This is a genomic window from Ktedonobacter sp. SOSP1-85 (assembly GCF_016587415.1).
Lineage (GTDB): Bacteria > Chloroflexota > Ktedonobacteria > Ktedonobacterales > Ktedonobacteraceae > Ktedonobacter.
Genome location: NZ_BNJI01000001.1, coordinates 2,003,257 through 2,233,942, shown reverse-complemented (window position 1 = coordinate 2,233,942; position 230,686 = coordinate 2,003,257). Strand labels below are relative to the sequence as shown.

Annotated in this window: 170 protein-coding genes, 1 tRNA gene, 5 pseudogenes and 1 other annotated feature (2 of these 177 running past the window's edge); of the genes and pseudogenes, 92 read left to right on the top strand and 84 right to left on the bottom strand. The window is 55.0% G+C overall.

Features of this window, described 5'->3' with window-relative positions; all coding sequences use genetic code 11:
• On the top strand, positions 1-639 hold the final stretch of the coding sequence (locus tag KTE_RS09375; RefSeq protein WP_201380465.1) for an MDR family MFS transporter. 924 nt of this gene lie to the left of the window's left edge; only the last 639 of its 1,563 coding nucleotides appear in the window; its start codon lies off the left edge, out of view; it ends in the stop codon at positions 637-639.
• A gap of 160 nt (positions 640-799) precedes the next feature.
• On the top strand, positions 800-1,231 hold the full coding sequence (locus KTE_RS09370; protein ID WP_201380463.1) for a PPOX class F420-dependent oxidoreductase: 432 nt from the start codon (positions 800-802) through the stop codon (positions 1,229-1,231).
• A gap of 76 nt (positions 1,232-1,307) precedes the next feature.
• Here KTE_RS09370 and KTE_RS09365 read toward each other — a convergent pair whose 3' ends face one another.
• The 6 genes from KTE_RS09365 to KTE_RS09340 all read right to left on the bottom strand — a co-directional run bounded on the left by KTE_RS09365 (position 1,308) and on the right by KTE_RS09340 (position 8,376).
• Positions 1,308-3,440 (bottom strand): hypothetical protein, encoded by a 2,133-nt coding sequence (locus KTE_RS09365; RefSeq protein WP_201380460.1) that lies wholly within the window; start codon positions 3,438-3,440, stop codon positions 1,308-1,310.
• A gap of 200 nt (positions 3,441-3,640) precedes the next feature.
• Positions 3,641-4,525, bottom strand: coding sequence for a phosphatase PAP2 family protein (locus tag KTE_RS09360; protein ID WP_201380459.1), 885 nt, complete (start codon positions 4,523-4,525; stop codon positions 3,641-3,643).
• Positions 4,526-4,704: 179 nt separating this feature from the next.
• Positions 4,705-5,679 carry a diacylglycerol kinase family protein gene (locus KTE_RS09355; protein ID WP_201380457.1) on the bottom strand — a complete coding sequence of 325 codons (975 nt, stop codon included), beginning with the start codon at positions 5,677-5,679 and terminating at the stop codon, positions 4,705-4,707.
• A gap of 194 nt (positions 5,680-5,873) precedes the next feature.
• Positions 5,874-6,140 carry a hypothetical protein gene (locus KTE_RS09350; RefSeq protein ID WP_201387287.1) on the bottom strand — a complete coding sequence of 89 codons (267 nt, stop codon included), beginning with the start codon at positions 6,138-6,140 and terminating at the stop codon, positions 5,874-5,876.
• Positions 6,065-7,261 carry an NAD(P)/FAD-dependent oxidoreductase gene (locus KTE_RS09345; RefSeq protein ID WP_201380456.1) on the bottom strand — a complete coding sequence of 399 codons (1,197 nt, stop codon included), beginning with the start codon at positions 7,259-7,261 and terminating at the stop codon, positions 6,065-6,067. Before KTE_RS09345 ends, KTE_RS09350 begins: the two co-directional genes overlap by 76 nt.
• Positions 7,262-7,479: 218 nt before the next feature.
• The gene (locus tag KTE_RS09340; RefSeq protein WP_201380455.1) at positions 7,480-8,376 is read right to left on the bottom strand and encodes a hypothetical protein; all 897 of its coding nucleotides are present in this window, start codon (positions 8,374-8,376) and stop codon (positions 7,480-7,482) included.
• 277 nt (positions 8,377-8,653) lie between these two features.
• Here KTE_RS09340 and KTE_RS09335 point away from each other — a divergent pair, with 277 nt between their 5' ends.
• From KTE_RS09335 to KTE_RS09320, 4 genes are all read left to right on the top strand, one after another.
• Positions 8,654-9,619 carry a methyltransferase domain-containing protein gene (locus KTE_RS09335; RefSeq protein WP_201380454.1) on the top strand — a complete coding sequence of 322 codons (966 nt, stop codon included), beginning with the start codon at positions 8,654-8,656 and terminating at the stop codon, positions 9,617-9,619.
• A gap of 166 nt (positions 9,620-9,785) precedes the next feature.
• Positions 9,786-10,730: a DUF2231 domain-containing protein gene (locus tag KTE_RS09330; RefSeq protein ID WP_201380453.1), complete on the top strand. Its 945-nt coding sequence runs from the start codon at positions 9,786-9,788 to the stop codon at positions 10,728-10,730.
• A gap of 415 nt (positions 10,731-11,145) precedes the next feature.
• The gene (locus KTE_RS09325) at positions 11,146-11,784 is read left to right on the top strand and encodes an RNA polymerase sigma factor (RefSeq protein ID WP_201370994.1); all 639 of its coding nucleotides are present in this window, start codon (positions 11,146-11,148) and stop codon (positions 11,782-11,784) included.
• Positions 11,785-12,061: 277 nt separating this feature from the next.
• Positions 12,062-12,736, top strand: coding sequence for an HAD family hydrolase (locus KTE_RS09320; protein WP_201380452.1), 675 nt, complete (start codon positions 12,062-12,064; stop codon positions 12,734-12,736).
• A 74-nt stretch (positions 12,737-12,810) separates the two neighbouring features.
• Here the strand turns inward: KTE_RS09320 and KTE_RS09315 are convergent, their stop codons facing one another.
• Positions 12,811-13,569, bottom strand: a complete 759-nt coding sequence (locus KTE_RS09315; RefSeq protein ID WP_201380450.1) for a YtxH domain-containing protein — start codon at positions 13,567-13,569, stop codon at positions 12,811-12,813.
• A gap of 343 nt (positions 13,570-13,912) precedes the next feature.
• On the opposite strand from KTE_RS09315, the gene KTE_RS09310 reads away from it, so the two are divergent.
• The 4 genes from KTE_RS09310 (at position 13,913) to KTE_RS09295 (ending at position 17,307) form a co-directional block, all read left to right on the top strand.
• On the top strand, positions 13,913-14,059 hold the full coding sequence (locus KTE_RS09310; protein ID WP_201380449.1) for a hypothetical protein: 147 nt from the start codon (positions 13,913-13,915) through the stop codon (positions 14,057-14,059).
• Entirely contained in the window at positions 14,017-15,864 is a 1,848-nt protein-coding gene (locus KTE_RS09305) for a S9 family peptidase (protein WP_201380447.1), read from the top strand. Before KTE_RS09310 ends, KTE_RS09305 begins: the two co-directional genes overlap by 43 nt.
• 189 nt (positions 15,865-16,053) lie before the next feature.
• Positions 16,054-16,644, top strand: coding sequence for a GNAT family N-acetyltransferase (locus KTE_RS09300; RefSeq protein WP_201380445.1), 591 nt, complete (start codon positions 16,054-16,056; stop codon positions 16,642-16,644).
• Between the two features lie 66 nt (positions 16,645-16,710).
• Positions 16,711-17,307: a GNAT family N-acetyltransferase gene (locus KTE_RS09295; RefSeq protein WP_201380443.1), complete on the top strand. Its 597-nt coding sequence runs from the start codon at positions 16,711-16,713 to the stop codon at positions 17,305-17,307.
• A 26-nt stretch (positions 17,308-17,333) separates the two neighbouring features.
• Here KTE_RS09295 and KTE_RS09290 read toward each other — a convergent pair whose 3' ends face one another.
• Positions 17,334-18,599, bottom strand: coding sequence for an acetate/propionate family kinase (locus KTE_RS09290; RefSeq protein WP_201380441.1), 1,266 nt, complete (start codon positions 18,597-18,599; stop codon positions 17,334-17,336).
• A 518-nt stretch (positions 18,600-19,117) separates the two neighbouring features.
• Between KTE_RS09290 and KTE_RS09285 the strand changes: the two genes are divergently transcribed.
• Positions 19,118-20,083, top strand: a complete 966-nt coding sequence (locus KTE_RS09285; RefSeq protein ID WP_201380439.1) for a hypothetical protein — start codon at positions 19,118-19,120, stop codon at positions 20,081-20,083.
• Positions 20,084-20,168: 85 nt separating this feature from the next.
• On the opposite strand, the gene KTE_RS09280 is transcribed toward KTE_RS09285, so the two are convergent.
• From KTE_RS09280 to KTE_RS09255, 6 genes are all read right to left on the bottom strand, one after another.
• Positions 20,169-20,984: a hypothetical protein gene (locus tag KTE_RS09280; protein ID WP_201380437.1), complete on the bottom strand. Its 816-nt coding sequence runs from the start codon at positions 20,982-20,984 to the stop codon at positions 20,169-20,171.
• A gap of 96 nt (positions 20,985-21,080) precedes the next feature.
• Positions 21,081-21,878 carry a DUF3824 domain-containing protein gene (locus KTE_RS09275; RefSeq protein ID WP_201380435.1) on the bottom strand — a complete coding sequence of 266 codons (798 nt, stop codon included), beginning with the start codon at positions 21,876-21,878 and terminating at the stop codon, positions 21,081-21,083.
• 220 nt (positions 21,879-22,098) lie between these two features.
• Positions 22,099-22,242, bottom strand: a complete 144-nt coding sequence (locus tag KTE_RS09270; RefSeq protein ID WP_201380432.1) for a hypothetical protein — start codon at positions 22,240-22,242, stop codon at positions 22,099-22,101.
• Positions 22,243-22,301: 59 nt separating this feature from the next.
• Complete coding sequence (cobA, locus tag KTE_RS09265) at positions 22,302-23,102, bottom strand: uroporphyrinogen-III C-methyltransferase (protein WP_201380430.1); 801 nt, start codon at positions 23,100-23,102, stop codon at positions 22,302-22,304.
• Complete coding sequence (locus KTE_RS09260; protein ID WP_201380427.1) at positions 23,069-23,800, bottom strand: bifunctional precorrin-2 dehydrogenase/sirohydrochlorin ferrochelatase; 732 nt, start codon at positions 23,798-23,800, stop codon at positions 23,069-23,071. Before KTE_RS09260 ends, cobA begins: the two co-directional genes overlap by 34 nt.
• A 101-nt stretch (positions 23,801-23,901) precedes the next feature.
• A complete protein-coding gene (locus KTE_RS09255; RefSeq protein WP_201380425.1) occupies positions 23,902-25,662 on the bottom strand; it encodes an NADPH-dependent assimilatory sulfite reductase hemoprotein subunit in 1,761 nt (586 codons plus the stop codon).
• Positions 25,663-26,318: 656 nt separating this feature from the next.
• On the opposite strand from KTE_RS09255, the gene KTE_RS09250 reads away from it, so the two are divergent.
• A complete protein-coding gene (locus KTE_RS09250; RefSeq protein ID WP_201380423.1) occupies positions 26,319-26,627 on the top strand; it encodes a helix-turn-helix domain-containing protein in 309 nt (102 codons plus the stop codon).
• 69 nt (positions 26,628-26,696) lie between these two features.
• Here the strand turns inward: KTE_RS09250 and KTE_RS09245 are convergent, their stop codons facing one another.
• From KTE_RS09245 to KTE_RS09230, 4 genes are all read right to left on the bottom strand, one after another.
• Positions 26,697-27,527: an alpha/beta fold hydrolase gene (locus KTE_RS09245; protein ID WP_201380422.1), complete on the bottom strand. Its 831-nt coding sequence runs from the start codon at positions 27,525-27,527 to the stop codon at positions 26,697-26,699.
• Positions 27,528-28,058: 531 nt separating this feature from the next.
• Complete coding sequence (gene hflX / locus KTE_RS09240; RefSeq protein ID WP_201380421.1) at positions 28,059-29,414, bottom strand: GTPase HflX; 1,356 nt, start codon at positions 29,412-29,414, stop codon at positions 28,059-28,061.
• Between the two features lie 576 nt (positions 29,415-29,990).
• Positions 29,991-31,223: a cytochrome P450 gene (locus KTE_RS09235; RefSeq protein WP_201380420.1), complete on the bottom strand. Its 1,233-nt coding sequence runs from the start codon at positions 31,221-31,223 to the stop codon at positions 29,991-29,993.
• 167 nt (positions 31,224-31,390) lie between these two features.
• Positions 31,391-32,998 (bottom strand): ABC-F family ATP-binding cassette domain-containing protein, encoded by a 1,608-nt coding sequence (locus KTE_RS09230; protein WP_201380419.1) that lies wholly within the window; start codon positions 32,996-32,998, stop codon positions 31,391-31,393.
• 703 nt (positions 32,999-33,701) lie between these two features.
• On the opposite strand from KTE_RS09230, the gene KTE_RS09225 reads away from it, so the two are divergent.
• The 11 genes from KTE_RS09225 to KTE_RS09175 all read left to right on the top strand — a co-directional run bounded on the left by KTE_RS09225 (position 33,702) and on the right by KTE_RS09175 (position 45,730).
• A tRNA-Ala gene (locus KTE_RS09225) sits at positions 33,702-33,774 on the top strand.
• 201 nt (positions 33,775-33,975) lie between these two features.
• Entirely contained in the window at positions 33,976-35,229 is a 1,254-nt protein-coding gene (locus KTE_RS09220; RefSeq protein WP_201380418.1) for a glycoside hydrolase family 5 protein, read from the top strand.
• Positions 35,230-35,460: 231 nt separating this feature from the next.
• Positions 35,461-35,736 (top strand) — a binding site (T-box leader).
• 491 nt (positions 35,737-36,227) lie between these two features.
• Entirely contained in the window at positions 36,228-36,410 is a 183-nt protein-coding gene (lysW, locus tag KTE_RS09215) for a lysine biosynthesis protein LysW (protein ID WP_007907343.1), read from the top strand.
• Positions 36,411-36,447: 37 nt separating this feature from the next.
• A complete protein-coding gene (lysX, locus tag KTE_RS09210) occupies positions 36,448-37,314 on the top strand; it encodes a lysine biosynthesis protein LysX (RefSeq protein WP_201380417.1) in 867 nt (288 codons plus the stop codon).
• A complete protein-coding gene (gene argC / locus KTE_RS09205) occupies positions 37,314-38,384 on the top strand; it encodes an N-acetyl-gamma-glutamyl-phosphate reductase (RefSeq protein WP_201380416.1) in 1,071 nt (356 codons plus the stop codon). Before lysX ends, argC begins: the two co-directional genes overlap by 1 nt.
• A gap of 19 nt (positions 38,385-38,403) precedes the next feature.
• Positions 38,404-39,234, top strand: coding sequence for a [LysW]-aminoadipate kinase (locus tag KTE_RS09200; RefSeq protein ID WP_201380414.1), 831 nt, complete (start codon positions 38,404-38,406; stop codon positions 39,232-39,234).
• Positions 39,231-41,633, top strand: coding sequence for a [LysW]-lysine hydrolase (locus KTE_RS09195; protein WP_201380412.1), 2,403 nt, complete (start codon positions 39,231-39,233; stop codon positions 41,631-41,633). The genes KTE_RS09200 and KTE_RS09195 overlap by 4 nt, the downstream gene beginning before the upstream one ends.
• Positions 41,630-42,793, top strand: coding sequence for a LeuA family protein (locus KTE_RS09190; RefSeq protein WP_201380410.1), 1,164 nt, complete (start codon positions 41,630-41,632; stop codon positions 42,791-42,793). Before KTE_RS09195 ends, KTE_RS09190 begins: the two co-directional genes overlap by 4 nt.
• Positions 42,781-44,034 (top strand): 3-isopropylmalate dehydratase large subunit, encoded by a 1,254-nt coding sequence (locus KTE_RS09185; RefSeq protein ID WP_201380409.1) that lies wholly within the window; start codon positions 42,781-42,783, stop codon positions 44,032-44,034. The genes KTE_RS09190 and KTE_RS09185 overlap by 13 nt, the downstream gene beginning before the upstream one ends.
• Before the next feature lie 119 nt (positions 44,035-44,153).
• The gene (locus KTE_RS09180; protein ID WP_201380408.1) at positions 44,154-44,642 is read left to right on the top strand and encodes a 3-isopropylmalate dehydratase small subunit; all 489 of its coding nucleotides are present in this window, start codon (positions 44,154-44,156) and stop codon (positions 44,640-44,642) included.
• Positions 44,639-45,730, top strand: a complete 1,092-nt coding sequence (locus KTE_RS09175; protein WP_201380407.1) for an isocitrate/isopropylmalate family dehydrogenase — start codon at positions 44,639-44,641, stop codon at positions 45,728-45,730. Before KTE_RS09180 ends, KTE_RS09175 begins: the two co-directional genes overlap by 4 nt.
• A 97-nt stretch (positions 45,731-45,827) precedes the next feature.
• Here the strand turns inward: KTE_RS09175 and KTE_RS09170 are convergent, their stop codons facing one another.
• The gene (locus KTE_RS09170) at positions 45,828-47,069 is read right to left on the bottom strand and encodes a 6-phosphofructokinase (RefSeq protein WP_201380406.1); all 1,242 of its coding nucleotides are present in this window, start codon (positions 47,067-47,069) and stop codon (positions 45,828-45,830) included.
• Between the two features lie 240 nt (positions 47,070-47,309).
• On the opposite strand from KTE_RS09170, the gene KTE_RS09165 reads away from it, so the two are divergent.
• Entirely contained in the window at positions 47,310-48,230 is a 921-nt protein-coding gene (locus KTE_RS09165; protein WP_201380405.1) for an MBL fold metallo-hydrolase, read from the top strand.
• 83 nt (positions 48,231-48,313) lie between these two features.
• Here the strand turns inward: KTE_RS09165 and KTE_RS09160 are convergent, their stop codons facing one another.
• Positions 48,314-49,954: a serine/threonine-protein kinase gene (locus KTE_RS09160; protein WP_201380404.1), complete on the bottom strand. Its 1,641-nt coding sequence runs from the start codon at positions 49,952-49,954 to the stop codon at positions 48,314-48,316.
• A 382-nt stretch (positions 49,955-50,336) separates the two neighbouring features.
• Between KTE_RS09160 and KTE_RS09155 the strand changes: the two genes are divergently transcribed.
• Entirely contained in the window at positions 50,337-50,543 is a 207-nt protein-coding gene (locus KTE_RS09155) for a hypothetical protein (RefSeq protein WP_201380403.1), read from the top strand.
• A 221-nt stretch (positions 50,544-50,764) separates the two neighbouring features.
• On the top strand, positions 50,765-51,313 hold the full coding sequence (locus KTE_RS09150; RefSeq protein WP_201380402.1) for an SRPBCC family protein: 549 nt from the start codon (positions 50,765-50,767) through the stop codon (positions 51,311-51,313).
• 86 nt (positions 51,314-51,399) lie between these two features.
• Here the strand turns inward: KTE_RS09150 and ilvD are convergent, their stop codons facing one another.
• Both ilvD and KTE_RS09140 read right to left on the bottom strand, forming a co-directional pair.
• Positions 51,400-53,106, bottom strand: coding sequence for a dihydroxy-acid dehydratase (gene ilvD, locus KTE_RS09145; protein ID WP_201371025.1), 1,707 nt, complete (start codon positions 53,104-53,106; stop codon positions 51,400-51,402).
• Positions 53,107-53,510: 404 nt separating this feature from the next.
• On the bottom strand, positions 53,511-54,899 hold the full coding sequence (locus tag KTE_RS09140; protein ID WP_201380399.1) for a hypothetical protein: 1,389 nt from the start codon (positions 54,897-54,899) through the stop codon (positions 53,511-53,513).
• Positions 54,900-55,300: 401 nt separating this feature from the next.
• On the opposite strand from KTE_RS09140, the pseudogene KTE_RS47445 reads away from it, so the two are divergent.
• The 6 genes and pseudogenes from KTE_RS47445 to KTE_RS49525 all read left to right on the top strand — a co-directional run bounded on the left by KTE_RS47445 (position 55,301) and on the right by KTE_RS49525 (position 63,864).
• A pseudogene (locus KTE_RS47445) lies at positions 55,301-56,465 on the top strand (RNA-guided endonuclease InsQ/TnpB family protein).
• Between the two features lie 337 nt (positions 56,466-56,802).
• On the top strand, positions 56,803-58,521 hold the full coding sequence (locus KTE_RS09130; RefSeq protein ID WP_201380397.1) for a M48 family metalloprotease: 1,719 nt from the start codon (positions 56,803-56,805) through the stop codon (positions 58,519-58,521).
• Positions 58,522-58,944: 423 nt separating this feature from the next.
• Positions 58,945-60,012 carry an ABC transporter substrate-binding protein gene (locus KTE_RS09125; RefSeq protein ID WP_201380395.1) on the top strand — a complete coding sequence of 356 codons (1,068 nt, stop codon included), beginning with the start codon at positions 58,945-58,947 and terminating at the stop codon, positions 60,010-60,012.
• A 161-nt stretch (positions 60,013-60,173) separates the two neighbouring features.
• On the top strand, positions 60,174-61,379 hold the full coding sequence (locus KTE_RS09120) for an amino acid ABC transporter substrate-binding protein (protein WP_201380393.1): 1,206 nt from the start codon (positions 60,174-60,176) through the stop codon (positions 61,377-61,379).
• 56 nt (positions 61,380-61,435) lie between these two features.
• Positions 61,436-63,433 carry a methyl-accepting chemotaxis protein gene (locus tag KTE_RS09115; RefSeq protein ID WP_201380391.1) on the top strand — a complete coding sequence of 666 codons (1,998 nt, stop codon included), beginning with the start codon at positions 61,436-61,438 and terminating at the stop codon, positions 63,431-63,433.
• A gap of 38 nt (positions 63,434-63,471) precedes the next feature.
• Entirely contained in the window at positions 63,472-63,864 is a 393-nt protein-coding gene (locus tag KTE_RS49525; protein WP_374226771.1) for a DUF4388 domain-containing protein, read from the top strand.
• Between the two features lie 288 nt (positions 63,865-64,152).
• On the opposite strand, the gene KTE_RS09105 is transcribed toward KTE_RS49525, so the two are convergent.
• On the bottom strand, positions 64,153-64,923 hold the full coding sequence (locus KTE_RS09105; RefSeq protein WP_201380387.1) for a 3-hydroxyacyl-CoA dehydrogenase: 771 nt from the start codon (positions 64,921-64,923) through the stop codon (positions 64,153-64,155).
• 36 nt (positions 64,924-64,959) lie between these two features.
• Complete coding sequence (locus tag KTE_RS09100) at positions 64,960-65,634, bottom strand: prolyl oligopeptidase family serine peptidase (protein ID WP_201380385.1); 675 nt, start codon at positions 65,632-65,634, stop codon at positions 64,960-64,962.
• Positions 65,635-65,884: 250 nt separating this feature from the next.
• Between KTE_RS09100 and KTE_RS09095 the strand changes: the two genes are divergently transcribed.
• Complete coding sequence (locus tag KTE_RS09095; RefSeq protein WP_201380383.1) at positions 65,885-67,747, top strand: MutS family DNA mismatch repair protein; 1,863 nt, start codon at positions 65,885-65,887, stop codon at positions 67,745-67,747.
• Here KTE_RS09095 and KTE_RS09090 read toward each other — a convergent pair.
• Both KTE_RS09090 and KTE_RS09085 read right to left on the bottom strand, forming a co-directional pair.
• Entirely contained in the window at positions 67,744-68,595 is an 852-nt protein-coding gene (locus tag KTE_RS09090) for a SirB1 family protein (RefSeq protein WP_236600337.1), read from the bottom strand. The genes KTE_RS09095 and KTE_RS09090 overlap by 4 nt on opposite strands.
• Positions 68,596-68,850: 255 nt before the next feature.
• Positions 68,851-69,645, bottom strand: a complete 795-nt coding sequence (locus KTE_RS09085; RefSeq protein ID WP_201380379.1) for an MIP/aquaporin family protein — start codon at positions 69,643-69,645, stop codon at positions 68,851-68,853.
• 250 nt (positions 69,646-69,895) lie between these two features.
• On the opposite strand from KTE_RS09085, the gene KTE_RS09080 reads away from it, so the two are divergent.
• From KTE_RS09080 to KTE_RS09055, 6 genes are all read left to right on the top strand, one after another.
• Positions 69,896-70,324, top strand: a complete 429-nt coding sequence (locus tag KTE_RS09080) for an SRPBCC family protein (protein ID WP_201380377.1) — start codon at positions 69,896-69,898, stop codon at positions 70,322-70,324.
• A 194-nt stretch (positions 70,325-70,518) separates the two neighbouring features.
• A complete protein-coding gene (locus KTE_RS09075; RefSeq protein ID WP_201380375.1) occupies positions 70,519-72,522 on the top strand; it encodes an acetoacetate--CoA ligase in 2,004 nt (667 codons plus the stop codon).
• 128 nt (positions 72,523-72,650) lie between these two features.
• Positions 72,651-73,643, top strand: coding sequence for a phosphotransferase (locus tag KTE_RS09070; protein WP_201380373.1), 993 nt, complete (start codon positions 72,651-72,653; stop codon positions 73,641-73,643).
• 164 nt (positions 73,644-73,807) lie between these two features.
• A complete protein-coding gene (locus KTE_RS09065) occupies positions 73,808-75,010 on the top strand; it encodes a hypothetical protein (protein WP_201380372.1) in 1,203 nt (400 codons plus the stop codon).
• A 312-nt stretch (positions 75,011-75,322) separates the two neighbouring features.
• On the top strand, positions 75,323-77,533 hold the full coding sequence (locus KTE_RS09060; RefSeq protein ID WP_201380371.1) for a WD40 repeat domain-containing serine/threonine protein kinase: 2,211 nt from the start codon (positions 75,323-75,325) through the stop codon (positions 77,531-77,533).
• A gap of 279 nt (positions 77,534-77,812) precedes the next feature.
• Positions 77,813-79,231: an MFS transporter gene (locus KTE_RS09055; RefSeq protein WP_201380370.1), complete on the top strand. Its 1,419-nt coding sequence runs from the start codon at positions 77,813-77,815 to the stop codon at positions 79,229-79,231.
• A gap of 123 nt (positions 79,232-79,354) precedes the next feature.
• Here KTE_RS09055 and KTE_RS09050 read toward each other — a convergent pair whose 3' ends face one another.
• Positions 79,355-80,608 (bottom strand): MFS transporter, encoded by a 1,254-nt coding sequence (locus KTE_RS09050; RefSeq protein WP_201380369.1) that lies wholly within the window; start codon positions 80,606-80,608, stop codon positions 79,355-79,357.
• Positions 80,609-81,087: 479 nt separating this feature from the next.
• Between KTE_RS09050 and KTE_RS09045 the strand changes: the two genes are divergently transcribed.
• The 3 genes from KTE_RS09045 to KTE_RS09035 all read left to right on the top strand — a co-directional run bounded on the left by KTE_RS09045 (position 81,088) and on the right by KTE_RS09035 (position 83,825).
• Entirely contained in the window at positions 81,088-81,489 is a 402-nt protein-coding gene (locus KTE_RS09045; RefSeq protein ID WP_201380368.1) for a DUF2203 domain-containing protein, read from the top strand.
• 26 nt (positions 81,490-81,515) lie between these two features.
• A complete protein-coding gene (prmC, locus tag KTE_RS09040; RefSeq protein ID WP_201380367.1) occupies positions 81,516-82,415 on the top strand; it encodes a peptide chain release factor N(5)-glutamine methyltransferase in 900 nt (299 codons plus the stop codon).
• Positions 82,416-82,565: 150 nt separating this feature from the next.
• Positions 82,566-83,825 carry an undecaprenyl/decaprenyl-phosphate alpha-N-acetylglucosaminyl 1-phosphate transferase gene (locus KTE_RS09035; RefSeq protein WP_201380365.1) on the top strand — a complete coding sequence of 420 codons (1,260 nt, stop codon included), beginning with the start codon at positions 82,566-82,568 and terminating at the stop codon, positions 83,823-83,825.
• Positions 83,826-83,897: 72 nt separating this feature from the next.
• On the opposite strand, the gene uvrA is transcribed toward KTE_RS09035, so the two are convergent.
• The 3 genes and pseudogenes from uvrA to KTE_RS49515 form a co-directional block, all read right to left on the bottom strand.
• Positions 83,898-85,643: an excinuclease ABC subunit UvrA gene (uvrA, locus tag KTE_RS09030; protein ID WP_236600336.1), complete on the bottom strand. Its 1,746-nt coding sequence runs from the start codon at positions 85,641-85,643 to the stop codon at positions 83,898-83,900.
• Positions 85,640-86,410 (bottom strand): hypothetical protein, encoded by a 771-nt coding sequence (locus tag KTE_RS49520; protein ID WP_374226805.1) that lies wholly within the window; start codon positions 86,408-86,410, stop codon positions 85,640-85,642. Before KTE_RS49520 ends, uvrA begins: the two co-directional genes overlap by 4 nt.
• Positions 86,411-86,452: 42 nt before the next feature.
• Positions 86,453-87,088: pseudogene (locus tag KTE_RS49515) on the bottom strand (excinuclease ABC subunit UvrA); the annotation flags it as partial.
• A 485-nt stretch (positions 87,089-87,573) separates the two neighbouring features.
• On the opposite strand from KTE_RS49515, the gene lepB (KTE_RS09020) reads away from it, so the two are divergent.
• From lepB (KTE_RS09020) to KTE_RS09010, 3 genes are all read left to right on the top strand, one after another.
• A complete protein-coding gene (gene lepB / locus KTE_RS09020; RefSeq protein WP_201386542.1) occupies positions 87,574-88,200 on the top strand; it encodes a signal peptidase I in 627 nt (208 codons plus the stop codon).
• A 236-nt stretch (positions 88,201-88,436) separates the two neighbouring features.
• A complete protein-coding gene (gene lepB / locus KTE_RS09015) occupies positions 88,437-89,246 on the top strand; it encodes a signal peptidase I (protein WP_236600334.1) in 810 nt (269 codons plus the stop codon).
• Between the two features lie 624 nt (positions 89,247-89,870).
• A complete protein-coding gene (locus tag KTE_RS09010) occupies positions 89,871-90,692 on the top strand; it encodes an alpha/beta fold hydrolase (protein WP_201380359.1) in 822 nt (273 codons plus the stop codon).
• Between the two features lie 219 nt (positions 90,693-90,911).
• On the opposite strand, the gene KTE_RS09005 is transcribed toward KTE_RS09010, so the two are convergent.
• The gene (locus KTE_RS09005) at positions 90,912-91,541 is read right to left on the bottom strand and encodes a hypothetical protein (protein ID WP_201380357.1); all 630 of its coding nucleotides are present in this window, start codon (positions 91,539-91,541) and stop codon (positions 90,912-90,914) included.
• 53 nt (positions 91,542-91,594) lie between these two features.
• On the opposite strand from KTE_RS09005, the gene KTE_RS09000 reads away from it, so the two are divergent.
• Positions 91,595-91,753: a hypothetical protein gene (locus KTE_RS09000; RefSeq protein ID WP_201380355.1), complete on the top strand. Its 159-nt coding sequence runs from the start codon at positions 91,595-91,597 to the stop codon at positions 91,751-91,753.
• A 98-nt stretch (positions 91,754-91,851) separates the two neighbouring features.
• On the opposite strand, the gene KTE_RS08995 is transcribed toward KTE_RS09000, so the two are convergent.
• Positions 91,852-92,286 (bottom strand): hypothetical protein, encoded by a 435-nt coding sequence (locus KTE_RS08995; protein ID WP_201380354.1) that lies wholly within the window; start codon positions 92,284-92,286, stop codon positions 91,852-91,854.
• A gap of 510 nt (positions 92,287-92,796) precedes the next feature.
• On the opposite strand from KTE_RS08995, the gene KTE_RS08990 reads away from it, so the two are divergent.
• The 3 genes from KTE_RS08990 to KTE_RS08980 all read left to right on the top strand — a co-directional run bounded on the left by KTE_RS08990 (position 92,797) and on the right by KTE_RS08980 (position 97,053).
• Positions 92,797-95,274, top strand: coding sequence for an endonuclease MutS2 (locus KTE_RS08990; protein WP_201380353.1), 2,478 nt, complete (start codon positions 92,797-92,799; stop codon positions 95,272-95,274).
• Between the two features lie 332 nt (positions 95,275-95,606).
• Entirely contained in the window at positions 95,607-96,119 is a 513-nt protein-coding gene (mscL, locus tag KTE_RS08985; protein ID WP_201380352.1) for a large conductance mechanosensitive channel protein MscL, read from the top strand.
• Positions 96,120-96,519: 400 nt separating this feature from the next.
• The gene (locus KTE_RS08980; protein ID WP_201371056.1) at positions 96,520-97,053 is read left to right on the top strand and encodes an adenine phosphoribosyltransferase; all 534 of its coding nucleotides are present in this window, start codon (positions 96,520-96,522) and stop codon (positions 97,051-97,053) included.
• Positions 97,054-97,129: 76 nt separating this feature from the next.
• Here KTE_RS08980 and KTE_RS08975 read toward each other — a convergent pair whose 3' ends face one another.
• Positions 97,130-97,750, bottom strand: coding sequence for a nitroreductase (locus tag KTE_RS08975; protein ID WP_201380351.1), 621 nt, complete (start codon positions 97,748-97,750; stop codon positions 97,130-97,132).
• Between the two features lie 213 nt (positions 97,751-97,963).
• Here KTE_RS08975 and KTE_RS08970 point away from each other — a divergent pair, with 213 nt between their 5' ends.
• Positions 97,964-99,106, top strand: coding sequence for a hypothetical protein (locus tag KTE_RS08970; RefSeq protein WP_201380350.1), 1,143 nt, complete (start codon positions 97,964-97,966; stop codon positions 99,104-99,106).
• Positions 99,107-99,156: 50 nt separating this feature from the next.
• On the opposite strand, the gene KTE_RS08965 is transcribed toward KTE_RS08970, so the two are convergent.
• The 5 genes from KTE_RS08965 to ppc form a co-directional block, all read right to left on the bottom strand.
• Entirely contained in the window at positions 99,157-99,894 is a 738-nt protein-coding gene (locus tag KTE_RS08965; RefSeq protein WP_201380349.1) for a metallophosphoesterase, read from the bottom strand.
• A 76-nt stretch (positions 99,895-99,970) separates the two neighbouring features.
• Entirely contained in the window at positions 99,971-101,230 is a 1,260-nt protein-coding gene (locus KTE_RS08960; protein ID WP_201380347.1) for an argininosuccinate synthase, read from the bottom strand.
• A 2-nt stretch (positions 101,231-101,232) separates the two neighbouring features.
• Entirely contained in the window at positions 101,233-102,639 is a 1,407-nt protein-coding gene (gene argH / locus KTE_RS08955) for an argininosuccinate lyase (RefSeq protein WP_201380345.1), read from the bottom strand.
• Positions 102,640-102,642: 3 nt separating this feature from the next.
• Entirely contained in the window at positions 102,643-103,950 is a 1,308-nt protein-coding gene (gene argG / locus KTE_RS08950) for an argininosuccinate synthase (RefSeq protein ID WP_201380343.1), read from the bottom strand.
• 569 nt (positions 103,951-104,519) lie between these two features.
• Positions 104,520-107,429, bottom strand: coding sequence for a phosphoenolpyruvate carboxylase (gene ppc, locus KTE_RS08945; protein WP_201380341.1), 2,910 nt, complete (start codon positions 107,427-107,429; stop codon positions 104,520-104,522).
• A gap of 1,258 nt (positions 107,430-108,687) precedes the next feature.
• Here ppc and KTE_RS08940 point away from each other — a divergent pair.
• The 3 genes from KTE_RS08940 (at position 108,688) to KTE_RS08930 (ending at position 112,689) form a co-directional block, all read left to right on the top strand.
• Positions 108,688-109,881: a protein kinase gene (locus KTE_RS08940; protein WP_201380339.1), complete on the top strand. Its 1,194-nt coding sequence runs from the start codon at positions 108,688-108,690 to the stop codon at positions 109,879-109,881.
• A 175-nt stretch (positions 109,882-110,056) separates the two neighbouring features.
• Positions 110,057-111,406 carry an FHA domain-containing protein gene (locus tag KTE_RS08935; protein WP_201380337.1) on the top strand — a complete coding sequence of 450 codons (1,350 nt, stop codon included), beginning with the start codon at positions 110,057-110,059 and terminating at the stop codon, positions 111,404-111,406.
• A 146-nt stretch (positions 111,407-111,552) separates the two neighbouring features.
• On the top strand, positions 111,553-112,689 hold the full coding sequence (locus KTE_RS08930; protein WP_201380335.1) for a serine/threonine-protein kinase: 1,137 nt from the start codon (positions 111,553-111,555) through the stop codon (positions 112,687-112,689).
• A 108-nt stretch (positions 112,690-112,797) separates the two neighbouring features.
• Here KTE_RS08930 and KTE_RS08925 read toward each other — a convergent pair whose 3' ends face one another.
• Together KTE_RS08925 and KTE_RS08920 are read right to left on the bottom strand one after the other, a co-directional pair.
• A complete protein-coding gene (locus tag KTE_RS08925; RefSeq protein ID WP_007907237.1) occupies positions 112,798-113,280 on the bottom strand; it encodes a response regulator transcription factor in 483 nt (160 codons plus the stop codon).
• Between the two features lie 108 nt (positions 113,281-113,388).
• Entirely contained in the window at positions 113,389-115,563 is a 2,175-nt protein-coding gene (locus tag KTE_RS08920) for a sensor histidine kinase (RefSeq protein ID WP_201380332.1), read from the bottom strand.
• Between the two features lie 235 nt (positions 115,564-115,798).
• On the opposite strand from KTE_RS08920, the gene KTE_RS08915 reads away from it, so the two are divergent.
• Positions 115,799-116,758 carry a zinc ribbon domain-containing protein gene (locus tag KTE_RS08915; protein WP_201380329.1) on the top strand — a complete coding sequence of 320 codons (960 nt, stop codon included), beginning with the start codon at positions 115,799-115,801 and terminating at the stop codon, positions 116,756-116,758.
• A gap of 88 nt (positions 116,759-116,846) precedes the next feature.
• On the opposite strand, the gene KTE_RS08910 is transcribed toward KTE_RS08915, so the two are convergent.
• The 9 genes and pseudogenes from KTE_RS08910 to KTE_RS08865 all read right to left on the bottom strand — a co-directional run bounded on the left by KTE_RS08910 (position 116,847) and on the right by KTE_RS08865 (position 132,779).
• Positions 116,847-117,764: a dihydrodipicolinate synthase family protein gene (locus tag KTE_RS08910; protein WP_201380328.1), complete on the bottom strand. Its 918-nt coding sequence runs from the start codon at positions 117,762-117,764 to the stop codon at positions 116,847-116,849.
• A gap of 157 nt (positions 117,765-117,921) precedes the next feature.
• Positions 117,922-118,848: a DnaJ domain-containing protein gene (locus KTE_RS08905; RefSeq protein ID WP_201380327.1), complete on the bottom strand. Its 927-nt coding sequence runs from the start codon at positions 118,846-118,848 to the stop codon at positions 117,922-117,924.
• Between the two features lie 142 nt (positions 118,849-118,990).
• Positions 118,991-123,519, bottom strand: a pseudogene (gltB, locus tag KTE_RS08900) (glutamate synthase large subunit).
• Positions 123,520-123,950: 431 nt separating this feature from the next.
• Positions 123,951-125,072: a glycosyltransferase family 4 protein gene (locus KTE_RS08890; protein ID WP_201380325.1), complete on the bottom strand. Its 1,122-nt coding sequence runs from the start codon at positions 125,070-125,072 to the stop codon at positions 123,951-123,953.
• Between the two features lie 30 nt (positions 125,073-125,102).
• On the bottom strand, positions 125,103-126,260 hold the full coding sequence (locus KTE_RS08885) for a glycosyltransferase family 1 protein (RefSeq protein WP_201380324.1): 1,158 nt from the start codon (positions 126,258-126,260) through the stop codon (positions 125,103-125,105).
• Complete coding sequence (locus KTE_RS08880) at positions 126,257-127,426, bottom strand: glycosyltransferase family 1 protein (RefSeq protein WP_201380323.1); 1,170 nt, start codon at positions 127,424-127,426, stop codon at positions 126,257-126,259. Before KTE_RS08880 ends, KTE_RS08885 begins: the two co-directional genes overlap by 4 nt.
• Positions 127,427-127,437: 11 nt before the next feature.
• Positions 127,438-127,788: a histidine triad nucleotide-binding protein gene (locus KTE_RS08875; protein WP_201387025.1), complete on the bottom strand. Its 351-nt coding sequence runs from the start codon at positions 127,786-127,788 to the stop codon at positions 127,438-127,440.
• A 279-nt stretch (positions 127,789-128,067) separates the two neighbouring features.
• The gene (locus KTE_RS08870; protein WP_201380321.1) at positions 128,068-129,456 is read right to left on the bottom strand and encodes a hypothetical protein; all 1,389 of its coding nucleotides are present in this window, start codon (positions 129,454-129,456) and stop codon (positions 128,068-128,070) included.
• A 191-nt stretch (positions 129,457-129,647) separates the two neighbouring features.
• A complete protein-coding gene (locus tag KTE_RS08865; protein ID WP_201380320.1) occupies positions 129,648-132,779 on the bottom strand; it encodes a helicase C-terminal domain-containing protein in 3,132 nt (1,043 codons plus the stop codon).
• 310 nt (positions 132,780-133,089) lie between these two features.
• Between KTE_RS08865 and KTE_RS08860 the strand changes: the two genes are divergently transcribed.
• Complete coding sequence (locus KTE_RS08860; RefSeq protein WP_201380319.1) at positions 133,090-133,851, top strand: NUDIX domain-containing protein; 762 nt, start codon at positions 133,090-133,092, stop codon at positions 133,849-133,851.
• A 137-nt stretch (positions 133,852-133,988) separates the two neighbouring features.
• Positions 133,989-134,717, top strand: coding sequence for a cysteine hydrolase family protein (locus tag KTE_RS08855; protein WP_201380318.1), 729 nt, complete (start codon positions 133,989-133,991; stop codon positions 134,715-134,717).
• A gap of 49 nt (positions 134,718-134,766) precedes the next feature.
• On the opposite strand, the gene KTE_RS08850 is transcribed toward KTE_RS08855, so the two are convergent.
• Both KTE_RS08850 and KTE_RS08845 read right to left on the bottom strand, forming a co-directional pair.
• Positions 134,767-135,399, bottom strand: a complete 633-nt coding sequence (locus KTE_RS08850; RefSeq protein ID WP_201380317.1) for a hypothetical protein — start codon at positions 135,397-135,399, stop codon at positions 134,767-134,769.
• 61 nt (positions 135,400-135,460) lie between these two features.
• A complete protein-coding gene (locus KTE_RS08845; RefSeq protein WP_201380316.1) occupies positions 135,461-136,204 on the bottom strand; it encodes an HAD family hydrolase in 744 nt (247 codons plus the stop codon).
• A gap of 515 nt (positions 136,205-136,719) precedes the next feature.
• Between KTE_RS08845 and abc-f the strand changes: the two genes are divergently transcribed.
• Both abc-f and KTE_RS08835 read left to right on the top strand, forming a co-directional pair.
• Complete coding sequence (gene abc-f, locus KTE_RS08840) at positions 136,720-138,354, top strand: ribosomal protection-like ABC-F family protein (RefSeq protein WP_201380315.1); 1,635 nt, start codon at positions 136,720-136,722, stop codon at positions 138,352-138,354.
• 218 nt (positions 138,355-138,572) lie between these two features.
• Positions 138,573-139,349 (top strand): enoyl-CoA hydratase-related protein, encoded by a 777-nt coding sequence (locus tag KTE_RS08835; protein ID WP_201380313.1) that lies wholly within the window; start codon positions 138,573-138,575, stop codon positions 139,347-139,349.
• 29 nt (positions 139,350-139,378) lie between these two features.
• On the opposite strand, the gene KTE_RS08830 is transcribed toward KTE_RS08835, so the two are convergent.
• Positions 139,379-140,023: a sigma-70 family RNA polymerase sigma factor gene (locus KTE_RS08830; protein ID WP_201380311.1), complete on the bottom strand. Its 645-nt coding sequence runs from the start codon at positions 140,021-140,023 to the stop codon at positions 139,379-139,381.
• Between the two features lie 278 nt (positions 140,024-140,301).
• Between KTE_RS08830 and KTE_RS08825 the strand changes: the two genes are divergently transcribed.
• Positions 140,302-141,075 (top strand): 4'-phosphopantetheinyl transferase superfamily protein, encoded by a 774-nt coding sequence (locus KTE_RS08825; RefSeq protein ID WP_201380309.1) that lies wholly within the window; start codon positions 140,302-140,304, stop codon positions 141,073-141,075.
• An 89-nt stretch (positions 141,076-141,164) separates the two neighbouring features.
• On the opposite strand, the gene KTE_RS08820 is transcribed toward KTE_RS08825, so the two are convergent.
• Positions 141,165-142,328 carry an RNA-guided endonuclease TnpB family protein gene (locus KTE_RS08820; RefSeq protein WP_201380307.1) on the bottom strand — a complete coding sequence of 388 codons (1,164 nt, stop codon included), beginning with the start codon at positions 142,326-142,328 and terminating at the stop codon, positions 141,165-141,167.
• 661 nt (positions 142,329-142,989) lie between these two features.
• On the opposite strand from KTE_RS08820, the gene KTE_RS08815 reads away from it, so the two are divergent.
• Positions 142,990-144,645 carry a M20/M25/M40 family metallo-hydrolase gene (locus KTE_RS08815; protein WP_201380305.1) on the top strand — a complete coding sequence of 552 codons (1,656 nt, stop codon included), beginning with the start codon at positions 142,990-142,992 and terminating at the stop codon, positions 144,643-144,645.
• Positions 144,646-144,978: 333 nt separating this feature from the next.
• On the opposite strand, the gene KTE_RS08810 is transcribed toward KTE_RS08815, so the two are convergent.
• The 3 genes from KTE_RS08810 to KTE_RS08800 form a co-directional block, all read right to left on the bottom strand.
• A complete protein-coding gene (locus KTE_RS08810) occupies positions 144,979-145,554 on the bottom strand; it encodes a GNAT family N-acetyltransferase (RefSeq protein ID WP_201380303.1) in 576 nt (191 codons plus the stop codon).
• A 236-nt stretch (positions 145,555-145,790) separates the two neighbouring features.
• Positions 145,791-146,921, bottom strand: a complete 1,131-nt coding sequence (locus KTE_RS08805) for a hypothetical protein (RefSeq protein ID WP_201380300.1) — start codon at positions 146,919-146,921, stop codon at positions 145,791-145,793.
• The gene (locus KTE_RS08800; RefSeq protein WP_201380298.1) at positions 146,918-147,475 is read right to left on the bottom strand and encodes an RNA polymerase sigma factor; all 558 of its coding nucleotides are present in this window, start codon (positions 147,473-147,475) and stop codon (positions 146,918-146,920) included. Before KTE_RS08800 ends, KTE_RS08805 begins: the two co-directional genes overlap by 4 nt.
• Before the next feature lie 209 nt (positions 147,476-147,684).
• On the opposite strand from KTE_RS08800, the gene KTE_RS08795 reads away from it, so the two are divergent.
• Complete coding sequence (locus KTE_RS08795) at positions 147,685-147,978, top strand: hypothetical protein (RefSeq protein ID WP_201380296.1); 294 nt, start codon at positions 147,685-147,687, stop codon at positions 147,976-147,978.
• A 68-nt stretch (positions 147,979-148,046) separates the two neighbouring features.
• On the opposite strand, the gene KTE_RS08790 is transcribed toward KTE_RS08795, so the two are convergent.
• Positions 148,047-148,601: a hypothetical protein gene (locus tag KTE_RS08790; protein WP_201380295.1), complete on the bottom strand. Its 555-nt coding sequence runs from the start codon at positions 148,599-148,601 to the stop codon at positions 148,047-148,049.
• A gap of 411 nt (positions 148,602-149,012) precedes the next feature.
• Between KTE_RS08790 and KTE_RS08785 the strand changes: the two genes are divergently transcribed.
• From KTE_RS08785 to KTE_RS08755, 7 genes are all read left to right on the top strand, one after another.
• Positions 149,013-152,294, top strand: coding sequence for a S41 family peptidase (locus KTE_RS08785; RefSeq protein WP_201380294.1), 3,282 nt, complete (start codon positions 149,013-149,015; stop codon positions 152,292-152,294).
• A gap of 652 nt (positions 152,295-152,946) precedes the next feature.
• Complete coding sequence (locus tag KTE_RS08780; protein ID WP_201380293.1) at positions 152,947-158,187, top strand: type I polyketide synthase; 5,241 nt, start codon at positions 152,947-152,949, stop codon at positions 158,185-158,187.
• 56 nt (positions 158,188-158,243) lie between these two features.
• Entirely contained in the window at positions 158,244-162,122 is a 3,879-nt protein-coding gene (locus tag KTE_RS08775; RefSeq protein ID WP_201380292.1) for a type I polyketide synthase, read from the top strand.
• Between the two features lie 5 nt (positions 162,123-162,127).
• Positions 162,128-167,641, top strand: a complete 5,514-nt coding sequence (locus KTE_RS08770) for a non-ribosomal peptide synthetase (RefSeq protein ID WP_201380291.1) — start codon at positions 162,128-162,130, stop codon at positions 167,639-167,641.
• Positions 167,642-167,748: 107 nt separating this feature from the next.
• Positions 167,749-168,504, top strand: a complete 756-nt coding sequence (locus KTE_RS08765; RefSeq protein ID WP_201380290.1) for a thioesterase II family protein — start codon at positions 167,749-167,751, stop codon at positions 168,502-168,504.
• Between the two features lie 481 nt (positions 168,505-168,985).
• Entirely contained in the window at positions 168,986-170,293 is a 1,308-nt protein-coding gene (gene iscB / locus KTE_RS08760) for an RNA-guided endonuclease IscB (protein ID WP_201380289.1), read from the top strand.
• 60 nt (positions 170,294-170,353) lie between these two features.
• Positions 170,354-171,892 carry a hypothetical protein gene (locus KTE_RS08755; RefSeq protein WP_201380287.1) on the top strand — a complete coding sequence of 513 codons (1,539 nt, stop codon included), beginning with the start codon at positions 170,354-170,356 and terminating at the stop codon, positions 171,890-171,892.
• 21 nt (positions 171,893-171,913) lie between these two features.
• Here KTE_RS08755 and KTE_RS08750 read toward each other — a convergent pair whose 3' ends face one another.
• The 8 genes from KTE_RS08750 to KTE_RS08715 all read right to left on the bottom strand — a co-directional run bounded on the left by KTE_RS08750 (position 171,914) and on the right by KTE_RS08715 (position 179,381).
• A complete protein-coding gene (locus KTE_RS08750; protein ID WP_201380285.1) occupies positions 171,914-172,654 on the bottom strand; it encodes an AAA family ATPase in 741 nt (246 codons plus the stop codon).
• Positions 172,655-172,861: 207 nt separating this feature from the next.
• On the bottom strand, positions 172,862-173,152 hold the full coding sequence (locus KTE_RS08745; protein WP_201380283.1) for a hypothetical protein: 291 nt from the start codon (positions 173,150-173,152) through the stop codon (positions 172,862-172,864).
• Between the two features lie 67 nt (positions 173,153-173,219).
• A complete protein-coding gene (locus KTE_RS08740) occupies positions 173,220-174,422 on the bottom strand; it encodes an RNA-guided endonuclease TnpB family protein (protein ID WP_201380281.1) in 1,203 nt (400 codons plus the stop codon).
• Positions 174,415-174,813 carry an IS200/IS605 family transposase gene (gene tnpA, locus KTE_RS08735; protein WP_201380279.1) on the bottom strand — a complete coding sequence of 133 codons (399 nt, stop codon included), beginning with the start codon at positions 174,811-174,813 and terminating at the stop codon, positions 174,415-174,417. The genes KTE_RS08740 and tnpA (KTE_RS08735) overlap by 8 nt, the downstream gene beginning before the upstream one ends.
• 241 nt (positions 174,814-175,054) lie before the next feature.
• On the bottom strand, positions 175,055-175,876 hold the full coding sequence (locus KTE_RS08730; protein ID WP_201380277.1) for a carbohydrate ABC transporter permease: 822 nt from the start codon (positions 175,874-175,876) through the stop codon (positions 175,055-175,057).
• Positions 175,877-175,889: 13 nt separating this feature from the next.
• Positions 175,890-176,846, bottom strand: a complete 957-nt coding sequence (locus KTE_RS08725) for a carbohydrate ABC transporter permease (RefSeq protein ID WP_201380275.1) — start codon at positions 176,844-176,846, stop codon at positions 175,890-175,892.
• A 125-nt stretch (positions 176,847-176,971) separates the two neighbouring features.
• Entirely contained in the window at positions 176,972-178,342 is a 1,371-nt protein-coding gene (locus KTE_RS08720; RefSeq protein WP_201380272.1) for an extracellular solute-binding protein, read from the bottom strand.
• Positions 178,343-178,775: 433 nt separating this feature from the next.
• Positions 178,776-179,381 (bottom strand): hypothetical protein, encoded by a 606-nt coding sequence (locus KTE_RS08715; protein ID WP_201380270.1) that lies wholly within the window; start codon positions 179,379-179,381, stop codon positions 178,776-178,778.
• Positions 179,382-179,576: 195 nt separating this feature from the next.
• On the opposite strand from KTE_RS08715, the gene KTE_RS08710 reads away from it, so the two are divergent.
• The 5 genes from KTE_RS08710 (at position 179,577) to KTE_RS08690 (ending at position 186,550) form a co-directional block, all read left to right on the top strand.
• Positions 179,577-181,031, top strand: coding sequence for an NADP-dependent isocitrate dehydrogenase (locus tag KTE_RS08710; protein ID WP_201380268.1), 1,455 nt, complete (start codon positions 179,577-179,579; stop codon positions 181,029-181,031).
• Positions 181,032-181,237: 206 nt separating this feature from the next.
• Positions 181,238-183,991, top strand: a complete 2,754-nt coding sequence (locus tag KTE_RS08705; protein ID WP_201380267.1) for an NB-ARC domain-containing protein — start codon at positions 181,238-181,240, stop codon at positions 183,989-183,991.
• Entirely contained in the window at positions 183,988-184,296 is a 309-nt protein-coding gene (locus KTE_RS08700) for a response regulator transcription factor (protein WP_201387284.1), read from the top strand. Before KTE_RS08705 ends, KTE_RS08700 begins: the two co-directional genes overlap by 4 nt.
• 290 nt (positions 184,297-184,586) lie before the next feature.
• Positions 184,587-185,234, top strand: a complete 648-nt coding sequence (locus tag KTE_RS08695) for a hypothetical protein (protein ID WP_201380266.1) — start codon at positions 184,587-184,589, stop codon at positions 185,232-185,234.
• A 149-nt stretch (positions 185,235-185,383) separates the two neighbouring features.
• On the top strand, positions 185,384-186,550 hold the full coding sequence (locus KTE_RS08690) for an aminotransferase class I/II-fold pyridoxal phosphate-dependent enzyme (RefSeq protein ID WP_201380265.1): 1,167 nt from the start codon (positions 185,384-185,386) through the stop codon (positions 186,548-186,550).
• 139 nt (positions 186,551-186,689) lie between these two features.
• Here the strand turns inward: KTE_RS08690 and KTE_RS08685 are convergent, their stop codons facing one another.
• The 3 genes from KTE_RS08685 to folE form a co-directional block, all read right to left on the bottom strand.
• Entirely contained in the window at positions 186,690-187,424 is a 735-nt protein-coding gene (locus tag KTE_RS08685) for an SDR family NAD(P)-dependent oxidoreductase (protein WP_201380264.1), read from the bottom strand.
• Positions 187,425-187,573: 149 nt separating this feature from the next.
• Positions 187,574-188,437, bottom strand: coding sequence for a dihydrofolate reductase family protein (locus tag KTE_RS08680; RefSeq protein ID WP_201380263.1), 864 nt, complete (start codon positions 188,435-188,437; stop codon positions 187,574-187,576).
• Positions 188,434-189,084, bottom strand: a complete 651-nt coding sequence (folE, locus tag KTE_RS08675; protein ID WP_201380261.1) for a GTP cyclohydrolase I — start codon at positions 189,082-189,084, stop codon at positions 188,434-188,436. Before folE ends, KTE_RS08680 begins: the two co-directional genes overlap by 4 nt.
• A 1,692-nt stretch (positions 189,085-190,776) precedes the next feature.
• On the opposite strand from folE, the gene KTE_RS08670 reads away from it, so the two are divergent.
• On the top strand, positions 190,777-190,974 hold the full coding sequence (locus KTE_RS08670) for a helix-turn-helix domain-containing protein (protein WP_007907147.1): 198 nt from the start codon (positions 190,777-190,779) through the stop codon (positions 190,972-190,974).
• Between the two features lie 178 nt (positions 190,975-191,152).
• On the opposite strand, the gene htpG is transcribed toward KTE_RS08670, so the two are convergent.
• On the bottom strand, positions 191,153-193,039 hold the full coding sequence (gene htpG / locus KTE_RS08665) for a molecular chaperone HtpG (protein ID WP_201380259.1): 1,887 nt from the start codon (positions 193,037-193,039) through the stop codon (positions 191,153-191,155).
• A 419-nt stretch (positions 193,040-193,458) separates the two neighbouring features.
• On the opposite strand from htpG, the gene KTE_RS08660 reads away from it, so the two are divergent.
• A complete protein-coding gene (locus KTE_RS08660; RefSeq protein ID WP_201380257.1) occupies positions 193,459-194,997 on the top strand; it encodes a response regulator in 1,539 nt (512 codons plus the stop codon).
• 159 nt (positions 194,998-195,156) lie between these two features.
• Positions 195,157-196,692 (top strand): zinc ribbon domain-containing protein, encoded by a 1,536-nt coding sequence (locus KTE_RS08655; RefSeq protein ID WP_201380255.1) that lies wholly within the window; start codon positions 195,157-195,159, stop codon positions 196,690-196,692.
• Positions 196,693-196,900: 208 nt separating this feature from the next.
• On the opposite strand, the gene KTE_RS08650 is transcribed toward KTE_RS08655, so the two are convergent.
• Positions 196,901-198,136, bottom strand: coding sequence for an RNA-guided endonuclease TnpB family protein (locus tag KTE_RS08650; protein ID WP_201380253.1), 1,236 nt, complete (start codon positions 198,134-198,136; stop codon positions 196,901-196,903).
• 471 nt (positions 198,137-198,607) lie between these two features.
• On the opposite strand from KTE_RS08650, the gene KTE_RS08645 reads away from it, so the two are divergent.
• Together KTE_RS08645 and KTE_RS08640 are read left to right on the top strand one after the other, a co-directional pair.
• Positions 198,608-198,997 (top strand): DUF485 domain-containing protein, encoded by a 390-nt coding sequence (locus tag KTE_RS08645; protein ID WP_201380251.1) that lies wholly within the window; start codon positions 198,608-198,610, stop codon positions 198,995-198,997.
• The gene (locus KTE_RS08640) at positions 198,994-200,616 is read left to right on the top strand and encodes a cation acetate symporter (RefSeq protein WP_201380250.1); all 1,623 of its coding nucleotides are present in this window, start codon (positions 198,994-198,996) and stop codon (positions 200,614-200,616) included. The genes KTE_RS08645 and KTE_RS08640 overlap by 4 nt, the downstream gene beginning before the upstream one ends.
• Positions 200,617-200,619: 3 nt before the next feature.
• Here KTE_RS08640 and KTE_RS08635 read toward each other — a convergent pair whose 3' ends face one another.
• The gene (locus tag KTE_RS08635) at positions 200,620-202,335 is read right to left on the bottom strand and encodes an AAA family ATPase (protein WP_236600332.1); all 1,716 of its coding nucleotides are present in this window, start codon (positions 202,333-202,335) and stop codon (positions 200,620-200,622) included.
• A 368-nt stretch (positions 202,336-202,703) separates the two neighbouring features.
• Between KTE_RS08635 and xylA the strand changes: the two genes are divergently transcribed.
• The 3 genes from xylA to KTE_RS08620 all read left to right on the top strand — a co-directional run bounded on the left by xylA (position 202,704) and on the right by KTE_RS08620 (position 206,112).
• Entirely contained in the window at positions 202,704-203,897 is a 1,194-nt protein-coding gene (gene xylA / locus KTE_RS08630; protein ID WP_201380249.1) for a xylose isomerase, read from the top strand.
• A gap of 488 nt (positions 203,898-204,385) precedes the next feature.
• Positions 204,386-205,528: an RNA-guided endonuclease TnpB family protein gene (locus KTE_RS08625; protein ID WP_201380248.1), complete on the top strand. Its 1,143-nt coding sequence runs from the start codon at positions 204,386-204,388 to the stop codon at positions 205,526-205,528.
• Positions 205,529-205,626: 98 nt separating this feature from the next.
• The gene (locus KTE_RS08620) at positions 205,627-206,112 is read left to right on the top strand and encodes a GtrA family protein (RefSeq protein ID WP_201380247.1); all 486 of its coding nucleotides are present in this window, start codon (positions 205,627-205,629) and stop codon (positions 206,110-206,112) included.
• Positions 206,113-206,211: 99 nt separating this feature from the next.
• Here KTE_RS08620 and KTE_RS08615 read toward each other — a convergent pair whose 3' ends face one another.
• Positions 206,212-207,246, bottom strand: coding sequence for a P-loop NTPase (locus KTE_RS08615; RefSeq protein ID WP_201380246.1), 1,035 nt, complete (start codon positions 207,244-207,246; stop codon positions 206,212-206,214).
• A gap of 310 nt (positions 207,247-207,556) precedes the next feature.
• On the opposite strand from KTE_RS08615, the gene KTE_RS08610 reads away from it, so the two are divergent.
• The 4 genes from KTE_RS08610 to KTE_RS08595 all read left to right on the top strand — a co-directional run bounded on the left by KTE_RS08610 (position 207,557) and on the right by KTE_RS08595 (position 211,374).
• Positions 207,557-208,243, top strand: coding sequence for a Crp/Fnr family transcriptional regulator (locus KTE_RS08610; protein ID WP_007907127.1), 687 nt, complete (start codon positions 207,557-207,559; stop codon positions 208,241-208,243).
• A gap of 254 nt (positions 208,244-208,497) precedes the next feature.
• On the top strand, positions 208,498-209,514 hold the full coding sequence (locus tag KTE_RS08605) for a decaprenyl-phosphate phosphoribosyltransferase (protein WP_201380245.1): 1,017 nt from the start codon (positions 208,498-208,500) through the stop codon (positions 209,512-209,514).
• Positions 209,515-209,526: 12 nt separating this feature from the next.
• Positions 209,527-210,591, top strand: coding sequence for a lysylphosphatidylglycerol synthase transmembrane domain-containing protein (locus KTE_RS08600; protein WP_201380244.1), 1,065 nt, complete (start codon positions 209,527-209,529; stop codon positions 210,589-210,591).
• Between the two features lie 6 nt (positions 210,592-210,597).
• Positions 210,598-211,374, top strand: coding sequence for a polyprenol monophosphomannose synthase (locus tag KTE_RS08595; protein WP_201371126.1), 777 nt, complete (start codon positions 210,598-210,600; stop codon positions 211,372-211,374).
• Positions 211,375-211,425: 51 nt separating this feature from the next.
• Here KTE_RS08595 and KTE_RS08590 read toward each other — a convergent pair whose 3' ends face one another.
• On the bottom strand, positions 211,426-211,965 hold the full coding sequence (locus KTE_RS08590; RefSeq protein ID WP_201371127.1) for an NYN domain-containing protein: 540 nt from the start codon (positions 211,963-211,965) through the stop codon (positions 211,426-211,428).
• A 19-nt stretch (positions 211,966-211,984) separates the two neighbouring features.
• Positions 211,985-212,731 carry a hypothetical protein gene (locus tag KTE_RS08585; RefSeq protein ID WP_201380242.1) on the bottom strand — a complete coding sequence of 249 codons (747 nt, stop codon included), beginning with the start codon at positions 212,729-212,731 and terminating at the stop codon, positions 211,985-211,987.
• Between the two features lie 405 nt (positions 212,732-213,136).
• Here KTE_RS08585 and KTE_RS08580 point away from each other — a divergent pair, with 405 nt between their 5' ends.
• Positions 213,137-214,900, top strand: coding sequence for a zinc ribbon domain-containing protein (locus KTE_RS08580; protein ID WP_201380240.1), 1,764 nt, complete (start codon positions 213,137-213,139; stop codon positions 214,898-214,900).
• Positions 214,901-215,413: 513 nt separating this feature from the next.
• Entirely contained in the window at positions 215,414-216,727 is a 1,314-nt protein-coding gene (gene iscB, locus KTE_RS08575) for an RNA-guided endonuclease IscB (RefSeq protein WP_201380238.1), read from the top strand.
• A 135-nt stretch (positions 216,728-216,862) separates the two neighbouring features.
• On the opposite strand, the gene KTE_RS08570 is transcribed toward iscB (KTE_RS08575), so the two are convergent.
• From KTE_RS08570 to KTE_RS08560, 3 genes are all read right to left on the bottom strand, one after another.
• Positions 216,863-217,045 carry a hypothetical protein gene (locus KTE_RS08570; RefSeq protein ID WP_201380236.1) on the bottom strand — a complete coding sequence of 61 codons (183 nt, stop codon included), beginning with the start codon at positions 217,043-217,045 and terminating at the stop codon, positions 216,863-216,865.
• Positions 217,046-217,177: 132 nt separating this feature from the next.
• The gene (locus tag KTE_RS08565) at positions 217,178-218,725 is read right to left on the bottom strand and encodes a CocE/NonD family hydrolase (protein ID WP_201380234.1); all 1,548 of its coding nucleotides are present in this window, start codon (positions 218,723-218,725) and stop codon (positions 217,178-217,180) included.
• Between the two features lie 418 nt (positions 218,726-219,143).
• Positions 219,144-220,091, bottom strand: a complete 948-nt coding sequence (locus KTE_RS08560; protein ID WP_201380232.1) for an ornithine cyclodeaminase family protein — start codon at positions 220,089-220,091, stop codon at positions 219,144-219,146.
• A 417-nt stretch (positions 220,092-220,508) separates the two neighbouring features.
• Between KTE_RS08560 and KTE_RS08555 the strand changes: the two genes are divergently transcribed.
• The 4 genes and pseudogenes from KTE_RS08555 to KTE_RS08540 all read left to right on the top strand — a co-directional run bounded on the left by KTE_RS08555 (position 220,509) and on the right by KTE_RS08540 (position 223,882).
• Positions 220,509-221,057 (top strand): DinB family protein, encoded by a 549-nt coding sequence (locus KTE_RS08555; RefSeq protein ID WP_201380230.1) that lies wholly within the window; start codon positions 220,509-220,511, stop codon positions 221,055-221,057.
• A 14-nt stretch (positions 221,058-221,071) separates the two neighbouring features.
• The gene (locus tag KTE_RS08550; protein WP_201380229.1) at positions 221,072-222,133 is read left to right on the top strand and encodes an LLM class F420-dependent oxidoreductase; all 1,062 of its coding nucleotides are present in this window, start codon (positions 221,072-221,074) and stop codon (positions 222,131-222,133) included.
• A gap of 185 nt (positions 222,134-222,318) precedes the next feature.
• A pseudogene (gene tnpA / locus KTE_RS08545) lies at positions 222,319-222,720 on the top strand (IS200/IS605 family transposase); the annotation flags it as partial.
• Positions 222,721-222,724: 4 nt separating this feature from the next.
• Complete coding sequence (locus tag KTE_RS08540; protein ID WP_201380228.1) at positions 222,725-223,882, top strand: RNA-guided endonuclease TnpB family protein; 1,158 nt, start codon at positions 222,725-222,727, stop codon at positions 223,880-223,882.
• A 391-nt stretch (positions 223,883-224,273) separates the two neighbouring features.
• Here the strand turns inward: KTE_RS08540 and KTE_RS08535 are convergent, their stop codons facing one another.
• Complete coding sequence (locus KTE_RS08535; RefSeq protein ID WP_201380227.1) at positions 224,274-224,462, bottom strand: hypothetical protein; 189 nt, start codon at positions 224,460-224,462, stop codon at positions 224,274-224,276.
• 421 nt (positions 224,463-224,883) lie between these two features.
• Between KTE_RS08535 and KTE_RS08530 the strand changes: the two genes are divergently transcribed.
• The gene (locus tag KTE_RS08530) at positions 224,884-225,498 is read left to right on the top strand and encodes a hypothetical protein (RefSeq protein WP_201380226.1); all 615 of its coding nucleotides are present in this window, start codon (positions 224,884-224,886) and stop codon (positions 225,496-225,498) included.
• Positions 225,499-225,840: 342 nt separating this feature from the next.
• On the opposite strand, the gene KTE_RS08525 is transcribed toward KTE_RS08530, so the two are convergent.
• The 6 genes and pseudogenes from KTE_RS08525 to KTE_RS08500 form a co-directional block, all read right to left on the bottom strand.
• On the bottom strand, positions 225,841-226,023 hold the full coding sequence (locus KTE_RS08525) for a hypothetical protein (protein ID WP_201380225.1): 183 nt from the start codon (positions 226,021-226,023) through the stop codon (positions 225,841-225,843).
• 407 nt (positions 226,024-226,430) lie between these two features.
• Positions 226,431-227,249, bottom strand: a complete 819-nt coding sequence (locus KTE_RS08520; RefSeq protein WP_201380224.1) for an MBL fold metallo-hydrolase — start codon at positions 227,247-227,249, stop codon at positions 226,431-226,433.
• Positions 227,250-227,385: 136 nt separating this feature from the next.
• Positions 227,386-227,499, bottom strand: a pseudogene (locus KTE_RS49510) (TetR family transcriptional regulator); the annotation flags it as partial.
• A gap of 114 nt (positions 227,500-227,613) precedes the next feature.
• A complete protein-coding gene (locus KTE_RS08510) occupies positions 227,614-227,928 on the bottom strand; it encodes an RNA-binding protein (RefSeq protein ID WP_201371132.1) in 315 nt (104 codons plus the stop codon).
• Positions 227,929-228,734: 806 nt separating this feature from the next.
• Positions 228,735-230,372: a PQQ-binding-like beta-propeller repeat protein gene (locus tag KTE_RS08505; protein WP_201380221.1), complete on the bottom strand. Its 1,638-nt coding sequence runs from the start codon at positions 230,370-230,372 to the stop codon at positions 228,735-228,737.
• Between the two features lie 14 nt (positions 230,373-230,386).
• On the bottom strand, positions 230,387-230,686 hold the end of the coding sequence (locus KTE_RS08500) for an RNA polymerase sigma factor (protein ID WP_201380219.1). 315 nt of this gene lie beyond the right edge of the window; the window shows 300 of its 615 coding nt (coding positions 316-615); the start codon falls outside the window, past its right edge; it ends in the stop codon at positions 230,387-230,389.

Sequence of the window (230,686 nt, the reverse complement as noted above, 5' to 3'; positions counted from 1 at the left end):
TGGCCTATTGCCGCTGTCTTGAGTGGACGCCTCGTTATGCGCATGGGCTATCGCTTTCCTGCGATCCTGGGCTCTCTGCTGTCAATGGTGGGCGCGCTCTGTGTCGCTCTCTTTAACATGCAGACCTCATATATCCTGGCGATCTTTCCTATTATTGCCATTGGCGCAGGCCTGGGCCTGATCAGCAATGTCTATATTCTCTCGGTGCAGAACTCGGTGCCCTGGAATGTGCGCGGTGTAGCAACCGCGGCCACTCAGTTCTTCCGTACCATGGGTGGCACAATCGCGATTGCGGTCATGGGAACTGTGCTTAATGCGCAAATGGGAGCGCGCTTCGCGGCGATCCTGGCTCGCTTCCCTGGAGGAATTAGTCATGCGGCAGCCCAGGACTCTCCAGCCAATCTGCTGGTGCGTCCCGAGACGCGGAGTCTCTTCTCTCCCTCGTTGTTGGTCCAGTTGCAAGATGCCTTGATGCAGAGCCTCTTCTGGGTCTATCTCTTGACCGCGATTGTGGCGGCGGGGGCCGTTGTCGTGGCCCTGTATGTGCCGCGCGGTCGTGCTGAAGAACACGCCTATCGTGAGGCAAGCGTAGACGAGGCACCTGTTTCTGCTCCAGTGGTACATGTAGATATGGGCTAAGGTGTGAGAGGTATAGTGAAGAGGGGCTGATCAGAACTGAACGACATGCCCCATACCATTATATGTAGACGCGTGCGCTTGCCCCCGAATGGGGGTTAGCAGCGTCGGCCAACACGGCTCAATACTACCATACATTACATTGAGAAGAGGTGACCCGTTGATGAAGACACAGATCCTTGATGCCAACGTGCGCTCGTTTCTGCTGCATGAAACGCGCACGGGCAAACTGGCGACAGTATGTGCTGATGGACGGCCCCATGTCGTTCCTGTCTGGTATCACGTGGACGGCGGCGACATTATTTTTATGACGGGCGATAAAACCGTTAAAGCAAAGAATATGCGGCGCGATGGGCGCGTAAGCATGTGCGTAGATGACGAAAATGCGCCCTACGCCTACGCCCAGGTCGAGGGAACGGTCAGCTTTAGCGAGGACCCGCAGGAGCTATTACACTGGGCAACCGTTATTGGTGGTCGCTATATGGGTCAGGATCGTGCCGAGGAATACGGTAAGCGCAACGGCGTGCCGGGGGAGCTGGTGGTGCGTTTGCATCCAACCCAGATTCTGTTCGAAGAGAACATTGCCGGGTACTAATCCATAGAAAAAAGTGAAAAGAGGGGCCGACGCGTGCGTTTAGCAGCGTCGGCCCCTCTTTTCACTCTATTATAGGTTAGTGTGTTGAATGCGTCTTACGCAGGAGTGCGTCTCCCTGATTGAAGAGATTTCCTTGCTGGATATTGGCCTCGTTGTGGTGGCTATTGCCGCCAAACTCGGCGTTTTCAAGCAGGGTAATCATCTGCAAGGCGAGGGCGTCGCGTTGCGTGGTCAGGCTGGTAATGGCCTGCTCCAGATTCTGGTAGGTCTCGTCATTCGTTGAGGAACTGGCGAGAGCCTGCGTGGAGATCTCAAGCGTTGTCAGGCCGAAGTCACCCACTGGCGCGTTGATCTGCTTGTAATACTGGGCCAGCCGAGTGTAGAAGGAGCGGTTATGCTGAATGACAGCTGGGAGCGCCTTATCGTTCAAGGCTTCGAAGAGTACACGCCCATCATGGCGATAGTCATCTTTGAGGCCCAGTAGGAGCATCATCGTGGGGCGCACATCGGTGTGGTCGGCCCAGATGCTATCGTTGATGCCCAGGTGCGCGACGCCGGGGCCCACCAGTCCCAGCCAGGTGCGGTTGATATCTGGCGAGACATCACCATGATTCCAGGCAAAAGCTGGACTCTCATAGACGCAGGCTTTGGTGCAATTGGGCGCGCCCGTTGACCCATAGTAATCGGGCTTGGCGAAGAGCGTGAAGTTTGGTGTGCGCGCCGGGTCCGAGGTGATCATATGCAGGGTATTCATCTCGACCGGGTCGGCCAGGTAGTTAGTGAGCTTCTCATCCTGATTGGTAAGCGGATTAGTCACCTGGAGGCTAGCCGTATCCTGCTCCAACTTACGCGTCACCTGGTCGCCAGGCTTGGGATTGCCGGTGATATAGAAGTTGGGGGCGGAATCCGCGTGTACCAAGAAGGGCGTCGTGTTCTGCTTCTGCGTTGCCAGCAGGCCCGTCAGGTTTACATTGACCTCGCCAATCTGGCTGTAAGAGCAGGGGACAGTGACGCCATCGCAGTTGGCGGGCGTTGGCGCGCCACCCACGAAGTGGTCGCCCTCGTCGGCAGTGAAGACGAAGAGGGTATTGCTGGCGTTGATGCCATCGGCGTTGAGGCGCTGGAAGAATTTGCCAAAGGCCTCATCATACGACTTCAGCGCGTTGACATAGCCCGCCGAGCCTGGGCCATAGGCACCTGCGCCTTCGTGGTTGTCGTGCGCATCTGAGATATAGGCATAGGTGACGGGAATGTTATGCTCCTGCATCGCGGCCACATAGGCCAGCGACGTGGAAGCGCTCATGCCATCAAAGCCTGGAAAACCAACGTTTCCCTTCGCGCTTTGAATCACATTGCCATCCAGGTCGGTGAGAGGCTGGTCGGGGCTGATCTGAGGAGCGACATACTTATGGCCAAAAAGCCCCTGATAGTTGGTATAGCCACCTGGCTCGTTAGGAAGTACATCTGTCTGACCTTTCGCGCAGACAGAAGAGCCTTGCGCGCAGTGGACAGCGATACCAACGTAGTCAGCGGTGGCCTGGTCGGGATTGGCCTTCACCTCAGTCGCTTCAGGCGAGTTCGCGCCAAAGACGGTAGGAATATCGACGCCAATATTCTCCAGTACCGTATTGGCAGTTGCGACGGCGCCAAAGTTACATCCGGCCCGCGTGTATGATACCCAGGGGGCTGGTGTATTATTCCCCTTCTCATCCAGCATAGTGTATTTGGTATCGCTGGGAGTTGAGGTGCTGTAATCGTAGAGGGGCGAGGTCCAGTAGGCAAAGGAGACGGCGGGATTGCTTGTGCCATCAGGATTAAAGTAGCGATAGCTATTGCTGACAGGCACGCCGTTCCGGCTTGGATAGACGCCGGTCAATGTAGTGAGAATATCGGTTGCCGTATGCGCGATGAGAGGTGTATGTTGATTTGAGAGCATCGTGCCATGGCTGGTAATGAAGTTGAGGAGATTCGGCATCTGCTCCAGGTCTGAAGGGACATTCTGGTTATCGCGCGAGAGGTGGACATTATCGAATTGCAGATAGATAACGTGTTTGACATTGCCTTGGGGAGAATTAATCTGGCAGGTATTCTCTTTGGTTTTTGCAATCGCCGAAGTGGGCGATGCAAATCCGGCTGCCAGTGATAAGAGACACAGTCCTACGAGTGTGACAAGGTGGGGTAGATGGGCGCGCCAGCTAGATGTGCGCATCGTTCCTCCTCTGTTTTCTCTGCTGTTACTGTGGGTTCTGTCATACAAATGTTAATAAATGGTTAAGTCGTTTTAAAGAGTATTTTACATTATGAATACTCTTTTACCACAGAAGAGTATAGCATATAAGGGAGAGAAATAGTAGTGTAAAAAGAGAGGGGCATCTACCTACCCTCTTTTTACACTACTATTTCTCTCCCTTATTTTTCATCATCATCATCGTCGCCATCGGCATGTCCGGGCTGGCGAAGTGGTTTGGCTGCTTCAGGCGAGGTGCCAACGGGTGGATGGATCCAGGCCTTGGCGCGCAGGTAGAGGGCCATCAGGCCGGTAAACCAGAGGCCTCCGTACATATAGCCAGCCATCACATCGCTGGGCCAGTGCGCGCCCAGGTAGACGCGTGAGGGGCCAATACAGGCGATGAGCAGCAGGCAGGCCGTAATAAGCGTATTGCGTAGTTTGCCGTTGCGCCAGTTGGAGGCTAGCAGGTAGGTCAGCAGGCCATAGAAGTTGGTATAGTGCATGACGTGGCCGCTGGGAAAGCTGGGTTCGTTAATGACGCGCACCACCGTCACAAGCTCATTCGTGGGTCGTGGACGCTTGATCACGCGCTTGACGATCGCGTTGAGCAGCGTCGAGGAACTGGTAAGCAGGATAAAGAGAGCTTCCAGGCGGAAGCGCAAGGCCCAGAAGATACCCGCTGCCGCCACAGTCTGAGGCACGGCCCACTTGGGAAAGCCAATCTCTGAGACGCCATAGAAGAAGCGGCGGAGCCAGGGTTGACGCCGTTTCTGTAGTTGCGCCGTGATGGTCATATCGCCCGGAAAGAATTGTGTGCGTTGGGCGATAAATGAGAGAATGATAACGCCAGAGAGCAACCAAAGATAGAAGGCCATATACATGGTGCCACGTGAGACCGCTTTCCGGCCTGAATACGATGTCTCCGCCGCTTTGCGCTGGGCCTCATTGACCACGGGCGCCAGGTCCGGCAGTGGCGACGGTGGTGGAGCGGCTGCCTCCTTGGGTGGGGTAATATTGGGTATGATCTTATTAGTTTTATCAAAAAGCCTGAACTTGTTGGGCATACAGTATACTCCCCTCTAATAGCCTATGTGTAGGGTCCATGCTGGCATGGACTCCGAGCGACGCGACTTTCCCACGTCAGAGGATGTCTGTCTGTGGGCAACAAGAGTCCATGCCAGCATGGACCCTACAAGCTCTTGCGTAAACATTACCATCTAGATAAGAGCGAAGTGTGTGCATCTTACGTATAGGCACGTCGAGCAGGCGTCAAAGGTTGATGTTGTGAGATATTTGCGCTATCGATCACTCGCTGTGGTATGCGCACACGTAGCGCCGCCGGGATAATCTCAATTTTGGCTGGCGTCGTGCCAATCTGTTCGCCATCTGCGTGCAGCGACAAGGGTGTCCTGGCTGTAATATACAGCTTTTTGATGCGTCGGCGTTTCACTTTTGGCTCAAATACGCGCCGTCCCTGGCTGATAGCAATGGCGTGTAGTATGTATTCCAGTTTATTAAAGTTCTGGTAAATAAGAATGTCGAGATAGCCATCATCCATAACCGCCTGGGGCGCGAATTGGAGATGTGCTCCGTAGAAGGGCGAGTTACAGACGCTGACCTGGAGTGCGCGGTAGCTACGCGTATGCCCATCATCAAAGGTGATTTTCACGCGTTCCGGGTGGAAAGAGAAGAGTATGTGTATTCCATTGATCATGCCCCGTATCGTCTCGCGAAAGCCTGAGCTTTTGATGTCTTCAGCCGCGGGGAAGAGGGCAGCCTCCAGGCCGATACCAGATACCTCCAGGAAGATCTGGCCATTGATGGAGCCCACATCAATACAGCCGGTTTTCCCTTCGGCAATGACCTGGCAGGCCTCGTCAATATCTTCACTGATGTGCAGGCTATGCGCGATATTATTCATAGTTCCGCATGGAAGAATACCGAGAATGCTTTTACTGCCTATCAGGCCGCTGGCGACCGAGTGGAGTGTGCCGTCGCCGCCAGCGGCAATGATGAGCTCAATACCTGCCTGTGCGGCCTCGCGCGCGAGACCTGCGCCAGGATCATCCGCTGTGGTATAGCGTACCTCTGCCTCAATGTGATAGTGACGCAGATTGTTCAGGATGCGATCCTCGATCTCATTCTGTCCTGCCGGGGCCGCCTGGCTCGCCATAGGCGAGGAACCGGAGGTCGGGTTGCGTATGATGATAGCGCGCATAATCTTCCCTCTGCCATACGTGTTCTCTTGCTCTCTTTATGCTCTTATGCGGAAACCAACGTCACTTTCGTGACTAGCGCTTCCCCCATTCGGGGACAGGCGCGCTCAGGTTTCCGAATAAGCAGTATCTAGAAGCTCGCTTAACTCTGCTTATAACACGGATGTGCAGCCGGGTTGGCCTCAGAAAGGCCGGTTTAGCCTTTGCCAGGGGTGGTACGCACGCTGGCCCAGCGAACGCTCTCGCTGAGCGTTGGATACTGGATGGTGGTTGAGGCCAGCTGTTCGACACCCAGGTTATTGCGCATAGCCAGGACAATAGGTGTGATCAGATCGTCGGCACGGTCACCCAGGATATGAGCGCCGAGCACCTGGTTCTGCTCGTCGATCAGGAGCTTGATGAGTCCTGTGGTACGTCCATTGACGATGGCGCGTGCGTTCTCCTTAAATGGGGTACGCCCCACGCGATAGGGGATGCCACTGGCGCGTAGCTGCTCCTCTGTGCTTCCCACATGTGCCAGGGGGGATCGGTAAAGATGACCCAGGGCACCACCTGGAGATTAAAGTTCTGTGGACGATGTGAGAGAGCATTGCGGGCTGCGGCCTTACCTTGCGCGCTGGCGACATGCGTGAGGCGCATCCCTCCGATAACATCGCCTGCCGCCCAGATATGCGGAACGCTGGTGCGCAGGGTCGCATCTACGAAAATGCGATTGTTGTCTGAACGGACATCCGCTGCCTCCAGGTGGAGTGGGGCCAGGTTGGGTTCGCGTCCCGTTGCCAGCAGTATGTCCGTGACATCTAGCTCGCGCTGGCGCCTGGACGTGTCTTGAAAGCGCAGGCGTTTCCCTTGAGGGGTAAGCTCGGCCTGCTGTAGTGTAACGCCCGTCTCGATTTGAATGCCCTCCTGGCGCAACACCTGTTCGAGGAGCTTGACCAGTTCGCTATCCTCGTGTTCTAGGAGGGTTGGCTTGCTCTCCAGCAGCGTTACCTCGACGTCGAAGCGGCGGAACATCTGCGCGAACTCAACCCCTAAGGGACCACCACCAATGATAGCCAGGCTGTGTGGTAGTTGTGGGAGCTTCATGACATCAACATTGGTCAGGAAACTCGTGTGATCCAGTCCCCGAATGGGTGGGGTAATGGTATGACTGCCGGCGGTGATAATGATGCGCGCGGCTTCATAGAGGTGACCGCCTATGCCCATCTCATGTTCTGAGATAAACTCGGCCTCGCCCTCGATAACTTCAATGCCACGCTGGCGCAGCTTTTCGCGTGCCTGGATGGGCGTACCACCACGGACCTGCTCTATCACGCCCTGGACGTAGCGCTGGATGCCGGGCCAATCTACATCGGCGCTGGGTATTCGTATCCCATACATAGCGGTCTGCTGAGCCTGGTGACGGATGCTGGCGATATGCAGGAGGGCCTTGGTTGGATCACAGCCATAATTGAGATAGGTTCCTCCCAATTTGTCACGTTCAATTAATCCAACACGCATGCCGTGAGCCGCCCCCTCGTTCGCCGCGCTGCTGCCAGCCGCTCCGGCCCCGATAACCATGAGATCATAGCGCGTAAGGGTCATTGCTGCATCTGCCTTTCTTAGATCTTATGCCGAAACCCAACGTCACTCGCGTGCCTAGCGCTTTCCCATTCGGGGACAGGCGCGCTCAGGGTTTCGGAGAAGAAGTAGATGTCGTAGAGACAGAAACGCTTGCTGGCATGCCTCTCGCGTTTCTCAGCAGATGCCAGCAAGCGTTATGTACGGTAGGGTCCTATATCACGACGATACAATCGTTTCACCTAGCGTGGTGGTTGATCACGATAGGGTTGCTGTGAGAATGATCTCCGCTGAAGCTGTTCATCGGCCTGTTTCGCGGCTGCTGCCTGAGCGGGACTCATGCCACCAGGGGCCATGCCACTCGTTCCGCCTGTCATGCCACCAGGGGCCATGCCGGTGCGCCCTTCAGGACCATAGGCGCCGGTTGGAGGTTGCATCGGCTCCTGTGCTGTAGTGGGACGACCAAACCGGCCCTCTGTGCGCTGTAGCAGCTGTTGCGCAGATTCACGCCCACCCAGGCCAAAGGCCAGACCAAAGGCTAGAGCCAGCGCGCCCACGATGGCGGCAAACAGGGTTTGCAGAATGGCTGGCGCGATCTGAAGCTGGTAGAGCGCAAGCAAGGCTGCAAGCGCGATAATAGCTACGCGTGTGATGGTCGAGAAGACGCGCGGATTACCAACACCACTCGATGCTGTCGCTCCTAAAACGAGGTCTCCCACAAAGGTCGCGAGGAGCGTGCCCAGGAAGAGCGCGAGAATGGCTACAAAGACGTTTGGAATGTAGGCAACAATCGTACTGAGTAGATTGCTGATTGTAGGCAGTCCGAGGCTGTCGGATGCGGGCACAAGGAAGATCAAAAAGACGAACCAGAAGGCAACTCTACCTAGAAGCCTGGCTACATTTATGTCTGTATTCAGGCGTCGCTCCAGGTTCACAAGACCAGCACGTTCGGATGCCGCGTCGACGTTTGCGCGGTGGCAAACCCAGACCACAGCCTTCTCCACCAATTTGGCTATGATAAAGCCAATTAAGAGAATTACCAGGAAACCAACGAGTTTGGGGATAAAGGCAAAGACAGCTGCTAAGACTCCCACCAGGGAGTTCCATACTGCCGCGCCCCAATTGCCAATCGTGTTCACTGCAAACTCCTTTCTCTCTCTCTCATGCGAGGATCAGAAAGATGTTGTATACCTATCGATAGCATATTTAGTATAGCCATTCTCTTATAGTCGTGTTTATGTTGTATTACCTCTGGTATGAAGAAACTTTTCCATAAAGCTGTTCGTGATGTACATGATAAAGGAATTGCTACGCGTCTCCTCTGCCTTGTGATGTGCTTTAGCAATTGCGTGTACCAGATTGTTGTGCGCGCAAAAAAACAGGCGTTCCCGCCTGGAAACGGGGGAAGGATGTTGTATGTCGCTTGAGGATAAGGCCCTGGTTCACACAAGCACGCTCTTCGCCAATCCCTTTGACCTTGCGGACCTGGAAGTATTTGATGATGCCACGCTGCAAAGGGTATGTGTGGGTGAGCATGCGAGCGTGCCTTTTGAGATCCTGGCCTTGAGCTTGCGTGGTGCTCCTGAGAGCTTGTTGCGGCGCATTGCGCATTGTTTTTCACCTGCTCAATGGGCACAACTTCAGCATGTGCAGCGCCGCTCTTGCCCCTCACAAGAGGATGTCGAGCACGCGCGACGCCTGCTGCTAGATCGCCTCTTCTGGGAGTTGACGTACTGGAAGACGCCCGAACTGTACGAGGAACTGACGGAGGGTGAGCACCTGCACCCAGAGATCTTTCCGCGTCTCGCGCCAGACATTCACGCGAAAGAGGTGCTGGATGTTGGAGCTGGGAGCGGGCGGGCGACTATTGAGTGCCTGCGTTATGGCGCGGCGCATGTCTATGCAGTCGAGCCTTCTCCGGGTCTACGTTGCATTCTAGAGCAGAAGTTGCGGTATATGCCTCAGCCCTCGCGCTTTGTCTCGTGTAGTGGCAGCTTTGAGGATCTCCCGCTAGAGGATCAGAGTGTGGACCTTGCGCTTTCCTGTTCCGCCTTTACGGCGTTGCCGGGACAGGGAGGTGAGCCAGGACTGAGCGAATTGAAGCGTGTAACCCGTTTTGGTGGCAAGATCGTGCTCATCTGGCCTCGGTATGAGGACCGCGCCTGGCTGGAGGAGCATGGCTTTACGTACGTTACCTTACCTATGGATCAGGAAATGCGTGTTTGCTTTCGTTCGCAAAAAGCTGCCCTGGAGTGTGCGAGGCGTTTTTATACATACAATCACGAGGTTGCGCGCTATGTCCTGATGCATCAGAGCGCGGACATTCCTTTCTCGGTTATTGGTCTCAATCCCCCGTGCGAGTACTGCTGGCTTCAGGTGTAGTGCCAGCTGCGCAAAGATCTTATTCCGAAACCCAACGCCACTGGCGTGCCTAGCGCTTCCCCCATTTGGGGACCACCTAACCCCCATTTGGGGGCAAGCGGTGGCATGGCAAGCGCGCTCAGGGTTTTCGAAATAAGAAGTGTATGTTCGAAAGGATGAGAGATACATGGTTGCAGAAACACAGTCCCCAACAACGACAAGCTGGATTGATACGCCACCCCGTAGTCCAGCTCTGCGTAAGTACAATGCCGAGCTTATCGAGCGTATGCCCTGGTTGGAGAAGGTGGCCAACCCGGTCCAGGGCTGGCTCCATAAGCTCTTTGGCCAGCCAGGTGAGCAGCCCTACAAAGTGAAGGACCTGCTTAACGGTGTCTGGCTTGGTCACCCGGTGCATCCAGCTATTGTCATGATTCCGCTGGGAGCCTGGACTGCCACGCAGGTACTGGACCTTGCCTGGCTGCTGAATGAAGATGATGGCATCGCTCGTAGCGCGGATATCACGCTCTGGCTTGGCCTGGCAGGCGCGACTGGTGCAGCCCTGACGGGGGCATCGAACTGGGTAGATACCGATGGCCCGGAGCGCCGTACCGGTATCTGGCACGCCCTGCTCAACAGCGGAGTCACAGTACTCAACATTGGCTCGGCGATTATGCGTGTGACGGGACAACGCAAAACGGCAATTACGCTCTCGTCCCTGGGGTTGACGATCTCGCTCTACTCGGCCTACCTGGGCGGCGAGCTCGCTTATTCCAGCGCGATTGGTGTCAATCGCGTGGCCCCTGAAGGCGGCTCAGATGATTTTGTGCCTGTGCTGGACGCAGAGAAGCTGGAAGAGAATAAGCTGACGCGTGTGGATGCAGCCGGAATTCCCGCCGTTCTCTACAAGAGTAATGGAAAAACTTATGCTATTGCCGCCACCTGCTCGCACCTGGGTGGGCCGCTGGACGAGGGACGCTGTGAGGCTGGCGTTGTCTACTGTCCCTGGCATAATTCGGGTTTTCGCATGAGGGATGGAAGCGTTGTAAATAGTCCCGCGGTCTACGCACAGCCTACCTTTGATGTTCGTGTGCGCGAAGGAAAAATTGAGTTACGTCGTCGCGAGCACGCCTAATCTGCCTTTTCTTCTCAGCACCTGTGGTACATCGCATAGAGTCAATTGTGGTGACTGGCTGGCTCTGCCAGCCAGTCACCACAATTGACTCTATGTCTTCTTATCTACTCTTATATAACCTCTCTCTATCTGGATTCTCCGGCTTCTCCGGCTGTTTTATATACTATAAATTTTTCTGTTTAAGGTTTAATGTAGAGTTTATATGCAATGAATTCTAAGAAATGTCTTAGATTCAATTTATCTAGTTTAGGATCTGATTATAACTACGTACAGTAGGGATTATCAGGGGTAATTTCTATTGTATTTCTTGTAAGGAGAGTATACCCTAATTACAGAGAAAGAAAGAAATGGCCATAAATGGTATGTACATAGATGCTTGCACTGTGGCTGACTAGAGAGAAAGAGGAGGATAAGCGTGCAATATAACCAGAGCTCTGCCAGTAATAAACCTTCACTTGAGATGACAGATGCTATTCTTGCAGATATGATCCTTGCTGGCGATAGTCAAGCTTTTGAAATAATAGTGCAGCGCTATCATACATCGCTGTTCAACTTTATTTATCACTTCCTGGGCGACTATGACCAGGCATGTGATACGTTGCAGCAAGTATTTGTGCGTTTCTACACGTCTTTGCCTCGTCTGGGGACGAGTGAACCCTTCAAACCCTGGCTCTTCCAGGTTGCACGTAACTGCTGCATTGATGAACTCAGGCGCCGGCGCCGCTATGCCATTCAGTTTTCCCAGCTTGAGTCCTCGGGCGAGAATGGCGAGAGCGAGACCTCGCTGTTGAGCGAGATTCCCGATACCAATCCTCTGCCCGAAGAGGAGATTGAGCGCCTGGACATGCAGGATATGCTGCAAAGCGCCATTCAGTCTCTGCCTCCCAAGTTTCGTTCCGTCGTGCTGCTACGCTACATCTCGCAGCTCAGCTTCTCAGAGATTGGCCAGGCCTTAAGTATGCCAGAGGCGACCGCCAAGACCTACTTCCATCGCGCTAAGAATCTTTTGCGCAAGACCCTGGCGCCCCAATTTCAAGCCACTTACGCCAGTTGAGTAACGTCATATATGCATCCGCTTGACCACTCGCGCTTGCAGCGCTCGCGCAGGTAGCAAATGCGAGACACTCTGGCGGGCCAGCGGCCCGCCAGAGTGTCTCGCATTTGCTATCAGGGTGTAGGCTCGCCAGAGTGTCTCGCATTTGCTATCAGGGTGTAGGCTCGTCAGAGAGTCTCACGTTTTCTCCTAAGAATCAAAAAAACAATGTGCACATGGGGTTTTGTGTGCGAAAAAAGATAATGGCATGAATAATAAGTATGAAGGGGAAGATTGCATGCAGATCCAGTCCGCGATTTTTGATATTGATGGCACACTGGTGGATACCAATGATGCTCACGCACACGCCTGGGTGCGCGCCCTGGCCGCCTATGGCTATAAAGTTCCGTTTGAGAAGGTGCGCCCATTGATTGGTATGGGGGGTGACAAAGTCTTGCCGGAGGTGGCTGGCATCTCCAAGGAGAGTGAGGAGGGGCAGAAGATCAGCGCGCGACGCAAGCAGATCTTTCTCCAGGAGTATATCCCACATGCGCATGCCTTTCCAGGTGTGGTGGAACTGCTGACGCGCTTGCGCAAGCAGGGACTGCGCCTGGCTGTGGCGACCTCAGCTGAGCAAGACGAACTGCAAAAGCTGCTCGCTGTCATCGATCCTCATGCCGGAGATTTCTTTGAGCAGATCTCTTCCTCCAAAGAGGTGCAGCAGTCCAAGCCTGATCCCGATGTAATTCAAGCTACCTTGCAGCGCACTGGTTTTGGCCCGGCTCGGACGATCATGTTTGGCGATACCGCCTATGATATTGAGGCGGCGGGGAAAGCTGGTGTGAAGACCATTGCGTTTCGCTGTGGTGGTTGGAGCGACAAAGATTTGCGCGGGGCGCTCGCCATATATGATGATCCGGCTGACCTCTTGCAGCACTACGAGGAGTCTCCCCTGGTAAGGGGTATAGAATAGTGTGATGCGCCCGGGCAGCCTACGACTGCCCGGGCGCATCACACTATTCAACTCATATTATTTCTTATGGAGGCTTAGAATCCGAGGTAGGAGCGGTATTTATTCCACTGGGCTACGAGGCGGTTGCGCATCTCTGAGCCGGGATAAGGGGCGTAGAATAGCGCGACGACGATACCCGCGACGAGTCCAAAGCGGAATAGTGCGCGTGCACGTGCGCGCTTGTGCTGGTAGTGTTTATACTGATCCTGCACAGAGTCTTTGAAGCCTGCCGCGTTGCTGGCTGCGTGGCTCCAGGTATCTCCAGCCTGCTTCGACCCTTTATTAATCAGGTCAACGGTTTTGGAGATCTTAGGGGCGGCTACGCTCTTGTACGATTTGTTAAGGTTCTTCTGGGCTTTCTTCAGATTCTTCTGCGCCAGCTTGGTGTTGTGCGCGAAGACATCCTGAGCATTCTCAAGACCGCTGCTCAGAGCGCCCTGGGCGGTTTCGATGCTCGATGTAAGCACATCCTGTGCCTTCTCCCAGCGGGGCTTAACTTCATGTTTCATGGTCTTCTTGGCATTTTTGCGTGCCTTCTTCAGGTTCTTCTGTGCCTGCTGCTGGTTGAGTTTCATCAACCCTTGCGCCAGGCCGATGCCCGCGATGAGCGCAGTCTGGGTTTTGTTCAGGCCAAAGCTTACCCGGTCCTGTACATCAGCATACCTGGACTGAGCGACATCTTTTGCCGTCCCATACTGGTTCTGGGCTGAATCCTTCAGATTACTCACAACACCCTTGGCTTTGTTTCCAAGCACCTTCGTCTTATCCTGACTTTTGTTTAAGCCTGTTGCCATCTCTGCTCCCTCCTTTGCTTGTATATCTTTCCGAAGCCTGCTACGTGACTATGCCAGGTACAGCAATGGTGGCCTTAATGCAATGCATACATGCTGCGCCTGTTACGTAAAGGCTTATCCTTTCTCGTTTGAGGCTGGATAGTTAGATTAACGTACCTCAATTGCTTCTTTACAAAGCTGAGGCGTGTAACCCTTGATCTATTGTTATATAGAGCACGCATGAGATAAGCTACTAGTTTCACCATGCACGGGTAAGAAGAAGTTTCTTTTGTTGGTAGGGTAGGCGAAGCTTTTTTTGCTATACTCTTTTAGAAGGTCTATCGATAATTTAAAGGAGTGATATATGGCAATGCAAGATTCTTCTGCCATGATCGCAGGGATGCGCACTGATGCGGTGGTCCCTGGGACACGCATCCCTATTGGGCCGGGGCGCTCTCCCATTTACGGATGCCCAGCGACGTACACATTAACCCCGATGGGACACGTGTAGCCTTTGTTATTTCTGAATTTGTAGGTGAGGAGGAGCAGCGGCGCAGCCAGATCTGGATGCTGGCGCTCAATGATGCCCAGGCCCGCCCCGTCCCCTTACTACGTGACATAAAGCAGGCGAACAATCCACGCTGGTCCCCTGATGGCAGGTGGCTGGCCTTCGCCGGGGTTGCCGAGGGCGAGCGAGAGAAGTCGCAGCTCTACCTGGTAGATGCGCAGGGTGGGACGCCTCGCCGTGTGTGTACGATGCCGAATGGTATTCTTGATCTGGAGTGGTCCCCTGATGGGAGCTGCCTTGCCTTTACCTCCTTCGAGGGCGAGGAGCAGAAACATGATCCGCTCGTATTGAATCTGGGGCGCCATCGTCGCCTCTGGATTATTTATCCGCAGATTTCTATCCCTCAGCCTATTACTTCGCCAGAGCTGAGTGTGTGGGAGTTTTCCTGGTCCCCTGATAGCAGTCAGCTTGCCCTGTATTACTCCACATTGCCAGATGAGAATGGATGGTATGGTGGCCAGGTTGGTGTCGTGACGGCCAATGGTGGCGCGGTACGCCAGTTAACGCTGCTGGATCGACAGGCAAGCAACCTGGTGTGGCATCCTGATGGCAAGCGCCTGGCTTATGTCTCGGGTGACTGGAGTGATCGCTGTCATGGCGCAGGCGACCTGTTCCTGCTGTCCATGGATGGGATCAGCGAGGTTCGTAATCTGACGCCGGGCGCGGAATATAGTGTGCACTGGTGCCAGTGGTTGGCAGGGGGAGAAGAGCTGTTCTTCCTTGCCGTTAAGGACCTGACCTATATCCAGGGTATTCACGCTGTGCAGAGTGGGCAGGTGACTATCCTTGAGGAAGACTTTCCTGTGCAGGGTGGGCGCCTCTCGCTCTCTTCTGATGGCGCTACCTGCATCGCTATTCACTCATCGCAGCAAGCGACCCCTGATGTCTGGGCTGGCAAGGTGCGACGTGAGGAACAGCCTCATATCGCCTGGCGGCGCCTGACCCAGGTAAATGCGGTCTTCGAGGCGACCTATGCCCTGGCTAAGAGTGAACGCCTTAGCTATAGCAGCGTCGATGGCTGGCGTATAGACGCGCTCTTTACCCATCCCCTGGTGCGGAAATTTGAGGGAGACCCGCCCTTGATGGTGCTGGTGCATGGCGGCCCCTCGGGCATGTGGTTCGACGACGCCTCGCTCTTCTGGACACAGCTCTTCGCCTCCGCGGGCTATGCCGTGTTTCGTCCCAATGTGCGCGGTAGCTGGGGCCGGGGCGTGAACTTTGCTGATGCTGTCGTAGGCGACATGGGCGGCAAAGATTTTCAGGATATCATGTATGGTGTTGAGTACCTGATTACCGAGGGCATGATTGATCCGAGCCGTATTGGTGTTGCCGGGTGGAGTTATGGTGGCTTTATGACGGCCTGGGCCGTAACACAGACCAACCGCTTCCGTGTGGCGATTATGGGTGCCGGTATTACCGATTGGCATAGCTTCCATGCTGAGTCGAAGCTCTCTGACTGGGATCGCCACTTCCTGGGAGCCGATATGCTTGATCAGCCGGAGGTCTACCGTGAGCGCTCCCCGCTGACCTACGCGGGAAAGATTACGACCCCAACGCTGATCTTACATGGCGAAAAAGACACGGTCTGTCCAGTGAGCCAGGCCCACGCCTTCTATCGCGCGTTGATGGATGGTGGCGTGCCTGTCGAGGCCGCGATCTATCCGGGCGAGGGGCATGGTGTACGCGGTCGCTCCCACACACGCGATATCGAGGAACGGATTGTGCGCTGGCTAGAGACCTACCTCTAGCAAAGGAACGCTCTCCGAGCGAGCGTGAGCCAAAATAATGTACACTTAAATGGTACGGTATGGTAATCAGTGTGCATGTTGTTTTTGGACTCCTGGTAGGTGGTATGCCCTGACAGTCCGCAGGCTGTCAGGGCATACCACCTGCCAGGAGCGAGCGCCGCAGGCACAAGTGTGAAAGGATGTAGTGCTATGAGTGCAGAGCCGGGCGAGGCGAAACCTATTTTTCTGCCCCTCTTCGAGGAATTGCGCGGGCAAAAAGTGGTAATTCGCCCCTTTCGGGAAAGCGATGTGGCTCCCTATTATGAGGCGATTGAAGAGTCACGGGAGCATCTGGGTCCCTGGCTCCCTATCGCAAACTTTTATCATTGTGAGGCCGATGTGCTTCCCTGGATTCGTCGTGGCATGGCCGACTGGTTCTTGCGCGAGGATTTAAAGCTGCACATGTGGGATGCGCAGACGGAGCGCTTTCTGGGCGGATGTGGCATGCACCCACGCGATTGGCGTATCAAGAGTTTTGAGATCGGTTACTGGTTGCGGGCCAGCGCAACTGGAAAAGGATATATGACCGAGGCGGTGCGCTTGATGGTTGACTATCTCTTTGATGTGCTCCAGGCGCAACGCATTATGATTCGTTGTGAGGAGCAGAATCAGCGGAGCGCCGCAGTCCCCAGGCGCCTGGGTTTCGTCTATGAAGGAACAATGCGCCATGTGATTCCTGGTGCTGATGGCACCCTGCGCAATGCGATGATATTTTCGCTCATTCCCTCTGATCGCCAGTAGCGAGCACCTTTTCTTGTAGCGGAGCAGGGACATGGTGGTTGAACGCGACCTGGAAAGGAGAGGCCCGTGTTCATTGAACACCCGACTTCACTTCCATTGCTGGACGAATTGCGTGGCGAGCGTGTGCTGGTACGCCCATATCGCAGCGCAGACGCAGAGGCGCTCTACGCGGCGGTTGAAGAATCACGTGAACATGTGGGGCGCTGGCTTGCCTGGCCGCAGAGCTATAATTCTGTGCATGATGCACATCTCTCAATTGCGCGCTGGAAGATGCGCCATTTTCTGCGCGAAGACTTCACCTGTTGTATTTATGCCCTGGACGGCACTGAGCATGAAGGCCAGTTTGTGGGGAGCTGTTCCCTGCGTCCGGTTGAATGGAGCATCGGCTACTTTGCGCTTGGGTACTGGGTGCGAGCCAGCGCCAGTGGCAGGGGATATGTGACCGAGGCGGCGCGTCTCCTCATTGCCTGGGCCTTTCAGCAGTACCAGGCGCAGCGCGTGGAGATTACCTGCGATGAGCGTAACCTTGCCAGCGCCGCGGTTGCGCGTCGCCTGGGTTTTGTGCAAGAGGCGTGCCTGCGCAACTCTCGGCCCACCATGACGGGTCAACCGCGCAATACGCTGGTCTTCTCGCTCTTGCGCGATGAGCACAACGCCGAATAAGCGCTGCGGCCCCAGGGTTTAGCGTGCTAATCGTTGTGGTGTCTTGCCTGGACTGAGTGGGTCTGGGCAAGATGCGCTGGCTCCTGCTGAGCGAGATGCCAGCAGTCACGCGCAATCTCCCAGTCTTCTTCGGTATGCACGACCAGGACGCGTACCGCCGAATCGAAACTGGCGATGTCTGTATCAACGAGGGAGGCATTGTTTTTCTGCTGATCGAGCTTGAGATGCAGATAGGGGAAACCCGTGCAGGCGCGTGCGCGTATCTCCGCCGAGTTCTCTCCCACGCCACCAGTAAAGAGCAGGGCATCGAGTCCACCCAGGACCGCGACCATGGCCCCGATAAAGTAGCGCAGGCGATACACATAGATATCCATGGCCAGTTGTGCACGCTCATTGTGCTGGGCCTCCTCCATGACCTGGCGCACGTCGCCAGAAATGCCCGATATGCCGCGCAGGCCTGATTGTTTGTTGAGCAGGGTTTCCAGGTGATCCGTGTCATAGCCATGCTCGCGCTGGAGATAGAAGAGGATGCTGGCGTCGATGGTCCCCGAACGCGTCCCCATCATCAGACCCTCCAGTGGCGTAAAGCCCATCGTTGTCTCGATACTCTTGCCATCCTGGATCGCTGCCAACGAGCAGCCATTGCCCAGGTGACAGGAGACAAGGCGTAGTGACTGGGCATCGCGCTGGAGGAGCTCGCCTGCGCGCCGCGAACAGTATTGATGGCTGATGCCATGAAAGCCGTAGCGCCGTACTCCCTGCTCATAGAGAGCATAGGGGAGTGGATAGATCGCGCTGTGAGGCGGAAGGCTGCTATGGAAGGCGGTATCGAAGCAGGCGATCTGAGGTATATCTCCCATGAGCTCTTCAATAGCCTGTATTCCCTCGAGATTGGCCGGGTTATGGAGTGGGGCAAAGCTCTTTAGCTGGTCGATAGTCTGTTTGACCTCGGGGGTGATCCAGACGCTTTTTTGATAATGAGGGCCGCCATGTACGACGCGATGACCCACGAGTGTAATCTCAGCTGGCGAATCAATGACGCGTGCCTCCCCTTGCCACAGTGTCTGGAGCAGTTGTTTGACGACCTGGCCATGCGATCCAGGCTCCAGCTCCGAGGTATGCTCTTTGCCTGTGCTGGTCTTAATTTTTAACTCGACCTGGCCTTTCTCCTTCGTCCAATCGGCGTGTGCCTGCCACAGTGGACGGGGTGCCTCGTCAGGCAAGGCGCTATCCACCTCATAGAGACAGCTCTTCTGGCTGCTGGAGCCCGCATTCATAACCAGGATTTTCATAGCTATGTTCCTCCTTGCTCTTCTCAACATGTGCCCGGTAGGTTATGTCTTGTGGCACTGTTCTTAGCACCTGCGGTGCTAAGAACAGTGCCACAAGACATCTTATTATTTATAGCACGTTGAAGTGGTGTATCGGGATGTTGAAAAATATCTGTACGTTACGCATTTACAATCTATAGAGGAGCAAAAATCCGATGTTTTTCTGGTAATTTGACTTATACATGAATTACTCTGTATATATCTGTATCAAATTATCTTAAAATCGCGGTTGGTAAATATTTAGTTTCTGGAAAAGCTGTAACAAAACGACTTGCTGCATTGGCTATCTTATGTATCTGAAAATCTTGGAGAAGCAGTATTGGAGAAATAGATTGTGAGATATTGCAATATCTCGTGTTGTTTTCTTTTGTCTAAACGTCAAATGTAATGCTATGTGTGTATATGCAGGTGAGCAAACGTGTGAATCATGATTGGGTTTGCTGATCGCATATTTTCCATAGATGTGGTTGGGTAAAGACATGCTACAATCGGAACGCCCATTTGTTGAAGCGCGAGGAAAGAGGGCGCGGGTCACGACGCAACGGCGTCACAAGCGACTTTCTCCAGTCTTCATCTGCATGATCGGTGTGACGCTGCTGGTCATCGTGGGAATTATTTATAGCTCTGCCGAGGCATTAAACGAAGAGTTCTTTCACTTGCCTGTATCCCAGGAAGAGGGGCTGACGCAGCCATTTCTGCCAGTTACGCAAGAGCGCGTAATTGATGGCTACCATGTCTCGCTGTTGAAAGCCTATGCCGATGTCAACCAGGTCGTGGTGCTCTACCGTGTAGCGGATGCGAAGGGTAATCCCGTGGCGGCGCAGGATCTGCTGCCTACGTTGAGCGCTGCCGGGCAAGAGAAACTCCCCTGGTTCTCCCACGCCGAGGAGGAATGCAAGGACCTGTTAGCTGGGCGGAGCGCATTTATTTTTGACGCAGCGCGCCTGCCCGTGACTGGGGGGATGCTGCAATTTCACCTGCAAATCAAGCATGTTCCACCTCCGGCTTCTTTAGTGCAAGTTGACGATGCGTTAAAGGTTCCAGTCCCGGTTGCGGACTTTGATTTTACCCTTCCAGTCCATACGGGGCAATCGTTACAGGTCAATAAAAGCTTCACGCGTGATGGAGAGACCCTGACCTTGACGCATGTATTGTTGACGGAGACAGGAGCGCGCCTCTTCCTTACACTCTCTTCAGCTCGCCCGGGACAGAGGATGCAGCTTGCGGAGAAGGGGGTGCAGGTTCAGGTAGATACGAGATACTTTGATGGCTTTCCATCTATGGCGAGTGGAAGTCCCGGCGAGACCTCCTACCTGGTAGAGGATATTTCACGGGATAAGCCGGGTCTCTGGGTGTTGATGGCACGCCCTCGCTTTCCTCATAGCGAGGATATCATTCCCCTGAGCCCTACCTGGCGGATATCCCTTGAGATGCATTATCCCTGAGGAAGACGCTACAAAGCAGGTGCCAGCGTGCTTCTACGCTGGCACCTGCTTTGTGTCTGGAGACATGTGTTGTATATTTTTAGGGCTAGGGCTGTTGAGGATTTTGCGGGTAGGGTGGATATTGCCCCTCTGGCTGCTGTGGATACTGTGGAGCTGGTTGTGGTGGATATTGCCCCTCTGGCTGCTGTGGATACTGCGGAGTTGGCGCTCCATACTGCTCACCCTGGGGATACTGTGGGTATTGAGGGTACTGCCCTGATGTCTGCTGCGGTGGATAGCCAGCAGGAGGATACTGTCCTGGCTGCATGTGTGGCTGGACTGCGGTACGTGGTATCAGTGGAAGCGCGCCACCAGCGATAACCGCGAGCATGCCAACGATAAAGATCCAGCCACCAAGCAGGAGACTGGCTGAGAAATCGAATGAGAGAAGTCCTGCCGCCATGCTGCCCAGGCCTCCTAGACTGCTGAGGCTATTTCTAAAAGCATCAACGAAGACGTTGATACCAGAGGTGACGAGGGATGGGACGAGAAACTGGAAGAGCAGACCAACGATACCCAGTCCGATAAGGAGGTATTGACCCCAGCGTGTCTGCGTCTCAGCATTCACTCTCGCTATACCGAAGGGGTTCTGGCTACGATAGATAAGGAGCGCGATCACAAGTAGAATCAGGGCGATAAGTAAGACGTTGATCCAGATTCCACCATTGATGGCTGTAAGGACCAAACCCTGCAAATCAGAGCCGCTTGATGTCGTCTGCTGAGGGGAGGTAGACGACGACCGTGCGCCAATATTCGCCTGTAAGTGGGCGAAGGGAAGAAACAAGAAGGCGATTAGTGCCAGGAGCGCGCCCCCGGCCGCGATGAGATATGAGCGATTCGCGGGTTGCGTTAAGTTTTGCATATGATGATATACCTCTTCTTTAAGACAGCGCTACGCACCATGTTCTCTGCCATACAACCTTGCGGAACATGCGTTCTCTGCCTCTATGCCAAGTTGCTAACGGTAGTCCGCCGGAGGCTGTTGCCCAGGATTTTGAGGAGAAGCATAGGGATCGGGTTGTGGGGCGGGTGGATAGCTATACTCACTGCCCGGTTGCTGAGGAGCGGAGGGCGTCTGTGGTGGATATGGATTGGCCCCTTGCGGAGGGTAAGCAGGAGGATAGCCAGGCTGTCCCTGGTAGGGATTGGGCGCTGAACCAGGCTGGGGCGAGAGCGACTGAAGCAGTCTGGGATTGCGCTGCAAGATCTCTATACCCGCTCCAACAATAACGGCTAACATGCCTAGTAAAAAGAGCCAGGCTCCAATGTTATAGGATGCGCTGCTATCGGTAATACTGGTCAGAAGGCTATTAACACTTGATGAAGAAGACGAACTATCGATGTTATTGAGTGCATTGAAGATCGAAGGATTACTCTTGATACTGGACCCAAGATTGCTGACCACGATGAACTGAATAATGAGTGCCAGTACGCCAGCGCCCGCCAGCGCATAGAGACCCCACTGTGTTTGAGTCTCGACTGGTGTCTGCCCACCAAAGGGATGAGAGCGATAGATGAGCAAGCAGGAAACGATTAAAGCTCCCAGGGCTAGAATGGCACAGAGCCAGATAGCGGCAGCTTGCTGACTGATAAATGTCGCGTTCAGGGGGAAAGCGAAGGCCAGCGAGATGACTGATGCGTTAATACGGATATTCCAGGTCACAAACGGGAAGAGCAAGAATGAGATCAACGCAATCAACGCGCCGATTGCGGAGACAAGAAAATAGCGATTTTTTCGCTCTTTGAGAGCATCCATGAATGCAAGACCTCCAAACTGTCAAATTCAATTGGCGTTGGATGATATTCTACAAAGGTTGTGTAAGGGAGATGTGGATGGAAAACATCTCCAGATGATGAGTTCTGCTTGGAAGCGCGTATCCTCCTTGATGGCATTTGTTGGATAAGGATTTATGCTTTTGATGCAATAAATGCTTTATCGTTACGCTTCTCGATTATAACTTACTAATAGGTAAATATCAATGAACTGCATCACTATTTGCAGGAAAGAATTGCTCGGGCGTCTTCAAAAGAAGACGCCCGAGCAAGGTGTGAGGAGGCGGCTTCTCGCCACTGCGTGGCTCGCCGGGGTAAGGAGTGTGGTGGTGGCATGGCGGAGCCATGCCACCACCACACTCCTTACCCCGGCGTAGGGCCATGCCTGGGCATGGCCTTGTACTAGCTAGGAGGCGCGGGAGAGCAGGAGGTCTTGAACAGAGGGGAGGGCGGTGATGGCGTGTAGCTCGTGAGCTAGAGAGACGACCTCGCCGATGATCGTGAGCGCTGGAGAGGTAATATCCTGCTCAAGGGCCTGAAGGGCGATAGATTCCAGTGTGGCAACCAGGACGCGCTGACGCGAGGTCGTGCCCTCCTGGATGATGGCGGCGGGCGTCTGGGGATTCATCCCGGCCTCTAGCATCTGTTGGGTAAAGCGTGGCAGGGCGCGTACTCCCATCAGGACCACGATGGTGCCCCCTAGCTTCGCCAACGCCTCCCAGTCGATAGCAGGGGCTTCATCTCCTCCACGAGCTTCATGACCAGTCACAATGGTCAGGGAGGAGGCATAATCGCGGTGTGTCACCGGAATACCTGCCGCAGCTGGCACGGCAATGGCGGAGGTTATACCAGGCACGACCTCGAAAGGGATGCCCGCCTCTCGAAGTGCCAGGGCCTCCTCGCCGCCACGCCCAAAGACGTAAGGGTCGCCACCTTTAAGCCGTGCCACGATCTTGCCTTCGCGAGCGTACTTAACGAGCAATGCGTTGATTTCATGCTGTTTGAGGGTGTGGTGTTGTGGCTGTTTGCCCACGAAGATGCGCTGGGCCGAGGGAGGGGCCTCTTCCAGGAGTTCAGGCGCGACGAGGCGATCATACAAGATCACCTCCGCGGCGCGCAGGCAGCGTAGGCCCTTGACTGTAATCAATTCCGGGTCGCCTGGACCTGCCCCGATTAAGAAGACGTGACCGATGTCTGATTGGACCATGTTTCGCTCCCTCCTTCTTGTAATGCCTGGAAGAGTGTCTCGACTGTCGTTGTAATGCCGTAGGGCTGGAGTAGCGCGACGGTGATGCTCAAGGCCTCGCTCTGTTCGCCCTTCTCCAGGTGCTGGAGAATAGGTGAGCCATAGAAGGCGCCAAAGAAGTCATCGCGCTGGTCATAGCTCACGCCCTGTGCACGCAGGAGTGTGCGTGCCACGGTCGCCAGTTGCAGATAGAGCTCATAGGCTGAGGGAAAGAGCTGTTCCAGGTGCTGGCGGATGCGTTTAGAGAGACTTGGGCTGGCTCCCTCCGTCGAGACGCTAATCGTGAGTTGACCGCGTCGCAAGATCGAGGGGAGAATAAAGTTGCAGCGTGCGGGCACGTCCACGATGTTGAGCAATTGCCCATGCGCCGTGGCCTCCTGCCAGAGAGCTTCGATTAAGTCCTGGTCGTTTGTCGCCGCGACCACTACAAAGAAGCCAGCCAGGTCGCCTGCCTGGAAGTCTCTGACCTGGAAGGTGACCTGAGCTGGATAGTGTTGGGCCAGGGCCTGCATTTCTGGACAGATGCTTGCACTGAGAATGGTGACCTGAGCGCCGCAGGCAAGAAGCGAGGTGGCTTTCTCCGTTGCGATGCGGTCACCGCCGATAACGAGGACTGGACGCTGGCGAACATTGAGCATAATGGGGTAGTAACCGGGCATGAACGCTCCTGTGGTCAAAATAGGGTACGGCTGATTGCTAGCTCTCTCTCGCCCGGGGAGCGCCTTTGCGGCCGGACGAGAAGAGACACGATTGTTTCGCGTTAACGCGGAAGCGAGGGCGAGACCACGGAGGCCACGCGCTCACGTAGCTGCTCTACCCCGATGCGATGGCAGAAGTCGCCAAAGCTTTCCTGGGGCTGGCGCTCCGCTTTCCAGAGCGAGAGCAGGGGCGTGAGTGTCTCCACGATCTTATCAGTGTGAATCGATGTAGCATAGAGTGTATTGAGACGTGCATTGGGACGATCGCCACCGATATACACATTATAAAGGTTTTTTGAGCGGCCGACCAGTCCGATGTCACCCATATAGGGGCGCGCACAGCCATTGGGGCAGCCTGTCATACGCACACTGAGCGGCTCTCCATCCAAGCCAAGCTCGCGCAGGGGGACATCAAGCTGTTGCATGACGTCTGGTAGTGCCCGCTCGGCTTCAGCAAGCGCCAGGCCGCAGGTGGGCAGGGATGGGCACGCCATGGCGAAGCGATAGGAGCCTACCTTACTGGGATCGGTCTCGATACCATATGAGCGCAACTGATCCTCCAGTGCCTCACGGTCCTCTGCCTGGATATCTGTCAGCAAAATGTTTTGCTGGCCCGTGAGCCGGACGCCTGTCTGGTAGCCACTGATAACAGCGCGCAGGCCGCTCTTGAGCTGGAGCTGCTCGATATCGCGAATACGTCCATTCTGGACATGCAGGCCCAGGAACCAGCGTCCATCGGCCTGCTGGTGCCAGCCCAGATGATCTTCAACGTCATGCAGGTGGACGGGGCTGGGTTCGCGAAGCGTGTAGCCCAGGCGCTCCTCGACCTGTTGCTTAAACCAGGCGATGCCGCGCTCCTCAACGACGTATTTCATGCGCGCATGCTTGCGATTCTTGCGGTCGCCATAGTCGCGCTGCACGGTGACAATCGTCTCGATGACTTTCAGGGCCTCCTCCGGCTTGATATCGCAGAGCGGGGTCGCCAGGCGAGGATAGGTCTCTGTCTTGCCATGAGTCATACCCATGCCGCCGCCGATGACCAGGGTAAAGCCGGCCAGGTCTTCGCCATCCAGGATCGCGATCAGGCCCACATCCTGGGTGTAGATGTCGACACAGTTGTCGCCGGGGAAGGCGACGGCTATCTTAAACTTGCGTGGCAGGTAGGTTGGCCCATAGATGGGTTCTACCTCTTCAGATGCAGCGGCAGGGGTCTCAATCTTCTCGCCATCGATCCAGATCTCGTGATAGGCCTGGCTGCGCGGGGCCAGGTGCATCGCGATCTCGTGCGCGATCTCCTGCACCCGCGCCTGGGCGCGACTGCTTGTGGGAGCCGGGCAGGCCATAACGTTGCGGTTAACATCGCCACAGGCCGCGAGGGTGCTCAGCAAAGCCTCATTGATGCTGGCGATGGCTGGCTTCAGGTCACCCTTGAGGATTCCATGCAATTGCAGACCCTGGCGCGTTGTAATGCGGATCGTTCCATTGGCGTATTGATTCGAAATATCATCATGCGCCAGGTACTGTTCGGCTGTTATTGCGCCCCCTGGTATGCGTGTACGTACCATGAACTGATAGGCCTTCTCGGTGTGGGCCGCCTTGCGCTGCTGACGCGCGTCGCGATCCTCCTGCTGATAAATGCCATGAAATTTGATAAGCTGAATCTGGTCCTCGGAGAAGTGCGAGCTCTCGCTTGCCAGTTCCTCGGGGAGCTGGCCCCGTAGATGCTGGCTCTCCAGCTTGATATGCTCGACTTTACTACCCTCACCTGGACCAAGATGCTTGAGATCGTTCGCCTGTGTTTCGTCCTCGTGGCCTATCGACATAGCTCTTCCCTTCCTGAAAGTGTCCAGCAACCAATAAATACACCTGCTTCGCAAAGTTGATATATTAGATCAACAAAATAGATTTAGTCTTGTTTACACTATAGGCTCTAACCCCAGGCAATGTCAAGCCTTTCTCTTCACAGTCAGAGAGAAGATATGTTTTTTGTAAATGCTAAGCAGGTGCAGGCCTGGCTTATGGCCATTTCTGATGAGTTTGAACAAATAGATTTTTCATCACCTTATTAAATCTGCAGTTGATGCGGATTTCAAAGCTAAAAAGTCTTCATCCTGTAAAGAAAGTTGAATACTTTCTTAATATGCAGAAAATCCTATTCTCAAAAAGTGATTAATCTCCCTTGGCAGATTCTAAACCTGTAATGTAACCTAATCTAAGATGCCAACCAGGCGCAAAAGAAGAATTTGAGTCTATATTGCGGATTAGCCTCACGAATACATTACTGAGGAAGACGCACAATGCGCCTGGTTTTCCCTACTGACATCCCCCCCACAGAAAAGGAAGAACTATGCAAATGCCACGAAAGCTTGCTCCTCTATTTCACCTCTACTTGCATTTTTTATGCAGAGCTGGGTGTGCTGCTGCCATGCCGTAGGCATGGCAGCAGCACACCCAGCTCTGTGAAAGGAGTGCAAAATGTATGCTTGAAGATTGCAATATGTTTCACTGGCTCCAAGCGAAGCGAGACGATGAACATCGTGTGCTAATTATTGAAAACCGGCTGATTCGTTTCAGCTCCACAGAGTATACTTTGCTATGCTCTTTGCTCAAGGGGCAGATTGTGCCTGATGAAGTATTACTCAGAGCTTTATTCCAAAATGAGCAGAGCTGTACTGAGAACAGGCTCCTTGACAAATACATGAGCAGAATCCGCAGTAAACTCAAGGTGCATAATATCGATATTCATCGAATCCATCGCTGTGGTTATATATTGCTATCTATTAACTGAAAAGTATAGTTAGGCAGCACAAAATCTGTTTTGTGCTGTTGGTGAGCATATAAAGTATTTAAGCGTTAATTATTTAATTGCGCTCAAAAAATCTAGCGCCGCTCTATTAAATTGTTCAACTTGCTCAGCATTAAGAAGGTACCTTGCCCTAGAGATTTCACGTTTTTGTGCGCCTGGAATAGTTTTTTCTAATGAGACAGTGCTTGATTGTATCTCTGATCTAGCAGAGTCTCCGATAAGAAGAAGCGTTGGGACGTGAATCTCTTTGTACCATTGATGACGAGAGCTAAACGCATTTATATCAACCGAAGGCGGCAGAGGTGGATTAAGAACAGCCTGGAAATTCTTTGCCACAATATTACGCACCCATTGGTAGTTTGCTGAGGATGGCAACATAAGGTCCTGTATTACAAGATCTGTGGCGCGTTGCATGTCATTCTGTTTGACTGCCTCGATAGCGGGAGCAAGACGTTCAAGGATAGTAGGTAGATCAGCCATAGCTTCATCAAATGATTGATGAGGGTTAATTTCTGGAGAGACAAGAATAATAGCGTCAACAGAGGATGCATGTGCATGCACAAAATCCAGAGCCAAACCAGCACCAAGAGCAAGTAGATAAGCGCTCTCTATGTTGAGTGTTTGCAATATTTGAGCGAGATCATCAACAGCTGTATAGGGCTTCTTTGAACTTAGTGATTGTCCATAGCCGCGTTGATCATAGCGAATGACTCGATAATGATGAGCAAATGTAAGAAACTGATAATCCCAGATTCTTTTATCGACCAACCCATTTTCTTGAAGCAGAATCAGTGGTTGACCTTTTCCTGCAACTTCATAGTGTAATTGGCCACCGTCTACCTCGACAAATCCTGTTGAGATAGGTAGCTGATGATCTGTCATGGCTATATTCCTCTCATCTCTAAATACAGCAAATGTATTTTCCAATACAATATTTTATCTTCTAAACTAGCAATTTGGGAAGGCGCTAAAGCCTTGAAATGCGACTAGCACATTTCATCGCGTAGCCCCTTTTCGATTGTCAGCCGTATTCACGATCAATGGATTAAGCTTCAACCCATTACTTATGCCTTTTCTAAGTACAATCAAGAAACTCTTTGGCTTTGGAACCGATGGCAGATAGAGTAGAAAGGGGCACTTTTTAAGCTTGCTTCTTGGGTGCCACACGTACTGCATCTATTTATATTTAAAGAATAGCATGCAATAAATTTATAAAGATGCAGAAAATGACTCGAAAAAATGGCAGAATTCTCCTTGTTTTTAGGGATATGTTGGACAATACCAAGTAATTGAGAAATTATGGCGATCATCGTAAATCATTAAAAATTTGTGAATCAACCAAAAGAGGTTCATCCGCACTTCTGATCAGAAGTGCGGATGAACCTCTTTTGGTTGACCTACGTTTTCTTAATTCTAGACGGTGGCGTGTTTGCGGGTGCGCGTGCTTGCCTGGGGCTTGCAGCGGAAGGCGAAGAAGGGGCTGCTATGATTTTCGGGCATATAGCCGCGAATATGCGTGCCTCCCTCTTCATACTCCTCGCACTCTATGGTGCCAAACTGGTGGAATTGCGCGACCAGGTCGCCCCGGTCGTACGGAACCAGCACGTCGAGTGACACAAACTGGCTAACCAGGGCCTGGCTGATGCAGCGCAACAGGTCGGAGATGCCAGTCCCTTTGAGGGCCGATACCTGTACCTGTGGTAGGGTAGCGGCAATGCCCTCCAGCGGGGGGAGTGTGGCACCGGGCTCCAGGTTATCGCTCTTGTTGAGCGCGATAACCATGGGCATGCCCCCGGCACCAATCTCCTCCAGAACCTCCTCCACGGCCAGGATCTGGTGATTGACATGTGGATGTGAGCTATCCACCACGTGGACCAGCAGGTCGGCGGCATTGACCTCTTCCAGGGTCGCGCGGAAGGCCGCGACCAGCGTGTGTGGCAGGCGCTGGACAAAACCCACAGTGTCGGTTAGAAGGAACTCCTGTCCGCCCTCGATGCGTGCGCGGCGCGTGGTTGGATCCAGCGTGGCAAAGAGCTTATCCTCGGCGAGTTTCTGGGCCCCCGAGAGACGGTTGAGCAGCGTTGACTTGCCCGCGTTGGTGTAGCCGACGAGGGCCACGACAGGCGCGCCTGCATACTTACGACGATCCCGGTGGAGCTGGCGCTGTGAGCGTACCAGCTCAAGCTCTTCCTCAAGCTGCTCCTTCTGGCGGCGCAGCAAGCGGCGGTCGACCTCAATCTGTTTCTCACCTTCACCGCGTTGCTGTGTGCCACCGCGCTGGCGCGAGAGGTGGGACCACTGGCGAGCCAGGCGCGGCAGATCATACTCAATCTGGGCCAGTTCAACCTGTAGACGGCCCTCACGTGTCTGGGCGCGCTGGCCGAAGATGATCAGGATGAGGGCTGTGCGATCGAGTACCTGAACCTCCAGCTTGCGCTCAAGATTGCGGTGCTGCACAGGTTTGAGTTCCAGGTCAAAGATGACGGCATCGCAGTCGTGGAACTTGACAAGTTCCGCGATCTCATCCACCTTCCCGGAGCCTACAACGGTGCCTGGATGTGGATGGGGGAGACGCTGTACAGCGCGGTCAACGCAGTTGACGCCCGCGGTCTGCGCGAGCTGCTCCAGCTCATCTAATGACTCCTCGACGGGCCAGTCATTCTCTGGCGTATCCACACTGACCAGGATCGCGCGCCTGGGGGCTTCCGCCAGCAGCCCTGACATATGTTTCTCTTCGTATACGTTGGCATTATTATATTCTTCGGGCATCGTTGCTCCTTCTCTTCTGCTCTCTACCTTGTTGTTTGTTGTGAAATTTTCTTTGCGCTTTGGCGTGTCAAGCAAGCGTTCTTTTCCTCTGTGAATGGGCGAAAAGCCGGTATAGTTGTGTCAAGTGTGGGGATGCCTTGTATGCGCTGGCGGTCCAGGCAATAGATGCCATGAGGGGCGACAAGGCCAGGGTAGGATGGAGGAAAGAAGGTGGCTTTGTAGAGAGACAAAGGGAAAGCGGAAGAAAGAAATGGATCAGGTCTCTTGCGTTCGTTCGCGACAAAGCCTTCTTTACCATCTACCAATATGTGTCTTAGCGCTCGTTTACTGTTACCAGTAATCGGCAAAAAAGATGCCCTGTTAAAAAGCCAGGTCAGCATCCCACGTGGTAGATAAGGTTTAGATGAAGGCGTTTATCACTATTAAGCACTCTCCTGATGTGTGTTGATATCTATCATTTATACCTGAAATGGCGGGAAAAGTCAAGTGTTACAAGGGAGCAGTTTTTATATGGTGAGGTACAGTTGACGGCCGCAGGCCGTCAACTGTACCTCACCATACACCCCCAAAAGTTTTTCATGCCAGGGCAATGGGGAGTTTACCCAGGCCGCGGAAGACGATGCCTGAAAACCACTGGACTGCTTGCTCATCGGCGATCTTGGCCTGGCTCAGGCGGCGTGCCAGGGAGGCAAAGGCGATCTCGGCCTCCAGGCGTGCCAGGGGCGCTCCCAGGCAATAGTGAATGCCCTGACCAAAGGCCAGGTGATGGTTCTCTTTACGATCCAGGTGGAGGTTATCGGGATCGTAAAATTGTTCAGGATCATGGCTGGCCGCTCCGAGGCACATAATGACGTTCTGCCCGGCGGTGATGTGCTTGTCGCCGATCTGCATATCGGCAGTGGCGACACGCGAGGTGGCCTGGACCGGGCCATCATAGCGCAGGAGTTCCATAATGGCCAGGGGAGCCTGCTCCGGGTGTGCTTTGAGCCAGGCGAACTGCTCGGGATGACGCGCCAGGGCAAGGAAGCCATTGCCGATCAGGTGCGTGGTTGTGCCGTGTCCCGCGGCCAGCAGTAGCACACAGTTGCCCAGCAGTTCGTCCTCGCTCAGTTTGTCCTGTCCCTCGTGTGCGTTGATGAGCGCCTGGAGCAGGTCTTCGCGAGGAGTCTGAGCACGTTGGGCAATCAGATGGCGAAAATATTGAATGAACTCGTTGACGCCATAGAGGCCGCGAATAGCATCATCGGCAGAGATGTCTGTGGCTTCAAGAAGTGCCCCAAAGTCGCCTGACCAGATAATAAAGCGCTCACGATCTTCGGGCGGGACCCCAAGCAGTTCGGCGATGACGATGGCGGGTAGGGGATAGGCGAAATGCTCGATTAAGTCGGTCTGGCTCTCGGCCTGTATTGTGTCTAAGAGTTGATCCACAAGCTGTTGAATATGTGGGCGGATGGCTTCAACGACGCGCGGCGTAAAGGCCTTGGAGACCAGCCCGCGCAGGCGTGTATGGTCGGGGGGATCCAGGAAGAGCATCTGGCGTGTGAGCGCACGTATGGGTGGCTCAATCGCCTGCTGAAATTCAGCAGGGAATCCGCTGGTATCAAAGGCGAAGCGAGCGGCGGTGAAGTGTGGATCGCGTAACGCGCTCAAGACGTCTTTATAGCGCGTTAAGACCCAGCTATGGGCCGCTTCATCCCAATACACGGGATCGTGTTCGCGTAACTGATGATAGAGTGGATAAGGGTTCTCCTGGTAACGTGTTTGCATGACCTCCACCAGGCTGAGGCCGCTTGCGTTTTGAGATGACACCGTCTCTTCCTTTCTTTCGCAGATATCCAGTCTGTCAATTGTCGCTTGGGTGTCTTATCTCTTATACGCGCCTGGTAAATCACAGTTGCAGTCTTTTTATGGGATAGATGATGTGCTGCCCTGTGGCCGCAGGCCGTCAGGGCAGCACATCATCTATCCCAATAGAACTACGCTCGCTCAAGGAGTTCGTCATAGCGCTCGTCGTAGTGGACGATGCGCCCTTCGGGCATCAAGAGCAGCGTATCTGGCTTCAGGTCGCGTACAAACTCGACATCGTGGGTGACGGTCATGATGGTGCCGTTATAGGTGCCAAGCGCCTCGCCGACAATTTTACGCGATGTGGCATCCAGGTGGCTGGTAGGCTCGTCGAGCACGAGCAGGTTAGGACCATCCAGGACCATCTTCGCCAGGGCCAGGCGCGTCTTCTCGCCTCCACTGAGGGTCTGGATCTTCTGGAAGACGCGCTCGCCATTGAAGAGGAAGCGTCCCAGAACATTGCGTACGCGCTTCATGTTATCCGGCAGGATCTCGCTTGCCTCGTGGAGCACAGTGTTCTCGTAGTCAAGGCCCTCGTTCTCCTGCGCGTAGTAGCCCAGGCGCACGCGCTCTCCCTGTATCGCTTTCCCTGCATTGAGAGGGGTGAGACCAAGAAGTGTGCGAAGCAGCGTCGTCTTGCCAGCACCATTGAGACCGACGATGACCAGGCGTTGCCCGCGCTCCACCTCAAAGTTGATATCGCTGAAGATGACCTTGCTGCCATAGCTCTTGCTTAGCTGGTCGGCCTTGAGCACGAGCTGGCTACTTGGATAGCGTACCGGAAAATCGATCTTGATGCGGCGACTCTCCTGTGGTAACTCGGACTTGCTGGCCTCCAGTTCAGAGATACGCCTATCAAGCGAGCGGCGCTGACTCACGCGTGTCGCGCCGAAGCGGCGCAGGCGATCGGAGGTCTTGCGCAGGCGATCAATCTCGCGCTCCTGCTGCTTCTTGTTCTTCTCCAGAAGCGCCAGGGCGTCGCCCGTAACTGAGAGGTAGTGAGTATAGGTTCCCTTATACTCCTCAAGGACGTGCGAGAACTCGTTCAGGCGCAGAATTTTGGTAATGCTGCGGTCCAGCAGGTCCAGGTCGTGCGAGATGATAAGCAGCGCGCCACGATATTCCTGTAGAAACTCCATCAGCCAGCCTGCAGCCTCCACATCCAGGAAGTTGGTAGGCTCGTCGAGCAGGAGGAGTTCAGGCGATTGGAAAAGGAGCCGGACCAGGGCCAGCTTGGTCTTCTGTCCACCGCTCAGAGTATTTACGGAGCGGTCAAGCGTCAGGCCACCGATATTCAGGCCCGCGATCAACTCCTCGCAGCGCGCGTCGGCCTCATAGTAGCCCAGGCGCTCCAGGGCCTCCTGTGCCAGCGAAAAGTGCTCCAGGAGCGTCTCCAGTTCATCGCCAGCGGCGCTGGCGATCTGCCCGGAGAGCTGTTCATACTGCTCGATGGCGCGATCCAGGCCTGTGCTATTGAAGATGAAGTCACGCACGGTACCATTTCCGGCCGTTCCCTCTTCGTGGGCGATATCCTGCGAGAGGTAGCCAAAGGTGCGTGGGCGAGCGATGGTGCCGCTATCGGCCTCCTGCTGGCCCGCGACAATTTTGAGCAGTGAGCTTTTTCCGGCACCATTGACGCCGATCAGGCCAGCTTTCTCGCCAGGTGCGACCGTAAAAGAGACATCATTGAGGATTAAGCGTGCCCCATATGAAAGTTGTAGATGATTGACTTGCAGCATAGCGTTTTCTTATTTCTCCTAAGGCGCTTCGGTTCTATATTTAGACAAGATGATGATCAGTACTTGTTGTTGTAGGCTGGCGTAGGCACGATCTACCAGCAGCAAGAAAAGGGGCAGGGCATGTCTCACCCATGGATGTACGGGAAGCGCAGGCCGCGAGTAAGCAGCAAGACGATCCGCTGCCCAGCGACACACGCCATGGCGAGAGAAAAGGGAGGAAGGAAAGAAACTGGAGGTAAGCCAGGTGAAGACAACAGCAATAAAAAACCTCTTTAGAGTGAGAGGTCAGCCTCTATGCTGTCGCGTGCCACTTTCCTACCGCATGAGCCCGGCGTGGTCGCTCATGCGGCAATTATTATTGCGAGAGATACACCTGTCATAAGATTAGCTCATCCTTGCAGTGCCAGATAACAAAAGTTGAGGTATCTTTTCAAGAATACCATCGGCGCTTCCGAAAGTCAATCGCTTCAAAGCTTCTCAGAAGTTACCTATTACTTTCTATTTCGGCTCGTAAGCTCGCCAGGGGTAGGGTGTATGGACATATGGCGCCGGCAAATTCCGGCGCCATATGTCCATACGCCCTCCTGAGCGCCCCAGGCGCGAAGCGACTTTGGGTAAACCTGGAAATTGCGCCTAAAAACACTTGAAAATATTCTTGAGATCAGGTATAATTCTATATGTTGTTGCGAAAGCGAACACATATGGGCTTGTAGCGCAGCTGGTAGAGCGTCTCCATGGCATGGAGAAGGTCAGGGGTTCGAGTCCCCTCTGGTCCACTAACAGAAAAACCCGTTCAGGATATCCTGAACGGGTTTTTATTTGTCCTCCATTGTTTGAGAAACATCAGCCTCATTCATCACCGTAAAGTCCTGTTGATTTGGTCCTGACGTAGATTTTCTTACCATGTATAGTGGCGAATATGCAAATAATAAGATGGAAGCGTGGTTGGGAGATGTAAGATGCGAAAAGGGCTGTATGTGATAAGAAATAGGCGAGCCTGGATGATTGTTGCGGGGCTGGTAGTATGGGGCATATTCCTCTGGTCAGGTCAGCCATGTACTGGAAAAGTGTTTGCGCGAACAACGCAACCGCGTGTCTTGCCATACAGTGCCACGGCCCATGGACCATATAGTGTGAAGGGGAGCCAGATTCTAGACGCTGATGGCAAGCCCTATCTCTTTCATGGCGTGGCTCGTGATGGACTGGAGTACGATTGTGAGGGGCAGGCTGGTCCATACACCAGGCAGTCCCTGGCGTTGATGGGTACGCCCTCGGGGAAGGATCTCGATATCAATGCCGGGTCATATTGGGGTGGCAACACCGTGCGTCTACCCCTCTCGCAGAACTTCTGGCTCAAGGGCGGAAGTGGCGACGCGAACTGTACCGCAACTAGGTACCAGGCCCTGGTGAAGCGCATTGTGGACGACCTGGCCAGCCTTCAGCTCAATGTCATTCTCGATTTACACTGGGTAGGAGCTAATGGGCAGGTGGGCAAAGGTGGCGCGGAAGCCGCTATGCCTGACACTGATAGCGTCACCTTCTGGCAGCAGGTCGCGAAGGTCTATAAGGGATATCCTAATGTGCTGTTCGAACTCTACAACGAACCCCATATCAGTCCTCAAAAAGCGGCTTGCTGGTTGCATGGCTGCATGATTACAAATGACAAGGCGCGCGCAAATGACTGCAATGGCTGTTTTAAATACCTCACCTATCAGGCTGTTGGAATGCAGCTCCTGGTGGATGTTGTGCGCCAGGTTGGAGCTAAGAATCTCGTGCTCGTTGCTGGCACTAACTGGGGCTATGATCTGACCCATCTGCCTACGTATGCTGTACAAGGCGAGAATATCGTCTATGACGCACACCCCTATAACTATTGGGGGAAGCAGCCTGCCAACTGGTACGCTGGCTTTGGCAAGTTTGCTGCTGCCTACCCACTCATGGTAAGCGAGTTTGGCTCGTATGACTGTGGCTCAAACTATGTAGAGCAGTTGCTAGCCTACCTGGATACGCTCCACGTGGGCTGGGTGGCCTGGACATGGGCCGTGGCCGCAAGTAGTGGCGACCAGGTGTGTAACATCCCGCAGCTTGTTACCGATTATCGCGGCACACCAAGCAAGTCCATGGGAAGCGCTATCTATCAGCACCTGCATAGCTATGTGCGCGATCCCGGAACGCAATGGCTCCTGATGATTAGCGACCTGCGTGCCTTCAAACGCGGTGCTCCCAGGTAAGGAAGGTAAATTGTAATTTGCACAAATTTGCATTTACATACCACTGCTCGTAGTGTCTTCAAGGGTAATGGGCGTGTGGGTGGCGAACTGGCGCCGCCCACACGCCCATTACCCTTGAGCGCCGCAGGCGCGAAAAGAACAAGGTAGGCAAATTGCTGAAATCTTCACAAAAAAACCTTGACAAAGTGCGGATGAGCATGTTATAAATATTTCCAGTACAAACAACCGCATATGCAAGCGTTGATGGGACGAGTAACAGTTGTCTCTCACGTTCAGAGAGTGGGCGCTTGGTGAAAAGCCCATACGTTGAAGAACTGTGAAAAAGACCCGGATGCTGCGAGAAGAAATCACGTAATGACGTGAGAATAGACCTCGCCGGAGCCCCCGTAATCAGGCAGTGAGCTAACCGTCAGGTTTGCCCCAGGAGGTTGTCGCCGCGATGTGACAATAAAAGAAGGTGGTACCACGGGAGCCTTTACGAGAAAGTAAGTGCTCTTCGTCCTTTAGAGAAGGATGGAGGGCTTTTTTGTTTGCCTAAATATCCTGATTATACGGAGAGACAGACAATCGCATACGAATAGGCGTTGATGGGACGAGTAACGGTCAACCAGTGTAGACAGAGAGCGGGTGTTTGCTGAGAAGCCCGCATGCCTGAGCCGCGAAAAAGACCCGGATGCTGCGAGAAGAAATCGCGCGAGAGCGTGAGAATAGACCTCGCCGGAGCCCCCGTAACCGGGCAGTGAGCTAACCGTCAGGTTTGCCCCAGAGAGGTTGCCATTGAGAGATGGCAGCGAAAGAAGGTGGTACCACGGGAGCCTTTACGAGAAAGTAAGTGCTCTTCGTCCTTTAGAGAAGGATGAAGGGCTTTTTTATTGGCAATTTTTAGCACTTTGATGAGATGTGTACAGGCATGAGAAAGATCCTGACTTCTCATTGAGCCATGTTGAGTTACGATAACATTGTAAGTTTTGCTAGAAAATACGAAAAGGAGACCAACCATGATTTCTAATCCTGTATTAACTGCTGCTTGCCCCGAGTGCGCCGGAGAGGTGCCGTTGCAGAATGTCCTGGTGGGCGAGATCGTCTACTGCCCCGATTGTAGCGCGGAACTGGAAGTGCTGAACCTTGAGCAGCCTGAGCTTGGTCTTGCTCCTGAGGTAGCTGAGGACTGGGGCGAGTAAACGCCTGGTCAGAGAGTAGAGAGAAGGAGTATCACATATGCGACTGGCGATTCTGACTTCGCGTATTCGCGTGGAAGAGAAATTGTTGATAGAGGCCTTGCAGAAGCGCGCCATCGCGTTTGACGTGATTGACGATGGAAAGCTCTTGCTTGACCTTGAACGTGGGCGTGAGGAGTGGCGCAAATACGATGCTGTGCTCTGTCGGAGCCTGAGCCAGTCGCGCGGGCAGGCCGTGCTACAGGTCCTGGAGGCCTGGGGCATCCCCACCGTCAATACCGCGACGGTGACCGCGACCTGCAATGATAAACTCGCGACCACCCTGGCGCTTGTACGTGCTGGCGTGCCGACGCCTCGTACCCTGCTTGCCTTCGAAGAGGCAACCGCTCTACAGGGAGTCGAAATGCTAGGTTATCCGGTTGTCCTAAAGCCTGTGAGCGGCTCCTGGGGCCGCTTACTGGCACGTATCAATGATCGGGATGCCGCTGAGGCCGTGCTTGAGCACCAGGAGACCCTGGGCGGGTATCAGCACCAGATCCACTATATCCAGGAGCATATTCGCAAGCCGCAGCGTGATATCCGTGCCTTCGTCGTTGGTCAGCGCACTATCTGTGCCATCTATCGCTCCAGCGAGCACTGGGTGACGAACACCGCTCGGGGAGCGGTGACGAGCAACTGTCCCGTGACGCCAGAGCTGAACGCGCTCTGCCTGCGGGCTGCGCAGGCGGTTGGTGGCGGTATCCTGGCGGTAGATGTCTTCGAGGATGCCGAGCGAGGCCTGCTAGTGAATGAGATTAATGCCACGATGGAGTTTCGCAATAGTATCGCTCCTACAGGTGTCGATATTCCTTCTGAAATGCTTGAATATGTGCTGGAGCGTGCTGGCGCGCGTGTGGAGGTGCTGTAATGAGTCGTATTCGTGCCACGATTGTCGGTGGTTCAGGCTATACCGGTGGCGAAGTAGCTCGCCTGCTGCTCTTTCATCCAGGGGTTGAATTGGTGCAGGTGGTGTCGAGCAGTCGCGCGGGTCAGTACCTCCATAGCGCCCATCCCAACCTGCGTGGATTGAGTACGCTCCGCTTCTCCCATCCAGACGACCTGATGCCCTGCGACGTGCTTTTCCTCTGCCTCCCCCATGGGGCGACAATGGGCGAGATCGCACGCTACCGCCAGCTTGCTCCCAGGGTGATTGACCTCTCGGCTGATTTTCGCCTGCGTGATCCCCAACTCTACCAGCGCTGGTATGGAGATGCCCACCAGGCCCCTGATCTGTTGCCAGAGGCTGTCTATGGTCTGCCTGAGTTGCACCGCGAGGAGCTACGCGAGGCCACGCTGGCCAGCGGAACCGGGTGTATGGCGACCACGGCCATCCTTGGCCTGGCCCCCCTCTATCGCGCTGGCCTGGTGGACGCGAATATACCTCTGGTGCTGGAGGCCAAGGTTGGTTCATCGGCCGCTGGCGCCAAGCCGGGAAGCAGTAGCCATCATCCTGAGCGGAGCGGAGCGGTTCGCTCATTCCAGCCCACGGGCCATCGCCATAGCGCCGAGCTGATTCAGGAGCTGGGCTTGCTTGGTGGCCATGGAAGCTCTGGCCTGCCGCAGACAGTGGCCTTCTCCGCGACCTCCATTGAACTGGTGCGCGGCATCCTGGTGACAGCGCATGTCTTCACTAAAGAGCGTATTGATGAGCGCCAGCTCTGGCGTGTGTATCGCGAGGCCTATCAGCGCGAGCCATTTATTCGCATCGTCAAGGAGCGCACAGGTGTCTATCGCTATCCCGAACCCAAGATTCTGGCGGGTAGCAACTACTGTGATGTCGGCTTTGAGTTGGATGTGGAGCAGCAACGCATCGTGGTCATGGCGGCGCTGGATAACCTGATGAAGGGCGCGGCAGGCAATGCTGTCCAGGCCCTGAATTGTATGTTTGGCTGGGATGAGACGCTGGGGCTGACCTTCCCCGGCCTGCATCCGGTGTAGTGGCGTAGGGAGAAGGAATATGACGCTGGTAATTAAGATTGGCGGAGGCGCGGGCGTCGCGACGGAGAATATCCTGCGCGAAGTCGCGGAACTGGTGCGTACTGGGCAGCAGGTCGTGCTCCTACATGGAGGCTCCGACCTGACCAATACACTTTCTCAGCAGCTTGGGCACGAGGCGCGCACCATTACCTCTCCCAGTGGTATGACGAGCCGTTACACCGATAGCGAAACGCTGCGCATCTTCGCCATGGCGGTCGCGGGCCAGATCAATACGGAGCTGGTGGCACAGCTCCAGAGGCAGGGCATTAACGCCCTGGGCCTGGCGGGTATTGATGGGCGCTTACTGCAAGCGCGACGCAAGGCCGCCATTCGCTCGATCACGCCCGAGGGACGCGTACAGATTATTCGCGATGACTATACAGGCCAGATCGAGCAGGTAAATGGCGAGTTGCTCCGCCTGTTGTTGGGAGCCGGATATACGCCCGTCATTGCCCCCCTGGCGCTTAGCCACGAGGGCGAGCGGCTCAATGTCGATGGCGACCGCGCCGCCGCCGCTGTAGCTGCGGCTCTACAGGCCGAAACCCTGGTCATTATGACCAATGTGAGTGGCCTGCGACGCGATGCAAACGATGCCAGTACGGTCATCGAGCATATACCCGCTGAGAACGTCGCGGACTATATGGAGTATGCGCAGGGGCGTATGCGCAAGAAGATGCTGGGGGCGCAGGAGGCTTTGCAGGCAGGCGTACAGCGTGTCTGCATTGGTTGTGAGAGCCTAACGGATGTGCTTAATGGCGCGGGAACGATAATAGAACAGACACATCACCTGGTAGGAAGGAGAGACGCATGACAATCATAGATGCCACGCAGGCCGAGACGAGTATGGAACAGGAGAATCGCTATACCAGTGGTGTGTATGGTAAGCGTCCCGTGACGATTGTGCGCGGAGAGGGAGCCACGCTCTGGGACGCCGAGGGGCGCGCATACATCGATTGTGCCGCTGGCCACGGCGTCGCCAATATCGGACATGGGCGTCCCGAGATCGCAGCCGCGCTCTCTGCCCAGGCACAACGCCTGGTGACGTGCCCCGAAATCTTCTACAACGACACGCGGGCGCGCCTCCTGGAGCGCCTGTCCCAGGTCACCCCTGCCGGGATAGAGCACTTTTTCCTCTGTAACAGTGGAACCGAGGCTGTTGAGGGAGCCTTCAAGTTCGCGCGCCTGGTCACGGGGAGAACACAAATCATTGCTACGTTGCGCGGCTTTCATGGCCGAAGCATGGGCGCGCTCTCAGCAACCTGGGAGCCGCACTACCGCGAGCCCTTCGCACCGCTGCTTCCTGATGTAACACATATTCGCTACAACAATCTGGAGGCCGCCGAGGCCGCGATCAGCGAACAAACTGCGGCGGTCATTATCGAGCTGGTACAGGGCGAGGGCGGCGTGCATAGCGCCACACCTGAGTATGTCGCGGGCCTGGCGCGTCTCTGCCGTGAGCGCGGGGCTTTGCTGATCGTGGACGAGGTTCAGACGGGCTTCGGTCGCACTGGCAGACTCTTTGCCTGTGAGCATTATGATCTGCAACCCGATATTCTCTGCATGGCCAAGTCCCTGGCTGGCGGCGTGCCGATGGGAGCCGTTGGCCTGGGGCCACGTGTCATGGAGAGCGGGCGTGTCGGTCGAGGCGCGCATGGCAGCACTTTTGGCGGCAATCCCCTGGCCTGCGCGGCGGCCCTGGCGACGCTGGATATTCTTGAGCGCGAGAGCCTGCCCACGCGCGCGGCCCGCCTGGGTGCGTATGCCCTGGGACGACTCCGTGGCATGCGCTCGCCGCTGGTGCGCGAGGTACGTGGCCAGGGTCTCTTGATTGGTATCGAGCTAAAGCGTCGCTCCCAGCCGTATCTTGAGCAGCTATGCGAGCGTGGCATCCTGGCCTTGCCAGCCGGACCCAATGTCATTCGCCTCCTGCCACCGCTCGTGATCAGCGAGCATCAGCTTGAGCAGGCCCTGGATACGCTCGAGGAGGTTCTGGAGGGAAGCCGGGCGCTCAGCGAGCGTGCCCAACTGGCTCAGGAAGAGGCTGCGTCTATCGAGCCACGCCTGGCCGATCCAGAGGTCGCGCTTTTGCATAATATGCTGACTATTCCCAGTCTCTCGCGCCGTGAGAGCGCCCTGGCGCACTATCTCGCCGGGCAAGCTCGTCAGCTAGGATTGTACACCTCTGTCGACGAGGCGGGGAACTTTGTCGCCAGCACGCACGAGAATCTGGAGGAGCAGCATCCCATTGTCCTGCTCGGGCATATGGATACCGTGCCCGGCAATATTCCTGTGCGCTTCGAGGAAGGTCTGCTGTACGGGCGTGGCGCGGTTGATGCTAAGGGACCTCTGGCGGCCTTCATCTCCGCTACCGCAAGGGTCCAGCGCGCGGGTACGCCTGCGACACCAATTGTGGTCATTGGCGCTGTTGAAGAAGAGGCCGCGACCTCGAAGGGGGCGCGAGCTGTAGTTGGGCATTTCCAGCCCCAGGCCTGTATTATTGGCGAACCCAGCAGCAGTACTGCCGTCACTATCGGCTACAAGGGGCGCTTACTGGTGGAGGGACGTGTGGCGCGTGACTCCAGCCATAGCGCGGGTCCTCAGCGAAGCAGCAACGAGATCGCCGCCGCCTTCTGGGAGCGTATCCGAGTACATGCCGAACAGTGGAATGCCGAGTACGCCAGCAGCTCTGCCTTTGCCGCCCTGATGCCCTCATTGCGCAGCATTAATAGCCTGCAAAACGGCATGGAGGATCAGACACAATTCCTGATCGGCTATCGCCTGCCGCCGCGCTTTGATATCGCGGAGCTTCGCATTCAGCTACAGGAGTGGGCCGATGCTGATGAAGTGCATATTAGTTTCTCAGGTGAAGAGGTCGCCTTCCAGAGTTCGCGCGCGACTCCCCTGGCCCGCACCTTTGGCCGTGTCCTGCGCGCTGGTGGGCATGCGCCAGTCTTCAAGTATAAAACCGGCACATCGGATATGAATGTCGTAGCGCCTATATGGGGCGATAACATTGTCGCCTATGGCCCAGGCGATTCTAGCCTGGACCACACACCCAACGAGCATATCGCGGTTGCCGAATACCAACACGCGATCACGGTCCTTGAGCAGGTGCTTCAAGTGCTGGGACGCGAGTCACATGCATCCCTGGAACGCACAAGTGTCTCGGACAGCCCGGAGAGTAGCGTGGAAGTGGGAGCGGAGTCATGAGAAGAGATATACGTATCGTCGATACTACCTTGCGCGAAGGCGAGCAGTTCTCGGGAGCCTACTTTAGCGCGGAACAGCGGCGCGAAATTGTGCGCCTGCTGGACGCGGTCGGTGTGCCAATGATCGAGGTGCCCTCGCCCATCGCCTCGCCGGAGACCCAGCAGGCGGTGCGCGACCTGTGCGCGCTCAATACCCGCGCGCGCATCGTCGCTCATGTGCGCTGTGCCCAAGCAGATGTCCAGGCGGCCCTGGCGACCCCCGTACATGGAATCAATCTCTTCTACGGGACCTCAACTGAGTTGCGTTCGTATAGTCACGGGAAACGCATCGAACAGATCATCCATGATGCCGTGCCCTTGATCAAGCACATACGCCATGAGGGGCGCTACGTGCGCTTCTCGGCTGAGGATGCCTTTCGTAGCGACCTGGTGGACCTGTTAACGGTCTTTGATGCCGTGGTTGATGCTGGCGTGTTGCGCATTGGCCTGCCTGACACGGTGGGTATCGCTAAGCCACGCGAGGTTGAGCGCCTGGTTCGCCTCTGCACCGAGCGCTACCCTGGGGTGGGCATCGAGTTCCATGGCCATAATGATACAGGTTGCGCTATCGCCAATACCGTGGCCGCGCTGGAGGGAGGCGCCGATTGCCTGGACACAACCGTGCTGGGCATTGGTGAGCGCAACGGTATTGCCTCGCTCAGCGGCCTGATTTCACAGATGTATATTCATTATCCCGAAATCTTGCGCGGATACGATCTCACCAAATTGCCACTGCTGGATCAGTATGTGGCGGACTGCGTGCATATCGCTATCCCTTTTAATAGTCCAATCACCGCCCCGGGCGCCTTTACGCACCGGGCGGGCATTCATACCAAAGCCGTTCTTAACAATCCACGTGCTTATGAAGTTCTGAATCCCCAGGATTTTGGCCTGGTGCGCAATGTGGAGGTCGGAACGCGTTATACCGGGCGCTATGCTGTTGGGCATCGTGCCGCCGAGCTGGGCCTGCAATTGGAGGGCGAGGCGGTTGCCAGCCTGACCACCGCGCTTAAAGCCCACGCTGAACAGGGCTCAATGAGCCAAGACGAGGTTGACACGTTTATTCTTGCCTGGCAGCAGGCACATACATCAGAGGAGGAACATCTCATATGGGAACACTAGCCGAAGAGATTTTTAGCTACAAATTGGGGCGCCCCGTGGAACAGGGCGAGACCGTCGTGGTCGAGGTAGACCATGTCATGAGCCATGATACTACTTCGCCCCTGGCCATCCAGGCTTTTCGCAAACTGGCAGGCGTAAGTGGTGGACGCGTCTTTAATGCTGAGCGCGCTCACGTCGTCTTTGATCATATCATCCCTGCCTCGACCGTTGCTGCTGCCACCCTTCAGCGTGACATACGCTCGTTCGCACGTGAGCAGGACATTACCATTTTGCAGGAAGGCATCTGTCACCAGGTCATGCCCGAGAAAGGCTTTGTCGTTCCCGGGGCCATCATCGTGGGCGCGGATAGCCATACCTGTACCTATGGCGCCCTCGGAGCCTTCGCCACCGGCATGGGTTCGACTGATATTGGTGTGGCCTACGCGACCGGGCGCTCCTGGTTCCGCGTGCCCTCGACCATCAATGTGCGCCTGACGGGCGAGCTACAGCCCGGCGTCTATGCCAAGGATGTCACACTGGAGATGGTGCGTCAGGTGGGCGTCGATGGCGCGAATTACCGTGCCATCGAGTATACCGGCGACCTGGTGGAGCGTATGTCGGTCAGCGAGCGCTTCACCTTCTGCAATATGGCCATCGAGATGGGTGGTAAAGCTGGCCTGGTGGCCCCTGACGAGACGACCCGCGAATGGCTACGCGGGCGTACCGATCAGGAGTACCCCATGCTGGCGCCGCACAATCCACGCTATGAGCGCGTCTTTGAGATTGACGCTTCGCGCCTGGAGCCGCAGATCGCCTGTCCTCCCGACGTAAATAATGTTGTGCCCGTGGGTGAGGTCGAGCACGTCAAAATCGACCAGGTCTTCCTCGGCACCTGCACCAATGGTCGCCTGGACGACCTGGCGATTGCCGCCTCGATTCTCCAGGGGCGCACGGTCCATCCCGAGACGCGCATGGTCGTCATTCCAGCGTCGCGCGAGGTCTACCGCGAGGCGCTACGCCTGGGCTACATCGATACCTTTGTCCAGGCCGGAGCCTCGGTTGGCACCCCTGGATGTGGACCCTGCATCGGCCGCCATTTTGGCGTCCTGGCTCCAGGCGAGCGAGCACTGACAACGATGAACCGCAATTTCACCGGACGCATGGGCGACCCCACAGCCGAGATTTACCTGGGAAGTCCCGCCACTGTCGCCGCCACCGCCCTGACCGGCCACATCACCGATCCACGCGAGTTTCTAAGTTAGTGTGTATTGGGTTGTGGCAGCCCGCAGGCTGTGCCACAACCCAATACACACTAATACTTATGTGAGCGCCGCAGGCGCGAGAAGTAAAAAGAATACACCTGAAAGGATAAATATACATCATGGGACGCATCTGGAAGCTTGGTGACAACATCAACACCGACGTTATTATCCCTGGACGCTATAACGTAACCACCGATCCCGCGCAACTGGCGCGCCACTGCCTCTGCGAGGTATTGCCGGAGTTCGCGCAGGAGGTGCAGACGGGCGACATCCTGCTCACCGGGCATAACTTTGGCTGTGGCTCCTCACGCGAGCACGCCCCCACCTCCATCCTGGCCAATGGCATCAAAGTCGTGATCGCACGCAGTTTCGCGCGTATCTTCTATCGCAACGCCGTCAATATCGGTCTACCAGTCTTGATCAGTGAGGAGGCGGTCCTGGCTGGCGAGGATGGTCAGCAGATGGATGTAAACCTGGAGAGCGGTCTCATCACCAATCTCACAACCGGGCAGCAGTTCCAGTCTGAGCCGCTTGATCCCTTCGTGGCGCGTATCGTAGCGGCTCATGGCATCGTCAACTATATTCAGCAGCAAGGGACCCTTCGATGAGCAGTGAGCACGTAACAACGCCACGCTCCGGCTTGCGGGTGTGCGTGGTCGCGGGCGATGATGCCGCGCCTGAGGTCGTGTTACCAACAGTGGCGCTCCTGCGCGAGCTGGTGCCCGAGATCCTGTTTACGCAGGCCCTCAGTGGGCGCGAGGCCCAGGAACGCTATGGCGAGGCTTTCCCGACTGAAACGCGCGCCGCGATTGATAGCGCAGACTGCACCCTCTTTGGCGCCAGTGGTGGTCCAAGCCGCCCCGTGCTCTGGTACCTGCGTTGGGGGAAACAGACCTACGTCAATATCCGCCCGGTACGCTGGCTCCCTGGCTATCAGAGTCCCATGCGCCAGCCCGAGCGTATCGACTATGTGATTGTGCGCGACAACCTGGAGGGGATGTATCCGCCACGCGAGGGTGCGCTCTCAGAGCTTGGAACTCTCACCAGTAGTGGCTCCTGGTGGCAGGCGCCTCCCGTGCAGGAGACTGGCGCGTATGCCGTACGCGTCAGCACAGATACGCAGGCGCGGCGCGTGGCTGAAGCAGCCTGTGACCTGGCCTTGCAGCGCTTAGCCGCTGGATATCCTGGCTGTGTAACTCTGGGGGCCAAGTACTCTATTCTGCCGCAGACGGATGGTCGCTTCCGCGAGATCGTGCGCGAAACGGTGCGTGAGCACCCGGAACTTAGTTACCAGGAGTTTTTGATTGATGATCTTGGGCGCAGAATGATTGCCGTGCCTGAAACGCTGGATGTCGTCGTGCTGGGTAACGAGCACGGCGATATCCTGGCCGATGTCGCCAGTGGCTCTATCGGCGGCCTGGGGCTCTCGCCCAGCGCCTGCTATGGTGAGGAGTACGCCTACTTCGAGCCCGTACATGGCTCGGCCCCTGATATCGCGGGCAAGAACATCATCAACCCCACGGCCATGCTGCTCTCAGGTGCTATGTTCCTGGCGCACTATGGATATCGTGAACAGTCCACCCGCCTTGAGCGCGCCATCGCTCGTGTCTACAGTGAGGGCCATGCCTTGCCCGCGGATCAGGGAGGCAGCGCCAGCACTAGCGACTTCATCGCCGCTGTGCGCTCGCAGCTCTAAAACAATATGGTTATGAGGAGTGAACGATCCTGGCAGTCACAGACTGCCAGGATCGTTCACTCCTCATAACTAACAGGGGCGCCGCAGGCGCGGGGGATTAAGCTAACGATATTTGTGTGAGATCCTCCTGTGAGCGATAGCGCCCCTTGATGCACTCGAATCTTGGGCGATAGCGTCCCTCGTGATAATCTGTCGGGTTGACTCTTCGCGCCGGAATCGCTTTAGACGGGATATCCGTACAGATAAATTCGCCGTTGTGGAACGCGGCCATGACCCCGCTCATCCCTTCGGCTACGCTGTTCATGATGACGTTGGCAAAATAGATAGATGCATGCTTGTCATACACTTCCGGCTCCCCGCTACGCAGCACATATGTGAGATCGATTGGCAAGAAGCGTACCTCGGGTATACGCTCGCTCAACTGCTCGGCCAGAATCTCGGCGACATTGGCCTTCTTCTTATGCACAAAGGGGTCGCTATGCTCATTGCTCTCATTTGCCCTGTCCAGTACGACTCCTTCAGATGCCAGGACAAGCGAGTAGTTCTTTGGATTGTGCTCTCTATCCCGTATTACGAGCCTGCTGAGCCGCTCAATATCGATAGGCACCTCCGGTATAACCAGTCGGTCAGCCCAGGTGACGACCGCTGTCTCAAGTGCGGTAAAGCCAGCATCGCGCCCAAACAGGCGAAAGATCGCCGTCTGTCTATGTGAGCTCACGGTCGAACGCACACGGTTGATAAACTCAGCAGCCCGGCTAATCGCCGTTTGAAAGCCAATGCTGTACTCCGTCCCGGGTACGTCGTTATCCATGGTCTTCGGAATTGCCCATACAGGAATTCCGGCGGCAGCGAGCTTTGCGCCATAGCTCAGCGTCCCATCACCACCCAGGACGATCAGACCATCTAAGCCCAGGTGATCCATGTTTGCGATGACTTCTTGCGTCAGATCCACACGCTCATGAGGCTGCTTCCCCTCACCATATGACTTCAAGTGTTCTGGCAGGTTGGCTACCCGCGTTCCCAGCGGACTGTAGCGCGTCGAATGGAGGATGGTTCCTCCAAGACGATCAATATCGCGCGTGTTTAACCTGCTCAACGGCATGATATAGCCATTCTTCCAGCTTGAGCGATCATCTTCACGAAAAATAATTTCACTCTTATCGAGAGAACGGTTCAGAAAGGTGATTCCCTCCCAACCCGCACGAATCCCGACTACACGTATCCCCAGAGGTTCAGCACGATACACCAGCGCCTTGATTGCGACATTAAGCCCGGGCACATCCCCGCCACCAGTCAACACCCCCAATGAACGAACAGGATTTTTCACGTGTCCTGGCATAGACGGTCCTCTCCCTTTTGTACAGTGGATTTTAATTTGCTCTTCGATCAGTTCCCCATTGAAAGAAGGAAGAATTGTGGAAATTATACCATCCTTCTACCCCAGAAATTTGCTATTTTACACAAAAGTGTGCCAAAAAGGGGAGGTATGGATTGAAAATGCCTGGACTTGCGCAATGAGAGACGGTTTTATATACTGTTTTTACTGATTGATTGCTTTTTGGCTGGCTGAGGTGCTTCTTTGGCATATATAAAAAGGTTTGAGAGCGTCAAGGGGTTGAGTGGGGATGAGCGTGTGCGTGTCTTTCGTTCTGCCTTTGCCGAGAGCGAGGAGAAGGGCCTGATGGAGGTGGACGCATACGCTATCATCACGCGCGACTATGTAGTGGTGTGCGATACCCTGCTCTGCCCCGAGGATATGGAGGCTGTGCTAGGTGAGGTACAGAGTGAGCTTGCGGGGCGGCAGCTCCTGGTCGTCAATAGTCATGCCGATTGGGATCACACCTGGGGCAATAATTATTTCCAGGGTCGCCATGCCGCGCCGATCATCGCCCATGCCTCCTGCCGTGAGCGTATGTTGACCAAAGAGGCACAGGAGGGCCTGGATGAGTATCAAAAACGCTTTGATTGTTTCCAGCATGTCGTACTGCGCCCGCCTATGCTGACGTTCAACGATCTGTTGACTATTGAGGGCGGCGATCTGACCCTGCAACTCTTGCATACGCCGGGGCACCAGCGGGACCAGGTCTCGCTCTGGATTCCAGAGCTACGCCTCTTGCTGGCCTTCGACGCGGCGGAGTTTCCCCTGCCTTCTCTGGAGAGCGCCCAGGCCGTGCCCCTTATGCTAAGCTCGCTTGAGCGCCTGAGCGCGTTGCAACCTGAGCGTGTCCTCTGTGGGCATGGCAAACGCAACAGCATTGCGACGCTGACCGGGAACCTGGCCTACTTCCGCGAAATTGAGCGGCGAGCGCGCCTGCTGCTCTCGCATTCGCCTCGCCAGTTCACAGAAGACGAGCTCAAAACCGCCTCGAACCTGCTGGGCTTCTCCTTTGAGGAGGCGATTGCGACCCTGGAGGAACCATGCGAGGATGATGAGTTTTATCGCTGGGTTCATAACCAGAATAGCCGCCACATGTTGCAATGGGTGAGCCAGCAACAATAGTAAGATTAGTGGTAGATTTATGGGCTGGTATGGCCGATGTGGGCGCTTAGCTGACATACCGCTAGGGCTTGGGGCAGCGCGTGTTAGATTTGATGCTGGCTGTAGTTGTCGATCTGCCAGGTGCCATTCGCGAGGCGGGTCATGGTGCCCTGCCAATCATAGGTACGTGTACGGCCTACTTCGGTTGCTGTGATGATGACCTCGACGCGAAACTGGTTCGGGTTCGCGCCTGGCACAACTTGCTTAAAGGTGATGGACTGCCTCTTCGTATTGGTGAAGCCGTTCGTGAATTCTTGAAGGGATATCTTCTGCTTCTTTTGAGGACCTAACATCTGATAGGCCTGGTTAAACTGCCGCTGATTGATGTAATCATTGTATTGACTGAAGGCGTTCTTCGCATCGTCTACGGTTGGCGCGACTGGCGCCTGGACGGTTGTAACCGTGGTAGGCGCGGTGGTTGTTGGCGTGGTAGATTGGACAGAGCCGCCTTGTTGTCCACTAAACGCATAGATGCCAATACCCACTACCAAGATCAAGGCCACGCTCAGCCAGAAGACATCCACGCTTTTGCGTTTGGACGGTGTGCGTTGCACTGGTGGCCTGCTCCTGCCTGGCTCTCTCTGCAAGCCTCCAGGGGGCTTAGAGTTATGCGCTCGTGGAGGAACGGAGACTGGCGACCGGCTGTTGCCTCTATTGTTGATAGGCTCGTTGCGGTGCGGCGCTGCTGGACGCAGTGGGAGATCTTGCATACCCCCTACCTCGCCATGCAGGTGATGCGGAGGTCTTACGGCCTGGTGCTTGTTGGAGGAGCGCTGGCCTGGGTAAGACGGTGGTGGCTCGTAGGTAGTAGCCGCTGGACGCGACAGGGGCTGGATGGCCCGGTGAAAGTCACGCGCTAATTCGCTGGCCCGCAGATACCGATCTCCTGGGCGCTTAGCCGCTGCCTTGCTCAGGACCTGGTCCACTGCCCTGGGAATCTTAAAATGGCGCTCATACAAGGAGGGGAGCGGTTTCCGCTCGTGTTGCTCCATCAGGTCAATCTCTCTCCCTTTGAAAGGGAGATCTCCACTCAGCATCTCATAGAGAATGATGCCCAGGGCATAGATGTCCACGCTGTAGTCGAATTCGCGCGTTCGAAACATCTCTGGTGCCATGTAGGCAGGTGTGCCCAGGACAATATCCGTGCCCGTCAGTGTGACCTGGTCATAAGGATTATTGCTGATGCGGATGCGCGAGATACCAAAATCCGCTAATACTGCCTGGTTATTTTCATCCAGCAGAATATTGCTTGGTTTGAGGTCACGATGAATAATGCCCTTGCCATGCGCATAATCGAGCGCCTCACAGATCTGTGCGAGATAGGTGCTGGTGCGCTCAAGCGAGAGAGAGCCTCGCGTTTTGAGAACTCCTTCCAGGCTACTCTTCTCATACTGCATCACGATATAGGCTAAATCATCCTCTTCGCCATAATCATAAATGGGCACGATATGTGGATGCCTGAGCCTGGCAATGATGCGGGCTTCGCGGCGAAAGCGCTCTCGGAAGGTGGCAAAATCCTCGGCATTCTCGCGCCTGGGTGGTCGCAGTATCTTCACTGCTACAAAGCGCGGCTGCGTCGAGAGCCACTTGGCCAGGTAGATCACACTCATTCCACCCTGCCCCAGGCGCCTGGTCAACTGATAGTCGCCAAGAGTTCTCCCTAATAAATCGTCCTCTGTAATCATTGCACCCACCTTTACCGTAACAAAAGCTCTTTAAAAAATTAGCTAGAGAATAAGTGAGCCTTCTTTAAAGAGCATATGTCATTTTCTCCTCTATACACGGTTTCTCTTTGCGGTTAGTAGATGTGGAATTCTACCTCTCTCCTACTAAATAAGACGTAGAATGCGCCAGATTATCCAAAAGAAGTACTGTAGGACTATGAAATGTTGAGATAATGTAGATTATTTTATGTCATTCTAAGCATCCATAAATTTTCTGATAATATCCTAATCCAACATTCACCTTCTCTTTATATTCACTTGCTATACTAAGACTATCGAAAGCTTCTCGGCGAGACGATACATAATTCACAATGGTAGGTGTGGTTCAGAAAGGATACTGGGCATGAGTCAACAGGTATTTGTGCAAGAAGATTTCTTTATGTATATTCCCGCATTGGATGCTTTGAGGGAGCCTGCGCTCATGACTCGCCTGGATGCGGATCACCAGTTGGAGCGAAACCAGCCCCCGCTTAATACCGAAGAGTGGGTCAAAATTCCGCTCGACGAGTCGCTCGTTGTGTATGCGCATATGTGGGATGAGAAGCAGTAGCATACAATCTGCTATTCTATTTGGGGTAATAGTGTAGGGAGCCATGGCAGCCTGCGACTGCCATGGCTCCCTACACTATTACCCCTTTTCTTCTCACGGTCTCATACCTTCCATACTGGTGATATGATAGGAAATAGGGGGATTTTCTCTCTCAACGCACTCTAGCAAAAAGCTAAAAAGCTCTTCCCAGGTGGGATAAAAGTAGATTGGAAGGTATAGATATGAGCCAGATTGTCGTCACAAATGAGCGTATTGTGAATGCGAAGCCCGCTGATGTGTATGCTATCCTTAGCGATTATAAGCGGCGCGAGCAGTTTCTACCCGAGAACTTCCAGGACTACCGGGTCGAGAAGGGGGGACAGGGCGAGGGGACGGTCGTGCAGTATCGCCTGCATGCGGCCAATCGCGAGCGCAACTACCGTATGAAGGTCGAAGAGGTCGTGAAAGGCAAGGTCCTGCGCGAGCGTGATTATGATTCCTCGTTTGTCACCACCTGGACCGTCTCGCCTGAGAGCGGTGGCACACAGACGCGTGTGGGGGTTGCCAGCGAGTGGAGCGGTAGCAGTGGCATTGGCGGCTTCTTTGAACGTACCTTTGCACCTCTTGGTCTACGCAATATCTATGGCGATGTCCTCGCTCGCTTGAACAGCCGTATCACGGGCGAGAACCTCCCCGCTGTGAATGCAAAGTCATATAAAAACCTCTACATTCCCCTGCTGGTCGTAGGCGCGATCATTGGCTTTATCATCAGCCGCAAACGCGAGAAATAAGCCCCTATCGAGGAACAGAAGGACCGTGGGGCGAACGCGTTCGCCCCACGGTCCTTCTGTTCCTCGATAGGATGAATGAGATGATTTTATTGAGTAACTGCGCCTTCGGAGGCGGAGGTAACGAGCTTGGCGTACTTGGCGATAACGCCGGTTTTGTAGCGTGACTCGGGTGCCTGCCAGTTCTTAAAGCGCGCGGCGATCTCCTCATCGCTGAGGTCGAGAGCGAGCAGGTTGTTGTCCGCGTCGATGGTGATGATGTCGCCATTCTGCACGATAGCGATGGGACCGCCAACCTGGGCCTCGGGAGCGATGTGTCCGACGACCATACCGTGTGTGCCGCCCGAGAAGCGTCCATCGGTAATCAGGCCAACCGTCTCGCCATAGCCCTGTCCAACGAGGGCCGCGGTTACCGCGAGCATCTCGCGCATGCCGGGACCGCCCTTCGGACCTTCGTAGCGAATTACAACCACATCGCCGTGGGTGATTTTATGGTTCATGATGGCCTCAAAGGTCTCTTCCTCAGAGTTGAAGACCTTGGCGGGACCACGGTGGGTTGTGACCTTCAGACCGGCAATCTTACAGACCGCGCCCTCGGGAGCCAGGTTGCCCTTGAGGATGACCAGGGGACCACTGGGATGTAGTGGCTGCTCAAGCGGCATGACAATCTCCTGGCCCTGTGCCAGATCGGGGGCGCTCTCCAGATTCTCCGCCAGGGTCTTACCCGTCACTGTCAGCACGTCGCCATTGATGAAGCCAGTGTTCAGGAGGTATTTCAGGACGGCCTGTACGCCGCCGACTTTATCCAGGTCCGCCATGGCGAAGCGTCCGCCTGGCTTGAGGTCGGCGAGGTGAGGAACCTTCTTGCCGATGCGTGTAAAGTCGTCGATGGTCAGGGGAAGGTCCATCTGGCGCGCGATGGCGATCAGGTGGAGAACGGCGTTGGTTGAGCCACCCAGGGCCATGACCAGCGTGATCGCGTTCTCAAAGGCCGCCCTCGTCATGATCTGGCGTGGCGTCAACTGGCGCTCGATCAGGCGTACCACAGCCTGTCCCGCCTCGTAGCAATCCATGGCCTTGCGCGCAGTGACGGCGGGTGCGGATGAACTGCCGGGGAGAGACATGCCCAGGGCCTCAATTGAGGAGGCCATGGTGTTGGCGGTGTACATGCCGCCGCAGGAGCCAGCGCCGGGAATGGCGTTGCACTCGATCTCCTTCAATTCTTCGCGACTGATCTGCCCGGCGCTATATTTGCCGACCGCTTCGAAGACGCTCACGATATCGACATCATGCCCGCGACAGGTGCCGGGAAGGATGGTGCCACCATAGACAAAAATACTGGGAATGTCGAGACGCGCCAGGGCCATCAAACAGCCAGGCATATTCTTATCGCAGCCGCCAAGGGCGATAACGCCGTCAAAACGCTGCGCGTTGCTCACAAGCTCGATAGAGTCGGCGATCACCTCGCGGCTGGGAAGCGAGTATTTCATGCCCTCGGTACCCATGGAGATGCCATCGCTAACGGTGATGGTGCCGAAGATCTGGGGGGCGCCTCCGCCAACGCGTACACCTTCCTTGACCTTCTCCGCCAGGCGATTGATATGTGAGTTGCAGGGCGTAATCTCGGCCCAGGTGCTGGCGATGCCGATCATTGGCTTCTGGAAGTCCTCATCGGTAAAACCGACCGCGCGCAGCATAGAGCGGTTGGGGGCGCGTATCTCGCCCTCAGTAATGGCCTTGCTGCGGCTATTGAGTTCCCTGGAGGTCGTATGCGTAGATTTCTCGGTCTCTGACATGCTGGCAACGCATCCTTTCATGTGGATCGGCTATGACTTGCTGACCAGGAGGATAGGGTGAAGAAATACTGCGTTGTATCCAGGCTGATAGAAAAGCAGGTAGACGTATCAGCAACTTTCCTCATAGGCTGTTCACACCAGAAGGCCATCATTGGCACAAGGCAATCACTATGACATCGTGGTTGCCAGGTCAGCAAAAAGATATCCGATAGATAGACAAACTGAAAAGTGCTTGGACGCGGGGTCGCGCCTTTCTCTGGATATTGCAATCTATTATAGCGCATTCAGTAAAGTATTCAAGGATAGATAAAAATATTCTGGTGGGTATGGATGTGTGGCGTGGGTGAATGCCCACGCCACACATCCATACCCACCAGAATATTTAAGTGTTGTAGGCGCGAAGGCTATCCTCTCAAGGGTGAGCTGAGTTGCTGCTGGAGGGTCTCCTTGCGCAGGCGTTCCGATTCGGCCAGGCTGAGCAGGGTCTGGCGATAGTAGGCGGGGAAGGTGTTGCTGGTGAAGACGTGGAGCGCGCTACGGAAGCACCTGGAGGCCTGTTGCAGGTTATGCACACGGTCACCGCTCAGGCGCTGCTTATGCGTATAGCCCAGGCTGACGAGGGTCGAGGCGTATTCGACAAGGTAGACATCGGGGTGATAGGTGCGGAGCGCCTCTTCATAACAGACAATGGCGCAATGCAGGTTGCGGTCGTGCTGCTGCTCATCCTGCCAGGGAAGGGCCTGGAAGATGGCCGCCAGGCGGATATGGGTCGTGGCCCATTCCTCTGGTGTCTGGCTGGGAGAGAAGATGTGCAGGGCCTGGCGATAACAATTCTTAGCCTGGATGAGGTTCTCTGTGCGCTCACCTGACCGGCGCAGGTAGTAGCAGTCACCCCGATGCACATGGATAAGGGCAAGCGTTTCAGAGGGTGTATCAGAGGTAATGTGTTGAAGCGCCGTCTGTTGATACTCAAGGGCCTGCTCGATGTTCTGCGCGGGTTTCCCTTTGGGGCGTTTGAGCAAGGCCTTGCCAAGCAAGGTCTGGAGCTTGAGCCATTCCTCGGGATGCTCCTTTAGTGTGAAGGTGCGCTGGGCTACCTGGAACGCGGTCATGGCCTGCTCAAGCATTTTATCCTGGCCACTGAAGCCATATTGGAGGTAAGCGGTTCCCAGGAGTAACTGAGTTTGGGCATGCTGGAGAGGGTAGCGCGCCGGGGTAAAGGTCTTGAGGGCCAGTTTATGCAGGACGATGGCGTCCTCAAGGGCTTTGACCTGGAGCTCCTGCGTGGCATATTGCGCGCCCGAGATGAGGAGCATACCGATTTCGTTGCGCAGGGCCGCGCAGATCTCGGCGCGTGCCTTGGCGTCCGCCTCCGTACGCTTTAAAGCCTCCTGTAGGATCTCCGCCTGCCGCCTGCGCGTGCGTTCAGGCCGGTTGAGGAGGACCAGATAGCTGCGCTGCTCAAGGTAGACATGTAGCCAATCCGGGATATCAAGCACCAGGCCACCATAGTGATTCACATAGGCGTCGCGTACCGCCTGGCGTGTGCCACCGCGCCTGCGTACCTCCTGGAGCAGTTGCAGGTGAAATTCTAGCTGTTGCTTGAGCTCGGTATGCTCTTCTACATGAGCTCTAATCAGGCGTTCAAGCTCTTTGTCACTATGATCTTCGGTTAGAGGGAGGTGTCTTTCGAGGTAAAAACGCCCCTTATGTGTATCCTGCTGGTTGCAGTGGAGCCACTCAACAAGCTGCTGAAACAGATTGAAGCGAACAAGGTCATGTGAGTCGGTCATAATGCGATTCCCTCTTCTATCTACCAACGCGGCGTCGCCATCATTTCTCTTTGTATGACACCGCCTATCCTCTTCTCTACGAACGTTTCCCGAAGGGAGAGCATGCGTAAACCGGGCTGACCATGGAATAGGGGCTTGCCCTTCTTGCTGTTTGCATGAAGAGTACCTTGCTCTAGTATAACGTATAAAAGGTCATAATGGGAATATCTTGATACAAAAATTAGGTGGAGAAGTTGATGCGTGAGTTCGAAAAGAGAATTTAACAGCTGACCAAAAGCGAAGAAAATGTATTGAGAGGGTATCAAGGAGCATACAAAGCTTTTTCCTTGACAAAGAAGAATAAGCGTTCTATAATAAAAAGGGCATGAGATAGTTTAGTGTAGAATAAGTGGAGTGAACACATGATTCGTGCGCATAAAATACGCCTGCATCCAACCAAAGAACAACACGTCTACTTGGCGAAAGCAGCAGGGGTTGCACGATTCGTGTGGAATTGGGCGCTGGCCGAATGGAATCGGCAGTATGAGGCGGGGGAGAAACCGACCGCCTTGAAACTCAAGAAGCACTTCAATGAAATCCGGCGCGAGCAATTCCCTTGGACCTGGGAGGTCACCAAGAACGCCTCGGATCAGCCGTTCCTGGACCTGGGAAAAGCCTTTACAGCCTTTTTTGAAGGCAAAGCCTGTCACCCGAAGTTGAAAAGCAAGAAGCGCAGTAAACCCAGCTTCTATCTCGCCAACGATCAGTTTGAACTTGGGGATCATCGCATGTGGGTTCCCAAGCTCGGATGGGTGAATATGGCCGAGAATCTCCGCTTTGCTGGCAAGGTCACCAGTGCTCGGATCACCAAAACCGCGGACTGGTGGTTTGTCTCGATCCAGGTGGAGATGCCTGATGAGATCCCGGTGAAGAAATCGGCGGCGGTGGGCATCGATGTGGGGCTCAACCACCTGGCGACCTTGAGTACGGGAGAGGGAGTCGAGAACCAAGCTTTCCTCAAAACGGCTCTGGGGAAACTGCGCCGGGCGAACAAGCGCCTGCATCGCCGCAAACCAGGATCAAACAACCGGGAGCAAGCCCGCAGGCAGGTCGCACGCCTGCACTACCGTATTACCTGTCTACGCGAAGATGCGCTCCAGAAACTGACCACCCGACTGGCGGACAGTTATGGGATCGTGGGAGTGGAAACCTTGAACCTCAAGGGACTCCTCAAGAACCGACGCCTGGCTCGCTCCTTCTCTGATGCCTCGCTGGGCGCGCTCAGGCGTCTGCTGGAGGCCAAGGTCGCGCAACGCGGGGGACAGGTGATCAAGGTGGGCCGCTTCTTTCCTGGAAGTCAAAACCTGTCACTGCTGCGGGTGGACATGGGAAGACATGACGCTCAAAGACCGGGTGTTTACTTGTCAGAATCCCTCATGTCCGTACTATCAATTTCCGCAAGATCGGGATCACAATGCCGCTCAGAATGTGCTGCGGGAAGCCTTACGCTTGATCGGGCTCATAGATCAAGTCGCCACCGGTACTGGCTCGGACGATGGCGTAAACTTGGCTGTGGACGCGGGGTAAGACCAAAAAGACCAACCGGTCTTGAGGCACCTACGAGTGAAGCAGCAACAACGAAAGATCTGGAAGGCGATGCTTGCATACGTTTTCCTACATTAATCGGAGCAGCGATTATGGGATGCACCAATGAGTGTGTACTGGTTCATAGTTTGTCTCTGACACTTCATTTATAATCTTCTTCTATAGAAGAAGATGTAAACCACTATGATCTTATTCCGAAACCCATCCCCATTCGGGGACAAGCCTTCACTGGCGTGTCTAGCGCTTCGCGCTCGGGGTTTTCGGATAAGTAGTATGTGGCGCCTTTGAAGGCAAAAAGCGGAATGGCTTTGAGGTAAGCATGAGTGCTCTTAATCAGTTTGCGGATGCGGCAAAGGCTCTCATCAATCGCGCTGAAAAAGAGGCGCGAGCGCTGGGCGCCATTGAGTTGGAGCCAGATCATTTCTGGCTTGGTCTGCTGAGTGAGCGCGAAGGGCGCGCGGCTGAGATTTTGAGTCATTTGACGCTTGAACCCGCCAGCCTCTATGCTAATCTGTATGCCCGCTTGACCCAGGAAGAGGGGGTGCCAACGGAGGGGAAAATTGGGTTGTCCGAGCGTAGCCGGATCGTTGTAGGGCGAACAGTACGTTTGAAGGATACGGCGCTTGGCGTCGTCATCAATCCAGAGCATTTCCTGCTAGCACTCTGGTATGAGGAGCAGAGCCAGGGGGTGAAGATGCTCCAGGAGGCAGGACTGACACTTGAGAACATGCTGAAGCTGTTAGGGCTCTCCGCTGCTGACCTGGCCTCCCTCAGACTGGAGGAGCAGGAAGTGCCGCCCGCGAAGCCTGATGAAGCTTCCAGGCGTCGTATGCGCAGGCTCAACCTGGCCCGGCGGTATTACATCCCTTTTGCCTGGTTGGGCTGGGTCATTCTTGTTTTTGTGCTGCTCCTGGTCTTTGTCGATTCATACATAGACTCCATTGGATATGTGCTGCTGGCGCTCTTTACCTCTGAGCCATTTCTCCTTGCCCAGCCCCGCCCCGAGTGGTTTCCCTGGCTTGCTCTGGGAATTGTCATGCTTGGCTACGGTCTCTGGTATCTATTGTGTCTGCCATTGCACTGGGTCTATGCTACTGTGCTGCCTCGGTTGGTACGCAAGAAGACATCGCGCTCGCTTCTCTCCTCCACGCTGCGCTGGTTGATGGCGTATAGCCTAAGTCATATTTTCCAGTTGGCGCAGTTTCTGCTTTCATTTGAGGTGGTCTACGCGCTCTTTATCCTGTTCCCATCCACCTGGTGGCTGATGAGTACGCTCTATTTCGCGCTCTTTTTCCTGGTGCGGGTCTATGTTCTGTCGCGATTTCCTATTACTCTCTTTACCAGATTAGTTCCGGTTCCAGAGGGGCCTTTGAACGAGCGGCTGTCGGCGTTGCTCAGGCGCACGGGAACGCGCGTCGCAGGCTTTTATGTGAAAGAGACGAAAGATGCCAAACCAGGGAGCACAACCCTGGCCGCCAATGCGCACCTGGTCCAATGGGGCCTGCAAAAGCGTATCGTCCTTACCGACACATTTTATCAAAAGTTTCCTCTCGATGAGCAGGAGGTGATCCTGGCGCATGAACTGGGACACCTGGTTCACCAGGACATTCTGCGGCGTGTGGGTTGGAGAACGCTTTTTAGCGGCCTCACCTTGCTCGCTTGCCAGCAGATACTGTTCGCCATGTTTTCCACAACCACGCGCCTGTACCTTTTCTTCTTGCAATTTGATGGGCAAAGTATTGCGAAAGTGGGACTCTGTTATAGTATTGGTGTTGGCTTCTTTCTGCTGCATCGTTGGCTACGGCGACGCCAGGAATATCGGTCAGACGAATATGCTTTGCAGACAACGCAGAATGTAGAGGCCTTTAAACGTTCGAAGCAGCGCCTGGCCCACTATCGTGTCTGGCCAATCAGTAATTCCCGACTCCAACGATTAACCTCAACGCATCCTACCACGCAGCAGCGCCTGGTCCACGCGGATGCCTTTGCCCAACGCCAGGCGAAAAGCCCTGCGTCTCTTGCTCCTGCCGAGGCGTGATGGCGTTTGCCCAGGGTTAGGAAGGTGGTACGGCTCGGCAGTTGCCGAGCCGTACCACCTTCCTAACCCTGAATCCGAAAACAATGAGTATGAGCAATTAGTTATCTTGAAGCAATAAGAAACGTTTTGCCATGTGAAAGTTTATAAAAAAGCGTATATGAATATATTGGAATTATGTACTTATAAGATACATAAAAGAGATAGCCTAATCGTCCTAATCAATAAGCCTTTACAGCTATTATATTGATTAAACGCCGCTTGTTGAATTAATATTAATTCGTACATTTACCGATATACTTGCTGTAATAATTTTTAAATAGATAGCGGTAAGGCGGGATCTTGTACAATTGGTTCTGTTTTTCTTATGTATTTTTTTGGGTGGAGACAAAGAAAGGCCAGAATACCTTAATGAAATCTTTCCTAATGAAACCTTTCCGTATTATTTGGACAGTGCTTATATGTGCTGTCATTGCAGGAGGGCTGATTACATTTAATACCGTTAGTCATGCACACGCTGATACAAACACTTGTATCCAATATGGAGGATTCAGCCGCAGTGTTTCGTATATCGAGGCGCAAGCGCACGGATTCTTTGCGCAGGAAGGTATTTGTGTTACCTATAATCAGGTCACTAACTCCACGCAGCAGTGGAATAGCTTCTTAGCTGGTCAGTACGATATTATTTCAACAACTGCTGATAACGTGGTGAATCAGTATGTGAATAACAATGTTTCTGCTCAGGCTGTCGCAGGTATTGATCAGGGAGAAGGATTGGACCTGATCGTCAATACTGCGAACGGCATTCATAGTATCGCCGACCTGAAGGGCAAGACCATTGCGGTCGATGCGCCTACAAGTGGGTATGTGTTTGCCCTGGAGAAGATTCTCTCTGCTAATGGTTTAAGCCTGCAGAATGGCGACTACTCGTTGCAGGTCATCGGTGGCTCATTGCAGCGCTACCAGGCGTTGAAAGCGGGCACCTTTAATGGTGCTCCTGTCTACGCCACCATCTTGGGGGCCCCCTTTTCAGAGCAATCTCATTATGATGCCAATCTCGCCGATCTAGCCCCTCTCTCTACGTATGTCCGGACTTATCAGGGTCCGGTTGTTGCGGTCACTCAGAGCTATGCCCAGGCGAACTCCAGTGTTGTCACAAACTTCCTCACTGGCATGATCCTTGGTCGCCAGTTTGCGGCAAATCCTGCGAACAAGGCCACTGTCATTGCCGATATTGCCAGCTCGTATAGCATTTCAACCCAGATTGCAACGGATGTCTACAACGATGCCGTCCAAAATCCTGCCACTGGTGAGAATTCTGCCGAGTTGGTAAACATCCCTGGTTTGATGAATACCATCGACCTGCGCCAGGAGTCTGGTGGTTTTAACACAACCGTGAAAAGCGCTCAGTTAGCGGTGCCATCCGGATCTTCTGTCTACAACGATCAGTACTGGATTAAGGCCTTCGTACAGGCAATGCAGCAATCGCATTAGACTGCACCCTCTTTCAAGAAAGCATGCTGTGTTTAATACATAGCATGCTTTCTTGGAAATTAAAGTAAATTTTGACGCATATTTTATTTTTTGCACTCATTTTTAGGAGGAATAGTGTGTTTACACGTCCTTGCAAATATATGAAAAAGGCGCTAACCAGCATGCTTGTGGCTTTAATGCTCCTCGCTAGTTTGAGTGCCTGCTCACAATCCACTACTACTTTTACAGATCAAACTCCAATAAAAATCGGGTATTCTACATCACTGACAGGTCAGTTTGCCAATGATGGCAAGGCGCTTCAGCAGGGACTTGTCCTCTGGGCAGAGGGTGTGAACCAGAGGGGTGGCTTGCTTGGTCGCCCGGTAACGCTTATTGGCCTGGATGATGGAAGTGATCCTAAACGTGTTACAGCCAATTATCAAACATTGATTGACAAAGATCATGTAGACCTGCTCTTTGGTCCATATTCCAGTTTGCTGACTAAGCCAGCTGCCAGTGTAGCGCACCAGCATCACGCTGCCATGTTTGCGCCTACGGGAAATGCTCCAAGCATTTTCAACCTGCATTTCGACAATATCTTTGTTGTTACTCTCCCTTCTTGGCAGAACCTGCAGGCTTTTTCTTACTATATTTTATCCTTGCCTCAGAGTATGCGTCCGCAGACTGCTGCCTATGTATCGGTAAGTAGCCCGTTTACGACGCCTCAGGTGAGTGCATCAGCGAGTATTTTAGAGCCACCGGAGGGTACCCTGAAGACGGTGTATTCAAAGGTTCCCTATGAAACAAATGCCAATATTCCACAGATGGCAAAGCAGATTGCGCAATCAAAGGCTGATGTAGTTGTCCTTGGCACCAGCGGCCTTGAGGATTGCCTCAGCTTTATCAAGGAGTTTAAGGCAGAGCACTATAATCCTAAAGCGATTGTCTCGACATCGGGTCCAGAAGAAGGCTCGCAATTCCTCAATGCTCTTGGCGCTAGCACGGCTGAGGGCGTGTTTGCCCCAAATAGCGGGTGGTATGCTCACGCGGCAACCTATCAGAATACCCAGTTTGTGCAGGCATATCTTGCCAAATATGGTGGCTCCCCAGAGGATATTAGCACAACAACTTCGGAAGCTTACTCCGCGGGACAGTTGTTGGAGCAAGCCGTGACGCAAACGCATAGCCTTGACAATGCTACCCTTATCAAGGCGCTGCACACGAATGTATTCAATAGCTTACAGGGACCGCTCCAATTTGACCCAGATGGGGGCAATAAAATTGGTATTCCCACCTTGTTCCAGTGGCTGCAAGGACAATTTGTTCCGGTATATCCTTTCACCAACGCGCAAGCGAATCCAGAGTATCCCAAGAGCACCTGGTCCTAAGACTGTTCGTGTGAAAGTTTCATCATTGGATGCAGCCAGAGAGGATTAACACTGGAATGTTTACATTTATACGCAATCTACGCATCTTCCCGCGACTCTTTATCCTGTTTACAGTCATGGCTGTAATTGCTGTACTGTCTATGGTTCTGCTGGGTTCTTTTTATTTACAGGCGGAGCAGACCCATGCTCAAGCGGTAAAGACAAGCTTTGAGGCGCAGCAGATTGCGACCACTCAACAAATTAATCTACAGCGCATGAATGCCTTACTACAGGCGCGTTTCGCGCAGATTTTTGCCAGCAACAACGATCTTCTGCAAGGAGATCCATCTTTGGCAGCCTCAGGCGCTCTGATTGAGAAGGATATTGTGGCTCGTGAGACCGACTTCAATCAGACGTTACAAAACTATAATACAACCTATAAAATCGCGTCTTCTCCCAATATGAGTGTCGTTCATAATATTCTTGCCAGCGATGACGCAAATGCTCCTCTGATCACAGGTCAGCAGGCGGCTCTTGATAATGTCACAAAGACGCAGTGGAATGCATATAAGCAGTTACAGGACCAGGTTTTAACGCAACTACATAACCCAGACCTACAGTATCAACCAGCTTACGCAACCCTCTTTCAGGCCAACCTTAAATTTCAAACGTTGCAGCAGAGTTGGCAGACAGTCGTAGGTGCGGCGACAACTGTGGGACAGGCGGTGACTGCTCTGAATAATTCAGAAATTATGCCTGTCCAGATCGCGACAGTCCTGGCTATTCTGCTCATTATTGCCGTTATTGGCTTTACAGCCGCCCTTGTCAACGCGACTATTTCACGTCCCCTGCGTCAGCTTGCTACTCTGACTACCAAAATCGCGCAGGGTGATACAAGTCAGCGTGTGCATGTGGAAGGGCGAGATGAGATCCAAATGGTCGCACTCTCGATGAATAATATGCTGAATAGTATTGTTCAGCTTATTAGAGAAGCAGAGATGCGCCATACAACGCTCCAGATGCAGGTTGAGCGCCTGATTGGAGAGGTCAGTGGCGCGGGCCAGGGAGACTTGCGCGTGCAGGCGACGGTGTCCTCAGACAGCCTGGGTGTATTGGCCTCCTTCTTCAACTATATGGTCAGCGAACTGGGTGTTCTCGTCATTAACTTCAAGACCCTGGCGAATGAGGTTGAGCGCGCAACTCTGCAGACATACGATGATATGGCGCAGCTTGTAGACAGTGCGGACGAACAAATTGCGCAAATCTCCTCAGCGACCACAAATATCAGCGAGATGGCCAATACAAGCCGTGTGGTCGCTCAGCGTGTTCAGGTGCTCTCACAAGTGGGTGGTAGGGTATACCAGACGACACAATCTGGTCGTAATGCTGTATTGCGCACTGTCGAAGGGATGGGGCATATCAATAATGATGTGCATTTGAGTGCTACCAAGGTGCAGCAATTAGCGGAGCATTCGCAAGAGATCAGTGACATTGTGAAAATCATTTCAGGCATTGCTCACCAAACAAACCGCTTGGCGTTGGATGCCTCGATCCAGGCAGCGCTGGCTGGAGAAAATGGCAAAGCCTTCCGAGCAGTGGCAGATGATATTCGTCGTTCGGCTGAGGTCGCGAAGACGCAGACCAATAAAATTGAGCGCATTGTGAAACAGCTCCTTGAAGACATCGAGTCAGTAACCCTCTCTATACAAGATACCGAAACCGAGGCTGCGACGGGGGCTCAGTTGTCAAGAGAGGCTGGTGCGGCCTTTGAGGCCATCGTTTCCGCTATTGAATATCAATCTCGTGAAATAGAGATGATCAATCAGGCAGCACAGCAACAATTACAAACCTCCAGTAGCGTCGCACAGGTCATGCGGGGTGTTTCCTCATCGACACTACAGAGTAGTCAGAGTATCCGTGAGGAGGCTAAACGCATGGAACGCGTTGCCCAACTGGCAGAGCAGCTCCTGGTCTCCGCTGAGGTCTTTAAGCTGCGTGATGATCAGGACATCTTTGCGCAAACCAATCGTGAACATATTGTGGCACAACAGGCATTTCCCCAACGTAGCTTTTAGTGAGCGTCTCTTTCAGCATTTGAGTAAAGAGGGAATATGTGGAGAAAGATGTGACGCAACAACAAGGAAGAATAACTGATAACCTTTCCAGGATTATACAGATTATTCAGGTAGAAGGTAGGACCGGAGAGTTGCGAGTGGGGCGTGGAGAAGGAATAAATGCCGAGATAGGGAGCATTGGGTTTACCAATGGACAAATTGTTTTCGCCCAGGTGGGATCATATATGGGGCCGGATGCGCTCAATATAATGATAGGCTGGGGGAAGTGCGTATTTGTTTTTATTCCCCATCTGACTACGGGACCACTGCAACAGACAGGTCCCATTCCGAGCCAGCGTGAGACTTCACCTGTGATACCTCAGCTGAGGCAATCAGCGCCTCAGTTGGGGGGGAGCCTGCCGCCGCATCTGGCAATAACGCGTTTCCGCTGACAGCAGTTCCTAGAGCGACGATGTCAGTTATGAAGGCGATTGGAATTATCGAGAAGGCGGGACTTCCACGCTTATATCGCCAGGTCATCTTAGCAATCGATGGTCGCCAGGCAGTTGGAGAGTTAATCAGGTCTATAAACTGTACACCTGAAGAAATGAGCCAGATTTTACAGACACTGGAAGAACTGACGATCATTCGTGTAGTAAGATGATGGGCATGTGAGAAGCCCGACCCTGTGATTGCGGCATGCCGCAATCACAGGGTCGGGCTTCTCGCTATAGGCGCTTTTAGCGAGGACTCATGCGAATGCTACCATCCAGGCGAATAACTTCGCCGTTTAGCATGGTGTTCTCGATGATGTGTTTGGCGAGGGCGGCGTACTCGTCGGGGCGGCCCAGGCGTGAGGGGAAGGGGACCTGTTGGCCAAGCGAGATGCGGGCCGCTTCGGGAAGGCCCGCCATGAGTGGGGTATCAAAGATGCCGGGAGCGATGGTCATGACGCGAATGCCCAGGCTGGACAACTCGCGTGCAATAGGCAGGGTCATGCCCACGATCCCGCCTTTGGAGGCCGAGTAGGCGGCCTGGCCAATCTGACCCTCGAAGGCTGCGACTGAGGCGGTATTGATAATCACTCCGCGCTCACCGTCGTCTCCCACGGGCTGGTTCTCAGCCATGGCTGCAGCCGCGAGGCGGATGACGTTAAAGGTGCCGATGAGGTTGACAGATATGACCTTGCTGAAGTTGGCGAGCGAGTGAATGCCGCGTTTGCTCAGGATCTTTTCCGCGATGCCGATACCTGCGCAGTTGATGGCGATATTGATCTCGCCACTGTGAGCTTGCGCGGCCTTGATCGCGGCCTGTACCTGCTCTTCATTCGTGACATCGGTTTGGCTAAATATGACCGTGCTTCCTAGCTCGCTCGCTAGTGCCTGGCCTGTTTCGGCGTTGAAGTCAAGGATCGTCACTTTAGCGCCCTCGCCCGCGAGCAGGCGTACGCAGGCGGCCCCCAGACCCGAGGCTCCGCCAGTGACGATAACTCCTTTGTTGGCAATCTGCATTGTTGCTCTCTTTCCTTCCTTGGATAATAAAAAATTTTAGCGTGTTTCAGCTACTTTGCTGTGCTCAAGAAGCCAGGAATAGAGTTCTGGATCAGCATAGACCGGCGTCCAGCTATCATGTCCAGCCTCGGGATAGATGGTCAGCTTGGCTTTTCCGCCTGCTTGCTCAAGTGCGTTGACCATGTTCTGACTTGCCCTGAGAGGGACGACCGTGTCTTTGGCGCCATGGAAGGCCCAGACCGGTACATCGCGCATGTTAGCTACCGTAGATGGATCACCTCCGCCACAGATAGGGGCGGCAGCCGCGAAGCGCTCGGGGTGGGCCGTCACCAACGCCCAGGTACCATACCCTCCCATGCTGACGCCCGTCGCGTAGACGCGACTAGTATCGACCGAGTAGGTCTGGGTTACCTCATCCAGCAGGGCTATCAAGTCTTCCTGTTTCGCGGACCAGGAGGTGTTGTCTGGACATTGAGGCGCGATCAGAATGAAAGGGAAGCGTTCTCCTTCTTCAACCTGCCTGGGCGGACCATACTTTTTGAGCAGATCCAGATTGTCCCCGCGCTCACCCGCACCATGCAAAAAGAGCACGAGCGGCCAGCGCGTCCCCGCTAACATTTCGTAGTTATCGGGAAGATAAAGTAGATAACGCAGAAGGACTGCATTGGTTGTGGTATCGTGTAGGGTCTCTTCCTGTTGTATGCTATGCATGAATTGGTTCTCCATAGAGAGGCTGATGTTGGAACGATCCCCCCACTATGGGGGCACATCGTTACCAACGGCGTTTTTTATGGATCACTATACTGTTGCACTCTATTCTTATCATATACGAAGGCGACAGTACAAGTGGTATAGCGTTTAACGTATGAGCTGTGCCTGACGGCTTGTGCCCGAGGTGCAGGAGTGCTAGACTGCGCTATAAAGCGTACGTTTGTGTACTCATTTTCTAAGGATCGAACGCGTGGAGAAGAAAGAGGAGCGCGTACACCTATTGGAGCGGCAGCTTCAGAGGGTACAGCGTCATATAGAACAATTAGATGTGCGTAGCAATCGCTACTCGTGGATACGGCTGTTTATTTTCTTTGGAGGTCTGGCTGTTAGCCTGGCGGTGGGCTTTTTTCTCTGGTGGCTGGGGATTACCCTGGGAGTGCTCAGCCTGCTGGCCTTTGGTGTTGCCGCGTATTACCATAGCCAGGTCGATAGAAGCCTGGCACGCCACAAGGCCTGGCTCTTGATCAAATCGACGCATCTGGCGCGCGCCAGGTTGGATTGGGAGCACATACCGGCTCCCGCCTCCGCAAGCGGGCAGGAGGATCATCCCTTTGAGTTTGACCTGGATGTGACAGGGAAATACTCGCTGCATCGCCTGCTGGACATGTCCTTCTCTCGTGAGGGAAGCGAGCGCTTGCGCTCGTGGCTCCTGGCAACGGAGCCGGATCTGGAGCGTATACGGACACGCCAGGAACTGGTTGATGAACTGCGTCCGTTGAGCCGTTTCCGCGATAAGCTGGTGCTCTTCTCGCTGATCGCGACAAAAGGCAAGACCGGCCAGGTGCAGGGGCAGGAGCTTGTCGACTGGCTAAAGCGTAATCCACCCTCTAAAGGCGTGCGCCCTCTGCTATGGGCTTCGCTCGCCTTGAATGTCTTTACGCTCATAGACCTGGTGGCGAGCGTGGTCACCCATACGCCCAATCTCTGGGTGCTGACCTTCTTTGGTGGAATCTTTTTCCTCGCGCTCACGCAGAAGATACGGGGCAATATCTTCGAAGATGCAGGCTACATGAGTGACAACTTTGGTGCGCTAGGATCGGTCTTTGGCTTCCTGGAGAGCTACTCCTATGGGCGCAACCAGCACCTGGCGCGTTTATGCGCAGCCTTTCAGCAGCAGGGCGAGAATCGACCCTCACGCGTGCTACGCGGCATTGGTCGCATCTCCTCTGCGGCAGGTTTGAAGGCCAATGGGCTGCTCTGGCTGCTGGTGAACCTCTTTCTACCCTGGGATGCATACTGCGCCTATCGCCTGGGCCAGTACAAAGAGCAGATCGTCAAGTTTCTTCCTGGCTGGCTGGATACCTGGTTTGAGCTGGAGGCTTTAAACGCGCTCGCGACCTTTGCCTACCTCAATCCAGAGTATATCCTGCCCGAAGTGTTGGCGAATGATCAGCTCACACAGGAGAAGGCACCGCTCTTTAGCGCGCATTCCCTTGGGCATCCGCTTATCCAGGATCGTGTTCGTGTAACCAATGATTTCGCTTTTCATAGGCTGGGCGAAGTGGATATTCTGACAGGCTCCAATATGGCGGGCAAGAGCACCTTTTTGCGTACATTGGGCGTCAATCTCTGCCTGGCTTATGCGGGGGGACCTGTCTGTGCCAGCGCGCTGACAACGCGCCTGTTTCGTCTCTTTACCTGCATCCGCGTCAACGACTCGGTGACGGATGGCTACTCCTACTTCTATGCTGAAGTCAGGCGCCTGCGTCAGTTGCTAGATGCGTTGGAGCAGTCTTCTCCCTATCCTCTCTTCTTCTTGATCGACGAGATCTTTAAGGGCACCAATAACCGGGAGCGTCTCAGCGGTAGCCGGGCTTTTGTACGTGCCATTGTGGGTCATGACTGCCTGGGTGCGATCTCTACCCATGACCTGGAACTAGTCCACCTGGAGGAGGCGGTTCACGACCTGAAGAACTATCACTTCCGCGAGGAGGTGGTCGAGGGACAGATGGTCTTTGATTATAAGCTACGCACCGGCCCCTGTCCTACGACCAACGCGCTCAAGATTATGCAGATGGAGGGGCTTCCCGTGGAGGAGGTCGATGTGCGCTAGTTCATCATCGCGATGGCCTGGCGGATCATCTTGATATAGTTGAGGACCTCGTAACGGTCTTTGGCCTCCGGGGCCAGTTCGCGATAGGCCATCAGGTCATGCAGTGCGCGGCCATAGTGCTTAAGTTGCAGGTGAAGCAGGCCGCGCTCGCGGCGATGAACGGCGGATTGAGGATGGAGCAAGACCATGAGCTCATAGATAGCCAGGGCTGGCTCGTAGGCATCGCGCTCCAGGTAGATGCGTTTGAGGTTATTGAGCATGCGTCCCAGCATCTGCTTACGCGGGACAGGCTCAAACCAGTGATGATGTAACTTGAGTGGGCGATGGGCGATCCGGCGCACCAGCTCTATACACTCCTGCTCGCTAAGCAGGCGGCCCTGGTGGAAGGCATCGATGTAATAGGTTTCTTCGCCATACTGGCAGCGTGCGATAAAGTGATAGGGCAGGCCAATGCCTTCGATGAAGAGACCAGCGCGGCGCGCGACTTCAATATAGACAAGTGAGAGCGTAATGGGGATGCCGGCGCGGTTATCCAGGACTTTATTGAGATAGTTATTGTCGGGATTATTATAGTCGCCGGAGTTGCCGCAGAAGCCCTCCTCTGCAAAGATGACCTGGTTGAGAGCCTGGAGAAACTCATGTGGCTCACGTTCGGGTGAGGTGAGCATGGCATCCAAAGGGGGGATTGGAGAAAGGCCAAGGATTCCCCGGACTCGCCGCGCGAGGGCGTCGAGTTGTGATTGATAACATGCAATATCTACTTCTGGATACGCCAGCTTCGCAATGAGAAGGGCCGCTCCCACCAGGTCTATGGCGGCATCTTCCTGGGCGAGAAGCGATGCGAACACAGTATAGATGCGTTTTTGTGGGCTTTCCCGCGAAAATCTCTCTGACATACTCAGGGCATTAAAGCATACCCACTTATGGGTTGCAAGCTGGAAGGGACCTGTGTACCAGGGAGCCCTGGTACTTTCGCCTACGCCACACGGCTACGTTTGACCGCATTAGAGGACTTTGATATAGCCAAGTATACCATGAAATAGCTCAGTTCTATCAGAGGCACACGCAGGCGCGAGGAGTCAAGCCCAGAATGTGTATATGTGTTAGCTCGCTGCCTTTTGATCTTGCTCTGGCTGTGAAGGTTGCTGGAACTTCCTGGTGAAGATGTGTTGGATGGGGATGCGGGGCGCGACGGGATAGTCTTCGAGGACCGGCTTGGCATTCTCTTGATTGCCGCGCAGGAGCTCATACACCAGTGCTCCCAGCAATGCGCCCAAGCAGGGACCCACAATATAGACCCAGGAATTGGTCAAGATAACCCCCCCCGCAAAGAGTGCAGGCCCCAGGCTGCGTGCGGGATTCATACTGCCGCCAGTCAGAGTGTTGCCGAGGATGCCGCAGACGATAATTGTGAATCCAACTGTGAGTCCGCTATCGGCGCGTACAAAGCGTTTATCTGTCGCGCTTCCCATACTAACCATCATCAATACAAAGGTCAGAAGCGCTTCCAGGATGATTGCGGCTGGTAGGCTGGTTTTCAGCGTGTTCGCGCCATAATGGACTAGCTCGGCTTTTTCGGGAAAGAGTAGCATATGGACGAGGCTGGCGCTGCATGCTCCCGCAAACTGGGCCAGCCAATAGGGCAGGACCAGGCGCCAGGGAAGGCGACGAGTAATGGCAGAGCCCAGCGTAATTGCGGGATTGAAGACGGCGGCTGAGAGATAGCTAAAGAGGTAAATCATGGCGGCGACCGTCAGACCGAAGGTCAGATGGACCACAAAGATGCCTGCGATATTCTCGGTATCGCCAACTATGGCGCGTACTCCACAACCAAAGAAGACCAGGGCGAAGGTACCCAGGAATTCCGCGCAACTGCGTCTAAATATATCTCGTTTCATAGAAAATACCTCTTTTGGATTCTGTATAGTATTAGTACGCGGAAAGAGGTCGCGGTGCATACATATCCCTGGGGATGTGTCTCTGGTTGCAATAAGAAACGGGCGGATTGGCGCGGAACGGGGAGCATAACTGGAGAATATGAGGCATGTGGGTATGTGGGCATGTGTATATGGGGAGTATAATTTTGTGCAGGACCCTGGCACGTGACAAGCAAAACTGGATAGCGCAAGAGAAGCAGGAGGAGACGCTGTGCGAGTAGTGAAGACCGTTCTGATCAACCGTCCGGTCGAGGAGGTATTTGCCTACGTGACGGATATGTGCAAGGTCACGGAATGGACACCTGCACGCGAAATTCGCCCGGTCAATGATGTTCCCATGGGCGTCGGTGCCCGCTTTCTCCAGGCAGGTGAGTTCCTAAATCAGCGTATGGAGTTTACCACAGAGGTAACGCACTACGAGGTGCCCAGGCTGTTTGGCTTTAAAAGCCTGACTGGACCCGTGAATCTAGAGACGACGATCATCTTCGAACCAATCGAGAGCGGTACGCGGGTTACCATGATGGGCGAGGGCGAACCGGGAGGAATGCTGAAATTCGCGCGTGGCCTGGTCTCCACTATGCTCGATAAGCAGATTAATGCCCAGGTTCACAAGCTCAAAAAGAACCTGGAGAAAGCATAGACTCGCAGGCTCGCCTCCGAGGAAGGTGTATGGTGAGGGGCTGGCTTTTGCCAGCCCCTCACCATACACCTTCCTCCCTGAGCGCCGCAGGCGTGGCAACAGGGAGCGTGTTATAATGACGTTGAGATTAAGACATCGTGGCTCATAGCTTGACAATGATGCAAGCGAGCAAGGGAAAGGCAGTGAGCGACTGTATGGAAAGAGTATTTGAAAGCCAACCTCTCTGGGAACCCTCGGAAGCAGTGAAGCAACAGGCCAACGTCACCCACTATATGCGCCGGTTACAGGAAAAGAAGGGGCTGCATTTTCAGACGCGCGAAGCGCTCTGGGAATGGTCCGCGAATGAGATTGAAGCCTTCTGGGGCTCTCTCTGGGAATATTTTTCAATTCAGGCATCGACCCCCTATACAACTGTCTTGCGCCAACGTGTGATGCCAGGAGCGCAATGGTTTCCCGGTGCGCGCCTCAATTACGCGGAACATGCCTTCCGCAACGCCACCGAGGCACGCCCAGCCCTCCTTTTTCGCTCTGAACGGCACGAACTCGTTAGTGTCTCATGGGCGGAACTGGCGCAAAAGGTTGGCGCCATCGCCCAGGCATTGAGGGATCTAGGCGTAAAACCTGGCGACCGCGTCGTAGGCTATATGCCTAATATCCCCGAAACAGCGATGACCTTTCTGGCATGTGCCAGCATAGGCGCAACCTGGTCAAGCTGCTCGCCCGATTTTGGCACCAATAGTGTCATCGACCGCTTTAAGCAGATTGAGCCAAAGGTTTTATTTGCCATTGATGGGTATCAATATGGTGGCAAGCGTTTTGATCGCCGCCCTATTATTGCGGAACTGCAGGAGTCGCTACCGAGCGTAGAGCATACTGTGCTCTACTCCTACCTCTTTGGCGAGCAGGGAACCCGGCCTGCGGCGTTGTCGAATACACTCTCCTGGCAGGAGCTTGCTGCGAAGCCAGCTCCCCTACAATTTGAGCAAGTCCCCTTTGATCATCCGCTGTGGATTCTCTACTCTTCGGGAACGACGGGCTTGCCCAAGCCCATTGTTCATGGCCATGGTGGTATTCTCCTGGAACACCTGAAGTGCCTGACGCTGGATAAGGATATCAAACCAGGAGATCGCTTATTCTGGTTCTCGACCACGGGCTGGATGATGTGGAACCTGCTGCTCGGTGGCCTGCTGGTAGGGGCAACAGTCCTACTCTACGATGGTAGTCCGGCCTATCCGGACATAGGAACGTTGTGGCAGTTTGCCGCCGATACACAGATGACGACCTTTGGCACGAGTGCAGCTTATATTTCGAGCTGCATGAAGAGCGGTATCGAGCCGGGCCAGACCTATGATTTGCGTCACCTGCGAACTGTAGGTTCAACGGGTTCGCCGCTGACGCCCGAGGGGTTCCGCTGGGTTTATGAGCATGTCAAGTCCGACCTCTGGCTGGCCTCAGTTAGTGGTGGCACGGATGTGTGTTCCGCTTTCGTGGGTTGCTCGCCCCTGCTTCCCGTGTATGAAGGGGAGCTTCAGTGTCGTATGCTCGGCGCAAAGATCGAAGCCTTTGATGAGGCTGGAAATGCGCTAATTGACGAGGTTGGCGAGCTTGTGATTACGAATCCGCTGCCCTCCATGCCGCTCTACTTCTGGAACGATCCCAACTATGAGCGGTATCGCGAGAGCTACTTCTCGCTTTATCCCGGCGTCTGGCGCCACGGTGACTGGATCAAAATTACGCCCTCGGGCAGCGCCATTATTTATGGCCGTTCCGACTCCACGATCAATCGGCAGGGTATTAGGATGGGCAGCAGCGAGATCTACCGCGTGGTTGAGAGCCTCCCAGAGGTGCTTGATAGCCTGATTATCGGCGTGGAAATGCCGGGTGGACGCTATTACATGCCTCTCTTTGTGGTCTTGCGCGAGGGTGTTGAGCTGGACGAGAGCCTGAAGGCGAGGATCAAGACGCAGCTTCGCTCAACTGTATCGCCTCATCATGTACCCGATGAGATTCAGCAGATTCCCGAGGTACCACGCACCCTGAGTGGGAAAAAGCTCGAGGTGCCGATCAAGAAGCTCTTTATGGGTATCCCTGTTGAGAAGGCTGCCAGCATGGATGCCCTGAGTAATCCCCAGGCGCTGACCTACTTCGTAGACTTCGCCCAGACAGTAGTGGCGCGACGCGAGGATACAACTGTCTAAGTCCTGGTAGGAGTAGCACGACGCTACTGAAGTACGCGTCTACATATTAATGTCATATGTAGACGCGTACTTCAGTAGCGTCGTCAGGTGCACGAGATCAGTCTTCTGTATTTTTTGAGGAGCCAAGTATGGCAGATTCTTCACTGGAAAAGCCACTATTGGCGGAACTGTTGCGTGAATGGTTGGGGGCTGCCTTTACATCTGGTTCGCTGCTGCATGTGCAAATGCCCAAGTATGGGGCGATTCACCAGACGCGTCTCCTGGAGACAACCTCTGGTCGCTATGCCTTGCGTCGTTATCGCTATGGTCAGGATCGACACATGGCGATAACATATGAGCATGCTCTGTCACAGTATGTCCATGAACAAGGCTTACCGGCGATTCCTCCGTTACCACTGCTTAATGGTGGTACCTGGATTGAGCATGAAGGTGTGTACTATGCTCTCTATCCCTTTGCTCCAGGCAGGCAGGTGGCGCGTCAGGAACTTTCTTCCCATAATCTCTGGGCAATGGGACAGTGTCTAGCGCGCTTACACACTGTGTTGCGTGACTATCCCTGCGTCCAGGTGACACAGCGTAACTTCCATTTTAATATGCAGAAAACCTTTGCGTATATGGGCGAGCTGGAAGAGATAATTCGTGCGCGACCGAGGATACAGCCACAGGATGAAATTGTACTGGCGCACCTTGCGGCACGGCGTGCGTGGCTTCTAGATCATCAGGATGATCCCTTTTCTGACTTTCACGCATTGCACCAACAGGTCATTCATGGCGATTACCAGGAAACAAATCTCTTTTTTATGCATGACAAGGTCAGCGCGATCATCGACTGGGATCAAGCTTATAGCGCACCAGCAGCATGGGAGATTGCACGTATATTAGATATCGTGTGTGATTTTGCGAAAGAGTTATGCCAGGCATTTCTCGATGGCTACCGAGCGCTCCTCCCCCTCTCTCATGATGAGCTTGATTTGCTCATCTATTGTTATGGATGGATGCGCGCACAGAATTTGTGGCTGTACGAAGAGCTCTATATCGAAGGCAACGAGCGTGTCAGGCGCTTTCTGCCTGATGACCCTTTTATCCCGATTAGTGAGAAGTGGGAACGCATAAAGATATGATGGGAAGAACGTCCCTCTAGTTACAGGCTGTCCCAGGCGTTGTGCTATACTACGCGTGACGTATAGCAAAATGCCTGTCAGCAAGTATATTCCTCCGTGATGCGGCCGCTCGTCAGCCAGTGTAATGGGGGTATTCAGGTAATTAGTAGAGAGATGGAGTAGGTATGGGTTACGAGCCGAATTCACCAGGCCCCAATTCAGCCACAAATGGTCACGCGCGTATAAAGCGCTTTGGTGCGCGTTTGCGTCCATCGGAGATAGAGCAACAGCTTTTCCAGGAGCAGGGTGTGCAGGTTCAGCGCGAGGAAACTATTCCAGGTTTCTATGAACCATCAGGAGCACCCGGTATACCCCCACAGGGAATGGTGTGGTGTGGTCAGGTAGAGCCTGGATATGGAACCAGCCTTGATTCACCATTGCCTGGCAATTATGGTTCATGGGACTTCTCACCAGAGAAGGCATTCCCGCAGGCCGCTCCTTCACCAGCACCATCGTTTCCGCCTGTTCCTGAATTTAATCCAACTCCCGAACCTCTCTATGTGCCCCAGAATATTGCTTATAGCCGGAGTGAGGCACGCCAGCCCTCAATCAGTCCACCTCCTCTAACGCCCCTGACCAGTTCTGCTGTTCCTCCCTCGCCCTGGGGTCAGAAAAAGAAGAAACCGCTGCTGCTGGGGCTGTTGCTAGGTGTACTACTGCTTGGTGGCTTGAGCTACTACGTGTATAGTTACATGCACATTGCCCACCAGATAAATACGCCAAAAGGTCAGGTAGTGACGCCTACAGTCAATGCCCAGGCCACTGCCCTGGCGTCAGCCTATCCTTTTAGTAAGGACCTGGTGCTGACCGATACTCTTAAGGATAATAGCCAGAAACATGGCTGGCAGGAGGACCGCTACTGTACATTTGCCGCTGGTGCCTACCAGGCGCGTGAGCCAGAGGCAAATACCTATTATACCTGTCCAGCGCTCAAGACCGCGTTTACCAACTTTACCTATCAACTCACTATGCGGATAACGAAGGGTGAGATCGCTGGCTTAACCTTCCGTGGCGATGATGTCGGCTACAAATACTACGCCTTTATCTTTAATAGCAATGGCAGTTATACCCTACTTGTCTACACCGGGCGCAATGTCCCTCCACGCTCTCTTTATACTGGTAGCAGCAGCCAGTTTAAGCCAGGTGCCGATAATCAAATTGCCATTGCGGCTACCGGTTCCACGCTTCGTCTCTTTGCCAATCATCAGCTTCTGGCATCGGTCGAGGATGCTACCCTGACGCAGGGCCAGATAGGCGTAGCAGTGTATACCCAGAAGAACGAGACGCAGGCGCTCTTTCGCGATGCGAAAGTTTGGAAGCTTGCCTGATTTCCAGGCTAACAAATCTTCTTTAGGTAAGTCTTTTCCTCTTCGCGCTTGGGGCGCTTGAGGGAGGTGTGTGTAGTGACCGCTTGGCGGAGCCAAGCGGTCACTACACACACCTCCCTCGAAGATAAGCCTGTGAGTCGAGGCGGACACCTAAGGTGAATTGAACAGTCTAGATGTTGTTGTTCAGGTACTTGACGGTTGATTGCGAATTGGGTAGCATGAGGAAAATATTAGTGCCAGAAGTTGTTTTCTGTAGAAGAAGTGTAGTGCCTTAAGAAATACCTTGGCTCTTCAAGAGTAAGGGGCTGATGCATGGCCGAGCGTACAGGTCAGCAGTTTGGAAATTATCGCCTGGTAAGCCTGTTGGGACAGGGCGGATTTGCCGAGGTCTACCTGGGCGAGCATATTTATCTGGATACCCAGGCTGCGATCAAAGTCTTACATGCCCAGATTGCGAGCGATGAGATCGGGCTATTTCGTGCTGAAGCGCGAACTGTGGCCCGCCTGGTTCATCCGCATATTGTGCGTGTACTAGAGTTTGGCCTGGAGGGGACGACGCCATTCCTGGTGACCGATTATGCCCCCAATGGTTCGCTACGGGGGCGCCATTCCCGGGGAACACGTCTGCCCCTCTCCCTGGTCGTATCCTATACCCGCCAGATTGCCCAGGCGCTACAGTATGCGCATGAGCAGAAAGTCGTCCATCGCGATGTGAAGCCTGAGAATATGCTGCTAGGGCGCGAGGACCAGGTGCTTTTAAGCGATTTTGGCATCGCCCTGGTCTCGCAGAGCGCCCGCTATATGAGCACGCAGGGCTTTCAAGAACTGGCTGGCACTATCATGTATATGGCCCCAGAACAGATGCGCGCCCAGGCCCTTCCCGCCAGCGATCAGTATGCGCTGGCCGTGGTTGCCTATGAGTGGTTATCTGGGGAGCGCCCCTTTACGGGAACCTTCTCTGAGATCGCGGTTAAACATACTCTGGCGCCCCCACCTGGCCTACGCGCAAAGGTACCCGAGCTACCAGTAGAGGTCGAGAAGGTTGTTTTCAAGGCGCTGGCTAAAGAACCTGAGCAGCGTTACTCTTCGGTCCTGGCGTTCGCTCAAGCCCTCGCAGAGGCAACCGGGTCTAGCGCTGATTCAGCGATTCCACGAAAAAAAGCGTCAGGAAGGGTGAAGACACCTTCTGGGCAACCATTGATGCCTCCCTCAAAGCCCTCAAAGGCAGAGCACTCTACCCTTCCCCTATGGCGACAAAAGGGAAAGCCGACCCAGGTGCAGGCAGAGGCAAAGGAAACTACCAGGCGGGAGGATATAAGCGCCCAGACCTCGGCACCCTTACCCGCTTTGACCCCTGAATCATCGATCGACGCGGTGACACTGCCTGTGGCAGACGAGGTTCTCGCCAGTTTGAAGGCTGGCGACGCAGGCGAGGCTGAGGGCACAGGCGAAATTATATATCCACATCCACATCCACATCCAGTCGTGTCGGCGTCCAGAGCTGGCGTGACGCGGCGCAAGGTCTTGCTGGGTGCGGGCCTTGCTGGTGCCGCGCTTGTCGGTTCGGCTGGCCTGTTGACATGGTTTGTACGCTCGCACCCTATGCCTATGCCACTCGCAACAGATGTCGAGGACAAGCCAGCGCTCCTGACCTATACCGGCCATACCTCCTATGTGTGGAGCGTGGCCTGGTCGCCCGATGGTCAGGCGCTTGCCTCGGCCAGCGATGACCAGACTGTGCATGTCATAAGCGCGCTCCAGGGGACGCTACTGGCTACGCCTTATAGCCGGCATACCGATAGCGTCTATAGTGTGGCCTGGTCGCATGACAGCAAGCGTCTTGCCTCGGTCAGTGCAGATCAAAGACTTGAGACCTGGGACGCGCCGGATGGATATTATCCACGCGATTTTCGCGCGAGCTCCTGGATCTGGAGTGTGGCCTGGTCGCCCGATGGTCGCTACCTGGCGTCAGGCGGAGGAGATCGCCTGGTGACGGTCTGGGATGCCGCCACGGGTGGTAGTACCCTGACATACAAGGGACACAAAGGTAATATCAATGCGCTCTCCTGGTCGCCCGATGGCCGCTCTATTGCTTCGGCGAGCAGTGATCATACTACCCAGGTCTGGTCGGTTGCTGGGGGGGAATTGGTGCGTACACATATTGCCTATCCTATAGCGGTTACGATGCGTAGCGTGGCCTGGTCTCCTGATGGCAAGCGTCTAGCAGTAGCCTGTGATAACCAGACGGTACAGGTCTGGGATGCCTTCACAGGGGATCACCACTATATGTACCAGGGACATACTGACCTCGTCTATAGCGTGGCCTGGTCTCCTGATGGTCGTTACCTGGCCTCGGCGGGCGATGATCGAGCGGTGCAGGTCTGGGACGCGACAAGTGGAGAGATGTTGCACACATTTCGTGGACATAGCGAGGGTGTCCGCTCGCTCTCCTGGTCGCCCGATGGCAGATATCTCGCCTCTGGCTCCTGGGACAAGACGGTCAAGGTCTGGCCGCTGAGTTAGCATATCGCGTTACGATGAACTTAACAGCTACCTGGGGATGTCTAAGGCGTTAGTGGGATAGCTTCCTTCGCGTACAACTTTTTTTGCCTCTGACAAGTACATGTATTATGTGGATTGCAGCAAAGAAAATATGAACCTGCGCATATTATGAGAAGAGTGGAGGATGGGGTGAGGAGCGCTAACTGTACAAGTATAGCTACAAAGTGGCATCCCGGCTAAAAAGGCTGCATGCAAATGTTTACCCATTGTGGGTTCTGTGACAAAAGAGAGCGGTAGAAAATGATTTCAGATGTGAGCAAAGATAATAAAGAGCATGCCTCTGGTCCCCCTGGGAGGGCGGATCAGTCACGATTTTCGGTGCCACGTTTTTCGCTTATTGCGGCCATTCTCTCAACCCTGCTGATTCGTATTGCGGGCCGTACAAGCTTTGTCATCTTAGGATTTTACCTGGGCGAGCGCTTCGCTTCGGCGACGTTAGTGGCACTGGTGCTTGAAGCATTCTATATTACCGAACTCTTGCTATCGCCTGTTGTTGGAAGTCTCTCCGATCATGTGGGCAGGCGTCCATTTCTCTTATTCTCCCCTATAATGGCAACCATAGCCACGCTCTGCTTCTTGCTGGCCTCGCGCCTCTACCCGCATCCAAATGTTCATGTCTTGAATGTACACCTCGTGTTGCTGCTCGTGATCATCCTATTCGGACGCCTGCTGGAGGGTGCGACAACTGGTATGAATGTGCCAGCGACCCTGGGCTACCTGACGGATATCACGATTGGCTCAGAGCGCCTGCGTATGCGTGCGGTGACGGCCTTTGAAGTGGTGACAGTAGGCGCCATTGGCCTGGCCATCCCCTTTGCGGGAAAGGTCAGTAGCACGCTTGATACCTGGGGCTTCCTGGTTGTCGCGGCATTATATATGCTTGCGCTACTCATCATTTTCCTGGGTGTGCGCGAGAGCGTGGAAATTCAGGAACGTACCACGTCCCGGCGCTCATTCCTGGAGGGTTTTAAGGTTCTGCGCTATCGCCGAATTTCGACCTTCTTGCCTGCCTGGTTCTCTGTCAACGCCCTGGTGGGGGCGTGGGTGGTACTCATCACCATCATGCTGGCTTATCCTAAACACGCGGCGGCTCTGCGCCATCCTGGACAACTCCTCTATGGCGGCTTTAGCAAGATGGAGTCATCGCTCTGGGTGGGAGGTTTTGCCCTGCTCTTCCTCTGTGGGATGGGTATATGGATGCTGTTTGTCGCGCGTTTCCGCCGTTCAACCGTGATGCTGATTGGCCTGGTGGGCCTGGGGATAGCGATAAGCGCACTAACGGTGATAAACGGGTTGGGTGAGACAATGAGCGATGTCGTACCAGACCAGTCTACGGTAGTCCTGATCCTGCTAGGTATTGTCGCCCTGGGTGTGCTCTTGCTGAGTGGCTTTACTCCTGTGGCATTAATGCAGATGAGCGCCATTGCTGAGTCGATGCATGGCAAGCGAGGAGCGGTCATGGGCCTCTACTCAGTGGTACTGGCCATGGGACAGCTTATCGGGACCTCGCTAGGCGGACTTTTTGTCGACTGGCATGGCTTCTATGGCCTGATGCAATTCTCGCTTTTGATGGGTGTGTGCTCCTTCTTAAGTGTGCTCTATATGCGTTATCACCGCGATGATCTCTTGCAGCCACCCAAGAAAGGCTTACTTTCTTGATAGAAATTGCCTTTGTGTGACTTCTCGCGCCTGCGGCGCTCGCTCTATTAAGTTGATGTGATAGGAGATTGGCAGCCATAGGCTGCCAATCTCCTATCACATCAACTTAATAGAGATAATTTGTCAGGCCTGGCGCAGAGGTGTAAAGGCGGCAAGGAGTGTGATCAGGCCCAGGCCGAGCGCGATCCAGATTAACTCCTGACGGGCGCCCAGGGGGAGGAGCAGGAGGCCCCAGAGTGCTTTCCCCACGGGTTCAATACCAAAAGTGAGCAGGCGAAACGAACTATTTACCCTCCCCAGCAGTTCATCGGGGGCAAGCGAGAGTCTGTAGGAGACGACTACTACGGCATAGCAAGGCCAGAGCAGGCCGATTAGCCCCATCGCAAGGATGAGCATCCAGGAGCCAGAACTCAATGCCAGTAGTGTACTCGCCAGCGTCCAGCCAAGCAGGGAACCGAGCATGATTGGTCCCATGCTCAGGCGCCTTTGTAGCCAGGGCGCGATGGCGCTTCCCAGGAGACCCCCAATCCCGTTGGCGCTGATGACGATACCCAGGGTAAGTGTGTCCAGGTGAAGGGTGTCACGTGCCAGGAGAATCACCGCCAGGGTAATTCCGGCCTGCATAAAATTGATTAGCGTCGTGAGCAGAGCCATCAGGCGGAGCAGGGGCTGGCACCAGAGAAAGCGTAGTCCTTCAAGTACATCCTGCACGAGCGATTGTGGTTGTGCCACAACGCGTTGCTGCTGAAAAGGCACACGAATACCCCCTAGCGAGAGCACTGAGACAAGGTAAGAGAGGCTATCAGCCATATATGCCAGCATCGTACCTGGCAGTGTCGCGCCTGCGAACTGAATTAGCAGACCCCCAAGACTGGGGCCAACCAGTGTGGCGGTACTCTGAGTAATTTCGCTCAGCATATAGGCTGAGGGGACATCCTTGGGAGCGACTACACGTGGCAGGGCCGAGAGCTGAGCGATACCAAAGAGTACGTTGGCTGTCCCTTCGAGGAAGGCTACGACATAGAGCTGTGGTAGCGTCAGGTGACCGAGATAGAAGGCCACAGGCACGGAGGCCAGGAGGAGCCAGCGCAGCGTATCGCAGGCCAGCATGACCAGCTTGCGGTTCCAGCGATCCACCAGTGCGCCCGCGGGCAAGCTAAAGAGTAGGTAGGGTAGCAACTGGATGGCGCTGAGAAAGCCAGCCTGAGCAGGTGAGTTGGTAAAGGCGAGTACAAGCAATGGGAGCGCGAAAAGTGAGACCTGGCTCCCCGTCTCGGAAACAATCTGCCCGCTCCAGAGGAGCAAGAAGGCGCGATTGTGCCATAAGCTAGCCGTGGGTTGAGGTGGCCTGGCTGGCAAGGTATCGATCTGATCCATATAAAGCAAAATCCTTCATTGTGTGTCCAGGGAAAAGAGTAAAAAGCTTTGTGAAGATGACTGGTCATGGAGTACACAATAAAGGGAGGAGCACGGCTATGGCCAGGCGGAGCATGCTGGCAGCCCTGTGCTTCTCTTGTGAGATTGAGGTAATGAATGCTTGTTTGAGTTGGACGCCGGCCAGTACTCCAACCGGCTCAGAAGGCTCAATAATGGGGCTGCACCGTGCGGTATCCTCCAACTGACTGCTAGAAAGCGAGATGTTCTTCTTACATTTGTTTATAGGGATGAGTATAGCGAAATCCTTCTGGCTGGTCAATATGAAGGGTCCTGGCGCAATAGAGCAGTTGACTTTTGTGGGGCACTGACACTAGAAACAGGGAGAATGATAAAATACTAAGCAGGTCGGTTTTCGCTCTGTGATATGACAACAAGCGGGATGTTTGTTGAAGCCAGCAACAGAGAAGAGGAGGGAGCATATGCCGCACTACTTTACGCGTGCCGAAGCTGAGGCTTTGCTGCCTGCGATCAGTGTGGAGCTAGACAAAATCCAGGTTCACTATCGTCAGGCGCAAGGGCTAGAGAAGGATCTTGAGGAGATGCAGGTGAAGTCTATGGGTAATGGGCACCACCTGCAAGGCAAAATACTGCATGTTCAGGAGAGCTTGCTGGAGCATGTTCAGGCGTTGCAACAGGCGATGGAAGAGTTGCAGAGACTGGGTTGTGAGCTGAAGGACCCAGAAATTGGTCTAATTGATTTTTTGAGCTTGCGTAACGGCGAAGAGGTCTACCTCTGCTGGCACCTGGGCGAAGAGCATATCGACTACTGGCACACCCTGGAGGCAGGCTTCGCGGGCCGTCAACCATTTGAGGATGAGTAGTAAGAAGAAGTATGAGAGAGTTTGGTATGGCAAGCATTCAACAGGCGTTACAAGAGGGAATACAGCGTTTGCAAGTGCGTGATGGGCGCGGAGGGGAGCAGAATCCGCGCCTGGATGCCCAGGTTTTGTTGGGGCATATACTACAGGTGCCACGGGCGACGTTGTATGCCTATCCCGAGCGAGAGCTGAGCGCAGAGCAGGAGAAGCGCTTTCGCGAACTCATTGAGCGGCGCGCCCGCAACGAGCCTGTCGCGTATCTTGTTGGCGAGAAGGAATTTTATGGGCGCGACTTCCAGGTGGATGAGCGCGTGCTTATTCCCCGCCCCGAGACGGAACTACTGGTGGAAGCCGCGCTCAAGGAGGCGCGACGTCGCCTGGATGCGGGAGAGATGCCAGTTGTGGCCGATGTTGGCACCGGGAGCGGGGTTATCCCGATTACCCTGGCGTTAGAGGAGCCACGCCTGCCTGTAATCTATGCCTGCGATGTCTCGGCGGAGGCCTTAGAGGTTGCGCGTGCCAATTGCCAGCGCTATGGCGTTGAGGAGCGTGTGATCCTGTTGCAGAGCGATCTCTTGCAGGCCTTGCCCCAGCCCGTAGATATGCTGCTCGCCAACCTACCGTATGTCGGCACAGACGAATTACCACAGATGGCTCCCGACGTATGGAATTATGAGCCACACCTGGCCCTTTTTAGTGGTCCAGATGGGCTAGGCTTATTGACGCGCCTGTGTCGCGAAGCCCGTCAATATGGTATGCTGAGGCCTGGGGGATGGTGTGTGTTGGAAATGGGTTACCTGCATCAAGAGCCACTGACACGCCTGATAAAGAGTTTATGGCCCGAGGCCGATGTGGCGTGTATCAGTGACTACGCCGGATTGGACCGCCACCTGGTGGTGCGATTACCCGGCAGCAACCAGGTCCCATAACTGATCGCCGTTACTGAGGCATGATCCTGGGTTATACCCCGCTTCATATATGAGACCGTCAAAAGTGATGTATTTGCGTGTTTTTATAGAAAAAAGAGTGCGTAGTAGCAATGTATCTTTGCTGTGACGCGTTTAGCGGGGAGAGTCCACATGGCTCTGTTGAGAATCGTTGAGGCTCAAGTGTCATCGTTTAGTTTACCAGACCTGCTCTTAATTCTAGGAGGCGGCGCGGTCGCGTTTCTGCTTTCGTACCTCTTTACCTTTGGGGTCATCAAGTTTTGCACCCGGTTCGATTTGCTGGATCGGCCTACGAAAGAGCGCGATCGTATTCATAAGAAGCCAGTGCCACGCCTGGGCGGGGTAGCTATCTTCCTGGCCTTCGTGGTCGCCTCACTCATCTTTTACGCGTCCAACCACGAGGTGAAGCCGGATGAGATGATTCGTTTTATCTTATTGATGGCGGCCTCCCTCTTACTGGTAGCGGTCCATGCATATGACGATGTGCGTGGGATGCGTGCCCTCCATAAATTTATTGTCCAGTCGCTCGCGGTCGTGATTATTCTTGGTCCGTGGAACTGGCATTTTTATGGCATCATTCTCTTTGGCTTTAGCAATCCCTTTGGCGTCGCGGTCGAGCATCCCGGTCTCCCCTGGTATCAGCAGCCAATCATCTCTATATTGATCCATAAGCCGGAGATTACCTGGCTGGCGATCCCAGCTGTCATCGTTACCTGGTTCTGGTTTACGGGCATGACCAATACCATCAACTTTGTCGATGGCCTGGATGGGCTGGCCACGGGTGTGGTCGGAATTACTGGCTTCTTCATTACCATCATTAGTATTTACCTTGGTCAGTACACTATTGGCCTGCTGGCGGGAATCTTCACAGGTGCGGTGCTAGGCTTTCTGCCGCACAACTGGAGCCCGGCCAAGATCTTTATGGGTGATAGCGGGGCGCAATTTCTCGGGTTTATGCTGGCGGCGCTTTCAATCATGGGCGGGGCGAAGCTGGCTCTGGCCTTGATGGTCCTGGGTGTGCCTATCCTGGATGTTGCCGTGATCATCGCTAGCCGCCTGCGTCGTGGCCAGTCGTTCGCCCAGCCCGATACGACCTCTCACCTCCACTATCGCTTGATGGCTACAGGCTTGAACGCCAAACAGATCTGTTATATCTTTTATGGCCTGACAACGGCCTTTGGCCTCCTGGCTCTGAGCCTGCCAAAGGGGGTTAAGATTGTCGGCCTGCTGCTCGTTGGCGCGACGATGCTCTTCCTGACCTTCTGGCTGGACAATCTCCAGAAGCAGCGCGAGGCCTTGCTCAACTCGCCACGCCCGCCTCTCTCTGACGAGCAGGAGTCAAATCCAACTGGGGGCGAGCACCATCACGCCCGCTTGCAGACAGAGGGTTAATCTCGGAAGAAAGCAGAAAAAGAAGGCTGAGGAGCTTGTACAAGCTCCTCAGCCTTCTTTTTCTGCTTTCTTCTACGCCATGACTTCGTTGGAAGTCTCATTGAGCTGGCGAATCATCTCGATTTCTTCCTCCAGCATGCGCTTAAGGAAATGCCCGGTATAGGACTGTGGCGCCTGTGCCACGACCTCGGGTGTGCCCTCGGCAATGATGCGACCACCCCCGTCGCCCCCTTCGGGTCCCAGGTCAATGATCCAGTCGGCACACTTGATGACGTCCAGGTTATGTTCAATGACGACAATCGTGTTCCCGGTATCTACCAGGCGTTGTAGGACGCTGAGCAAGCGATCTACGTCGGCGAAGTGCAGGCCGGTGGTGGGCTCATCCAGGATGTAGAGTGTGCGTCCCGTGGCGCGGCGTGATAGCTCGGTCGCCAGCTTAATGCGCTGAGCCTCACCACCTGAAAGCGTTGTCGCGGGCTGCCCCAGGCGCATATAGCCCAGACCCACATCCTTGAGCGTCTGCATCTTGGTATGAATAGAGGGAACGTTCACGAAGAAGCTAGCGGCCTCCTCAATGGTCATATCCAGCACATCGGCGATAGTCTTGCCTTTGTAGTGGATCTCCAGGGCCTCACGGTTATAGCGCTTGCCGTTACAGACCTCGCAGGGAACATAGACATCGGGCAGGAAGTTCATCTCGATGCGTACAATGCCCTCACCCTTACAGGCTTCACAGCGCCCACCCTTAACGTTAAAGGAGAAGCGGCCAGGCATATAGCCACGCATGCGCGATTCGGGTACCTGGGCAAAGAGTTCGCGAATGCCGGTAAAGGCGTTCGTATAGGTGGCCGGGTTGGAGCGTGGTGTGCGCCCAATCGGCGACTGGTCAATATCAATGACCTTGTCCAGGTGCTCAAGCCCCTCAATGGTCTCGTGCTGTCCAGGGCGCTCATGGGCGCGGTGGAAGGTATGTGCTAATTTGCGATAGAGAATATCGGTGATGAGCGTACTCTTGCCAGAGCCTGAGACGCCAGTGATAACGACGAACTTCCCAAGGGGGATATCGACGTCGACATTCTTCAGATTGTTCTCGTTTGCGCCCCTGATGGTAAGCTTATTACCGTTGCCGGGACGGCGCTCGGCGGGAATCTCGACGCGACGGCGGCGTGAGAGGTAGTCGCCGGTGAGCGAGTTGGGATTGGCCACGATCTCGTCATAGGTTCCCTCGGCCACGACATAGCCACCGTGCTCACCTGCGCCCGGTCCAATGTCGATGATATGGTCGGAGGCGCGCATTGTGTCCTCGTCATGCTCAACCACCAGCAGCGTATTGCCCAGGTTGCGCAGGCGCGTCAGGGTCTTGATCAGGCGCTCGTTATCACGCTGGTGCAGGCCGATGCTGGGTTCGTCCAGGATGTAGAGTACCCCCATCAGGCCAGAACCAATCTGGGTTGCCAGGCGGATGCGCTGGGCCTCACCACCAGAGAGGCTGGCTGCGGCCCTGCTCAGCGTCAGGTAGTCCAGGCCGACATCGACCAGGAACTGTAGGCGGGCATGAATCTCCTTGAGCACCTGGCGCGCGATAAAGCGCTCGCGCTCAGTCAGGATCGTCGCAACGAGCTGTCCCCGCGTATCAATTTTCGCCAGGGGATCGCCAAGCAGGCTATTGCCCTGCTTGCCATTTTTCTTCGTCTTGCCATTCTTCACTGGTGCCAGGTGAATTGGCTCTCCAGGCTTGACGCCGCTCCGGCTGGCGAGCACGTCATCCTCCAACTCCTGGAAGAAGCGCTGAGTGTGCGTGATTGAGAGGCTCGTCACCTGGACGATATTATGTCCCCCACGGTAACGGCAAGGGCCTCTGGCTTGAGGCGTGCGCCCCGGCAATCCGGGCAGACGCGTGCCGTCATATAGCCTTCAATCTCTTCGCGAATACCCTCGCTATCGGTCTGCTTATAGCGCCGGTCGAGATTGGGGATGACACCTTCGAAATGGACATTATAGGTCTTGGTCTGCCCATGCTGAGGTGTATAGCGAATGGCAAGTTGCTCAGGAATACCGTGCAGGATTTTCTGCTGAATATCTTCATTCAGGTCCTGCCAGGGCGTATTCAGATCAAAGTCATAGGCCTTGGACAGGGATTCCAGAATGGCGCTATGCCACTGGCTGCCATTGACAATCTTGCTCCAGGGGGCGATGGCACCCTCAAGAATGCTGACCTCGGGATGGGTCACGATCAGTTCGGGATCGATCTCCATCTGCGTTCCCAGGCCGGTACAGGTGGGGCAGGCCCCGTGGGGGCTGTTGAAGCTGAAGGTGCGGGGAGCGATCTCCGGCAGGCTAATGCCGCAGTAGACGCAGGCTGCCTTCTCCGAGTAGAGCGTTTCCTCTCCACCAATTACAGAGACCAGCACGACCCCATTGCCGAGTTTGAGGGTCGTCTCCAGCGAATCGGTCAGGCGCTGGCGGAAGGCTGGATCGACCTCTTCATGCAGGATCGCGGGAATATCTGGTTCCGCGATATTGTCCTCGTCGTGATGGGCCTCTTTGCTGGCATTGACCTCGTAGAGCGCGGGCCGCTCGGCCACCTTCTTCAGCCCATTCTCCTCGTTCTCCTCGCGTTTCTGTTTGCGAATAACCAGGCGGTCAACCACGACCTCGATGGTGTGTTTCTTCTGTTTATCCAGGTCGATTTCGTCGCTCAGGTCGCGAATCTCGCCATCGACGCGCACGCGGACATAGCCTGAACGGCGCATCTCTTCAAAGACGTTCTTATATTCGCCTTTACGGCCCTGAACAAGAGGGGCCAGCAGCATGATGCGTGAGCCGTCAGCCAGGCTGAGGACGGCATCCACAATCTGCTGGAGGGTCTGTTGACTGACCTCGCGACCGCACTGGGGACAATGCTGGTGACCGATGCGTGCGTAGAGCAGGCGCAAGTAGTCATAAATTTCGGTAACGGTGCCAACTGTTGAGCGTGGGTTGTGGGTTGTGCCTTTCTGATCGATGGAGATAGCAGGCGAAAGGCCGTCGATGTGTTCAACATCGGGCTTCTCCATCTTATCCAGGAACTGGCGTGCATAGGCCGAGAGCGACTCTACATAGCGACGCTGCCCTTCCGCGAAGATGGTATCAAACGCCAAACTACTCTTCCCCGAACCCGAAAGACCTGTGATGACCACGAGCTTATCGCGCGGAATGGTCACGTTAATATTCTTTAAATTGTGCTCACGTGCACCACGAACTACTATTTTATCCTGGGGCATAACAATCCAACCGTCCGTCCCTGCAAAACGTAGAATAACTACAGTGCTTATTTTCTATGTGGGTGTGCCAACGTTTCAATCCTCAGCGACGCTCGCGTCGCTGCGCTAATGTACCGTAGAAAATACAAACAAACGTTCCATCTAACACTACTATACTGGCGGCTTTGCGTCAAGGGTTATGGGACCGGCTAGAGCGGATTCTTTTCATGCTCTCAAAGGGGAGCGTAAGAGCATTTGCGTTATTCCTCCCAATCCATCAACCCCATTCTGTACATGTGAGAATTGCTACAGGCCAAAAGGGTCACTACTAAGAGAAAACACTCTGGAGCGGGGAATTATTTCTTGGTTTATGACGTGTAGTCCGTAATTCTGTCTAAATATGGCTATGTTCCTTTGATGGAAATAGATTACAATAAAAACAGCTTGTAGCAGAGTTGTCTTGGTTGGCTGCAAAGATGTGGCCTGAGAAGAAGGAAGTGACTTTGGTGGAGGTACGTATGGGTGTAAAGCTGAATACTGGGAAGCGCTACCGTTTTGTGCGCGAGCTGGTAGAGACGTTGGCGCTGACAGTATTGCTCTTTCTCGCGATCAACTTCGCGGTGCAGAAATTTGATGTGGTGGGCAAGAGTATGGAATCGCGGCTCCATAATCAGGAGAGCCTGATTGTCGATAAGGCGAGCTATTATGTACGCCAGCCTGCGCGTGGGGATGTCATTGTTTTTGAGGCGCCCCCGCAACCGACTGCCGACTACATTAAGCGTATTATCGCTGTGCCAGGAGATGTGATCTCGGTCGAGAACGGGGTGCCAACCGTTGATGGTGTGCGGCTCAATGAGACATACGTTGATCCCGCCAAAGCAGGGGCCTCACCCACTGATAGACCCATACATAATCTCCTTGTCCCTCCTGGTTACTACTTTGTGATGGGGGATAATCGCGTTGACAGTTATGATTCGCGCTCGTGGGGGCTGGTCCCACGCGCCAACATCATTGGGCGTGCTGCGCTTATTTACTGGCCGTTTAAGGCGGATAATATTGGCCTTTTGCCTGATGTCTCATCTGTCTACGCGAAGGTACACCAACCATCGGATACAATCAATGCCAGGCGCTAAGATCTTATTCCGAAACCCAACCCCCATTCGGGGTGCAGCGCCATTTGCGTGTCTAGCGCTTCCCCCATTCGGGGACAAGCGCGCTCAGGGTTTTCGGATCAGAAGTAGCTGCGCAACCAGGAAATAGTACTGTCGGGGGGCCACGAACAGCACGACGCTACGTTTCGTGGTATCCTTCCTGTATACTATGGTGGAACTTATTGATATTATTTGAAACAGTTTAACGAGGAAAGCCCGTGGATGTAGAGCTGGATTTTGAAAAACGTTTCCGCTTGGTGCGTGAAATCATCGAAACCATTGTGTTGACCGTCTTGATGTTTCTGGTGATTCGCCTGGCAGTCCAGAACTTCAACATTGATGGCCAGAGCATGGAGCCGAACTTTCACAATCAACAATTTATTTTTGTCGACAAGTGGTCGTATCTCTTCCATCCACCCCGCCGCGGCGATGTGATTGTATTTGCCGCTCCCCCTGAACCCGACCAGGACTACATCAAGCGCGTTGTTGGCCTCCCAGGCGACGTCATCACCATTCAAGGCACGACTGTATTTGTAAATGGGAAGGCATTATCTGAGACATATATCGATCCGCACCGCCAGGGGAATCCCTATGCGCCCATTGTCAACATGGTCATTCCCCAGGGCGATTATTTTGTGCTGGGAGACAACCGTGCTGGTAGCTCAGACTCGCGGGCCTGGGGCTGTGTTCCCAAGCAGAATCTCGTAGGCCAGGCCGCGTTTGTCTTCTGGCCCTTAGGACAGGATAACTGGGGGCTGGTCAAGAACGAGAGCGGTATCTTTGACCAGGTGCCCCAGCCACCCCAGGCCAGTAATCCCACCATGTGTCCGGTGAAGCCTGCCCCTGTTCCTGCCACCCGAATCTCTCCCTCGCAGGGTGGGCATCCCTCACTCATCTCCCAGGCCGAACTGCCCACCACTTTCCTGCTGCCCACCCTCCTTGGCGGCTGGTGGTACTGGCGGCAACGCGCCCAACGCCGCTGCAACGCCAAAGAAGCCACTGAGCAGGACCAGGAAGAAGAGGTGTAATAAGTAGTCTGAAGAACAGGCAAGCTTAAAAATTGTTTTTCTCGTTGAAGTACCTTTAGCCGGGTAGGGAAAGAAGCTTTCCCTACCCGGCTAAATATTTCCTCAGCGAAGGCTGGAGTAAGAAAATGCTCGAAAGATATGAATGGTCGAGGCGCTTGCAAGAAACATTGCAAAGGAACATTTATGACTATGTCCAACATACATGGCGTCTCTCAGATCTGTATAGTGATAATGTAGATAAAAGTGGCTCAGATTACGTGGCTATAGTTAGATGGGTACGAGAAAAGTGCGAACAGAGGAACTGTATATCCTGGCTCGATAATGCTACTGCCAACATTTCTAGAAGGCCTTAAGAAGGGTTTTAGGAGTTGCTTGTATGGAAAAGTTGAACATATTTCAACGGAATTGTCTTGTTATTGGTACCGATTTGGCGACCATTTATCGCCTGGAAAAATGCTTCACACTTGGTTTCTTCCATCACCATTCTGTACATTGTGGTATCATTGATAGAAAATGTGGCAGAAGTTGCCGCTACTTCTCGTTTCGTTTGTTCATGCAATGATAAGGATTAAGTCAAATCCGATCACAATACTGACAAACGACACTAAACGGAGGTATGAGCGCGTGAAATGTAACCTGGGAGATCTGGCGATCTTCTATGAAATCAGAGGCGCTGGTCGGCCCATCGTCATGTTGCCTGGGCGGCCAAGCGATCATCGTATTATGGAACGGTTCATGGAACCTCTTTTCGCGCAGCGGGATGGCTGGCTACGCATCTATCCTGACTTACCCGGCACAGGGCTCACCCCGAGCGTGGACCGTCTAGCCACGCACGATCAGATGCTCGAAACTGTGCTGGCGTTCATCGACAAGGTCATCCCAGACCAACGCTTCGTGCTCGCTGGCATGTCCTATGGTGGCTACCTGGCTCGTGGTGTACTCTATCATAGGGCGGCGTTGATCGATGGCGTGCTGCTCTGTGTACCTCAAATGAAGGCCGATCCCGCCCAGGTTCATCTCCCACCCAGGACCACGCTTGTGGAAGACCCGATGTTAATGGCCCAATTAGAGCCGAGCGAGGCACAGATCATCGCGGACCTTGTTGTGGTACAGAGCCACACGGTGGTGGAGGCGATGCGCGATGTGCTGGCAGAGGTCCAGCTAGCCGACCATACCTTTCTCGCTCAGCTAGATCCGGCTGGCCCCTTTTCCTTTGATGTGGATCGACTTCCCACTCCCTTTGGTGGCCCCACGCTCATTCTGACTGCACGGCAGGACCAAATTTGTGGATACCGGGACGCCTGGGATCTGTTGGACAACTACCCCAGAGCGACGTTTGCTGTACTTGATCGGGCTGGACATTTTGTGGATATCGAACAGAATGTGCTGTGCCACGCCCTCATGCGTGAGTGGCTGGATCGGGTGGAGGAAGACGAAAGCCGCTGACCGCCCACCGGCCTGGTATCTTTGATGGGGAGAGGAAGTCGAATCCATATACGGCGGCAGTTATAGGGGCAGTGATGGGAGAAGATTTCTTCCGTACCGATTCGCGCTCCCTGACCGATGCTCTGACACGTGTGGTTATTCACTATACACGTGTAAAATGGGAGATCTCCTTATAAGCGGAGTTGTGAGGCCATGCAAGCATGGCCCCTACACATGATGCTAGCCGAGTTGGATGCTCATGTCTCCGTTGTTGAGGGTGATGCTCTTGATGGGGCGCTTGAGTCGGGCCTGGGCGTCGGCGAAGTGTTTATTGAGCAGTGTCGTGATGTCGTCAGAGGAGAGAACCAGGCCGATGGGTCCTTCCAGGGTAGTGTTGGTGGCGACAAGCTTTCCATCTTGTATTTGGGGTAGGACTGAGATCGCGCTAGCGAAGCCATAGACTGTGAAGCTTAGCCGCACATGATCGGGTGTAATCTGAGTGCTGGGGTTCTGGACCGGGCTATTTGGTGGTAGGTTGAGCACGACCAGGTTGTTGAATGTATCTTGCGAAACCTTCAGGGGCGGAATAGGCACATCGATCCCGGGGGGAAGTGGGGGAAGTCCGGGAATGTTTGTTATATTCGATGCGTCCGGTACCTGGTTCACAGCCCTCGTCATGGCGGCATCTAACTCTTGCGTCGCCATATCGTGAGCGTAAGGGCGTATGCCGAAGGTCCAGATGGCTCCCAGGGCCAGGACCAGTATGATAAGAATAGAGAAACAGCCCAGGGTCAGGCCTGCGCGGCTACGCTTACGTGGTTGAGGCCTCTCCTGGACTGCTGCTCCTCTTGGATCTGCGTTTGGTTGCATGTTTCTCTCTCCTGCTGAATTTCTCTGATACTGTGGAAACGGAGCAGGAGGCATTGAGGGAGACATTTGCCCTGGTCTCTGGTAAGAAGTTCCTGCTTGTGGGCCTGGTACTGGCTGTTGCCAGGAGGGTTGTTGTGATGGACCCGCGAGGAACGTCTTTTCCTCATGGGGATTGCCCGGCGATGATGGCTGCCAGGCAGGTGGCGCGCTAGATTGTACGGTGGCTCCACATTGAGGGCAGAAGCTGGCCTGCCTGTCGATTGGTGCGTTGCACTGTCGGCAATTCATATATTTCCCCCGTTTATTGAGGTTAACGCTCGCGATGCAAAATCTCGTCCATGGATTGGATGATGCGTTGACGCAGGGCCGGGTCCGCGTTAATGGCTTGCGCGACCTGGTTGATGAGGGCCTGTTCTTGCTCTGGCGAGAGATGGTAGCCATATTGCTGGTGGACTGCGACTGCTGCGCCACGGCGTACCTTTTCCTCGTCGCTAAACTGAGGAGGGGGAAGGGCCTGGGTTGCGCGCTCGCTGGTGGTGCCGGGAGGGCTTGCGCCTTGCAGGGGTTGCAGGCCCTGAGCGGCAAAGGCGATCTCGTTGCCAATCAAGTGCGCTGAATGAGGTGTGGCTCGCTCTACATGGACGACGACGCTCTGACTCTCCTCTTGCAGTTGGGTAATAGTGCCTTCCAGGTAGATAACCTCTGGCGCTCCCCAGAAGACACGCTCGCCTTTTTGCAGGATCATCGCTTTTCAACTCCCATCCTTTGATGCAGGTCATACAAAGGCCCTTTCTGCATATACGTTTGTCACAGGGATAGGGTTTTTATGTATAGAGTGTGGTCGCGTCTTCGGCGCCGAGGCGCCGAAGACGCGACCACACTCTATACTCTTGAAAAAGGTAGTTGGCTTATTGTCGTGAGCGACAATATATGGTATCTTAGTCAAGAGCGGGCGGCGGCGAGCAGCATCTTCTATTTTTTGTTAGTAGTGCGGACTGGACAGCAAACCCCTGAAGAGAACACACCCATGATAGTTCTGGCTTAAGACCATATTGTACCCTCTGTTGTGCCATGAGTGAGGGTCGCCGAAGTAATTATTCTGAATTTTCCTCGAAGTGCCTCTTCGAAAACCTGAGCGCGCTTGCCCCAGAATGGGGGGAGCGCTAGCCACAATAGTGGCGCTGCGCCCCCGAATGGGGGTTGGTTTTCGCATAAGAAGGATGAAGCCGTTGTGCCCACCTCCGGGCGCATAGCCATGTTTAAGGACATTTTCAATACGCATATGCACGAAAAAAGTTTAACGACGCTCGAATACCCCAAAATTCTGGCGAAAGTAGCGCAAGAGGCGGCGTTTTCCGCCAGTAAAGAGTTGGTCTTAGCCCTGACGCCCACGCCGGATCTGGATGAGGCGCGGCGTCGCCTGGCATATACAACTGAAGCAGTACGCTTGATCGACCTGTATCCCGATGTAGGGGTGCGGGGCGCACACGATATTCGCCCCCTCCTGGTGCGTAGCTCTCGTGAGGGCATCCTGGCGCCTTCCGACCTGGTTGAGGTTCTAGAGACAGTGCGGAGCTCGCTGTATGTGGCGCGCCTGCTGGATAAGCTGGAGCCGGAGCACTATCCTCTGCTGCATACACTGGGTTCGGATATCCCCCAGCGTCCACAGATCGTTCGTCGCATTGAGGAGACCGTGAGCGAGGAGGGCGAGGTCCTGGATACCGCCAGCCCGACCCTGCGAAAGCTCCGTTTCGATATTCGCGGTGCCAGCCAGCGCCTGCAAGATCGCTTGCGATCCCTGGTGGGTGAGTATGGCAAGCACCTGCAAGAGCCGATCATTACCATGCGCAATGATCGCTATGTAATCCCGGTGCGCGCCGAGAGTCGTGGCCAGGTGCGCGGCATTGTCCATGACCAATCTTCCAGCGGCGCAACAGTCTTTGTTGAGCCTATGGTCGTGGTCGAACTCAATAACCGTATCCGTGAGCTACAGGTCGAGGAGCGGCGCGAGATCGAACGCATTCTACGTGTGCTCTCCGCCGAGATTGGCCACGAGGCCGAGTCGCTCACGGTCGCGGTCGAACTGCTGGCCGAGTTTGATACCTACCTGGCAAAGTCACGCTATGCGCGTATGACGAGCGCCAGCGAGCCTATCCTGAATGCCGAAGGGCGTGTCGACTTGCACAATGCGCGCCATCCCCTCCTGACCGGGAAGGTGGTGCCGACGAACTTCTACCTGGGGCGCGAGTTCCACATGGTGGTGATTACCGGTCCTAACACAGGTGGTAAAACCGTCGCTTTGAAGACCGTGGGTCTGCTGACCCTGATGGCGCAGTCTGGCATGCATATCCCGGCTGACGTGCATTCGGAGATTGCCGTCTTCGAGGATGTACTGGCCGACATCGGCGATGAGCAGAGTATTGAGCAGAGCCTGAGTACTTTCTCCTCGCACATGAGCCGTATCATTGATATCCTACGGCGCGTGGAGGCGGTTCAGCAACAAGATGTGCCGGACATTCATGGTCGGCTGGCGGAGACGCTGGTGAAGCGCCAGAACCATCATGTGCTGGTACTCTTTGATGAGCTGGGCGCGGGTACCGATCCCAGCGAAGGCTCGGCCCTGGCACGGGCGATTCTCTCCTACCTGCTTGAGCGTAAGGTCTCGACGGTGGCGACCACGCACTATACCGAGCTGAAGGCCTTTGCCTATGAGCAGCCAGGCGTCGTCAATGCCTCAGTTGAGTTTAATGTAGAGACGCTCTCGCCAACCTATAAGCTGAGCATCGGTCTGCCAGGCCGTAGTAACGCCCTGGCAATCGCGACGCGGTTGGGTCTGGATGAGCCGATCATTGAGAGCAGCCGCCAGTTCCTGGGCAGCTCTGGTGTGCGTATGGAGAACCTGCTTGAGGGTCTGCAAAGTGAGCGCCAGGCGGCCTCTGACGAGCGCTATCACCTGAGCATGGAGCGGGCTGAGGCCGAATACCAGCGCAAGCAATTGCAGGAGGAGCGCCATCGCCTGGAGGAGGAGCGTGTTAAGATCATCAACCAGGCACGGGCGCAGGCGCGACGTGAACTCGACGAAGTCCAGAACAAGCTGGCGAAGATCCGCGCTACCGCTGATCGAGCCAGCGTCTCCCGCGAGCGCCTGAACCAGGCGCGGGACACCGCTCGCCGCCTGGAGGACAAAGTTGCGCTGGTGCCTGAGCCAGCCCAGCCGCGTAAGGAAGATCCGGCGGTTCAGCGTCTGGATGGTCCCTTGCAGGTGGGTGACACGGTCCGTGTGCTGAGCTTTGGTCAGCTCGCGGAGTTAGTTGGCCTCTCGCCCGATCATAGCTCGGCCGAGGTGCAGATGGGATCAATGCGCTTCCGCGTTGACGTGGATAACATCGAGCGTGTCAGCAATCGCCAGGCCTCGAAGGAGCGTGAAAAGAGCGTCGTCCCTAGCGCGCCCAGCATTGTCATGCCGCGCTACGAGGACCGCCCGGCGGTCTCCATGCAACTTGATATGCGTGGCTGGCGCGTCGAAGATGCTCTGGAGGAGCTGGAGACCTACCTGAACGATGCTACGATGGCGGGCCTCGCGCTTGTACGCATCCTGCACGGCAAGGGAACGGGGGCGCTACGCTCGGCGGTACGCCAGCAGCTCTCGCATCACCCCCTGGTGAAGTCCTTCAACTCCGCGCCTCCTCAGGAGGGCGGCGATGGCGTCACCGTCGTCAATCTCAGCGCATAAACTGGGAAAAACAAGCGCCTCTTGCTTGCGCTTCTCATTTACATGAGTAGGGGTATGTGATGAGGGCCTGGCTGTGCCAGGCCCTCATCACATACCCCTACTCATTCCGCCACCCAGTGGCGAAAAAACTAAAAATCATGCATATCTAGTCATGAGCATGTATTTTATGCTACGCTGTGGGGAGAATTGGAGAAGGCACGATAGCTAAAACTCGCAGCGGGTCCTGATCGTGCTACATGCATAAAGTAACGTTCTCCACCAGAACGTTTTCTCTTTTTCCCTCAGATCATTTTCAACATCATTTGTAGGAAACAAAGGAGCGTGGCTGTTTTATGAGTCGTTTCGATACATTTAGAGATTATGGTGAGCGCGGCTGGAAGGTGGGCATGGGGGAGCTGGGGGGCTTCCGCAAATTTATCTTACGTGGCAATGTCGTCGACCTGGCCGTTGGTATCGTTATCGGTGCCGCATTTACAGCGGTCGTCAATGGCTTGGTCAAGGATTTCTTGACGCCGTTGATTGGTATTCTCCTGAATCAGTTTGGATTTACAGCGAATTTATCGAGTGCCGCAGGAAAGTTTCAGGGGCAAACCTTCGCCTACGGCGACTTTCTTAATGCACTAATTACCTTCTTGCTTACGGCTTTGGCTCTCTACTTCTTTGTGGTGCGCCCGGTGACTGCTTTGCAGGATCGCTTTACGTCGAAGAAGGAGCCGGAGGCCCCCACTACGCGCGAGTGCCCCTACTGCCTGAGCACGATTCCGCTCAAGGCGACGCGCTGCGCGTATTGCACGGCTCAACTGCCACCATCTGAAGAGCAGCAGCAGGTTGCGGCGCGCTCATAGCGTTTCGGGCACCTGGAGAGGGGCCTGCCTGGTTCGTTGCGGGCCTTTGGGGTAAAGGGAGGTGTGATGGTGGCCCGGGCGCAGCCAGGCCATCATCACACCTCCCTTTCTCTCTTACCCTGCTTGCACGTATGGGTATCCTGACGCTATACTGCATATGGAAAAGAAAACAGGAGCACCATAAACGAGGAGCCTGGATTTTCAGTGCGTGCTGAAGAGGGGTACGTCAAGTGTATAATATTCTTGGCGGCCCCTATGTTATTGTTCATTTCTGAACGCTAGTAGTGCCTCTCGAAAACCTGGGCGCGCGAGCGCTAGCCGCCCCCATTCGGGGACAAGCGAGAGCGGCGTTGGTTTTCGCATAAGGAGGCAGAATTCATGGAGACAGAGGAGATCGCTCATGTCGTCAACATCTGAGCCAATACGCCTGGAAGATCGCATTCGCGACATTCAAGACTTTCCCCAGAAGGGGGTGCTATTCAAAGATATTACCCCCATGTTGCAGGATGGACCGTACTTCCGCGCGGCGATTGAGCGCCTGGCCGCGCACTATGCCGGGGCCGATATTCAGGCCGTTGTCGGTGTAGAGTCACGCGGGTTTATCTTTGGCGCCCCCCTGGCGTATCTGCTCAATTGTGGTTTCGTGCCGGTGCGTAAGTTTGGTAAACTTCCGGCGGAGACTATTAACATTGAGTATGCCCTGGAGTATGGCACAAATATTGTCGAGGTGCATAAGGACGCTATCAAGCCTGGGCAGCGTGTCTTGATCGTGGATGATCTGTTGGCGACGGGCGGAACGGTAGAGGCCGCTATCGAGTTGGTTGAGAAATTAGGTGGACATATCGCGGGCGTTGCTTTCCTGGTCGAGTTGAGCTTCCTCAAGGGACGCGAGCACCTGAAAGACCACGACGTCTTCGCGCTAATCAAATATTAATAACCAGTTTAAGCATATGAAAAATGGCTGAGCATTGCTCCTTGCAGGCGCAATGCTCAGCCATTTTTCATATGCTTTATTCTTCCCAGCCATACCAGGTGGTTTTCTGGGAAAGGGGAGTTGCGCGGCGCTCCAGGCGGGGGATGGCTGGATAGCCCACGTAGAGGAAGGCCACAATATGGTCTTCGGTCTCGATCCCTAGCCAGCGTTTGACCTGGTCATTATAGGCGGCATCACCTGTGCGCCACATGACCGCCAGTCCCAGCTCTTCGGCGACCAGCAGCATATTCTGGACTGCCGCCGCCGTGGCCTCGACATTCTCAATATCCAGGGCCTCGTCGTTGCGGGGAAACTCTGAGACGACGGCGATAATCACCGGGGCGCGCAACGGCTTCAGGCGCTCTTTCTCCAGGCGCGCCTGCACCTGGGTCAGGGGAAGATCGCCCAGGATTGAAAGCAGGGCCTCCTGCATGACCAGTCCCAGCTCTGCACGTGCCTCGCCTGCCAGCACGATAAATTTCCAGGGCTCGGTGCGGTGGTGATTGGGTGCATGGGTCGCGGCCTCTAGAATCTCCTCAATTTGTGCGCGGGTTGGCACCTGCTCGGTCATTTTGCCAATACTGCGCCGTCTTCTTATGGTTTCAATCACGCTCATAGGCTTTACAATACTCTCTATCTCTACTCTTGTCGTTGTCATAAACCTGTCTGCTCGCTTTTGCGCTTATATACATCGGATCAAAAGGCTATTGAGATATTATAATCCATTACGGCGCGCTTTGCTGATTGCCATGCCGTTTAATTGAGGCGTGCTTAGATGTAATGAAGTTGGGAACAAACTGTATCTATGCGACGTCTCTAAAGACGAGAAAACTAATGGCTTTGACTTCGGTTGAGGTGAAGGAGCATTGATATGGATGCAAAAAAATGGTTTGTTCCTTTCTATGGACTTATTTGGGTGGGGGTATCTCTCTGGCTCAGTGGATGTGGCAGTGTAGTAGGACAGGGAACGCCACCTGCATGGAAGCCTGGTACCCCGACAGCTAATCCTACGCGTGTGCAAATTACACTAGACCTGGTAGGACCATCTACGCAGACAAAGCCGGTTGTGACACTGACAAATGCACAGATGGTGCGACAACTCTACAGTACTATCTATGCCTTAGAACAGATGCCAGATAACATCGCCTGTACTGCTGAACGCGGCCCTCACTACATGCTGACCTTCCTGGAAGGCGAGAGGAAAGCTGTTTCGGTGCTGGCCCAGAGAGATGGATGTCGTCCCGTTTCTATCAAGGGTGAGGCTGGGGATCGCCGAGCTTCAAATGAATTCTGGACATTACTGGATAAGGCTATTGACGTAGCGACGCCTGCCGCAAAGCCTCAGAGTGTTGCTATTCTGCATACTCTTCAGCCTGAAATGCAGGTTGAGAGCACGCAAATTGCGGATACTGTTATTGCACAACGCCTCTACAATAGCATCCTCAAACTACAACTTTTAGCTCCATTTCCTCAGTCTACAGGTCCAGGTTGTCAGGAGGAGACCTATCCCGAGTATCGCCTGGTCTTTCATACTGCGGAGCAGGTGATTTCTTCGCTAATCAATAAAAGCTGTGGCACTATTTCACTGGATGGTAATCATCTATCGCGCACCGGTACCTACAAACGCGATACTCAATTCGATCAGCTTTTTGCGGAGATGTTACGCCAGGCCACCTTCTCCCAGGCACGTCCCGATCAGCTAATGCTTCAGATTAATAGCAACACTGGAGATCAACAGAAGCAGGTTAAGGATGTAACACGGCTGTTGAAGCTCTACGACAAGGTGCTGACGCTCCCTACAACGCAGCCAGAGCCGAACTGCCCTTCAAACGAAGACAAGATTGCTGGTAAAGCCAGGTATACGAGCCTGAATTTTACGCAGTGGGATCTGCCCGTGCTCAGCGTTAGTGTCTATGAGGGAAGTTGCAAGCGTATTGACCTGGGACTGACCAGTAAGGTCCTGCGGGGCGACCAGGAGTTCTGGGATCAGCTTCACCATTTAGCGCAAGCGTAGAAGCCAGGCCAGCCTGGCTTCTACAAGGTTTGTTTATAGGAAGGTACATGCTATTCGAGGCCCCACTCGTTGTTGGCCCAGTCGGCGTGGGGCATGCCGCGTTCAAGGGAGATGGCGCGGAGGCGCTGTGGATCGAAAGGCGTGCGCCGCAGATCTACGCTCAGGTGCTTGCCTTCAATGGTAAGGATGGCGTATTCGGCCCAGGGCGGGTTGCGGATGGCGTCCGGAGGCGAGACGCGGTCCATGGCCATGCCAACGCTGCCGGGATTGAGAATGAGTTTATCGCGGTAGCGCCGCCAGAGCTGGGCGTGGGTATGTCCTCCGACCAGGATGGTGGCCGGGGTTTCGCCAAAGATAGCATCAAGCTCCGCTTCGCTAGTGATATCAAGGATGCGCTCGCGGTAGGAGCGGGGCGAGCCATGATAGGCAAGGAGGGTATGCTGGGGTGAGAGCGGGATCAGAGCGCTGGCCTGAAAGCTGCGAATAAAGGCCTTTTGCTCCTCGCTGATCTGCTGCGCGCACCATAGATCAATGTCCTGGCAGTACTGGCCGAAGCGGGTGGTCTGCTCCTTGACATGTGGCGAGAGCAGCCAGTCGTCGGTATTTCCCATGATGACGGGCCAGCCCAGGGCTTTGACGCGGTCCAGAGTCTCTCCAGGTTGTGGGCCACCGGCGGCGACATCGCCCAGGCAGAGAATGTGATCTATCTGCTCATCCGCTAACTCTGCTATGACAGTCTCCAGGGCGGGAAGATTGCCATGGATATCTGAGAGTATGGCTAAACGCATGGCGCGCCTCCTTGCAAGCAAACTAGGGTATAGTTGTGGAAACAGGTCGCCAGCGGCGACCTGTTTCCACAACTATTTATTCTGCGCCTTTGAGGACTTTGGTGTTGCCACTGTTGAGCAGGTTTTCCTCCAGCCCGAGGGAGGGGAGAATCTGCGCCTGGGCCTGGGTGTTGAGGGGCAGGCCCCAGAGCTTGATAAAGCCCAGGGCGGCGTTGTGGTCGAACTGGTCGCCACTGTCATAGGTCGCCAGGCCGTGGTCATAGAGCGAGTGCTCGGACTTGCGTCCCACGACTGTGCAATGCCCGCGCGAGAGCTTCATGCGCACGGTGCCGCTGACGAAGCGCTGGGTGCTCTGGACATAGGAGGCCAGATCCTGGTGCAGAGCACTATACCATTGGCCGTTGTAGATGAGGCGCGCATACTCGCCCGCGACAATGTCTTTAAAGCGTACCTGGTCGCGGCTGAGGGTGATGGTTTCCAGCGCCTGGTGGGCGGCGTGCAGCACCACAGCGGCGGGCGCCTCGTAGATCTCGCGCGATTTGATGCCGACCAGGCGGTTTTCCACATGGTCGATGCGCCCGATGCCATAGGTCCCGGCAACCCGGTTCAGGGTCTCGACGATCTCGGCCCCCTCCTGTTCCTCGCCATTGAGTGCCACGGGAATGCCTTGCTTGAAGGTAAGCTCGACATAGGTAGGAGCTTTGGCCTCCAGGGTGTCGGGATCACTGGTCCAGGCATAGACATCGGCGGGCGGCTCGGCCCAGGGGTCTTCCAGGATGCCGCACTCGATGCTGCGGCCCCAGAGGTTCTGGTCGACCGAGTAGGGGCTGGCGCTGGTCACTGAGATGGGAATGTTATTCTCGGCGGCGTAGGCGATCTCGTTGTCGCGTGTCATGCTCCACTCGCGCACGGGGGCGATGATCTTTAGATCAGGCGCGAGGGTGTTGATGGAAACATCGAAGCGTACCTGGTCGTTGCCCTTGCCGGTGCAACCATGTGCGACGGCGACGGCACCTTCCTGGCGCGCGACCTCCACGAGCAGGCGCGCGATCAGTGGGCGGGCCAGGGCCGTGGCGAGGGGATACTGCCCCTCGTAGATGGCCCCAGCCTGGAGGGCGGGCCAGACAAAATAGCGGATGAAGTCGTTGCGACCATCGACGACCAGCGCCTTGACGGCGCCGATCTTGCGCGCACGCTCGGCGATGGCGGAGAGATCGCGCTCATTGCCCACATCGATGGTCAGGGCGATCACATCCAGGTTGTATTTCTCTTTAATCCAGCGAATCGCGACGGAGGTATCCAGTCCCCCAGAGTAGGCGAGTACCACGGTTCCCATAGTTATTCAATCTCCAGAATGGCGGTATGTGTTGGTCCGACGAGTGTTTGGATGGCCTGTTTGAAGGCCTGGGCGCGCGTTTCCCAGTTTGTGTGGGCCTGGGCAAGGCGCTCTTGAGCCTGCCCAAGATTCAGATTTCCCGCGCCTCCCAGGTGATTGCGGGCATGCAGGCGCGCGACAAGCTGCTCCTGGCTCTCAACCGGGAAGGGGACCTTGCTGTCAAGCTGGGCGGTGACCTTTTTGCCCACGATGCGGTAGGCATCGCGGAAGGGCATGCCCTCGGTCACCATCTCATAGGCCTGGTCGGCGGCGAAGAGTTCAAAGGTGCAGGCCGCGAGCGCCCGCTCGGCGTCGACTTCGATATGGCTCATGACCAGCTCGCAGATATCCAGGCTCTCTTGTACCAGGTCGAGGGCCGCGAAGAAGGGTCCCTTGGTCTCCTGGTAGTCCATATTGAAGCCCGAGGGGAGGCCGCTCACAATGCCGAGAATCTGCTGCTGAAGCGCCAGCATGGTCTGTGTGCGCGCACGCACCAGTTCCATCACGCCTAGATTGCGCTTCTGAGGCATGATGCTGCTTCCGGTACAGAGTTCCTGGGGAATGCGTAGGAAGCCGTACTCAACCGTTGTGTAGAGGAGCACGTCCTGGGCCAGCTTGCTCAGGTCAAGCATGATCTGCGAGAGCACCTGGACGACCGCGGCCTCGGTCTTGCCACGGCTATTCTGAGCGTAGATGACGTTATTCTGGACGCGTGCGAAGCCGAGCGTGTCGGCGACTACCTGGCGATCAATGGGTAGGGGAACGCCGTAGCCTGCCGCTGAACCCAGCGGTGATTGATCGTTGAGCGCATAGACGCTAGCTAACAACTGCTCGTCGTCCAGCAGCGATTCGGCGAAAGACGCGGCCCAGAGTCCCACAGAAGAGAGCATGGCGCGCTGCATATGCGTGTAGCCAGGCAAGGGCACGTCTTGATAACGTTCCGCGAAGGTTAGCAGCGTGCTAGTGAGCGCGAAGAGCCTGGAGCTGACCTGGTGGAGCTGCTCCTTGCCGTAGAGGCGCATATCGACGAGCACCTGGTCGTTACGTGAGCGGGCGGTATGGATCTTCTTGCCCGCGTCCCCGGTTCTGGCCGACAGGAAGTTCTCGATGCTGGTATGCACATCCTCGTCGGAAGGGAGAATCTGGAATTGTTTCTCGGCATCTAGTTCTAGAACGGTGCAGAGGGCCGCGTGGAGAGTCTGGTGTTCCTGCTCGCTTAACACCCCAATCTTATGCAGCATGGCGGCGTGGGCGAGCGAGCCCCAGACATCGTGGCGCACGAGGCGAGCGTCGAGGGCGCTGTTCTGCGCGGCCTCGTAACGCTCGACCTTCTCGTTCAAACTATAGCCTTTCTGCCATAGTTTTGTCACGTTTTACAATCCTTCCTGGGTAATTCCTGCCAGCTTATTGCGGCGAGCGATCAGCTCGTAAGGGAGACCGCGTAGATGCGCCGCGGGGGCGCACTCCTTCTGATTAAAGCTGGCGCTATTGATTGAACGCACATCGGGGAAGAAGAGGCCGCTGTGCGAGGAGCGCGAGACGATGTCGATATTGCCCTTGTAGAGGCTGACGACGTACTCGCCGCTCACGGCCTGCTGTGTAGTACTGATAAAGGCATCGATGGCGTTCTTGAGTGGGTGGAACCATTCACCGTGGTAGACCATACTTGACCACTGGGCATCTAACTGACGCTTCAAGGGTACCTCTTCCTTGGTCAGGCAGTAAAGTTCAAGATCGCGGTGCAGCTTGAGCAGGATCTGGGCGCCGGGAGCCTCGTAGATCTCGCGCGACTTCAGGCCCATGATGCCGTCCTCGAACATGTCGATCTTGCCGATACCGTTCTCACCGCCCAGGACATTGAGCTTCTGAATGATCTCGTCCAGGGGGAGTGCCTCGCCATCAAGCGCGACCGGGAGACCGTGCTCCCAGGTAATCTTGAAGGTCGAAGGTTGATTAGCCGCCATGTGGGGCGGCTTTAGCCACATCCAGATGGAGTCAGGAAGCTCGGTATCCAGGCCGATACCACCACTTGCAATGGAGCGGCACCACATTGTCTTATCATCCCCACCGGCGATCAACTCTTCGACCGGAATACCGAAGTTTTCCATTAAGAGCTGCTCTTCGCCGCGTGTCAGGTCGAAGTCACGCACAGGGACAAAGGTGGGCAGGCCGGGCGCGAAGAGGCTAAAGACATTGTGCATGCGGTACTGGTCGTTCCCCTTCCCGCTAGAACCCTCCATAAGGGCGTCGCAGCCCAATTCGAGCGCCTTCTGGGCAACTTTCTTTGCGATGAGCTGGCGGGTCATTGAGGTTGAGATGGGATAGCCATTGTAGTCTGAGTTGGCCTGAATGGCTTTGGTAAGCCATTGTGTGGTAAACTCCTCGCGGGCGTCAAGCACGATAGGTGTGATGCCCAGCATCTCGGCGCGTTGGATGCCCATGTTGAGCTCTTCTTCACCCTGGCCCACATCTACGCTGATGGCGTAGAGCTTGCTGGCATGATACTTGGTTTCAGCCAGCTTGACACAGAGTGTCGAGTCCAGGCCGCCCGAAAAGGCGAGGGCAATGGTATTTCCCTGGGGAACGTCAACGGAGTTGACTTTGTGGAGGGCCAGGGCAAGCGCGTCCTGGCTGCTGGTGGTTGTAGCCTGGGTCAGATGTGTCTGATTGTTGGTTACCATCGTGTGTACTCCTTCAAACTGAGAAAATTTTCTGGAAGGAGCGGAGATGATCCTTAAACGGCCTTCGCCCCTTCCGTCACATTTGAAGAAGGGACGAGAGCGTCAGGAAAAATTCCTGTACACACCCGTGGTGCCACCCTATTTGTCTTTCCTTCGATCTGGTAACGAGCAACGATGGAGGAATCTCATTACCCTACGTCTTTGTAGCGAAGTCACGAAAGACCACTTTTCTGGTTATGTGCTGCGTGGTAACCGTCCACTCAACCTACTTACCCTTCATATCTCTCCGGGGAGGGATGCAAGTGATTTTCTTCGGTCGACCGCTCACGAAGGCGTTCGAGAAGTGCCTGGCCGTTCCGAACTTCCACTCTCCTTCGGATCGCTGTTGGCTGCTGCTTCTGTACTTCTTTCGCTCAACGCGGGACAGACTCAGTATTTCTGTTACTGTTATTTATGATACAGGTCAGCCCACAAAATGTCAATGGGGAAAAAGTGAGTGAGTGTGTGCGTGCAACTGTAGCTCTGCCACAGTTGCACGCACACAGTACCATGAGCGCCATAGACGTGGATTAGCCGGTATTGCGCAGGCCGGCGGCGATACCGTTGATGGTGAGTAGGACGGCGCTTGTAAGGCGTGCGCGCTCTAGATCCTGCTCGGTCGCGGATTCTTCCTCATCTTTGCTCAGCATGAGCGGCCCTCCGAGAACACGGAGGCGCTGGATGAGTTCGACCTGGAAGTAGCTCAAGGGATCGACATAGGGATTACGCCGTTTAATCGATTCCTGGAGCACACGCGAGGTATCGAGAAGATTTTTGCCTCCGACGATGCTGATGACCAGCCTGCGGGTGCGTTCATACTCCTCTTGAATTTGCTGGGAGATGCGCTGGCGTAGCGCGGGATCTTCCACAAGTGAGGTATAGCGCTGGGCGATATGCATATCGGCCTTGGAGAGCGTCATCTGCAAATTATCCAGGAAGGCGCCCAGGAAGGGCCAGTGGCGATACATGTGGCGCAGCAACTCCAGGTGCTCGGGATGATCGGCAATGTATTCTTCCAGGGCGCCCCCGACTCCGTACCAGCTTGGCAGCACATAGCGGCTCTGCATCCAGGAGAAGACCCAGGGGATGGCGCGAAGCTCCTCAATGGCGCGATTTTTTGCGCGCCGTGCTGGACGCGAGCCGATGTTGAGCCAGCCCAGTTCTGAAACAGGGGTTGCTTGCTCAAAGAAGGTGATGAATGCAGGATCATTGTAGATGAGGTCACGGTAACGTGCGTGCGCCTTTGACGAGAGTTCGCGCATGACGTCTCGCCACTCTTCAGGAGCATGCGGATGGACATACTTCTCAATGATGCGCTCATCGGGGATGCTGGCACGGGCCACGCCCGCTGCCACCAGCTCCATATTGCGAATGGCGATCTCGTAGAGACCGTATTTGAAGGAGAGCATCTCGCCCTGCTCGGTAATGCGGATGTGCCCATTGACGGTGCCTGGCGGTTGGCCAAGGACTGCCTCATAAATGGGGCCGCCGCCGCGTCCAATGGCGCCGCCACGTCCATGGAAGATTGTGATGCCTATGTCATGCTTACGTCCAAGCGCGGCCAGGCGTAGCTGCGCCTCATAGAGCTCCCAGCTTGAGGTGAGAATGCCGCCGTCTTTGCTGCTATCGGAGTAGCCAAGCATCACCTGCTGCTGGCGCTGGCAATTGGCCAGGTAGACGCTATAAACGGGATGCGTAAAGGCTTGATCGAGGATATCGGTGCAGTTATGCAGGTCCTCGATGGTCTCGAAAAGCGGAACGATAGGCAGGTCGTTGAGGCCAAACTCCTTGCAAAAGAACTGCACTTCCAGTAGATCGCTCAGGCTATTTGACATGCTGATGATATAGCAGCTAACGGCACGCTTACCGTATTCATCGCGTGCCTGGCGAATAGCCTGGAAGGTGTGAATGATATGCCAGGTGTCGTCACTGAGCTTGAGTCCGGGGCGCGTCAACACGCGTGGATCCTGGAGAAGTTTTTCTAGGATGCGCAGGCGTGCTGGCTCATCCAGGGTGCGATAGTCCTCCTGACAGAGGCCCGTGAGCTGAAGTAACTCGGCGACGGCATTGGCGTGTCGTGCGCTATGCTGGCGTACATCCAGGGCCACAAAGTAGAAGCCAAAGAGTTCGACCTGGCGTATCAGGTGCGCAAGGTCGCCTCGGGCCAGCTCGGTCTCGCCATCCGCCAGCAGGCTATCCTGGATCAGGCGCAGTTCCGTCAGCAGCTCTTCCGCGCTTGAGAAGGCGATGGAGGGCCTGGCTTTCTGCCTGGACTGCGGGGCAAAGGTCTGAGTATAGGGTTCGGTCGATGAGGGAGGCGTGATCGTGGTGCCCAGGCGTTTCCAGATGAAGGAGAGCTTGCGCCGGTAGGGTTCGAGGGCCGTTTGTGGACCCAGTTCTTGATCATATTGTGGTAACAGGAGCGTGTCATGCTCGATAGCTTCCTGAAGTTCTGGCGTAATACGTGTGTGCGAGAGAGACTGTGAATATTCCTGGGCCAGGAGTTCGATGGTGTCGCGATAGTGATTGATGATGTGTTCGCGCTGAAGGCGGAGCGCGGTATGCATGGTTTCGGGTCCGACAAAGGGATTGCCGTCCTGGTCACCGCCAATCCAGGAGCCCAGGCGTAGGAAGGGGGGAACCTGGGCCTGGGGATAAACCTCGTGCAGTAGATCCTCAAACTCGGCATAGAGGTCGGGCAGGGCCTGGTAGAGCACTTCATCCAGGTAGTAGATGCCCATTTTGATCTCATCAATGGGCTGTGGGCGTACCCGGCGTACCGCGTCTGTGCGCCAGAGCAGGTCGATTGTACCCTCCAGGTTGTGCTGCCAGCTTTTTTGTTGGCGCGGCGTTTTGATCTTCCCGTGGTCACGGTCCTCAAGCAGACCCGCGATGCGACTGGTTTTTGTGATCAGGCTGCGGCGCGTGGCCTCGGTGGGATGAGCCGTAAATACCAGTTCGATGGCAAGCGAGTCGAGGAGTTGTTGGAGTGTCTCCTGGCTGAGCTGTTGCTCTTTGAAGAAGGCGATCAACGCCGCAAGCGAGCCACGCTGAGGCGTGTGGTGAGGTGTCTCCTCATAGACCTGGCGACGCCGGATGCGGTGATATTGTTCGGCTGTATTGACCAGGTGAAAATAGACAGTAAAGGCGCGAATAACATCAACTGCCGTGTCCAGGTCACAGGTCGCGACAATGTGTGTAATTTCCTGGTCGAGCTCATGAATTTCTGCGTGCAGGCGTTGGGCTTCTGTGTCGCTGGCATGCGCAAGAAGATCGGTGCACTCGCGCAGGCGCTTACAGGAGATGCGCAACCGTTCGACGGTATCGAAGACGGTGTATCCGCCATAGCGCTTGATGGCCTGCCCCAGTGCATCGCCCAGGGTGCGAATATCGTACCGCAGGGGAGCATCTTTTTCGCGGCGAGTTTCTTGTTCTAGCATATGGCACATCTTCCAATTCAAATACTAGCGCGGCCTCCATTGCCACTGACATGCTGGCTCGTCGTTGCGCCCTCCTCATTTTATCATACACAAGATGCGCGTATTGTGCTCCTGGGTTAAGAAGTGTGCATGGAAAAAAGACTTTGCCCTCTTTCCATGCACACTTCTTAACCCAGAGGCTCATTGCGTGAGCCGAGGTAAATGAAATGCTATATAGGGAGGGGATGGATAAAATGCACAATATTTAGTGCCAGAGAGAATCTTCGTATGGATAATAAGCACTGTTTGAAGGGCTGTGCGATTGCTGCTTAGCAAGGGGTATTTGTGTAAATTGCACATAAAGGATGGTGAGAACTTCTCGTAAAATAGCTATTTAGAAATGGAGCGCTGCTATTTATACTTATAGCAGGTAGGCGAAAGGTTACGTTTTGGCGGATTCGTACAAAGCGTACAAAAGGTGACTATCAAGGGTGATAGGCACAGCTAGGAACCATTCTCCAATCACAGGAGTGGTCTGGCTCGGCGGCGAGTTGTTTCTTGTGAGGTATCGTGCTCAGATATGCTGAATCCTTAAGAGTGTCTGGAGCGCCCGGCAGGGCGAATAGAAGCAGTGTCCTTCCAGCGTTCTTCTTCCGCAGCATTCCATGAGTAGTTGGCCGAAAGGCTGTGATGGGAGAGTCCTCATTTTGAGGCTCTCCTATTTTTTTGCTTTTGGCGTGGTCTCTTTGGGTCTGGCAACCGGTGAAAATGCAACTTCATCCTTCTGTCGCACGTTTCAATTACAAAGTGTAGCTATAAAGCGCAACTAAAGTGCAATCTCTGTTGGGTCAAAACCTCAGCAGGATGACGTTTATATTATGTCAGTCCTAAAAGAGAGCGCTTTTCAAGGCTGGTATGATAGAATACGCTGTCAGAAACCTTCGCATCTCTGGAGAGGAGGGAGCAAAAAGGGTAAACTTTTGCTGTCTCTCAGGTGCGTGAATACTGGAAATAAAGAGCGGTTTGATCGCCATCCTGAAGGAGTTTAGCCAGCCTGATCTCTGATTGTACCTGGCCTAAAAAAGCATGTTCTGCATGTTTTATTAAAAGGGGCAATGGAGCGAGGTAGGAATGGCTGTATACTCCCATGACATGCGTAAGCAGATGGTGTATAATGAAGCCGCTAATATGGGATGGATATTGTCAAGTGGAGCAAAGTATTTGCCTTTGTTCCCTTACTCTGCCTGAAGGCATGAGGGTGTCTCCACAAAGGGGTATTATGAACGGCGACATGATTGGTCACATCATCAGGGATCGCTATAAGCTTATTGACGAACGAGGAAGAGGGAGCTTTGCAACTGTCTATGTTGCTCGTGACCTCAAGAGCAATCATATTTACGCCGTAAAAGTCATGCACCTGGATCTCTCAAGCGACGAGGACTTATTGGCACGCTTTCAGCGAGAGGCGCATATTCTTTTGCATCTGAATGATCCTCACATTGTGCGCATTGTTGACTATGGCAATGATGGCAATATGCACTATATTGTGATGGATTATATAGATGGCCAGAATTTGAAGTATTATATGATCAATGATGGTTTGATGGACCCGATCCGGGCCATTGGGTATGCACGTCAAATCGCTGAGGGGTTGTGTATCGCACATAAACAGGGTGTTGTGCATCGCGACATCAAGCCGCAAAACATCCTTATTAATACAAGCAATCTTGTGAAGATCACCGATTTTGGCCTGGCGCGTGGTCGCGAAACGGTCACGTTGACTCAGTCCAATGTCTTTATGGGGACCGCTAATTATATCTCGCCAGAACAGGCTGAAAGCAGCCGTTCGGCTGATACACGCTCTGATCTATACTCAATTGCCGCGGTCTTATTTGAAATGCTTACGGGTCGCCCCCCTTTTCAGGGGGATACCGCAGTGGATATTGTGATCAAGCAGATCAATGAGAAGGTGCCCTCTATCTGTCGGCTTCGTTCGGATTTGCCGATGGAGACCGATCTCTTTATGCAGAAGGCACTCGCAAAGACACCGGATGAGCGTTATGCAACCCCCCAGGAATTCATTGCGGCATTGGATCAATTGCTTGAGCGCTTGCAAGCGAGTGGCGTTGGACGTCCATCTGGCGCCGTAGCCGCGGCTTCACAGCAGAAAGAGGCCCGCCTGGTGGCGCTTGCGAATGGTCAGCCCTACGCCCTCAAGGGTGAACTGCTTGTAGTGGGGCGGCACGATCCGACACTAGGTATATATCCCGACATCGACCTGGAGCATAAGACCGTTGGGCGAAGACACGCGTATCTGCGTAGACAGCAGGGAACATATACGGTAGAGGATCTGAATGCCCTGAATAAGACGCGCCTGAATGGAGAGATTTTAACGCCGCATGAGGAGCGTAAGCTTAAGGATGGTGATATTCTCCGCTTCGGCAATGTTGAGGTACGCTTTGAATTGCGATAGTTGTTGTGTGTCGGCTGGCCTGAGTTTGTTGCACACAAGCGCGTCGCAATCGTAGGGGTGCCCGCAAGGGTGCCCGATTGAGTTCGGGTGGCAGCTGTTCGCGACTGGAGAAATGCCTGGCTCCTTGTCGCGGCGAGATTACTTCTGCCACCCCTACAATCAGAGGGGTAAAGTTATGAAAGAGGCCAAGCACATTTTTGTATTAGGGGTTACTTTGCCTGTGAACACGCCAATAATTATAATCGCCATTCTTGTTCTCGCTGTTGTTATCTTGATTGCCGCCTTCTTGCTTATTCGCAGTAGTGGCAAGAAAAAGGCTGAGGCTTCTAGCGCAAGCGACTGGCAGAGCCAGCAGCAGCCGGGCTGGGGCCAGGGCGGAGAGAACAACGCCTGGAATCAGTCACAGCAGCAGCAGCAGGGAAGTTGGGGAGCGCAACAGCCGCAACAGCAACAGAGCTGGGGCCAGGGCGGAGAGAACAACGCCTGGAACCAGTCACAGGCCCAGCCACAGCAGCAGGGAGGTTGGGGAGCGCAACAGCCGCAACAGCAACAGAACTGGGGAGCATCAGCTGCGCAGCAGCCACAGCAGCAGCAGAGTTGGGGCCAGGGCGGAGAGAACAACGCCTGGAATCAGCCACAGCAGCAGCAGCAGGCAGGTTGGGGAGCGCAACAGCCACAGCAGCAACAGGGCTGGGATGCCGCGCAACAGCCACAGCAGCAACAGGGCTGGGATGCCGCGCAACAGCCACAGCAGCAACAGGGTTGGGGGGCGTCAGCCGCACAACAGCCGCAGCAAGGTAACTGGGGAGCCTCCCCAGCAAGCGCGGCTCCGCAGCCTGCTAATCAGTGGGGCAATCCAGCGACCGGTGCGGGTTCACAGCCTTCCTGGAACGCGCCAGCGGCCACACAGGAGCCCTGGAACCAGGGGCAGCCGCAACAGGGGCAGGAAGCCTGGAACCAGGGGCAGCAACAGCCCTGGGGAGCACAGGCTCCTCAGTCGCAGTCCGCGCCTGCGTCCTTTGGTGGCTCCAATCCCTCCTGGAATCAGGCAGCATCTCAGCCACAACAGCCGCAGCAAGGGGCCTGGGGTGCTCAGCCTGGTGGGGCACCCGCGTGGCAACAGGGTGGCGCGGGACCCAATACCCCGGGGATGCAGCAGGATCAGACCGTGTTTGCCTCCGATGCCGATAGAACCGTACTTCGCCCCGGTGGCCAGGCTGGTGGCCTGGGTATGGTACGTGTCGAGGAAGGTAAAGAGCCTGGCCGTATCTACGAGGTGCGCAAGGATAGCCTGAGCATTGGCCGTAGCCGCGAGAGCGATATCTTCCTGGAAGACCTGGCTGTCTCACGTCTGCATGCTTCTATCGTGAATATGGGCAATGGCAACTATGCCTTGAAGGACGAGGGCAGCGCGAATGGCACGAAGGTCAATGGGCAGCTGGTGAATAAGTACCAGACGTATCAGTTGCAGGAAGGCGATCGCATTCAGCTGGGACAGACGGTCCTGGTCTTTGCTAGGCGTTAGTCCCGCTTCTCTTGCTTGAGAGCGCGAAACATGGTACGTTGTAGTACAGCACAAAAATCTACAGAAGGAACATAGATACTGCCACGTAGGCACGAAGTGCCTCTTGTATACAAGGTGCATGTATTCCTGCGTGGCATTGCGATACAATGGAGCAAGACGATCTCATTGGAACAACGCTTGGCAACTATCGCATTCTTGCCAAGCTTGGGCAGGGAGGCATGGCCCGCGTCTATAAGGGATTTCAAGAGAACCTTGATCGCGAGGTTGCGATTAAAGTGCTTCCGCCCTGGTATGCCGCGGACCGGAGCTTTGTAGAACGTTTCAATCTAGAAGCAAAACTTGTTGCTCGCCTCTCCCATCCTAATATCGTAACAGTTCATGATGCCAGTGAATATAACGGGCATCTCTACATTGTTATGCAACTGGTGACAGGCGGGACGCTGAAGAATCGTCTTGATATGTTGCATAGTGAAGGGCTGGTAATGGATATTACCGAGGCCGTTCCTATCTTTACGCAGATCGCGAGCGCGCTCTCCTATGCACATGAGCAGGGCATTATTCACCGTGATGTCAAGCCAGTGAACGTACTCATGGATACGGATCGTCCAATCCTCTCTGACTTTGGTATTGCAAAGGTTGTTGCCGTCACGCAGAGCAACCTGACGCGTCCGGGGGCTGGCGTAGGCACGCCTGAATATATGTCGCCTGAACAGTGCCAGGGAGGTTCCGTGGATGGCCGCGCAGATATCTATGCCCTGGGTGTGATGCTCTTCGAGTCTTTGACGGGGTATACCCCATTCAGGGGCGATAACTATCCCGCCCTGGCCCATAGCCATATCTATGAGCCACCACCGCGTCCCACATCTTTCAATCCACATATCCCGGCCACAATTGAGCATATCATTTTAACGGCCCTGGCGAAAAATCCCCAGCAGCGCTATCAACGCGCCAGCGACATGGGGGATGCACTCAGTAAAGCGCTTAGTTCACTACAAGCTGGGCCGGCAGCTAGCTATCCAGCAGCTAACGCGCCAGCGAATCCCTACTATGCTCAACCAAACACCAGTGCCTATGTGCGACCACAGCAACCGGCTGCTCCTTCTGTGGCTGAGAGTCGCCAGGTGGCGATGTATCCCTGCCATTATTGCCAGCATTATAATAAGCCCAACATGCGCTTCTGCACGCGTTGTGGGGCGCCCATGAACCAGTGTGCCTCGTGCGGTACGATGAATCCAGCTAATAATCGCTTCTGCACGGCGTGTGGCCAACCCCTGATCGTCTAGTCGTGGGGCGTAAAGAGATTGATTTTGTGCTCTGTCCGACGCTGCTAAAGCACGCGTCTACATATGACGTGTATATGTAGACGCGTGCTTTAGCAGCGTCGAGCCGTTTTAGGTCAGGCGATCACTGGGATTGGCGCGGAGCCGCTCAAGCATTTTGCGTCGCTCTTCAAGGCGTTTGTGTTGCAGCATCAGGCGTTGTTCTGCTGTTAGTGAGAGGATCGTGCGCACACGCTCAACAATAATGCTGGGCTGAGTGGGTTTGGTAATATATTCGATGGCGCCCTCTTCGATGCCCTGGAGTTGTTCAGATAAATTAACGAGAGCGCTGAGGACGAGGACGGGAATGGGGGGATTAGTCTGATGGCTATGCAGCCAGTGCAGAACGTCCCAGCCAGAAACCGGGCGCATGACCAGGTCCAGGATGATCAGGTGGGGGCGAAACTGGGGAATAAGGTTGATGGCCTCCTGCCCATTATAAGCGGCCTGCGTTGCAAAACCATTGTGCTCTAAGAAGAAACATAAAACCTGTTGAATGGCTGCCTCATCCTCGACAACCAGGATCCTGTGTTTCGCTGGAGACTCGTTCTGCATCTTTCTTGCCTCTACTCTCTCCAATTTCTATTTGGTGGTGTGCTGGGCCTCGCAGCCGCAGGCTGCGAGGCCCAGCACACCACCAAATAGAAAGAAGTTGCAACGAGATTAACTATTCAAGGCATAGGTTGGGCGCGAGCGACGGAGTGGGAAGCGGACCTCCGCAACTGTATACTCCGCCGTCTCCCCGCTGGTTTGCTCGCCTTGTTTGGTGCTAGCGGGACGGGTGATGGTCTCGCGTCGCAGCGCAAAGCGGCCACCGAGGTCGCCAATCAGGTTCTTGATAAGGGAGAGACCCAAGCCCTCGCCGCTCTCGCCTGGCTCCTCCTGCTGCTCCTGCTCGGCTGATGGCCCCTTGCCGCTATCGAGTACCTGGATGGCGACATATCCATCCTCTTCCTCGAAGCCGCGAATAATGACGGTGCCGCGTGTTACTTCGGCCATGCCATGCTTAATCGCGTTAGAAACCATTTCGTTAATGACCAGGGCGAGGATGGTTACGGCCCGGGAAGGAATAACCACGGGACAGGTCTCGACCTGGAAGGAGATGCGCTTCTCGGGCGGACTAAGGTTGGCGTTAGCAACGCCCACAATCTTGCGCGCGATATCGTCGACGCGCGCCTCGCTGACATCTTCATGTGCGAGCAGGTCATGTGTGGCGGCCAGGCCTTGTACACGGTTGACGCTCTCCGCCAGAATATGGCGTACCTCGGGCGACCTGGTGCGCCGGCGCTGAAGCGAGAGAATACCCGCGACCGTGGCCAGGTTATTTTTGACGCGATGATGTAACTCGCGCAGAAGCACTGATTTCAGTTCGAGTCCACGCCGGGTCTCTTCGTAGAGGCGCGCATTCTCGATGGCGATGGCGGCCTCATTGGCGAAGGTAACGACGAGCTGCATCTGCTCAGGACTGAGAAGGTGACGATGGCTACTGTAGATGCAGATACAGCCCAGTACCTTCTGCTTAACCTTAAGCGGGACACAGAGTACCGAGTGGATCTCTGATGAGAGCGTCGGGTCATCATGAATAAAGCAATGCTCGTCGGCATGGAAGCAGTCCACCGCCATGCTGGGACGCCCGGTCTGGACGGTTCGGCCGGCGCAACACTGGCCCACGCCAATCTGGAGATTGCTCGCCTGCTCGGGATTCAGCCCATAGTGTGCCAACACATGCAGGCGTCGCCGGTCGGGATCGAGCTCAAAGATACACGAGCGCTCGGCACCTGAGAGGTGCACGGCCTGCGTGGTGATAATCTGCAATACCTCTTCCAGATTGAGAGTGGAGGCGATGATATAGGAGACGCGGTGAATGGTGGCGAGTTCGTGCACCTTGCGGCGTAGCTGCTCGTCGGTCTGCTCGTAGAGACGGCCATTCTCGATATTGATGGCGATGATGCCCGCAATTACCTCGACAAAGTTAACCTCGTCGCGGGTGAACTCGCGCGGCTCGCTTGATTGCACGCTGATGACGCCGATGAGGCGTTCGGCGGTGCCAAAGAAGATGATGGGGAGCGCCATCACGCCCCGGTAGGGGGTACTGTATGAGCGGGCCTCGGTGGCGAAGTTGGGGTCGCCCAGGGCGTCGTTCGAGTGCAAGGGGCGGCCCTTATCGGCGACCCATCCACTATAGCCTTCACCCAGGCGCAGAATGAAGTGCATACCACCCAGGGGACGTGGTCCATTGGTTGCACGCAGGGTCAGGACACGTTGAAGCTCATCATAGAAGAAGATGGAGCAGAGATCGACATTCAGCTCCTCGGCAATTACTTGTGCTGTGTTTTCGAGGGTCTGGTCCAGGTCCATGGCAGAGTTGCTGTAGCCATTGACCCGCTGAAGCGCGAGGAGGCGATGCTCAAGTTGCTGCGTTAAATGTGTGGTGGTCCTGGCCTGCTCTTCCACGACATGCTGGAACCCTCGTGTGAGTGCGAGGGCGCTTTTATTGTGTAGTTGGTAGAGGTATCCAAGCGTGGTCACAAGTTCTTCGGGATGCTCCTGAAAGATGTGCTTGATCTCGGTGGCTGCGGCATCCACAAAATTCTGGATCTCTTGCAGTCGCGTATCGAGCTTCTCATCATAGGTGACGAGTCGGCGTCCTACCTGCTCAAAGCGCGCGGTGAGGGATGACTCATCGTGATCCTGTGTGCCGATGAGCGTCTGAAAGAGCTGCCACGCGTCGTTCTCATTTTCTCGTCCTTGATGCCCATCCCATGCGTGTTGCAGGCTCATTTTTAAGCGCGGCAAGTGAGGTGCCAGTATCTGCTCTACATTAACGCCTTGTGTCACGTTTTTATCCTAGCTTCCAACTATCCCACGGTCTCTGTGGCCTGGATGTTTACTTGATCTATCACCTTTTATCAATGAGTGTATTGTAAAGGTGCTGCCTAGAGGTGTCAAGTAGACGGCGAACTGAGGCCGTCGCCTCGCATAGTTCTATTGATGATTACAAATATGATGATGCTTCGTCATATCAAATGAACACTCTTTCATAAGGGGCTACGCTTTTCGAGAGGATTTATCTATGCGATGTATGAATTGTGGTTTTCCCGTTTCTCCTTCGCGCACGAGTTGCCCGCGTTGTGGCGCCGCCATAAATCAGGGGAACGATGGTAGAGTGCAGGGTGGGCAGGGGCCAGGAACTCCCACGCCAATGGGGAACGGTATGTATCCGCCAGCTGCGGGCGTGCCAGTTGGACAGCCTGTGCCGGGGCAGCAGTGGCAACAGGGACCAGGGGGAGGAGCTGGCGGGGCTAGTTATAACCCGCAAATGCAGCAACTCTTTGCCAACAATGGCCGCCCTGGTCCTCAGCCCTATGCCTCTCCTCCAGGCTTCAATGGCCCGGCTGGTTCGATGGCCTCAACAAATGTTGCTCAGCCACGGGCTCCCCAGCGCTCGTCGCGCCTGCCTTTGACCATCGCTGGTATCAGTGTATTCATCGGCGCGATCATATTGGTACTGGTGTTTGTTTTTGCGTCCGCGTTTTCGCAGACTTCAAATGATAATCACAAGACAACGGTGTTACCAAGCCCGACAAGTGCTCCCCAGCAAGTCGTGAGTGGCACAACCCCGACCCCAGATGCCCAGGCCACGCCAACGGACACGGCCCCAACCCCAACCCCCACTACAGATCCTGGGCAGTATCCCGCTTCTCAATACGTCAGCGACGCCCAGATGGCGCATTCGGTGGATATGCAGACTGCCAAGCCGGTAAATCCAGGGGACACGTTTCAGGCGGGCGATAAAATGTATGTGACCTTTGGACTGCCTGCGGGCAAGGGCGGGGCGGCCTGCTTGCAGTGGTACATTGGCGACCAGCAATTTGCTACCTATCCTATCGCGGTCAAGGCAACCTCTACCAGGACGTACTCCTATGCTATTACAGGTGGCAAGGGGCAAGGTCACGTGGAGATTTACTGGGCCTCCTCGACCGCCTGTAGCGATAAGCAATTGGCACAGAAAGTTAATTATACCGTACAGTAGCTTTATTGTAGCTCCGACGCAGCGAACGAGGCTGGGGACGACGACGCAGTGTCGTTCCCAGCCTCGGGCCATTACGGCTTAATTTTGGCTACACGTGTGCTGCGTCCATGGGCGTAGTTGCCAGGAGACGCGATAGTTGCTCGCGTTCAGGGGTGCTAAGTGATTGCAGGGGCATGCGTGGCCGCCCGCCATAGCCGTTAAGGATCTCGAGGGCCGCTTTCAGGCCTGGGACGCCATAGGTGGTGGTTACTGCCGTATTGGCGGGAATCAGGCGCGCCTGGAGCGCGCGTGCCTCCTCCAGTTGCCCTGCCTCAAAGAGGGCCTGTACCAGGCAGACCTCGTGGGGAAAGATATTGGCCAGCGCCGCAATGGTGCCAGCAGCGCCAATCGCCAGGGAGGGTAGCAGGAAACTGGCACTCCCGGCGAAAACACTGAAGTCCGCAGGGGCCTGGGCGACGATGCTGGCCATTTTGGCGACGTTGCCGCTGCTGTCCTTGAGTCCAATGATATTTGGATGCTCGGCGAGTTGGCAAATAAGACTGACGTCCATGTCGAGGCCGGCAGTGTTGGCGGGCATGTTGTAGAGCAAAATTGGTATGGGGCTGGCGTCGGCAACGGCGCGATAGTGTTTTTGTAGCGCCTGAGAATCCATACGGCTACGAAAATAAAAGGGCGGCAGGACGAGCGCAATGGTGGCGCCGGAGTGTGCCGCGAGCTGGCAATGGGCGATGGTTGTTCGTGTTGCTTGATCGCCACAACCAACTATCAGGGGAAGCGTGTCTGTGCTCTCATCCATCATCTCGCGTGCTGTGGATACGAGTTGAGCACGCTCTTCAGAGGTCACATGGGCTGCTTCTCCATTGCTGCCTAGCAAAACATAGCCCGCGATGCCGCTCTCCTGGAGGGCTCGCATATGCCTCTGCAAGGTGAAGAGGTCCAGGTTCTCCTGGGTGTCGAAAAAGGTGGGTAGCGGGGGATAGACACCGTTCGGTAGTAAGGTCTGCACGGTACGCCTCCTGTGCTGAGGATGAGTGCGCGAAGCCACTCGGGACGATGAATCGAAAAAATAAATGTGTCAAGCAAATACTCTATGACAGTATAAAAGGCATTGTAGCATCCACAAAATTTGGCCTGGCCTGGTCCCTCATTGGTCCTGTTTGGTTTTAGTGAAGAAAACCCAGGGCCATGATGCCTACAACGACGACAAACACTATGATAGCGCTAATCCAGACGAGGCGCTGGGTCTCCAATTTTTTGCGTAGCGTGCTTACACGGTGGTTTTCCGCCGGGCACCACTGTGACTGCCCACAATAGGGACAGAGGGGGAAGAGCTCGTAGGGAGGGCAGCGATCATCCCTGGTGTGATGTGGTTTGCTATAGGCATATGCACCGATCTCGTAGCGAATTTGTTCACTTTCAAAAATAGCCTTGCAGTGGCTACAGCGCAGCAACAGATATTCTTGCCAGTCGCGCGCGTGACATTTTGGGCAGGCCTGGGGCAGCTCTCCTTTGTGACCAGAGTGGTTCCAGTGATGGTGACAGCGGTGACAGTAAAACTCATCATCCGTGGGACGGCGTGGGGCATTGCCACGTAACAGCCCCTGCTCAACCAGGGTCAGGGCCTCGTCTGAAGAGAGGGTATAACTCATCTCTCCCAGATCGACCACCATTGGCTCACCAACCCTGTAGGCGGGGAAGGCATAGTGACGCTGGCGATCTCGCCTGGCACCCGGCGAGACCTCGTGCTTATTGCCACGGGCTGCCCCTCCAGGCGTGTATGCACTTCTGGCCTGTCCTGGGATGGTTGTGGCGCTGTTCCCCCGCTTGCGTTGGGCGTCATAATTCTTGCGTTCTTCCGGATTATTAAGGGCCTGATAAGCCTTCAAGAGCTCGCTCATGCGCTCGTTGGCGTCCGCGCTCTTATTGCGGTCGGGGTGATATTGTAAGGCCAGCTTCTTAAAGGCTTCCTTGATCTCGGCTGGTGTGGCGCTTGGGGCCACACCCAGAACGGCATAATAATCTTTCTCTGGCTTCATATCTTTGTCGTTAATCTCGCTGCATGCTGGTCTGCGCGGTGGCAGGCTAAACATTTATTCCTCTATTGTATAACGGCAGAAGTCCAAAATGGTTGTAAGGAGAAAACTTTCAGCGGATCGTACCGGAGGAAAAGAAAAGAGAGGATGAGCAAATGCTCATCCTCTCGCGGATCAACCAGGGAGAGTAGGAGGTGTGTTATTTGGTGGCGATCCGATTCTGCATCTCTTCGCGCCCGCCCACAAAGTGGGAAGCGTTCTGGTGCGTGTTCTCAGGCTGGACGCGCCAGATGCGTGGCAGGACAAACTCCCACTGCTCCAGCAAGCGCTGCGCGTGGCTGCTATGCGTCTTGCGCGCGTGCCAGTCGATGACGGTGCGCAAAGCATCGCTCTCCTGGGGATCCTGCACGCGTGCGAGTTGCGCGGCTGCCACGTTGCAGCGCGTGGGGAAGGAGCCATCCATATCGAGCACGTAGGCCACGCCTGAGGACATGCCAGCGGCAAAGTTGGGTCCTGTCTCACCCAGGACCACTACCATACCACCAGTCATATATTCACAGGCATGCGCCCCCACGCCCTCGACCACCGCCAGCGCACCGCTATTGCGAACGGCGAAACGCTCGCCCGCGCGACCCGCCGCGAAGAGCTGACCGCCTGTTGCGCCATAGAGCACGGTGTTGCCGAGGATCGTGTTCTTGTGCCCTTCGTAGGCTGCCTCCGCAGGCGGGAGAATCACGATCTGGCCGCCAGTCATGCTCTTGCCAACATAATCGTTGGCCTCGCCATTGAGGATGAGACGCATGCCGGGCATGCAGAACGCGCCAAAGCTCTGGCCCGCGGCCCCGTGGAAGGTACAGGTAATGCTGTTGCGCGTCAGACCCTCGTTGCCATAGCGCCGCGCAATCTCGCCTGCCAGGACGGTGCCTACGGAGCGATCATAGTTGGCGATAGGATGCTGGGTGAGGATGCTGCGCTCGCCATCCAGGGCGCTCTCAACCTCCGTTAAGAGTTCCTGCTCAACGCGAGCTGGCGCGTCGTGCATACGCTTTCCGGCTTCGGAGCGTATGGGGAGCGAAACCAGGAGCGAGGTAAGATCGATGTTGGCATCCGGCGCGCTCTCCAGCAACTCGGTGTGTCCGATCAGGTCTTCGAAGCGCGCGATTCCAAGCTGAGCCATGAACTCACGGACTTCTTCAGCGACCAGGGTCAGGTAGTTGACCAGGAACTGGGGACGCCCGGTAAACTTGGCTTTCAGATCCTCGCGCTGCGTGGCAATGCCCGCTGGACAGGTGTTGAGATGGCACTGACGCGCCATATCGCAGCCCAGAGTGACCAGGGCCGCTGTGCCGAAGCCAAACTCCTCCGCGCCCAGGAGCGCGCCAATAATTACGTCACGGCCAGTCTTGAAGCCACCGTCAACGCGTACTTTGATGCGCTTACGCAGGCCGTTGCGGACGAGCACCTGTTGTGCCTCGCTTAATCCCAGCTCCCAGGGCATGCCCGCGTGTTTGATAGATTGCAGGGGCGAAGCGCCAGTGCCACCATCATTCCCGCTGATGAGCACGTAGTCCGCGTGGCCTTTGGCGACTCCGGCGGCGATGGTGCCCACGCCCAGGCAGGAGACCAACTTGACACCTACTTTGGCTGTTGGATTAACCTGGTGCAGGTCGTAGATGAGCTGTGCGATATCCTCAATGCTATAGATGTCGTGATGGGGTGGCGGCGAGATGAGCGAGACGCCTGGCTCGGTATGGCGCAGGCGCGCGATAAAGGGTGTGACCTTGGCGGGGGGAAGCTGTCCGCCCTCACCTGGCTTAGAACCCTGAGCCATCTTGATCTCGATCTCTTCCGCGCGTACCAGGTACTCGGTGGTGATGCCAAAGCGGGCTGAGGCTACCTGCTTGATCTTGCTGCTGACGGGATAGCCCTCCAGCGTCTCGTGATACCAGGCCGGGTCTTCGCCACCTTCGCCGGTGTTGTTGCGTCCGCCGATGCTATTCATGGCGGCGGCGATGGTGCGATGCGTCTCAGGGCTGAGCGCGCCCACGGACATCGCGGAGACCACGAAGCGTGCACGAATCGACTCCATCGACTCAACCTCTGCCAGAGGGATAGGTTGGCGAGTGGTAAAGCGTAGCTGGTCGCGCAGGTTGGTCGCGGGACGCTGATAGACCATACCGGTGTACTGGCGATAATCCTCTGTCAGGCCGGTCTGAGCCGCTTTCTGGAGCGCGCGAATGATGAGCGGGTTATAGGCATGGTACTCAGCATCGCGACGGAAGCGGAAACGACCCATGTCGGCCAGCTTGCGCTTGCGCACGGCTGGACCCGCCGCCGGGACCTGCTGCTCTTCTTGAATTTTCGCGACCTGCTTGCGTATCTCTGCATTGACCTGGGCGAAGGAGACCTTGCCGTAGCGGGCCGCCGAGCCGGTAAAGCAGCGCTCAACCAGTTCAGGAGCCAGGCCCAGGATCTCAAACTGGCCCGCGCCAATGATATTGCGCAGGGTAGAGATACCCATACGTGCCATGATCTTGCACAGTCCATCCTCAATCACGTGCCGGTAGCGTGCCACGGCCTCCTCGGGCGTGATGTGCTCAAGGCGGCGTTCTCCAGCCAGCGCGCGTACGCTTGCCAGTGCCAGGGTGGGGACGACGGCTTCAGCGCCGTAGCCAAGCAGGACCGCAATCTGGTGTACATCGCAGACTGTGCCGGTCTCGCAGATCAGCGAGACGCGTGCGCGTAGCCCATGTTTGATCAAGGCATGGTGAACCGCGCCAACCGCGATAAGCATGGGGAGAGGGGGCTGCTCCAGGGTTGCGTCCTGGTCACTCAGGACTAAGAGGGTTGCGCCATTCTCAATGGCAGCGAGCGCCTCCTGTTCCAGGCGATCCAGCGCCATCTCGACAGTGTTGTCTGGATGGGTAATATCCAGAGTGGTCTTCAGGGTTGCGGGGCGCAGGTGGCTCTGGGTGGTATCGCGTAGAATGCTCAACTGCTTCTCGTCCAGAATCGGCGAGGTGAGACGGACCAGGCGTGCGTGCTCGGGAGTCTCTGTCAGCAGGCTCTGGCGAGGACCAAGGTAGCTATCCAGGGACATCACAATGCGCTCGCGGAGCGGGTCAATGGGAGGATTGGTAACCTGGGCAAAGCGCTGGCGAAAGTAATCCGAAAAGGTGCGCGAGATGGTAGAGAGCGCGGCAAGCGGGGCATCATCGCCCATGCTCCAGGTTGGCTCTTTATTCTCAGCCAGGATTGGCCTGAGCACCATTTCGACATCTTCATGCGTATAGCCAAAGAGCTGCTGATGCGTGAAGAGCGTCTCGGGATCACTGCCTACCTCGTCTGACGAGGTCGCTTCCAGTTCTGCGAGATGCAGGAGATGATCTTCCAGCCATTGGTGATAGGGCTGGCGTTGCGCCAGGTCGCTCTTGATCTCGGCGTTATGCAGCACTTTATGCGCGACCAGGTCGGCGGCGATGATCTCGCCGGGCCCCAGGCCGCCCTTCTCGGCGATATTCTCTGGATCACATGGGACCACGCCAGCCTCAGAGGCGACGATAAGTAAGCCATCACGAGTCAGAGTATAGCGGGCGGGACGCAGTCCATTGCGGTCCAGCGCGGCGCCCACGATGCGCCCATCACTAAAGACCAGGGCGGCGGGTCCATCCCAGGGTTCCACCAGGCCTGCATGATATTCACACCATGCGCGCTGGGCCTCGTCAAACTCGGTATCCTGCTCCCAGGCGGGAGGCACAAGCATCTGCGCGCTATGTAGCAGGTCACGACCAGAATGTGTCAGAAGCTCAAGCGCGTTATCAAGCTGAGCCGAGTCGCTGCCTGTGGCGGGAATGACGGGTAGAAGGTCAGCGATCTTTTCCTGCCAGAGTGGGGATGCCAGCGTCTTCTCGCGGGCCTGCATCCAGTTCCGGTTGCCCTGAATGGTATTGATCTCACCATTATGCGCGAGCAGGCGGAAGGGCTGGGCCAGCGGCCAGGAGGGCAGGGTGTTGGTGCTATAACGCTGATGAAAGACCGCCAGCGCACTCACATAGTCAGGATCAACCAGGTCCAGGTAGAAGCTCGCAAGCTGGTTGGGGCCAGGAGGCCCTTATAGATGATGGTGTTGCGTGAGAGCGAGGCGATGTAGCAATCCTCAAGCTTTGCCTGTGCAAGACGCTGTTCTATAAGGCGCCGTGCGTGGTAAAGCGCTCGGTCATACGCTTCAAGATCAAGTTGTTCGGGACGAGAGATGATGACCTGGCTGATGGTTGGAGCCGAGGCGCGTGCGCGGGTTCCCAGGATGGCGTAGTTGATGGGAGGCGTGCGCCAGGTAAGCGCCGGTATGCCCACTTCTTGTAAGGTCTGCATAATGATCTGGCGACTGTGCTCATAGGCCTGGGGCGCGCGTTCCTGTTGGGGTAAAAAAAACATGCCTACGGCGAGATCTTGAACAGAGGAAGGAGAGATGTGCTGCCGTTCTAGCTCGGCATAAAAAAGTGGCAGGGGAATTTGCGTCAGGATGCCTGCACCATCGCTTGTCTCGGCGTCAGCATCCTGTGCTCCACGATGGGTAAGGTGTGTAAGTGCTGTTAGAGCTGTTTGCACGAGGGCATGATCGGCCTCGCCGGAAAGCCGGGCGAGAAAACCGGTGCCGCATGCATCATGTTCCCAACGAGGATCATAGAGCGGATAGGTCGTGTGTTGTGCGGTGTGTTCGTGCTGCATGCAGTGTCCTCCCAAATAGATAATCATGGTCTAAGAGGGTACTGGGCACCTGCGTTGGAGCCTGTTTGTAGCGACGATCAAACAGCGAACGTCGTAGTCATTGCTGTGAAGCTGTGCATAGTTCCCTTGTGAGGGGCTGGTCTGGTTTGTAGGCGAAGGTTGAGTGCGCAAGGCTCTGACCTTGCGTATGGGCAGCACCGGAGTATGAGCAACTTAGCCCAGGGGTAAGGCAACATCACCTTATTAGAGCAAGTATAACATAGGGCCAAGAAAGCATACAAGGGTAAGAAAAGCTTTTTCTTGCCTGGTTGGTAGAAAATAAGGAAATTGTGCCTCTGATAGGAGCATAGGGAAGAGGTTATTTGCGTTTAGGAGGGTATGGATGTGCGATGGCCGGGCGTTCGCCACGATCATCGCACATCCATACCCTTCTAGACGGATGTTGCCAGCATCTCCTGGTAGACATCATAGGTCTGTTTCGCGATCTGCTCCTGTGTATAGTTCTCAAGCACGCGCTGGCGACCGCGTTTGGCGAGATCTTTGTAGAGGGCGGGGTCATCCAGGAGCTTGCGCACACAGGCGCTTAGCGCATCGGCGTCACCCTCCTTAAAGACCAGGCCAGCATCACCAAGCACCAGGGGAATTTCGCCTGAGCTAGAGCCAATAACCGGAGTTTCGCAGGCCATGGCCTCAATCAGGACGCGGCCAAACTGTTCCGTCCAGTTGGGGCGGCTCAGCGAGGGGAGGACGTGAACGTCGATCTCCTGCATCACGCGGGGAATTTCATAGCTGGGTAGGCTCCCCTTGAAGGTGACACGCTCGGCAACGCCCAATTCGGCAGCCTGCTTCTCCAGGACTTCGCGCATGGGGCCGACCCCAACAAAGACGACCTGGCAGTAGTCAGGAAGCTTGGGGAGGGCCTCAATCAAGGTAGGCAGGCCTTTGGCCTCGACCAGACGCCCCACATAGCCAAGGAGGAAGGGTTCGCTCGCTTTATGCTCTCGTGGAGGCAGCGTACGCTGGTAGATGCTTGGGTCAATGCCAAACTGGCGAATGACATGCAGGCTGCCCTTGTAGCCCTTACGTCGCAAGACATCGGCGGCATCCTGGTTCCCCGCCAGGGCCGTGGTGGCGTGCTTATAGTTGTAAAGCTCCATCTGGCGGAAAGGGAGAGGATACTCGCGGTAGAGGTTCTGGAAGGCGAAGAAGAGGGGGCGTGCCTTATGCTTGACCGCCAGGCGCATCGCGTGGTAGGTGGCGAAGTTGTATGCTTCCTCGTCGATATGGACGATGTCTGGTCGCACCTCGCGCATGATCTTGCCCAGCTCTGGATAATAGTGCAGGTGGTAGCGACCATTGAAGCGCATGGGCGTCTCGATTATGTGATAGCCGCTGGTGTAGAGCCGCTCAAGGGTTAGCTTACTGCCATCATCATGAAGCCAGTAGGGAGGCGTTACCAGGGTCAGCTCGACGCCTGGGCATTTCGCCAGTTCCTCAAGCTTTTTCTGTGAGGTCCCCACAACGAGGGCCTTTGAGATCATCAGTACACGCATATCTATTTCTCTTTTTTGTTTGCTAGGTAATTATTGTTTAAGGTGGGTGCGTTTGTAGGCCTGCTCGTAGACGTTGAGCGTCTGTGTCGCTGTTGTGTGCCAGCTAAAGGCTTTGGCGCGTTCAAGCGAGCGGGCGCTAAGGTCGGCGTGAAGGGTTTCATCAGTAAGGACGCGATACATGGCATCCACGAACTCATTCAGGTTGTCTGGATCGATCAGGAGCGCGGCATCGCCCACCACCTCGGGCAGCGAGGTGCGATTGGAACATACCACCGGGGCGCCACAGCCCATGGCTTCCAGGGGATCGAGTCCAAAGCCCTCGTAGAGCGAGGGGAAGGCAAAGAGCCTGGCCCCGCTATAGATAGTAGGCTTATCTTCATCTTCGACAAAGCGGCAGATGACCTGCTTCTCGATTCCCAGCTCGCGAGCCACGGGACGTGGATCGGGGAAGAAAGGCCCGCTCTGTTTATCGGGATTACCGGAGATAAAGAGCTGTAAATCGGGATCCCCCAGTCGCTTATAGAGTTGCGCGAAGGCGCGCACCAGTTGCGGAACGTTCTTACGCTGGTCGATTCCCCCCAGGTAGAAGATATAGCGCTCGTTGAGGCCATAGCGCTCCCTGGCCCGAGCCAGCACTTCGGGATCACGAATGGGCTGGAACTGCTCGCCAGCAGCCTGGTAAATGACGTGAATGCGCTCCTCCGGTATTTTGAGTACCTCAATAATGTCTTGCCGGGCATGCTGGGAGATCGTAATCACCTCGGTCGCGTTATGCGCGGCTCTGGCAGCCAGGTTCATATACGCCTGGACCTTCTTGTTGGGCAGGTAGGCCGGGAGACGCAAGGGAATGACGTCATGAATAGTGACAACCGTAGGCACGCGTGGCAGGAGCGGTGGCGCGAAATAGGGGACATGCATCACATCGACCCTGGCTTTGCGCGCCGCGGTCGGAGCCGTCACCTGCTCCCAAAAGATTTTGCGCAGGTTCTCGTTGCGCTGCGCGAAGGCTGGCACGGGTTGCACAACATAGGGATAGGATGAAGTCGTATTGCTGGCTGGCTGAGGCCCGAAAAGGACGTATTCATTCTGACGATCGATGGCGCTGAGCGCATCGAGCAGGTGGAACATATATTGTCCAGTCCCGGATGCGGGATGCTGGTAGAAAAGCGCGTTTATACCTATTTTCATGAAAGGGCGTCCTCGTCTGAGAAATTGGTTTTCCCCTCATAGAGGCGTTGATATACTGAGAGCATTTTACGGGCTGATTGCTCCCAGGTAAACTTTTGGGCCTGCGCATAGCCCTTCTGGCGTAGGTCATTGCGTAACTGTTCGTCACCGCTCAGGCGTGCGATGGCATGTGCAAGCTCATCGATATTATGGGGATCGACGAGGAGCGCGGCATCACCCGCGACCTCGGGAAGGGAGGAGATATTGGAGGTAATAACAGGCGCGCCACAGGCCATGGCCTCAACCGGCGGAATGCCAAAGCCCTCGAAGAACGAGGGAAAGGCGAAGATCTGCGCCATGCTATACAGGTGTACCAGCTCCAGGTCGCTCACACGGCCCAGGAAACGCACGCGCTTCTCTAGTTTGAGTTGCTGCACCAGTTCGCGTGTCTCGTCGTAGAGCCAGCCTTTCCCGCCTGCAATCGCCAGCATCGCGGGGGCCTTCTTTTGCTGGTAGAGCTGATAATACGCCTTGATCAGGCCCAGGTGATTCTTGCGTGGCTCCAGGGTTCCCACGGCCAGCAGAAAGGGGGCTTTCAGGCCAAACTTATTGCGCGTGGACTCAAGCAGCACAGGATCGGTGACGCGCTTAAAGTAGCTGCCAACGCCATTAGGAATCACGGTCAACTTTTCGCGCGGGGCCTGAAAATGTTTAATGAGTGTACGGCTGACCTCGTGCGAGACCGTAGCAATGACATCCGCCTCCTCCAGAGCCTCGGGAACAACTTTTTTTAAGTAGGCAGACAGCGAAGGAGCGGCGTATTCGGGGTGCTCAAGAAAGGCTACATCATGAATGGTGACGACCTTGCGCGTCTTCTTGGGAAGTGGTGGTAGCACAAAGTCTGGGCCATGATAAATATCTGCGGCGCCTGTAAAGAGGGTCGCGGTGAGTGGCACGCGCCAGCGATACCAGAGAATATTGAGATAGCGGTCCGGGATGAGCACGCTGCGTCCACGCACTCGCCCTCCCTCTGGGAATGGTTGCTCCTGCGTTGGGCGCCCACTGGTCAAAAGTGTATACGCGTTGGTGGTGTCCTGATCAAGCATCGCGTCCACCAGGCGACGGACGTAGGTGCCAATGCCTGCCCCTTGCCTGATGGCCGCGGTATAGTCAATTGCAATACGCATGAACAATTCCTTTATCTTGGAGGAAAGGGTGGCCAACCCATTGGCTTGCCGCCAAGCAGGTGGAAATGCAGGTGAAGTACGGATTGTCCTGCATGAGGGCCTACATTGGTGACGAAGCGGTAGCCATCCTCCAACTTGCGCTCGTGGGCGATCTGTTTAGCGACGGTAAAGATCTGGGCCAGGACCGGACCATCGTCTGGCTGAATGTCGCTCATAGAGGCGATATGACGCGTGGGAATGACCAGGAGATGTACGGGGGCCTGGGGATGAATATCTTCAAAGGCGACGACATGATCATCCTGGTAGACAATTTTGCTCGGTATCTCGCCCGTGACAATTTTACAGAAGAGGCAATTCTCCATCAAACTTATCAACCTTTCAACGTGGCACGACGCTGCTGAATACCCTCAAGGGCACAACGCACGCATCTACATAGTGGCACAACGCTGCTAACCCCCATTCGGGGGCAAGCGCACGCGTCTACATATAAAGGACCATTAGACAGTACTATTCTCTATGAGTATACGCGCTATAGGCTACCCGTGGCACGCTTGTAGCAAGCGAGAGGGGGTTGCCTGCTGGCTTCCCCCTCTCGGGACCGCGTTCGCGGTAGTCGCGCACAGAATAACTCTGGCTGTTTGCTAGTTTGTCGTCTGTTCGTGGGCCTCTGTTGGGACAGGGGCTTCCGCCGAGGCGGCTGGCTTTTCCTCCTCGGAGGGAGTGGAAGCTGATGTGGTGCCCTCAGGTTGTTGGGTTGCGCCTGTCTTTTGTTGCCCATTAGCTGGCTGATGGTGACTCGCGTTAAAGTCGCCATGCAGTGAGGGATCGTTATACTGCGGCAGGTTCATCTCCAGGCGAATGGCTTTAATGGCCTGGTATACGACGCCTGGCTTGACCGAGAGCTTCTCCGCAAGAATTTTATGGACGCCAACGGGGGGAATGGGGAGTAGCGGCAGGTAGGCCTCTTTGATGCGCTCCAGCTCTTCATTGCTCCCTTTATAGGTCTGTACCTCCCACCAGCTCGGCATATGTTGACGGTCGCGCAGGTCCTTTATAATTTTCTTGACCGCTTTTTTGGGGATACCTACCTCGGTGGCGATCTGGGTGCGGATACCATCATATTCCGAGGGTTTCGCGAGCTCTAGATAGCGCTGCTCAACCTTCTCCACTTGTTCGGTCGAAGGCTCAAAGGGCTGAGGCGGCGGAATCTTTTCGCGTTTGGGCTTAGTGATTGCTGCTGCGGGGCGTCCAGGCTTGCCTCTGAGAGGGCGATTGGGCATGGGACGACCCTGTCCTGGTCGCTCGGGTCGGGGACCACGTCCCGCGCCATTGTCATAGGGAGGACGTGGGCGCTGGCCATAGGGGCCTGGCTGGCTCTGATCGCCGCCCTGGCGATAGCCGCCTGGACCACGATTATACCCGCCTTCGCGCGGACCGCCGCCTTGATACCCTTCGCGATAACCGCCTGGGCCACGATTATACCCGCCTTCGCGGTAGCCACCGGGGCCACGGCTATATCCACCCTCGCGCGGACCACCTTCACGATAGCCTCCCGGTCCACGCTGGCCACCTTCATGATAACCTCCTGGTCCGCGCTGGCCATATCCACGCTCGCCGTGATGTGCCTCGCCTGGCCCGTGCTCTTGCGGACGCGCTCCAGGAGCAGATGGGGGCGATGGTGGTGCGTTAAAGCCATTTGGCTGTTGTGTATGTTGTGTCTCGCGTGGTCCAGAGGGTAGCTGTGGTTTGGGGCGTGCTGGCTGGTCGGGCTCTGCGACCTTAATATCATCCAGGGCATCAAACCAATGACTGGTACCACTTTGCTCAGGCTTAGCTTTCGGTTTGGGTGGTGGTGTCTGACGTGTTGTGCCTGGGCCAACAGGCCTGTTAGCTGGTGCGGGCGGCGCATTTTTCGCCGCTAATTTTTCTTTCCTAGCCTTCTGCGTGCAATCGGGGCAAGTTACTTCTTTAGCATTTGCCGACTGAAACCACTTGCCGCAGGTGATGCATCGCATCTTAATTTTGCTCATGCGCGAACTCCCCTGTACCATCAGAATAAAACAACGTGTCGCGTGTCGGAATGCACTTTCTATTGTAGTTGTTCGCGCAGGCTTTGTCTACCGTTGGTATTTTAGGGGCGTTTGAGCTTATGACGATGCATATCTATCAATTGATAAGCTTTATTGCATGTCAGAAAGAGAAGGCACCAGGGAGGGGCACTCTATCCCACTGGCGCCTTCTCTTTAAAGAAGCCCTGGACGTCACGCAGGTTGGATGAGCGCTGCGCGGGTGGCAGCGCGTTGAGCACGAGTTTGCCATAGCCCTTGGTATGCAGGCGCGTATCGAGGATGGCCATGACGCCAGTGTCGCTACGCGTGCGTAGCAGGCGGCCAATACCCTGCTTGAGGCGCAGGACGGCCTGTGGCAAGACATAGGTCCCAAACCAGTTCTCGCCTCGGGCTTTCATCTGAGCGACGCGGGCCTCGTGGACCGGGTCGTCGGGTGGATCAAAGGGGAGCTTGTCGATGACGACAAGGGAGAGGGCGTCGCCCGCGATGTCCACGCCCTCCCAGAAGCTTTTCAGGCCGAAGAGGACCGAGCCTTTCTCCTCGCGGAAGCGCCGCGTGAGTTCCATGCGCGTCATCTCGCCCTGTTTGAGGCAGGGGAGATTGAGGTTTAGCAGGTGCTCTTCCATTATTTCATAGGCGAAATCGAGCATGCGCTTGCTGGAGAAGAGCAGGAAGGCACGCCCCTGCGAAAGTCTGACCAGGGAATACATCTCGCGCGCGATGGCGAGCTGGTAGTCTCCCAGGCCATCACCAAAGGTGGGCGCGGGCAGGTGGCGCGGCAGGTAGAGCAAGGAATTGCTCTCGTAGTCAAAGGCCAGGGGCAGGATGTTCTCCTGGACCTCAGGACGCTCCTCCGGTTCCAGGCCAACGCGGCGACGGAAATAGTGGAAGTTTGCCGCGCGTTCCTCGGGACTGGAGGCCGTCGGATTGACGGTCGCCAGGGTTGCCGAGGTGCAGATAACGTTGCACTTATTGAAGAGGCGCTCCTTGAGCCAGCTGGTAACGTCCAGGGGCGAGGCCGAGGCCTGGAGGAGCGCGCCTCCACGTCCCCCCTCTACGCGGTCAACGTAGTAGACAAATTTGTCGGTCTCCGCAACCGAGAAGACGGTGCGCACGTTCTCGGAGAGGTTTTGAACCCGCTTGAGCAGCTTGTCATAGAGTTGCCCCTCTTTCTCTGGCAGGTCCTTGGGGCGCTGTTTGCGCAGAGAGTCCGCCAGGTCTGAGAGGGCGGAAGCCAGGCGCAGGCCCTCTTCCAGTGGTTGCTCTAAGTTCATACGCCCTTTATAGCCGGGATCGGCGACCTGTTCCAGGCTCACCCACATATTCTGCGCGGCGCGGAAGGCATCATCTTGCAGGCTGACCTGGCTATGATCCTTGAGCATGCGTTGGGCCAGCAGGGTCTGTACCTGGCCCGGGCTGATGGTAATCGTAAAGGAGCGCGTGGCCTCCTCTTCAAGATGGTGGGCCTCGTCCAGGATGATCACGTCGCGCTCAGGCAGCAAGAAGCCGCCCATGGCTGCGTCCAGCAGCAGGAGCGTATGATTGACGACGATGACCTGTGCTCGCTCGGCGCGCTCGCGCATCTGGCGCACATAGCAGTCAGAGAAATAGGTACACTTACTCCAGGCGCACTGGTCACTATCCGTGGCGATGCGACCCCGGACGTCGCCTGCTAGCTGAAAGTCCAGCGTCTCGAAGTCGCCAGTAAAGGTCGACTCGGGATCATTGACCGTGTCGACCAGGCGCTGAAACTCCTTGTTTTTGGTATAAAACTGCATGCCGACGCGCTCGGTCTCCATGCGGTCGATGCAGAGATAATTATTGACACCCTTGACCAGGGCGGCTTCAAAGGGCTGAATGTGCTTCTGTACAAAGGGAATATCTTTGTAGAAGAGCTGCTCTTGCAGGGCCTTATTGGCCGTGCTGATGATGGCGACCTTGCCAGAGCGTACGACGGGAACCAGGTAGGCCAGAGACTTACCCGTACCGGTGCCGGCCTCGATGATTGCGGGAATGTTCTGTGTGAGGGCGCGCGCCACGGTGCGCGCCATCTCGATCTGGGCCGGGCGCTCTTCATAGCCTGGCAGGCGTCGCGAAAGCACGCCGCCCTGGCAGAGATCGGCCGTAATCTGGCGATAGAGCCTGGCGGTTTCCGAACTCTCGCCTTCGTCCTCGGCAGGCTGCCTGGGTTCGGGCGTACTGGCCATGGTCGTAAGCGGCAGCGAGTGGGGAATCGCGGCTGGCCTGGCCGCCTCGGCAGTTGCCTCGGCCTCGCTCTGCTTGCGCCGCGTGATGCGTAACGTTGCGGGGGCTGGCTCCTGTGCCTCGCTCTGCTTGTTGACTGATTGGTGCATTGGCGGGTTCGCCAGCAGCGGTGTCCGAGCGGGCTCTTCAGGTATGGGTTCCGGGGCCACTGGTGTCGGTGGTGGTGTCGTCAAGATGGATCTGGCGGGGGCCAGGGGCGTGGCCTCCTGGATCGGCTGGTGCATCAGGGCGCGAATATAGTTATCAGCCAATGATTGAATGCGGCCAAAGCGCTCCCGGGGTTTACGCTCAAGCGCGCGTACCAGGACATGCTCGATATAAGGTGTAATCTTAGGATTTAGCGTGCTGGGCATAGGGAAAGCGGTTTCTTCCTGCTGGCGTAGGAGTTCATCGCGTTCAGTTGCCTCATAGGGACGGCGCCCGCAGAGCCATTCGTAGAGCATAACCGCCAGGGCGTACTGGTCGCTGGCATCGTCGGGCGTACCTCGCAAGTGTTCGGGTGCCATGTAGAGGAGTGCCCCTGGCTCAGGCGTAAAGGGAGCATCGGGCGTAGGAAGCTGAAGCGCGAAATCGGTCAGGAGAATCTCGCTATTCTCGCTCATCAGCAGGATCTCGGGATACAGATTGCCGTGAATGACGTGATGGGTATGGGCGTAGCTCAGAGCCGAGGCGCTCCGCGAGATCGCCAAGCGTACTTCATCGGGAGCGTATTGTTTCCCTGGCGCAAACCGCTCGCGAATGCTCTGCCCCGCCTGGTAGTTCATGACCAGGTAGGGGTGCTTGCCATCCAGGCCCGCGTCCACGGTTCTGATAATATTGCGGTTGATCAGCTTTTTTAGCTGTTTGGCGCGTGCGAGAAAGGCTTCTTGCGCCTGTGTGTCGCTGAGAGGAGCATGGAACTTCTTGATGAGGAGCGTTTTTTTGCGCTGCTGACTCAGGTAGGTGGTGCTGGTTGGGCCGGTATGAAGTGTGGTGGTGATGGGATAAGAGCCGATTTGTTGCAGCTCGACTTCGGACATGATCTCCTCGCTTCCCCCGAAATATGAACATCTGTTTGGTGCGCATGTGCAGTATAGCACAGCGAGGGACGAGGAACAATGTCGTTACCTCCTGGTTGGGCTTGTCCTCCGGCGTAGGTGAAAACTATGCCTACTTGACAGGTGCTCATATTTACAGTACTATTAGTGTATATTCTACACTAATGGATCATATGCTGACTTGCTGCCTGTTCGAAGGGAGCGCTCATTGGTGTAGAGGGTGTAACAGGAGATTGAGTGTCGAGTTTGTATAACAGTATTATACACCAGAAGACCGTAAGAAGTGAGACAGATGGAAGAGCAAAGTACAGCAAGTAATGGGCTGCAAGAAAGCGGGCATGATGAGCCTCAGGGGCGGGAGGTAGTGGCAACGAGCGAGGCCGAGGCGCATAAATATGATGCCAGCAAGTATGAGCGTCCATCGGTCACCGTGGACGTTGTCATGATGAGCCTACGGCAGAAGGATCTGCAAGTACTGCTTGTCAAGCGGCGATCATGGCCGTACGAGGGCATGTGGGCTATTCCTGGTGGCTTCGTCAATATCGACGAATCTCTGGAGGATGCGGCCAAACGTGAGTTACAAGAAGAGACGCAGGTAGAGAATGTCTACCTGGAGCAGCTCTATACCTTTGGCGAGCCTGGGCGCGATCCACGTACGCGGGTCATCACCGTCGTATACTTTGCCCTGCTGGATTCGGAGCGCCTCCAGGTCAAGGCCGCGAGTGATGCGGTAGATGTCGACTGGTTTCCGGTGTATGACCTACCGCCGCTGGCCTTTGACCATCAGCAGATTTTGGAGTACACGCTTAACCGCCTGCGTGGCAAGCTCGAATACACCACAATTGCCTTTAACCTCTTGTCAGAGCAGTTTACGCTGCGTGAACTGCAACGCGTCTACGAGATCATTCTGCATAAAAAGCTGGACAAGCGGAACTTTCGTAAGAAAATCCTCTCAACTGGTATTCTGGAAGACACGGGCGCGAAAAAGATGGAGGGCACACACCGGCCTGCCCGCCTGTACCGCTTTAACCCGGCGGCCGAGCACGAGCTATAAGTTCTATTGATGGTGTTGTGCTTGTGGGTAGCCGCAGGCTACCCACAAGCACAACACCATCAATAGACAGGCGCGAGAGGTCAGCTTAGAACGAGCACATAGCGTTACGTAAAAATGCATAGGAGGCATAGACGAGCATGGCTCAATCCACTCTTCCCGAGAACTTTATTGAACAGGCAACTCCCTTCCTGCAGGAACTTGTCAACTGGGAGCGCGAGCTGCCCTCGCTTGCCTGGGGTGATTTTGTGACCGAGGCGCAAAAAGGCCGGCTGGCCCTCTTTAGCGTGGATATGATCAATGGTTTCTGCCACGAGGGGGCACTGGCCAGTCCACGCGTTAAGGCCATCATTCCAGCGGTCTCCGCGGCCATCAAGGGGGCCTTTGGCATTGGCGTGCGCAACTTTGTGCTGGCCCAGGACTGCCATCCGGAGGATGCCCCAGAGTTCGCGAATTTTCCTCCACACTGCCAGGTAGGTACTACCGAGGCCGAGACCATTCCTGAGCTGCTGGAGCTTCCCGCCGCCGACCTCTACACGGTCATCCACAAAAACTCGCTCAATGCCTTCCACAACACCGAACTGGGGGCCTGGCTAAGCGAGCATCCCGATTTGAGCGTGGCCGTAATCGTTGGCGATTGTACCGATCTCTGTATTCACCAGATGGCCCTGCACCTGAAGCTGCACGCCAATGCTCAGAATCGCTCCCTGCGCGTGATTGTTCCCGAAAATGCCGTGCAGACTTATGATATGTCCGTAGAGACTGCGCAACAGGTTGGCGCTCTCCCGCATAATGGCGATTTTATGCACCTGCTCTTCCTCTATCATATGCGGCTCAACGGCGTTGAGGTCGTGCGCGAGATCAAATAGCCTTTCCTCGGTATGCTGAAAGCCAGGCGTGGAGAGCAATCTTATGGTGCTACTCTTGCGTGGCTTCCAGGCGCGCTGTACAATATGCCACCTGCGATGGGGTCCAGCCAATATAGTCGATGCGCGTCCCCAGGGGGGTATCAAGTAGCGTGCCCTCGACCGTGATGGGTGTGTCGCTGGCGCGATCCCAGAGCACTGGTAGGCCCGCGCTTATCTCTTGCTGACTCTTCGTCACTGGCAGGGGATAGAGGCGGTGAATATAGGCGTCAAAGGGATGGCTGGGGACATGCAGGACCTCGCGTCGCCAGATAAGCTGGCGCTTCTCCATTATTTCCTGGCTCTCGTCGTCCTGTTCTCCCATACTTTTTCCCTGTATGGCGTAGACAAACTGGTGCGCCTCCTGGGGGCTGAGCGTGACGCGCTCGACATAGTGGTTACCCATGTTCAGGACCGCAAGCGCCTGCGAGCTATGATGGAGCAGGCGGCGGAGCCATGGCGCGGGATTGACCAGGTGCGCGCCCCATTCCTGGGTGACAATCGTGGCGCCGCGCCACTGGTGCCGGCTATGAAAGACCTGGAAGAAGGCCTGTTTGGCTTTAAAGTCACACTGGCACTCTTCCCAGGATGGATATCCGCGTCGTTGTACCTCGCGCCTCACATAGCCTACGAGCGTGGTCGCCATAGCGGTGGCCCCAGCGCAAGACCGGTAAGAAGCAGGTTGCTGCGTTTAGTGGCGAAATTGATCATGAGTGGGGAACCTCCAAGTGATCGAGCAGTTCAAAGAGGGAAGTGACTACGAGACAATCAACCTGATGCGAATGGAGTTTGTGGTGGCGGTCCAGCAGGACCGGCGTGATGCCTACCGAGCGGGCGCCCAGGATATCCTGGACATAGGTGTCGCCGATATGCACTGAGAACTCTGGAATGGAGTTGGCGCGTGCCAGGGCCTCTTCATAGAGCATGGGCGAAGGCTTGGCGTGCCTGGTGGTCGCGGAGATGAGGACGCAATCAAAGTACTGCGAGAGCCGCAGTGTGTGGAGGATGGTGTTAAGGGCTGATCCCCAGTCCGAGATGATGCCCAGGGTATATTTATGGGCTTGCAGTGCCTCCAGTACAGGCAAAACATCGTTATAGAGCTGCCAGTTGCTGGGCTTGTCAAACTCTCGCGTGATGGTATGCGCAAGCTGGTAGAGCCGCTTCTCGTCATGCTCTTCGACGAAGGGGCGCAGCAAATTCATATAGTACCCGGTCCAGAAGTCGATAATACCCTGCTCACTGGCCCAGATATGGCGATTGAGGCGTTGGTGATGGTGGAAGTAACCCTCGGCCTGTTGCATCCGCTCTTTGACATCATCGATATGGATATGTAGATCGAGACTATGCCCCACATGGTGACAGATTTCGGGCGTCGAGAGGGTGGGCTGAAGGAGTGTGAAGCCCGCGTCGAAGAATACAGTACGAATAGCTTGTGGCTGCTCAATAAGCATGATAAGACCTTTACTTTCCAGGCGGCAATCATCGTGGTTGTGTGCAGTCTAGCACGCGCTAAAAGGCCGTGTCAATAAGTGCCAGTATGCTTCAAGCAACATGTGAGCGCCGCAGGCGCGAAGGAATAATAGCTTGACCATGCGCTGGCGTGTATGTTACGATATATGTATGAGCTATCCAATGTCGGACCTGGTGGACTACACCCAGGTCTCATCTCCTCCAGGTAAATATCAATCGCATGATATTGCCGCATAAGCCTGGCGCTTCTGCTTATGCGGCGGAATCGTAGCGTGGATAAAAGGGTATGCCCGTTGCCATTGTGCAACGGCTAAGCATAGCCTAGATATTCCTCTGTGTGCTGCTTTTCCTCCCCCTTGTTTTTCTCTTCATAAGCTCACTGTGTGCGCTCCCTTCTCTGCATAGGTAGTTTTCTGCCTGCCAGGTTACCCTCTGTTTTTACCCATCACGGCATTTTTTCTGCCCTGTTTTTCTGTTCAGAAGGAGACACCTACCTATGTTGCTAGTCAATTTTTCCCAGGTGCGCAAAGACTATGGTGGCAATCCCGTCTTTCGCGATATTGATCTTGAAATTGTAGAGAGAGAGCGTATCGGCCTCGTCGGTGAGAATGGCAGTGGCAAGTCAACCCTCTTTAAACTGCTCTGTGGCCGTGAAGATCCAACGTCCGGCACGATCTCTCGCAAGCGCAATTTGACCATCAGTTATCTCCAGCAGGAGATCGACGAGGCTCAGCTAGAGCAGAGCGTCTTTGACGTAGTCGCGACCAGCAGCCCTGAGTTACAGACTTTATCCACGAAGATGAAGCGCCTGGAGGCACAGATGTCCAGTGTGGAGACTATGGATGATCCTGAGCGGATGGAGCGCATTCTCGCTGACTATAGCGTCACGCAGGAGCGCTACGATGCGTTGGGCGGCTATACCATTGAGCATCGCGTCGAAGGAGTTCTCTGTGGCCTGGGCTTTCCTCTCTCCGAGCATAAACTGCCGGTGAAATCCTTCAGTGGGGGCGAGAAGAAGCTTATCAACTTGGCGCGCATTCTCTTGCAGATGCCAGATCTGCTCTTGCTCGACGAGCCAGATAATCATCTCGATCTGCACGCCAAGGCCTGGCTGGAGCAGTATATTCGTGACTACCCCGGTACCGTGCTGATCATCTCACATGATCGTCACCTGCTTGATCGCTCGGTGAATAAGATCTATGAGCTAGAGGATGGCGAGATCTCGGTCTTTGCAGGTAACTACAGTGCTTATGTCGCCGAGCGTGAGCGGCAGCTCCAGCGCTTGCAAGAGCAGTATACCGTGGAGCAGAAGGAGATTCGCCGCCTCAAGCACAGCATGCACCGACTCAAAGAGTGGGCGAAGATGAATCCCAAGTTCGCTGGCCGTGCCGAGTATATGGCCAAACGCGTCGAGAAGCTGAAACAAGAGGCGGTCGATAAACCTATCTTTGAGCGCGACCGGATCAAGGTCGATCTCAATGGCGAGCGGAGTGGCAAACGCGTGCTGGAGGTCAAGCAGCTTAGCAAGGAGATCGGTGGGCACCTGCTCGTCAAGCCTTTTGACTTTACCGTTCTCTATGGCGAGCGCATCGGCATCGTGGGCCACAATGGCGCGGGCAAGACAACGCTGCTCAAGACGATGATGGACCTGCTACCTGCGACAACGGGAACGGTGAAAATCGGTGCCAGCGTCGTCACCGGCTACTACTCACAGGAGCAGGAGACACTACCCTTTGAGAGCACACCCCTGGACTTCGTGCGCCGTCTGAAAAAGCTCACCGAGGGCCAGGCCATCGCCTTCTTGAGTCGCTTCCTTCTCTCGGTGGAGGAGGTGCGAACACCTATTGGTAACCTGAGCGGGGGGCAGAAGAGTCGCTTGCAGATTGCGCGCCTGATGTTACAAGAGTCCAACTTCCTACTCCTCGATGAGCCAACCAATAACCTGGATATTGCCTCAACCGAGGTCCTGGAGGAGGCGCTGCTCGATTTTGAAGGCACGGTTCTGATGGTATCGCACGACCGCTACTTTCTTGATAACATCGCCACTAAGATTCTGGAGATCGGCCTGGATGGGCAGGTGCGGGTCTATCCCGGTAACTACTCATACTATGCCGAAAAGCGTGCCGGCTAGTCATATAGCTGAGATAAGGTACAACACCACCTGTTTCCCATATGGCATAATATGGGAAACAGGTGGTGTCCCTTTCTTTCACACAAAGAAATACCTTGGAATTTGATGTGTGGTGTGGTGCGGCAGGATGCCAGAGGCATCCTGCCGCACCACACCACACATCAAATTCCGCGAAGCACCGTAGGTGCTGAGGAGTATTATCAAGAGGAGGCGCTAAAATGAGCTATGAACTCATTGAGGTCGCGTACGAAGAACAGTTCGCGACCATTACCCTCAACAATCCAAAGCGGCGCAATGCCCTCTCCCTCAAATGTATGCAGGAGCTGACCACGGCCCTGCGGGAAGTGGGGGAAAGCCCGGCGCGTGGTGTCATCCTGGCCGCGAACGGCCCCGCCTTTAGCGCTGGCCATGACTTCGCCGATATGGCCGATGGCGACCTGGAGTCTATGCGCAAACTATTGCGGACCTGTACAACGATGATGAATACGCTTCAGGAGATTCCTCAGCCTGTGCTGGCGCGTGTGCATGCCATCGCGACCGCGGCTGGCTGCCAACTGGTGGCGAGTTGTGACCTGGCGGTGGCCTCGACGGAGGCCGCGTTCGCCACGCCGGGTGGTAGGGGGGGCTGGTTCTGCACGACACCTATGGTCGCGCTCAGTCGCAACGTCGGGCGCAAGCGTGCTCTGGAGATGCTGCTGACCGGCGATCCCATCGATGCGCAGACCGCCGCTGATTGGGGCCTGGTCAATCGCGTGGTGCTGCCTGAACAGTTAGAAGAGGAGTCGCTCCGCCTGCTAAGTGCTGCGACGCGGGGAAGCTTCTTCTCAAAGGCGCTCGGGAAACAGGCATTCTACGCCCAGATGGAGATGCCGCAACCGCTGGCCTACTCGTATGCTATGGAGGTCATGGCGGCCGCCTCGCAAATTCCTGATGCGCAGGAGGGCATGCGCGCCTTCCTGGAGAAGCGCAAACCCCAGTTTGATGAGCGGTCGTAGCCTCAAGCGTGGTCGCGTCGCATGAGCGATCACGCGACCACGAAGTAGCGACGCAGGCGTCTACGCGTAAAGGAGAGCGAGGCGCGCAGCCTGTTCTCATCGACCTTGTCACCGGGCCAGTTATAGCTGGCGATCTCTTTTCCAGCCAGCTTAAAGCTGCGCGCGAGCGACGTCGGGTCGTCGTGACGCTCTTTGAGCGAGCAGATCATTGCCTGTTGCTGGCGGTGTGGCAGCTGAATGACCAGGGTGATAAGTTTGCGCGTGCATTCTGCGATGGCCTCTTTCTGCTCAAAGATCGTGACCGGGTCCAGTATACTCTCGCTCTGGCTCAGGGGTGTGTAGTCCTGGCTGACTTCATTCTGCTCATCAACGGGCAGGGGGATGACCTCTTTATGTTGCTGGCGGATGCGATTGATGGCCTCGTTGTGGGCGATGCGCCTGATGTACGCCTTGAGATTATCCACCCTGGTCTTCTGGAGCGTTTGCCATAGCTTGACACGTGTCATCTGTGCGATCTCGTCGATCTCCATATCCAGGACCTCGGCTCGCGTGGCCGAGCGGATCACCGCCTGGCGCGCCAGGGTTAGGATGTAGCTATCGTAGTCTTCCAGGATGCGTTCAATCGTGTCTAGACCTATGCCCACGGACGTCTCGGGATTACTTAAGGTACGCATGCTCTTCTCCTTATATCGATGCTCCTCTATAGTCAGGATCGCGCGGTGTGCTTATGTGGATCTTTGATGGACAGGAATGCCTGGTGAGCCGTTATTCTCTGACCCTCAGGAGCGTGGCCAATGTGCGTTTTGTTTTCCCATGTAAATGATAGAATGGAGAGAACGCATTGAACACCGTGGATACGAGGCATACAGGGGACAAATAGAGGACATCTTCCACTTTCTTTGAAGACGTGTATTTGAAGATGTATCGTTTTTCATGAGAAGACAGTATGAATATGAATGCTCTTGTTTGGAAACAACCAGTTTCTCTGCCACCTATCACCCAGAATGAGGTACATATCTGGCGCGTACACCTGCCCCTGGTGCTCGCGCGCTACGCTGATCTCTGGCAGGTGCTCAACGAAGAGGAGCGCGAACGTGCCCGGCGCTTCCACTTTGAACGTGATCGGCAATGCTCTGTGACGGCTCGGGGTATCTTGCGCCTGCTGCTTGCCTGGTATGCCGCAGGTGAGGATGGGGCAGAACTGAAACCAGTGAGCCTGAACTTCCGCTATAATGCCTATGGCAAGCCAGAGCTACCGGGCGTGCGGCTGGCTTTTAACGTTAGTCACTCAGGTGCCATGATCCTCCTGGCGTTTAGCTCGCTTCAGCCTCTAGGTGTTGACGTGGAGCACATGCGTGCGCAGAGCGACCTGGAGAGCCTGGCCCGGCACTTTTTCGCTCCTGAAGAGTGTGCCGCGCTGCTGGCTCTGCCTGCCGAGCAGCGCGTTCAGGCTTTTTATAACTGCTGGACGCGCAAGGAGGCGTATATCAAGGCGCGTGGTCTGGGCCTCTCGTTGCCCCTGGACTCCTTCACTGTCTCGCTCAAGCCTGGCGAGCCAGCGGCCCTCCTCGCATGCACGGATGATAAGCGTACGCCAGCCGACTGGAGCCTCTTCGCGCTCGATCCAGGCCAGGAGTATGCAGGAGCGCTGGCTGTTTGCCCTGGCCCCAGCCCCTGCGTTGTACGCTGCTGGGATTGGCACGACGCTCTGCTCCGATTAATGTAGGAAAAGGTATGCAAGCATAGCTCTCCCACAGCTTTCGTTGTTGCTGCTTCATCCGTAGGTGCCTCAACGTAACCGGTACGTTTTTGGTCTTACCCCGCGTCCACAGCCAAGTTAACGTCTTCGTCCGAGCCAGTACCGGAGACGGCTTGATCAATCAGCCCGATCAAGCGTAAGGCTTCAGCAAGAATGCATAACGCGGCATTCTGGTCCCGGTCCTGTGGGAAAAGGTGATACGCACATGTGGGGTTCTGGCAGAGAAACACACGGTCCGACAACTGCATGGTTTCCCACTTCCAATCGCAACCATGGCAGCTTTTACTCGATGGAAAGAAGCGGTCCACTTTGATGACCTGCCCGCCTCGCTGCTCCATTTTGCTGCTCAGCAGAGAGAGCAATTTGCCGAACGCCGCATCCGAAAATGACCGAGCCAGCGTGCGATTTTTCAGCAACCCTTTGAGGTGGAGATCCTCAATGCCAATGATCCCATAACAGGTGGCGAGTCGCGTGGTCAGCTTGTGGAGCACATCATCGCGCAGGCAGGTAATCCGGTAGTGCAGCCGTGCCACCTGCCTACGCGCTTTCTCCCGGTTTTTTGAGCCCAGTTTCCGACGATGCAGGCGCTTGTTCGCCCGACGCAGTTTCCCCAAGGCGGTTTTGAGGAACGCTTGGTTCTCGATTCCCTCTCCCGTACTCAGGGTCGCCAGGCGGTTGAGTCCCACATCGATGCCGACAGCCGCCTGTTTCTTCGCCGCAATCTCATCTGGCATTTGCACCTGAATGGAGACAAACCACCACTCGGCTGTCTTGGTGATCCGTGCCCCTTTGACGCGGCCCTCAAACCGGAGCTTCTCGGCCATATTCACCCAGCCGAGCTTGGGGACCCAGATGCGGTGATCACCCAGTTCAAACTGATCATTGGCGAGATAGAAGCTCGGCTTGCTTCGCTTTTTGCTCTTGAACGTGGGGCGACGAGCACGGCCCTCAAAGAACGCGGTAAACGCCTTGCCCAAATCAAGAAACGGTTGGTCTGAAGCGTTTTTGGTGACCTCCCGGGTCCAGGGGAACTGCTCGCGCCTGATCGCATTGAACTGCTTCTTGAGTGTGAGGGCCGTGGGTTTCTCTCCGGCCTCATACTGCCGATTCCACTCGGCCAGTGCCCAGTTCCAGACAAAGCGTGCGGTTCCGGCGGTTTTAGCAAAGGAGATGGCTTGCTCCGGAGTGGGATGAAGTCTGATCTTATGGGCACGAATCATTGGTATTTCCCTTTGCACTACACCAAAACACGTTATACCTCTATATTAGAACATGTATTCTCCTGTGTCAATGGCAAAGAAATGTCTGCTTGGTGCCATCATCTGATGGCGTTCTCCTACCTTTTGGTAAACTGTTGGAGATTCTTTTAAAAGGTGGGCAAAGCGAATGGCGGACGACTCTCTCTCGTCCGCCATTCGCTTTGTTTGATTGGTAAGAGGATGAGGGTGGGTGGTCTATGCTGATCTGGTTAATCATCATAGTGCGACATAATGGGTATCCTTTCTGCTGGCGTTCGTGTTGTAAGGGGCGTGTAGGCTCGCCAGGCCCGCCACTTGCTGACGAGACCACGCGCCCCCGAGATACTGAAAACGGACAAGGATATGAGCAGTTGTCAGTACTTGAGTGGTTCATTACACGGACGCGCTACGAAACCGGGGGACGATGCATCATTTGCACTCTAGTTATACCGGAGAACTGATGCGCGCTGCGCTGTTTTCTTCCGTTCTCTTACTCGACGCTCTCTATAGGTGGAACTCGAAATGCGTCTCTTGTTGCGATGCAGTACGCATGTTTTCCCGTGATGGCGTCGCAAATTCTCTGGATGTTATGCTATTATCTTCTCTAAAAGCATCTGGGAATGCTCCCAATTGGAGGTAAGGCATGCAGCAGCTTGATTGGTTTGCAGACGTGAAGGCATATACCGAGCGGCTGGTGGTGATTCGTGGCGTCAGCCCTAGCGAAGAGGAGAACGTTGTTGCCAGTGAGATCCTGGCCTTGTTGCATAAAGATGGCCTGGAGTCGCTCTATACAGCGAGTGGCTTTGATCTGATCCAGGATGACCCTTATGGGCGCAAGAATGTCTATGCCTTCCTGCGTGGGCAGGGGCCGGAGACGCTGATCTTGCTGGGCCATTTTGACACTGTGGATACCGCCGATTATGGCGACCTGGAGCCGTTGGCCTTGCAACCTGCGGAACTGGCGCGACATATAGATGAGCTGCTCCCTCCTGATGTTACCCTGGAGGGTGAGCGGAGCGACTGGCTCTTTGGGCGAGGCGTTGGCGATATGAAGAGTGGCGTCGCCGTCAATATTGCCTTGATGCGCCACCTGGTCGCAAACAGTCACGAGAGTCCGCTCCCGTTTTCGGTCCTGATGCTAGCGACTCCTGACGAAGAGAACGAGTCTGCGGGCGTCTTGCAGGCGGTGCGTTTCCTGGTGCGCTGGCGCGAGGAGCAGCAATTGCGCTACCTGGGTGTACTCAATACCGATTATGCCTCCGCGCTCTACCCCGGTGACCCGCATCGCTATGTCTATGGCGGCACGGTTGGCAAGCTCCTGCCAAGCTTCCTCTGTATCGGGCGCGAATCGCATGTTGGCGCGCCCTTCGCCGGCCTGGATGCCAATCTGTTGATGGCCGAACTGATCCGCGATCTAAGCATGAATGACGAGCTATGTGATACGGGCAAGGGACAACGCACGGTTCCTCCGGTAACGCTCCACGCCACCGATCTCAAGCAGCACTATGATGTCCAACTCCCCTTCGCGGCCTATTTCTACCTCAACGTCCTGACGCTGACCAGTGGCCCTGAGGAGTTACTACAACGCCTGCGCCAGGTTGCTCAGACGGCGCTAGAACGGCTCTTGCAGCGCGTAGATGAGACAGAGCGTCGTTGGCGGAGAGCCACAAGCCAGTCCGAGCATATTGAGCCTCGGCGCGGCACCATTTTGAGTTATGCGGAGCTGTATGCGGAGACGGTGCGTCGCCTGGGCGAGGCGCGCGTGCGCCAGGCGCTCGACGAGGCCTGGCAGCAGTTGCCGCCAACTCTGGATAAGCGCGAGCGCTCGCTGCATCTCGTGCAGCGGCTCTGGTCGTTGAGCAACCTTCGCGGTCCCGCGGTCGTCATCTATTACGCGCCGCCTTACTATCCTCATGTCCCTGAGAGTGCGGGCCTCTTATCCGAGGCCATCGACGAGGTGGTGCATGCGCATCCTGAGCAGCACCTGGCGCGGCGCGAGTTCTTCCCGCTTCTCTCCGATATTAGTTACCTTCAGCTCGATGAGCAGATGGATATTACGGCCTTAACCGCCAATATGCCGATCTGGCGCGATGACGATGAGGTGTCACGCCCTGGTGCCTATAGCCTGCCGCTGGGCTTGATGCAGCAGCTACAGCTTCCTGTCTTCAACTGGGGTGTGCATGGGCGTGGTGCGCACCAGCGCGACGAGGCCGTCTTGATGTCCTACTCCTTTGGTGCCTTGCCCCAAATGCTCTACGAAGTCATTCAGGTCCTGGCTCAATGCCTGCGTAAAGCATAGAATTGGTTGTTGTCGTGAACTCAAGAAAGCTGTTGTGTAGAAAATGAAGAATGATGAATTTGAGAAGCGGACTCACCTTTCCTCAAAACAACGGTCTGGTCGAGGGGAAAGTAAACAAGCTCAAATTGATGAAACGGATGGGCTACGGCAGGGCAGGTTTTCCCCTCCTTCTCCAGCGTGTGCTCCACGCTTTGTAGGATGAAAAAGAGCTTTACACATGAAAAATTCGCATATGATAGTAAACAAACATGCTTCACCCAAATTAAGCAGATCCTTGCATGCCCATTTCACAGGCTGATTTGGCCCGCAGAATCGCACGGACGAACAACTCAATTAGGAGAACTTGTGAGCATGCTTCTCCTCAAATTCCTCTACCGTTAGCCCATAATTGAGTACGTCAAAGTATTGACCTTTGGTAAAAATAGCCCTGCGAATGCGTCCCTCCAATTGGAAACCAAGATGTTCATGCAGACCTATCGAATCTTCGTTGAAGCTGGCTACCTGAATAGTGACCTTCTGATAGCGTAATTCTTGAAAGAAATAGCGCAGCAGGAGCAAGATGACCTCGCTGGCATAACCTTTCCGTCGATGCTCTTTCGAGATGGCAAGCCCATACCCGAAATGCCCCACACGTGGATCGCGATCATGTGAGCCAATCCTGCCAACCACCTTGCCTTCGTTGTTCTCGATAAGAAAATTCCAATTGTTGCCCTCTTGCTTCCTCACTGCTGCTTCTTGCGTCCAGTGTTTCATCCGTTCTTGCGACCGCGGAAAAGAAAGAGGACCATCTTTTCTTTCTGACTCACTATCCTGATCCCAGATCCAGTAGTTTTCCCAGTCGCCAGGCTCATGGCTACGCAATCGCACCAGCTTGCCCTGCCAGATTGACGCTGATGTATCTAATTCCATTACAAGCCTTCCTTTCCTTGTTGAGCATGCGAGCGATGATACCATACGAGGAGCGGGACTGCAAGGGACTCTGCCCGCAATCAACCCTCCCTTTCCTGTCCCCCGTTGATAGGCAGGAAAGGGAGGGCCTGTGGTCCTGCTCTTGCAGAGGAGAAACAAAAAGGAGCAGAACAAGCACAGTACCATGCTCGTTCTGCTCCTTTTCACTTTCCCTTATAGGGCGAGGAGAGTCAGGTTCAGTTTACCGTGAAGGTAAACTGCCAGGAACCATTTGTCTCCTGAAAGCCCTTAACATGCTGACTATCTAGTTGACGGCCAGATATCTTCAAGGTCCAGGTTCCAGTCTGGTTCCGCAAATTCGCATTGAAGGCGCCGAAATCTTCCACACCGGGAGGAACAGAACCCATATATGCGTGGTAGGTATGACTTGCTACCGACAGCTCCCATACGGGAGAGAAAGACGCACCCTGAACGGTATAGTAAACACGGGTTTCGGTAGCCGTGATCACTACTCGGTTGAGCGTAATGGTGCGTCCATCCGAGGTCACGCTCTGATTGACCTGTACCGTCTTGCCTGCGTCAAAAGGCACCGTCTGGTCGAAATTGGCAGTCGAGTCAGTCGTAACAACACTGATATGCAGGCCCAATTGCTTAGGGCTCCCCTGAATGCTCGGCATGTTGAAGGAGGCAAGAACTGCAATCTGCCCTTTACTCGCTTCCCGCTTGGCTTCGACCAGAATCGCTTTGAGCGTTTGTCCATCAGAAAGCGTAATGGTTGGCAAATTTTGCGGATGCTTCGGATCATCAGGAGTATCATTAGCTGTAGTATCTATTTTGCCAGTAATGGTATAACCGAGCACAAGATGGTTGGCATCTGCATACACCTTTTGCAGCTTCACCGTGTCAGAACCAGCTTTTTGGGCCAGATTGAGATTAGTGAACAGATTGTAGCGCAGCGCTTGTTGGGTGACTGGCTGTTTTGTGCTCGTCAGCAGTTGTGAGAGCAGCACATCCGTGTTGGCCTGCGAAGCCATGGGACGGTTTGCCACGCGGGTCCGGGTCTGCGAAGAGCTGAACGCGATGGCCGTATAGGCCAGGCCGGAGACGAGCAGCAGTGCTCCCAGCATCAGTGAACAGGCAGCCACCAGGCGGGCCGGTGCTCGACGGGGCGCAGACGGTGAGGCGCTGGGCGCAGAGAACGCCGAGAGCCAGCGCTGCCACCAGGCCAGCCGCTGTTGCTGTGGAGTTTGCGTGGGCAAGCGATCAGCGATTTGCCGCCAGAGAGCGGAGGAAGGCGATGGCTCGCCCATCTCCTGCTGATAATGGCTGCGCAGCTGCTGTTCCAGATCTTGAACAGGCATATTCATAGAAAAAGCTTCTCCTTCTTGACTTGCAACAGTGTACGAAGGGCATTGGTCGCCCGATGCAGACGCGATTTTACCGTACCCAGAGGCAGAGAGGTTACTTCGGCTATCTCGCTTAGTTCCAGATCGGCAAAATAGCGCAGTTCCAGCACCCGCCGCTGATCGGCTGGGAGCATCCCCAGAGCCGCCTGGAGATCCACGGACATTTCTTGGCGCATAATCTGTTCGAGGGCATCCTCGATCTCACTCGGCAACAACAGCACATCTGGCTCAGTTTCCATGGACACTGTCATCGGAACGGAACGACGGAACGTCATTCGACAGCGATTAGCGACCACAGTCAGTAACCAGGAACGGAAGGTCTGGCGATTCTGGAGGCGTGGTAAGCCTCGCCAGACATCGATCCAGGCCTCCTGCAAGATATCCTCCACCAGCGTCGAGTTTCCGAGGAGAACACGAGCAGTGCGCCAGGTGAGTCCATGGTACTTCTCAACGATCTGTTGAAAAGCCCGAGAATCGCCTTTCTGCGCACGTAGAATGATGGTTTCGTCTATCACCTTGAACACTTTCTAAACTTATTAATTGGTCTGTGAGAAGCACTTCTCATTGAATAAAGATGCTCTCAGCAACAGAAAGGTTCCCAGGGCCAGGGCTTTTTGAAAGTCGAAAAGCAGAACAAAGAGGAATCTTGGGGCATGATGGAATTTGTAGCATATTGTGGCCAAACCTGGCGCAATATGCTTCAGAGAAGAGACGGCATGTGTAAATGGTAAATGCCACATTTCAAGTCATTTACCAGCTCTTTCAGCATGGCATCGACTACTACACTCTTCCTACCTGGCACAGTCGTGGCACTGGTCTGTATTGGGAATCATTTGAAAAGGTTGGCTATGATCCGGTGCAGGGGAGAGAGCAGGTCGGCATCAGGCGACGAATCAAAGTAGATGAAGAGTTGCCTGTGAAAGATGAATATAGAATGTTTATTCAGCGCTTTCTGGATGCTTATCAGGAATATCAAGCCAGTGAGCGGAGCATTAAGCGGTCTTACTCAGCTACATAAGAGTTTTCTTGAGCCTACATTATACAGTCAGGAAAGCCTCAGCTTTCCTGACTGTATAATTGCCTATTCTATGCCTGGGCATTATTTTTCATCGAGAGCTGCCCCGTTCCTTGTTTGCGGGCTTTTCGTTTGTTGGTAAGTGCGAGCACTCCGCCAGCAATCGTGACAAGCATAAAGAAGATGGTGAGCAGAGAGCCTATTCCCAGGCTAACGGCTGCCTGCATCTGCGCCGGGTAGACTCCCTGGATGCGGAGTATGACCAGGAAATAGGACCAGAGGTAGAGGACCAGGCTGGCGATGCCAAGCGTCGTAATGATCTCGCCCGCCCAGCGTGAGTGATAGACCTCTTCAGATGTATTGGACTTGGTGTTTTGTGTCAGCGTGTAGAGCGCGATACCAATGATGGCGAGCAGGAGGAGCACGCTGAGCCAGACCACGCCCAGGGGGAGAGTAAACCATGCGCCATTGCTGGTAAAGTCTCCAGCCGTGATGGTAATGCCCCGCTGGCTGCCCGCCATTTGATAAGTAATGGCGCCAAAGGGCAGGAAGAGAAAGGTGAAGGCGGCGATGAGCGCGCCAAGGCTGGCGATAAGATAACTGCGAGACTCAGGTCGTGTAAACATCGGGGGAGAGTCCTTTCTGAATAATGATGAGATAGATGGATCGCGTCTTTTGTATCGGTAAGCAAGCCCCTGTCAAGCCCCTGTATTATAGAGAATCGTTCTTGAAAGTTCAAACCTCGCGCCTGCGGCGCTCAGGGTTATGGGATAGGGCTATGTGGCGCTGGGCGAACGCCCAGTGTCACGTACCCATATCCCATGACCCAAGGCAAGCTTGCGAGCCGAGAGGGAGGCCTGGAAAGCAGCATGGTACACGTTGGAACAGAGGGTATGGCTGTGATACAATGTGCACGGTTCTACCTGCGCACCATTCTCTTTGACCGCAGCTTTCTCTCCTGGTGCTTCTGCGGGCATGCCCAATATTGATAAGTGTGCATAAGTCGGATAGGTGTGCATAAGTTGGAAGGAGGCCGTATGCCAGTTCAAGGATATATTCGCTATCCCCACATTTTTCAAGACCAGATTGTGTTTGTGACTGAAGATGATTTATGGGTTGTGCGTGACGATGGTGGGCGGGCCGAACGCTGGACCGCCGGCGTCGGCGAGGTCAGCCATCCGCGTTTCTCCCCCGATGGCAAGTTTCTCGCCTTTGTGGGCCGCGAGGAGGGTCCCAGCGAGGTCTATGTGATGCCTGCGACGGGCGAATCCGCGCGTCGCCTGACGTTCCAGGGAGCCACCTGCCGCGTGCTTGGCTGGTCGCCTGATGGTCGCGAGATCCTCTATGCCAGTAACGCCGGACAGTTTACGCCTCGCTTCCAGACAATCTTTGCGATTTCGCCCGAGGGTGGCCTGCCACGCGCTCTCTCGTATGGTATGGCGAATGCTACTTCTTATGGCTCACAAGGCGGTGTCGTCCTGGGGCGCAATATTCGTGAACCTGCATACTGGAAGCGCTACCGTGGCGGCACGGTTGGGCATCTCTGGTGCGATGTGGAGGGCGATGGTACCTTCAAACGCCTGCTCGCCCTCGATGGCAATCTCGCTGATCCCTGCTGGGTTGGTGAGCGTATCTATTTCCTGTCGGACCATGAGGGCGTCGGCAACATCTATTCCTGTACGCCTGCTGGTGAGGATCTGCGCAGACACACCACTCATCATGATTTCTATGCGCGCAGCCTGGCAAGCGACGGCCAGCGCCTGGTCTATCACGCGGGAGCTGATCTCTACCTGTTTGATCCCCAAACGGAGGAGACGCGCCAGGTGAGTGTGCAGATGCCAAGTATGCGTACTCAGCGCAATCGCAAGTTCGCTACAGCTAGCCATTACCTGGATACCTATGCTCTGCATCCCCAGGGCTATGCCGCTGCCTTTACAACGCGCGGCAAGGCCTTTACGATGGGAAACTGGGAGGGATCGGTCCTCCAGCATGGTGAGCCAGACGGTGTGCGTTATCGCTTCCTGGAGTGGCTGAATGATGGTCAGCGCCTGGTTGCGGTCAGCGACGCCACGGGCGAGGAACGCCTGGTAATCTTCAATCCTGAAGATGCGAGCGAGCCACGCGTATTAGCTGAGGCTGAGTTTGGTCGCGCGGTGAATTTAGCCGTCTCCCCAACCGATGACGTGGTGGCGATCACCAATCATCGTCAGGAATTGCTCGTGGTCGACCTGGAGACTGGTAGCTTGCGTGTGCTTGATCGCAGTGAGTATGCGCGTATCGCGGGCATCTCCTGGTCACCGGATGGCAAGTGGCTGGCGTACGGCTTCGCCATCTCGGGCCAGAAAACCGCCATCAAGCTCTGTGAGCTGGAGAGTGGCGCCACACACCAGGTGACCGATCCCATTCTGGAGGATGTCTCCCCTGCCTTTGATCCCGAGGGGAAGTTCCTCTACTTTATCGGTGCTCGCCACTTTACGCCCCAGCACGATAGCCACCAGTTTGAGTATAGTTTCCCCCGTGGCTCTAAGCCTTATGCGATCATGCTTAAACGTGACCAGCGTTCACCCTTCATTCCCGAGCCCAAGGCCCCTGGCGAGAAAGAGTCATCCGCGAACGCAAAGTCCGAGGAGAATGGCTCGACGCCAGACGGCAAGGCGCAGGAGAATGGCACGCTGAACGAGAAAAGCAATGGCGAGAAGGCCAAAGAGGGCGAGGAGAAGAAACCAATCACCATTGACCTGGAAGGGATTCGTGAGCGCGTGCTACCCTTCCCCGTGGGTGAGGGACGCTATACCGCCATTCGTGGCATCAAAGGCAAGGCCCTCTTCTCTTCCTGGCCAATGGAGAACACCATTCCCGATGAGCCGGACCACGCCCATCCCAAGGGTATTATTGAGAGTTACGACTTCGAGAACTACAAGACAGAGAAAATTCTAGAGGGCGTGGGCGGATTCGACCTCTCGCGTGACGCGAAAACGTTGATCTACCGCTCGCACCATCGCATGCGCGTGGTAAAAGCAGGTGAGAAGCCTAAGACGGAGAATGGCGCCTCCAATCGTGAGACTGGCTGGTTGGACCTGAACCGCATCAAGGTCTCTGTTCTGCCCGCCGCTGAGTGGCGCCAGATGTTCGCCGAGGCCTGGCGTTTGCAACGTGAGCAGTTCTGGAACGAGGATATGTCTGGTATCGACTGGCAGGCTGTGTATGAGCAGTACGCGCCCCTGGTCGAGCGTGTCAGTTCTCGCTCAGAGCTCTCGGATCTCTTCTGGGAGCTGCAAGGCGAGCTGGGTACCTCCCATTCCTATGAGATGGGGGGCGAGTATCGCAAAGCGCCTCACTATCACCAGGGTTTCCTGGGCGTTGACTGGTCGTATGACGCGGAGAAGCAGCGCTATCTCATTACGCGCATTGTCAAGGGGGACACCGCCAATAACCATGAGACCTCACCGCTGACCTTGCCGGGGCTGGAGGTCGCAGTTGGCGATGCCGTCCTGGCGATCAATGGTCAGCGCGTGAGCTCTGAGCGCACGCCGCAGGAACTGCTCGTGAACCAGGCCCGGCACGAGGTGCAGTTGACCATAGAGGATGCGGAGACGCAGGAGATCCGTACCGTTACTGTGAAGACCTTGCGTAGCGAGTATCCTGCGCGCTATCGCGAATGGGTGGAGGAGAACCGCCGCCGTGTCCATGAACTGTCAGATGGCAAGGTCGGCTATATCCATATTCCCGATATGGGTACACATGGCTTCTCCGAGTTCCACCGTAGCTTCCTGGCGGAGTATGACGCTCCCGGCTTGCTAGTGGATGTACGCTGGAATGGTGGCGGCAACGTCTCTGGCCTGCTCTTAGAGAAGCTGGCGCGTCGTCGCATTGGCTATGACTTCCAGCGCTGGGGACAGCCAGATCCCTATCCCCAGACCTCCCCTCGTGGCCCCATGGTGGCCCTGACAAACGAGCATGCTGGCTCCGATGGTGACATCTTCAGCCATAGTTTTAAGTTGATGGGGCTTGGCCCATTGCTAGGCAAACGTACCTGGGGAGGCGTGATTGGTATTCATCCTCGTCACCGCCTGGTCGACAATACCGTGACGACCCAGGCCGAGTTCTCCTTCTGGTTCAAGGATGTGGGCTGGAATGTCGAGAACTATGGCACCGATCCCGATATCGAGGTGGATATCGCGCCTCAAGACTTTGCCCGGCAGGAAGATCCGCAGCTTGAGCGCGCGGTATCTGAAGTGCTGCGCGTGATCGACGAGTTCGAGACGCTCGAACCCCAGCCCGGTGAGCGCCCCCGTTTAAGCCGTTCTCTACAGCTTTAATAGAGCTTATAGCAGGACGCAAATACTCCTGACCGACGCTACTGAAGTACGCGTCTACATATTATGGTAAGACCTTCTCCATACCGGAATATGTAGACGCGTACTTCAGTAGCGTCGTGCCATACTGGCTCCTCCCTTTCCCTCTCTATATAAAAGCGCGACGCGATGGCAGAGGTTTTTCTTATACCCAAAATAAAGGAGCGAAACGGCGTTTTTTTGGTGGTAGGATGTGGTACACTGAAGAACAACAAAGCACTATTACGCTTCAAGAATCACAGTGCAAATACCTGTTTCTTGTGTATTGGCACTGTTGACCTGTCCGTGATACGATTATAACATTGTTGCTAGTATTGCCATTTTTGGCTATATATATTATATATAGCGTTTACCTATTTTTGCCTTCTAGAGTTGGCTGCATACGCTTTACACGAGTAGTGAAAAGTATGCACTATACACCGAAGGCGAACAACATGATCGGTCGCCAGGCTTGTCTGGCGCAAGCAAGAAAGGGGGCCTGCCTGTTCCTGATCTTTTCGCTCAAGAGCTTTGTACCCCTAACTCAGACGAAGCGTGAAACGTGTTCTTATTGCTTATATTCCTAGTATAGTAGCAAGAAGTCAGGAGTTGTCTTCTTGCCAGGAAGCATTAAACCTTGAGTAAACGTATTTCAATTTCAACGCTGGATATTGCCAACTGGGTTGATTTGCTTCAATGGAGAGTCGAGCATCAGCCTGAGCAGCGGGTCTATTCATTCCTTGCCGATGGGGAGAACGAGAAGGGGCATTTTACCCACGCCGATCTTGATCTCTACGCCCGAACAATTGGTTCACTCCTCCAATCCCATGCCGCGAGTGGAGCGCGTGCCTTATTGATCTATCCCTCTGGACTGGAGTTTATCGCCGCATTCTTTGGTTGCCTCTATAGTGGAATTATCGCTGTTCCAGTCTATCCTCCGTCCGCCACTCGCTCCGACCGCACCCTTTCCAAGTTCCGGGCCATTGCCCAGAATGTACAACCCGCTGTCATTTTGACCACTACCGCCCTCTCCGCCCGCGTCCAGGGCCTGTTAGATCAGTCGCCAGAATTGCAGCATATTCCTGTGATCTCGACTGACACCCTATCAACCGATCTGGCTCAACAGTGGTCAAAGCCTTCGGTAAATGGCGAGACGCTGGCCTTCTTCCAGTATACCTCTGGCTCGACTGGCCTGCCCAAAGGCGTGATGGTTACGCATGATAATCTGCTCCAGAACTCTGTGCTGGTTGAGCAGTATTGTCAGCATCCCGACGATGCGCATGGTGTCACCTGGCTGCCCCTCTACCATGATCTTGGTCTGATTGGCGGCATCTTGCAGCCGCTCTACGCGGGCTATGCGTCGACAATCATGTCGCCAGCCGCCTTCTTACAGCGCCCCATTCGCTGGCTGCGGGCTGTGTCTCAGTATAAGGCCACGATCAGTGGTGCCCCTAACTTCGCCTATGACCTCTGTGTCAGCAAAATTTCTGACGAGCAGAAGGCCACGCTCGATCTCAGTCACTGGGAGATCGTCGCCAATGGCGCGGAACCGGTACGCTCTGAGTCTATGGAGCGTTTCGCCGAGGCCTTTGCCTCCACTGGTTTCCGACGCAATTATTTCTATCCTTGCTATGGCCTGGCTGAGGCGACACTGGTGGCCTCGGCTGGACGCAAGGGAGTTTACCCGCTGGTGCGCTCCTTCTCGGGCGCGGCCCTGGAGCAAAACCAGGCTCAGGAAGTGGCGTCTGAGGAGAAACATAGCCGCACCCTGGTCAGTATCGGCAATAGCCTACCTATGCAGCGCCTCCTGATTGTGGACCCTGAAACCTTCACTGAGCTACCGCCTGAGCGCGTTGGTGAGATCTGGATCTCTGGTCCTAGTGTGGCTCAGGGCTACTGGCAGCGTCCGGAGGAGACGGCACAGGTTTTTCAGGCCCATCTCGCCAATGGCGAAGGCCCCTTCCTGCGTACCGGTGACCTGGCCTTTATGCATGAAGATGAGCTCTTTATCACTGGCCGTTTGAAGGATCTGATCATTATTCGTGGCAGCAACCATTATCCCCAGGATATTGAGAAGACGGTTGAACACGCACACCCGGCCATGCGTACCAATGGTAGCGCGGCCTTCTCATTGGAGGCCGCGGGCGAGGAGCGCCTGGTGATCGTGACTGAGATCGAGCGCCAGTATCTCAAAAAAGATCCCGCAGAGATCTTTACCACACTGCGCCAGGCTATTGCCGAAGGCCATGATCTCCAGGTCTATGAGATTGTGTTGCTCAAAACTGGTACTCTGCCCAAGACCTCCAGCGGGAAGGTGCAACGCCGAACCACACGTGAGAGCCTGCTCGCGAATGAACTCGACATCGTGGCACGTTGGACGCTGGAACTGCCATCAGAGGCTCCCCAGGTGAGCGAGACTGCTCCTGAAGTTTCCGAGACGTGCGAGACCGAGCCTCTCTCGGCTCCCACAAAACGTGCTGTGGAGATCGAGGCCTGGCTGCGTACTCAGGTGGCCTCACTGCTTGACCTCCGTCCTGAGGTGGTCGATGCCCAGACACCCTTTGCGCAGTACGGCATGGATTCTGTGCATGCCGTGACCCTCTCGGCGGACCTGGGGGATTGGTTAGGGCGTGAACTCTCACCAACCGTGGCCTATGACTATCCCAATATCGCGGCCCTGGCCCGGCACCTGGCGGGAGATGAGAAGCCCCAGGCGCGTGAAGAGGCCCAGCTTGCCGAGACACGCGAGTATGCACAGGAACCCATCGCGATTGTGGGTCTTGGCTGCCGCTTCCCCGGTGCGGAAGGGCCTGCTGACTTCTGGCAACTCTTACGCGAGGGTGTCGATGGGATCTCCGAGGTGCCAGCCTCGCGCTGGAACGTCGACGAGTACTATGTGGCGGAACGCGCCGTTCCTGGCAAGATGAATACGCGCTGGGGAGGCTTTCTCAAAGAGGTCGACAAGTTTGACCCTTATTTCTTTGGTATCTCGCCGCGCGAGGCGACCGCTATGGACCCCCAGCAGCGTATCCTGCTTGAGGTGGCCTGGGAGGCCCTGGAAAACGCTGGTATTCCCGCCGAGCGCCTGGCAAACACCCAGACAGGTGTCTTTGTGGGTGTAAGCAGCAACGACTACGCGCGCCTGCAATTTAGCGATCCCACTTTGCTGGATGCTTATACCGGTACTGGTAACGCGCATAGTATTGTGGCAAACCGCCTCTCGTACCTGCTGGACCTGCGTGGACCCAGTATGGCCATCGATACGGCCTGCTCATCGTCGCTGGTGGCGGTGCACCTGGCCTGTCAGAGCCTGCGTACTGGCGAGTCCGAAGTGGCCCTGGCGGTGGGCGTCAACCTGATTCTCACGCCTGAACTGACCATTACATTCTCGCAGGCGCATATGATGTCCGAGCATGGGCGCTGTCGTACCTTTGATAACGCGGCGGATGGCTATGTCCGTGGTGAGGGCTGTGGCGTCGTTGTGCTCAAGCCGCTCTCGGCGGCCCAGCGCGATGGCGATAACATTCTGGCCTTGATTCGCGGTTCAGCGGTCAACCAGGATGGTCGCAGCAATGGCCTGACCGCGCCAAATGGCCCCTCGCAGGAGGCCGTCATTCGCCAGGCCCTGCGCAACGCGGGCGTCACGCCTGGTCAGATCAATTATATCGAAACGCATGGATCGAGCACGCCCCTGGGTGACCCCATCGAGGTCGACTCGCTCAAAAATGTGTTGATGGAGCAGCGAACCGGAGACCAGCCGTGTATTATTGGATCGGTCAAGACCAACATTGGACATTTGGAGGCCGCGGCAGGCATCGCTGGCCTGATCAAGACTGTGCTGAGCCTGCATCATGGCGAGATCCCGCCGCATCTGCACTTCCAGCAACTGAACGAGCATATCTCGTTTAAGGGCACGACGTTTGCTATCCCGACGCAGCGTACACCCTGGCCGGAGGCGCAGCAACGCCTGGCTGGTGTAAGCGCCTTTGGCTTTGGGGGCACCAATGTGCATGTGGTGCTGGAGGGCGCTCCCGCCCAGGAGCCTGCGGCCAATGCCGTTGAGCGTGGCGCGCATATTCTGCCCCTCTCAGCGCGCAATGAGCGCGCCCTGAAAGAACTGGCTGGAAGCTATGCTACCTTCTTGAAAGAGGAGTCCGCTACTTCGCTGGCGGATATCTGTTATACTGCCGCGACGGGGCGTATGCATTTTGCCCAACGCCTGGCCCTGGTAGCTACCTCTCGTGAGCAACTCCGCGCGCAGCTTTCAGCCTTTGCCGCGGGCCAAGCCATCACGGATGGTGCGACCGGTCGCGTAGCACAGGGCAGCCGTCCACAGATTGTCTTCCTCTTTACGGGCCAGGGATCACAGTATGTGGGCATGGCGCGTTCTCTCTATGAGACGCAGCCTACCTTCCGCGCAGCACTGGAGCGCTGTGACCAGATCTTAGGAGAGTATCTCTCGCAGCCGCTGCTCTCGGTGCTCTATCCAGAAGAGGAAGGCTCCTCGCCGCTGGATGAGACCGCCTTTACGCAGCCCGCGCTCTTCGCCCTTGAGTACGCGCTCGCCGAACTGTGGCGCTCCTGGGGCATCTTACCTGATGTCGTCATGGGGCATAGCGTGGGTGAATACGTCGCCGCCTGTGTCGCGGGCGCCTTGAGCCTGGAGGATGGCTTGAAGCTGATTGCGACGCGTGGCCGCCTGATGCAGGAGCTGCCCGAACGTGGTCAGATGGTGGTCGTCTTTGCCGCCCCTGAACGGCTTGAGTCGTATTTAGAGCTGTACCGCGAGCAGGTCTCTATTGCGGCCATCAATGGCCCCTCCAATACGGTGCTCTCCGGTCGGAGCGAGGCGCTTGCAGCCATTGTTGCTCGCCTGGAGCAGGACGGCTTGAAGACGCATCCTATGATAGTCTCGCATGCCTTCCACTCGCCAGTGATGGAGCCAATGCTTGACGCCTTTGAGCGTGTCGCGGGCGAGGTCCATGCCAGTCCGCTACGTATCCCGCTGGTGAGTAACCTGACGGGCGAGCTCCTACCAGTTGGCGAGGTGCTTGATGCTGGCTACTGGCGACGGCATGTGCGCGGTGCCGTGCAGTTTAACGCTGGAATGCAGACCCTGGCGGCTCAGGGCTATACGCTCTTTCTGGAACTGGGACCGAATGCGGTGCTTGGCAATATGGGTAAACGCTGCATTCCAGAGACAGAGGCAATCTGGCTGACCTCGTTGCGCAAGGGGCAAGATGATTGGCGCATGTTGGCTCAGAGTGTTGCGGCGCTCTATACGCAGGGCGCGGCCATCGATTGGAGCGGTTTCGAAGGCGACTATACGCGCCAGCGCGTTCCGCTGCCTACCTACCCCTTTGAGCGTGAGCGTTTCTGGCTGGAGCTTCCCGCCAGTCGTCCAGCCCAGCAGGCACCAGCATCTGAGCCAGTTGTTGCGCAAGAAGCGTTTCTGGCGGGACATCCCCTGCTCCGTGCGCATACTGAGCTGGTTTATCCAGCTGGCACGCATGTCTGGGAGAGTGTCCTGGACCCACGCAGCCTGTCTTTCCTGAGCGGACACCGCATCCAGGGGGCGATAGCGGCTCCGGTCTCGCTCTACATTGAGATGGCCCTGGCTGCCGCACTTGAAGCCTTTGGCGCAGGTCCACATACCCTGGCCGAGATCGAGCTCAAGAAGCTGTTGATTGTGCCAGAGCAGGGAGCGCAAAAGGTTCAGGTGGTGCTCTCCGCCACGGCGCCAGAGCAGGCCGTGTTCCATGTCTATAGTCATGCCGCCGGTCTCCCCAATCAACCTCGTCAGGACTGGACACTACACGCGTCTGGCAAGATCGCCAGCGCGGTTGAACGACCAGTTGCTGAGGCTGTGACCAGGTAAGTTGAACAGGAAGGATGTTCCACCCTCCTTTTTCTTTAAAGGATAATGTGGCGCTTATGAATAGACAGAGTCACAACCAGGGGATTACGTTTGGTCTCATCTTCTTTGCTAGTAGCGAGACGACCCATGACCACGACAAATACCGCCTGGTTATCGAAAGCACAAAATATGCGGACAGCCACGACTTCTCATCGGTGTGGATCCCTGAGCGGCACTTCACCCGTGATGGCTGGCTGTATCCCAATCCTGCCATTTTGCAGGCAGCATTAGCGCGTGAGACCCGGCAGATTCAACTGCGCGCCGGCAGCGTCGTGCTGCCGCTGCACAATCCACTCCGCGTCGCTGAGGAGTGGGCGATGGTCGACAATCTTTCTGGGGGTCGTGTGGGTCTCTCCATTGCCTCGGGCTGGCATCCTAATGACTTCGCACTCTTCCCCGATCATTATGAGCGGCGCAACGAGGTGATGTACGAAGGCATCGAGACGGTGCGTAAGCTCTGGCGCGGCGAGTCCGTGCAGGTCAAGGGTGGCGATGGCAAGATGGTCGATATTCGCACCTATCCCACGCCTATCCAGCCCGAGATTCCTATCTGGGTGACCGCCGCGGGCAATCCTAAAACCTTCGCCAAAGCGGGTGAGATTGGCGCCAATCTCCTGACGCATATGTATAACCAGAGCGTCGAGGAGTTGGGCGAGAAGATCAAGATCTATCGCGACGCACGCGCCGCTCATGGCTATGACCCGCAGACTGGGCAAGTCTCGGTCATGCTGCATACCTTCATCGCGGAGAGCGAGCAGGCCGTCAATGACCTGGCCAAGGGTCCCTTCTGCGATTATCTGCGCTCGGCGGCCTACCTTCTGAACGCCGTTGCCTATAGCCGTGGGCAACAGGTTGACTTGGCGACGCTCTCTGAGGAGGACGTCAACGAGTATCTGAGTTTTGTCTTTGAGCGCATGATCTCGACGCAGCGTGTGCTCTTTGGCACGCCCGAGAGCTGTCTCCCCCTGGTGCGCCAATTGCGGGCGGTAGGGGTCAACGAGATTGCCTGTCAGCTCGATTTTGGTATAGAGACCGAAGTCGTAATGGCGAGCATGCCCCATCTCAATCGCCTGCGTGAGCTCAGCGCCGAGGAAGAGCCTCAAGGGCCAGAGCCCAGCTCATACACTCTTGATTCCTTTGCGCCTTCCATGCCTGAGCAAAGCAATGGGCCTGCTTTTAATGGCAACTCACAGCCGAATGGTCATCATGGTGCTGTATATACCGAGGCAAGCGATGAGAGCTTGCAGGCAGTTCAGCAGCGCTGTCAGGAGGAGGTCGTGCTTGATGCCTTCTATCAGCGCCTGGAGCAGCATGGTATTGAGTTGGATGAAGACTATCGCAGCATCCGTCAACTCTGGCGGCGCGATGGTGAGGCGTTGGGGCGCGTTAGCCTCTCACCTGCCTTCGAGAGTGAGCGTGAGCGTTACCAGGTGCATCCCGCCCTGCTCGATTCATGTCTCCAGGTCCTCACCTCTGCGCTTCCCCAATCCCTTGGCGCGGGTGAGGGTGTGCTGTACCTTCCCGTGGGTTTGCAGAGCTTCAAGATGCACGAACGTCCCGGCAAGATTGCCTGGAGCCATGCGACCCTGGATCAGCAGATTCGCCCGGATGCGACAACCCTGGAGGGCCATGTACGTGTCTTCTCCGAGGATGGACGTCTGCTGATAGAGGCGAAGGGTATCCAGCTCCAGCGCTCGACACCTTTGGCACCGCCCGCGCCCGAGGTCGATCTCTCCTCCTGGCTGTATGAGTTGCGCTGGGAGAAGCAGAGCTTCGCTCCTGGCGAGCAGACAGACTGGCCCAAGGAGCGTTCTGGCACCTGGTTGATCTTCGCGGATCGCCAGGGCGTGGGCCAGCGCCTGGCACAATACTTGCAGGCGCGAGGCCAGCAGTGCGCGCTTGTCCAGGCGGGTAGCCACTATGGCGAGCTTGGCTCGGGCCGTTACCAGGTTCAACCCGCGCAATTGAACGATGTACAGCGCGTTATCAGTCGCGTTCAAGAGACCTTTGCGACCCCGCTGCGGGGCGTAGTGCATCTCTGGAGTCTAGACTCGATGCCAAGCGGGCAGACAACTGCGCAGACGCTTGAGCGCGATCTCGCGCTGAGCACGACCTCGGCGTTGGGCGTGATGCAATCCCTGGCACAGAATACGAGCGCGCAACTCCCGCGCCTCTGGCTGGTCACGCGCGACGCCCAGGCCGTGACCTCCGATAATGCCGCGCTGGCGGTGGCGCAGTCTCCGCTCTGGGGCCTGGGGCGCACCTGCGCGATGGAGCATCCCGAAATCTGGGGGGCGCTTATCGACCTCTCTAGCCAGGAGGGCATTGAGGAGGGCGCGCAGCAGCTCTATGCGAGCCTGCTTGACACCAGTCGCGAGGACCAGGTAGCCTTCCGCCAGGGCGAGCGCTATGTCGCGCGCATGGTGCATAGCCACGACTTTGTCGCGCGCGACCTGCATATTCGTGCGCAGGGTAGCTATCTGGTGACTGGAGGCCTCTGGGGCCTGGGTTTTGAGGTTGCGCGCTGGCTGGCACAGAAGGGCGCACGTTCGCTTATTCTCGCTGGGCGCACCCAGGTACCGCCGCGCTCCGAATGGGATCGTATCCCGACTACGGATCGCCTGGCGAGCCTCGTTCGCGGCATTCGCGAGCTAGAGGCCGAGGGCGTGACGGTTCACTGTGTTCAGCTCGACGTGACGGACGAGGCGCAGCTTCGTGCCTTCCTGGCCGATCACATGCGCCAGGGCCATCCTCCCATCAAGGGTATTCTGCATGCCGCCTCTGTCTGGCAGGATGCGCTGGGACAGCCCCTGGTCAAACCGCTGATCAACCTGGATGCATCCGCCCTGGACGCGGTCTTCCGCCCCAAGGTCATCGGGAGCTGGCTCCTGCATACACTCTTTCAGGAGAGCCGCCTGGACTTCTTTGTCTCGTTCTCGTCGGGTGCCTCGCTCTTCGGCTCCGCAGCCCAGGGTAACTACGCGGCGGCGGGCGCCTTTATGGATAGCCTGGCGCATTACCAGCGCGCACAGGGCCTGCCCGCCATCAGTATCGACTGGGGCGCAGTCTCCGAGATTGGCTTTGGCGCGACCGCCGAAGGCCAGCGCGTGCATGAGTACTGGGAGAGCCATGGCATTCAGCGTATCTCGCCTCGTGATGTCCTGGCCGCCCTCGAACTGCTCATCCCGCAACAGGCCGCCCAGGTTGGCGTGCTAAAGCTCGACTGGCAACTCTTGCGCGAGTTCTATCCTCAGATCGCGGCCCTACCGCTGGTCTCCTACCTTGTTGAGGATACAAGCGAGCAGTTAGCACCGCAGACGCCGACATCGACGGGGAGTGGGATTGATGCCATCCTGCGTGCCACTGGCTCTGAGCGCCTGTCGTTGCTAGAGCAGTATCTAAGCGAGCAGGTCGCGGCAGTGCTGCGTGTTCCGGCTGAGCGTCTGGATGGCGATCAGCCACTCACAACCCTGGGCCTGGATTCGCTAATGGCGATTGAACTGAAGAACCGTATTGAGCAGGCGCTGGGGGTGCGCGTTCCGATTGTCACATTCCTCCAGGGGCCAAGCATCGCGCAGTTCGCGAGCCAGCTCCTTGAGCAGTTGCCCACTGTGACCACGGTAGCCGTGGAAGCACCTTCTCAGCCGGAGGAGGTGCTTAACCAGGACCAGGCTCAGCAGTTGCTGGATCAGCTCGACGAGCTCTCCGATCAGGATGTAGATGCCTTGTTGCAACAAATGCTTGCGGAACAGGGTGAGCAACCAGCCGCAGCCCAGGCTCAGGATGCTGGTAAGATGAGTCCGCAGGAAGCGGCCGCGCTCCTGACTCAGCTCGATCAGTTGCCCGAAGATGAAATAGACTCCTTGCTCAAACAAATGGTACAGGGAGAGGAATAAAACGAATGAGTGAAGCGTCCAAGAAACTTGCAGGTCTTTCTCCCGAACAGAAACGAGCGCTTCTGGAGCGCCTGCTCCGTGAAAAAGCTGCGGCGAAGGTCGAGCTAGAGTGGGCCACGTTGTCCCAGGGACAGCGTGCCCTCTGGTTCCTCTATCGCCTCGCTCCCGAAAGCGCTGCCTATAATCTGCTCTACTCCGCGCGCATTCAAGCCGCGTTAGATATCCAGGCACTACAATTCGCCTTCCAGGAGCTGGCGCGTCGCTACCCGATCCTGACCGCGACCTATGCCACCAGGGAGGGCGAGCCTGTCCAGTATTTCCAGCGCCAGCAGGAGATCCCCATCGAGCGCATCGATGCCTTCTCCTGGTCTGAAGAGGCGCTCAAGCAGCGCCTCCTCGTAGAAGGCAATCGTCCCTTCAATCTGGAGAAGGGGCCTATCATGCGTATTCAGCTCTTCCAGCGCGCCCCCCAGGAGCATATCCTGGCGCTCACCGTGCATCATATCGCGCTGGACTTCTGGTCGCTTGATATTCTGATTGATGAACTCTATCTCCTCTATGCCACGCGAGTCGCGGGATCACAGGCGGCGCTTCCCGCCGCAGGCCCTGCTTTTACGGAGTATGTCCGCTGGCAGTCCGAGCTGGCGAAGAGCCCAGAGGGCGAGCGCCTCTGGTCCTACTGGCAGGAGAAGCTGGCAGGCGAGCTACCACTGCTGAACCTGCCTTTGGATCGCCCCCGCCCACCGGTGCAGACCTATCGTGGCGCCTCGCATAGCTTCCCCTTCAGCGCTGACCTGACGCGCAAGCTACGCGCCCTGGCCCAGTCTGAGAAGGCTACCCTCTTTATGATCGTATTGGCGGCCTTTAAGACTCTACTCTATCGTTATAGTCACCAGGATGATGTGCTGGTGGGGACGCCCATGCTCGGTCGTAGCCGCGCCGATCTGGAGAAGATCGTCGGCTACCTGGTCAATCCAGCCGCTTTGCGCACCAGCCTGGCGGGCAATCCCAGCTTTAAAGAGCTGCTGAACCGGGTGCGCGAGACTGTTACCGAGGCCCTGGAGCACCAGGATCTCCCCTTCCCGGTCATCGTTGAGCGCTTGCAGCCCAGGCGTGATCCCAGCTACTCGCCGATCTTCCAGTCGCTCTTCATCTGGGACCGCCCTCGCAAGCGCGACGAGAGTGAACTGGCCCTCCTGAGTCAGATGAGCAGCAATGGGCAAAATGGCTCCCATGCGCATAATGGCGCGAATGGACATCATGCGGTCGCCCTGCCCGCGCTCAAGCTTGAACCGTATGTCATGGGTCAGCAGGGCGCACCCTTTGACCTGACCCTGACCATCTTTGAGATGGATGGTGGCCTCTCGGCCGATTTTCGCTACAACGTTGATCTCTTTGATGATGCGACGATCGAGCGCATGGGCGGACACTTGCTGGTGCTGCTGGAGGGTATCGTGGCTCAGCCTGAGCAGCCTATCCTCTCGCTTCCGCTGCTGACCGGGGCGGAGAAGCACCAGGTCCTGGTAGAGTGGAACGCGACCGAGGCCACCTATCCAGAGCAAGCCAGCATTCCCCAACTCTTTGAAGAGCAGGCTCAGCGCACCCCCAATGCCGAGGCGCTGGCTTATGAAGGCAGCTCATTGACCTATCGTGAGCTGAACCGACGCGCGAACCTGCTGGCACGTGAACTACGCTCGCGTGGTGTCAAACCCGATACCCTGGTCGGCGTCTGCATGGAGCGCTCCGTCGAGATGGTCGTGGCCCTGTTGGGTGTGCTAAAGGCTGGGGGTGCCTATGTCCCGATGGACCCCGCCTATCCACAGGAGCGCCTGGCCTACATGCTTGAGGATGCCACCGTGTCAGTCCTGCTGACACAATCGGCGCTGCTTGAGCAACTGCCGCAACATAGCGCCCGCGTGCTCACGCTGGATGCCAACTGGGGCGCGGACAACGGCGGCGAGCTGGATAACCTTACGCTCGACCTGCGCCCGGAAAACCTCATCTACATGATCTATACCTCTGGCTCGACAGGCAAGCCTAAGGGCGTGATGAATACGCATCGTGGTGTCTGCAACCGCCTGCACTGGATGCAGCAGGAATACCACCTGACTGCCGAGGATCGTGTGCTGCAAAAGACGCCCTTCAGCTTTGATGTCTCGGTCTGGGAGTTCTTCTGGCCCCTGATCAGCGGCGCCACGCTCGTCATGGCTCGCCCCGGCGGGCAGTCAGATGCGGCCTACCTGGCGAAGCTTATTCAGGATCAGCGCATTAGCACGCTGCACTTTGTGCCCTCGATGCTACATGCCTTCTTGCTGGAGCCTCACCTGGAGGTGCGTTGTCAAAGCCTCAAGCGTGTTATCTGTAGCGGCGAGGCCCTGACCTATGATCTCCAGGAGCGCTTCTTTGCTCACCTCAAGTCCCAACTGCATAACCTCTATGGCCCAACCGAGGCCGCGATTGATGTGACCTACTGGGCCTGCCAGCCTGGCAGCAAGGAAACGGTAATTCCGATTGGCCGCCCCATTGCCAACACACAGATCTATATCCTGGATGAGGCCCAGCAGCCTGTTCCTGTAGGTGTCTCAGGCGAGCTATACATCGGTGGTGTAGGCATCGCACGCGGCTACCACCAGCGCCCCGAGTTGAACCGCGAGAAGTTTATTCCCGATCCATTCAGCACGTTTGAGGGTGTACGCCTCTTCCGCTCGGGCGACCTTGCGCGCTATCGCCCGGATGGCGTGATTGAGTTTCTGGGTCGTATCGATCACCAGGTCAAGATACGAGGCTTCCGTATCGAACTGGGCGAGATCGAGGCCGCACTAAGCCAGCATCCAAACGTGAAAGAGGCAATCGTCATTGCGCGCGAGGATATGCCTGGAAATAAGCGCCTCGTGGCCTATCTTGTCCCCGAGCAGGTGGGTGAGCATATCCCTGCCGTGAGCGATTCGCTTCTGCTCTCACCTCAGGAGGCGGGCCTTACGCTTGAGGAATTGCGCACCTTCCTGGGTCAGCACCTGCCATCCTACATGGTTCCTTCGGCCTTCCTCTTCCTGAGCGCCTTGCCGCTGACACCAAATGGTAAGGTGGACCGCAAGGCCCTGCCCTCGCCCAATAGCGAGCGCCCTGAACTGGAAGAGCAGTTCGTCGCGCCCCGCAACGCGACGGAGCAGAAGCTGGCGGAAATCTGGACTGAGGTGCTGGGGCTGAGTCGTGTCGGTATCCACGACAACTACTTCGACCTGGGCGGAGCCTCCATCCAGAGCCTGGAGATTGTAGCCAGGGCCAAAGAGGCTGGTATTGACCTGCCACTGGAGAAACTCTTCGAGTTTCAGACCATCGCTGAACTCGCCAGCGTTCTGGAGAGTGTGTCTGCGCCACAGGTAACTGCACCATCTGAAACCATGGTTCAAGCCATTGCCGAGGTCGAGCTTCCTGCTGTAGAGGAGCCTATGGTGCCAACGCAGCCGGAACCGAAGCCCATGCAGGCTGACTCCTCGCCGACGCTATTGATGAATACAGTAATCGAGAGCCTGGGAACTTATCTACCGCCCAAGGTCGTGACCTCGGAAGAGGTAATCCAGGGCTGTGTCAGTCCCATTCGCTTCCCCTTTGCGCGCCTGACCGGTATTAAGTCGCGCCGCATGGCGGGCGAAACTGAGTTCTCGATTGATATTGCGCGCCAGGCCGTGGCAGATTGCCTTGAACGCTCAAAGTACAATCCTGAAGATATCGACATGATCGTCAGCGGGAGCATATCTCGTTGCGATGCCCCAAACTTCAGTTTCTCCTTTGAGCCAAGCACGGCGATACGTTTGAAGCACCATTTTGGCTTGAAGAACGCTATCGCCTTTGATATCGACAACGCCTGCACAGGTCTCTTTACCGCTATCAATATTGTCGATTCCTTCCTCAAGGCTGGTCTGATCCGGCGCGGTATCGCCGTAAGTGGTGAGTATATCACGCATATCGCGCTGACCGCTCAGAAGGAACTGGAGGGCTTTATGGACTCGCGCCTCCCCTGCCTGACGGTGGGTGATGCTGGCGCGGCGGTCCTCCTGGAGCGCGCTCCCAACCAGAAGGTGGGCTTCCACGAGTTCGACATGTTCTCTCTGGGTCATTACAGCCGTGACTGTATCGGTAAGGTAACAGATCGCGAGCATGGCGGCTCGATCATGTATACCGATGCCGTCAAGGTTTCGGCGGTCAACATGAAACATGCGGTCGCTCACGCGGCGAACGTCATCGCAAGCTCCGGCTGGCCTAGCGATTCCTTCCAGCATGTGATTATTCACCAGACCTCCAGCACGACGATTCGCGACGCGGCGCGTGAAATCAATAGCCACTTCGGTAAAGAGATCTGCACGCAGGAGAATGTAATCAACAACATTGCCGAGCGTGGGAATACCGCGACCACGACGCAGATGATTGCCATCGCTGACCATATTCGTTCGGGTCGTATTCAGTCAGGCGATAACGCGGTCCTGGGTATTACCGGCTCTGGTGCGACCATCGGAGCCGCCATTTATACCTTCGATGACCTGCCTGAGCGCATGCGCCGTGTCGACGCGGGCGAAAAGGTGCAGAAGGTTCCATCTGAACAGCGTCATACCGTTCCTCTCCTGCCACCAACGCGACGCGTGCGTGTGGAGAGCATCGGTACGCTGCCAGCTCAGTCTCCTGTGAAAAAAGAGGCGTTGGCCCTGGTTAACGCCGCTGCTGAGAACTGCCTGGCCGCCTCCTCATATGATCGCAAGGATATCGACCTGATGATCTATGCCGGTGTCTATCGCGACGAGTTCTTAAGTGAGCCTGCGATAGCCGCATTGAGCCAGGGTGACCTGAAAATCAATGAAGAGATCGAGAAGGTGACGGATAAGAAGACCTTTGTCTTCGACGTCTTCAATGGCTCGATTGGCCTGCTGAATGCCTGTCATACCGCGATTGGTATGATCAAGGCCCAGAAGGTCAACAACGCGCTGGTCATGGCCTCCGAGATCGAAAATAATCGCGAGTACCGGCCAGATGTGCTGCGTGGCATCGAGGAGACCGGCTCGGCTATGATCCTGGCCGAGAGTGCCGATGGACAGACGGGGTTTGGGAACTTTGTCTTCAAGTACTTTACGGATTATCTTGGAGCCATCAATTCCCATACCGAACTGCACAACGGTAAGATGACGCTCTCTGTCGCAACCGATCCCTGCCTCCAGGAATACTACCTGCAATGTATTCAGGAGACGGTGCAGGAGCTTCTGGCGCTTGAGCAACTGGACCTGGAGCGGGTGAAGGTTATCCTGCCGCCCCAGATCTCGTCCCAGTTTATTGCCGACCTGGGCAAGACACTGAATGTAAGCGCCGAGAAACTGGTCGATGTGCAGGCGGAGCACGATCTCTTTACCTCGTCGCTTCCCTACGCGCTTGAGCAGGCGCGCCAGCAGAACCTGGCACGCCCGGGCGATGTCGGCCTGATCATCTCGGTTGGCGCTGGCATTCAGGTTGGTTGCGCCACTTATTACTTCTAAGCTCTTCTAAGCTCTTCTAAGTCCATGCCAGCATGGACCCTACAACAGGCACACGCAATGTGTAGGGTCCATGCTTGTATGGACTTATGCTCACTCATGGATGGGGTATGGCTTCCAATATCGAAACTTCCTCCTGGATTACCTGTACGCAGGATACTGAGACGCGCCTGCGCCTCTTCTGTTTTCCCTATGCTGGTGGCGGTGTGGCCTTCTACCGGCGTTGGTCTACATCTCTGCCACGCGAGGTTGCGCTCTGCCCGGTTTACCTTCCTGGACGTGAGCAACGCATCGCGGAGCCAGCGTTTACCTCGCTGGAGCAGCTTGTCGCGACACTTATTGAAGTCATGCAGCCCTATTTGCATGAGCCTTTTGCCTTTTTCGGGCATAGTATGGGTGGCTTGATAGCATATGTGTTGGCGCGCACGCTTCAGGAACAGAGCTTGCCCCTACCACGTGCTCTCTGCCTCTCAGCGATAAAAGCTCCCCATCTCCCAGCGCGTCAGGAACCGTTGCACACGCAGCCACTGCCTGGGTTCCTGCGTTCGCTCTATCGCCTGGGGGGGACGCCCCTGGCCGTGCTCCAGAACGCGGAACTGATGCGTTTAATGTTGCCTACCCTGCGTGCGGATTTTACCCTCTACGAAACCTATACTCACACCCCCTCTATCTCCCTGACCTGTCCTATTGTGGTCTATGGTGGTGTGCAGGATACGCTGGTCAGCCGCGAAGAATTAGAGGACTGGCGGTCATATACCAGTGCCTCGTGTACTGTGCGCCAGCTTCCCGGCAATCACTTCTACCTGCATTCCGTCCAGGACCTCCTCCTGCCTCTCCTGGCCCAGGACCTCCTGGCCAGCCTATAGGGTAACGTCGTCGAGAAAAAGAGCATACTTACTTCATAGGCAACCGCTTTCTACCTCGCCAAAAAGAATAGTCAGGGTAAGTTTTGTTTTCTAGTACTTCATATCCGAAAACCCTGAGCGCGCTTGTCCCCGAATGGGGGAAGTGCTAGGCACGCCAGTGACGTTGGGTTTCGGAATAAGATCTTAGCCTGTTTTACGGAGAACCAGCAAAGGCGCAAGGCAAAGGAAGTTGACCTGTCAGGAACCCCTGCCTCGAGGCAGGGGCTTGCGCAAGCAAGCCTGAACCTGACCAGTCTCAGCCAGCGTCTTCGGACATCGGGCTACGTTAGGAACGAATACATAGGTACGTTGGGGTGCATGCCAGCCCCAACCACTACGGTGCAGCATTAAACAGGTGTAGAGGGTGAAGCCAGTGTGTTGTACGCCAAACCGTTTCTAACCTTGACGAGGCAACCATTACCTACGAGAGTAGAGGCTCAACTTGAGCAACGTGTTTGTGATTGACAGTGACTACAAGCCCTTAAATCCGGTGCATCCCGCACGCGCGAGGTTCTTGCTCACGCAAGGCAAAGCCGCCGTGTTTCGGAGGTATCCTTTTACCATCGTGCTCAAACGTGTGGTGGAGCGACCGGAAGTGCAACCCTTGCGCCTCAAAATCGATCCTGGCAGTAAAACGACTGGCCTTGCCCTGGTGAACGATGCTAACGGCAAGGTGATCTTCGCGGCTGAACTTGGGCATCGAGGCCACGCTATTAAAGCCAGCCTGGACAGTCGTCGTGCCATTCGCCGCAGTCGTAGACAGCGCAAAACACGCTATCGCAAGCCACGATTCCAAAATAGAAAGCGAAAGGAAGGATGGTTGCCGCCATCGCTCGAAAGCCGCCTTGCCAATATTCTCACGTGGGTCGCTCGCTTGTGTCGGTATGCTCCCATTGCTGCTCTGAGCCAGGAATTGGTCAAGTTTGATATGCAACTCATGGACAATCCCGATATTACCGGGATTGAATACCAACAAGGGACCTTGCAAGGCTATGAAGTCAGAGAATTTTTGCTCGAAAAATGGGGGCGGAAGTGCGCCTATTGTGGCCAACAAGATATTCCCTTGCAGATTGAACACATTCATCCACGGGCCAATGGTGGTACTCACCGGGTCAGCAATCTTACCCTGGCGTGTGAGCCGTGCAATCTTGCCAAAGGAACCCAGGATATTACGGTATTTCTTGCCAAGAAGCCTGATGTGCTCAAACACATTCTGGCTCAGGGAAAGATGCCACTCAAGGATGCCAGTGCCGTCAATGCGACGCGATGGGCATTACTTGAACGGCTGAAAACATGTGGATTGCCTGTAGAATGTGGCAGTGGTGGGTTGACAAAATATAACCGTACTCTGCTATGGCTACCGAAAACGCACTGGCTGGATGCTGCCTGTGTGGGCAAGAGTACGCCTGTTGTGTTTTCCCATAAGGGAATTGTGGCGTTGTGTATTACAGCCATAGGACATGGGTCGCGGCAAATGTGTCGGATGAATCGTTATGGTTTCCCGCGTACTGGACCGAAGCAAGCAAAGTCTATTCAGGGCTTTCAAACAGGCGATATGGTCAAAGCGGTGGTTCCATCCGGCAAAAAAGTGGGAACATATGTGGGCAAAGTAGCAATTCGCACAACGGGTTCATTTAACATCACCACACAGCATACCACTATCGAGGGGATTAGCCACCGCTTTTGTCGTTCACTGCATCGGAGTGATGGGTATCGTTATCGGCATGGCAACACCCGTTCCCTGCCCTAAAAAGGAACGTTTCTTTCCTCCCCTGGCTCAAGCACAGGGGGTTCCAGAAACGGAGGTTCTATGAAATTACCATTGACGCTGCGTTGCTATGTGCGCGAGACAGAGATGCTCTACGACTTTGAGGTGCTTCAGGCCCTCTTTACTGCCCTGACGGAGCAGGGCTACTACTTCGTGGCCGAAGAGGAGTTTGAACCCTCATTTCGTGTCTGGTGGAGCGCTATGTGTGCTCGCCCGTCTCGTCTCGACACCCTGCCTGCCGAGCGTCAGCGGCTCTTATTGCACTTGCGCCAGAGCGGACTCTCTGCCCAGTTGCGCTGCGAACTGGCTCTCTATCATACCCTGCACGAGCCGCACCTGGTATGCCGTGCCTATCACGGTGAGCACCTCTTCTCCTTTGATCTCGATTTTACGCCGGGTGGGCCAGCAGGAACGCCCCTGGTATTGTTGAGTATCGAGCCCGAGTACCTGACTGCTGCGCATGGTGAGGAGAGCGCGCGTATGCATGCGCTCTGGATTGCGGTACTCAAGGCTCTCTATCAGCATCTGCATCCCATTTATGGCTGGGTACATGATATGGATTTTGATCGTCCAGGCTTTGCCTGGGCTATGGATATTGATCCTGAGCACGTAGAGGAACGGACAGCGCTCGATGCCGTCCTGCGTAACGACGCTGCCGCGGGACACCTGCGTTTCCTCTCCCTGGCCAATATGCTTGGGCCAGAACTGGTGGCACACTATGACCGCGAGCGCATCTTGACGACACCCGCCTGGCATCTTGAGCCGCTGGAGGATGGCGGAGTTCTGCTGTTGCCTGAACCGTTCTCCTGGGACTATGTGCCGGTCTGGAACGAGGCCGAGCAACACCTGGCAATCGTTCCGGGCGAGAGTATCACGGTTGCCCATCTCGCCGCGACCCTGCACTCGCATGGTCTGCTCAAGCATATCTCCGTGCCTCAGCTAGAGCAGGCGACCGCGAAGAGCTGCCTCTTTGATATCCTGGCGGTGTTGCTTCCCCAGCGTTATGTGACCCTCAAACGCCACTACCAGTATCGCGAAGAGGATTATACGCGCTTGCTGCTCCACCTGGCGCGTGTCACGAGTGGTGAATGGGAGCCTGAACAGGTAAGCACCTTCTTCCTGGCTGACGAGGCCCTGATCGAGTTTGAGTGCGCTGGTGAGTCCTTCTACTGGCGCTTCCCATTGCCTCAAGGGTATGCTGACGTGGCTCCTGGTTTTCTTGAACACCTGCGCCAGTTTGCGCGCTCGCGCCTCGCGGGTACGTTCTTGCCGTTACGTGGTAAAGGACATGGCCTGACGTACTTTTATCTCTCTGCGCGTGCATGGAGGGAATTGGAATATATGCTGCCCAGGCTTCGTAGCGGATGGCCCTCGCTCTCGGTCTTGCGTTCGCTCTTCCCCCGGCTCTCCTCTGCGCATTGGCGCCAGTTGCGCGAGCATGTTGAGGCGGAGGAAGCAGAAGCCGGTGAGACGAGCTCGCCTGGCGAATCCCATAAGCGTACTGACCGCCCCTGTCGCGAATGCGCCACACGGCACCTGGAGCGGTGTCGCCTGGTCAGCGAGCCACTCTGGAACGTGTAGGCTGATACCTCCTATAAGCTATTAGCCCGTGGGCGGACGAATATCGCCGGGCTGGCCTGGATAGCGGGTTAAGCCTGCTTTTGGTCCCAGCTCGTTGGTTGGGATATGGAGTCGCTTAGCTTTGCGCTCGATTCCCAGGGTGATAAGGTCCGTTACTGTATCCAGGTCGAGTATACCGCTATTGATGACCAGGTCGTACAGGGCAGGATCATCTGGATTGCGTCGATACTGCGTTTGTAAGTAGCGCTCGCGATCATGATCTTTCATCTGGATGCGTGCCTCGGCATCGCCCCTCCCTAGCCCTTCGCGCTGCATCACATATTGGACGCGCAGATCAAATGGCGCGACGATCCGCGCATGGAATACATCACGTCTGCCCGCCAGGAGCACCTGCGATCCTCGTCCGACGATGATGACATGCCCACGTGCTATGGCTGCCTCGACGACCTTTGTGAGTGCTTCGTGATAGATCCGTGTATTGGTGAGTACGGGTTGCGGCTCTAGCGTAAACATCGCAGGCTGTAAGACACGCATACTGCTGATGAGATAATTAACGAGTGACTCGCCTCGCTCATCATGCTCCTCTGCCTCCAGCTCTGTGATATTGAGTTCCTGCGCGACCCGGACCACGATCTCATGATCTATCAGCTCCCAGCCCAGGCGGTGCGCCAGGCGCTGTGCCACCTCACCACCTCCGCTACCATACTCACGCGAAATGGTGATGGCACGCATCTGTGCGATCTCAGCATGATTCTCTGGCATATGTTCGGCTTCTTTCTTAACGAGCTACTCTTTGTTTGACAAGCATTTTGCGACGATGTAACTCCGATTGTTCTGACCTACAAGGGTACGTTCCTACATAACCATGTGTCTATCGTAAAACTTCTTACTATTCTATGTTCTCTTTGATTATATCTTTTTGGCTAGTTGTGCTTCCTCTTCGTTATGGAGGGGGCTAGATTCCTCTTGCTATGTTCCACTTATATCACGTTTGAGCGGTACTCTTCCGATGACAGTATGCAGCGTCCAGCGTGCCTGGAATTGTGGCGAGAGGAGTTCGATGGTGAGGTCGCGATGCCATTGCGCTAGCTCTTCCCGGGTGGCCAGGTTCCAGTGCTGGGCCAGGGGCGCGAGATAGAGTGCCATCCAATGCCAATCTCGTGCGAATAGGTGATACCCTGGTGTTCCCGCGGAAAGGTCAATAATGCTTGCCTGGTGTTGTACGTCACGCCAGCCTGCCTCGTGCAGATGCCTAACCATTTGCGCCCCAGTGCAGAGATGGTGCCCCTCTCGCTGGAGCAGTGTGCGTAGTGACGACTCCCCACGGCTACAAGCCGGGGGCTTCTGGAATGACTCGGCTGTGTCGTCCCACAGCGTGAAGACCCTCTTCTAAGATATTGAGACTCCCATTGTGGTCGCGGTGGATGACCAGATCACACTGGGGGCACTCATACACCCGCACCGACAACGGCATCGGTTGGCGATGACCGCAGGCAGAGCACGTCTGACTCGTATAGGCCGGGTTCACGCGCACCACCTGCCGTCCAGCTTCCTCCGCTTTGGCTTGCAGGCGTGTGAAGAACATTGACCACGAGGCATCAGCGATCGATTTTGCCAAGTTCGGATTCTTGACCATGTTGCGCACCACCAGGGCTTCCACCGCGAGAAAGCCAAAGCGGGCGATCAGCTTGCTCACTTCCTGTTCGATGAAGTTCTTGCGTCGGTTGGCGATGCGTTCATGAGTGCGGGCAACCACTTTGCGCCTGTGCGCTCGCTCCTTCGTGCCTTTGGGCGCACGGGCGAGCTTGCGCCCGGCACGAGCCAGCTTGGTCTCATCCTCACGGAAAAAGCGAGGATTGGCAATCGCTTCTCCTGTCGAAAGATACGCAAAGGTTTTTAAGCCCACATCAATTCCAACGGGCTCCGACGTGTGGGGGAGACGGCTAGCTTGCAGGTCGTTTGCTCTCAACTCCACGGTAATACTGACAAACCATTTGCCCGTCGGAGTCCGTTTGACGATCGCGGTTTTCGGCGTGCCCTTGATTGCTCGATGCATCACCATCTTGACTGGGCCAAGTCTAGCCAGTTCCAGTGTCCCCCGGTTCTTTTTCCCTTGCCTATGGATCTTGAAACTATTGCCAAACTGTTTGAAGGTCAGCGAATGATAGCGAAAACGCGATTTGAAGCGAGGAAAGCCAGGCATTTTGCCTTCCTCCACGCGTTGAAAAAAGGCGTCAAAAGCCAGATCAACGCGTTTGACCACATCCTGGAGCACCTGAGAGGGCACTTTGGCCAAATCAGGGCGCATCTCTTTGCATCCGGGCAACTCGGCGCATTGATCTTCATAGGAGAGAGAAATCCCGGCCATCCGATAGGCACTTTTGCGTTCATCGAGGGCGGCGTTGTAGGTCTCGCAGCACAAGACAAGCCATGCCTCTAAGATCCGCTCCTGTTTGTGGGTTGGATAGAGTCTGAATTGGTAGGTTTTGGTTGGCTTCTTCTCTTTTTTGGGTTTCTCTCGCTTAGACATGTTTTTGCTGCTCGATATAGTGTTTGATACTGCTCAAGGGAGTGCCACCAGTTGTGCCCACAAAATACGAGTTTGTCCACAAGCTCGGCAATTTTCGCTTGAGGGCGACAAACTCCTGCCGAAGCAAGCGAGAAGATTGCCCTTTGATCAGCTTCACCAAACGATGAATCCCGAATTGAGGATCAACGTCCACAAGCAAGTGAACATGGTCAGGCATGATCTCCAGTTCTTCGATCTCTGCCCGACATTCCTGACACACCTGTCCAATGATCTCTTTCAAACGAGTTTCAATCGGCCCGATCAGGACTTTGCGCCGATATTTGGGGCACCAGACCACATGATAGTGGCAGCTATAAAACACGTTTCGATTGCTCTTGTACGTTTCACCCATCGAAAACAGTATACAGCAAAGAGGTATCTACTGTCAAGATCATTTGTTCAAACGACGCATGCCCCAATGCCCCTGCCCCAAACAAGGACTCGCTTGTATCCCCATGGCTAGAAGCCAGGGGCTTTACGCTCGGTTGGGTAGAAGAGACGTGGCGTAAAAATGCCTCCGGCATTTTTACGCCACGTCTCTTCTACGTCTGCGAAGCGCCGCAGGCGCTGAGAACAACTTAAGGAAAAGTGCCTTAGCCTTTGAGGCCCCCACTCACGCCCTTGACAAAGAAGCGCGAAACAAAGGTGTAAAGCAGAACCGCGGGGAGCGCATACAGCATGGCATAGGCCGCGAGCTGTCCATAATTCACCTGTCCATAGGCCCCGAAAAAGGTATAGATATGAACCGAGGCGGGTAAGAGGTCCTGATTTTGCAGGATAATGAGCGGCACAAAGAAGTTTGTCCAGGCGCCCAGAAAGCTCCAGACGCCCACGACGGCGATACCCGGCGCCGCCAGTGGCAAGAGAATATGGGTGAATGAACCCAGGATAGAGGCACCATCAATCCAGGCCGCCTCCTCTAATTCCAGGGGAACGGAGTCCAAAAAGTTCTTCATAAGCCAGATACTGAAGGGAAGCGAGCTAGCGGTGAAGAAGAGGATACAGCCCAGGAGTGTATCTTGCAGGTTCAACACAACGTACATTGCATACAGCGGTGTGACCAGGGCCAGGATTGGCAGCGCACTGGCGAAGAGAATTAAATACATGATCTGAGCTTTGAAGGGGAATTGATAACGCGAGAGGGGATACGCAGCCAGCCCGGAGAGGAGGATGACCAGTACCATTGTCGAGACGGCCATAATGAGGCTATTCGTGAATGGCTGAATGACGAGGCCATTGCTGATGATGTCGATATAATTGCTCAGGTTGGGAGCCGTAGGAAGCGTAAGCGTCAATTGCGCGTTGGGATTGATACTGGCAAATACGGGCCAGAGCAGCGGGATCAAGAACAACAGCCCTATCACCGTCAGGATCAGGTAGAGCAGCGAGGGAACGATAATACGGCGGATAACCATGCTCGGATCTCCTTTAGATGTCGATACGCAGGATACGGATATAGAGGAGCGAGAGGATCGCGCCTACGATAATGATCAGGAGTGCGATAGCGCTGCCATAGCCAATCTGGTAGAACTGGAAGGCCTGGCGATACTGATAGATGGTAAGCAGCTCATTATTAGTCGTGCCACCACCTGTCATCACATACACAAGCGTAAAGTCCGACAGCGTCGCAAGCGTGATGAGAAGCAAATCCGTTGCGATAGACCCCTTAATAAGAGGGAGTGTTACATGATAAATCTTGGCCCACACACCTGCGCCATCGATAGACGCCGCTTCATACATATCTTGAGGAATGCTCTCCAGGGCCGATGCATAGAGTAGCATGGAGAATGCCGTCCCTCGCCAGATGTTGGCGATAATAATCATTGGCAGGGGATATTCTTGTACCCAGGCATGTTGTGGCAGCGTCAGATTTGCTATCACCGTGTTGAGCAAACCCGGCGAAAGGACGCTTTGTGGCCCACCCGCTAGAAATGCCTGCCAGATAAAGCCCGCGACGACATCCGGAATAACCCAGCAGGCGATGATAATTCCGCCCAGGATCGCGCGAAAGACGTGGTTTCGCTTCTGCATCATAAGCGCGAGCAGCAGACCCAGGAGCGCCTGGCCAATCAAGGCGGAGCCAACCAGGTAGATAATAGAGACGCGAAAGGCGTTAAGAAACTCGCCATCACTCAGGATGCGCACAAAATTTTGTAGACCTACCCACTGGGGAGCCTGCGCGCCCACACCAGTCAGAGCCATGTTGGTAAACGAGGTATAGACGGCCCAGATGGCGGGGCCGAGCATAAAGATAAGAATAATCAGAAACGCAGGCGCGAGAAAAAGCAGACTTGTGCGCAATCGCTTTCTATTGGCGCTCGTAACAACACGCTTTGGTGGGGATGCCGTGGCCTCAACTGACACGGCGGGAGTTTTTACCTGCATCGTTGCCGCTCCTCAAATACTATAGTTACCTATCTCTGTAGGCGTATGCTGTGGTGGTGAGCTAGCTTAGCCAGCTCACCACCACAGCATAAAACTTGGCGAAGCACCGCAGGTGCTGAAAGTGCTTAACCTTTCTTCTCTACCTTATCGTCGCCCGCAATACTCTTGACCGCGTTATAAAAAGCGTTCATGGCATCGCTGGAGCTTTGGCCCTGCATGACGTTCTGCATGGCCCGGTCGATCTCAACAGAGATCTTGGGATAGGCTGGGAAGCCCGGGCGGAATTGCGTAACGGCAACCAGGCCGGTGAAAAAGTCCGACAGGGGGAGATTCTTATAGTCGGCGACCTCGGCAACATCTTTGCGTGGCGTAATCTGAGATGCTTTCACATCATAGAAGGCCAGGTTATCTTTGTTGAATGCCGTTTTGATAATGTTGAATGCATCGCTCTTGTGCTTTGAGTTGGCGCTAATGGAGTAGGCCCAGCCGCCGGAGAGCGTGACATACTGAGGATCATCGCCATTTTGTGTCGGCATTTTGGCGACTCCTAGCGTTTTCTGCCAGGCGGGCCATTCAGCGGCGCCACCCTTCTGCCAGCTTCCAGGGAGCCACGAGCCATCAATATCGATTGCCAGCTTGCCCTGCGGCATAAGCTGCTGAGCAACTGTATTACCCGCCTGGGTATTAAGGGCGATATCATTGGTGGGGCCCAGTAAGCTCGATGAACTGTAGACCTGTTTAACAAAGTCTAGCGCATCCTGGAAACCTTTGCTCGAAGCAATCCATTTGTTGGTGTCGTAATTGTAGAGCGGGTCTTTGGTGCCGTAGAGCAGCATTTCAAAGCCCTGCATGGTCGAGGCTTCGTCCATGGGGATGCCCGAATAGAGGTTCATCGGCACCACGCCTGGGACCTTGGCTTTAACCGCGCGTGCGGCGGTCAGGATATCGGCCCAGGTCTTAGGCTGCCAGTCGGTGGGCAGGCCTGCCTTCTGGAAAATATCTTTGTTGTACCAGATGCCGCGTACATCGGTGCCATCCATGATGCCATAGTTCTTGTTATTGAAGGTGGTAATCTTCTGCATGCTGGGGAACCACTGCTGCTTATAATCTGGCCACGAGTTGATATAGTCATCAAGCGGCGCCAGGTAGCCAGCGGTCACATCCGAGCTAATGAGGAAGCTATCTTCGCGCACAATATCGGGGGGATTGTTTGAACGGAGCTGAAGCGCCAATTTTGTATAGTAGCTGCCCTCATCGGCGATGATGGGTTGTAATTGCAGCTCAATTTTGGGATTCGCGGCCTCCACCTGCTGCTTGACGCGAGTCCACCATTCCTGTTCATAGTAGGGTGGAGGTCCAAATTGCTGGTAGGCGACACGGATCACGGTTTTGCCATTATCACTGGAGCCACCACAGGCGGGCAACGCGATAAGACCTACAAGAAATAAACAGAGCACCAGTAGATGTAAATTCAGTCCTTTGAAGCGAGACTTCATGACTTTTCTCCTTTGTTCCTCTTGACAACATTGAAGGAAAAGACATCACTGTCTTGATGATGGAGCAACACTCTGGAACAGGCAAACGTCGAAAACGAAGAAAAGCTCCACATGGGTAGAAGAAAATAGACACTCCTTTCTCTAGTGAGCATGTGCTCTTGAGCACGAAACATGTAAAAGAAGAGGCTCTAGTGCCTGCTCAATAGACCGTTACTATAGAAAGCAAGCGTTCAAATATACTTTAGTGTTGGTATTATGATAACGTTGTCTTTAAATATATGTCAAGGCAAAATGGGCCTGGACGTGCCAGGAAAATACAAAGTGATATTAACGCTTGAAGTGTGTCGTAATGTTGAAGGGTATTGAGTGAAAGTATGTCGTGGAATCGTATAAAACATGGTGAGAATCAGCCATGGTGATGACGTAGTCGACGTTAGCTTTCGTGTATCATCAGGATATCAAATGTGGCCTGGGGGATGGCGATGATCTCCTGCGTATGCGTGCCAACTGCTGATAGCTGAGGGCAGCTAAAGCTTCCTTGCATACGATTAACATTAGGCTGGATGGCAGGCTCGTCATGTATAATGGTCAGCTGGCAGCGAATGCCTGCTTGCAGTTGGAGATCCCATGCTCCTCCTTCGTGTCCAAAATCCAGGCGTACATCGCCTCCATTGATAGGCCCTTCCAGGGTATATGTCCTGGCGCCTTCATATCCATAGAAGGCAATGATGAGACTGTGATCCTGGTCCTGGAGGAAGATGGTAAACTCCTTCAAGCCGTGACGAAGCTTAGAGGTGAAGATATGGCTCTGCCAGGTATAGCTGCCGCTCCTGGCGCCTGTGACGTGAAAGGTTGCGCTACTACTCTGTGTACTGTGCATTCCTGTCTGAATCCAGGTAGGCGTGGCTATTGGTGCGCTTGTGTTGGTGCTGATCTCATTGCCTGGCGCGCAGCCAGTGACCAGAAAGGCACTGATGAGTAGCAAGAGGAGGCAATATTTTAGGTGCAGGAAGGTTGGAGGCCAGGATTGGGCGCGCATGCTATTGCATCCTCTCATATAGGTAAGCCACGCTGCTCACGTGAGCGTAGATATCGCTTATCGTGCTTCATTTTACCATACACGCAACGCGAACAGGTGCTGATGAAAAGGCGGTTCAGCAGTCTCTGGCGACATATGCTATACTGACGTTGGTGTTTTTACCAGCTAAACAATTCGAACAATGGAGTTACTCGTATGTCACAGAATGTACCGATAACTGTTGCGTCTGGAGATGGCATTGGACCAGAAATTATGGATGCCACTCTGAGGGTGATTAAAGCAGCAGGAGCACGCATAGATATTGAAGAGATAGAGGTTGGAGAAAAAGTCTATCTGCGCGGTATTAGTGCCGGTATTGAACCCAGCGCCTGGGAGTCGCTTAGTCGCACCAAGGTATTTTTGAAGGCCCCGATTACCACTCCCCAGGGCGGTGGCTATAAAAGCTTGAATGTTGCCGTGCGTACCGCTTTCTCCCTCTATGCAAATGTACGCCCCTGTGTCGCGTATCATCCCTTTGTCGATACCAAGCATCCTGGTATGGATGTGGTGATCGTTCGCGAGAATGAAGAGGACCTCTACAGCGGCATTGAGTACCAGCAGACGCCCAATATGATGGAGAGCCTGAAGCTCATCAGCCGTCCAGGTAGCGAAAGGATTATTCGCTATGCCTTCGAGTATGCGCGTAGCAATAATCGCAAGAAGGTCACCTGCTTTATGAAGGATAATATCATGAAGCAGTCTGACGGCCTCTTCCACAAAGTGTTTGACGAGATCGCCGCCGAGTATCCCGACATCGAAAATGAGGCCTGGATCGTCGATATCGGCGCCGCCAAACTGGCTGATACCCCCGAGGCCTTCGACGTTGTCGTGATGCCAAACCTGTATGGCGATATTCTCTCCGACGTCGCGGCCCAGATCGCGGGCTCCGTTGGCCTGGCTGGCTCTGCCAATATTGGTGAGGGCTGTGCCATGTTCGAGGCCATCCACGGGTCGGCTCCTCGCCGCGCGGGACAGAATCTCGCGAACCCTTCTGGCCTGCTCCTGGGAGCTGTATTGATGCTCGTGCACATCAATCAGCCAGAGGTTGCGACCGCTGTGCATAACGCCTGGTTGCGCACGCTGGAAGATGGCATTCATACCTATGATATCTATGCTGATGGTGTGAGCAAGCAGAAGGTTGGTACGCGTGAGTTCGCCGATGCGATCATTGCGCGCCTGGGTCAGAAGCCTGAGCAATTGAAGGCCGTGAGCTACACTTCCGCGCCCGCGAAGGAGCGCAAGACGCAGGCCACAAAGGCTCAAGTTCCCACCCTCAAAGAACTGGTCGGCGTCGATGTCTATCTCGATTGGAGCAAGGGGAGCGCAGAAGAGTTAGGTAACGCTTTTAAACAGGTCAGTGGTGAGGGCCTGGAACTGAAGCTGATTACCAATCGCGGAGCCAAAGTATGGCCCAATGGCTTACCATATACCTTCTGTACCGATCACTGGCGCGCCCGTTTCCAGGCGCCTGAGATTGGTACAAAGATTGAGCATGCCCAGATCATCTCGCTTCTGGAGCGTGTGCATGCGGCTGGATTCGATTGTATCAAGACGGAAAACCTCTATAACTTTGACGGCAAGCCCGGCTACTCCCGCATTCCCGGCGAATAATCACTCCTAGCGCAAGACTCAAAAGGATGAGACACCTATATAGGTATCTCATCCTTTTTTCTATATAGTGAGATGCGGGAACGATTTTCATGCCTTTTTTATATCTTACACATAGACAGTTACCTAATCACGTGCTACACTCCACTATTAGGTAACTCTGTTTCTTCCTGTTACCGATCTATATTTGCATTGGAGAGACGACAGGTATGGCACGCACCCAGATTCCAACAGCCTCCTATGATCGCTTGCTTTTGCTTGATAGCGCAGGAAGCCCACTCTCACATATCGCCATAGGCTCCCCTGAGTGGTATAAATGGTTGCAAGATGAGCAACATGCCTCCTTCGCCTATAAAAGCAATACTGGCAACTTTACCGCTCGACGTGAGCAGCTACGCCGAGGTTGGTACTGGTATGGGTATCGCAAACGCGAGAACAAGCTCCACAAGGTTTATCTAGGGAAGTCAGAAGAACTCTCCCTTGAGCGCCTGAGCCTGGCGGCGCGTGCCCTTTCGGGACAGAGTCTGGCCCAGGAGAATCTCAAGCGTCGGCAGGTGGTGGAGGAGCTACTTACAACTATAGAACCTGGAGATAAGCGTGCCGCCCTGGATGTAAGCGATGAGGTTGCCTCGCCCCACAAAGATGATGTCGGGGGCATGGTGGCCAGCAATAAATACTATTTGCTCTCCCAACTGACTCCCCTGGTTGGGCGTGACCAGGAAGCACATGAGGTCGCTGAACTGCTCCGCGCTACGCATGTGCGATTGTTGACCCTGACGGGAACAGGAGGGATTGGGAAGACGCGCCTGAGTTTGCAGGTTGCGACTGAGCTTCTTAATACCTTTGCCGACGGCGTCTATCTCGTTCTCCTGGCGACAGTGACGGTTCCCCGCCAGGTGCCCATATTTATTGCCAATGCCCTCGGCCTGGGCGAAGCCGGTGAGGGAGCACTTGTGGAACGCCTGTATGCCTTCTTGAAGGAGAAGCGCTTACTCCTGATCCTGGATAACTTTGAGCAGGTGATCGCCGCTGCCCCGCAACTGGTGGAGTTGCTGGCGCGTTGTCCACAAGTGAAAATTCTTGTGACTAGCCGGGCTGTCCTGCACGTGGTGGGCGAGCAGGAATATCCAGTGTTACCCCTGCCGCTTCCTGTCCAGGACCAGGTGGATACGCAAGTTCTGGCTCAATCCGCGGCGGTACAGCTTTTCGTCCAGCGGGCGCAAGCGGTGCAGCCTGGCTTTCGCCTTACGGCTGAGAATGCGGCGACTATTGCTGCTATCGCGCGCCGCCTGGATGGTTTGCCCCTGGCTATTGAATTGGCGGCGGCTCGCATGAAGGTCTTTTCTCCCCAGGCCCTGCTCCAGCGGCTGGAGAAGCGTCTTCCTCTCCTGACGAGCACCACTCAGGATGTGCCTGAGCGTCAACAAACGCTGAGCAATACCCTAGACTGGAGCTATGATCTCCTGGCGCCACGCGAACAGCGTTTATTTAAACGTCTCTCCATTTTCGCAGGCGGTTGTACGCTTCCTATGATCGAACATCTCCACGCATCGCTCGAACAGGCGCTGGGGATCGATCAGGAACGCCCACTCTTACTGGATGACCTCACCTCTCTAATCGACAAAAGCCTGCTTTCGCGTGTGGAGCAGGAGGATCACGAGGCCCGCTTCTTTATGCTGGAGATTATTCGCGAATATGGTCTTGAGCGATTACAGCAGGAAGAGGATGTTGCAGAAGTGCAGCGTGCATACGCGTATTACTGGCAGCAGCAGGCCCTCATGTCTGAAAAGGATATGGATCGCCATCAGGATCAGGAGATGTGGCGCATTCGCCTGGAGCATAAAAACCTGCGAACCGCTCTCATCTGGTTTGCCCAACAGGGGCAGTGGGATGATGCCTTGAAGCTGGCTACTGCCCTCTGGTGGTTCTGGTGGGCGAAGGGTTATATCGGTGAGGGACGACGCACGCTTGAGTGGTTGCTCTCCTCGGCCAAAGAGGTGAGCCCCTTCTGGCATGCCAAGGCCTTGAGTGTGACAGCACTTATGATCGCCCTCCAGGGTGAATATAAACAAGCTATTGCGCTGGCTGAGAAGAGTCGGGTGATCTTTGCGGAACTTGAGCAAGAGTTTGGGCAGGGGATGGCGCTCTGGACGATTGGCCACGCCTATGTCATGATTGGGGAGGGTGAGCAGGCGCGAACCGCGCTTGAGGCAGCAGGGGTGCTCGTGCGCAATAAGGGGCATCGCTGGGCTAATGCCGCCGTTCTTGAACGCCTGGCCTCGCTTGCGCGCGACGAGGGCGACCTGGAGCAGGCTCTCTCCCTCTGCGAGCAGAGCCTGGCGATTCATCAACAGGCGGGATCGACCTGGGGAGAGGCCCGTGCACTCTGGATGCTGGGCCTTATTCACTTCTCACGCGCCGATCTACTTAAAAGTACCCTGGTGCTTGAAGGCTGCATTGAGCGTGCTGGTCGTGTGGGCGATCGCATCAGTATCTCCTACGCCTCTGTGCTCCTGGGTGTTCTGAAAGGTCTCTATGGCGATATGCAGGAGGGAGGCGCGCTTATTGAGCAAGGCTTACAATTGGCGCGCGACCTGGGTGATCAGCGTGGAATATCCTGGGGCCTGACACTCTCAGGATGGAACTATGCCCTCCAGGGCGAATACACCCGTGCGCGCGAGCGCCAGGAGGAGAGCCTGTCCTTGCTTGCTGTGACGAACTATGAGTATAAATCCTTCGTCGCGTATGCGCTGGATGGCCTGGCGCTGGCGGTTGTGGGCCAGGGGTATCCAGCCTGGGCCGCGCGTCTATGGGGGGCGGCCCAGGCTGTGCGCCAGGGGGGCGTAGCGTTCCGGCTATCCCCGCTACAATCCAGAGCATTTTTAGTGAATTTGTGCAGCAGGCGCGCGCTTTGCTTGGCGAGGAACCCTTTAAACTGGCTTTTGCTGAGGGGCTGGCTATGACGCCTTCACAGGTCCTCCAGGCTCGCTCACAGGCTCCTCTCTCCTTTTCTTCGGCTTCTATCCCCAACAACGAAGAGCCTCAAACAGCAGCCCCGGCCTCAACTGTCCTGGCTGGACTAACAACGCGCGAAATTGAGGTATTGCGCCTGCTGGCAACAGGGATGACCAGTGCCCAGATAGCAGAGAAGCTCGTCATTAGTATTCTCACTGTTAATACGCATGTGCGCTCTATTTATAGCAAGCTTGGTGTGACCTCGCGTAGCGCCGCAACGCGTTACGCGCTTGAGCATAAACTCTTACCTTAATGACCCCTCTCGATGACCCGGTGCGAGGACTTTACGTTGCAATTGACTAGTTACGTATATAAGCTCTACAGAGTTTTGAGTAAGCCTGCTTTTTGAGGTCCCTCGCACCTCCTCTGACAATTACCCTGTTTTAGGGACGCCACATGAACTTACTTTGTATTACACTGTAAACACTGTTTGTTATATATGTGTGTATGAGAATATTTAGTAAGAGGTGTGCGGCGGTGGATGGATTCCGTTCTTTGTGTAGTGTTCAAAGCCCTGGGCTGGCGTATGTAAAGGATGCAGAAATGCAAAGTCAACAAAAAGATAGAAACGCCTGTATTTTGAATACTGTATCTATTTCTGAGCTTGCCGATGCATGCAAGCGGGAGTTTGACATGGTTGGGGAAAGTGGTGCCGTCTCTTTTGATAAAGCAAGTCTCGCGCTCCTCCGCCTGGCGACGATACGCGATAGCAAACAGGCCTGGCTCGCGCTTGAATATGGCTTTTGCCAGAAGCTCGTCCTCTGCCTGCGTCAGCACCCACGCTTTCAGGAGGCGCTTCGTCTACAGTCAGAGCAAGAATACATTACGCGAGCCTTTGCCCATTTTCGGCAGACAACCGTCAGCAAACAGATGGAGTTTGCTTCGCTCAGTGCAGCGTTGCGTTGCCTGGCTGTCTGCCTCAATAGCGTTATTTTCGATATGCTCCGTTCTGCTCAGCAGTCTACACGTGAGCCACAACAGGTGTTCTCATCACCAGCGGAAATCTGGCGCGTTCTCAGCCAGAAGCTGACGGAGGAGCGTGAACGTCGTCTCGCCTATCTCCTTTTCCAGTGTGGCCTTAAGCCCACTGAAATTGTTGAGCGTTGTGCGCACGAATTCCGCGACCTCGCCGAGGTGCAGCGCCTGCGGATTAATATCCTGGATCGTCTCGCTGCGATCTCCCTCTGTTAACCTATGTAGACAACTTTCTTTTCTTTGGGATGGTGCAAGAGAGCCGTCTGAACCGCTGGGGTCCCTACCGCGGTGACAGACGGCTCTCTTGTGTTCTCCGCGCCTGCTATAATAGGGGGAATAATTCTTTTGCGTTGTGGGAGGAATCTATGTCGACTGTCGCTCAACGTGTTGCCTCATTTGGCACAACCATTTTTACCGAGATCAATCAGCTTGCCCAGCAGCATTCAGCGCTCAACCTTGGTCAGGGGAAACCTGATTTTGATACACCGCCAGAGATTGTGGAGGCGGTCGTACAGGCCCTGCGCGCGGGTAATCTCAACCAGTACGCGCCCGGCGATGGAACGCCCGCGCTACGCCAGGCGGTGGCCGATCATGCCGCGCGTTTCTACCAGGTCGAGATCGATCCTCTGCGTGGCGTGGTAGTGACCTCGGGAGCGACAGAGGGTATTTTTGCGGCTATTCTGGGGCTGGTAGATCCGGGCGACGAGGTCATTGTGCTCGAACCATTTTACGACTCGTATGTTCCCAATATCCTGATGGCGCAGGCGGTACCAGTGTTTGTGCCTCTCCACCCCCCGCACTGGCAGTTTGATCCTGACGAACTGCGGGCCGCCTTCAGCAAGAAAACGCGTGCGGTGATCCTCAATACGCCCCACAATCCCACCGGGCATGTTTTCTCGCGTGAGGAATTGAGCTTTATCGCGGAGCTGTGCCTTGAGTATAATGTAACGGTGATCGCCGATGAAGTCTATGAGCATCTGACGTTCGGTGAGGCCCAGCACCTTCCCATCGCCTCGTTACCAGGAATGTTTGAGCGGACCGTGACTGTGAGCAGCTCAGGTAAGCTCTTTAGCGCAACGGGCTGGAAGATTGGCTGGGTCTATGGCCATCCAGACTTGATTGAAGGTGTGAGGCGTGCGCACCAGTTTATTACCTTCTCGGTGCATCATCCAACCCAGGAGGCCATTGCCTTTGCGCTTAACCTCCCCAACGACTACTACCAGGATTTTCGCCAGCTCTATGCCGAGAAGCGTGATCTCTTGCGCTCGGCGCTGGATGCCGCTGGCCTGCGCTACGCGGTACCAGATGGTACATACTTTATCATGGCCGACTATAGCGCGCTCTTTTCTGGATCGGCCGTGGAGTTCACGCGCTACCTGATTCAGGAAGCGCGTGTTGCCTGTATCCCCCCGGATTCATTTTATAGCCCGGCGCATGCGCATCTCGCCCAGGGCTATGCGCGCTTTGCCTTCTGTAAGTCTGATGAGATGTTGCACCAGGTGCATGAACGCCTGCTTCGCCTCCGCCGCTAGCTAACACGATGTGCATGGCGTTGGCGTAACGCCTCGCGCCTACGGCGCTCACTTTGGTTATTGATGTGGTACTCTTGCCAGCCGCAGTCCCGCAAGGGTACCACACCAATAACCAAAAATAACTTGCACATGGAGGCTACTAGATACCCAGGCCCCGCACCGGTAGCAGGGTTCCGGTGACGCCGCTACCAGTGTCCGAGATTAGAAAGAGCGCGGCTTCGATAATCTGCTCTGGATGGACCCATTGCGTTCGTAGCTCTTCCTCGCTTGGATGCATCGCCTCCAGATTAGACTGCGTGACAATAAGGCCAGGGCCAAGCGCATTGACACGAATGTTGTGTGCCTTACCCTCCCTGGCAAGGGTGGCCGTTAAAGCGTCTACTCCTGCCTTGGCGCAGTTATAGGCGAGCATGTTTGGGCCTGCGCTCCAGACATCGCCCGCGCGGCTAAAGTTGAGGATGGTGCCTTTCCCTTGCTGTTGAAAGATGGGCCAGGCGGCTCGACAGCAGAGAAAGGTCGCGCGCAGGTTGTTCTTGAGTTCACCCTCCCATTGCGCGAGCGAGAGTTGTTCAAAGGGACCAAACTGCGTCAGGCCGCCTGCCAGGTTAATGAGGATGTCGATCTGCCCATAGGTATGCCGGGTCTGTGCGATGACTTTTTGTGCGCCAGTCTCGCTGGTCAGGTCCGCGGGAATGGCCAGGACCTCTGCTCCTTGTGCTCGTAGCTCTGTTGCTCGCGCCAGAACGTGCTGCTCGCTGCGCGCGCTTATGGTCAATTTCGCACCCTCGCGTGCGCAGGCTTCGGCTAGCGCAAAGCCCATCTGCCCTTTCTGGCTAACTCCAGTAATGATAACGCTCTTCCCCTCCAGGCGCATAGTCTTGTTTCCTTTCTGCTGTCCTCTCGTATCTTTCTTGTGCTCAAGAGATACATCCAAAAGATATACTGCCCTCTTTTTATTCTACGAGATAGAGTATATCCAGGTCATATCGAGGTGCTGTGGGCTATGGCGTGATTTCACTGTTTCTATTCGCGTTCGCGAAAGGCGTAGCGCAGAAAGAGGTGGCTCCCAACGAGCCTGACGCTCTGGAGGGTGCTCCAGAGTGGGCGCTCAGGCGCAAAATGCGCTCCCATGACAACTGCGGGACGTTGATCATTATGTATATGCCCGGCGAGCTGGGGAGCAAGTGTCAGGAAGAGTTCGTCTAGCTGGCCCTCGCTGAGAAAGACGTTGAGTAGTTGGGGACCGCCCTCGGTCAAAAAGAGCTGCCCATGACAGGCCTGCTCAACAAGGGTGAGAATGTTTTGCGCACGAATGTTGCCTCCTTGCTGCGGTTGTACGCTTGCAAGTTGTACCCAGGAGGGAATTTTTTTGGTGCGCACACGCTTCTCTCCCTGGGGCGTGGTAATGATCAGGACCGGGACCTCTCCCCGCTGAAATAGCCCCTGGTTCAGATCGATATGACCGCTTGCGCTTACCAGAACGGTGAGTGGAGGTGTCGTTTTGCCCAGGGCCAGGCGCAGATCGCGGTACTCCTGAGCGAAGGCTGGATAAATATACTCCGCTGTCCATCTATGCCCTGGCTCATCGCGTAGTGTGCCTGCGCCAACAATGATGGCGTCTGCGGCTGCGCGTAGTACCCCCATCAATACATGATCCGAGGCCAAAAAACCACTGATTGGCCCGCCACCTGTATGCCCTTGCTCATTTAGAGAGACAACACCATCAATGGTCGAGACGAAGTTTCCAATGACATAGGGTGGTTGAGTCTTGAGCGGAAGGCGAAAGTCACCGAGCAGCGCCGCAAGAGACGCTGGCAGTGGAAGCTTATCGCCTCGCTCCTGGCTATAGAGGGGGACAAATGCCTCTGGACGTTTGTCTGTGCTCATGGGCGAATATTGGCGGTAGAGAAGAACTCAGAGCGAAGTTCAGCGTTATGTTCGTACTCACCTCTCCACGCGGTAGTGCGGGTCAAGGCTGAGCTTTCACGGACGCCGCGCATGGCCATACAGAGGTGATTGGCCTCCAGGTAGACAGCGACTCCCTGGGGCTGTAAGATCGCTTCAAGTGAACTGGCGATCTGTTGCGTGATGCGCTCCTGGACGGAGAAGCGTTTGGCGAAGACGCGTACCAGGCGCGTCAATTTGGAGAGGCCAATGATGTGCTCGTCCGCGATATAGCCTACATATGCCTGGCCAAAGAAAGGAAATGCATGATGCTCACAGAGGGAGAAGAAGTGGATTGGTCCCTCAATAACCTGGCTTAAGTGGCTGTTGGCGCCGTTAGGATGCTCGGCTGGGAAGACTTTGATCAGTTTGGGATCGCCATCATAGCCCTCGGTCGCGTCAAGCATGGCTTTAAGAAAACGTTTAGGCGTATCTTCTGTCCCTGGAGTCGAGACATTCATTCCCATCGCGTCGAATATTTCTGCCATATATCCTTCAAATGTGCGCATCTGCTCCACCGAGATATGGCGTTGTTTGAGTTCTATTGCATCTTCAAATTCAAGATCATCCAGGTCTATATTTAGCGTCATTCTAATCCTCTTTTCGCTCAGAGACGAGCCATTTCTTTTCCTACAGCCTCTAACGTTCTGACGGCCGATTTTATTCTCACTTGCCTCCTCACCACGCCTCCTCTTCTTTTTATCGACAAGTCAGAAACGCTGTCTCAGTCTGTGCCAACCTGTGACGGTAGGCGCGAGCATAGCTTATTGCCCAGGTACGCGCTTTTGCACCTCTGTGGATTGTGTTGTACTTCACTGTATTCTTGACGCTCCCTTGCCTGTGCATGGGTAGGAGATTCGGCGGCGTATTCCTCTTCCCTGCCCTTTCTAGGGAACACTTCCAATTGCTCTGATTGGTAACACTCTTGTATTATCTCATATCAAAACAAGAATAGAGCGCGGCGAGCCGAGGCAAAGGGGAGAGGAACACTGGAAATCCTTGTCCAGGCAAGAAGTCAAAAGTAAGGGGCGCACTACAAAATTCCTCTCTTACTGCCGATGTATTTTCCTAGACATCGAATATGGCAAGTTGCATTGGCTCATGTCAGGCATGATTCTGTGCTCCTACCGTTGTCACCACGGTGGAATGTCATTTTTGCCATTCTGCGTCATGCTTCTGGTGAAGCTTGTATGTATATTCATTCGTGTTTGTAGGCAAGGTTGTGTAACGAGCTCTTTTCTTGTGGTAAGGCGAGGTGACCATGCTTTTGCGGTAGGAAACGAGATGAAAGCTGCCAGATGTTGTCAGTTGGTAATTTGTGCCAGGCTTTCACCAGTTGGCGCAGAAGGTTGCGCGCCTAAGAAGGCATGATTCCTGAAACTGTTGCGCTCTAAGGCTTCTCTTCATGCCAGCATAGCTTGCATGTGCCTCTAAGGTTCAGTGGTTATACCAGTAGTACTACTTGCTTGCTGATTACTGGACATCGTACGCTTGCTTCCGGTACATTTATAATGCTCGGGGGGAGTAGAGATGAGAAAGCGGTCTGTGATAGTACTTTCGGCCGTATGGCCTTCCCCGCTTACCAGGTTGCAGCGTGGATATGTGACCTTTCAGTCCTCAGGTTCGTCTAGAGTCGCATGTTTGATTTGTCTGTTTTCTTGTGCCTGGACCCATTTTATTTGTACAAAAGAGTAATCTGTGTCCTTTGCAGTAGGGAATAAATTTAACCGTAGAAACGTATTATATATGTGGAGAGCATAATCAGGTACGTAAAAAGCCTGGTACTGTTTTGAGTAAGAGTGCTTTTCCTACACTCATATTACGAATACCATGTGTTTTTCCTGTCATTGCACTCTGCTGTTGATAAGAGAAACCCTTGACAAGAACTCCAAGCACTGGTAAAGTTCAATTAATAGATTTCTACATCTAATAATCGTTTCTTCAGGCTAACCGGTATGAAGTGAGTTTTTCGCTTTGCCTGGCTAGTCTCCCTCTAGAATGATGTCGCGCTCCTCAAAGTTTATAGTGGCGCCGTATCCCTTAGCGTCTTATAGCTTTGGTAATGTAGACGACAATTTGTAATGGCAGTAATCCCTCTGCCCTGGTTTCATTCTAGACTTACTCTTTACAAATCTTCTGCATTGTTATACAATGCAGTCGACCTGTTTTCTTGTGTATATACCATCGGTAAATTTCACTGCATGCCCCTGTGCCCCAGGGTCATTTGATCCTGATGTGGGTAATGCAGGCATATCAAGTACAAAAGGAAGTGAGTAGTTTCCATGAGCAACAGTGAGCTTTTAACCGTTTCCGAGGTCGCCCGCATTCTTCGTGTTGATGACACCACCGTTCGCCGCTGGGTGAAACAGGGTGCGCTCGAGGCCGTTGTTCTGCCACACGTCAATGCACGCCAGGCCTATCGCATTAAGCGTGAAACCCTGAATAAGGTTCTGGGTTCGAACGGTCAAATCATCGCCTAAGCCTGTTCGCGCGTTATTCGCGGCCAATTGGCTTACACGCTTCCCTGGCTCTTCCAGATGCTTCTCTCGTCAATTAGTATCGGGGCCGGGGAAGCGTTTTTTTGGGGTCTCATACGAACAAAACGCGCCACGGCTGATCAGCCGTGGCGCGTTTTGTTCGTATGATGCCAATCTCAGTTTATAAGCTAGCGAGCAGGTTGTTTAAGCGATTGACGAAATCGATAGGATCCTCGAGGGCTTCACCGCTGCTGAGCACTGATTGCTCAAAGAGCACGTTGGCCCAGTCGTTGAAGCGCTGCGTATCGCTCTCGCTCTTTATGCGGTTAATAATGGGATGCTGAGGGTTGATCTCCAAAATCTGTTTGTCATGGGGCACCTTCTGTCCCGTTGCCTCCAGCAGGCGTTTCAAGCTTGGATCGATTCCATACTGGTCAATAACCAGGCAGGCGGGCGAACTGGTCAGGCGTTGGGTAATGCGTACATCTTTGACCTTCTCTTGTAGAGTCTGTTTCAGGCGCTCCACCAGGTCTCTGGCCTCGTCCGCTGTTTTCTGTTGCTCTTCTTTCTCCTGCTCGTCGGTGAACTTGTCCAGGTCGATCTCACCCTTTGAGACGGATTGCAACTTTTTGCCTTCAAACTCGGAGAGTTCGCTGCCCAGGAAGTGATCCAGGGGATCGGAGAGCAAGAGGACCTCGATGCCTTTCTTCTTAAAGATCTCCAGCAGAGGACTGTTTTTCGCCGCGGCATGGCTCTCGGCAACCAGGTAGTAGATGTTGTCCTGCCCATCCTTCATCCTGCTGACATAGGCCTCCAGCGACACATCCTGGGTCTCGCTCTCCGCGAGGGTGCTGGAGAAGCGCTGAAGTTTGGCGAGGGTATCGCGGTTGGTCCGATCTTCAAGCAGACCCTCTTTCATGACACGCCCAAACTCGCTCCAGAAGCTGGCATACTTCTCTGGCTCATTTTTAACCATATCCGTAAGCAGGCCCAGCACCTTCTTGGTCGCGTTTGAACGGATCTGGTCAATCTGGCGGTTCTGCTGCAAGATTTCACGCGAGACATTTAGGGGCAGGTCATTTGAGTCGATCACGCCACGGATGAAACGTAGGTAGCGCGGCATGAGTTTTTCGGCATCATCCATGATGAAGACGCGCCGAACGTAGAGTTTGACGCCGTGATGAAATTCGCGTGTATACAGGTCGAAGGGGGCGTGTGCTGGAATATAGAGCAGGAGCGTATATTCTTGAGTGCCCTCCATTTTGCTGTGCAGGTAGGCCAGGGGATCGCCAAAATCGTGGGCGACATGCTGATAGAACTCGTTGTATTCCTGCTCTGTGATCTCGTTTCTGGGGCGTGTCCAGAGCGCGGAAGCGCGGTTGACGACTTCTTCCTCTGGCTCCTTTCCCTCTTCCTGCTCCTCTTTCTGCATAATAATAGGGAGCATGATGTGGTCGGAGTATTTGCGGATGATCTCACGTAGGCGGAAGCCACTCAGAAATTCATCTTCGCCCTCGCGCAGATGTAGTGTGACCTCTGTGCCACGCGTGGCCTTCTCTACGTTCTCAATCGTGTACTCGCCCTGCCCCTCGGACTGCCAACGAACACCTTCATCGGCCGTTGCCCCCGCTCTGCGGGTTGTGAGGGTGATATTGTCGGCTACCACAAAGGCCGAATAGAAGCCAACGCCGAACTGACCGATCAGGTTGGCGTCTTTTTGCTTATCTCCCGTCAGCGATTTGAAGAACTCACGCGTCCCCGATTTGGCAATCGTCCCGATATGCTCAATGACTTCCTGCCGATTCATACCAATGCCATTATCGCTGACTGTGATGGTACGAGCCTCTTTATCGTAGTCAACACGGATCTTAAATTCAGCATCGCGTTCGTAGAGCGAAGAATCGGAGAGTGCATCAAAGCGTAACCGGTCAATAGCATCCGAGGCGTTTGAGATTAATTCGCGTAAAAATATCTCTTTATGGCTATAGAGCGAATGGATCATAAGATCCAACAATTGCTTGACTTCGGCCTGAAAACCAAGCTGCTCCTTGTGAGTCTCTACTGTCATGAATAATTCCTTCCATCATCTGTATGTGGCGTGAGATACGTGGTTGGCCTTCTCTCCTATGAGGTGTGCATTCTATACGTTTATATAGCATAGGAACTATTAGAAAACCATAAGAAAACTATTAGATTTCTGTTGGAGTCTATAATTGCTTGTTTTTGTGAGAGCAGAGGTATGAGCAGCGCGGCTCCAGGAGCGGCCTGCGCACCCTTTGGTATACGGCATAAGAAAAAAGAGCCACTTGCTTACTCTTCTCCTTATCAAGTTTGTTATCCTCTTCAAGAGAAAACTATCCAAATGCGTTAATACATGTTTTCTTACCTGTTGTGCATAGTGTTCGTATACTATGTGTCCTATTCTGTCACTTATTAGCCATGTTCATACGTATCTTTAACAGATAGCACAAAAATGGGAGCACCTGGATGCCGAAACAGCAACCATCATCAACGTCACAATCACAGCCATTTCCGCAGGGAACGCTTGTTTATAATAGTAGCTCAAACTGCCTGGAACTCGATGGCCAGGAATTAAAGCGCGGGGAGAGTATCGAGATCCGTGTCTTTAGTTCCTGGATTCCGGGTCAGATCGCGATGGACGCTGGCGGTTGGTACCTCTTTACCCTCGACCATGTTGGTATTCGCCTTCATACCGGCTTGCCTGCTCGCTATAGTATTACGCAGCAGGCACAATTCGCAACGCTGATGCCCTCCTCGTTTGCGCCCCCACCCTATGTGCTCATCGTCGACGACGACAAGGCATTGCTCAATGCCTTGCCCCATACCGTCTCGTTGCGTATTCCAGGCATTCATGTTGAGACAGCCAGTACGGCTGAACATGCGCTGCAACGTATTGAGGCACAGCGCTTTGATGCTATTGTCAGCGATATTAAGATGCCTGTGATGGATGGCCTGGCATTGCTAGCCAGGGTCCAGGAATTGCAGCCAGAGACGCCTACCCTGCTTATCACAGGCCATGGTGAGCATGACCTGGCTGTGCGTGCACTACGTGGCGGCGCCTACGACTACATCCAGAAACCAATTGACCGCGATGCCTTTATTGCGGCACTCCTACGTGCCATCCAGTCCTGCCAGCTGCGACGCCGGGTGGAGGAGCAGCAGCTCGCGCTGGAAATTCATGCTCGCTCGCTTGAGATCCAGGTGCAGCAACGCACAAATGAGCTCTTCGAGGCCAATGCGACCAAGGATAAGGTCATTAGCCTGGTTTCGCATGACCTCAAGCTACCTGTGGCGCGTCTCAAGGAGATGACTCAGTTGATCAGACGCAAACTCGATCATGCAGATGTGGCTGAACTGGTGAGTCGTGGCTTCGCTGACATTGAAGCCTCGCTGGGGCGCACTGAGGAACTGGTGCAGGAGCTCTTAAATACATCACGCATCGATGCGGGACAGTTTATTCTGCATTGTCAGCGCGCCAATCTGGTCGATCTCTGTGCCACCTGCCTTGATGTTCATGCAGGTCAGCAGGGGTTGCACCTGACCTGTGACTTCCTCGGTTTACCACTGGAGGCTGATATTGATGACGTGCAAATTTCCCAGGTGTTGCGTAATCTGCTCCTGACGGCTCATGTCCAGGCGACCTGGAGTGATCCTGTGACGCTAACGGTTCAGCAGGCAGGCCACGAGGCGATTATTACCATTCGTAACCTTGATGCTCAGACGCGCGCGGGTATGGATATGTATGTCTCGCGCAATATCCTGGAGCGCCATGGCGGTCATCTGGAGGTGCAAAACTTTCCTGGTGATCGTTGTACCTATTTTGTGATTCTTCCGCTCTCTCAAGAAGCCTCTCCCTCACAGGCTGATACTCTGACCCTCTTACCGCGCACACATGCTGTCTGGTCAATTCAGCCGCCTGGAGCCATGCTTGGCTCTGCGTCTGAGGATGACGATGAAGAAGATGTAGCCTTGCTCCTGGATGGCGATGACATGGACGGGCTTTAGCCCGCCGCAAGCTGCGCCGTTTCAACGGCGGCAGTGAGGCGTATCCCGGCTTTAGCCCTTGCATAGCATAATATAGAACATACGTTTGACAACTCCAACGTATTGTCGTATACTCTAAAAGAGACGCAATATATTTTTTTGAGAGAAAAAGCACTAAAAATGGCAAAAGCCATGAAAACAATCAGACACGCGTTGCAGTATCCGCCACAAGCAGCCCACTCCTTCGCGGAGAATCAGGCGCTCTACAATCGTGTCGTGGCCTTCTACTTTGAGGTCATCCAGGCCCATGAGGGCATCCTCTCTCTCAAGAGCAAGGAGGCTCTCACCGCCCTGGAGAAACTCACCCATGCGACGGAGAAGAGCCCCCATCCCATTCTGCCACTTTCCGACATCGCCCCAGATATCCCCGCGATGTTCCGCCGCGCCGCCATCAATGCGGCCCTTGGCTCTGCTCGCGCCTTTTTCTCCTCGCTCAAACAGTGGCGAGCACGCAAAGAGAAGCACGAGGCCAAACCGTGCAAAAAGGGCAAGAAGAAGCAGCCATTCAGGGAGCGGCCACCGGTCCCGCCGCGCATCTGGAACAAGTCGGCCTCCTTCTACGCGGGCTTGTGGAAAGAACGCGCTACGCACTCCATCATGCTCAGAGTGTGGACCGGCTCGTGCTGGTCCTGGCTCAAAGTTGGTGCGCTTTCTCGCGATATTCCCGAGGGGTACGCAATCGGGAGCCCGCAACTGGTTCGCAAGGGCAACCGCTGGTGGTTGCATACTCCCATCGAGAAAACGTTGGAGGCCCCTGCCAAAGTTGTTGAACAGATAGCATCCAAAGAGACACGTCTCTGCGCGGTCGATGTGAACCTCGACCAGCATCTCGCCGTGTGTACCGTCCAGACCGTCGAAGGCACCATCCTGGCCACTTCCTTCATTGGAAATGGCACAGCGGTATCGGGCTTTAGGAAGCGACTGCTCGGACGCATTGCACACAACCGATCTCAGACGGGCGTCATTGCCGAAGGGGAACAGGACAATGCTGATTTGTGGCGCAAGATCAGGCACGTCGATGAGCATATCGCGCAGCAGGTGAGCGCTCGCATTGTCCAGTTCGCCATCGAGCAGCAAGCCAGCATCCTGGTCTTCGAGCATCTGGGCAACCTGCGCCCGGAAAAAGGGAGGTATTCGCGCCGTAGCAACAGGAAACGCGCCTACTGGATGAAAGGGCGCATCTTCACGTACGCGAAGTACAAGGCGTGGAATGCAGGTGGTCTCATCACGTGCCGCGTCAATCCGCGCCATACGAGCCGGCAATGCCATCGCTGTCAGGCGCCCGTCATTCGCTACAATGAGGGCGAGCCGCTTGAGGGATACACGCCCGGCGCGGCGCTTTGCCTGTGCCCACAATGCCAGATGCGCGACCATGCCGACCGCAATGCCAGTCTGAGAATCGGGCAGCGCTTGATCGAGCGCTCCCAAGAACCATTGAAGGAAAAGCCTCATGCTCATTCGCGACGTGCGATGAGGGGGTCGAAAGACCCAGGTGTTGGGATCTCCCAGGATGCCGAACGCGAAGGGCAACCATCTCTTGCTCGAGCAAGGCAAGGGGATCACGCCAACGGGCCTGGCACCGCCCAGGGGGGATTGCGCCGGATGGGTGCGCGCCCCCCAGATATGGCTACCACACTACGCCTCCATTTTGAGTAGTCCCTAGGGGACATATCTCACGCAGGCGCTTATGGAGCCGTGTCAGAAGCTGCTGGGCTTTAGCCCATGCGGAGTGTCACTACTCGCATATTCCCGCTTCAACGGAAGATGTTTCGGGATAGTCGTATCTTCTCTTCTACTCCCGAAACGGTCTATGCCTGCCTACAGTATCTTAAAATGAAGACACATATGCCTATGTGCCATCCGTTCAGACGGCCAGCCGTCTGGGGAGAACTGCGGCTCCCACTACTCCTCGCCCCACTTGCAAAGGGTCAGAGCTACGTTTGCGTAAAATGTTATACGCTCCGTTGATATCGGCATGAATGAGGCGTCCATCCCTGGCGCGATACCAACTGCGAGCAAGACGCTTGCCTGAGAACACCGGCTTCTCAACCGCATTGGCCTCATAGGTTGGGATGGAGTCGCCGTCCAGAAAACTGGCCTTGCTGGTGTAGCTTTCTTCCTGAAGGATGACTCTGATCCCAACCAGGTGCGCTTTGTAGGTCAACTGCTCAATGAAACGAGCATGGGGAAGCTGCACAAACTGCTGATTGTTCCTGCGCCCCAGGTTCACATTCTGTTTCCACAAGGGATTCTTGCCAATCACCAGCGTTCCGATACCTTCGCTCACCAACAGATCAATGATCCGACGGCTGGCCGTGTGCAAATACGCGTCCACACGGCGATTGCGCTTCGTCGTCACACGATCGAGATGACGTGAGGTATATCGGTTCTCATGCGCGAGGCGTTGCTGCTGCTTGGCACGGTGTTTATTGTAGCACTGATTGAGGCTTTTGAGGGGTTTGCCACTCACCAGACGAGGCACAAAACCGGGTTTGTCGCTGGTGATGGCTGCGAGCACGTTGACGCCCACATCCACGGCTGCTCGAAGCTGGGGGTTGACCGCAGCTGGTTGGATGTCCTGCTCATAGACGACCTCGATCATGTAGCCATCAGCGCGTGGAACGATGCGGACCTGCGCAATGGCCTCCCAGGTAATCTGAGTCGCAATCTCGATGGGGAGCCCTGATGGCACGAGCTTGCCCGTGCGCTTGAAGGCCCTCTTGCCCAGGGCTTTTTTCTCGTAGATGAGCAGGAAACGGCCTTTGGTCTTGTCTTGATAGCCAGGGATCTTGGGGCGCCCCGTAAAGGGAGTGGGGTCTTGGCGGTAGGCCTCCATGCCTTCAAAAAAGCTGACCCAATTGTCGTGAAGCTGAATCAGGATGGCATTGCTGACTTTGCGAGGCAGGGCACAATAGGCCTCATGCTGTTTCAGGCGATGGAAGATGGCGGCGTAGGGCAGGTAGGTCCCCTCGTGAATGAAGGCTTGCCGGACGTGGTAATTGGCCTGGTTGTACAGGTTTTTGGAGGCAAAGGCCGCCTGGTCAATGACGGCAAAGCGTGCATCATGATGACGAATGAGATGTCGTTCGACCAACTGCATCTGGTGGGCTCCTGCCTTTCCAACAACACGTTCTTCGAGTCGATGTGCCTCTCTTTTGTCGCTTCATACAAGAACATTCTTTCCAACGGAACTCTACCAGAGACGCCTTCTTTTGTCAACATCTGGCATAATTGCTTGGAAACGTTTTTAACACCTCTTTTTCCTCTTGAGTTTTAAGGCTAAATATGGTACCTTCTGTATAATACAGCGCGTGGCGCTCAGGGCATTGCATCATCTCCATGCCTGAGTACTGAAGGGCGTTTGTACTTGTGACAATGATGTTCACACAGTTTTACCATGGAGGTACGCTTTGAGCCTGGCTGGCTGCTCACCACTCTCCCTAATGAGGCCTGGCGCATACGTTTCGTGTTTGCCTAGTCTCGCCTGTTCTTCTCTCCTCGCGTTTTGGTTTTCCTCCCTGGCAAGTGTTTCACTTAGTGCGTCTGTTGTTTCTGGCTGGAGGTTTTTGCTATGGCTGATGCCATTTCCCCTCAAGATGAGGGGCACTCCGTCCCCGCTCCCAACTCTGACGCGGTTGCGGATCAGCACATGTCTGCACATGATTGGCAGGCAATCGAGCGTGATGCTGATTTCCGTGAGCTCGTACGCACCAAGCGCAATCTTATCATTCCTGCGACCATTTTCTTCCTGCTCTACTACTTCGTCTTCCTGATCGTGGTTGGTTACCTGCCCGATGTGGCGAATGCCAGCGTCATCGGCAATATTAATGTTGCCTACGTGTTCGCGCTCTCCCAGTTCTTTATGACCTGGATCTTGATGGGTATCTATGTCTGGCGTGCCGGTACGTTTGATGCGTTGGTACAGCGCATTGTAGCGCGTGTGAGAGGGAACAACGAATGAACGCAAAAGAGCTCCAAACCCTTATTATGTTTGGTGTGATTGTCCTGATCACGCTTGTGATTACCTTCTGGGCCTCGCGTCGCACGCGCACGACAACGGAATTCTATGCCGCCGGACGGCGTATTAGTGGCTTCCAGAATGGCCTGGCGGTTGCGGGCGATTATATGTCGGCAGCCTCTTTTCTGGGTATCGCGGGCTTGATCGCGTTCTTTGGCTATGACGGATTTATGTACTCGGTTGGCTTCCTGGTAGCCTACCTGACGGTGCTCTTCCTTGTCGCGGAACCGCTGCGCAACACTGGCAAATTTACCATGGCCGATGTGCTCACCTTTCGCCTGCGAAATCGCTCAGTGCGTACGGTGGCTGCTATTTCAACCCTCGTTGTGACCCTCATCTATATGATCGCGCAGATGGTAGGGGCCGGTTCGCTGGTGAGCCTGCTGATTCCCAGCCTGGACTATAACTGGGCCATCATTATCGTGGGTGTGTTGATGATTGTCTATGTCATCTTCGGCGGCATGTTGGCCACGACGTGGGTACAGATCATCAAAGCTCTCTTGCTTATTGGCGGAACGATTGTGCTCTCGTTCCTGGTGCTTAGTCATTATGGCTTCTCGCTTGGCAATTTCTTTGATGCCATACACGGCGTTGTGGGCAAGTATTGCACCAATGGAGGCGTGTTGAAGGATGGTCAGTGTACTGCTGGTAGCCTGGTGACGCAGAACTATCTCATGCCGGGCTTGCGCTATCACGGTACCTATGGCCAGCTTGATCTGATCTCGCTGGGCCTGGCCCTGGTGCTGGGTACTGCTGGTCTGCCCCACATTCTGATGCGCTTCTATACTGTGCCTACGGCCCGTTCCGCGCGCTCCTCTGTCGTCTGGGCAACCGTGATCATTGGCGTCTTCTATATCCTGACGACCTTCCTGGGCTTTGGAGCCGCGACTCTGGTGGGGAAGGCACATATCGCTAACCAGAATCTCGCCGCGCCCTTGCTGGCTGAGGCTGTAGGTGGAACACTCTTCCTGGCCTTTATCGCGGCCGTGGCCTTCGCGACCATTCTGGCTGTCGTCGCGGGTCTGACGATTGCGGGTTCCTCAGCCTTCGCGCACGACATCTGGTTGAATGTGGTTAAGGGGGGGCGTGAGGATGAGCGTGAGCAGGTCCTGGTCGCCAAAATTACGGCAGGTGTGATTGGCGTGCTCGCGATTATCCTGGCGATTGCGCTACGCTATAGTAATGTGGCCTTCCTGGTTGGCCTGGCCTTCGCCGTGGCGGCGAGCGCCAATGTGCCTTCGATTATTCTCTCACTCTTCTGGCGTCGCTTTAACACGGCGGGTATGGTCGCCAGCATGCTGGTTGGCCTGATATCGTCGGTGCTCTTGATTATTATCAGCCCGGCGATTATGGGCATCGATCCTCCGGGAACAGCTGCCACCGCCGCGCATCTCATTCAGGCCAAGGCGCTCTTCCCGCTCGAGAATCCTGGCCTGATCTCCATTCCGCTGAGTTTTATTGTCGCGATTGTGGTCTCGCTCGCCACGCGAGATGCGTCCGCGGTTGAGACCTTTAGTGAGACCAATGTCCGTGCTAACCTCGGTATTGATGCCGAAGTCTAAGTTCTATTGCTCGTTTGAGACGCCCTCTGATTTTTGTAGCAGAGGGTGTCTTTTTGTGTTCTCTTCTGAGAGCTCCCCGTGCGAAAGCAACGGGGGTTCCAGAAGTTCGGCCCACGCTTCCTGTTCCTCACGCCAAAGGAGAAGAGCAGGCTCTAGTGGTAGTTCTCCTGGACTTTCGGGCAGACGCGCTCTGGCTCGAGTCACACCCAAGCTTCGGGGCAGCGCCTGCCCCTCTCTCGCACGTTGTGTGGTACGCTCGTGTGCTGCCCGCAGGCGCGCCTCTGCACCCTCCCAATACGGCTGGTATTGGGCACACGAGGGAATAGGATCTGCTGGATCAAGATAAGCAGCCAGAAAGGCGGAATAGAGATCGCGCTGCACTGGGCCTACACCACAGTCACACTGATGCCAGCGCTGGGAGAGGGGCTTCTTGACCTTCTTGCCACAACCATGACACCATTGGCTCAGCGCTGTTGGACGCGTGGGAACTTCAACCAGGGTGCCGCCCGTGCTTGCAACGGTGCGTCTCAACAGTTCAACAAACATCCCTGGGGCTCGCAGTCCCACACTCTTGCCGAATTGCTTCTGCCATGCCTTGTAGGAGACCTTTTCAATGATGATGGTGCTGGCCTGCGCAAGCACCTCGTGCACCTTGCGGCCATGCAGGCTCTTGCGGTGTGCCGCCAGCTTCCGTTCTTTGGCCGCTTTGTGTCGCCTCGTCGCCTGGTAGCGTTTGCTCTGCTTCCACCGCAGCTTCCTGTGACCTTGCTTCTTGATGCGCCCCTTCTCATCGTAGTTCTCCGGATTGCCTGCTCGCCGCTGCCGCTCCATCCGCCGCTGCAGACGACGAATGGCTCTGGTGTCAGGAGCCAGTTCCGCACAGAACACCTCCAGGCTGGCCTCCCCCTCCTGAGGAACGAGCGCCAGGGTCGAGGGACCCAGGTCAGCGCCAATGACCCCTTGCCCCACCGTGTGCTTGGGCTTACGGTGAGGCGTGCCCTCCAGGGCGAGCTGCACCACGTAGCGATAGCCCTCTGCATCGGCTCCGGCCGCTTTGGGGCTGCTCGCGTGACGTTGGATGAGGCGGGCGTACTTGATGCGGTGCCTGAGCCCATGGGTCACCACCTCGTCCTTCCAATCGATGAAGGCAGGAAGCTGATCTCCGTTCCAGAGCAGGAACCCTGCGTTTCCCTTCTCGGGTGGCTGCAGGACAAAGCGCAGGCCGGTATCATTGCGCTTGTTCTCGATGCTGGAGAAACCACGCCCTCGGCTCTTGAAGCGCACGCGTGTGGCCTGGCCCAGGCAGACGCGGTTGAGGGCGCGGTAAGCACGGGTCGCCAGGGTTTGGGCGAGCACGGCATCGATGTGCTCGGAAATCCATCCCACGCGCAAGCCTTTGACGGCTTCATGCAATGCCGCCTCGGTGAACCCGTACTGCTTGCGCAAAGCGGAGAAGGCGATTGCTCGTTGGGTCTTCTGCGTGCGAGGAAGATCGCGAGCCGCTTGCCAGGCAGTGTCAGATCGCATGCGGCGCAGGCATTTCTGTCCCTGGGAGAGGATGGCGTTGTAGAGTTGGCGAGCGGCTTCCAGGTGAGCGCGCAGGCGAGTGGCTTGTCCTGGGTCGACGACGAGGGGCAGCTCGAGCAGAAAGGTAGGCGTTGCCGGTCGCTTCTCCTTGGGATGTTTTGGCTTCTGCTGTTTCTGGCGTTGTCCAGGCATGTCGGCTCCTTCTCTCCATTGCCACCGATGAATCGTGCTGATATGCCTATTCTACCAGAACGAGCAGAAGAACACAAGTTCTATTTTTAAAATACGCTGTTCTATTTGCGCGCGAGAGCGGATGTGGCGATTCATCCCTGACATCAATGACCAGGGCTTTCTCGCCACATTCTCTGTAAGGATGATTTGTGATACAGTATGGAGAAGAGCCGTTCCCCCTGTTTTGTGCATGTGCCCTCTTGCAATGACGCATGATCGGAGCTACATTTCTGCTCGAATCGCCAGGAACGTTTTCTTACTCACGGTATGACTTGCGATGTATACCAAGATGTATTGATGTAGCCTATTAACGAAGGAGTGTATGCAGAATGTCTATTATAAAGCAAGAGCTAACCAGCGATCAGTACAGACCCCGGAAAGAGGACAAATTTACCTTTGGTCTCTGGACTGTGGGCAATCAGGGGCGTGACCCCTTTGGCGACTTTGTACGCCCGGCTCTCGATCCTGTGAAGAGCGTGAAGAAGCTCTCTGAGCTTGGCGCCTGGGGCGTCAATTTTCATGACAACGACCTGGTGCCCTTCGGCGCGACCCCTGCTGAGCGTGACCGCATTGTGCGCGATTTCAAGCAGGCCCTCTCGGATTATGGGATGATTGTGCCGATGGCAACGACAAACCTCTTCTATCACCCCGTCTTCAAAGATGGTGCCTTTACGGCGGTTGATCCTGCGGTTCGTGCCTTTGCTTTGCAGAAAACGATGTCTGCCATCGATCTGGGCGCTGAGGTGGGCGCGACAACCTATGTCTTCTGGGGTGGCCGCGAAGGCGTCGATGCTGAGGCCAGCAAAGATCCCGTTGTGGCCGTGCAGCGTATGCGCGATGCGATCAATTTCTTTTGCCAGTACATTATCGACCAGGGCTACAATATGCGCATTGCCCTTGAGCCCAAGCCGAACGAGCCGCGTGCAGATACCTATTTCCCCACTATTGGCCATATGCTTGCCTTTATCTATACTCTGGACCACCCTGAGATGGTTGGCGTTAACCCCGAGGTGGCTCATGAGCATATGTCTGGCCTGAACTTTGTGCACGGGATCGCCCAGGCGCTTGACGCTGGCAAACTCTTCCACATCGACCTCAACGACCAGAAGGGGCCGCGTTACGACCAGGACTTCCGTTTTGGTAGCGAGAGCATTAAGAGCATGTTCTTCCTGGTGAAGCTCCTGGAGGAGAAGGGTTATGATGGCCCACGCCACTTTGATGCCCACTCTTATCGCACCGAGGACGAAGAGGGCGTATGGGACTTTGCGCTTGGTTGTATGCGCACGTATAACATGCTCAAAGCCAAGGTCCAGCAGTTTAATGCCGACGCCGAGATCCAGGCGCTCTTGCAGGATCTCAACGGTGGCGACCAGACTTATGGCGGCCTGCTCAGCGGCTATAGCAGCGAAACCGTTAAGAAGTTGAAAGAGACTCAGTTCGACGTTGATACGCTCGCCAAACGTGGCTATCGTTATGAGAAACTTGACCAGATGACCATCGAGCTGATTCTCGGCCTCCGCTAATTTCTCCCCAAGAAATAATTAAGATTCTCCTATGTATGTGGTTGCGGGCTGGCACTACCAGCCCGCAACCACATAACCACATACATAACCCAGTACGAAGTACCGCAAGTGCTGAGGCGAGACGCAAGAAATTCATTTATATGCATCGCTCTTTAAATCGGTATGCGGCGACCCCTTTCTTCAGATCTGACACTTATACACAAATATGAACGTTTGCAGAAGATCCTCAGCATGATGCGAGGGAAAGGTGTTGAAAAAAAAGCCCCTTGATGCACAATGATGTGCTTTCAGCTTGGCGAGACAAGCGACTTTTTCACCAAAAGTGTGTCACCTCTCGTGTGGGGGAAAACGAGGCACCTGCAGCACATCGCTTCCGTGTTCTTTCTCAAGATCATATATTTATGTGCAAGTGTCAATTCTTCAGATAGGGGGTGGAGCATGCCGCTCCATTCTTGCAAAAACTACGCATATATGCTATACTTTTATATATGGATAGAACGGTACGGATACAATTGAAGCCGACTCACGAGCAGAAACAGTTGCTTGATGAGACCACTCAACAATTCACGCAGGTCTTCAACGCGGTGTGTGCCTATGGCTGGCAACACGGTGAGAAGAACGGTGTTCGGCTCCATCACGCAACATACTATGAGTTGCGTGAGGCGTATCCTCGTTTGAATGCTAATGTGCTCATTCAGGCACGCATCAAAGCCACCGAAGCCTTGAAGTCTGCCTTTGATCGCAAAGCCAAAGACCGTAAGGCAAGGCAACCTCGATCCAAACTCTGCCCTATTCGCTACAATGAGCGTACCTATGTCCTCAACTGGCAGACACAGGAAGTCAGTCTCTCTACCATAAATGGACGTATTCTGGTTCCCTTCAAAGTTCCTCCTTACAGCAGCAAGTACGCAGGCTATCAAGTCACGACTGCTGACCTGTGTATCAGCAACGGGCGCTACTGGTTGCATGTCGTGGTAAGCGTTCCTGACCCTAACATTCCTCGCCATGATGAGGTGATCGGGGTTGACCTGGGACTTAACCGCCCGGCTGTGACTTCCAACCGCCATTTCCTTGGCTCTCGCCATTGGAAAGAGATCGAGCGCCGCCGTTTTCGTCTCCGCCGCAAACTCCAGTCCAAAGGAACAAAAAGTGCGAAACGACATCTTAAGAAGGTATCTGGTCGCTCTTTGCGATTTCACCGGGACTGTGATCATGTCCTCTCCAAGCGCATCGTTCAGAACGCCACCTCTGGCAGTACCATCGTGATTGAGAACCTGACCCACATTCGCAGCACCAGCAAGATCAGGAAGAAAACGGAAACAAGCCGACGCCTGCATAACTGGTCGTTTGCTCAGTTCCACTCTTTCCTGATCTATAAGGCGCAGGAGCGTGGCATGCAAGTGGTCAAGATTGACCCACGCCATACCTCGCAAACGTGTTCTCAATGTGGGCATCAGCACCGTTCCAATCGAAAATCTCAATCACTCTTTTTGTGCAAACATTGCGGTTATTGCTTGAATGCCGATCTCAACGCGGCGTACAACATTCGCAACAAGCACCTTGCTAGCCTTGGTACATCTTTGGCTAGTGGGTCGCCGTCAGACGGCCTAGCGTCTCAAGCCTCGGCTTAGGGACAAACCCTTGGCTTTTGCCACGGGTCTCTGACCTATTTGGTAGACTAATGAGAGATAGTTAGATGCGGATCAACGTGACTACATCTGTGGAGGCTATGCAGAAAAAAATACAGTATGCTCGTCAACGTTACAGTAAGTGGCTCGTAGAGCGTTTGCGACCAGCTTTGCTCTGGCTCTTCTCTGAGGCCGCCCGTCCCATTCGTTTCGTCTGCATTGGTGGCTCTGCTTCCCTGATTCAGCTCTGCCTGCTCGACCTCTTCTTACAACTTCACATACATGCCTGGCTGGCAAATATTGTCGCTTTTTTCCTCGCAGCTCAGTTTAACTTCCTCTTTAGTTCTTTTTTTACCTGGCGAGATCGTACCGTTTCCCGTTCTGGCAAACTGAAGCCGGGGGCGCAATTCATTAAACGATGGTCAACATTTCACAGCTCGATTTTAGTCACCGCCTTGCTCAATCAACTGGTCTTTATGTTGGCCGGAACTGTTGTGCCCTCGCTCTGGGCTTCCGCGCTTGGCATTCTGGTTGCGGCCTGTGTCAATTTCTTTGTTATGAACCGCCTGGTCTTTCGCCAGGAGTAAACAGGGAGAGGATGTGCTGTGGAAAGGCCTACGACCTTTCCACAGCACATCCTCTCCCCCTGTAAAAAGAGCGTCGCTCTAGTATGCTGTGGGAAACGCTTAGCGTTTGATCTTGAGCGTGCTCACAAAGTTTGCGACCAGGGCCTCATAGGCGTCGGAGTAGTACTCCTCGACGCGACCAGCGTCACACAGCGAGGTCAACGCCGAGTCAATCGGCATCTGTCCTAGCAGAGGCGCGCCCGTAACCGAAACCAGTTCCGTTGCGTTGCTGGGGCCAAAGATCTCATAGCGCTCGTGATCGGGAGTCTCAAAGTAGGACATATTCTCAACGACGCCCACGATTGAGCCTTTGAGCTGCTGTACCATGTTGACACACTTCATGACGACCATGGTGGCAAGCATCTGTGGTGATGAGACAATCACAACGCCATCAAGCGGCAGCGCCTGCATAACGGTCATGGGGGCATCCGAGGTCCCAGGAGGCAGGTCGACCAGCAGGTAATCGAGCTGGCCCCAATCCACATCGCTATAGAATTGCTTGATGGCGCTCGATATCATCGGGCCGCGCCAGACGACGGGATCGCTCTCCTTTTCAAGGAACATATTCATAGACATGACTTTGATGCCGCCCTTGCTGCGTAACGGCTCAATGCCTCCACTCGCTGACTTGGTGGGTTGTCCCCTGGTACCAAACATGCGTGCAATGCTGGGGCCGGTAATATCGCCATCTAGAATACCCACGCGCTGCCCCTGTCTGCGCAGCGAGACCGCCAACAAACCTGTGACAAGCGACTTGCCTACGCCGCCCTTGCCGCTCATGATTGCGATTACTTGCTTGATTTTTCGGTCGGGATCGGACGTGAGCATGTTAAGCGGAATGCCCTTGCCCACAGGAGCCTTCTTCGGAGCCACTGAGGTCGGCTCTCCATTCGCGGCCGCATTGAGATCTTTTACCAGCAGTTCAAGTTTCTCTGGAGAGAAACGATGCGTTCTTGCTCCGCCCGCGACACTTTCACGTGCTCCAACCGCACAGGCGGTACATGGGAGACCATGACCATGAAATACCTTGACTGTTGCTGGATACCTGGTCACGACATCATGAATAACCATGTCGGCAGTAATAGTTTCCGCCATCTCTTATCCTCAATAGCGGCAATAACAGTATAGACATGTGTTTGCCGCCCTGCAATTTGTAAACTAACAAAGGTCAAAAGACACTGCTTCATAGATAAAAAAATGTAATTCCTACCTATTTACTCCGATTATTATAGCACACATCAATCCAACCGGCTATATTTCCTGTGCTCCAGGGTAGGGTTTTGAGAGGCCTCGCTTGATCCTTTTCGCTACATTGCACGCAACTATGGCTTATGTTATGATGGCTGCATCAGGTAGATAACGTGCAGCTGACACACACAGCAAAATACACAGAAAAGGAATAGCGATGGAGGCAGACACCGAAAGCTATTTTAAGCAAGTGAATCTCTTCGCAGGTCTAAGCGAAGATGAAATTCGCGAACTCTCCAGTGCAGCTCGTAAACGCTCCTTTCGCTCTGGCGAGGTCATCTTTCATCGCGATGATCCCGGACAGGTTCTCTACGTTATCAAAGAAGGGAAAGTGAAAATCTGTCTTATCAGTCCTGATGGGCAGGAGATCTCGCTTGTTGTCCTTGGTAAGGGCGAATATTTTGGCGAACAGGCTCTGCTTGATGGGCTGGGGCGTTCGGCCGATGCCATTGCACTTGAAAAGATTGAGTGTTATACCTTACAGCGTAGTGATTTTCACAAAGCGATCCTCAAAAATCCAAAGATTGCGATCTCTGTGCTAGAAGTCCTCTCCAAACGCCTACGCAATACTGATCAGCAGGTAGAAGATCTTATCTTCCTGGATGTATATGGGCGCGTGGCGAAGAAGCTTCTCGACCTGGCTGATGCGCATGGTATTCAGGCCAGCGATGGTGTACGTATTGATGTCCGCCTGACGCAGCAAGAGCTTGCTTCGATGGTTGGAGCCTCTCGGGAAAGTGTGAACAAGGTGCTTGGCTATTTTACCGACAAGCAATATATTAGTACAGATCGTCACCGTATCACCATCCACCGCATCGCGGACCTGCGCCGGCGCGTTTATTAGATAATGTCATGTCTGTTTGAGACCTCGCGCTTGCGGCGCTCGCTCAGGTTGGTGTGTTGGTGGCAGCCTCAGGTAGCCACCACGCATCCAATACACCAACCTGAGCATTTGAGTACCCAGAATATGCCTACATACCTCCTGGACTTTTGGTCTACTCGTTACTGCTCCAAGCGCTGAACCGTCTCGTTAATAGCTTATTTTGTTGGTAACATATCAGACATGGTATTGAAAGAGAGCGTCTTTTAGGGAAATCTATGCCAACTACTAGTGAACCTAGCGTAAATACATCACAATCTCCACATGGCGGCTTACCGCAACTGACAGCCCAACAGCCTACACTGAGCACTCTGGGACGCCTACGGGCTCTGCTAAAGGCGATGCGACTGAAACAATGGACCAAGAATGCGACTCTTTTTATTGCTATCGTGTTTGCTAGCCATCTCCTGTTAGTGGATGAGCTTGAGCGAACCATCCTGGCCTTTTTCGCGTTCTGCCTGGCCTCCAGCACTATCTATCTGCTCAATGACCTACTTGATATTGAGCAAGATCGCCAGCACCCGGTCAAATGTAAGCGTCCCCTAGCATCGGGGCAGCTCCCCGCCTCCTGGGCTATTGTGGCTATTATCGTCCTGGTGCTGCTGTGTGCTGCTTTGTCTTTGGCAATCTTTTTCCTTCCCATTACCAAATCTCAGGATGTTTATGCCGGGCTGGGTGGCTCGAATGTTCTCTTCTCGCTCTGTGTGCTCTCTTACCTGGTGCTTATGGTTCTGTATAGCATCTGGCTAAAGCATATTGTTCTAATCGATATTTTTGTGATCGCTTGCGGCTTTGTCTTGCGTGTGATTGCGGGTGCGGTCGTGACTCCCGTTTCAATCTCCCCCTGGCTCTATATGGTGACTTGCCTGCTCTCGCTCTTCCTGGCATTGAGCAAGCGGCGCAATGAACTGGTACTTTTGCAGGGACGAGCTAGCTCCCATCGCCAGATTCTGAAGGAATATAATATTCCTATGTTGGATCAGATGATTACGGTTGTGGTTACCTGCACCCTGATGGCTTATAGCCTCTATACCATCGAGGCGCCTACTGGCCACCACAGTATCATCTTAACGGTTCCCTTTGTGCTCTATGGCATCTTTCGCTATCTCTACCTGGTCTATGTACGCAACGATGGGGGGAGCCCTGACGAGGTCCTGCTACGTGACCGCCACATGCTGATAACCGTTTTGGTGTGTGCGACAATTATTCTGCTGGTATTCTACTTACCACACTGATGGAGTTGGTTTTTGCAAACTCATAAGATACGTAATGGCATTGTGGTCTCGCTAATATTTGCCTTCGTGGTCATGCTGGTCATCGCGCTCTACGCCGATGTTCCAAACATGCTGGCGGCATTTGCTGGCTTTCACTGGATCTACCTGCCTGTGATCCTGGGCCTGACCCTGGTGAACTATGCTGGACGTCTTGTGAAGTGGAGTTATTATCTCAAGCGTCTGCGGATTGTTGTGAGGCCCTCCATCAGCCTGCTCATCTTTCTCTCGGGCTTATCAATGGCTATTACACCTGGTAAGATTGGTGAACTGCTCAAATCCTATTTGCTTAGGCAATATACCGATGCACCTATTAGCCACTCGTCGCCTATTATTGTGGCTGAGCGGCTCTCTGATGGCCTGGCTATGCTGGCGCTGGCCTCTTCTGGCCTCTTGCTCTATCGCTTTGGTTTACAGCTGATGCTTCCCCTCCTGGTCGTTGGTCTGGCTGGTGTGCTGGTCATTCAGAACCGCACGCTCTCTCTGCGCCTCTTGCGCATTTGTGAGCGTCTCCCTTTTCTGGGACGCTTTGCTCAGCATTTCCAGGCCTTCTATGAGAGTGCCTATACATTATTGCAGTGGCGCCCTCTGCTTCTGGCCGTTGGCATTGGTATTGTGTCCTGGTCAGGGGAATGCCTGGCATTCTATTTTGTCTTCCGAGGTCTAGGGATTGCGGCAAGTATGGATCTGGTGCTGAAATCTACCTTTATTCTTGCCGTTTCTTCCCTGGTTGGCTCCGCCTCTGGTTTGCCTGGTGGGCTTGGTTCCGCTGATGGCAGTGTGCTGGGGCTGACCCGCCTTCTAGTAACGTCATCGTCGGCATTGGGAGGTGCAGCGACCCTGCTCATTCGTTTCTGTACTCTCTGGTTCGGGCTACTGATCGGAGTTGGTGCGCTGCTTACGCTCCGAACTGTGCCTGCGCTCAAGGCCGTTCACCGTGAACGCGCTGAGGCTGATCGTTTGCTTGACTCCCAACCCTTTTCTATTGCTCATCAATCTAACGCCGATCTCTCATCAGTATCGGCTACTCGCGGAGAATAAATTTCCATGAAAACGTTGATTATCATTCCCACCTATAACGAGTATGAGAACCTGCGCCCTCTGCTGGAGAGCATCTTTTCCTTCGCTCCTCAGACGCACATTCTGGTCGTCGATGATAACTCGCCTGACAATACTGGTAAGCTTGCGGATGAGATTAGCGCGAATGATCCTCGCGTTCATGTGCTGCATCGCGCCGGGAAGTTGGGCCTAGGCACTGCCTATATCGCGGGCTTCAAGTATGCTATTGAGCATGCTTATGATGCCGCTTTCGAGATGGACGCCGACTTCTCACATGATCCCAAGTATCTGCCAAACTTCCTGAAGGAGATCGAGAACGCCGATCTCGTCATTGGCTCGCGCTATATCCCTGGCGGCAGCACGCCTAACTGGTCGATCTCACGCCGCCTCATCAGTGGCTGTGGGAATATTTTTGCACGCTTCATGCTTGGTATTCCCGTGCAAGACTGTACCGCTGGTTATCGCTGCTATCGTCGTCGCGTGCTAGAGACGATCAATCTGGATACCATTGAGTCGCAGGGCTACGCCTTCCAGGTTGAGCTGGCTTATCGGGTGATGAAGCATGGCTTTAAGATTGTTGAGACCCCCATTACCTTTATGGATCGCCGCGTTGGCTCCTCCAAGATGTCCAAGAACATTGTTTTTGAGGCATTCACTTTTGTTATTCGCACGCGCTTTGGTAAGCAGCAGCATACGCCTGTGATTAAGAGTGCCGTCCAGGAGAGCCAGGCCGAGCAAGAGCCGTCCCCTGTCGCTCATCAGTAGCCTTTACATCTATACTCATCAAAACGAAAATAAGGGCCGTTGCGACGGCCCTTATTTTCGTTTCTTCTTTTTCTTTTTGCCCCCGGTGTGCTGTTGCAGGCTCATTTCCTCATAGTCCCATTTTGCTTTGTCCGCTGGATTGAGTCCATAGACCTTGCGCACCTCGATGCGGTGCCTGGCTCGGGCCTCAACGTCTCTTGGCCCTGCCTTTAGCTGCATGGCTAAATGCCCCGTTGAGCGTGTTTGGCCCCCCTTTTCTCCCACGGCGTCGCGAATTTCTCCGTCATCGCTATACATCTCTACCTCACGCCCCGCCTCTCTTGCCTGGGCTGCCATCCTGATGATGACTGCGTCAGCCTTCTCTCCATAACGCGAGAAGACAATACGAATATGCTCTTCATGCTTGATCTCTTCTCGAGCCCCATTCCCATCAAAGACGACAATCAATGTGTGTTCACTGTTGCGGTATCGATTCCTCAACTGTTGAATCAGGACGCGGCGTGCGTGCTCCATGTTGTCTATGCCCAGGGATTGAAACATCGGATTCTTTTTGATGACGTTGTATCCGTCGACGAGAATATCACGGCTCATGACATTGGTGGTGCCCCTTTTATTTGAAAAATGGAGGATGTTGCAGCCAGTTCCAGAAAGCAGCTATGTATCCGCGCACATCAATGTGCAGTATCTGCCATAAAAATGTATTGACCTCCATTGAGAGCGTGGCTGCTATGATCCCTCCTACGAACAGTGCCAGCAGGATAATTCCAACGCTGAAGATGGCTTTGCGCATCCAGCTGAAGTGTTGCCTGTCTCGACGCCCCGGAAGGGTCGCGATCTCATCAAGCGCTACCTCGCCTGGCTTCTTCTCTCTGCGGGCCAGGATTGTGCTTGCTTTGAACACAGGTGGCTGTGTCGTTCTCTCATGCACGCGACCTCCATCCTCATCCACCTCTCTCCCCGAAACACTGCGTATGCGTTTCCCTCGTGTGTGCGTTGGATGTGTGGAACTGGTTTTGTTCGTCCATTCCCTATGATAGCGCCCTTCCTCTATACAGACCAGTCCCTCCTGACTATCCTCCCCCCAGGCTGCGTTTCGCTCCTGCACCTGAAGTACTAACCCTGCTTCCTGCACACAGGCGGCACACAGCGCATAGGACCGATCCCAGCAATCTGGGCAGGCAGGTCGGCGGCAGCGATAGCAGAAGCGACTGATGTTGAGGAGCAGGTGCTCACGCTGCATGGGCGTCAGTGGCTCCCACAACTGCCATGCGCCTGTCACGGTGTAGCGCGCCGCACAAATGCTACAGGTCACCGACTTCTCGTTCCTCTGTGCCTCTGGATTTGCTTCCCTGCTCATGTCTGGCCTCCTCTCGCTGACTACTGCCTGGGTTCAAAGCACGAAAATACATGACGTTTTATTTCGAAAGCGAATTCGCGAGTGCCACTTCTTTTTGTCCCTATTATACTCTCTCGCTGCCCCTCCCAGCATGCTTGTCGCATCGCGCCAGAACCCGAAAATATGGGCCATTGTGTGGTGGAATTTAGGAAGAAAATAGTCTGATCCATCAAACAAAGGCCTTTTTGTGTCCTACAGAGCTTGATAGAAAAGAGGGTTTAGACAGTTGTCAACAAGCTATAACTATCATGTACGTCTGCAACTATCTATAGCCGCTTCAAAGAAGTCCAAAACAGTTGTAAGTACATGCTTTTCCTGTTATACTTCTCTTCATGAGGACAAATGTTCGTAAAAGGAGGAGGAACGATGCGCACCAACCGTACCCACCAGCCCCTGACCTATGACGTGCGGTTGCCTGACGAAGCCCAGGCAGATGCGCTTCGCCTCCTTGACGCAAGTAAGGCCGTCGTCAATGCGACACTGACGATCCTCTGGCCCTGTCTCGACGCGTTTGGGGGTGAGCGTACCGGGCCTGCCTGGAAGCAGGTTGGCAAGTACATCGCAAGCCCGTTGCCGCATGGTGATCGTCAATGGCGCTGCGAGAGCGAGGTCGTTGGGCGCTTGCTGCGGGCGCAGGCCGAGCGCAAAAAAGTCTTTACCCTCGTCGCCCCCATTCTCTCCGATGGCTTCATTCGCCCCAAAACGGAGAGGCGCCCAGCAGGCAAAAACCGTCCAGCCATCAAAGAAGCCATTACGGCCTTGCAGCAGAGCCTCGATGAGGATGAAACCAGCTTTGTCACCCTGCAAAATGTGGTCGAGCAAGCCTGCAATTTTTTCTTGCAGCATGATCGTTTCCCCACTTCCTATGAAGAATTGCAACCCATCCCCTTGTTACACGTTGGTCTGCTGACCTATGCAGGAGACGATGGTGGCACAAAAGGCCAGGCCTATCGGCTAGCTCTTGACGCAGATGCAGGGGTGGCTCGGTTTCGCTTCCGCTCCCCTGACGAGATGGGGGTGTGGCGCTGGCGCAGAGAGGAGACCCTCATTGCGTTCCCTGCTTGCCTCAAAGAGCGTCTTTCCGACGGAAAGCTCATGGCTCCCACGCTGCGCGAAGAGCGCCGAGCCGATGGTGAGCGCTTTGCCGTGCTCGACTTCATCATCGAGGTCGAAAAAACAGCGTTGCCCACCTGGGAACAGGTTGAATGCGTCTTAGGCGTGGACTGGGGTGTGCATACCCTCTTGACGGCGATTGCCATCAATGAACACAGTGAGCAAGTTGGCAGGCCATTCTTCCTGGACACTGGCGGCTTTGATGGCAAACAAGCCCGCACGCTGCGCCAGATTGATGAACTCAAGAAGAAGGTCGCGGCCTTTGAGCAGGAACGTGATGTCTTGCCAGAAGCCCATCCCAAACGCGCCTGGTACCAGGAGCGCCTCGAACTCTCTCGGCGCGACATCGAGCGCTGCTGGGGCAAATATGAGCGGCGCAATCGAGCGGTGGCGCATCTGGCAAGTAACGTCTTGCTGCTGTTGTGTCAGATCCATGGCTGCTCGCTGCTCTCGATGGAATCGTTGAAAACCCTCAAAACCACCGGGCGAGGGAAAGGTGTCCGGGGGCGCTGGCGCCACTATCGCAATAACTCGACCGTCCGCGGGGAAATCTGGAGGATCCTTCGCTATAAATGTCATCTTCTGGGCGTGCGGTTCCGTACAGCGCAACCACGAGGAACCAGTCATACCTGCCCCCGCTGCGGGATCACGGCAAAAACGTATCGTTCCCCCAGTGATCGTCGTGAAGCGGTGAAGTGGGGGCGGTGGATGGCTTGTGAGGCCTGTCAGTATAATGGTGATCGGGATTATTGTGCGTCGGTCAACATTGCGAGACTGGGCGTGGCATATCTGGCTCACATGAAACACGTAGGCAAGGCGAGGTCTTGCTCCATCTCTGACCCCAGGGTCAAGCCCGTTTCGTATACCGGAATGGGTTCGGCGTTGCTGTTGCCGCCGACGGGAGAGACACCCGCCCGCACCTTGCGGGGAAAGATCTGTTACTATCCTGGCTGGGTGGCTTCTGCCTTCCTTCAATCGTCACAGCCCAAAGCTGTTTTCCTTCGATTGTGTGGATAGCTGGGCCTTGTTCAAGATAGTTCTAGATTTTAGCAACGGTTTGAAAGAGGCAAGGGCCCTGGAATGTCGCTCGCAGGACCCAGTGCTGCGGGGCGAGACAGACGAGGAGGCGATCTGTCGCATCGACTACGATTTCGGCAGACTCAAGCTGCGCAAGATGGAGACGCTCTTCATCGCGACCAGGGCCAAACAGTTTGATCTGTTGTCATGTACCCCCGCATCGAATGCGGGGGCTTGTGAGGGGCGCTCGCGCCGTTCGCAGGCCCGAGACATGAGCAGACTCAGCCAGGGGAAGAGCATGCTCCTCCCATCGGGCTCCGTTGCAAGCGAATACGGCACCGCCGATGTCCATAGGCACGTTCAGGTGCTTCACCAGCCTGAACCCCTGCGGGGAAGCGTTAAAAGGTGTAGAGGGAGAAGCCGGTGCGCTTTCCAACAAACCGCTTGCACACGTTGTCGAGGTGAGCATGACCCGCGCGAGCGGAGGCCCGCAAGGGCACAAAGAAAGGGACCATGTCCAACGTCTTTGTCGTAGATACGCTCAAGCAACCGCTGACCCCAGTCCATCCGGGGCGAGCGCGTCGCTTGCTCACCACCGGAAAGGCCGCCGTTTATCGGACCGCTCCCTTTACCATCATCCTCAAACGAGAGGTCGAGCATCCTGCCCCCGCCCCGCTGCGGCTCAAGATCGATCCGGGAGCCCGCACCACCGGGTTGGCGCTGGTCGATGACGCGGGCGGGGAGGTTGTCTGGGCGGCCGAACTCACCCATCGGGGCGCCTCGATCAAAAAGGCACTGGACACCCGCCGGACGGTGCGCTGGGGGCGCCGATCCCGCAAGACCCGCTATTGTGCCCCGCGGTTCGCCAACCGGAGGCGCAGAGCCGGGTGGCTGCCCCCCTCGCTCCTCTCGCGGGTGGAAAACATCCTGACCTGGGTGGAGCGGGTCAGCGGGATCGCGCACGTGAGCGCGCTCTCCCAGGAACTGGTGCGCTTCGACGTGCAAAAGCTGGAGCGCCCTGACATCTCCGGCATCGAGTATCAGCAGGGCACCCTCTTCGGCTATGAAGTGCGGGAGTATTGCCTGGAGAAATGGGGAAGGACATGTGCGTACTGCGGAGCGACGGGCATCCCGCTCCAACTGGAACACATCATTGCGCGCGCCAAGGGGGTGTCAAACCTCACCCTGGCGTGTGAAGCCTGCAACTGCAAGAAGGGCACCCAGGATGTTCGCGCATTCCTCGCTCAGAATCCTGAGCGCCTGAAGCGCATTCTCAGGCAAGCGAAGACCCCGCTCAAAGAGGCGGCGGCCGTCAATGTCACGCGCTGGGAACTCTTTGAGCGGCTCAAGGCGACCGGCCTGCCCGTGGAAACGGGGTCTGGAGGTCTGACCAAGTACAACCGAACCACGAGGGCCCTCCCCAAGACGCATTGGCTCGACGCGGCAGTCGTGGGAGCCTCCACCCCAGAGCGCCTGCGCACGGGGGACGTCGTGCCCCTGCTCGTGCGGGCGACGGGGCGCGGGCATCGGAGGCTGTGCAACGTTAATGCGCTGGGATTCCCGGTCAGCCACCGTAAGCGCCGCAAACGCTATTTCGGGTATCAAACGGGGGATCTGGTGCGAGCCGTGGTCCCCGAGCGCTTTGCCTGCCATGGTACCCACGTGGGGCGTGTGGCGGTGAAAGCCAGCGGGTACTTTACCATCACGACGGCGCACGGCAAGGTCACCGATGTGCCTCACCGCTTTTGCCGGCTGATCGGACGCAGCACTGGCTACGCCTACCAGGCCGGGACACGGCACGCTGCCCCAATCCCAACCAGCCCGTAAGGAACGGCCATTCCTCCCCGGCTTGCAAAGACCGGGGAGGAATGGCCCGTATTTCTGTGGAGAGATCGCTGGGCGAACTGGCAGTCGGCCGATCCACAGAAAAGCGAGCAGGAGGCAGAGAGCCTTCTCCTGCGCTTACAGGATGCCCCGCGCCTGGGAGCAGTTCCCAAATTCATGGTGCAGCAACGTACTTAGATGGCAGCTCTGGCCTGTGAGGCTCCGGCAAAAACGGGGCGTCCCATCAGCCACTGGACAGGCAGGGAGATTGCCGACGAACTTATGGCGCGTAGAATCGTCACACAGATTTCGCGCTGGCATGCCTCTCGCCTCCTCAAAAGGGGGCTTCTGGACGTACACAGGACTTACTCCTGTAAGCCTCAATGTACTAGTGTGATTGCAATCCGCTCATGCTCTGCACGAGCGAACTGCAATCACACTAGAAATGATTATTTACATGTTTCGCTTTGGAACTACGGGCAATACTAACGCGGAGGGGTGCACCGCATCATGATAAATCCTCTGGTGAGCAGTAATGTATTCACTGGTCTTACCCAGAGGTGCACCGGTATTCAAATTGCGATCATATTTGGGGAATGCGCTGGAAGAGACTTCCAGCCCGATGCGATGCCCCTTCTTAAACAATTGCGCGGTATCCCAGCATTCGATAGTGTAATGATAGATCTTGCCGGATTCAATCAACGAGGGCTTCTCCATGCCATCGCGGAAACGAGCTCGTATCAGGCCATCACATAAACGCTGCCTGAAGCCGGTCGGCCAGACATCAACCAGCTTCGCTGTAAAGTCGGTATCTACGGCAGAGGATTCCGCATAGAGTTCGAGGCGCACCGGACCTGTTACCTCCACTTCTTCCGCAAGCGGCTCGGTGACGTAAACAAGCACATCGTCGCGGCGCTCCACAGCCGCGTAATCATCAGGACCACCAATCTGCGATGATGTCGGCTCGGAAATAAAAGGAACGGGACGAGCTGGATCATAACGATATTTGTCTACCGGCTCTTCACCTTCCGGCATGTGCGTAGATAACGTGCCATCTCCAAATAAGCTATTGGCATTGCCACCACTGTGCAGGTAGTAATGGGTCCATTGGGTTCGCGCCAGAGGCCATTCCTGCTCGTCGCGCCACGTATTTTCGCCCATAATAAAGATACGTACAGGAGCCTCCTGGAGATCTTGCGGCTTATTTTTCAGCCAACGATCAAACCAGCGTATCTCTTCGCTACGCATATCAATCAGAGAACCCAGGCCAAAATCGACCTCACCCAATTTGCTTGTTGTATTTACCGCGTGTCCCCACGGTCCCATCAGTAGACGCTGACCGGCGCGTATCTCAGGCGTTGCCCCCCCGGTAGTCATGCCGTGAAAGTTCAGCGGAGTACCAATTTCCTCGTCATCATACCAACCCGAAATGTGCAGCACGGGAACATTGATGCTATCGAACTTGTTCTGGTAGCGTATACGTTCCCAATACTCATCGAGCAGAGGATGCTCGATATCCTCGCGCCAGTGGCGATTAGGCCGCCCCGCTCGCTCGTCCATAGTGAATAAGGGGAGATGCCAGTAGACTGACCCCCAGTCCACTGCCTCCATCACCTGATTGACCTTGCCACTGACATAGTGCAGCCAGCATAAATGCATGGGCGAAGCTAGACCAGTCGGTGTTTCTACAAAGGGATCGGAGGGCGTCACGCCTACTACCATCGCTTTCAAGTGAGGGGGGGATTGCAAAGCCGTAAGCCACTGAATTCGGCCCGGGTAAGAGTTACCGATTGTCCCTACAGCACCGGTTGACCACGGCTGAGCCGCCAGCCACTCGATAGCATCGTACCCATCGATACCATCATTGAAATACGGCGTAAATTCACCCTCAGAATCGCCACGCCCGCGCACATCCATACCGACGAAAACATATCCGCGTTGTGCATATGCCTTAGCACGTTCTAACATTGCCGTGTTGGCCTTGACATAAGGGGTGCGCATGAGAATCACCGGCCACTGTTCGCCGGTCGGGGGAAATATATATCAGCTGATAGGGTCACGCCGTCGCGCATTGGCACGCGCTGGTCAAAAGCAATCCGAATATCTGAGGCCATTGCATATTCCTTCGTTCTACCGTTCTACGGGATACTACCTGGAAGCATCGCTTCAAGCTGCTCTATAGTCCAGTCTACGTCGCTCTTTATGAGAAGTCAACCGGGAAATGTCATAGCATGCCGGTAATGAGTCCGATGTGCAAGCTTTTGACCGTCTGCGGCAGCGCTATCCCTGTGGTTGTGGCCTGCCGACCAACAGTGTCGGCAGGCCACAACCACACTATGGAGGAAAGGAAGCAGTCTCGAGCAGAAATGGAACAGTTTGCAAGAACATGACGCCCACCCTTTCTCGTCTTGCCAGCCTTTTAGAGCACCACGCTACGACCAATACCCTCCTGTTTCGCACGGTGATAGACGAGGCTGGCAGCAGCCATATCCTCGCAGGCGTGCCCCATGGCCTTGTAGACGGTGAGCTCGTCTGCGGATTGCCGTCCCTGGCCCAGGCCCAACAAAACCTCGCCAAGCTCCGTGCCGAGGCTCGAATCCAACGCGGCCAGTTCAGCACAGCCAGCCGGTGGGGGCTCGAAGGCCTGTCGGGTCTCCACGAAGAGGCGCGCCTCGGCGATCACCCTTCTGTCCAGTTCTCCGCCCGGAGGCGCATAGCCAACCGAAGTGATATGCGTTCCGGGTGCGAGCCAGTCGAGACTGATCACCGGCTCAGCTGCACTCGTGCACAGACACACCACGTCGGCTCCGCGCACGGCCTCCTCAGCGGCCTCCACCGCGTGTGCCCTGGCATCGATGGTCGCCAACTGCTCGGCATGGGCGAAATGGCGCGAGGCCACACGGATCTCGGTGAACGGACGCGCGTGGGGAAGCATCAGGAGATGCGCGTGGCCCTGCACTCCGGCGCCGATAATCGCCAGCACGCGAGCATCTGTGCGCGCCAGAAGTCGGGTCGAGAGGGCGGCAGCCCCAGCCGTCCGTAGCGCGGTAATGTACGTCCCGTCCATGAATGAGAGGGGAGTACCCGTCTCTGGATCGAACAAGCAGATGAGAGCCTGGTGCACAGGAATGCCGAGCCGCTTGTTTTCGTGAAAGAGGGTGACCAACTTGACGGTGACTTCTCGGCCCTGCTGATAGGCTGGCATGGCGAGCAGAAGCCCCGTATTGGAGGCGGAGACCCCAATGCGTTTGGGGGCATCGACCAGGCCGCTACTTTGCGCCCTGAAGCCTTCGGAAAGCTGGTCCAAGAGTGCCTCAGGGTCCAACAATCTCCGGACCTCCGCTTCATTGAGCATCAAGATGTCCATAGGATCCTCCCGCGATCAGTATGTACAGGTTTGGGAAAAAGTGTACCAGAGTGGGAGCGGTTTTTCCAGGAAGTTTTGATAACATATGGGAAATGAGGCCAATCTTCACGCTGGTAGGTGCGCCGTTTACAAGCATTTTCACCATATCTCGATGGCTATCATTTTCGCACCCGTAGCGCTCATATATCGCTTTCCTCTAAACCAAAATGATCTACGGATATCTGCACGATCAGTACAAGCACCTGGAGTTATATGTAGATGAGTCAATAAAGTTTTTTTACAGCACTGGCGGTTCGAACTCTGTGATGGGCGAATCACTCTGTTGCTGCGAGCATGTGACATAATAGGAGCATATAAATCCCTGAACGGGCTCTGATAATGTTTACAAAGCAGTAAGCGTCGATGTGAGGATGAACTATGTCTCAAGACAAACAGGAGACGCGTGAGGAAGAGGTTGCTCGCGTTCGTAGTTATCTGGCGAGTCAGGCGATGCGTCGTACAGTAGGGCAGCTCGTTGAAGCGCTGCGAGAGGCGCACCATCAGTTTTTAGCTGCGACTGCTGCTGTCCCTGATGCTGCCTTTCGCACAGCTCCAAGGGAAGGGGAATGGTCTGCGGCTGATGTCCTGGCGCACGTTCGTGCCATTGCTGCCATTGACGAACGTTCGATCTGTGGCGTGCTTGAGCGTGGCGAGCAGCCTGCAAATGTGGACGATGCGCTTGAGCAGGCTTCACCCAATGCCACACGCGAGCAAATGTTGGCAGATATCGAAGGGTTCCGTGAACGGTTGATAGCTGTCGTGCTTCATGCCGACTCCCAGGCTCATCTCGATATCCTCTGGGGACACAATGAGTTCGGCAACATGAACTGGCGAGAATGGCTCCTATTCGCTCGTGTCCATACGCTCGATCACGCACGTCAGATGCAGGTAATCGCAGCGGTATTGGCATCAACGTCACCGCTATAGAGGAGAGAGAAACAATGAAACTGGCAATACAGTTTGGCGTCTCTACGTATACCTCCTCCAACGAAGACTGGGCGTCGGCACTCACTTATGCGGTTGAAGCTGAGCGTTTAGGGATAGATTCGGCCTGGACGGCAGAAACGTGGGGCTATGATGGAGCGACGCCTCTGGCATATCTGGCGGCAAAGACCACCAGGATAAGGCTTGGTACAGGCATTCTGCAGGTCGGCACTCGTACTCCTGCTCTGACGGCGATGACCGCCATGGCCCTGGCATCTCTCTCTGGAGACCGTTTTCTTCTTGGGTTGGGTGTCAGCGGGCCACAGGTAATCGAAGGATGGCATGGAGTGCGTTTTGCCCGACCGCTCCAGCGTTTGCGGGAAACCGTGGAGATTGTGCGCCAGGTTACCCGAGGGGAACGCCTTGTCTATCACGGGGAAGCGTATCAGATACCTCTTCCCGAAGGTGAGGGCAAAGCGCTGACCTCGAGTGTCCCAGCGCGACCGGGCCTGCCTGTTTACCTGGCAACGCTCGGTCCCAAAAGCTTGGAACTCACCGGTGAGCTGGCCGATGGCTGGCTCGGCACTTCCTTCATCCCGGAACATGCCTCTCTGTTTTTCGATCCCATCGCCGCTGGGGCTGCACAGGCAGGCCGCACCATCGCTGACCTTGATCTACAGGTTGCTGCCGGAGTAGTTGCGTTCTCTGATGACGTTGAGAGCCTGATTGTTCCTCGTAAGCCGGGTCTTGCGTTCACGCTTGGGGCTATGGGATCACGGCGACATAACTTTTATAACGATGTGTACCGACGCGCTGGGTATGCGGATGTGGCGCTTGTGGTGCAAGATCTGTGGTTCAAGAAGCAGCGCGAAGCGGCGGCGTCGCGTATCCCCGATGAACTAATACTCAAAACCAATCTCATCGGCACGGAAAATATGGTGCGTGAGCGTCTTCGCGCCCATCGGCGCGCTGGAGTGAACACGTTGCAGGTGGATCCTGCTGGGCAGACACTGGATGAGCGACTGGCAACATTGGCGCGCTTGGTAGAACTCGTTAAAGAGATCAACGCTGAGCCTTGAGGCAGAGATTATACTGCTCGCCAACTCCGGGTGCCGTAAGATATCGAGGACACATCGGTTTACCCATAACCGCGTCTGAAAGCCCCTGGCTTCAGCCATGGGGATGAAAGACGCGTTCCTTTTCGGGGAGGGGAAGAAGAGCAACGCGTTCGGGTATTCTCCTCTTGACAGGAGATACGAAAGTGCTGTACACTAGAACCCATGTTCAAGAGTATCGAAGCAATCGGAACGTGGTTTTTGCGTGCCATTCTCATGTGGTCTGGTGTCCCAACTATCGACGCACACTGCTTGTCGGGACCATCGAAACCCGCTTCAAGCAGATCAGTAGCCAGGTCTGCGAAGAGCATCAAGCAGAGCGAGAAGAGCGAGAGGTGATGCCAGATCATGTGCATCTCGCGGGTCAATGTGGACCCCAGTTTGGGATCCGTCGGCTGGTGAAACGCATCACAGATCGTTCCTCTCGATGCTTGCCACAGGAGTTCCCCGAACTCAAGCGAACATTGCCCACGTTGTGGACGAATTCCTCTTGTGTCAGCACATCAGGTGGTGCTTCCTTGAACGTCATCAAGCAGTCTATTGAGCAACAAAACCATGTCTCACAAGACCTTTCACTACCGGATCTATCCGACAAAAAAGCAAGAGACGACCCTCACCCACTGGCTACAGCTGCTGTGTGAGACGTACAACGCCGCCTTGCAAGAGCGCCGGGATGCCTATAGAATGGCGGGGAAATCGATCGGCTTTTCCCATCAGTGCGCCGAATTGCCCGAGTGCAGACACATGCGTCCCGATCTGGCTGAGGTGCCTTCCCAAGTCCTCCAAGATGCGGTCAAACGCGTGGATCTTGCCTTTGATCGATTTTTCCAGAGATGTGCGAGTGGAGAGAAGCCAGGCTATCCCAGATACAAGTCTCATGTTCGCTATGATAGCATGACGTTCAAGCAATACGGCAATAGTTTCGACGTTGCAGCGAGCGCTCAAAAGAACCGGGGAACGCTCGTGCTCGCCAAATTGGGCCAGGTGAAAATGGTGATGCATCGGCCCCTCGCCGGAACGCCAAAAACAGCGATTGTGAAGCGGACGCCTACAGGCAAATGGTTCGTCTCGATCTCGTGTGAAGATGTGCCAAAGGAAAACGTCCCTCAATCTGACAAAGAAGTCGGCATCGATGTCGGGCTCAAAACCTTTGCCTATCTCTCCGATGGCACTTCCATTGAGAATCCACGCTTCTTCAGGCAAGAAGAAAAGAACCTGGCGAAGGCACAACGCAAGCGAGACAAAGCCCCGAAACAATCGCAAGAACGAAAGAAGCTGAAGAAACGCGTGGCACGCGTCCACGAACGGACAAAGCATCGCCGCAAGAACTTTGCGCACCAGCACTCGCGCAAGATTGTCAACACCTGCGACCTGATCGCCGTAGAGGCGCTGATCGTGCGCAACATGGTTAAGAATCCGAAACTGTCAAAATCCATCGCAGATGCAGCGTGGTCACAGTTCTTTGCGTTTCTGTGCAGCAAAGCGGAAGAAGCTGGCCGCACAGTGGTCAAAGTCAACCCGGCCTACACCAGTCAGCGATGTTCCTGTTGCGGACATGTGCAAGAGATGCCGCTCTGCGTACGGATCTACGAGTGTCCCAACTGTGGACTCGTGATCGATCGCGATCACAATGGCAGCAAAAATATTTTAGATGAAGGTTTAAAGGCTGTGGGACGACACAGCCGCGTCATTCCAGAAGCCCCCGGCTTGTAAGCCGTGGGGAGTCGTCACTCAAATCCTTGCACGTCTTCCGGAGAAATAGTAATCCATCTTGCTTTTGCTCAACACGCTTGCTTCCGCGTCACAGCGGGAAGCAGAACAATTTCAAGGAAAGAAAAATGGCCTGGTTCGATAATGTAATAGAACCAGGCCATTTTTAGCGACAACTTGACTGCTGGCCCTATCGCGCTTTTCATCCGCTCAACCAACTTGAGAGGCCAGCTTAAGGCGAACTTATCGAGATATTACAGGTATACTTTCTCTTGCCGGGACATTGTTCTACCCACGCCAGCATGTGCTGAGCTCGTCTCACGAAACTGGGACCAGCCCAAAGCCGGGCTACCCGGCTTTTCGGAGAGAGACATGCAAGATCATCACCTGAGCCTCAAGACGTGTGCAATACTTCCTCGATGCATGCTGCAATTTCCTTCTGCTTGTGACTGCTCATCCCGTAGAGTCGCCCAGGAAAGGAGGTCAGAATGGCAATGCGGTCGTCGGTCAACTCCTGCTCAGGCGTCTTCCTATCGTTGGGGTACAGCACAGTGAAGCGAACGCCATAACCAGCGAAAAACACGGTCAGATATTCCAACCCAAGCTGGTTAAGCGATCGGCGTAGGTAACGACGACTTCAGCCACTTGATCCTTCTGGATCATGCGCAACATCCTACGCAACTGCTTACGATCCGCTTGAGTCCGCTCCCACTGTCCGATAGCTCGACAATCTCCTGACTAGGCCGTTCCCGCCTTGCCCAGGCTACGAATGCTTCCATTTGAGGCCGGAGGTCAGCCCGCTGGTCATGCCCAGAGACACGCCCATAGAGCACCACCACGGCACTTACCCGGCTCCGAGCGAGGACTTCTCCATTCTTTTCTCCACAGAGCTCGTGAGCACATCGCGAATTTTCGTGACGTTACGATACGTTTCATCTGGTATGATATCTTATGCACCGTGACTTCCAGAAGTCGATAGCGTGCGCAAAGAGAAGCGGGTGGTCATGAAACAGAAAACAAGAGATCTGATAGGACAGGTGCAAGACGCGCTCCTTGCCCTTCCGGATGCGATGCTGATGGAGACGCTCACGCGGTGGCTCGACCGTGCTGACGAAGAACTGGAATGCCTGGATTGGAGTGACCAGTATCGCTACGCGTGCGGGTACCGCGTCCAATCGGACGAGACAGGCACAATCTATCCCTCATTCGAGGCGTTAGACGAGGCGGAACCCGATGGATCATGTGGGTCCTGGGTTATACCATCTCTAGAGGCGGTGCGCCGCTTTCTCTTGAGCCTCCCACGAGAAGACTTTTATCACACCATTCTTCCCCTGGCGAGTGACGCGCTCAGTCAGCAGGCATATGAAGAGGGCTGGGGCTTCCCACCGTCAGTGGCCAGCGACGGCTACGATTTCATGCGCTGTCTGGCCGTCCATCTGCGCTATAAAGGGCTGGAGGGGCAAAGGCCAGAATATGGCCGCGTTTCTCTCTCCAGGCAGGCGTTCGGCAAGAGGAGGTCGATGGATCGTTCCAGCTCCGATCTCGCCCTTTGGCATCTCTGCCCTGCACGCCACCGAGCATCGCCCGCCCGCTGTACAGCGCAGGGGGCTTGGCAATAAGACGGTGGCCGGATCGAGTCTTTCGGCTCTTGCTCAACTGAGGTGTGTGGTTGAGTTTCTCCGAGGGGAATGCTTACCTCTTTGAGCACGAACAGAAACAGTTCCTCTTATTACTAACCGAAGAGGTTTTCCACCTCGATTGAGCAAGAGCCGCAAAATCGGCCCTTCCTTCAGTTAATTTACTAAGCCTGTGATGGAGCATGGAGAGGCAACGCGTGCTGTGCTGCTCCTGGGCACAGCACGCTTTATTGCGAGCCGTGGGAGCTTGACGCGGCGATGTTTTTCATCAGGCCTGCGGAGGAAGGAACTCGGATTCTGAACCACCGCCTTACGCGGCTCGTGTCATGGTGCATTTGACGCGCCTCGCTCGGGTCGTGCTGCAGGCTGTGTAGCGCTTGGTCGTGCGACTGTCGCGTGGTGGGTCGGACCCCTGGGAAGGGACGGGGCGGCCTCAACAGGAGCGATCCGGCGATCCGGCAACATTGGCAGCTCGTGTGCTGTGCCTTTTCCTTTTGCTGGCACCATCAGGCTCACCTTCCTGCAACAAAGCCGGTGAAGCCAGCTCAAACCCCTTCTACGACTCAGCAGGAACAGCAAGAGGTTCCAGGAGCGCATAAGGCCAGGGAAAAAAAGGAAGGCGAAAGGCTGCAACGGCCACAGGTGTCCTGGCCCAAAGCCCTGCGAGCGGTTCGCCGATGGCTCGAACCCTGGGTCTTGCTCTAGCGGTTTTGGCACGCGTGGTCGCCACAGCCCCCATCCCTCCCGCTCCAGCAACTCCTAGAGCATCTCTGGCGCGGCTCCCTTCTGTACCTGTATGCCACCTATTGACCTGAGTCAACGACGTTGCGGCTCCGGCCCTCTGTCGAATGGGCTTGATTTGATATTACTGTAAAAGGGAATGAGGTGAGCTATGCACTCACCTCGAATAAAGGCTAATCCAATGGCCGCTCAAGGGCCTGGAGATATCTATCGGCAGAGCGCAGCACGGCCTGATGAGCATCTTGCATCACAACGCGTCCGAACCAGGCCCCATAGAGGCGCTCAAAACGATAGGGGGCAATAGTATCGCGAATACGGTTGACCTCGTAGGCCGGTAAGGGAATCAGATTGGGATAGCTATACATGAAGGAAACCCATTGCCGGTCGGCCACAACGGTAATGATGTCGCCGGACAACAACGCCCCCTTGCCATCGAAACCGGCAGGCCAGTGCAGAACAGTACCACCGCGAAAATGCCCTCCCAGGCGGATCAGCGTGAGATCTGGCTGCAGAGAATGCGTTTCGCCTGACCAGAATATGATGTGTTCGTCGGGCCGCATCACCCACTGGCGATCGGCCTCGTGTAGGTAGATCGGTGCATTGAAGTGCCTGGCCCACGCCACCATCGAACTATAGTAGTGAGGATGAGAGATGGCAATTGCCGCGATGCCACCACGCTGCTGCACTTCGGCCAACGTCTGCTCATCCAGCAGACTAATGCAGTCCCAGAGTACGTTTCCCTGCGGCGTCTGAACCAGCAAGGCGCGCTGCCCTATGGCAAAAGAAGGCTCGGTGCCAATGCCGAGAAGATTCGGCTCCTCTTCCTTGAAGACATTATGAAATCCATTGCGGGACATTTCGGCCAGCGTTGTCCATTGCTGCCCGTTGTATCCCACATATTGCCGTTGATCGTTACAGATCGGGCACACGAGAGGCTGAGCCTCTCGCGCCGCGAATTGAGAACCACAGGTAACGCAGATCCAATGTTCCATCGTATCCCTTCCTTTCCAGAAAAGTTGCTCTCTTTTTGATGACATAGATCAGTATAGAATGATGGGAAGCCCGCTGTCATTGTCCAAAAGGTGTAATTTTTCTTTCGTACAAAAGGACAGGATCTGAGCGCCAGGATCACATTACAGCACGTACCATCTCGTGGGCAAACTGAACATCGAGGGGGCCGTGTTGCACCAGCAGATGGTACCACATGGCTCCATAGATCAGATCGGCCAGCACCTCAATATTGCTATCAGGTGGAGGAAAAACAAAAAAGAAGGAAGGCTAGCACATGGGCTAACCTTCCTTCTTTCGTGATCTCAACGTTTTTTCTGAACGTTTCATGCTATCTGATGTTGGGGCTTAGTAGCGTCCGCTCCGATAGCTCGTGTCTGAATACCGTTCTCTTGCCTGGAATCCTCTGCTTCCTGCCGCCTGGCGCTCACGCGCCTCGTTGACGGTGATCGTCCGATTTCCTAGAAGGGTTCCGTTCAGTCGCTCAATGGCGGACTGTGCTTCTTGATCGGTACTCATTTCGACAAAGCCAAATCCTTTGCTTCGCCCTGTCTCACGATCCGTGATGACCGAAGCCTGAGTGACCTGCCCGACCTGGGCAAAAAGATCACCAAGGTCTTGCTCGGTCGTTTGATAAGGGAGACCCCCTACATATAGTCTCATGTGTATTTACTCCTGTGTGAACATCTCTCTATCCATTGATGCTCGGAGAAACCATTTCCCACAGAAGCGATCCAATTTCTTTGTGATGCCATACACGTATAGAAACAGGTTTGGCGAGCAACTTATTCCCTCGCCTTCACATTCAAAGCGGCTTCAGAAAGACCTCGCTCTCGTTCCCTACTTCATGAGCGATCTTAAAGAAGAATCTGTGTATCCATATCGAGCGTTCAGGAAGAATTGAGCAACAGTATATTCTGAGGCCATATTGAACCTCATCGGGAGTGGTGCGCTCACAGCTCATGGTGTTTCCATTAATACTCAGGGGCCACCCCTAATTAGCCGATTCAAAAGTGTCATTATTTCCCAGAAGAGCAATCGTCATGACCTGATTCGCTGGGGTGCGGCAAGAATTTTTGCAACACGTGAGTATGGCGAGCAGGAGGCTCTGCTCAGCTGATAGTTCCCGCCCTAGCTTTTCGCACTTATGACGTAGAGAGGAATAAAGTTGCAGACCTAGCCAGATGATCCTGGGTCGAACGCAATTTTGATGATCCGGGGATGAGTGGTCATGAGGGGAATTTTTGTGATTTCGCTACTTTCTTCGTTCGTCCTGGAGATCGCTCCCCAAGCATATTCATGAGCTCTCGATTTGTCAATAAGCAAGCTATATATCACTTGGATCATCAAAATTGCGTTAGCCCAGGCTCATTTGTCTAGGTTTGACCCCTGTAGGCTCGATATTTATGAGCGCAACCCGTACCGCGTTCCATACTCTCTACGAGGAACGTTTTCACCGCGCCAACCCATTACGGTACAACGTTGATATAACCGAGATGCGCACTATGGAAGCCCATCTTATCGACTATATCCACGCCATATTGACCCTGCCAGAGTTCCTTTTGGTTTGTGAGATCATAGGCGATGATCTTGAGACCGCTCTTGGTGTAGAGCACACCTTCTTCAATGGAAACGGGGTCAGCTACAACATCCTTTTGCCAGGCAGGTTGCCCATTGGCTTTCAGGACGTAGAGCGTGTAGGAGGTAACCTGGCCCTGGTCATAAGTTCCTCCACTAACGCTGACATAACCATTACCAACGGTTAGCCAGTACACACCATTGCCATAATTATGTTCCCAGATCTTCTCTCCCTGTGTATTGAGCGCAGAGAGAAGAAAATTATTTCCCTTAGAGGAGGTAAAGTAGATGTGACCGCTATCGATAGCAAAGCTGCCTATATTCTGATCAGCAGCAGCATATTTCCAGCTCTGTTTCCCATTTTTCGGATTAAAGGTATAGAAATAGCTCTGATATACTTGCCCATTATTGCGCTGGCTCACTGAGGACGAATAGGCATAGATAATGCCATCCACAACCTGTGCGTCGCCAAAGACCTGCTCCTCGGATGTGAGTTTGGTACTCCAGACCTGCTTACCGCTCTTGATGTCAACGGCATACAGTGTATGCTCCAAGGCTCCATAGAGTACCCCGTTATTTATCTGTGGCACGCTTCCATCATAGAACGTCGAACCCGAAAGCCTCTTCTCCCCAGTGCTGGGATCAGTATAGTACTGCATTACCAGAGCAGAAGCGCCGGTCTTATATGTCCAGTTCTGCTTGCCAGTCTCGCTATTGAACGCGAATACCGTGCCGGCTCGGTTGACCACAAAGACCTGCCCATCCGAGACTACAGGTATCGTGAATACTCCCATATTAAAATCGCTGCCACCCTCATCAGTTATTGTGAGCGCCTTAAAAGGAACATCCCAGCGTACCTTGCCAGTGGTAGCATTCAATGCAACGAGATGCGACTGGTGTGAGGAGACATCCGAAGCATTGAGATAGACCGTATCCCCGTAAACTATTGGCGAACCTACCTCTGCGAGCTTTTTGCTCCGAAAAGTCCACAGAGATTTGTGTGTTCCCGCATCCAGCTTGTCTACTACTTCGAGGTTTTGCTTGTCACGATACGTTATATAGATTCCGGAAGAGTCGACGACTGGCGTGCTTGTTGGCTTGTTTGAAGCTGTGTTGCTTTGTTTGTGGGCTGTGTTGTTCTTGCTCGCTGCGCTGAAGATGAGGGCCGCGCTTCCAGCCAGCACGGCGATCACTATTACCGCCGCGATCAGGCTCAGGGTACGCTTGATGCTGCCTCGCGACGAGTTACCTGAAGACGATGTATCCTTCATCGTTTGCTTCCTTTGTTGTAAAGAGATAGACGTGGTTCGGGTCACATTCTGTAAGCGCTGCTGTGAGAGGGATGTCTTTTGTGCTGTTGTTTGTATGGGTGTGGTCTGTGCCGAGAAGAGGCGTCTGGAGATGTTTGTCCATCCCTGCTCAAGATTGACTTCAAGGTGAGCATGCTCACGCAGTGTAGCGCGCAACAAGGCTTCATTTAGTGCTTCTCCGCGTTCATTGTTGGGCGGGAAACAGGATGGTTTGCTCATGGTGCTGATCCTTTCTACTGGGGAGCTTGTACTTCAGCAAGTGCGCTTTGCGTTCCTCTTTGCTGAGATTGTAGGGATGCTTCCGTTGACGAAAGACGGAGTTTTCGCAAAGCTCGATGAAGCGTCGTACGAATAGTTCCTTCACGTTTCTCCAACAGCTGTGCAATCTCAGAGAACGAGTAGTCACCGTAGTAGCGCAGGATGAGAGGGACACGATACTTCACTGGAAGCATCTGGACGCACCGCCACAGATGTGTCCGTCTCTCCTGAGAAATGGCAACCGCTTCGGGTTGCATATCCGATGAGCATTCCCA

Excerpts from the sequence above, each read along its gene's own strand:
- KTE_RS08810 (WP_201380303.1), bottom strand. The coding sequence starts at position 145,554 with ATGGAATTAGATACATCAGCGTCAATCTGGCAGGGCAAGCTGGTGCGA.
- KTE_RS09260 (WP_201380427.1), bottom strand. The coding sequence starts at position 23,800 with ATGCCCGGTTACTACCCCATTATGCTCAATGTTCGCCAGCGTCCAGTC.
- KTE_RS09200 (WP_201380414.1), top strand. The coding sequence starts at position 38,404 with ATGACGCTGGTAATTAAGATTGGCGGAGGCGCGGGCGTCGCGACGGAG.
- KTE_RS09065 (WP_201380372.1), top strand. The coding sequence starts at position 73,808 with ATGGGTTACGAGCCGAATTCACCAGGCCCCAATTCAGCCACAAATGGT.
- KTE_RS08880 (WP_201380323.1), bottom strand. The coding sequence starts at position 127,426 with ATGCGTATTGCAATTGACTATACCGCGGCCATCAGGCAAGGGGCAGGC.
- htpG (WP_201380259.1), bottom strand. The coding sequence starts at position 193,039 with ATGACAGTAGAGACTCACAAGGAGCAGCTTGGTTTTCAGGCCGAAGTC.
- KTE_RS08860 (WP_201380319.1), top strand. The coding sequence starts at position 133,090 with ATGGAAGAGCAAAGTACAGCAAGTAATGGGCTGCAAGAAAGCGGGCAT.
- KTE_RS09005 (WP_201380357.1), bottom strand. The coding sequence starts at position 91,541 with ATGCAACCAAACGCAGATCCAAGAGGAGCAGCAGTCCAGGAGAGGCCT.
- KTE_RS08540 (WP_201380228.1), top strand. The coding sequence starts at position 222,725 with ATGTCTCACAAGACCTTTCACTACCGGATCTATCCGACAAAAAAGCAA.
- KTE_RS08690 (WP_201380265.1), top strand. The coding sequence starts at position 185,384 with ATGTCGACTGTCGCTCAACGTGTTGCCTCATTTGGCACAACCATTTTT.
- KTE_RS08715 (WP_201380270.1), bottom strand. The coding sequence starts at position 179,381 with ATGCGCGCCCAATCCTGGCCTCCAACCTTCCTGCACCTAAAATATTGC.
- KTE_RS08805 (WP_201380300.1), bottom strand. The coding sequence starts at position 146,921 with ATGAATATGCCTGTTCAAGATCTGGAACAGCAGCTGCGCAGCCATTAT.
- KTE_RS08610 (WP_007907127.1), top strand. The coding sequence starts at position 207,557 with ATGGAGGCAGACACCGAAAGCTATTTTAAGCAAGTGAATCTCTTCGCA.
- KTE_RS09230 (WP_201380419.1), bottom strand. The coding sequence starts at position 32,998 with ATGCTGCAAGTCAATCATCTACAACTTTCATATGGGGCACGCTTAATC.
- KTE_RS08530 (WP_201380226.1), top strand. The coding sequence starts at position 224,884 with ATGAAACAGAAAACAAGAGATCTGATAGGACAGGTGCAAGACGCGCTC.
- folE (WP_201380261.1), bottom strand. The coding sequence starts at position 189,084 with ATGACGCTAAATATAGACCTGGATGATCTTGAATTTGAAGATGCAATA.
- KTE_RS09115 (WP_201380391.1), top strand. The coding sequence starts at position 61,436 with ATGTTTACATTTATACGCAATCTACGCATCTTCCCGCGACTCTTTATC.
- argC (WP_201380416.1), top strand. The coding sequence starts at position 37,314 with ATGAGTCGTATTCGTGCCACGATTGTCGGTGGTTCAGGCTATACCGGT.
- KTE_RS09155 (WP_201380403.1), top strand. The coding sequence starts at position 50,337 with ATGAGTCAACAGGTATTTGTGCAAGAAGATTTCTTTATGTATATTCCC.
- KTE_RS08700 (WP_201387284.1), top strand. The coding sequence starts at position 183,988 with ATGACGCCTTCACAGGTCCTCCAGGCTCGCTCACAGGCTCCTCTCTCC.
- KTE_RS09055 (WP_201380370.1), top strand. The coding sequence starts at position 77,813 with ATGATTTCAGATGTGAGCAAAGATAATAAAGAGCATGCCTCTGGTCCC.
- KTE_RS08890 (WP_201380325.1), bottom strand. The coding sequence starts at position 125,072 with ATGCGTGTACTGATGATCTCAAAGGCCCTCGTTGTGGGGACCTCACAG.
- KTE_RS08775 (WP_201380292.1), top strand. The coding sequence starts at position 158,244 with ATGAATAGACAGAGTCACAACCAGGGGATTACGTTTGGTCTCATCTTC.
- KTE_RS09070 (WP_201380373.1), top strand. The coding sequence starts at position 72,651 with ATGGCAGATTCTTCACTGGAAAAGCCACTATTGGCGGAACTGTTGCGT.
- KTE_RS09160 (WP_201380404.1), bottom strand. The coding sequence starts at position 49,954 with ATGATTACAGAGGACGATTTATTAGGGAGAACTCTTGGCGACTATCAG.
- KTE_RS09290 (WP_201380441.1), bottom strand. The coding sequence starts at position 18,599 with ATGAAAATCCTGGTTATGAATGCGGGCTCCAGCAGCCAGAAGAGCTGT.
- KTE_RS09140 (WP_201380399.1), bottom strand. The coding sequence starts at position 54,899 with ATGACCGACTCACATGACCTTGTTCGCTTCAATCTGTTTCAGCAGCTT.
- KTE_RS09255 (WP_201380425.1), bottom strand. The coding sequence starts at position 25,662 with ATGTCGATAGGCCACGAGGACGAAACACAGGCGAACGATCTCAAGCAT.
- KTE_RS09250 (WP_201380423.1), top strand. The coding sequence starts at position 26,319 with ATGCTTGAAGATTGCAATATGTTTCACTGGCTCCAAGCGAAGCGAGAC.
- KTE_RS08615 (WP_201380246.1), bottom strand. The coding sequence starts at position 207,246 with ATGGCGGAAACTATTACTGCCGACATGGTTATTCATGATGTCGTGACC.
- KTE_RS09315 (WP_201380450.1), bottom strand. The coding sequence starts at position 13,569 with ATGGCAACAGGCTTAAACAAAAGTCAGGATAAGACGAAGGTGCTTGGA.
- KTE_RS08885 (WP_201380324.1), bottom strand. The coding sequence starts at position 126,260 with ATGAAAATAGGTATAAACGCGCTTTTCTACCAGCATCCCGCATCCGGG.
- KTE_RS08940 (WP_201380339.1), top strand. The coding sequence starts at position 108,688 with ATGAACGGCGACATGATTGGTCACATCATCAGGGATCGCTATAAGCTT.
- KTE_RS08680 (WP_201380263.1), bottom strand. The coding sequence starts at position 188,437 with ATGAGCACAGACAAACGTCCAGAGGCATTTGTCCCCCTCTATAGCCAG.
- iscB (WP_201380238.1), top strand. The coding sequence starts at position 215,414 with ATGTCCAACGTCTTTGTCGTAGATACGCTCAAGCAACCGCTGACCCCA.
- KTE_RS09190 (WP_201380410.1), top strand. The coding sequence starts at position 41,630 with ATGAGAAGAGATATACGTATCGTCGATACTACCTTGCGCGAAGGCGAG.
- KTE_RS08850 (WP_201380317.1), bottom strand. The coding sequence starts at position 135,399 with ATGGCGACCACGCTCGTAGGCTATGTGAGGCGCGAGGTACAACGACGC.
- KTE_RS09045 (WP_201380368.1), top strand. The coding sequence starts at position 81,088 with ATGCCGCACTACTTTACGCGTGCCGAAGCTGAGGCTTTGCTGCCTGCG.
- KTE_RS09185 (WP_201380409.1), top strand. The coding sequence starts at position 42,781 with ATGGGAACACTAGCCGAAGAGATTTTTAGCTACAAATTGGGGCGCCCC.
- KTE_RS09270 (WP_201380432.1), bottom strand. The coding sequence starts at position 22,242 with ATGGCTCCGCCATGCCACCACCACACTCCTTACCCCGGCGAGCCACGC.
- KTE_RS08815 (WP_201380305.1), top strand. The coding sequence starts at position 142,990 with ATGCAGCAGCTTGATTGGTTTGCAGACGTGAAGGCATATACCGAGCGG.
- KTE_RS09345 (WP_201380456.1), bottom strand. The coding sequence starts at position 7,261 with ATGACCCTTACGCGCTATGATCTCATGGTTATCGGGGCCGGAGCGGCT.
- KTE_RS08730 (WP_201380277.1), bottom strand. The coding sequence starts at position 175,876 with ATGGTTATCCGCCGTATTATCGTTCCCTCGCTGCTCTACCTGATCCTG.
- KTE_RS09100 (WP_201380385.1), bottom strand. The coding sequence starts at position 65,634 with ATGCATAGCATACAACAGGAAGAGACCCTACACGATACCACAACCAAT.
- KTE_RS09280 (WP_201380437.1), bottom strand. The coding sequence starts at position 20,984 with ATGCAAAACTTAACGCAACCCGCGAATCGCTCATATCTCATCGCGGCC.
- KTE_RS08990 (WP_201380353.1), top strand. The coding sequence starts at position 92,797 with ATGTTTAAGGACATTTTCAATACGCATATGCACGAAAAAAGTTTAACG.
- KTE_RS09035 (WP_201380365.1), top strand. The coding sequence starts at position 82,566 with ATGGCTCTGTTGAGAATCGTTGAGGCTCAAGTGTCATCGTTTAGTTTA.
- KTE_RS09330 (WP_201380453.1), top strand. The coding sequence starts at position 9,786 with ATGGTTGCAGAAACACAGTCCCCAACAACGACAAGCTGGATTGATACG.
- KTE_RS08580 (WP_201380240.1), top strand. The coding sequence starts at position 213,137 with ATGCGCACCAACCGTACCCACCAGCCCCTGACCTATGACGTGCGGTTG.
- KTE_RS09285 (WP_201380439.1), top strand. The coding sequence starts at position 19,118 with ATGCTACAATCGGAACGCCCATTTGTTGAAGCGCGAGGAAAGAGGGCG.
- KTE_RS08970 (WP_201380350.1), top strand. The coding sequence starts at position 97,964 with ATGGATGCAAAAAAATGGTTTGTTCCTTTCTATGGACTTATTTGGGTG.
- KTE_RS08865 (WP_201380320.1), bottom strand. The coding sequence starts at position 132,779 with ATGTCCGAAGTCGAGCTGCAACAAATCGGCTCTTATCCCATCACCACC.
- abc-f (WP_201380315.1), top strand. The coding sequence starts at position 136,720 with ATGTTGCTAGTCAATTTTTCCCAGGTGCGCAAAGACTATGGTGGCAAT.
- KTE_RS08765 (WP_201380290.1), top strand. The coding sequence starts at position 167,749 with ATGGCTTCCAATATCGAAACTTCCTCCTGGATTACCTGTACGCAGGAT.
- mscL (WP_201380352.1), top strand. The coding sequence starts at position 95,607 with ATGAGTCGTTTCGATACATTTAGAGATTATGGTGAGCGCGGCTGGAAG.
- KTE_RS08645 (WP_201380251.1), top strand. The coding sequence starts at position 198,608 with ATGGCTGATGCCATTTCCCCTCAAGATGAGGGGCACTCCGTCCCCGCT.
- KTE_RS08785 (WP_201380294.1), top strand. The coding sequence starts at position 149,013 with ATGCCAGTTCAAGGATATATTCGCTATCCCCACATTTTTCAAGACCAG.
- KTE_RS09170 (WP_201380406.1), bottom strand. The coding sequence starts at position 47,069 with ATGCCAGGACACGTGAAAAATCCTGTTCGTTCATTGGGGGTGTTGACT.
- prmC (WP_201380367.1), top strand. The coding sequence starts at position 81,516 with ATGGCAAGCATTCAACAGGCGTTACAAGAGGGAATACAGCGTTTGCAA.
- KTE_RS08740 (WP_201380281.1), bottom strand. The coding sequence starts at position 174,422 with ATGTCTAAGCGAGAGAAACCCAAAAAAGAGAAGAAGCCAACCAAAACC.
- KTE_RS08930 (WP_201380335.1), top strand. The coding sequence starts at position 111,553 with ATGGAGCAAGACGATCTCATTGGAACAACGCTTGGCAACTATCGCATT.
- KTE_RS08660 (WP_201380257.1), top strand. The coding sequence starts at position 193,459 with ATGCCGAAACAGCAACCATCATCAACGTCACAATCACAGCCATTTCCG.
- KTE_RS08720 (WP_201380272.1), bottom strand. The coding sequence starts at position 178,342 with ATGAAGTCTCGCTTCAAAGGACTGAATTTACATCTACTGGTGCTCTGT.
- KTE_RS08555 (WP_201380230.1), top strand. The coding sequence starts at position 220,509 with ATGTCTCAAGACAAACAGGAGACGCGTGAGGAAGAGGTTGCTCGCGTT.
- KTE_RS09050 (WP_201380369.1), bottom strand. The coding sequence starts at position 80,608 with ATGGATCAGATCGATACCTTGCCAGCCAGGCCACCTCAACCCACGGCT.
- KTE_RS08770 (WP_201380291.1), top strand. The coding sequence starts at position 162,128 with ATGAGTGAAGCGTCCAAGAAACTTGCAGGTCTTTCTCCCGAACAGAAA.
- KTE_RS08705 (WP_201380267.1), top strand. The coding sequence starts at position 181,238 with ATGGCACGCACCCAGATTCCAACAGCCTCCTATGATCGCTTGCTTTTG.
- argG (WP_201380343.1), bottom strand. The coding sequence starts at position 103,950 with ATGGTAACCAACAATCAGACACATCTGACCCAGGCTACAACCACCAGC.
- KTE_RS09245 (WP_201380422.1), bottom strand. The coding sequence starts at position 27,527 with ATGACAGATCATCAGCTACCTATCTCAACAGGATTTGTCGAGGTAGAC.
- KTE_RS08975 (WP_201380351.1), bottom strand. The coding sequence starts at position 97,750 with ATGACAACGACAAGAGTAGAGATAGAGAGTATTGTAAAGCCTATGAGC.
- KTE_RS08755 (WP_201380287.1), top strand. The coding sequence starts at position 170,354 with ATGAAATTACCATTGACGCTGCGTTGCTATGTGCGCGAGACAGAGATG.
- KTE_RS08560 (WP_201380232.1), bottom strand. The coding sequence starts at position 220,091 with ATGGACATCTTGATGCTCAATGAAGCGGAGGTCCGGAGATTGTTGGAC.
- KTE_RS08905 (WP_201380327.1), bottom strand. The coding sequence starts at position 118,848 with ATGTTTAGCCTGCCACCGCGCAGACCAGCATGCAGCGAGATTAACGAC.
- KTE_RS08520 (WP_201380224.1), bottom strand. The coding sequence starts at position 227,249 with ATGGAACATTGGATCTGCGTTACCTGTGGTTCTCAATTCGCGGCGCGA.
- KTE_RS08655 (WP_201380255.1), top strand. The coding sequence starts at position 195,157 with ATGGCAAAAGCCATGAAAACAATCAGACACGCGTTGCAGTATCCGCCA.
- KTE_RS08745 (WP_201380283.1), bottom strand. The coding sequence starts at position 173,152 with ATGGTTAGGCATCTGCACGAGGCAGGCTGGCGTGACGTACAACACCAG.
- KTE_RS08670 (WP_007907147.1), top strand. The coding sequence starts at position 190,777 with ATGAGCAACAGTGAGCTTTTAACCGTTTCCGAGGTCGCCCGCATTCTT.
- KTE_RS08875 (WP_201387025.1), bottom strand. The coding sequence starts at position 127,788 with ATGGAGAATTGCCTCTTCTGTAAAATTGTCACGGGCGAGATACCGAGC.
- KTE_RS08845 (WP_201380316.1), bottom strand. The coding sequence starts at position 136,204 with ATGCTTATTGAGCAGCCACAAGCTATTCGTACTGTATTCTTCGACGCG.
- KTE_RS09120 (WP_201380393.1), top strand. The coding sequence starts at position 60,174 with ATGCTTGTGGCTTTAATGCTCCTCGCTAGTTTGAGTGCCTGCTCACAA.
- KTE_RS09150 (WP_201380402.1), top strand. The coding sequence starts at position 50,765 with ATGAGCCAGATTGTCGTCACAAATGAGCGTATTGTGAATGCGAAGCCC.
- xylA (WP_201380249.1), top strand. The coding sequence starts at position 202,704 with ATGTCTATTATAAAGCAAGAGCTAACCAGCGATCAGTACAGACCCCGG.
- KTE_RS08725 (WP_201380275.1), bottom strand. The coding sequence starts at position 176,846 with ATGCAGGTAAAAACTCCCGCCGTGTCAGTTGAGGCCACGGCATCCCCA.
- KTE_RS08965 (WP_201380349.1), bottom strand. The coding sequence starts at position 99,894 with ATGCGTTTAGCCATACTCTCAGATATCCATGGCAATCTTCCCGCCCTG.
- KTE_RS09180 (WP_201380408.1), top strand. The coding sequence starts at position 44,154 with ATGGGACGCATCTGGAAGCTTGGTGACAACATCAACACCGACGTTATT.
- KTE_RS08830 (WP_201380311.1), bottom strand. The coding sequence starts at position 140,023 with ATGCGTACCTTAAGTAATCCCGAGACGTCCGTGGGCATAGGTCTAGAC.
- KTE_RS08695 (WP_201380266.1), top strand. The coding sequence starts at position 184,587 with ATGCAAAGTCAACAAAAAGATAGAAACGCCTGTATTTTGAATACTGTA.
- KTE_RS09360 (WP_201380459.1), bottom strand. The coding sequence starts at position 4,525 with ATGCCCAACAAGTTCAGGCTTTTTGATAAAACTAATAAGATCATACCC.
- KTE_RS08550 (WP_201380229.1), top strand. The coding sequence starts at position 221,072 with ATGAAACTGGCAATACAGTTTGGCGTCTCTACGTATACCTCCTCCAAC.
- KTE_RS08915 (WP_201380329.1), top strand. The coding sequence starts at position 115,799 with ATGCGATGTATGAATTGTGGTTTTCCCGTTTCTCCTTCGCGCACGAGT.
- KTE_RS09305 (WP_201380447.1), top strand. The coding sequence starts at position 14,017 with ATGCCCAGCGACGTACACATTAACCCCGATGGGACACGTGTAGCCTTT.
- KTE_RS08570 (WP_201380236.1), bottom strand. The coding sequence starts at position 217,045 with ATGCCAGCGCGAAATCTGTGTGACGATTCTACGCGCCATAAGTTCGTC.
- KTE_RS08925 (WP_007907237.1), bottom strand. The coding sequence starts at position 113,280 with ATGCAGAACGAGTCTCCAGCGAAACACAGGATCCTGGTTGTCGAGGAT.
- tnpA (WP_201380279.1), bottom strand. The coding sequence starts at position 174,813 with ATGGGTGAAACGTACAAGAGCAATCGAAACGTGTTTTATAGCTGCCAC.
- KTE_RS08935 (WP_201380337.1), top strand. The coding sequence starts at position 110,057 with ATGAAAGAGGCCAAGCACATTTTTGTATTAGGGGTTACTTTGCCTGTG.
- KTE_RS09275 (WP_201380435.1), bottom strand. The coding sequence starts at position 21,878 with ATGGATGCTCTCAAAGAGCGAAAAAATCGCTATTTTCTTGTCTCCGCA.
- KTE_RS09105 (WP_201380387.1), bottom strand. The coding sequence starts at position 64,923 with ATGCAGATTGCCAACAAAGGAGTTATCGTCACTGGCGGAGCCTCGGGT.
- KTE_RS08870 (WP_201380321.1), bottom strand. The coding sequence starts at position 129,456 with ATGAGCAAAATTAAGATGCGATGCATCACCTGCGGCAAGTGGTTTCAG.
- KTE_RS09365 (WP_201380460.1), bottom strand. The coding sequence starts at position 3,440 with ATGCGCACATCTAGCTGGCGCGCCCATCTACCCCACCTTGTCACACTC.
- KTE_RS09060 (WP_201380371.1), top strand. The coding sequence starts at position 75,323 with ATGGCCGAGCGTACAGGTCAGCAGTTTGGAAATTATCGCCTGGTAAGC.
- KTE_RS08605 (WP_201380245.1), top strand. The coding sequence starts at position 208,498 with ATGCCAACTACTAGTGAACCTAGCGTAAATACATCACAATCTCCACAT.
- lysX (WP_201380417.1), top strand. The coding sequence starts at position 36,448 with ATGCGACTGGCGATTCTGACTTCGCGTATTCGCGTGGAAGAGAAATTG.
- KTE_RS08635 (WP_236600332.1), bottom strand. The coding sequence starts at position 202,335 with ATGCCTGGACAACGCCAGAAACAGCAGAAGCCAAAACATCCCAAGGAG.
- KTE_RS08620 (WP_201380247.1), top strand. The coding sequence starts at position 205,627 with ATGCAGAAAAAAATACAGTATGCTCGTCAACGTTACAGTAAGTGGCTC.
- KTE_RS08855 (WP_201380318.1), top strand. The coding sequence starts at position 133,989 with ATGGCTCAATCCACTCTTCCCGAGAACTTTATTGAACAGGCAACTCCC.
- KTE_RS08685 (WP_201380264.1), bottom strand. The coding sequence starts at position 187,424 with ATGCGCCTGGAGGGGAAGAGCGTTATCATTACTGGAGTTAGCCAGAAA.
- KTE_RS09370 (WP_201380463.1), top strand. The coding sequence starts at position 800 with ATGAAGACACAGATCCTTGATGCCAACGTGCGCTCGTTTCTGCTGCAT.
- KTE_RS09300 (WP_201380445.1), top strand. The coding sequence starts at position 16,054 with ATGAGTGCAGAGCCGGGCGAGGCGAAACCTATTTTTCTGCCCCTCTTC.
- KTE_RS08625 (WP_201380248.1), top strand. The coding sequence starts at position 204,386 with ATGGATAGAACGGTACGGATACAATTGAAGCCGACTCACGAGCAGAAA.
- ilvD (WP_201371025.1), bottom strand. The coding sequence starts at position 53,106 with ATGTCAGAGACCGAGAAATCTACGCATACGACCTCCAGGGAACTCAAT.
- KTE_RS08995 (WP_201380354.1), bottom strand. The coding sequence starts at position 92,286 with ATGATCCTGCAAAAAGGCGAGCGTGTCTTCTGGGGAGCGCCAGAGGTT.
- KTE_RS09075 (WP_201380375.1), top strand. The coding sequence starts at position 70,519 with ATGGAAAGAGTATTTGAAAGCCAACCTCTCTGGGAACCCTCGGAAGCA.
- lysW (WP_007907343.1), top strand. The coding sequence starts at position 36,228 with ATGATTTCTAATCCTGTATTAACTGCTGCTTGCCCCGAGTGCGCCGGA.
- KTE_RS08980 (WP_201371056.1), top strand. The coding sequence starts at position 96,520 with ATGTCGTCAACATCTGAGCCAATACGCCTGGAAGATCGCATTCGCGAC.
- KTE_RS08750 (WP_201380285.1), bottom strand. The coding sequence starts at position 172,654 with ATGCCAGAGAATCATGCTGAGATCGCACAGATGCGTGCCATCACCATT.
- KTE_RS08585 (WP_201380242.1), bottom strand. The coding sequence starts at position 212,731 with ATGAGCAGGGAAGCAAATCCAGAGGCACAGAGGAACGAGAAGTCGGTG.
- KTE_RS08525 (WP_201380225.1), bottom strand. The coding sequence starts at position 226,023 with ATGGTGCCAGCAAAAGGAAAAGGCACAGCACACGAGCTGCCAATGTTG.
- KTE_RS08505 (WP_201380221.1), bottom strand. The coding sequence starts at position 230,372 with ATGAGCAAACCATCCTGTTTCCCGCCCAACAATGAACGCGGAGAAGCA.
- KTE_RS08790 (WP_201380295.1), bottom strand. The coding sequence starts at position 148,601 with ATGTTTACACGACCTGAGTCTCGCAGTTATCTTATCGCCAGCCTTGGC.
- cobA (WP_201380430.1), bottom strand. The coding sequence starts at position 23,102 with ATGGTCCAATCAGACATCGGTCACGTCTTCTTAATCGGGGCAGGTCCA.
- KTE_RS09085 (WP_201380379.1), bottom strand. The coding sequence starts at position 69,645 with ATGAAACGAGATATATTTAGACGCAGTTGCGCGGAATTCCTGGGTACC.
- KTE_RS08795 (WP_201380296.1), top strand. The coding sequence starts at position 147,685 with ATGGTAAATGCCACATTTCAAGTCATTTACCAGCTCTTTCAGCATGGC.
- KTE_RS08835 (WP_201380313.1), top strand. The coding sequence starts at position 138,573 with ATGAGCTATGAACTCATTGAGGTCGCGTACGAAGAACAGTTCGCGACC.
- KTE_RS09175 (WP_201380407.1), top strand. The coding sequence starts at position 44,639 with ATGAGCAGTGAGCACGTAACAACGCCACGCTCCGGCTTGCGGGTGTGC.
- KTE_RS08590 (WP_201371127.1), bottom strand. The coding sequence starts at position 211,965 with ATGAGCCGTGATATTCTCGTCGACGGATACAACGTCATCAAAAAGAAT.
- ppc (WP_201380341.1), bottom strand. The coding sequence starts at position 107,429 with ATGCTAGAACAAGAAACTCGCCGCGAAAAAGATGCTCCCCTGCGGTAC.
- KTE_RS09335 (WP_201380454.1), top strand. The coding sequence starts at position 8,654 with ATGTCGCTTGAGGATAAGGCCCTGGTTCACACAAGCACGCTCTTCGCC.
- KTE_RS09310 (WP_201380449.1), top strand. The coding sequence starts at position 13,913 with ATGGCAATGCAAGATTCTTCTGCCATGATCGCAGGGATGCGCACTGAT.
- KTE_RS08510 (WP_201371132.1), bottom strand. The coding sequence starts at position 227,928 with ATGAGACTATATGTAGGGGGTCTCCCTTATCAAACGACCGAGCAAGAC.
- KTE_RS08820 (WP_201380307.1), bottom strand. The coding sequence starts at position 142,328 with ATGATTCGTGCCCATAAGATCAGACTTCATCCCACTCCGGAGCAAGCC.
- KTE_RS08650 (WP_201380253.1), bottom strand. The coding sequence starts at position 198,136 with ATGCAGTTGGTCGAACGACATCTCATTCGTCATCATGATGCACGCTTT.
- hflX (WP_201380421.1), bottom strand. The coding sequence starts at position 29,414 with ATGCCCGAAGAATATAATAATGCCAACGTATACGAAGAGAAACATATG.
- KTE_RS08565 (WP_201380234.1), bottom strand. The coding sequence starts at position 218,725 with ATGCGCACCCCTTATGTCAAGGCCAACACGGCAATGTTAGAACGTGCT.
- KTE_RS08640 (WP_201380250.1), top strand. The coding sequence starts at position 198,994 with ATGAACGCAAAAGAGCTCCAAACCCTTATTATGTTTGGTGTGATTGTC.
- KTE_RS09355 (WP_201380457.1), bottom strand. The coding sequence starts at position 5,679 with ATGCGCGCTATCATCATACGCAACCCGACCTCCGGTTCCTCGCCTATG.
- KTE_RS08825 (WP_201380309.1), top strand. The coding sequence starts at position 140,302 with ATGAATGCTCTTGTTTGGAAACAACCAGTTTCTCTGCCACCTATCACC.
- KTE_RS08595 (WP_201371126.1), top strand. The coding sequence starts at position 210,598 with ATGAAAACGTTGATTATCATTCCCACCTATAACGAGTATGAGAACCTG.
- KTE_RS09320 (WP_201380452.1), top strand. The coding sequence starts at position 12,062 with ATGCAGATCCAGTCCGCGATTTTTGATATTGATGGCACACTGGTGGAT.
- KTE_RS08960 (WP_201380347.1), bottom strand. The coding sequence starts at position 101,230 with ATGGGAACCGTGGTACTCGCCTACTCTGGGGGACTGGATACCTCCGTC.
- KTE_RS09125 (WP_201380395.1), top strand. The coding sequence starts at position 58,945 with ATGAAACCTTTCCGTATTATTTGGACAGTGCTTATATGTGCTGTCATT.
- KTE_RS08710 (WP_201380268.1), top strand. The coding sequence starts at position 179,577 with ATGTCACAGAATGTACCGATAACTGTTGCGTCTGGAGATGGCATTGGA.
- KTE_RS09130 (WP_201380397.1), top strand. The coding sequence starts at position 56,803 with ATGAGTGCTCTTAATCAGTTTGCGGATGCGGCAAAGGCTCTCATCAAT.
- KTE_RS09195 (WP_201380412.1), top strand. The coding sequence starts at position 39,231 with ATGACAATCATAGATGCCACGCAGGCCGAGACGAGTATGGAACAGGAG.